At 41.2% G+C, this 207,227-nt stretch carries 161 protein-coding genes, 18 tRNA genes, 2 pseudogenes and 1 riboswitch (1 of these 182 only partly in view); of the genes and pseudogenes, 80 read left to right on the forward strand and 101 right to left on the reverse strand.

Going from position 1 to position 207,227, the window contains the following annotated elements:
- Nucleotides 1-313 carry the start of an acyl-CoA dehydrogenase gene (locus L1068_RS04925; protein ID WP_237129335.1) on the reverse strand. 1,943 nt of this gene lie to the left of the window's left edge, so the window shows 313 of its 2,256 coding nt (coding positions 1-313); its start codon is at nucleotides 311-313; the stop codon falls past the left edge of the window.
- A 143-nt stretch (nucleotides 314-456) separates the two neighbouring features.
- Between L1068_RS04925 and L1068_RS04930 the strand changes: the two genes are divergently transcribed.
- On the forward strand, nucleotides 457-2,289 hold the full coding sequence (locus L1068_RS04930; RefSeq protein WP_237129336.1) for a M2 family metallopeptidase: 1,833 nt from the start codon (nucleotides 457-459) through the stop codon (nucleotides 2,287-2,289).
- A gap of 225 nt (nucleotides 2,290-2,514) precedes the next feature.
- Here the strand turns inward: L1068_RS04930 and L1068_RS04935 are convergent, their stop codons facing one another.
- The 12 genes from L1068_RS04935 to L1068_RS04990 form a co-directional block, all read right to left on the reverse strand.
- Nucleotides 2,515-3,270: a putative porin gene (locus tag L1068_RS04935; protein ID WP_237129337.1), complete on the reverse strand. Its 756-nt coding sequence runs from the start codon at nucleotides 3,268-3,270 to the stop codon at nucleotides 2,515-2,517.
- Between the two features lie 13 nt (nucleotides 3,271-3,283).
- Nucleotides 3,284-3,661: a PH domain-containing protein gene (locus L1068_RS04940; RefSeq protein WP_010559920.1), complete on the reverse strand. Its 378-nt coding sequence runs from the start codon at nucleotides 3,659-3,661 to the stop codon at nucleotides 3,284-3,286.
- Nucleotides 3,662-3,678: 17 nt separating this feature from the next.
- Nucleotides 3,679-4,683, reverse strand: a complete 1,005-nt coding sequence (locus tag L1068_RS04945) for an aminoglycoside phosphotransferase family protein (RefSeq protein WP_237129338.1) — start codon at nucleotides 4,681-4,683, stop codon at nucleotides 3,679-3,681.
- Nucleotides 4,661-5,548, reverse strand: a complete 888-nt coding sequence (locus tag L1068_RS04950) for an ABC transporter ATP-binding protein (RefSeq protein ID WP_237129339.1) — start codon at nucleotides 5,546-5,548, stop codon at nucleotides 4,661-4,663. Before L1068_RS04950 ends, L1068_RS04945 begins: the two co-directional genes overlap by 23 nt.
- A 2-nt stretch (nucleotides 5,549-5,550) precedes the next feature.
- A complete protein-coding gene (locus L1068_RS04955) occupies nucleotides 5,551-6,372 on the reverse strand; it encodes an ABC transporter permease subunit (protein ID WP_237129340.1) in 822 nt (273 codons plus the stop codon).
- 13 nt (nucleotides 6,373-6,385) lie between these two features.
- Entirely contained in the window at nucleotides 6,386-7,561 is a 1,176-nt protein-coding gene (locus tag L1068_RS04960; protein ID WP_237129341.1) for a cystathionine beta-lyase, read from the reverse strand.
- A gap of 71 nt (nucleotides 7,562-7,632) precedes the next feature.
- Nucleotides 7,633-8,553 carry an NAD(+) diphosphatase gene (gene nudC, locus L1068_RS04965; RefSeq protein ID WP_237129342.1) on the reverse strand — a complete coding sequence of 307 codons (921 nt, stop codon included), beginning with the start codon at nucleotides 8,551-8,553 and terminating at the stop codon, nucleotides 7,633-7,635.
- Between the two features lie 90 nt (nucleotides 8,554-8,643).
- On the reverse strand, nucleotides 8,644-9,444 hold the full coding sequence (nagB, locus tag L1068_RS04970) for a glucosamine-6-phosphate deaminase (protein WP_237129343.1): 801 nt from the start codon (nucleotides 9,442-9,444) through the stop codon (nucleotides 8,644-8,646).
- 245 nt (nucleotides 9,445-9,689) lie between these two features.
- On the reverse strand, nucleotides 9,690-10,829 hold the full coding sequence (locus L1068_RS04975; RefSeq protein WP_343221853.1) for a DUF5009 domain-containing protein: 1,140 nt from the start codon (nucleotides 10,827-10,829) through the stop codon (nucleotides 9,690-9,692).
- Between the two features lie 335 nt (nucleotides 10,830-11,164).
- Nucleotides 11,165-12,292, reverse strand: coding sequence for an N-acetylglucosamine-6-phosphate deacetylase (gene nagA, locus L1068_RS04980; protein ID WP_237129344.1), 1,128 nt, complete (start codon nucleotides 12,290-12,292; stop codon nucleotides 11,165-11,167).
- Nucleotides 12,293-12,294: 2 nt separating this feature from the next.
- The gene (locus tag L1068_RS04985; RefSeq protein WP_237129345.1) at nucleotides 12,295-13,188 is read right to left on the reverse strand and encodes a BadF/BadG/BcrA/BcrD ATPase family protein; all 894 of its coding nucleotides are present in this window, start codon (nucleotides 13,186-13,188) and stop codon (nucleotides 12,295-12,297) included.
- A gap of 316 nt (nucleotides 13,189-13,504) precedes the next feature.
- On the reverse strand, nucleotides 13,505-13,708 hold the full coding sequence (locus L1068_RS04990) for a hypothetical protein (RefSeq protein ID WP_237129346.1): 204 nt from the start codon (nucleotides 13,706-13,708) through the stop codon (nucleotides 13,505-13,507).
- 186 nt (nucleotides 13,709-13,894) lie between these two features.
- On the opposite strand from L1068_RS04990, the gene L1068_RS04995 reads away from it, so the two are divergent.
- The gene (locus L1068_RS04995; protein WP_010559910.1) at nucleotides 13,895-14,326 is read left to right on the forward strand and encodes a CBS domain-containing protein; all 432 of its coding nucleotides are present in this window, start codon (nucleotides 13,895-13,897) and stop codon (nucleotides 14,324-14,326) included.
- Nucleotides 14,327-14,490: 164 nt separating this feature from the next.
- Nucleotides 14,491-14,856 (forward strand): response regulator, encoded by a 366-nt coding sequence (locus tag L1068_RS05000; RefSeq protein WP_237129347.1) that lies wholly within the window; start codon nucleotides 14,491-14,493, stop codon nucleotides 14,854-14,856.
- 418 nt (nucleotides 14,857-15,274) lie between these two features.
- On the opposite strand, the gene L1068_RS05005 is transcribed toward L1068_RS05000, so the two are convergent.
- Nucleotides 15,275-16,114: a 2OG-Fe(II) oxygenase family protein gene (locus tag L1068_RS05005; RefSeq protein WP_237129348.1), complete on the reverse strand. Its 840-nt coding sequence runs from the start codon at nucleotides 16,112-16,114 to the stop codon at nucleotides 15,275-15,277.
- 417 nt (nucleotides 16,115-16,531) lie between these two features.
- Between L1068_RS05005 and sbcB the strand changes: the two genes are divergently transcribed.
- Both sbcB and L1068_RS05015 read left to right on the forward strand, forming a co-directional pair.
- Nucleotides 16,532-17,971 (forward strand): exodeoxyribonuclease I, encoded by a 1,440-nt coding sequence (gene sbcB, locus L1068_RS05010; RefSeq protein WP_237129349.1) that lies wholly within the window; start codon nucleotides 16,532-16,534, stop codon nucleotides 17,969-17,971.
- Entirely contained in the window at nucleotides 17,971-18,228 is a 258-nt protein-coding gene (locus L1068_RS05015; RefSeq protein WP_237129350.1) for a Rho-binding antiterminator, read from the forward strand. Before sbcB ends, L1068_RS05015 begins: the two co-directional genes overlap by 1 nt.
- 45 nt (nucleotides 18,229-18,273) lie before the next feature.
- Here the strand turns inward: L1068_RS05015 and L1068_RS05020 are convergent, their stop codons facing one another.
- Nucleotides 18,274-19,155 (reverse strand): NAD(P)-dependent oxidoreductase, encoded by an 882-nt coding sequence (locus L1068_RS05020; protein WP_237129351.1) that lies wholly within the window; start codon nucleotides 19,153-19,155, stop codon nucleotides 18,274-18,276.
- Nucleotides 19,156-19,248: 93 nt separating this feature from the next.
- Between L1068_RS05020 and L1068_RS05025 the strand changes: the two genes are divergently transcribed.
- Complete coding sequence (locus L1068_RS05025; protein WP_237129352.1) at nucleotides 19,249-20,238, forward strand: 2-hydroxyacid dehydrogenase; 990 nt, start codon at nucleotides 19,249-19,251, stop codon at nucleotides 20,236-20,238.
- A gap of 41 nt (nucleotides 20,239-20,279) precedes the next feature.
- Here L1068_RS05025 and L1068_RS05030 read toward each other — a convergent pair whose 3' ends face one another.
- On the reverse strand, nucleotides 20,280-21,602 hold the full coding sequence (locus tag L1068_RS05030) for a sodium-dependent transporter (protein WP_237129353.1): 1,323 nt from the start codon (nucleotides 21,600-21,602) through the stop codon (nucleotides 20,280-20,282).
- A gap of 106 nt (nucleotides 21,603-21,708) precedes the next feature.
- On the opposite strand from L1068_RS05030, the gene L1068_RS05035 reads away from it, so the two are divergent.
- Nucleotides 21,709-22,494, forward strand: coding sequence for a 4'-phosphopantetheinyl transferase superfamily protein (locus L1068_RS05035; RefSeq protein ID WP_237129354.1), 786 nt, complete (start codon nucleotides 21,709-21,711; stop codon nucleotides 22,492-22,494).
- On the opposite strand, the gene lysC is transcribed toward L1068_RS05035, so the two are convergent.
- A complete protein-coding gene (gene lysC / locus L1068_RS05040) occupies nucleotides 22,444-23,793 on the reverse strand; it encodes a lysine-sensitive aspartokinase 3 (RefSeq protein ID WP_343221854.1) in 1,350 nt (449 codons plus the stop codon). The two genes, L1068_RS05035 and lysC, sit on opposite strands and share 51 nt — an antisense overlap.
- Nucleotides 23,794-23,860: 67 nt before the next feature.
- Nucleotides 23,861-24,034: riboswitch (Lysine riboswitch) on the reverse strand.
- Nucleotides 24,035-24,132: 98 nt separating this feature from the next.
- Nucleotides 24,133-25,386 (reverse strand): sodium:proton antiporter NhaD, encoded by a 1,254-nt coding sequence (gene nhaD / locus L1068_RS05045; RefSeq protein ID WP_237129355.1) that lies wholly within the window; start codon nucleotides 25,384-25,386, stop codon nucleotides 24,133-24,135.
- 194 nt (nucleotides 25,387-25,580) lie between these two features.
- On the opposite strand from nhaD, the gene L1068_RS05050 reads away from it, so the two are divergent.
- From L1068_RS05050 to L1068_RS05090, 9 genes and pseudogenes are all read left to right on the forward strand, one after another.
- Complete coding sequence (locus L1068_RS05050) at nucleotides 25,581-26,828, forward strand: hypothetical protein (protein ID WP_237129356.1); 1,248 nt, start codon at nucleotides 25,581-25,583, stop codon at nucleotides 26,826-26,828.
- A gap of 5 nt (nucleotides 26,829-26,833) precedes the next feature.
- Nucleotides 26,834-27,385 carry a hypothetical protein gene (locus L1068_RS05055; protein WP_237129357.1) on the forward strand — a complete coding sequence of 184 codons (552 nt, stop codon included), beginning with the start codon at nucleotides 26,834-26,836 and terminating at the stop codon, nucleotides 27,383-27,385.
- Nucleotides 27,385-30,183, forward strand: a complete 2,799-nt coding sequence (locus L1068_RS05060; RefSeq protein ID WP_237129358.1) for an ATPase — start codon at nucleotides 27,385-27,387, stop codon at nucleotides 30,181-30,183. Before L1068_RS05055 ends, L1068_RS05060 begins: the two co-directional genes overlap by 1 nt.
- Before the next feature lie 123 nt (nucleotides 30,184-30,306).
- Nucleotides 30,307-30,939 carry a lysoplasmalogenase gene (locus L1068_RS05065; RefSeq protein WP_237129359.1) on the forward strand — a complete coding sequence of 211 codons (633 nt, stop codon included), beginning with the start codon at nucleotides 30,307-30,309 and terminating at the stop codon, nucleotides 30,937-30,939.
- A 48-nt stretch (nucleotides 30,940-30,987) separates the two neighbouring features.
- Complete coding sequence (locus tag L1068_RS05070) at nucleotides 30,988-32,019, forward strand: DUF2235 domain-containing protein (protein ID WP_237129360.1); 1,032 nt, start codon at nucleotides 30,988-30,990, stop codon at nucleotides 32,017-32,019.
- A 1,123-nt stretch (nucleotides 32,020-33,142) separates the two neighbouring features.
- Nucleotides 33,143-33,562, forward strand: coding sequence for a hypothetical protein (locus L1068_RS05075; RefSeq protein WP_237129361.1), 420 nt, complete (start codon nucleotides 33,143-33,145; stop codon nucleotides 33,560-33,562).
- A gap of 14 nt (nucleotides 33,563-33,576) precedes the next feature.
- Nucleotides 33,577-35,154: a tyrosinase family protein gene (locus tag L1068_RS05080; RefSeq protein WP_237129362.1), complete on the forward strand. Its 1,578-nt coding sequence runs from the start codon at nucleotides 33,577-33,579 to the stop codon at nucleotides 35,152-35,154.
- A 71-nt stretch (nucleotides 35,155-35,225) separates the two neighbouring features.
- Entirely contained in the window at nucleotides 35,226-36,422 is a 1,197-nt protein-coding gene (locus L1068_RS05085) for a phosphatidylserine decarboxylase (protein ID WP_237129363.1), read from the forward strand.
- Between the two features lie 172 nt (nucleotides 36,423-36,594).
- Nucleotides 36,595-37,982: pseudogene (locus tag L1068_RS05090) on the forward strand (MFS transporter).
- A gap of 69 nt (nucleotides 37,983-38,051) precedes the next feature.
- Here L1068_RS05090 and pyrC read toward each other — a convergent pair.
- On the reverse strand, nucleotides 38,052-39,089 hold the full coding sequence (gene pyrC / locus L1068_RS05095; RefSeq protein ID WP_010559887.1) for a dihydroorotase: 1,038 nt from the start codon (nucleotides 39,087-39,089) through the stop codon (nucleotides 38,052-38,054).
- A 167-nt stretch (nucleotides 39,090-39,256) separates the two neighbouring features.
- Here pyrC and L1068_RS05100 point away from each other — a divergent pair, with 167 nt between their 5' ends.
- Entirely contained in the window at nucleotides 39,257-40,948 is a 1,692-nt protein-coding gene (locus L1068_RS05100; RefSeq protein WP_237129364.1) for a collagenase, read from the forward strand.
- An 87-nt stretch (nucleotides 40,949-41,035) separates the two neighbouring features.
- Nucleotides 41,036-43,408, forward strand: a complete 2,373-nt coding sequence (locus L1068_RS05105; protein ID WP_237129365.1) for a GGDEF domain-containing protein — start codon at nucleotides 41,036-41,038, stop codon at nucleotides 43,406-43,408.
- A gap of 34 nt (nucleotides 43,409-43,442) precedes the next feature.
- Here L1068_RS05105 and metE read toward each other — a convergent pair whose 3' ends face one another.
- On the reverse strand, nucleotides 43,443-45,713 hold the full coding sequence (metE, locus tag L1068_RS05110; RefSeq protein WP_237129366.1) for a 5-methyltetrahydropteroyltriglutamate--homocysteine S-methyltransferase: 2,271 nt from the start codon (nucleotides 45,711-45,713) through the stop codon (nucleotides 43,443-43,445).
- Nucleotides 45,714-46,016: 303 nt separating this feature from the next.
- Between metE and L1068_RS05115 the strand changes: the two genes are divergently transcribed.
- On the forward strand, nucleotides 46,017-46,901 hold the full coding sequence (locus L1068_RS05115) for a LysR family transcriptional regulator (RefSeq protein ID WP_010559883.1): 885 nt from the start codon (nucleotides 46,017-46,019) through the stop codon (nucleotides 46,899-46,901).
- Between the two features lie 34 nt (nucleotides 46,902-46,935).
- Here the strand turns inward: L1068_RS05115 and L1068_RS05120 are convergent, their stop codons facing one another.
- On the reverse strand, nucleotides 46,936-47,985 hold the full coding sequence (locus tag L1068_RS05120) for an AI-2E family transporter (protein WP_237129367.1): 1,050 nt from the start codon (nucleotides 47,983-47,985) through the stop codon (nucleotides 46,936-46,938).
- Nucleotides 47,986-48,074: 89 nt separating this feature from the next.
- Between L1068_RS05120 and L1068_RS05125 the strand changes: the two genes are divergently transcribed.
- Nucleotides 48,075-48,971: a TIGR01777 family oxidoreductase gene (locus L1068_RS05125; protein WP_237129368.1), complete on the forward strand. Its 897-nt coding sequence runs from the start codon at nucleotides 48,075-48,077 to the stop codon at nucleotides 48,969-48,971.
- 11 nt (nucleotides 48,972-48,982) lie between these two features.
- Here the strand turns inward: L1068_RS05125 and L1068_RS05130 are convergent, their stop codons facing one another.
- Nucleotides 48,983-51,478, reverse strand: a complete 2,496-nt coding sequence (locus L1068_RS05130) for an FtsX-like permease family protein (protein WP_237129369.1) — start codon at nucleotides 51,476-51,478, stop codon at nucleotides 48,983-48,985.
- Nucleotides 51,468-52,181 (reverse strand): ABC transporter ATP-binding protein, encoded by a 714-nt coding sequence (locus L1068_RS05135; RefSeq protein WP_237129370.1) that lies wholly within the window; start codon nucleotides 52,179-52,181, stop codon nucleotides 51,468-51,470. Before L1068_RS05135 ends, L1068_RS05130 begins: the two co-directional genes overlap by 11 nt.
- Nucleotides 52,182-52,191: 10 nt before the next feature.
- On the opposite strand from L1068_RS05135, the gene L1068_RS05140 reads away from it, so the two are divergent.
- From L1068_RS05140 to L1068_RS05160, 5 genes are all read left to right on the forward strand, one after another.
- Nucleotides 52,192-52,842: an arylesterase gene (locus L1068_RS05140; RefSeq protein ID WP_237129371.1), complete on the forward strand. Its 651-nt coding sequence runs from the start codon at nucleotides 52,192-52,194 to the stop codon at nucleotides 52,840-52,842.
- Between the two features lie 367 nt (nucleotides 52,843-53,209).
- Nucleotides 53,210-53,286 (forward strand) — tRNA-Pro (locus tag L1068_RS05145).
- Nucleotides 53,287-53,998: 712 nt separating this feature from the next.
- A complete protein-coding gene (locus tag L1068_RS05150) occupies nucleotides 53,999-56,533 on the forward strand; it encodes an Ig-like domain-containing protein (RefSeq protein WP_237129372.1) in 2,535 nt (844 codons plus the stop codon).
- 475 nt (nucleotides 56,534-57,008) lie between these two features.
- Entirely contained in the window at nucleotides 57,009-57,929 is a 921-nt protein-coding gene (locus L1068_RS05155; protein WP_237129373.1) for a zinc dependent phospholipase C family protein, read from the forward strand.
- A gap of 1 nt (nucleotide 57,930) precedes the next feature.
- Entirely contained in the window at nucleotides 57,931-58,329 is a 399-nt protein-coding gene (locus tag L1068_RS05160) for a hypothetical protein (protein ID WP_237129374.1), read from the forward strand.
- A gap of 63 nt (nucleotides 58,330-58,392) precedes the next feature.
- On the opposite strand, the gene topA is transcribed toward L1068_RS05160, so the two are convergent.
- Nucleotides 58,393-61,047: a type I DNA topoisomerase gene (gene topA / locus L1068_RS05165; protein WP_237129375.1), complete on the reverse strand. Its 2,655-nt coding sequence runs from the start codon at nucleotides 61,045-61,047 to the stop codon at nucleotides 58,393-58,395.
- A 407-nt stretch (nucleotides 61,048-61,454) separates the two neighbouring features.
- On the opposite strand from topA, the gene L1068_RS05170 reads away from it, so the two are divergent.
- Nucleotides 61,455-62,774, forward strand: a complete 1,320-nt coding sequence (locus tag L1068_RS05170; RefSeq protein WP_237129465.1) for a cation:dicarboxylase symporter family transporter — start codon at nucleotides 61,455-61,457, stop codon at nucleotides 62,772-62,774.
- A gap of 64 nt (nucleotides 62,775-62,838) precedes the next feature.
- On the opposite strand, the gene sohB is transcribed toward L1068_RS05170, so the two are convergent.
- On the reverse strand, nucleotides 62,839-63,849 hold the full coding sequence (gene sohB, locus L1068_RS05175; RefSeq protein ID WP_237129376.1) for a protease SohB: 1,011 nt from the start codon (nucleotides 63,847-63,849) through the stop codon (nucleotides 62,839-62,841).
- 96 nt (nucleotides 63,850-63,945) lie between these two features.
- Nucleotides 63,946-66,405 carry a VolA/Pla-1 family phospholipase gene (locus L1068_RS05180; RefSeq protein WP_237129377.1) on the reverse strand — a complete coding sequence of 820 codons (2,460 nt, stop codon included), beginning with the start codon at nucleotides 66,403-66,405 and terminating at the stop codon, nucleotides 63,946-63,948.
- Nucleotides 66,406-66,611: 206 nt separating this feature from the next.
- Between L1068_RS05180 and L1068_RS05185 the strand changes: the two genes are divergently transcribed.
- Nucleotides 66,612-67,358: a YciK family oxidoreductase gene (locus tag L1068_RS05185; RefSeq protein ID WP_100913605.1), complete on the forward strand. Its 747-nt coding sequence runs from the start codon at nucleotides 66,612-66,614 to the stop codon at nucleotides 67,356-67,358.
- A 52-nt stretch (nucleotides 67,359-67,410) separates the two neighbouring features.
- Here the strand turns inward: L1068_RS05185 and L1068_RS05190 are convergent, their stop codons facing one another.
- Together L1068_RS05190 and L1068_RS05195 are read right to left on the reverse strand one after the other, a co-directional pair.
- The gene (locus tag L1068_RS05190; protein ID WP_237129378.1) at nucleotides 67,411-68,481 is read right to left on the reverse strand and encodes an AI-2E family transporter; all 1,071 of its coding nucleotides are present in this window, start codon (nucleotides 68,479-68,481) and stop codon (nucleotides 67,411-67,413) included.
- Entirely contained in the window at nucleotides 68,481-68,735 is a 255-nt protein-coding gene (locus L1068_RS05195) for a hypothetical protein (protein WP_237129379.1), read from the reverse strand. The genes L1068_RS05190 and L1068_RS05195 overlap by 1 nt, the downstream gene beginning before the upstream one ends.
- A 129-nt stretch (nucleotides 68,736-68,864) precedes the next feature.
- Here L1068_RS05195 and L1068_RS05200 point away from each other — a divergent pair, with 129 nt between their 5' ends.
- From L1068_RS05200 to L1068_RS05220, 5 genes are read left to right on the forward strand one after another with little or no spacing between them, the layout of a single operon-like run.
- Nucleotides 68,865-69,533, forward strand: coding sequence for a hypothetical protein (locus L1068_RS05200; RefSeq protein WP_237129380.1), 669 nt, complete (start codon nucleotides 68,865-68,867; stop codon nucleotides 69,531-69,533).
- A 1-nt stretch (nucleotide 69,534) separates the two neighbouring features.
- Complete coding sequence (locus L1068_RS05205) at nucleotides 69,535-70,983, forward strand: M48 family metalloprotease (RefSeq protein ID WP_237129381.1); 1,449 nt, start codon at nucleotides 69,535-69,537, stop codon at nucleotides 70,981-70,983.
- Between the two features lie 51 nt (nucleotides 70,984-71,034).
- The gene (gene arsC, locus L1068_RS05210) at nucleotides 71,035-71,382 is read left to right on the forward strand and encodes an arsenate reductase (glutaredoxin) (protein ID WP_010559865.1); all 348 of its coding nucleotides are present in this window, start codon (nucleotides 71,035-71,037) and stop codon (nucleotides 71,380-71,382) included.
- Nucleotides 71,382-71,930: an NAD(P)H-dependent oxidoreductase gene (locus tag L1068_RS05215; protein WP_237129382.1), complete on the forward strand. Its 549-nt coding sequence runs from the start codon at nucleotides 71,382-71,384 to the stop codon at nucleotides 71,928-71,930. Before arsC ends, L1068_RS05215 begins: the two co-directional genes overlap by 1 nt.
- Nucleotides 71,927-72,361 (forward strand): DUF2069 domain-containing protein, encoded by a 435-nt coding sequence (locus tag L1068_RS05220; protein ID WP_105171215.1) that lies wholly within the window; start codon nucleotides 71,927-71,929, stop codon nucleotides 72,359-72,361. Before L1068_RS05215 ends, L1068_RS05220 begins: the two co-directional genes overlap by 4 nt.
- Nucleotides 72,362-72,406: 45 nt before the next feature.
- On the opposite strand, the gene L1068_RS05225 is transcribed toward L1068_RS05220, so the two are convergent.
- The 3 genes from L1068_RS05225 to L1068_RS05235 all read right to left on the reverse strand — a co-directional run bounded on the left by L1068_RS05225 (nucleotide 72,407) and on the right by L1068_RS05235 (nucleotide 74,035).
- Nucleotides 72,407-72,856, reverse strand: coding sequence for a flavodoxin domain-containing protein (locus tag L1068_RS05225; protein ID WP_237129383.1), 450 nt, complete (start codon nucleotides 72,854-72,856; stop codon nucleotides 72,407-72,409).
- A gap of 136 nt (nucleotides 72,857-72,992) precedes the next feature.
- The gene (gene truC, locus L1068_RS05230) at nucleotides 72,993-73,745 is read right to left on the reverse strand and encodes a tRNA pseudouridine(65) synthase TruC (protein WP_237129384.1); all 753 of its coding nucleotides are present in this window, start codon (nucleotides 73,743-73,745) and stop codon (nucleotides 72,993-72,995) included.
- Nucleotides 73,745-74,035, reverse strand: coding sequence for a YqcC family protein (locus tag L1068_RS05235; protein WP_237129385.1), 291 nt, complete (start codon nucleotides 74,033-74,035; stop codon nucleotides 73,745-73,747). The genes truC and L1068_RS05235 overlap by 1 nt, the downstream gene beginning before the upstream one ends.
- 95 nt (nucleotides 74,036-74,130) lie before the next feature.
- Here L1068_RS05235 and L1068_RS05240 point away from each other — a divergent pair, with 95 nt between their 5' ends.
- Together L1068_RS05240 and L1068_RS05245 are read left to right on the forward strand one after the other, a co-directional pair.
- Nucleotides 74,131-75,153: a DUF3549 family protein gene (locus L1068_RS05240; RefSeq protein ID WP_237129386.1), complete on the forward strand. Its 1,023-nt coding sequence runs from the start codon at nucleotides 74,131-74,133 to the stop codon at nucleotides 75,151-75,153.
- Nucleotides 75,154-75,168: 15 nt separating this feature from the next.
- Nucleotides 75,169-75,471 (forward strand): DUF3301 domain-containing protein, encoded by a 303-nt coding sequence (locus L1068_RS05245; RefSeq protein ID WP_100913617.1) that lies wholly within the window; start codon nucleotides 75,169-75,171, stop codon nucleotides 75,469-75,471.
- 607 nt (nucleotides 75,472-76,078) lie between these two features.
- Here L1068_RS05245 and L1068_RS05250 read toward each other — a convergent pair.
- Complete coding sequence (locus tag L1068_RS05250) at nucleotides 76,079-76,732, reverse strand: GNAT family N-acetyltransferase (RefSeq protein ID WP_237129387.1); 654 nt, start codon at nucleotides 76,730-76,732, stop codon at nucleotides 76,079-76,081.
- A gap of 110 nt (nucleotides 76,733-76,842) precedes the next feature.
- Here L1068_RS05250 and L1068_RS05255 point away from each other — a divergent pair, with 110 nt between their 5' ends.
- From L1068_RS05255 to L1068_RS05265, 3 genes are read left to right on the forward strand one after another with little or no spacing between them, the layout of a single operon-like run.
- Nucleotides 76,843-77,070, forward strand: a complete 228-nt coding sequence (locus tag L1068_RS05255) for a DUF2789 domain-containing protein (protein ID WP_105171210.1) — start codon at nucleotides 76,843-76,845, stop codon at nucleotides 77,068-77,070.
- Between the two features lie 41 nt (nucleotides 77,071-77,111).
- Complete coding sequence (locus L1068_RS05260) at nucleotides 77,112-77,384, forward strand: hypothetical protein (protein WP_237129388.1); 273 nt, start codon at nucleotides 77,112-77,114, stop codon at nucleotides 77,382-77,384.
- Between the two features lie 4 nt (nucleotides 77,385-77,388).
- Nucleotides 77,389-78,162 (forward strand): Zn-ribbon-containing protein, encoded by a 774-nt coding sequence (locus tag L1068_RS05265; RefSeq protein ID WP_237129389.1) that lies wholly within the window; start codon nucleotides 77,389-77,391, stop codon nucleotides 78,160-78,162.
- Nucleotides 78,163-78,355: 193 nt separating this feature from the next.
- Here L1068_RS05265 and syd read toward each other — a convergent pair whose 3' ends face one another.
- Entirely contained in the window at nucleotides 78,356-78,904 is a 549-nt protein-coding gene (syd, locus tag L1068_RS05270; RefSeq protein ID WP_237129390.1) for a SecY-interacting protein, read from the reverse strand.
- Nucleotides 78,905-78,965: 61 nt separating this feature from the next.
- Between syd and queF the strand changes: the two genes are divergently transcribed.
- Nucleotides 78,966-79,814, forward strand: a complete 849-nt coding sequence (gene queF, locus L1068_RS05275) for an NADPH-dependent 7-cyano-7-deazaguanine reductase QueF (protein WP_237129391.1) — start codon at nucleotides 78,966-78,968, stop codon at nucleotides 79,812-79,814.
- A 19-nt stretch (nucleotides 79,815-79,833) separates the two neighbouring features.
- Here the strand turns inward: queF and L1068_RS05280 are convergent, their stop codons facing one another.
- Genes L1068_RS05280 through L1068_RS05290 form a run of 3 tightly spaced genes read right to left on the reverse strand, consistent with a single transcriptional unit; the run spans nucleotide 79,834 to nucleotide 86,098 of the window.
- Complete coding sequence (locus L1068_RS05280) at nucleotides 79,834-80,724, reverse strand: peptidylprolyl isomerase (protein WP_237129392.1); 891 nt, start codon at nucleotides 80,722-80,724, stop codon at nucleotides 79,834-79,836.
- Nucleotides 80,725-80,726: 2 nt separating this feature from the next.
- Nucleotides 80,727-84,428, reverse strand: a complete 3,702-nt coding sequence (locus L1068_RS05285; protein ID WP_237129393.1) for a translocation/assembly module TamB domain-containing protein — start codon at nucleotides 84,426-84,428, stop codon at nucleotides 80,727-80,729.
- Nucleotides 84,425-86,098: an autotransporter assembly complex family protein gene (locus tag L1068_RS05290; protein WP_237129394.1), complete on the reverse strand. Its 1,674-nt coding sequence runs from the start codon at nucleotides 86,096-86,098 to the stop codon at nucleotides 84,425-84,427. The genes L1068_RS05285 and L1068_RS05290 overlap by 4 nt, the downstream gene beginning before the upstream one ends.
- Before the next feature lie 316 nt (nucleotides 86,099-86,414).
- Between L1068_RS05290 and L1068_RS05295 the strand changes: the two genes are divergently transcribed.
- Nucleotides 86,415-86,741, forward strand: coding sequence for a ribonuclease E inhibitor RraB (locus L1068_RS05295; RefSeq protein WP_237129395.1), 327 nt, complete (start codon nucleotides 86,415-86,417; stop codon nucleotides 86,739-86,741).
- Nucleotides 86,742-86,795: 54 nt separating this feature from the next.
- On the opposite strand, the gene L1068_RS05300 is transcribed toward L1068_RS05295, so the two are convergent.
- Nucleotides 86,796-87,746: a diguanylate cyclase gene (locus tag L1068_RS05300; RefSeq protein WP_237129396.1), complete on the reverse strand. Its 951-nt coding sequence runs from the start codon at nucleotides 87,744-87,746 to the stop codon at nucleotides 86,796-86,798.
- A 4-nt stretch (nucleotides 87,747-87,750) separates the two neighbouring features.
- Nucleotides 87,751-88,755, reverse strand: coding sequence for a response regulator (locus L1068_RS05305; protein WP_237129397.1), 1,005 nt, complete (start codon nucleotides 88,753-88,755; stop codon nucleotides 87,751-87,753).
- A gap of 262 nt (nucleotides 88,756-89,017) precedes the next feature.
- On the opposite strand from L1068_RS05305, the gene tpx reads away from it, so the two are divergent.
- The gene (gene tpx, locus L1068_RS05310; RefSeq protein WP_237129398.1) at nucleotides 89,018-89,620 is read left to right on the forward strand and encodes a thiol peroxidase; all 603 of its coding nucleotides are present in this window, start codon (nucleotides 89,018-89,020) and stop codon (nucleotides 89,618-89,620) included.
- A gap of 56 nt (nucleotides 89,621-89,676) precedes the next feature.
- On the opposite strand, the gene adk is transcribed toward tpx, so the two are convergent.
- Nucleotides 89,677-90,321 carry an adenylate kinase gene (gene adk / locus L1068_RS05315; protein ID WP_010559844.1) on the reverse strand — a complete coding sequence of 215 codons (645 nt, stop codon included), beginning with the start codon at nucleotides 90,319-90,321 and terminating at the stop codon, nucleotides 89,677-89,679.
- Nucleotides 90,322-90,623: 302 nt separating this feature from the next.
- On the opposite strand from adk, the gene L1068_RS05320 reads away from it, so the two are divergent.
- Nucleotides 90,624-92,312, forward strand: coding sequence for a carbon starvation protein A (locus tag L1068_RS05320; RefSeq protein WP_237129399.1), 1,689 nt, complete (start codon nucleotides 90,624-90,626; stop codon nucleotides 92,310-92,312).
- A 56-nt stretch (nucleotides 92,313-92,368) separates the two neighbouring features.
- Here the strand turns inward: L1068_RS05320 and htpG are convergent, their stop codons facing one another.
- Nucleotides 92,369-94,279 carry a molecular chaperone HtpG gene (htpG, locus tag L1068_RS05325; RefSeq protein WP_237129400.1) on the reverse strand — a complete coding sequence of 637 codons (1,911 nt, stop codon included), beginning with the start codon at nucleotides 94,277-94,279 and terminating at the stop codon, nucleotides 92,369-92,371.
- Between the two features lie 277 nt (nucleotides 94,280-94,556).
- Between htpG and L1068_RS05330 the strand changes: the two genes are divergently transcribed.
- Together L1068_RS05330 and recR are read left to right on the forward strand one after the other, a co-directional pair.
- Nucleotides 94,557-95,678, forward strand: coding sequence for a hypothetical protein (locus tag L1068_RS05330; protein WP_237129401.1), 1,122 nt, complete (start codon nucleotides 94,557-94,559; stop codon nucleotides 95,676-95,678).
- Nucleotides 95,679-95,736: 58 nt separating this feature from the next.
- On the forward strand, nucleotides 95,737-96,339 hold the full coding sequence (gene recR, locus L1068_RS05335; RefSeq protein WP_054980433.1) for a recombination mediator RecR: 603 nt from the start codon (nucleotides 95,737-95,739) through the stop codon (nucleotides 96,337-96,339).
- A 69-nt stretch (nucleotides 96,340-96,408) separates the two neighbouring features.
- On the opposite strand, the gene L1068_RS05340 is transcribed toward recR, so the two are convergent.
- The 3 genes from L1068_RS05340 to L1068_RS05350 all read right to left on the reverse strand — a co-directional run bounded on the left by L1068_RS05340 (nucleotide 96,409) and on the right by L1068_RS05350 (nucleotide 98,202).
- Nucleotides 96,409-97,083, reverse strand: coding sequence for a hypothetical protein (locus L1068_RS05340; protein WP_237129402.1), 675 nt, complete (start codon nucleotides 97,081-97,083; stop codon nucleotides 96,409-96,411).
- Nucleotides 97,076-97,411 carry a helix-turn-helix transcriptional regulator gene (locus L1068_RS05345; protein WP_237129403.1) on the reverse strand — a complete coding sequence of 112 codons (336 nt, stop codon included), beginning with the start codon at nucleotides 97,409-97,411 and terminating at the stop codon, nucleotides 97,076-97,078. The genes L1068_RS05340 and L1068_RS05345 overlap by 8 nt, the downstream gene beginning before the upstream one ends.
- Before the next feature lie 254 nt (nucleotides 97,412-97,665).
- Nucleotides 97,666-98,202 (reverse strand): hypothetical protein, encoded by a 537-nt coding sequence (locus L1068_RS05350; protein ID WP_237129404.1) that lies wholly within the window; start codon nucleotides 98,200-98,202, stop codon nucleotides 97,666-97,668.
- A gap of 347 nt (nucleotides 98,203-98,549) precedes the next feature.
- Between L1068_RS05350 and L1068_RS05355 the strand changes: the two genes are divergently transcribed.
- The 3 genes from L1068_RS05355 (at nucleotide 98,550) to L1068_RS05365 (ending at nucleotide 101,588) form a co-directional block, all read left to right on the forward strand.
- Complete coding sequence (locus L1068_RS05355; RefSeq protein ID WP_237129405.1) at nucleotides 98,550-99,917, forward strand: HAMP domain-containing sensor histidine kinase; 1,368 nt, start codon at nucleotides 98,550-98,552, stop codon at nucleotides 99,915-99,917.
- Nucleotides 99,917-101,266, forward strand: coding sequence for a sigma-54 dependent transcriptional regulator (locus L1068_RS05360; protein WP_237129406.1), 1,350 nt, complete (start codon nucleotides 99,917-99,919; stop codon nucleotides 101,264-101,266). Before L1068_RS05355 ends, L1068_RS05360 begins: the two co-directional genes overlap by 1 nt.
- A 79-nt stretch (nucleotides 101,267-101,345) precedes the next feature.
- Complete coding sequence (locus L1068_RS05365) at nucleotides 101,346-101,588, forward strand: hypothetical protein (protein ID WP_054980438.1); 243 nt, start codon at nucleotides 101,346-101,348, stop codon at nucleotides 101,586-101,588.
- 55 nt (nucleotides 101,589-101,643) lie between these two features.
- Here L1068_RS05365 and L1068_RS05370 read toward each other — a convergent pair whose 3' ends face one another.
- Genes L1068_RS05370 through L1068_RS05380 form a run of 3 tightly spaced genes read right to left on the reverse strand, consistent with a single transcriptional unit; the run spans nucleotide 101,644 to nucleotide 105,966 of the window.
- Nucleotides 101,644-102,567, reverse strand: coding sequence for a class I SAM-dependent methyltransferase (locus tag L1068_RS05370; RefSeq protein WP_237129407.1), 924 nt, complete (start codon nucleotides 102,565-102,567; stop codon nucleotides 101,644-101,646).
- Complete coding sequence (uvrB, locus tag L1068_RS05375; RefSeq protein WP_237129408.1) at nucleotides 102,560-104,575, reverse strand: excinuclease ABC subunit UvrB; 2,016 nt, start codon at nucleotides 104,573-104,575, stop codon at nucleotides 102,560-102,562. Before uvrB ends, L1068_RS05370 begins: the two co-directional genes overlap by 8 nt.
- An 8-nt stretch (nucleotides 104,576-104,583) precedes the next feature.
- Nucleotides 104,584-105,966 (reverse strand): MATE family efflux transporter, encoded by a 1,383-nt coding sequence (locus L1068_RS05380; protein ID WP_237129409.1) that lies wholly within the window; start codon nucleotides 105,964-105,966, stop codon nucleotides 104,584-104,586.
- 1,326 nt (nucleotides 105,967-107,292) lie between these two features.
- On the opposite strand from L1068_RS05380, the gene L1068_RS05385 reads away from it, so the two are divergent.
- The 12 genes from L1068_RS05385 (at nucleotide 107,293) to nth (ending at nucleotide 116,703) form a co-directional block, all read left to right on the forward strand.
- Nucleotides 107,293-107,369 (forward strand) — tRNA-Asn (locus L1068_RS05385).
- A 20-nt stretch (nucleotides 107,370-107,389) separates the two neighbouring features.
- Nucleotides 107,390-107,466: transfer RNA gene (locus L1068_RS05390), tRNA-Asn, on the forward strand.
- Between the two features lie 28 nt (nucleotides 107,467-107,494).
- Nucleotides 107,495-107,571: transfer RNA gene (locus L1068_RS05395), tRNA-Asn, on the forward strand.
- 22 nt (nucleotides 107,572-107,593) lie between these two features.
- Nucleotides 107,594-107,670, forward strand: a tRNA-Asn gene (locus L1068_RS05400).
- A 197-nt stretch (nucleotides 107,671-107,867) separates the two neighbouring features.
- Nucleotides 107,868-109,799 carry a GGDEF domain-containing protein gene (locus tag L1068_RS05405; RefSeq protein ID WP_237129410.1) on the forward strand — a complete coding sequence of 644 codons (1,932 nt, stop codon included), beginning with the start codon at nucleotides 107,868-107,870 and terminating at the stop codon, nucleotides 109,797-109,799.
- A gap of 194 nt (nucleotides 109,800-109,993) precedes the next feature.
- Nucleotides 109,994-110,575, forward strand: a complete 582-nt coding sequence (rsxA, locus tag L1068_RS05410) for an electron transport complex subunit RsxA (protein WP_010559829.1) — start codon at nucleotides 109,994-109,996, stop codon at nucleotides 110,573-110,575.
- Entirely contained in the window at nucleotides 110,576-111,130 is a 555-nt protein-coding gene (rsxB, locus tag L1068_RS05415) for an electron transport complex subunit RsxB (protein WP_054980443.1), read from the forward strand.
- Nucleotides 111,131-111,139: 9 nt separating this feature from the next.
- A complete protein-coding gene (gene rsxC, locus L1068_RS05420; RefSeq protein ID WP_237129411.1) occupies nucleotides 111,140-113,680 on the forward strand; it encodes an electron transport complex subunit RsxC in 2,541 nt (846 codons plus the stop codon).
- A gap of 1 nt (nucleotide 113,681) precedes the next feature.
- Nucleotides 113,682-114,737, forward strand: a complete 1,056-nt coding sequence (gene rsxD, locus L1068_RS05425) for an electron transport complex subunit RsxD (protein ID WP_237129412.1) — start codon at nucleotides 113,682-113,684, stop codon at nucleotides 114,735-114,737.
- Nucleotides 114,737-115,375 carry an electron transport complex subunit RsxG gene (gene rsxG, locus L1068_RS05430; RefSeq protein ID WP_237129413.1) on the forward strand — a complete coding sequence of 213 codons (639 nt, stop codon included), beginning with the start codon at nucleotides 114,737-114,739 and terminating at the stop codon, nucleotides 115,373-115,375. Before rsxD ends, rsxG begins: the two co-directional genes overlap by 1 nt.
- Nucleotides 115,368-116,066 carry an electron transport complex subunit E gene (locus L1068_RS05435; RefSeq protein ID WP_054980447.1) on the forward strand — a complete coding sequence of 233 codons (699 nt, stop codon included), beginning with the start codon at nucleotides 115,368-115,370 and terminating at the stop codon, nucleotides 116,064-116,066. The genes rsxG and L1068_RS05435 overlap by 8 nt, the downstream gene beginning before the upstream one ends.
- Nucleotides 116,067-116,070: 4 nt before the next feature.
- Nucleotides 116,071-116,703, forward strand: a complete 633-nt coding sequence (gene nth, locus L1068_RS05440; RefSeq protein WP_237129414.1) for an endonuclease III — start codon at nucleotides 116,071-116,073, stop codon at nucleotides 116,701-116,703.
- 116 nt (nucleotides 116,704-116,819) lie between these two features.
- On the opposite strand, the gene L1068_RS05445 is transcribed toward nth, so the two are convergent.
- Nucleotides 116,820-117,917: an alpha/beta hydrolase-fold protein gene (locus L1068_RS05445; RefSeq protein WP_237129415.1), complete on the reverse strand. Its 1,098-nt coding sequence runs from the start codon at nucleotides 117,915-117,917 to the stop codon at nucleotides 116,820-116,822.
- Between the two features lie 147 nt (nucleotides 117,918-118,064).
- Here L1068_RS05445 and L1068_RS05450 point away from each other — a divergent pair, with 147 nt between their 5' ends.
- Entirely contained in the window at nucleotides 118,065-120,086 is a 2,022-nt protein-coding gene (locus tag L1068_RS05450; protein ID WP_275419455.1) for a winged helix-turn-helix domain-containing protein, read from the forward strand.
- Between the two features lie 45 nt (nucleotides 120,087-120,131).
- Nucleotides 120,132-120,215, forward strand: a pseudogene (locus L1068_RS05455) (endonuclease III); the annotation flags it as partial.
- Nucleotides 120,216-120,289: 74 nt separating this feature from the next.
- Here L1068_RS05455 and L1068_RS05460 read toward each other — a convergent pair.
- The 3 genes from L1068_RS05460 to L1068_RS05470 all read right to left on the reverse strand — a co-directional run bounded on the left by L1068_RS05460 (nucleotide 120,290) and on the right by L1068_RS05470 (nucleotide 123,790).
- On the reverse strand, nucleotides 120,290-121,183 hold the full coding sequence (locus L1068_RS05460; RefSeq protein WP_237129417.1) for a DUF2306 domain-containing protein: 894 nt from the start codon (nucleotides 121,181-121,183) through the stop codon (nucleotides 120,290-120,292).
- A 93-nt stretch (nucleotides 121,184-121,276) separates the two neighbouring features.
- Nucleotides 121,277-122,425: a helix-turn-helix domain-containing protein gene (locus L1068_RS05465; protein WP_237129418.1), complete on the reverse strand. Its 1,149-nt coding sequence runs from the start codon at nucleotides 122,423-122,425 to the stop codon at nucleotides 121,277-121,279.
- A 165-nt stretch (nucleotides 122,426-122,590) separates the two neighbouring features.
- Nucleotides 122,591-123,790 (reverse strand): type III PLP-dependent enzyme, encoded by a 1,200-nt coding sequence (locus L1068_RS05470; protein ID WP_237129419.1) that lies wholly within the window; start codon nucleotides 123,788-123,790, stop codon nucleotides 122,591-122,593.
- A gap of 574 nt (nucleotides 123,791-124,364) precedes the next feature.
- Here L1068_RS05470 and gloA point away from each other — a divergent pair.
- Entirely contained in the window at nucleotides 124,365-124,754 is a 390-nt protein-coding gene (gene gloA / locus L1068_RS05475) for a lactoylglutathione lyase (protein WP_010559821.1), read from the forward strand.
- Between the two features lie 69 nt (nucleotides 124,755-124,823).
- Here the strand turns inward: gloA and L1068_RS05480 are convergent, their stop codons facing one another.
- The 9 genes from L1068_RS05480 to L1068_RS05520 all read right to left on the reverse strand — a co-directional run bounded on the left by L1068_RS05480 (nucleotide 124,824) and on the right by L1068_RS05520 (nucleotide 129,613).
- Nucleotides 124,824-125,471: a Qnr family pentapeptide repeat protein gene (locus L1068_RS05480; protein ID WP_237129420.1), complete on the reverse strand. Its 648-nt coding sequence runs from the start codon at nucleotides 125,469-125,471 to the stop codon at nucleotides 124,824-124,826.
- A 236-nt stretch (nucleotides 125,472-125,707) separates the two neighbouring features.
- Nucleotides 125,708-126,190 carry a prepilin-type N-terminal cleavage/methylation domain-containing protein gene (locus tag L1068_RS05485; RefSeq protein ID WP_237129421.1) on the reverse strand — a complete coding sequence of 161 codons (483 nt, stop codon included), beginning with the start codon at nucleotides 126,188-126,190 and terminating at the stop codon, nucleotides 125,708-125,710.
- Nucleotides 126,191-126,315: 125 nt separating this feature from the next.
- Nucleotides 126,316-126,391: transfer RNA gene (locus L1068_RS05490), tRNA-Glu, on the reverse strand.
- Between the two features lie 106 nt (nucleotides 126,392-126,497).
- Nucleotides 126,498-126,573, reverse strand: a tRNA-Glu gene (locus L1068_RS05495).
- Nucleotides 126,574-126,668: 95 nt separating this feature from the next.
- Nucleotides 126,669-126,744 (reverse strand) — tRNA-Glu (locus tag L1068_RS05500).
- 95 nt (nucleotides 126,745-126,839) lie between these two features.
- A tRNA-Glu gene (locus L1068_RS05505) sits at nucleotides 126,840-126,915 on the reverse strand.
- A 96-nt stretch (nucleotides 126,916-127,011) separates the two neighbouring features.
- Nucleotides 127,012-127,087: transfer RNA gene (locus L1068_RS05510), tRNA-Glu, on the reverse strand.
- 53 nt (nucleotides 127,088-127,140) lie between these two features.
- Nucleotides 127,141-127,216, reverse strand: a tRNA-Ala gene (locus L1068_RS05515).
- 468 nt (nucleotides 127,217-127,684) lie between these two features.
- Nucleotides 127,685-129,613, reverse strand: a complete 1,929-nt coding sequence (locus L1068_RS05520; protein WP_237129422.1) for a winged helix-turn-helix domain-containing protein — start codon at nucleotides 129,611-129,613, stop codon at nucleotides 127,685-127,687.
- 114 nt (nucleotides 129,614-129,727) lie between these two features.
- Between L1068_RS05520 and L1068_RS05525 the strand changes: the two genes are divergently transcribed.
- The 8 genes from L1068_RS05525 to L1068_RS05560 all read left to right on the forward strand — a co-directional run bounded on the left by L1068_RS05525 (nucleotide 129,728) and on the right by L1068_RS05560 (nucleotide 133,276).
- Nucleotides 129,728-130,735: an alpha/beta hydrolase-fold protein gene (locus L1068_RS05525; protein WP_237129423.1), complete on the forward strand. Its 1,008-nt coding sequence runs from the start codon at nucleotides 129,728-129,730 to the stop codon at nucleotides 130,733-130,735.
- A gap of 242 nt (nucleotides 130,736-130,977) precedes the next feature.
- A tRNA-Val gene (locus tag L1068_RS05530) sits at nucleotides 130,978-131,053 on the forward strand.
- Nucleotides 131,054-131,072: 19 nt separating this feature from the next.
- Nucleotides 131,073-131,148: transfer RNA gene (locus L1068_RS05535), tRNA-Val, on the forward strand.
- 19 nt (nucleotides 131,149-131,167) lie between these two features.
- Nucleotides 131,168-131,243 (forward strand) — tRNA-Val (locus tag L1068_RS05540).
- Between the two features lie 22 nt (nucleotides 131,244-131,265).
- Nucleotides 131,266-131,341: transfer RNA gene (locus L1068_RS05545), tRNA-Val, on the forward strand.
- Nucleotides 131,342-131,360: 19 nt separating this feature from the next.
- Nucleotides 131,361-131,436, forward strand: a tRNA-Val gene (locus tag L1068_RS05550).
- A 17-nt stretch (nucleotides 131,437-131,453) separates the two neighbouring features.
- Nucleotides 131,454-131,529 (forward strand) — tRNA-Val (locus L1068_RS05555).
- Nucleotides 131,530-131,656: 127 nt separating this feature from the next.
- Nucleotides 131,657-133,276 (forward strand): response regulator, encoded by a 1,620-nt coding sequence (locus L1068_RS05560; RefSeq protein ID WP_237129424.1) that lies wholly within the window; start codon nucleotides 131,657-131,659, stop codon nucleotides 133,274-133,276.
- Between the two features lie 4 nt (nucleotides 133,277-133,280).
- Here L1068_RS05560 and L1068_RS05565 read toward each other — a convergent pair whose 3' ends face one another.
- From L1068_RS05565 to L1068_RS05585, 5 genes are all read right to left on the reverse strand, one after another.
- Nucleotides 133,281-133,763, reverse strand: a complete 483-nt coding sequence (locus L1068_RS05565) for a DUF2919 domain-containing protein (protein ID WP_237129425.1) — start codon at nucleotides 133,761-133,763, stop codon at nucleotides 133,281-133,283.
- Nucleotides 133,760-134,104 carry a DUF3392 family protein gene (locus L1068_RS05570; RefSeq protein WP_237129426.1) on the reverse strand — a complete coding sequence of 115 codons (345 nt, stop codon included), beginning with the start codon at nucleotides 134,102-134,104 and terminating at the stop codon, nucleotides 133,760-133,762. The genes L1068_RS05565 and L1068_RS05570 overlap by 4 nt, the downstream gene beginning before the upstream one ends.
- A gap of 3 nt (nucleotides 134,105-134,107) precedes the next feature.
- A complete protein-coding gene (gene ligA, locus L1068_RS05575; protein ID WP_237129427.1) occupies nucleotides 134,108-136,120 on the reverse strand; it encodes an NAD-dependent DNA ligase LigA in 2,013 nt (670 codons plus the stop codon).
- Nucleotides 136,121-136,189: 69 nt separating this feature from the next.
- A complete protein-coding gene (gene zipA, locus L1068_RS05580) occupies nucleotides 136,190-136,915 on the reverse strand; it encodes a cell division protein ZipA (protein WP_237129428.1) in 726 nt (241 codons plus the stop codon).
- A gap of 128 nt (nucleotides 136,916-137,043) precedes the next feature.
- Nucleotides 137,044-140,466, reverse strand: coding sequence for an AAA family ATPase (locus tag L1068_RS05585; RefSeq protein WP_237129429.1), 3,423 nt, complete (start codon nucleotides 140,464-140,466; stop codon nucleotides 137,044-137,046).
- A gap of 166 nt (nucleotides 140,467-140,632) precedes the next feature.
- Between L1068_RS05585 and cysZ the strand changes: the two genes are divergently transcribed.
- The gene (cysZ, locus tag L1068_RS05590; RefSeq protein WP_237129430.1) at nucleotides 140,633-141,361 is read left to right on the forward strand and encodes a sulfate transporter CysZ; all 729 of its coding nucleotides are present in this window, start codon (nucleotides 140,633-140,635) and stop codon (nucleotides 141,359-141,361) included.
- 62 nt (nucleotides 141,362-141,423) lie between these two features.
- On the opposite strand, the gene rlmM is transcribed toward cysZ, so the two are convergent.
- From rlmM to L1068_RS05690, 20 genes are all read right to left on the reverse strand, one after another.
- Nucleotides 141,424-142,509 carry a 23S rRNA (cytidine(2498)-2'-O)-methyltransferase RlmM gene (rlmM, locus tag L1068_RS05595; RefSeq protein ID WP_054980080.1) on the reverse strand — a complete coding sequence of 362 codons (1,086 nt, stop codon included), beginning with the start codon at nucleotides 142,507-142,509 and terminating at the stop codon, nucleotides 141,424-141,426.
- Nucleotides 142,510-142,518: 9 nt separating this feature from the next.
- The gene (locus L1068_RS05600; RefSeq protein ID WP_237129431.1) at nucleotides 142,519-142,899 is read right to left on the reverse strand and encodes a DUF423 domain-containing protein; all 381 of its coding nucleotides are present in this window, start codon (nucleotides 142,897-142,899) and stop codon (nucleotides 142,519-142,521) included.
- Nucleotides 142,896-143,510: an alpha/beta family hydrolase gene (locus tag L1068_RS05605; protein WP_237129432.1), complete on the reverse strand. Its 615-nt coding sequence runs from the start codon at nucleotides 143,508-143,510 to the stop codon at nucleotides 142,896-142,898. The genes L1068_RS05600 and L1068_RS05605 overlap by 4 nt, the downstream gene beginning before the upstream one ends.
- Nucleotides 143,503-144,414: a transcriptional regulator GcvA gene (locus L1068_RS05610; protein WP_010559801.1), complete on the reverse strand. Its 912-nt coding sequence runs from the start codon at nucleotides 144,412-144,414 to the stop codon at nucleotides 143,503-143,505. The genes L1068_RS05605 and L1068_RS05610 overlap by 8 nt, the downstream gene beginning before the upstream one ends.
- A 484-nt stretch (nucleotides 144,415-144,898) precedes the next feature.
- Entirely contained in the window at nucleotides 144,899-145,231 is a 333-nt protein-coding gene (locus L1068_RS05615) for a Na+/H+ antiporter subunit G (RefSeq protein ID WP_040642336.1), read from the reverse strand.
- 2 nt (nucleotides 145,232-145,233) lie between these two features.
- Nucleotides 145,234-145,503: a K+/H+ antiporter subunit F gene (locus tag L1068_RS05620; RefSeq protein WP_010559799.1), complete on the reverse strand. Its 270-nt coding sequence runs from the start codon at nucleotides 145,501-145,503 to the stop codon at nucleotides 145,234-145,236.
- Nucleotides 145,497-146,036, reverse strand: a complete 540-nt coding sequence (locus tag L1068_RS05625) for a Na+/H+ antiporter subunit E (RefSeq protein ID WP_237129433.1) — start codon at nucleotides 146,034-146,036, stop codon at nucleotides 145,497-145,499. The genes L1068_RS05620 and L1068_RS05625 overlap by 7 nt, the downstream gene beginning before the upstream one ends.
- A gap of 1 nt (nucleotide 146,037) precedes the next feature.
- Nucleotides 146,038-147,540 carry a monovalent cation/H+ antiporter subunit D gene (locus tag L1068_RS05630; RefSeq protein WP_343221864.1) on the reverse strand — a complete coding sequence of 501 codons (1,503 nt, stop codon included), beginning with the start codon at nucleotides 147,538-147,540 and terminating at the stop codon, nucleotides 146,038-146,040.
- 5 nt (nucleotides 147,541-147,545) lie between these two features.
- Nucleotides 147,546-147,887 carry a Na+/H+ antiporter subunit C gene (locus L1068_RS05635; protein WP_010559796.1) on the reverse strand — a complete coding sequence of 114 codons (342 nt, stop codon included), beginning with the start codon at nucleotides 147,885-147,887 and terminating at the stop codon, nucleotides 147,546-147,548.
- Entirely contained in the window at nucleotides 147,887-150,679 is a 2,793-nt protein-coding gene (locus L1068_RS05640; protein WP_237129434.1) for a monovalent cation/H+ antiporter subunit A, read from the reverse strand. Before L1068_RS05640 ends, L1068_RS05635 begins: the two co-directional genes overlap by 1 nt.
- A 245-nt stretch (nucleotides 150,680-150,924) precedes the next feature.
- Nucleotides 150,925-152,007, reverse strand: a complete 1,083-nt coding sequence (locus L1068_RS05645; protein ID WP_237129435.1) for a hypothetical protein — start codon at nucleotides 152,005-152,007, stop codon at nucleotides 150,925-150,927.
- Nucleotides 152,004-152,906: a lipoprotein NlpI gene (gene nlpI, locus L1068_RS05650; RefSeq protein ID WP_010559793.1), complete on the reverse strand. Its 903-nt coding sequence runs from the start codon at nucleotides 152,904-152,906 to the stop codon at nucleotides 152,004-152,006. The genes L1068_RS05645 and nlpI overlap by 4 nt, the downstream gene beginning before the upstream one ends.
- 95 nt (nucleotides 152,907-153,001) lie before the next feature.
- Nucleotides 153,002-155,131: a polyribonucleotide nucleotidyltransferase gene (pnp, locus tag L1068_RS05655; protein WP_237129436.1), complete on the reverse strand. Its 2,130-nt coding sequence runs from the start codon at nucleotides 155,129-155,131 to the stop codon at nucleotides 153,002-153,004.
- 325 nt (nucleotides 155,132-155,456) lie between these two features.
- Complete coding sequence (gene rpsO, locus L1068_RS05660) at nucleotides 155,457-155,723, reverse strand: 30S ribosomal protein S15 (protein ID WP_010559791.1); 267 nt, start codon at nucleotides 155,721-155,723, stop codon at nucleotides 155,457-155,459.
- A gap of 129 nt (nucleotides 155,724-155,852) precedes the next feature.
- Nucleotides 155,853-156,791: a tRNA pseudouridine(55) synthase TruB gene (truB, locus tag L1068_RS05665; RefSeq protein ID WP_237129437.1), complete on the reverse strand. Its 939-nt coding sequence runs from the start codon at nucleotides 156,789-156,791 to the stop codon at nucleotides 155,853-155,855.
- The gene (gene rbfA / locus L1068_RS05670; protein ID WP_010559789.1) at nucleotides 156,791-157,189 is read right to left on the reverse strand and encodes a 30S ribosome-binding factor RbfA; all 399 of its coding nucleotides are present in this window, start codon (nucleotides 157,187-157,189) and stop codon (nucleotides 156,791-156,793) included. Before rbfA ends, truB begins: the two co-directional genes overlap by 1 nt.
- Before the next feature lie 93 nt (nucleotides 157,190-157,282).
- A complete protein-coding gene (gene infB / locus L1068_RS05675; protein ID WP_237129438.1) occupies nucleotides 157,283-159,937 on the reverse strand; it encodes a translation initiation factor IF-2 in 2,655 nt (884 codons plus the stop codon).
- A gap of 24 nt (nucleotides 159,938-159,961) precedes the next feature.
- A complete protein-coding gene (gene nusA, locus L1068_RS05680; protein ID WP_054980069.1) occupies nucleotides 159,962-161,461 on the reverse strand; it encodes a transcription termination factor NusA in 1,500 nt (499 codons plus the stop codon).
- A gap of 35 nt (nucleotides 161,462-161,496) precedes the next feature.
- Nucleotides 161,497-161,952, reverse strand: a complete 456-nt coding sequence (rimP, locus tag L1068_RS05685; RefSeq protein ID WP_010559786.1) for a ribosome maturation factor RimP — start codon at nucleotides 161,950-161,952, stop codon at nucleotides 161,497-161,499.
- Nucleotides 161,953-162,173: 221 nt separating this feature from the next.
- Nucleotides 162,174-162,250 (reverse strand) — tRNA-Met (locus L1068_RS05690).
- A 295-nt stretch (nucleotides 162,251-162,545) separates the two neighbouring features.
- Between L1068_RS05690 and L1068_RS05695 the strand changes: the two genes are divergently transcribed.
- From L1068_RS05695 to L1068_RS05705, 3 genes are all read left to right on the forward strand, one after another.
- Entirely contained in the window at nucleotides 162,546-163,319 is a 774-nt protein-coding gene (locus tag L1068_RS05695; protein ID WP_237129439.1) for a delta-class carbonic anhydrase, read from the forward strand.
- Nucleotides 163,320-163,618: 299 nt separating this feature from the next.
- A complete protein-coding gene (locus L1068_RS05700; RefSeq protein ID WP_237129440.1) occupies nucleotides 163,619-164,521 on the forward strand; it encodes a DMT family transporter in 903 nt (300 codons plus the stop codon).
- Nucleotides 164,514-165,236: a Sir2 family NAD-dependent protein deacetylase gene (locus tag L1068_RS05705; protein ID WP_237129441.1), complete on the forward strand. Its 723-nt coding sequence runs from the start codon at nucleotides 164,514-164,516 to the stop codon at nucleotides 165,234-165,236. The genes L1068_RS05700 and L1068_RS05705 overlap by 8 nt, the downstream gene beginning before the upstream one ends.
- Here L1068_RS05705 and L1068_RS05710 read toward each other — a convergent pair.
- The gene (locus L1068_RS05710) at nucleotides 165,233-167,170 is read right to left on the reverse strand and encodes an ATP-dependent DNA helicase RecQ (RefSeq protein WP_237129442.1); all 1,938 of its coding nucleotides are present in this window, start codon (nucleotides 167,168-167,170) and stop codon (nucleotides 165,233-165,235) included. The two genes, L1068_RS05705 and L1068_RS05710, sit on opposite strands and share 4 nt — an antisense overlap.
- A 117-nt stretch (nucleotides 167,171-167,287) precedes the next feature.
- On the opposite strand from L1068_RS05710, the gene L1068_RS05715 reads away from it, so the two are divergent.
- The 6 genes from L1068_RS05715 (at nucleotide 167,288) to L1068_RS05740 (ending at nucleotide 173,767) form a co-directional block, all read left to right on the forward strand.
- On the forward strand, nucleotides 167,288-167,659 hold the full coding sequence (locus L1068_RS05715) for a nuclear transport factor 2 family protein (protein ID WP_237129443.1): 372 nt from the start codon (nucleotides 167,288-167,290) through the stop codon (nucleotides 167,657-167,659).
- A 45-nt stretch (nucleotides 167,660-167,704) separates the two neighbouring features.
- On the forward strand, nucleotides 167,705-168,190 hold the full coding sequence (locus L1068_RS05720; RefSeq protein WP_237129467.1) for a DUF1543 domain-containing protein: 486 nt from the start codon (nucleotides 167,705-167,707) through the stop codon (nucleotides 168,188-168,190).
- Nucleotides 168,191-168,521: 331 nt separating this feature from the next.
- The gene (locus tag L1068_RS05725) at nucleotides 168,522-170,651 is read left to right on the forward strand and encodes a S8 family peptidase (protein WP_237129444.1); all 2,130 of its coding nucleotides are present in this window, start codon (nucleotides 168,522-168,524) and stop codon (nucleotides 170,649-170,651) included.
- A gap of 231 nt (nucleotides 170,652-170,882) precedes the next feature.
- Nucleotides 170,883-171,797 (forward strand): alpha/beta fold hydrolase, encoded by a 915-nt coding sequence (locus L1068_RS05730; protein WP_237129445.1) that lies wholly within the window; start codon nucleotides 170,883-170,885, stop codon nucleotides 171,795-171,797.
- Nucleotides 171,794-172,495 (forward strand): response regulator, encoded by a 702-nt coding sequence (locus L1068_RS05735; protein WP_237129446.1) that lies wholly within the window; start codon nucleotides 171,794-171,796, stop codon nucleotides 172,493-172,495. The genes L1068_RS05730 and L1068_RS05735 overlap by 4 nt, the downstream gene beginning before the upstream one ends.
- A 12-nt stretch (nucleotides 172,496-172,507) precedes the next feature.
- Entirely contained in the window at nucleotides 172,508-173,767 is a 1,260-nt protein-coding gene (locus L1068_RS05740; protein ID WP_237129447.1) for a HAMP domain-containing sensor histidine kinase, read from the forward strand.
- A gap of 81 nt (nucleotides 173,768-173,848) precedes the next feature.
- Here L1068_RS05740 and L1068_RS05745 read toward each other — a convergent pair whose 3' ends face one another.
- The 11 genes from L1068_RS05745 to L1068_RS05795 form a co-directional block, all read right to left on the reverse strand.
- Nucleotides 173,849-177,979, reverse strand: a complete 4,131-nt coding sequence (locus L1068_RS05745; RefSeq protein WP_237129448.1) for a hybrid sensor histidine kinase/response regulator — start codon at nucleotides 177,977-177,979, stop codon at nucleotides 173,849-173,851.
- Nucleotides 177,980-178,213: 234 nt separating this feature from the next.
- On the reverse strand, nucleotides 178,214-180,823 hold the full coding sequence (locus L1068_RS05750) for a glycosyl hydrolase family 18 protein (protein ID WP_237129449.1): 2,610 nt from the start codon (nucleotides 180,821-180,823) through the stop codon (nucleotides 178,214-178,216).
- A 113-nt stretch (nucleotides 180,824-180,936) separates the two neighbouring features.
- The gene (locus L1068_RS05755) at nucleotides 180,937-182,517 is read right to left on the reverse strand and encodes a lytic polysaccharide monooxygenase (RefSeq protein WP_237129450.1); all 1,581 of its coding nucleotides are present in this window, start codon (nucleotides 182,515-182,517) and stop codon (nucleotides 180,937-180,939) included.
- A 44-nt stretch (nucleotides 182,518-182,561) separates the two neighbouring features.
- Complete coding sequence (locus L1068_RS05760; RefSeq protein ID WP_237129451.1) at nucleotides 182,562-185,726, reverse strand: glycosyl hydrolase family 18 protein; 3,165 nt, start codon at nucleotides 185,724-185,726, stop codon at nucleotides 182,562-182,564.
- A gap of 536 nt (nucleotides 185,727-186,262) precedes the next feature.
- Nucleotides 186,263-187,408 carry an NERD domain-containing protein gene (locus L1068_RS05765; RefSeq protein WP_237129452.1) on the reverse strand — a complete coding sequence of 382 codons (1,146 nt, stop codon included), beginning with the start codon at nucleotides 187,406-187,408 and terminating at the stop codon, nucleotides 186,263-186,265.
- A gap of 164 nt (nucleotides 187,409-187,572) precedes the next feature.
- Nucleotides 187,573-190,365, reverse strand: coding sequence for a DEAD/DEAH box helicase family protein (locus L1068_RS05770; protein ID WP_343221867.1), 2,793 nt, complete (start codon nucleotides 190,363-190,365; stop codon nucleotides 187,573-187,575).
- The gene (locus L1068_RS05775) at nucleotides 190,358-190,969 is read right to left on the reverse strand and encodes a methyltransferase domain-containing protein (RefSeq protein ID WP_237129453.1); all 612 of its coding nucleotides are present in this window, start codon (nucleotides 190,967-190,969) and stop codon (nucleotides 190,358-190,360) included. Before L1068_RS05775 ends, L1068_RS05770 begins: the two co-directional genes overlap by 8 nt.
- Nucleotides 190,970-191,302: 333 nt before the next feature.
- The gene (gene galU / locus L1068_RS05780) at nucleotides 191,303-192,208 is read right to left on the reverse strand and encodes a UTP--glucose-1-phosphate uridylyltransferase GalU (RefSeq protein ID WP_237129454.1); all 906 of its coding nucleotides are present in this window, start codon (nucleotides 192,206-192,208) and stop codon (nucleotides 191,303-191,305) included.
- Nucleotide 192,209: 1 nt separating this feature from the next.
- The gene (locus tag L1068_RS05785) at nucleotides 192,210-193,958 is read right to left on the reverse strand and encodes a sugar phosphorylase (protein ID WP_237129455.1); all 1,749 of its coding nucleotides are present in this window, start codon (nucleotides 193,956-193,958) and stop codon (nucleotides 192,210-192,212) included.
- Nucleotides 193,958-195,202, reverse strand: a complete 1,245-nt coding sequence (locus L1068_RS05790; RefSeq protein ID WP_237129456.1) for a glycosyl transferase — start codon at nucleotides 195,200-195,202, stop codon at nucleotides 193,958-193,960. The genes L1068_RS05785 and L1068_RS05790 overlap by 1 nt, the downstream gene beginning before the upstream one ends.
- The gene (locus L1068_RS05795) at nucleotides 195,195-197,003 is read right to left on the reverse strand and encodes an HAD-IIB family hydrolase (protein ID WP_237129457.1); all 1,809 of its coding nucleotides are present in this window, start codon (nucleotides 197,001-197,003) and stop codon (nucleotides 195,195-195,197) included. Before L1068_RS05795 ends, L1068_RS05790 begins: the two co-directional genes overlap by 8 nt.
- Before the next feature lie 262 nt (nucleotides 197,004-197,265).
- On the opposite strand from L1068_RS05795, the gene L1068_RS05800 reads away from it, so the two are divergent.
- A complete protein-coding gene (locus tag L1068_RS05800; RefSeq protein ID WP_237129458.1) occupies nucleotides 197,266-198,435 on the forward strand; it encodes a lipid-transfer protein in 1,170 nt (389 codons plus the stop codon).
- Nucleotides 198,436-198,756: 321 nt separating this feature from the next.
- On the opposite strand, the gene rdrB is transcribed toward L1068_RS05800, so the two are convergent.
- The 5 genes from rdrB to L1068_RS05825 all read right to left on the reverse strand — a co-directional run.
- Nucleotides 198,757-201,318, reverse strand: coding sequence for an antiviral RADAR system adenosine deaminase RdrB (gene rdrB / locus L1068_RS05805; RefSeq protein WP_237129459.1), 2,562 nt, complete (start codon nucleotides 201,316-201,318; stop codon nucleotides 198,757-198,759).
- Nucleotides 201,318-204,032: an antiviral RADAR system adenosine triphosphatase RdrA gene (gene rdrA, locus L1068_RS05810; protein ID WP_237129460.1), complete on the reverse strand. Its 2,715-nt coding sequence runs from the start codon at nucleotides 204,030-204,032 to the stop codon at nucleotides 201,318-201,320. The genes rdrB and rdrA overlap by 1 nt, the downstream gene beginning before the upstream one ends.
- Before the next feature lies 1 nt (nucleotide 204,033).
- Nucleotides 204,034-204,759, reverse strand: a complete 726-nt coding sequence (locus L1068_RS05815) for a hypothetical protein (protein WP_237129461.1) — start codon at nucleotides 204,757-204,759, stop codon at nucleotides 204,034-204,036.
- A 1,261-nt stretch (nucleotides 204,760-206,020) separates the two neighbouring features.
- On the reverse strand, nucleotides 206,021-206,347 hold the full coding sequence (locus tag L1068_RS05820; protein ID WP_054980044.1) for a YbaB/EbfC family nucleoid-associated protein: 327 nt from the start codon (nucleotides 206,345-206,347) through the stop codon (nucleotides 206,021-206,023).
- Between the two features lie 45 nt (nucleotides 206,348-206,392).
- Nucleotides 206,393-207,227, reverse strand: an 835-nt coding sequence (locus L1068_RS05825; protein WP_275419456.1) for a DNA polymerase III subunit gamma/tau C-terminal domain-containing protein, incomplete at its 5' end; no start/stop codon positions are given.

Consider the following 207,227-nt stretch of genomic DNA (forward strand, 5'->3'; position numbering starts at 1 on the left):
GTTCGGTCACAATTTGGTGATCGTCCAACATATCCAATAATGTGGATACTTGATTATCGATAAAACTCTGCTCTTCTGCGCTCAGTTTTGGATTGGGGTACTCGCGAAATGTTTGCCAATTTGGTCTACCAGAAAACAGTTCGCCATCCCACCAAATATCCCCCGCTTCCATTGCTTGGCGCTCTGTATCTGACAGCGGCGGCAAAGCCTTTTTGAAATAGTTAAAAACAGGTTTTGTTACAAATCTTAGGCGATTGGCACGAATGCCAAAAATCGCGGCAATAACAAAAACAATTATTATAAAAATCAACATTGTAAAAACTATCCCTTGAATTTATTTAACGCTTACCCAAGTATGACTTAATCCCTGAAAAAGTCTAACTGGCATTTACCCAAAAACCACGACTTGCTAATATGCATTGTTGGCTTTAGGCCATTACTTTAAGGGAAACAATAATGACATCATTTAAACTCTCACTACCCGCATTACTCGTCGCATCAGCGGTCGCGATTACTGGCTGTAATGCAACTAGCAAACAACAAGAAACACAATCAGCACAACAAGTAACTGTAAAAGACGCTAAAGCGTTTTTAGCAAATACTGAAACAGAATTAATGGCGCTTTATAACGAAGTTAGCCGTGCTGAGTGGATTTACGCAAACTTTATTACGCACGATACATCTGGCCTATCTGCTGCTGCAAACGAAAAGATGACCGCTGCCGTAGTTCGTTTAGCAAATGAAGCGTCTAAATTTGATAAATTAGACCTAGACGAAGACAGTCGTCGTAAACTAGATAAACTGAAGCTTGCACTCACCCTGCCTGCACCACAAGATCCAGCTAAAACAGCTGAGCTTTCAAAAATCGTTGCTGAACTTGGCGGCCTTTACGGTAAAGGTAAATACTGTCAAGAAGACGGTAAGTGCTTAAGCCTTGGCGATATGACTGCAACCATGGCAACAAGCCGTGATTACGACGAACTACTTGATATTTGGACTGGCTGGCGCGAAGTTGCTAAACCAATGCGTCCTCTTTACGAGCAACAGGTTGAGTTAACAAACCAAGGCGCAAACGAGCTTGGCTACGCAGATACTGGCGCTATGTGGCGCAGTAAATACGATATGCCTGCCGATGATTTTGCCAAAGAGCTAGACCGTATTTGGGGTCAGGTTAAGCCACTATATAATTCACTACACTGTCACGTTCGCTCAAAACTAGGCGAAAAGTACGGTGAAGACAAAGTACCACAAGACAAGCCAATTCCAGCACACTTACTTGGTAACATGTGGGCACAAACGTGGGGTAATATCTACGATGTGGTTGCCCCTGCGAACGCCGATCCGGGTTATGATGTAACTGAATTGCTTGCTAAGCACAATTATGACGAACTAAAAATGGTGCGCGGTGCTGAGAAATTCTTTACGTCAATGGGCTTTGCACCATTACCTGAGACATTCTACGAGCGTTCACTGTTTACCAAACCACAAGATCGCGACGTGCAATGTCACGCTTCAGCTTGGAACTTAGATAGCAAAGACGACTTACGTATTAAGATGTGTATCCAACGTACTGGTGAAGAATTCTCAGTAATTCACCACGAACTGGGTCATAACTTCTACCAGCGCGCATACAACACGCAACCAATTTACTATCAAGAAAGTGCTAACGATGGCTTCCACGAAGCAATTGGTGACACTATCGCCCTTTCTGTAACACCTGGTTACTTAAAAGAAATCGGTTTACTTGATGAAGTACCGGATGAATCAAAAGATATCGGTCTTCTAATGAAAATGGCAATGGATAAAATTGCATTTATCCCATTTGGCCTACTTGTTGACCAATGGCGCTGGAAAGTATTCTCAGGTGAAGTAACGCCAGAGAACTACAACCAAGCATGGTGGGAACTGCGTGAAAAGTATCAAGGTGTTGCAGCTCCTGTAACACGAACTGAAGAACACTTTGATCCCGGCGCGAAATACCACGTACCAGGTAACACACCTTATACACGTTATTTCTTAGCGCATATTCTACAATTTGAATTCCACCGCGCATTGTGTGAAATCGCTGGCAGCAAAGAGTCTATTCACCGTTGTAGCGTTTATAACTCAAAAGAAGCAGGCGAACGTTTAGATGCGATGCTGAAAATGGGTTCTAGCCGTCCATGGCAAGAAGCGCTTGCAAGCGTAACAGGTAAACCAGAAATGGATGCGACAGCAATTCTTGATTACTTTGCACCATTACAAAAATACCTAGACGAGCAAAACAAAGGCCGCCAGTGCGGTTGGTAATCTAATACCAATTCTGTTAAGTATGTGATCAGGGATAGCGCTGGATAAATGAAATGGTAACAAGGCGGAATTTTTCTTATGTACTTGTTCTACATTGATAAATTTTAACGCAGTTAGCATGATATTTAGCCCGCTAGGATGATCTGCTATTTAAGTGAATTGGTATAACTTAGCTTAAACAAAAAAACCGCTGAATTTCAGCGGTTTTTTATTGTTTAAATACGTTTAAAACTGGCCGTACACTCCAAAAACAAGTGCTTCATCAATATCTTGATAGCCAATTGAAAAGGCAAAATTAGCATCGGTATAATATTTCGCTTTTACTTCAAACTTGCCGTCATTTACACCAAGGCCTGCAGAGATTGCTTGGTTTAAATAATAAGTACCAAATACACGGGTAACTATATCATTCCCGGTTTCAGTCACGGATGCATCAACGGCTAAATGCTGCGCACTGTTTAGTGCCATAAAATAGCGAGACGCCAATTCCCAGCTATCGAGGTCTACCTCAGTATCAAAACTAAACGCAAGATAATCAATACGGTTGATTTGATGATTGTATTCAGCGCGCGCAAATACTTCGCCGTCTTGACCATCGGCATCGCTATAGCGTGCACTGACTTTAAAATCATCGTTAATCAGATAGCCGGCGCCAGCACTAAAAGCATCATAATCACCTTGTTTGGCAACGCCTGCGGTGATAAAGACATTATTCGGTAAAAAATACTCGCCGCCAATATTGTAAGCATTATCGTCATAAAAATTATGAATTGAACCGTACAGGTTAGTATCGGTATTTAGATAGCCAAACTCATCTAACACACCAATCATTGCTTGCGGTTTAAAAAAGTAATGGCTGCTCAATGCAAAACCATCGTAGTTATCGGCATTAACATAATTAAATTCGTTAAACGACTGATAACTCGCGGCATTTACACCAGTCGCCGCCATTAATAAACCTGATAAAAGAAATTTCTTCATATAAAACTTGCCACTATCCTAATGTGTATTGACTTAAAATTTTGTAAACCTGATCGATATCGTCTCCCGCCTTAAACTCTTTTGTTAGCGGATTTGGCTCAGAGCCTAACCAGATTTTTAATTCAGCATCGAGGTCAAATGTACCTGCTGACTCTTTGCTAAATTTAGTTATTTTGCTGTAAGGAATTGAAAGTACTTCGGCTTTATTACCGCGTACACCTTGGCGATCAACCAAAATTAGGCGTTTATTGGTAAACACTAAAACGTCGCGAATAACCTTATACGCCTTTTCAACTTGCTCACCGTCAATTAGCGCTGAATCAATAAAACGCTCAACTTCCTCGCTGTCTACTTCACTTGCATTACCCAATAAGCCTGATAAAAGTCCCATTGTTGTCTCCTTAGCTGTTATATCGGAAAAAGATACTGTTCAGCATCTTGCCAATTTTTGCATTGTTTTACACCGGGTACATATTCAATTAAATAATTTAAGTTACCTGTGTGGCGTAACAATGTCAGTGTCATTAAACTGTTTAGTAAAGTTCGTTTATCGTCAACTTGATAAAGGTAGCTTTCTAAAAACTGCTGGAAAACCTTTGTATTACCTTTTGCTACAAGTAAGCCTACTGTCGTGACTTCAAAAAGTGGCTCGTTGCACACTAACGCATCACCAAAGTCAATTACACCACAAAGTGAAATGCCGTCATCACCGCGTTTGACTAATAAATTACCTGGGTGCAAATCACTGTGTACTAAATACAGATTAGTGGTGTCTGGTGCGGTATAAGGCGTATGCGCAATATAGGGAATAAAATCCGCTAAAAAATCTGCACGCAAGCCTTGGCGTTTTCTTCTGGCGTAGCTATTGTGGTATTGCTCATCAATAAATTCTTGCCAATCTTTGTACAGTACGCTTGTTTTTTGCATGGGAATACTGTGCATTTGTAGGCAAAAACGTCCTAATTGCGCGGCTATCGATTGTTGTTCATCATCTGTTAGTTCATTGTAAATATCTGACAGAAGTTGCCCTTCAAGCCCTTTTGTAATTAAGTAACCCCAGTTATTGAGCTCACCGTGCGCAATCAATTTAGGTGTCGCAATAGGTAGAGTTGCCCCGTCGCATAAAGTGAGCGCTTCTTTTTCATGGTGATACTGAAACAGCCAATTTGGCGCAATAAATTTGATGTAAAAAGCTTGATTGCTGGCACTGTGCAATAAAAATGTGGGATTTTCGCCTGAGCTAACGCGCTCTACTACACTAAGCGCTAAATCATTATTTTCACATATTTGCTCAATCAGCGGCTGCCAATGTGTTTCATTGGTAAAATCGCAAATAGCGCAAGCATATTCATAGCTTGGCACTTGAGGCAGCGCCATGGCATCAAAATCTTTAATCAAATAACTGGTTTTCAAGCGTTTTTCCGTTGTAAATTTGTTGGTATGCAATCTGCTTTTGATGTAAGTGTTGCAGCAATTGAATATCAAAGTCAGTTACACTGGCCTCATATTCAATTAAGTACTCGCGTGATTGCGTTGTTTTTATTTGTGTTAGCCCATTTAGCCCTGAAATGGTTTTAGCAAAATCATCACTATGCTGTTTTAATCGCAAGGTCAAATAAGCATGGTTTTGCGTATCGATATCACCTGAATATTGTTTCAAACTACCGGCTTCAAACACAAATACGCGCTGGCACAAGCGCTCAAGCTCTGCCAAATCGTGTGAGCTCAAAATAAACGTAATCTCAGAGCTCAAACTGGCAATTAGTTCCCTTATCTCTTTCGCATGAATTGGGTCAAGCCCTGCTGTGGCTTCATCGAGTAATACAAATGAGGGATTCCCTATCAGCGCTTGGGCAATACAGGCGCGCTTTCGCATACCGTGTGATAATTCTTGTGGCTTTTTTGTTTTGTGTTCAATTAACCCTACTTGCGATAACACACGTGTCACCTCAACAAGCGCAGGCGCTTTTGCATAACCTTGTAATTTGGCAAAAAAAGCAAGTTGTTTTTCAATACTAAAGCGCGGATCAAGCTGTGCATCTTGTGGTAATACCGCCAATTTACCAAATTGCGCTGCATGAGGAATTGTGTCGCCATCAAACAGTACTTCACCACTACTTGGTGAAATAAAACCCGAGATTAAACTAAATAGCGTGGTTTTACCCGCACCATTAGGGCCAATAATCGCAACCGGCTCACCACTTTCAATGGTCATTGAAACGTTCGTTAATACCTGATTGCTAGCAAAGTGTTTGCTTACATTTTTAAGTTCAATCATGGTTACACCCCTTGCTTCTTAAATAATGTAAACGTAAGCGCACCGTAGATAAGCGTTTGTGCAAGTGGCAGCAAATATTGTTCAGACACACTGGCGCTTAACGCTAAGGTGTCAAACAAGCTTGCGTTAGGCAGTAAGTAACCTAAAAATGAAAAGCCCTGCCAAATATACTCTGCCAATAAGCCAATAATAATGCTGCCTAATGTAAGCAACAGTAAACAATGAACAATGGCTTGTTTAGATGATGTTGAATAAACATTTAACAGCAGCATAAAGGCAATCATCGGTAATACAACAAACATTAAATCAACCAATATTCGGCTGCTTAAATGCAGTGACCCTGAAAGTTGACCGACATCATTCCAAACAATCAACATAATGCTTGCCAATAAGGCAATACCTATAAACGCAGCAACTACCAATACTTGACCAAGAAAGCGGCCAAGCAATAAATCTTCACGTTTTGCGCGCAACAGTAAAAATCGAATCGTGCCACGCGCTTTATCACTGCATAACTGATCGGCTGCGGAAAACATGGCAAAAAATGGAAAGGTCAGCACTGCGACTAACCAAAATACGATTAATTCAGGAACCGCCCACGTAGATAAGTTTTCAAGCCCTACTTCGCCAAGTAATTGCGCCATAAAGCGTTCAAACTGGGGATCTTTAAAAAACGCAGCGCCTTTCGCTACCACGTTGGTCAAAATAAGTGACCAAATCGCAAGGTAGCTAATAATGGCAACTAGCCCTCTTTTTGAAAATAGAAACCGTGAAAATTCAAATTGCGCAAATGCAATTACACGATGAAAGCTAGTTGAACCCATACAAATCCTTTATTTATTTTAATTGTGCTTGAAAACGTTCAAGTCCTTCGGCAAGGTCCAGTTTAAGATCATCTACGTCTTCAAGTCCAACATGAATGCGCACCAAAGGCCCTGAAAAATCGTAGTTTGTTACCGTACGAATGCGATTAAAACTGGTTGTTACGGTAATTAAGCTTTCAAAACCACCCCACGAATAACCCATTTTAAAATGTTGCATACCATCTAAAAGTGCAGTAATCGCAGCTTGATTACCCTCTTTTAATACAAAACTAAAAAGGCCTGTACTACCGCTAAAATCACGTTTAAACACTTCTGAGCCTGGGCATGTGTCGAGCATTGGGTGACGTACGTGATCCACGAGTGGGTGGTCTTTTAACCAATTGGCAATTTCTAATGCTGCTTGTTCGTGTTGCTTTAGGCGTACCGGCAATGTACGTAAACCTCGCATGGCAAGGTAAGCATCATCAGCTGATGTGCATTGCCCCATTAAGTAGGCATTTTCACGTAACTGCTCCCAACATGCCTCGTTTGCAATTGCTACGCCCATCATCACATCTGAGTGACCAACAATGTATTTAGTCGCTGCTTGAATTGACACATCAACACCATGGGTTAGTGGCTTAAAGAAATAGCCATTACCGTAGGTATTATCAATAAATACCAGCAAATCATGTTGTTTCGCAATTTTAGTCAGTAAAGGTACGTCTTGTACTTCCATGGTAATCGAACCCGGCGCTTCTAAAAAAAGCAATACCGTGTTGTCTTGAATCAAGTCAGCAATGCCTTCACCAATAAGTGGGTCATAATAAGTGGTGCTCACACCCATATTTGCGAGAATTTTTTCGCAAAAGTCACGTGTCGGTTCATACGCGGTATCGACCATCAAAATATGATCGCCCGTTTTTACAAACGACAAAATAGCGTTGCTAACCGCTGCCGCACCACTTGGAAACAAGGCACAGCCTGCACCTTGCTCAAGTTCAGTAATTGCGTCTTGTAAAGCAAAGTGGGTATGCGTACCACGGCGACCATAAAACAGTGCTTGCTCACCACGCTTGGCGGTGTTTTCTTTCATCTGCGCTACTGAGTCAAAAACAATGGTAGATGCGCGTTGTACAACCGGATTAACCACCCCTTGGGTGTATTTTGACTTGCGACCTGCGTGAATAATTTGGGTATTTGCTTTCATAAATCGATTCTACTCTTGGTTCTGTTACAAACATTAAATAGACTTTTAGACGTCTAATCAAATCTAATTTGTTATGAGTTAATCCAATGCTCTAACAGGAAGCGACTAATCGAGCTATAACGCGGCTTTTTAAAGCTTGATGAATCATCGCCCCACTCACCAAATTGCGCTAATTCGTCTCGGCTAAACCACTTCGCGTCTTCCAGTTCATCTTCACCAATATCAATTGTTGTGCTGCTTGCCGTAGCAATAAAACCAATCATCACTGAACTTGGGAACGGCCAAGGCTGCGATGCGATGTATTCGACCTCAGACACATCAATGCCCGACTCTTCTTTTACTTCACGAATGACCGCTTCTTCGAGCGTTTCACCCGCGTCCACAAATCCGGCAAGTGCTGAATAATTTCCCGCAGGCCACGATGCTTGGCGTCCAAGCAAGCAGCGCTCAACACCATCATCAAATACTTTACGAACAATCATAATAACCGCGGGATCATGACGAGGAAACGTAATGTGACCACACTTTTTATTATCACAGCGACGGGAGTATCCCCCTTCATACGAGGTATTTTGGCTGCCACAGCGCCCACAAAATACGTGTGTTTTGTGCCAATGTAATAAGGTTTTTGCATAGCCTGCGATCGCTACACTGGCAGCAGGGAAACTGGCGAGTTGGCTGCGAAATGGCAGTGTTTGATAACAACTTAATTCATCAAGCGCTAATTCTTGCTGGGTTATTTCGATAGCAAAGTATGGGGTATTATTCTCAAGCCCTAAAAAGAGGTGCGGCGCACGCCCTAAAATTGTTGTCACTTGCTTTACACTTAACCACAATAAATCATCAAGGTGGCTAGTCGATAACATCATATCTTGATAGAAAAGCAGTACTTTGGCGTTGTCGCTATTAAGTTGTTGCGTGATAAATTCAGGTTTACTGCGTTCGCGCGAGCAACGCGCCAGTGGCATTTGACTAAAAGGCAGATTTTGCATAGCTAATTTATTGAATTTAATATGCTTACATTTAAACATAAAAAAAGCGCCAATGGCGCTTTTTAAAACAAAAATGATGTTACAAAATGATCAGTGCTTTAGCTCAGCTAAATATTGTTGTAACTTTTGATTTTCGCCTTCAATGTGCTTGTATAGTTCAGCGTTTACAAGTTTACTCGCCGCTGCTTCGTCAATAACAATCACTGCATCTTGATGGAATTGTAGCGCAGACGCTGGGCATACTGCAGAAACCGCACCTTCGCACATATCACGCACTGCATCAGCTTTATTTTCGCCAGTTGCAAGCAATACCACTTTTTTCGCTTCTAAAATCGTACCAATACCCATGGTAATTGATAAGTGTGGCTGGAATTCACCTTGTGCAAAAAAACGGGCGTTATCTTCTACCGTTTCTTTGGTAAGCGTTTTTACACGCGTTCGCGATGCAAGGCTCGATGATGGCTCGTTGAAACCGATATGACCGTTACGACCAATACCTAATAATTGAACATCTACACCGCCGCTTTGTGAGATCTTGTTCTCGTACATTTTACACGCAGTGATCGGGTTTTGTGCATCGCCCGGCGGTACAAACGTGTTACTTTTGTCGATATCAACGTGATTAAATAACTGCTCGTTCATAAAATAACGATAGCTTTGTGGGTGGTCGCCGTCTAAACCTAAGTATTCGTCTAAGTTAAAGCTTGTTACTTGCTTAAAGCTTACTTTATTTGCTTGATTCGCTTTGATCAGTTCTTGGTAAAGCGCTACAGGTGTCGAACCCGTTGCTAATCCTAATACAGAATCTTGTTTTCTATTAATTTGATCGATAAAAATCTGAGCACCGTATTCGGCCACTGCAGCTGCATCTTTTAAAATAACTATTTGCATAGGAAAGGCTCTAGTAAGGGGTTAAATAAAAATGGGATCTATGGATATCTGTCCGTGCAAGTATAGATAATCCATAGATCACAAAACCTAATCGGGATACAACGATATTAGGCTTCACCATTATGACAACGCTGTCATTATTGCGTCTATTTACATATTTGTAAAGTAAAAGTGAATAAAAAAGCGTTATAAAATATAAAGAAAATAAAAAAGCAGGCACCGCCTGCTTTTTAAAATAGTAAGCGTTAAACGCTGATTAGAATCTTGCGTTTATATAGCCAATGCAGTACTAACAATTGCACACCAAGTAAGGCAAATACGCCTATTAATGGCTGCCAAGGTGCCGGTACCGCAGCAATAAACCCACCAAACACACTGCGTGAAATGTATTCCCAGTTTACTAGGCTTGATGCGAGGTAAATCACAATTGAGTTAGCGCCAATAATTACGAATAGATATGCAGCACGTTGTTGATTAAGTAAATCAACAACAGCATAAAACACCGCCAGTAAAATAAAGCTCCAACCTACCGTTACCATCACAAATGACGACGTCCATAAGTCTTTATTAACTGGAAATATCATATTCCACAGCCAACCAACAGCAAGTGCAACTAAACCTGCAGCAAATAAAATACCTGCAGTTTTCCATTCGCCACGCTCTTGTGCTTGTTTAATATAACGGCCCGCAATAACACCAAATAACGCGTTAGCAATAGCAGGAATGCTCGACAAAATACCCTCTGGATCCATTGGCTTATTTTGATAAGTAATGCCTGGTAGCAAGTTTGTGTCGAACCATGCGTTCCAAGAACCCGCACCGCCCACAGATAAATCACCCGCAACACCACCTGGAACAGGTATGAAACAAAGCCAAACCCAATAACCAATCAAGATCCCTGCAAGGGTAAACATTTGTGTTCTAAAGCTGGTATGCCATACCAACATCGCCGCGACAAACCACGCGACTGCAATACGCCCAAGTACACTTGCGTAACGGACTTCTTCTGGGTTAAGTGGTACCCCAGTGCCCCAGCCATGGTTGTAAAGTACACCAAAAAAGCACAGCAATAATAAACGCTTAAACGCTTTTATATAAATAGGTTTACGGTCAACAAAAGGTAAATGGTCGATACGTTTAGGTGACAAACCCATCGCAACGCCAGATAAAAAGATAAATAAAGGGAAAATCAAATCGTAAAAGGTAAAACCGTGCCACTGACTATGTAATGTTTGCGACTCTGCAACTTTCCATCCAGCCCAGCCAGTTAAAACAAACAAGGCGGCAAACACTTTCTCACCGCCTAAAATCCAAAACATGTCAAAGCCACGCAGTGCATCAAGTGATGCTAATCGTTTCTTCGTTTTCTTATTTGTATCGCTCACGACAACCTCGTTTTTATACTTGTAATACCAATGCTGTTACGTGTGCTCTCAGCTCTAGCGCTTAAAAATAATATGCCAAGTAAGCGGAATTTTTCTTATGTAGACATGTTACATAAATAAATTCGAACGCAATAAGCAATAAATTTAGCTCGCTAAAGTGATTAACGCGTTAAGCGAATTGGCATAATAATACCGAGTGAAACAATCCGTTGGTATCACTTAAGTCTAATTACGTGTGTACTTCCCCTAAAAATACACGCTGTTTTTTTACTTTCTTTTAGATAAAAAAAAGCCCTGCTTGTTACTTCAAAGCAGGGTTTTTGCCCAGGAATCAATTATCGCTTTGCACCAGCAACATAGGTTTCTCGTGCATAAAATTCATTGTCCATCACCACAAAGTCAGCATCTGCGCCAACCACTAATCGCCCTTTTCGATTACCTAAACCTAAGTACTGTGCTGGGTAAAGTGATGCCATTCTCAGTGCTTCAGCATAACTAACATCAAGAGTGTTAATGGTATTACGTACCGCACCTGCCATGTCTAACACGCTGCCTGCTAATTCACCTGTGGTTGAATTTAATCTATCGCCAGTGCGGATCACTTTACGACCATCAAAGAAGTCAAACTCCATATCGTCAGTACCCACAGGTGGCATCGCATCTGTTACTAGCATAATTTTGCCACGGGTTTTGCTATCGATAGCAAATTTTGCAGATACTGGGTGAACATGATGACCGTCAACAATTAAGCCGCACCATGCGTTGGTGTCAGTTAATGCTGCCCCAACTACACCAGGTTCGCGTGAAGTGAACGCACTCATCGCGTTATATAAATGGGTAAAACCGTCAGCACCGGCTTCAAGTGCAGCTAATACCGTTGGATAATCAGCATTAGTGTGACCAATAGATACTTTCACACCCGCTGCAACAAGACGTTTAATGTCGCTGGCAGATACGTTTTCTGGCGCTAAGGTAACTACCTTGATGCCTAAATCTTGGCGCTCAAATACTGCAAATTCCGCTTCAGTAATTGAGCGAATAAACTTTTCGCTATGTGTGCCCTTTTTCGGCATTGATAAATGTGGGCCTTCAAAATGTACGCCTACAATACCCGGCACTTGATCTTTAATTGCCTGAGCTGTGGCGTCAGCAGCGCGTTCCATTACTTCAACGCTGTCTGTAATAAGTGTTGGTAATAATGCAGTTGTACCAAATTGGCCATGCGCTTTTGCAATCGCATCAACGCAATTTACACTTTGATCGGCGTTAAAAAATGCACCACCACCGCCATTGACTTGTACATCGATAAAGCCCGGAACAACGGTGCCTTCAAGTACAATCGCATTTTCACTTTGACCATACTCAAACGCTGTGATCACGCCGTCTTCAACACTAAACGTCACATTTTGAACAAACTGTTCACCGCTAAATAAGCGTGTCGCAAAATACTTCGTAGCTGACATAATTACCCTTTAATTGAGTTTTGCGCAAAATAAACGGCGCCCATTTCTGGCGGCTGCATTGCAGGTTTAACATTTGCCACCACGTCTTTATCTAACCATTCTTGTAATGGCTCGGCTAATCCGCCAATCATCGATAAACGCGGTGGGTTATTTTGTAATAGCTTATTGGCTAAATCGCTGATGTAACGTGCACCATCTTTTACGATTGCAAGTGCAACCTCATCGCCTTTCTTTGCTTCTTCAAGTACTGGACGCGCCAACTGCGCATAACTGCTTGATGGTTTGCCCGCCATTGCTTCGGCGATGCCCATTGCATCTGTTACTTTAAAATGCGCTAACAGTATATCGGCAAGTGATGTTTTTGGTCCAAGACCATCTAAGCTTAATAATGCTGATTTTACCGCTTCTAAGCCAAGCCATGCACCGCTACCTTTGTCGCCTTGTGCAAAGCCATGTCCGCCTAATATCGTGCTCTGACCATTCACAAATGAAAAACCACACGAACCAGTTCCGGTAATAATCACAGCCCCATCCTGCCCTTCATGCGCACCAATACATGCAGTGTGAAGATCTGTTGTCAGAAACATCTTTTTAAATGGATGGTGCCAATCTTGAATTTGTTGATATAAACCAGGCAGATTGACGCCAGCAAGACCAAGACCTGCAACCACATCGTTTACTCTATCGAGGTTTAAGCCTGCGTCTTGAATTGCTAACTGAGTTGAAACCATAATGGATTCAAGCGTGCGGTCTAGGCCATGTAACGGGTTAGCAGGACCGCCCAAGCCCGTGCCTAATACCCCATTTTGGCTCGAAAATACGGTTGCACGACACTTTGTACCGCCACCGTCTATTCCAATAAAGATTTGCTCTTTATTTGCACTACTTGCAACCATTAAACAACCTCAATTCTTATAATTTTTCCGTAAAAGCACTGAACACATCTGTTTGTTAATTGTGTTTACTATCCACTTTTACGCATTTCCTCAACCCAAGTGTTGATTTAATGTTACACAAATAATGACAGCGTTGTCATTAAATTTTTATAGTTTTTGCTTATCATTAATTAATATCAGCATAACCATATGTTTTATTTAATATTTAATTTAGGCTTATACGACTAATAGCGAACCGAGTTCACACTTAACAACGACCAAATGTTTACTTTTAGTCGTCTAAATCGTATTCAACAAAAACGCCTATCGTATACTTTTAATTACAATCGTTATCTTGGCAAACTAGAGCGTGTTGACCTTTCCTGTCTATTTCTGCAGCAGTTTGTTTGGCATTTAGACAAGGCAGAGCGATTGTGGTGTAGTACTCTAAATAAATAAACGATAAAGCAGTATAAACGCCAAACAAGCGCTGCCTAATGAGTTCAAGCCAATGGCAGATACCAACAACTCTTATAGCCATACCTGACGCAGCCATTTCAGATTCGCGCTTTGTGCCTAATATGTCAAATTAATAAGCCAAAAATCACAATTTACGGCGCGTAAAAATCAATTGTCATATTTTAGTCTTACAGAGCGCTTTTCTCTTTGGCAAATCACAAAGTTACAAACTAAGCTTAGGATAAACAAAGCCAAAAGAGACCGTGCCATGAATTCAATTAAAGTAAAAGATTACATGACGCATCGCGCCGTGTCCTTTTCTGTTCATATGACTGTTAGCGAAGCGTCTGAGCGACTGTTAATCTCACATCAAACTGGCGGACCAGTGCTTGATGAACACAAACATGTAGTTGGTTTTTTATCTGAGCAAGATTGCCTTGAGCGTATGCTCGAAGACACCTATCAAAATGAAAGCCATTATAAAGTGGTTGATATTATGCGTACTGATGTACTGGCGATAGATGAAGAACACTCAGTGCTGGATTTAGCGCAGACCATGTTAACAAATAAACCCAAAATCTATCCCGTGGTAGATAGCAGCAAACGCTTGGTTGGGGTGATCACTCGCAGCGATGTGCTTCGCGCAATCGATCAGCACCATCATGCAATTTATGAACAAGGCCACAGACGTTTTGTCTAAAAGCGCTGTCAAAATTTTCAGCAAAACAAATTATCGCGCAGTCATTAAAAATGTATTGCGCTTTACAATTAATAGATAATCGCTAAACAATACAAAAATAACGGAAGAATACATCCAATTTACTAAGGTTTTTTAATACGAAATAAGAGTACAAGGAGAAACTCATGGCGCATATATTAGCAGTGGATGACCAGCAAACTATTCGCTCAATGATCCAAGCAATACTAACCGGTGCTGGTTATGATGTAGTAACTGCGGTTGATGGTGTTGATGCAATGGACAAACTGCGCTCACAACAGTTTGATATGGTGATCACTGATATTAATATGCCCAATATGACAGGTTTGAGCTTAATCCCAAAAATCAGGCGACTACCTGGACATCAATATGTGCCAATTCTTATGCTGACCACAGAATCGAGCGGTTATAAAAAAGAAAAAGCCAAAAACAGCGGTGCCAGTGGCTGGCTTACAAAACCGTTTGACCCCACGCGTTTACTTACCGCAGTAGAAAAACTGCTTAAAAAGTGAACTTTCTCAATTCATAGTGTATACAAAATACAAATTTCCTGTTACAACTACACTAACTTGGTTAAACGCAGCAACTTAGGCAGGTACAACCAGTTTAAGATAAATACAATTACAATTTGCTGTTGTTAAATTACTGAGTGTAAATTTTCGGTCACTTTTTATAAGTTTTGTATAACTTGACGTGACGCTAACGCAATCACCAATGACAACAGGAATGCAAAATATGGGAAACTCAACAGGCAGCTTATGCCCGCCCACTAACCGACAACAACCGGTTAATAACAAACATGCTAGTAAGCCGTTTCAACCGACTCAAGATGAAAAATGTTTTGAACGCGGTTATAACTAACTAAAAAAGCCCGCGGTTGCGGGCTTTTTTATGTTTATTCAACACAATATGCTTTTGTGTTCGCTCAGGTTATTTTACACCCAATTCTCTTAAACGTTCGTTTAAGTACTCATCAGCTGTGTAACGCTCTGAAAGCACTACATCTGGACGAGGGTGTAAGAAAAGCGGCAATGAAATACGTGATTTATCTGACGCTTTACCTGTTGGGTTGATTACACGGTGAATTGTTGATGGGAAATAACCACCCGACGCTTCTTGCAACATGTCACCAATATTAATGATTAAGTTACCAAAGTCGCACGGCACGTCTAACCAACCGCCCTCTTTGTCTTGTACTTGCAAACCTGGCTCATTTGCAGCCGGTAACACAGTTAGCAAGTTAATATCACCGTGTGCCGCAGCACGAATAGCACCTGGCTCTTCATCACCTGTCATCGGCGGGTAATGTAACACACGTAATAATGTTTGCTCTGAATTTGAAATCATGTCTTTCAAATCGATTGAGAATTTCGCTTTCACATCTGCTGGTGCGTATTCTTGCACCCAACTAAGTAATGTCGATGCAAACTCGTTTGCTAAACGATAGTACTCACGGATCTCAGCTTCTAGCTGCGCAGGTACTCGTCCTTTTGGATAAACGTGATAATATTCCTTGATATCTTTTTTAGTGAAGCCTTTCGCTACCTCAGACACCTCTGGCGGAAAATAACCATCTTGCGTTTCTTTACTAAATAAAAAATCGTGTTTTTCATTCGAAAAAAAGAATGCCTGCCAATTTTTATAAATAGATTCGACTAATTCTTGCGAAATTGGGTGGTTTTTTAATACACCGAAGCCAGTATTTCTTAACGACTCAACAAACTGTTCAGCCGCGTTTTCAGCGGTATAATCAACCGTAGGTAATTGCATAAGTTTCACCAAAATAAAAAAGTGAAGAGCCTTTATGGCTCATACACTTATCAAATAATTTCAAGGGATGTGTTTTGCACGCATCATTCTCACTAATGTGATTATAGATTATAAGGACGAATGTCCGCACTGTGTAACTGCAAAACCCTCTTTTGATTTAAATCAAAATACGTTGTTCCCAAAATCAAGTTGTTACACGCATTAAACGCTACTTTACCAAGATGACTCGCCTCGAATTACACCAAACATTAACGCGCTGCATTTCCTGTTAATAAATACCAAAACCAACCCAATACGTTAATCTTAGTGGAGTAAGACAAAAATACAGTTAAATGATATGCTAGCGCACAATAATACACAGATGGCTAAGAGTTACTCGCTCAAACACCACGCACATTAAGAATGAACTAAGTATTTATGCAGAACCAAGACCAACCCACAATATACTGGCACGATTATGAAACTTGGGGGGCAACCCCACAAAAAGATAGACCAAGCCAATTTGCGGGTATCCGAACCGATTTTGATCTTAATATTATTGGTGAACCACTGGTCATTTACTGTAAACCACAGGCCGACTATCTGCCTCACCCTATGGCAGCGCTAGTGACGGGTATTACACCACAGCACGCAATGAAACACGGCCTATGTGAAGCAGAATTTATTAGCAAGATTCATTTGGAATTTGCCAAAGAGCAAACCTGTGTTGCAGGTTACAACAGCATTCGTTTTGATGATGAGATATCGCGTTATACTTTTTATCGCAATTTTTACGACCCATACGCAAGAGAATGGCAAAACGGAAATAGCCGCTGGGACATTATTGACTTAGTGCGAGCAACCTATGCACTAAGACCTGAAGGCATTAACTGGCCCGAAAAAGAAGATGGTACGCCAAGCTTTAAACTCGAAGATTTAACAGCAGCAAACGGTATTGACCACGGCAACGCCCACGATGCATTAAGCGATGTAACGGCAACCATCGCATTGGCAAAACTCATCAAAGACAAACAGCCAAAAATGTACCACTACTATTTTAATTTGCGCTTTAAAAAAGCTGCGCAAGATTTAGTAGATGTATTCAATATGACGCCACTGGTACATGTCTCTTCAAAAATACCAGCAAGCCAAGGATGCACAACCTGGATTGCACCAATGGCGTTTCATCACCAAAATAAAAATGCGGTTATCTGTTTTAATTTAGCACTTGATCCAACGCCTTTGATTGAATTAAGTGTTGAAGAAATTCGAGAGCGTCTTTATACAAAACGTGAAAACCTCACAGATGAGCAACTTCCTATTGGCTTAAAGCAAGTCCATGTTAATAAATGCCCATTTATCGCACCGGCAAAAACCCTGTTACCAGAAAACGCAGAGCGATTAGGCATAGATAGAGAAGCGTGTTTAGCAAACCTTAAGTTGCTGCGCGCCCACCCAGAATTACGTGAAAAAGTAGTTGAAGTATTTAACGACGACAGTCACTTAACCCCTATTAAAAATCCGGACTACGCACTTTACCAGGGTTTTGCATCAAGTGGTGATAAATCGAAATTTGATATTATCCGCACCACAGAGCCAAGCCAACTCGCCGGTTTGCAACTAGAATTTGACGATGCAAAATACAGCGAATTGCTGTTTCGCTATCGCGCTCGCAACTGGCCAGAAAGCTTAAGTCACCAAGAGCTCGAAAAATGGCGAAAATACTGCCAAAGCAAACTCATGCATGGCGAAGATAATCCTTCAATTGACGCCAATGAATTTATGCTGACACTCGAAAATTTAGCCCATGAACATGAAAGTGATGAAAAGAAAATGGCGATACTAAAATCACTTTATCATTACGCACAGAGCTTATAATGACAAAACGAATTAGCTGCGATTTACATGATTATTTTGAAATTGTCTGTATGCGCCAAAGTAATATTCGCACCACAGTTAAAGGCAATGTGACCTATCAAGGTAAAGCTGTGGATTTAAAGACATATCAAGGAGTTGAATGGCTGGAAGTTCAGCTAACTGATGGCGAAATGAAGCGCATCAATATCGCTGAGGTTATTTCCTTGTCTGCGTGTGGCAATATCCCTGCTAGTCATAATTTCGATATTAAATTGTAAACACTAACAGCCCACTTTATCTTGGGCTGTTAATTCTCATATTGATTATTTTTGTTTAAAAGACTGCAAACGCGCTAATAAACTCGAGGTATCATAGCGGCCACCGCCTAAGTTTTGTACTTCACTGTAAAACTGGTCAACAATTGCTGTTACTGGCAGCTGTGAACCATTTTTACGTGCTTCATCTAGCGCAATTCCTAAATCTTTACGCATCCAATCAACGGCAAAACCAAACTCATATTCGCCCTTAAGCATGGTTTTATGACGATTTTCCATTTGCCATGAACCCGCAGCGCCTTTGGCAATGGTCTCAACCACTTTTTCGCCATCAAGCCCTGCATTCATCGCAAAGTGCATGCCTTCAGCAAGTCCTTGTACTAACCCCGCTATACAAATCTGATTTACCATTTTGCAAAGTTGGCCTGAACCAACCGGCCCCAGTAATTGGCTAAACTGAGAAAATGCCGCCATAACCGGCTGCGCTTTTGCAAACATCGCGTCATCACCGCCACACATTACGGTTAATACACCATTTTCTGCGCCAGCTTGCCCGCCAGAAACAGGTGCATCAATAAAGTCATTGCCCTGTGCTTTTGCAAGCAGCGCCAATTCTTTTGCAACTTCAGCCGAGGTTGTAGTGTGATCCACAATAACAGCGCCCGGTTTTAATCCAGCAAGTATGCCATCTTCGCCTTTTACCACTTGACGTAAGTCATCGTCGTTGCCAACGCAAACAAACACAAAGTCTGCGTTTTCAGACGCTGCTTTTGGCGTTTCGGCAAAGCTACCCAAATATTCATTGGCCCATTTTTGCGCTTTTGTAGTGGTGCGGTTATAAACACATGTTTCATAGCCTGCATTTTTAAGATGACCCGCCATTGGGTAACCCATTACACCTAGGCCAATAAACGCAACTTTTAACGACATAACTTACTCACTTTTAATCTTTACAAAACTGCGATTGAGTATAATCATTTAACACATTGAATTATAGGCCTACATTTTGCCAAGGATCTCTATATGACTACAGCACCATTTCGCATCGCGTTTTTTAGCGCGCAAAAGTACGATATCAGCGCATTTGACAGCCAATTGCCAAACGATATAACAGCTGAATATTTTACGCAGCCACTTAACGGAATCTCTGTAAAACTTGCCGAGGGGTTTGATGCGGTATGTTGCTTTGTTAATGATACGCTCAATGAAACAGTGATTAACGCCCTAAACGAAATTGGCATAAAACTCATTGCACTTCGTTGTGCAGGTTTTAATAACGTGGATATCTCAGCCGCAAATCAGTGCCAAATGGTCGTAGTACGGGTGCCTGCGTACAGCCCTGAGGCGGTTGCCGAGCATTGTTTAGCACTAATTTTAACGCTCTCGCGTAAAACCCATAAAGCGTACAACCGCGTTAAAGAAAACAACTTTGATTTAAATGGACTGCTTGGCTTTAATCTACATAATAAAACCGTTGGCGTAATTGGCCTTGGCAAAATAGGTAGCGCATTTGTTCGAATTTTAAATGGCTTTGGCGCTAATGTTATTTACTTTGATCCCTTTGCTGAAAGCAATATCGCGACCCCCGTTAGCCTAGAGGTCCTCTACCAGCAATCCGATATTATTGCCCTGCACTGCCCACTTACCAACGACACTTTGCACATCATCAATGAACAGGCACTTGAGCAAATGAAACCGGGCGTAATGCTTGTAAACACAAGTCGCGGCGCGTTAATTGATACTGCTGCATGTATTCGCGCACTTAAATCGCGCAAGTTAGGTTATTTAGCGCTTGATGTATATGAACAAGAATCAGAGCTATTTTTTAAAGATATGAGCTGTGAGATTATCGATGACGATGTATTTCAGCGTCTACTCACCTTTCCCAATGTGCTGATCACTGGCCACCAAGGCTTTTTCACACAAGAAGCAATGAGCGAAATTGTGGCAACCACACTTCACAATGTGAATGAATTTATTGCCAATTTACCATTAACTAATGAAGTTAAATAAAAAAGCGCGTTTAAAACGCGCTTTTTTGTACCAATAACCTATTACTTAAATGCCACGTTAGCAAACACCGCTAACATCAAGATTGGGCAAATAAAGCGAATATAATTTGCGAGCACTTTATAACCAAGTTTGTTTGATTCGTGCAGTTTGTTACCGCGCTTCCAAAGCCACCCCACAACCACAAAGTAAAATAGCCCCATTAATGGTAATTGATATTGGGTAAATACGGTGATCACTAAGCCAAACAACCATTCAAAGTTAACGATAATCACACTTGAACAAATACCCACAACAACCGTTACTAGCCAAGTTGCAGGTTTTCTATCAAAACCATGGTTTTCTACTAAAAACGATACTGGAATTTCTGTCGATGAAATTGTTGACGTTAGCGATGCAATCGACATTAATACAAAAAAGACAAACGCTACCACTAAACCAAAGGCACCTAAGGTAGCAAACAGCTGAGGTAACACAGCGAAAATTAACTGCCCTTCACCAATCAACTTGCCACCTTGCATAATCTCAACACCCTGCGCTTGTGCCACATAAAGTGCCGGAATAATCAGCAAGCCCGCTAAAAACGCAACGCTGGTATCAAGCATGGCAACCGAAATCGACATTTTTGCTACGTTAGCATCTCGTTTTAGATACGAGCCATAAATCATCATGCAGCCAACACCCAGCGATAACGAGAAAAACGCTTGCCCCATTGCTGCAATAATTAAATCTGGATCAGTGACTTTACTAAAATCAGGCACTAAATAAGCATTAAACCCTTCGCTTGCGCCATCTAACGTCGCAATATAGGCAATTAACGTAAGCAGTAATACCAATAAAACCGGCATTAATCGGCGCGACCACACCTCAATCCCCGACTTAACCCCTTTTAAAATAATACTCGCGGTTAATATCAGCATCAGCGGCGTAAAAATAAAGTTGCGCAATATTGAATCTGATTTTAAGAAATTTGCAATGTCAGTAAAGCCAAAGAATGTAGCGATTGGTTCAAGTGCAAACGCCAGCATCCAGCCAGCAACGATGCTGTAAAAGCTGAGCATCACAATGGCGCCGCCAAGGCCAATATAACCTGCTGCCGCGCCCATTTTCTTGCTGGTAGATTGGCACGCTTCAGCCAACGCCTTTACGGGGTTCGCTTGTGCACTGTGACCAATATAGAGTTCAGTAAAAAGCGCAGGTAACGCCAGTAAAAAAATTACAATAAAGTAAACCAACAAAAATGCACCACCACCGTGGTTTGCCGCTTGTGTTGGGAAGCCCCAAATATTACCTAAGCCAACCGCGGCGCCTGCCGCAGCTAATACAAAACCTAAGCGACTTTGAAAGCCATCTCTAATTTGTGCCATATTGAACTCTTATTTTTATTATCTACACCACGACTTACGTAACCAAGCAAGATATACTGTAGCAAATTGTAATACTGCGCTTGGCTAAAAGACTAATCTATCGGGTATGGAAACGATTAACAACAAAAAACCACCAATCACAGGCATCTCGCCTGAGCGCGCGCATTTTAGCGTGCTAAGCCCTAACTCACCAATTAATTTAGTTATAGCCAATAGCCAAGCCCTTAATTTCGACCAAATAAACATCACCAGTTTATTATCCGCGCATGAAATTAGCATTTTAGAAAGGCGCAAGTTAGAAAGCGCTAAACGCGAATACTTAGCCTCGCGTTATTTAATTAAGCAATTAGCGCAACAGTTTTTTGCGTATGAAGCCGCTGAACTCACCACCTTTTTTGATGAACACACTGCACGTTTGGTGATTAAATATCAAAACAACACCCTGCCACTTTCACTGGTGATAAGTCACTCCAAAGGCTGGGTTGCGGTATATTTAGCACGTGAGCCAGAGCGTATGGGCATCGACCTTGAATTTATGTCGCAAAAGCGCCCTTTTTTAAAACTAGCCAAGCACTTTTATCATATTGATGAAATTAATGAAATTGAGAGAGCAAGCCCTATGTCCGATACTTTTTTTCGTATTTGGACATTAAAAGAGGCTCTTGCCAAAGCTGTTGCCATGCCTATCGCCCAGCTGCTTGCGCCTAATGTATATCATGGATATGCAAAACATAATTTAGCAGCCTATAGCTGCCAAATTAATGGGTTTGATTTTAGTTTGGCAACGCCAATGACTGTTAAACAGCCACCAGCGCTTATTGAAGTTTCTCTTACACCCGACTTAACAGGCTTCGAGCAAACGACTGTGAATCGCTTGCACCACGTTATCTGATTCAGTTTGCTCAACTAAGAAACATAAGTTGTGCTTACTTGCGCCATGGCAAATTAAACGAATATTAAAATCACTGAGTACACCCATTAAATTAATTTCGCCGTGACGTAATTGAATTTCAGAGCCGATTAATGCCACCAGTGTTAAATTATTCTCAACCGTTACATGACAAAACTCGCTTAACTCATCAAGACAAGCTTGTTCAAGCTCCGGGCGTGATGCATTCGGCGCGTTATCTAACGTTAACGCAACACTGATTTCAGATGTAGTCACTAAATCGACCGAAATATTGTACTTCGCTAAAATGGTAAACACGCGTGCTAAAAAGCCGCTTGCAAGCAGCATTTCAGGGCTTTTAACCGTTAATAGTATTTGATTTTTACGCTGTGTGACCGCGCGAATGCCCGCTTGTTCTGATTTTTCTTTTTCAATCCAAGTACCACCTTGCTCTGGCGCTTTGCTCGAACCAACAAACACACTAATGCCACTGCGACTTGCTGGTAAAATAGTGGCTGGATGTAATACTTTCGCGCCAAAGGTTGCCATTTCTGCCGCTTCATCAAAGCTCAGTTTGGCAATCGGCGCCGCTTTAACACATAAACGGGGATCTGTACTAAAAATACCCACTACATCTGTCCAAATGTAAACAGCTTTTGCATCAACCGCTTCAGCCAATAATGCTGCACTGTAATCAGAACCACCACGGCCAAGCGTGGTTGTGTCACCTTGGCTATTTGCACCAATAAAACCTTGGGTAACAACAATACTTTCGCTTAATAACGGCAATAAGTTTGATTGTGCTAATTCACGAGTGCGTTCAACATTAGGTTCTGCTTTACCAAAATGTGAATTTGTCGCGAGCACTTCGCGTGCATCAAAGCGCAGCGATTGTGCACCTAAGCTGCGTAAAACTTGGGTAAATAAATACGATGATAAACGCTCACCAAAACTTAATAGTTCATCGCTCGCTTTGTCATCAAATTCGTTTTGTAATGCAAAGGTTTTAAACGCTTCAAGTGTTGCTAAAAAACCTTCGGTAATGTCGTCATCTAATGTGAGTTTTTCAGTAATTTTGTGCTGAATGGCTACCACTGCGTCAATATGCTCTTGGCGTGCAGCGTCCGTCAAATCGTCATTTGCAAGGCTTACTAAATGATTTGTAACACCAGAGCTTGCACTTACGGCAACTAAACAGGTGTTTGGGTTTGATATAACAATTTCGGCGCAGCGCACCATAGCGTCATAGTCTGCGACACTGGTACCACCAAATTTTGCTACATTAATACTCGAATTAGACACGGTCTCTCCTTTAAATCTTAATAAGGAGAACTTGGCAAGGAACGTGATTGATTACATCAGGATAGTCTCTGCCAGAAGCTCTCCACCTGTTACAGGTGACAGTCCCGAAGATTCAACTTCTAGAACCGAAGCGAGCTGGCCACAAATCCAGATCACTCCTCGGCATTTAACCCCCTGATAGACCGTCGTCGGGAATGCGCCCTCGAATCTACTACCTGGTTAATGCACCTCTTCTGTTGTTTGCATGCAACAATAATGTTTATCGCATTACAGCAAACAAAAAGCCTTCTAAAAAGAAGGCTTTTGAAATTTACCGTTTAGCCGTCTAGCTGTCAATCACTAATTAATAAATAAACAACCAACTAAATACGATGATGAATAACCAATGGTATAGGCAATCATCAAATACATAAACATGCGTAGGTAACTTACAAAGGTAAGTTCCTTAATTTTGCTCATTGCAATAATACCCGCAGCTGAACCGATAATTAGCATTGAGCCGCCTACACCGGTTGCATAGGTAAAGGTTAACCACTGACGTGTATCCATTACGATATCTGCTTTTAAAAGTGCTGCGGTAAGCGGTACGTTATCAACGGCCGCTGACAAAATACCCATAAAGTAGTTTGCATATTCAGGTGCAAGTACTTCATAAAGGTGGGTAAATTGATTCAACACTCCAATTTCTTTCATCGCACCTACAAGTAATAACACACCCACAAAGAATAATAAGGTGTCATACTCAATTTCACGCACGTAATCGATAATCTTTTTATTCACATCTTTTTTGCGCATTAAGAATTGCGCTACTAAGAACATTAGCGATAAACCAAATAAAAAGGTTAATAATGGCGGAATGTGATACCACACACTAAACATTAGCGTGGCTACGATGGTCGAAACAAAAATACAGGCAATAGTGATATCAGTTTTTTCAATACGGCGCAGTTCGACTTTTTCAAAGGTAATGGTGCCTTTCATGCCCATACTCAGCATGGCCGCTAAAATAAATACCGATAACGCTGCAGGAGCGACAAGCAACAATAAGTTAGCAATGGTGACTTTATCTGCAAGGAAAATCATTAAGGTCGTTACATCACCGGTGATAAGCGATACCCCACCTGAGTTCACTGCAAATACAATAAGCGTGGCATACTTAATGAGTTTTTTGGCATCAAGCTTTAACGACATCACAACCGCCAGTGATATCAGCGTTGCGGTGATGTTGTCAGAAATCGACGAGAAGAAAAATGCAAACGCACCGATTAAATACATTAAATTGCGCTCGCTCATTTCATTAGGCAATACCCTATGCACCAAGCTTTGAATAAACCCTTTGGAGTTTAAATAAGCAACAAAGGTCATCGCTGCCATCAAAAACAACCACAAGGTCGCAATTTCTAAAATATTATGATCGAGTTCTTTTTGAACAGATTCTGGGCTTTGCCCATGTAAAGGGGAAATAAAGAGAATAATCCAGCACAAAGTTCCAAAAAATAGCGTTGTTTTGGCTTTGTTTACATGGATAATATCCTCTATAACAATCAGCACGAATGCGATTATTATCAGCGCGAGAATAACACCTGACACCATCTTGTTATTTTAACCTGTAGAGTTGAGTTAAAAATTTGAACGAACACCCAACCTGCGGTCGATAATAAGCCTGTTGAGCGGCGCGAAGTGTAGCACTGAAGATTACCTAAAACCACTACGGTTTTAGCCTAATTACACATTTTTTTTATAAAAAATTTACTTTTTGGATAGATATCAAGTTAACGTGGATAAATATGATCCCACCTAAAAGAATTCTAGCAACCTTGGTAGACAATTGGTCACTGATTGAAGCCTTAATTAAACGCTTTGATTTTGGCGATTTTAGCTTCCAAGATGCCCAAAGCTTGTTAAAAAAATTAGAACCAAAACTCTCTTCCGAGGCGGTATTTAAGCAAATTAACAAGTTGATCCAGTTAGAGATCATCATACCTCTAGCTAAATCGTCACAGCTCGAAATTAACCGTGCTATTGCCGATTTTTCGCAGTTTTTATTGCAAGAAGAAAGCCTTGGCCTCGTTGGCGAGATTCACGTACTCGTTGACGATTTAGCACGCTTAAACCAACGCTTATCTAACGCGGGCTTTAACGACGATGAAATGGAAATTAAACGAAATGCCCGCATTATGGATGAGCGCGTGCGTAAAATTGTTAAATTATTCCAACATAATCAAAACGCTATTTTTAACCTTGTTGAACAAGCTAAATCTAACGACTCTAATTTAACGCTGGCAAAACGCTATAAAGCGGTCATTGAAGCATTTGATGAATACATCGAGCCAATGCTAAATATGGTGGATATTGGCGGCGAGTTTAAATTGTGTTTTGAGCAAATTGAAGCCTCACTAAGTGATTTGATTTTGCACTTCACCACCCTTGGCAAATTTAAACACGAGAAACGCCAGCTAGAGCAACTACGCAGCCGTATTTTAGATATGTACCTTATTGGTCAGCAGTCTCTTACCAAAAGTGCCGATGTATTATTGCCACTGCGTGAAGAATTGCGCCGCAATACCCAGCTAACCAAGCAAACCTCAGAGGTACTTGCGCTTATTCGTAAACAAGGGGTGGATAAAATCCTGGGGAAATTTATGCCGTACTTTAGCTCAGAAGCCCAGCGATTATCGCTTGGTTCTAACAACCAAATCACTGCGTATATGGCTGAGCTGGCAGAATTTGAGCACGACGAATACGAATTACCGGATATGAGTGCGGTAAATCAATACATTGCACCTAACATTCCTGATTACAACCAAGTAAAACAACGCTTTACCCAAGCTAAACGCAGCAAAAAAGCGTCTATTATGGATTTCTTAACGACCACCTATGATGAACTAGAAACTGACGAGTTGTTATACCTTTACCAAAAGCTAGCAAGCGATAACATGCTCGCTATTTCACACGGCGAGCAAGTGACCATTCAAAGTGGCAATAAACAACTTACGCTCAAGCCGTATCTCGCACGTTCAGTTTCATCGGATTAATTTTTATGTCTCAAATCGATTTATCATTGCTTTCAGAACTTAAAGCAATCAATAAAAAACTGGTGTCTGGCTACCATATTTGCGAGCAAGACAGCCAACTCTTTCAACAACTTGACCAAGAGTTTGATGCGTATGAAGCACTTTTTGCGGCACTTGGCCAAACCCTTGTTCACGACGCTCGCGGGTTTTATTACCTGCAAGTGGATGAGGGCACCCCAAATATGGGTAAAATCTCACGCTCATTCGCCCTTAGCATTTATGTACTGATTGAGCACTACGCCAACCTAGGTAAAGATCCGCTGGTTGCCCTTTTCGATACCGATATCGACCTTGAACTGATGATGACCTTAGTGCAAAACAACAAGCATTTATTTGATCAGCTAGAGATCTTTTCAGGTAGCGATATGCGCCGTGATGTGTTTTTACGTATGGTAAGGCTTGGTGTTGCCCGCGAAACTGAACTGGGTTTTCGTATTCTTGCCTCTGCGCACCGCTATTTAGATGCCCTAAACGATATTAGCAATTTTCAAAGTCACATGGACGAGGAGCAAGTGTAATGACTGAATTATATGGATTAAACAAACTTGCCCTATTAAATACTGCAGGTTACGCAAAATGCGTGATCCCGCTCAACAAAAGTAGCTCTATTTGTGCGCCTAATAACACAGGTAAAAGCTCGGTTATCAACGCATTGCAGTTTCCGCTAATTAACGATTTACGTTTAACCGAATGGGACGGACACGACCTTGACGAAACCCGTAAATTCTATTTCGCGTCTGATCAATCGTATATTCTACTTGAAGCAGAGCTCCCCCATGGCTCAGTAGTCATTGGTGTGGCAGGCCTTGGTAAAGTAGCAGGTTATGGCTACCAGTATTTTTGCTACCACGGTAAGTTAGATTTAGCCGACTACACACAAAACAAACGTATTTTAAAATACACTCAGCTATTTAAAGAGTTAGGTGAAAAAGGTTACGCTCCGTATGAACTTAAAGCACAAGAGCTAAACGCCCTACTGACTGGCGGCGCAACCCCGTTTGATAGCGTGCTTAATCTTAAAATGATCCCGCTCAATCATGCCCATGATGCACCGATTTATAAAGAGATTTTCCGCCGAATTCTTAACTTACATAAACTTGGCGCACAAGATGTAAAACGCTTTATGTTAAAAGTGTTTGAGCGTCATATGTCAAATGCCAAGGTCGACTTTTACGATGTGTGGCAACGCGCCTTTGAAAAAGTAAATCGTGCCAAAATAGAATTAAAAGCGCTTGAGCAAAACGGCGAAGCAATCACCGCGCTTGAAAGTATGTTAGAGCACCAAAGCGCACTAAAAGGCAAACTTGCTGCTTTTACGCCAAAAATTGATAAGGCCTTAATTGATTACAGCGATTTTAACGACAACAAACTGATTGAAATCACCGAGCAGCTTGAAGGCATTGAAAGCGAAAAAATCGAGTTTGAACAGCGCCAAAGCCTGTATTTAGGCCAACTACGTGAGATTGAGCGTAAACGCACCCAACTCGATGCCTGGTTTAGTGAATTTTCAACGCTTAAAAATGAGTTTGAGCTGGTTAACGAAGCGCAGTTAAAAGCCGAGCTTTCGCAAGTTAAAAAAGAATACGATGCGCTCTCGCATACCCTTGCAAGTGCCGAGGGGCAATCACTTGTTACTTTAGATTTCCGCATTAAAGATGCCACCAAGCAAATTAAAAGCTTAAAACAGCAGCTTAAAAACCTTGAGTACAACTTATTTACTCGCATGCGTGAAGATTTATCACTGAAAGAAGTAGAAGATATTTCGTGCCTGCTTAATCACGACATTATGACCATGGCAACGTCAGGTAAAAGTGATATTGCCATTCATGATGAAACGGCATTTAGTGAACTGCTTGATTTAATTTCCCGTTCAATTGAAGGCAATGTAGCCAAATTGCCAGGCATTGATATTCCGTTAAAGGGCTTAAACGCACTTAAAATGCAATCAGGCGATGATAAAGAAACCATTAAGGCGCAAATTAATGCGTTTGAAACATCGCTCAAAGAACTACTAGCACAAAAAGAAGTTGCCGTTGATTTAGAAGGCAAAAAGCAGGAAAAAGAAACCCTGTACCAAACGGTAATGGCGCACGAAGCCGCACTGAGTCAATTTACTAAATACACCACTATGCTTGCCTCAATCGAGGCGCAAGAGTTATTACTCTCACAGCTTGAAAGCGAGCAAGATGAAGTAGAAGGGTTACTCAGCGAAGTGCAAAACGCCGTTGCTACCATTGCTGATAGACGCTCAATTATTAAAGCTAACCGCGATATGCTGGCGCGCCAAAGTGCCCGTTTAGCACAAGTAAAGTCAGAGCGTATTGACCATACCCTTGATTTTTACACAGGTAAATCAACGCCCTACCCAATTGATATCGCCATTGATTTTGATAACTTAGCCGATTTAATTCATGGCTTTAACAAAGACTGCCATGAGCTTAGAAACTTTGCGGTTAACGTATCAAACACCTACCTGCATATTTACAACGCAGGTCTTACCAAATTTGATGGCGAAACGGACGAATACGTAAAGTATCAAAAAGTGATTAATGCGTATCATAACCTTGATAACGAGCAACAAGCGGTTGAGCGCCAAGCGCGTGTGGCATTGACCGAAGTAGCCGCCACCATTAAAGGGCTGCGCGAAGATTTAGATCGCCTGCGCCGTGAAATGAACAGCTTTAATAGCGGCATTAGCCAGCACCGTATTTCAAACTTACAGAGCTTTAAAATTGAAGTATTGCCACGCAAACAGCTTATTGAAAGTATTGATACCATTATCTCTACGTCAAATAAGCTTGATAACGGCGATACCCTCGATTTACTAAGCCAACAAGTGTTTGATGAAAAAGAGATTAATCGTGCAAAAGATCACTTAATTGAGCTTGCCACGGGTAATGGCGGATTAACCTTAAGTGATTTATTTGATATTCGCTTTGTAGTGGTTAACCGCGCAGGCGAGCAAGATACTTTTGATAAAATCGATTCTGCTGGTTCAAACGGTACCCGTATTACCATTAAGCTACTGTGCGGCATGTTATTTATTCGCTACTTATTGGCAGATAAAGAACAAAGCAAATACCGTATTCCTATCTACATTGATGAAGCGGCAGATATCGACCCGCAAAACCAACAAGCGATTATTGAAACCGCTTACAGTTTTGGTTTCGTGCCGCTATTTGCCTCGGTTAAACCACAGGTAAGCTGCGAATACATCGTGCCAATTCGCACAGTAAGCGATGGTAAACAAAACTGGGTGGATGAAAACGACTGGATTGAAGTTAGCGACACTGAAAGTAATTTCACTGCAAGCTAATTTAACCACAGCGCAAATTAATTAAAAGCGGCACAAAATAAGTGCCGCTTTTTGTTATAAACTGTTGAGTTCTTCGCAGTTCTTGCGTATTTTGGACACAATTTTGTTGTAAAACCGTTAATTATGTTTAATACACTTCTGCCTTTTATTTTTATTTCGGCATACAGTCACATTTACTTTGATAGCTTAAAAAAAGACGCACTCTGTTATATTTTTAAGCCGTTAACCACCATTTTGATAATTTGCCTTGCGTATTTGCAAACCACTACCTTCACACCGGTACACTACTGGGTATTTGGCGGGTTAGTCTTCTCATTACTTGGCGACATATTCTTAATGCTGAAAAAAGATTATTTTCTGCAAGGACTCATCGCATTTTTTATCGCCCATGTAGCCTATGTGATTGCCTTTACCGACACCACAGGCTTTGAGTTTAATAGTTGGTTGCTGCTCTTTTTATTAGCCTATGCAGGCATACTTATCGCCGTTTTAAATAAACATTTGGGTAAGTTGCGTATTCCGGTTTATGCCTATGCAACGGCACTGACTTTAATGGTGCTTACAAGCTACAACTTCTTCCAGCTATCGTGGCACTACATGAGCCTTTACGCCTTTGTTGGTGCGCTGTTTTTTATGGTGTCAGACTCTATTTTGGCGTATCGCCGTTTTGTTAAAGAATATGCGTGGAGCCAACCTGCTATTTTAGCAACTTACTACATCGCACAAAGTATGATTGCGCTTAGCTTAACCAATTAGCCTTGAATGGGTTTTTAGAATAACGAGTATTAACAAGGACTGTTTTAAATGAATGCCGTATTTTGCTTCGATGGCACCTGCAACGAACCCAGTGATGTGGATGATGTATTTTACAACAGCAGCATCAGCAATATTTTAAAAACCCATATTTTTTGCGGTGGTGATTTAGTAAATACAAGCCACGCCTTTGAGCAGCAAAAAAGTTTTTATTACGCAGGCATTGGCACCTACGGTAATTGGTTAAGCCAAGTGTTAAATACCATGTTTGCACCTGAATACGCTGATTTAGAAAGCATTTACAAGCAAGCATACAATGACTACCTCACCCTTAGAGGTGATGACCACATTTTTATTTTTGGTTTTAGCCGCGGCGCCGCAATTGCAAGACGCTTTGCCAGCAAACTCACTGAGCAAGGTCGAAAAATCACTTTTTTAGGTGCATACGACACTGTTGCGTCTATCGGCATGCCTGATTTAAGCGCACACACTCAGCCTGCAAGCGATGTGGTTTTTGAAAACAACAGTGTAAGCCCGCTAATTCAACAGGCAGTGCATTTAGTTGCTATGGATGAACGCCGTATTGCTTTTCAACCCCTGTTGATGGCACCGGGTGCTAATGTAAAAGAAGTGTGGTTTGCTGGTGTGCATGCAGATATTGGCGGCGGCTTTTGGCACGATGGTCTTGCCGACATTTGCCTAAGCTATATGCTTGAAGAGGCAAAACACTTTGGTTTACAAGTGCTTGAACTTCATCAAGTCGATTACTCAAAACTTAGTGAGAATGAGGTCTCTATCGGCTCTGACGATATCGCTATTTTCCCGCAAATTGATGGCCCACTGCACCAAAAAGCCCGCACTGGTTTTATGTCATCAAAAACATTAAACCCAAGGCAAGTGCGCGTTGATTGCTTGGAAGACTGTATGCCGCTGGTACATTACAGCGTAGTTGAACGTTTTCAAGCTATCGCCGATTACCGCCCAATCGCCCTTCGCAATAAGGCATTTCAGTTGTTATTACCTAATGGTGAACGCAGTGGAATGATTTTTGGTATAGAGGGAATGAGGGAGTATTCGGTGTAGTGATGTATTTGGTTTGAGTGTAATCCTTCACACTTTCGCTTCAATCTAGCATTTGTCGCGCTGGCGACGACAGCCAAAGGACGGCTTGCGCCGGCCTCCCTTTGGAATCCCTCGGCGCCCCAAAAATCAAACTAATTCTTCAAACACATTTTAAATGTGAACATAAACGCCATGAATCGGCGCGCTAAACGTCCCTGCAAGCTTTCCAGCTAGAAGTCCTTTTCTCGCGTTCATAGCTAGCCGAACTTCGTTCGTCTCTAGACGCTACTCACCCATGCCTCAGCATGGCTCGACCGCTTCGCGCCTTGCCTCGCATTATTCATTTAAATTGTATTTTCAGGGGTGATGGAGCGAATCTTGAAAGCTGTATTTCAAGTTTTAGTTGTAACGTGCACGAAGCAAGACCTGAAATTTTTCTGATACTAAAGACTCTTTTTCTATCCGTTCTAAGTCTGCCGTTGAATACAGTAATTCTTCAGGCAACTCTGCATTACAAAACTCGGAATGAGATAGCCTTCGATTAAATATCGTTTTGTCACACTCTGGACAAATATATTTCATTAACTAAATCTTCCTTAAAAATATTTCTTTTTCAATATATATACTTAGCTGCTACTTCAATATAACCGAAGTAATTTAAAAATTTCAATTAATCAAAAGTTAACTGCTGTATAGAAGACCCATTGCCAAGAAGCAATCAGTATAAATAAACAAAGGAAATAAGTCGGCGCCAAGTAACAAAACTTATGGTTATCCAGCAAAAATCTATCTGTAATACCTCGTAATAAAACTATTCCAACTCCTCTGCTAGTGTTTATTAATTGCACAATTCAATTTGACTGAGCCAGCATCAAGCAAAACTCGCAAAACAAAAATATGCAAAAGGAGATAGGCTATGTACCCACATTTACTGATAAAAGGAAAGATCAACACTCTATACAGTTGTATTGCTCTGTATTTAGTAGGAGCTGCGCATATTTTATTGATCGCCGGTATTGTTCAGTGCCTTTTTTACAGCATACTTTTCCTATTAAGTTATTCCGTCTTACGCGAACATATTTTTTACCAGTCTCTTTTCAAACATTTTTGGTCAGTGTTTAGCTTTGGCGGTATCGGAATGTTTTTGGGGCATTGGATAGACTCTGGTACCTCCGCGCAAGCCCATTCTCACCATCACCATATGCATCACCATACCAATGTACCTCAACTAGTCGAGCTCATAGCGAGCGCTACCTGGAGTAATATGATGCTGTTTATGATTCTATTTTGTCTGCCTTCGTGTTACTTCTTCTGTAACCAATACATCAACCAAGCCGACTCGCGCTCTAAGTTTTCCATCTATGGCATAACTACCTTTGCAATGATCACCGGTATGTTACTCGCTGTCATTTTAGAGCAATCGGTATCTGCTCATTTAACGTTAACCCCTATGGCAAGTCATCTCAACATGGTGTTTTTTATGGCTCTTTTTAGTACCGGTAGCTTCAGTATTTGCAAAATCTACTTTTGCTGCCACCCACAAATAGCAACAACATCGAAATAGAAAAAGGAACAACTATGACTACGCTACGAGTTCGTCATTCTGTGCGTGAACTACAGAATATGTATGACCAGGGAAATACAAAACCATTGGATGACCTTATCCGAGCTTGGATAGGGATCAAGTCTCTGCCAGTAGATGACCTAAATTCATTTTTTATCATTGGCGGCTACCACGGTGAACCATTTGAAGGGCAAGGTGCAACCTTGAAGCAATATTGGGGTGGATACTGCAATCATGGTAATGTGCTCTTTCCGACTTGGCATCGAGTATATGTTTTACGAATTGAAGAGGCTCTGCAAAGCTTCGAGCCTGATGTCATGATGCCTTATTGGGATGAAACCAGTGAAGAAACACTTAGGCTGGGTATTCCCAAAGTACTGACCGAAGAAAAGTATGAGCTTGATGGTGTCCTAGTCGATAACCCGTTGCAATCATATATATTTCAAAAAGACGTGATGGATGTTAAAGGCGAGTCGCTTTATTCAAAGCCAGAAGGGTACAAAACCGTTCGTTACCCGCTATCAGGATTAGTTGGAACCCAAGCGGCGCAAGAAAAAACTGAAATTCATAACAATAAGTTTCCGAATCATACTGAAAATACCGCTTTACTCAATGAAAATGTGCGTGCTTGGCTCATTTCAGGTAGCACCTCAGATAAAAGCCCTAAGCCCAAAACAACTGGTACAGCATACAAGTATTTTCGTTGTTTAGATGCACCAAATTACACGGCTTTTTCAAATGTCGTCTCTGCTAGTGAGTGGACTCAAAACAACTCTGGGCACACGATAGTTGCGTTAGAAGATCCACACAATGATGTGCACTTGGCAGTTGGCGGGTTTGATGTGCCAGAGCAAGGAGAGTTTGGGCTCATAGCAGGAGCAAATGGCGATATGGGTGAGAACAACACAGCTGGCCTAGACCCTATTTTCTTCTTCCATCATTGCAATGTTGATCGCATGTTTTGGCTGTGGCAAGTACGAAATGGTCACACCGATAATTTTGAAATCATTGCGAACTACCCAGGTACTAACGCGAGTGGTGACATAGCAAAGGGTGGCCAAGGTCCCGCAGTAGGACAACAAGATGATGAACAGCTCACTATGGAAACAAACCTCTATCCCTTTTTAAAAGGCGACGCTCCTGATGAGATTTATTACACCTCAAATGATTGCATCAATATCGAAACCCAGCTGGGTTTTACATACAGTGATGGTTCTCTAAGCACCATAGTCGATAGAGAAAAAAATGAAGAACTCAGTATTTTTGAGGACATCACTATAAAAAGCACCAAAAAGCTCGAAGTGAGTAATATTAACAGAGCAAACTTCAAAGGTTCATTTGTGATACGGGCCTATGCACAAGTTGGCGAGAAAACGTTCTTTTTAGGCCATAGAAGTATACTCAGCCGTGGAGATGTCAGTAATTGTGCAAATTGCCAAACTCATTTAGGCGTTGTTGTTCACTTTGATTTATTTGATTTAACCCAAGAGGAAATCGAGAAGGCCTCTTTCTCTGTCGAAATACAACATAGGGAGCATGCCAATAACGACAAATCTAAGCTGCAAATATTTGATACAAGAGTGATCGACTAATCAAAAAGCTCTGTGGGTTTTAACCTTTAAACTCACAGAACTGTTCACGTATAAACAACAAGGAAAGCAACATGAGTATACCTAAACAACCTGAGTTGACCGAAGCGATGGAAGTACTGTTGGCTGAACTCAATGAAATTTTATCCAACCCAGTTGTTGAGGCAGCTTACAACGAAGCAGTCTCAAATGTGCAAAAAGATATTTTTGATTTAGAAACACAAAGCACGATACCTAATCCGTGGGCAGGCACTACTGTAGAGTATTTCATAAATTACTTTAAAGACTGGTTTACATTTTTACCCTCACCAACCAGTGGTCTTGGAAAGATAGTCCCATTCACATGGTTTTACATCAACAATCAATCTGCATTCTTTTTTCTCAATACCTTCGAGAGTAAAAGCGTGTGCGCAACCAAATACAGCAAAGAAATATTCAACTGGACGGTGAAGTTCATTAAAGCTCGGGGGGAGTTTATGGACTCTCATGCATCTGCTCCTAGTTACTTAATTAAAGAGTGGGAAACATTTCTTGGCTCGCAAATGCAAGATTATGTTGTCCCCGAAGGCGGATACCGTACCTTTAATGAATTCTTTACTAGAAAGTTGAAAGATCAGTCAAAATCTCGACCAATTATTGATGACTCTCCTGCCGTGGTAGTTGCCTCTGGCGATACCGAAATTAACTTTATCGAGTCAAATTTAGCCCTTGAGACAGACTTAAAAGTTAAAACCAGACAAATCAATGTCGCTCAGTTATTAGGAAATTCAGACTTAGCGCATTACTTTGAAAATGGTACCGCACTTTCTTGTGTGTTAATGCCTAATAACTATCATCATTATCATAGTCCTGTAGATGGCGAAATTGTTGAGTCCAAAGATATACCGGGCATATACAATGGTATTGTTGATGGCGAAGATTGGTTTAATAAAGGCAACATTGGCGAAAGTACTACCGACTTTAGTATCTTTGAAGACTTCCATCGCGCCTACTACATTGTCGACACAAAACAATATGGTTACGTAGCCATTGTCCCCGTTGGATTAAATACGATTAGCAAAATAAGGTCTCTGATACCCTATACAGACAAACTCGTTGAAAAAGGAGAAACTCCTGTACGCATTAAAAAAGGCGACGAGCTAGGGCATTTCGCCTATGGTGGTTCGCTAAACATCATATTATTTGAGCCTGGTGTGTTTAGCTCTTTGTCAGTTCTTATGGGGCAAAGATTGGGAGAAATGTCCGCTCCAAGCAGACTAAAATCAAATTAATAAAAATTCCAATTAAACAGCCTCAAAAGTGTGACTTGTGTCACACTTCTCCATATTAGTTTGTGATATATGTCACACTAAAAGTGGGTTTTGCACGGTGGTAAAAGTTTTATCACCGTGCACTGTTCGGTCATTACCGTCAAACTGCCTAACCGTGCAAAAAAGTATTTCAATGAAATCATTCCCTTCGCTTTATTTCACAAACTTATTTTTGATTGGTGGAACGGGGTTACTCACTACCTACCTAGCCCTTTATTTAGGCCAACATAATGTCTCCACCTTTTGCATTGGTTTACTTACTTCGTTTTATTATTTAGGTTTGTTACTTGGTTCTAAATTGGGTTACCACTTAATCAAATCGGTTGGACATATTCGTACCTTTGTGGCAAGCACGGCGGCAGTAACTACTTGTGTTGCAGCGCATGCGCTAAGTGACAATATTTACCTCTGGTTGGTGCTGAGATTAATTGTTGGCCTGAGCATGATGTGTAACTACATGGTGTTAGAGAGTTGGCTAAACGAACAAACTGCATCTGAGTCGCGCGGACGGGTATTTTCTATTTATATGATCATGTCTTCATTGGGCATGGTATTAGGCCAATTAGCGTTATCACAATTTTCAGAGCTTGGGTATGAGCCATTATTTTTGGTGTGCATGGACTGTCGCTGGGGATTATTCCTATTTCACTCACCCGAAGAATTCACCCTAAACCGCTCAAACCGATTCAAGTGAGTCTATTTGACTACTTTAAGAAAGTGCCTCAGTCACTTACCGCGGTGCATTTTGCCGGCATTATTAATGTTAGTTTTTATGGTTTAGCACCTACGTTTGCTAGCCTTTCCGGCTTTAGTGCTCAAGAAATTGCACTGTTTATGTCAATCACCATTTTTGCAGGTTTACTGGCGCAATGGCCAATGGGTGTTATCTCCGACAAAATTCGCCGCAGTATTTTAATTCGCAGTAACGCGGTTGTCATTGGTGTAGTGAGTTTAGCCTTGTTTTTATTACCGCTTACTCAGTATGTAGCCTATGCCCTTACGTTCGCCTTTGGCTTATTTGCATTTACGCTCTACCCGCTTTCATCTGCACTGGCAAACTCGCGTGTTGAAGATGAAGACCGTGTAGGTGTATCGTCTGCCTTATTGATTATGTTTGGCGCTGGCGCTGCGATTGGTTCGGCCGTGAACGCGCAAATTATGGCGTTTTTTGGTCACCAAGCATTGTACGGTTCAACTGCGGTGCTCACTGTCGTGATGTTTGCGCTGCTAAGCTTTATTAACTCTAAACAAAAAGCAGAACAACCCGAACCAAGCGATTATGTGGTGGGTACATCCGATGTAACCGCATCACCACTGGCTGCAACTATGGATCCACGTATTGAAGAAACCACTGCGCACGAGCAATTGCTGGTAGTGGATGAAGAAAACACTCACTCTCAAGAAGGTTTAGACGATGAAGAATTTGATGACCAAGAGTTTACTAAGCAGCCACACCCAGATTTAGATGCAAGTTCACAGCAAACGCTAAAAACGAATGAAGATAATAAAACTCAAGCTTAAAGCTAACTTATTTAAATAACAAAAAAGCCCGCATGAAGCGGGCTTTTTTTACATTTAGAAAAGTGTTTGTTATTTCACTTTCCACGTAATTTCATCGCCTGCGCGAATTGGTACAACTACGTCATCACCTAGTGGGTATGACTCTGGTACTTGCCACGTGTCTTTTTCAAGTGTCACTGTGTCAGTATTACGTGGTAAACCATAGAAATCTGGGCCATTAAAGCTAGCGAACGCTTCTAACTTATCAAGTGCACCAGCTTCTTCAAATGCTTCTGCATATAGCTCAAGTGCTGCGTGCGCAGTGTAAGAACCAGCACAACCACATGACGCTTCTTTTTTATCTTTAAGGTGTGGCGCTGAATCCGTACCTAAGAAGAACTTTTTGCTGCCGCTTGTTGCCGCTTTAATTAACGCTTCTTGGTGAATATTGCGCTTTAAAATTGGTAAACAGTAGTAATGTGGGCGAATGCCACCTGCTAGCATGTGGTTACGGTTATACAGTAAGTGGTGCGCCGTAATGGTTGCTGCAACATTGTCGCCTGCTGCCGCTACAAACTCTGCTGCATCTTTCGTGGTAATGTGCTCAAGTACAATTTTCAGATTTGGGAAATCATCGACAATTTTGCACAGAATGTTTTCAATAAATACTTTTTCGCGGTCAAAAATATCAATGCTTGAATCAGTTACTTCACCGTGAATAAGTAACAACATACCCACTTCAGCCATCGCTTCAAATACTGGGTACATGCCTTCAATTGAAGTTACGCCTGAATCTGAGTTAGTCGTTGCGCCTGCTGGGTATAATTTAGCAGCAACAATTTTACCACTCGCTTTCGCTTTTTTAATTTCTTCTGGCGTTGTTTTATCGGTTAGATATAACACCATTAGCGGTTCAAAGTTACTATTATTGTGCGCTTGAATTCGCTCGTAGTAGCTAAGGGCAGAATCAGTACAAGTTGCTGGTGGTACAAGGTTAGGCATAATAATCGCGCGACCCATGTAACGGCTTACGTCACGTACGGTGTCTTTTAACTGGTCGCCATCACGTAAGTGAATGTGCCAATCGTCTGGGCGAGTAATGGTTAATTTAGCAGTTGTGTCTGTCATGATCCTACCTTTTATTGACGGTGAGCGGACGAACGTCCGATTGTGGTGATCTTATTGACTTGTGATGCCGCTGTAAAGCGCTAGCATGGAGGTTTATCGATAATAATTGTATACAATATCCCTTTTTGATAAGTTAACTTACACATTAACAAAAATAGAGACCAAAAATGAAACTCACACGCGCTACTTCTCTGTTGTTAACAGGGTTACTTGCATCGGGTTGTGCATCAACAACCAGCGAACCAACAAACACGCTTTTACAAAACCCTATTTCTATAAACGCCCAAGCCTATTGGCAATTAGGTTTAACCAATACTGACTTTGATGCCCTCGTAACCAACTTAAATGCTGGCGCCGATATTAATGAAACCCTTTATGCCCTGCGCGGCTTTAGCTATTTTGGCAATACTAAAAATTTAACCGCTGAGCAATTAAATGAGCTAGATGCTGCACTCTTTGCTCGCATGCAAAGTATTGCTAAAGACGACTATCGCACTATCGAAAACTACGCGGTTACACTTTACCGCTATTACTACTTTGATGACTTAAAAGATAAATTAGCTAAACATTTACCTTTATTACCTAATGTAACACTTAGCGATTCAAGCCCCCTTGCAGCGCAATATGCTAAGTGGGAACAACTGCGCGCTATCGGTTTTTTAGCATTTGAAGCACGCGGTGAAGACGAAATAAAACAAGCTGTACTTTCACAAACTGACTGGCAGCAAGAGTTACTCGATTTACTAAAAAACGATAACAGCTGGCAGCAAGCGCACGCCGCTTGGGCGCTTGGTTACATTCATTATATTTTAGATGACGAAGCAGCTGAAAAAGCACTTGATGAAAAAGTGTTGGCAGCACTTGAGCAAAACCCAAAAACAAATAAAGAGTTTATCTTTTCACAGCGTTATTTAGTGAATAGCTTCCGTGGTAAGTCAGCCTGTGAAGAGGAGTTTAAAGGCCGCTGCAGCGAAATAACACTTGATGACGCTCTACCAATTAACCATAAATGTTCAGATTCGCTGTTTATTCGCACACAAACTTTAACTACCGAGCAGCTTAATATCAGTTGTGAGCGTTTAATTTCGCAAGAATCACATTTCCATAAGGTTTACGATACTGACCGCCAGCCAGTGCCTAACGATTTTAATGAAGCGCTGCGTGTTGTTATTTTTGATAACTACACAGGCTACAACCAACACGGCCAAATGATTTTTGATATCAGCACCGATAATGGCGGTATGTACATTGAAGGTAAGCCAAGCAAACCAGGTAACCAAGCTACTTTTTATTCATTTAAAGCATTTTGGAAAGAAGATTTTTCGGTTTGGAACCTAAACCACGAATACGTGCACTACTTAGATGGCCGTTTTAATAAATACGATGGTTTTGGCCACTTTCCAAGCCACTTAGTATGGTGGAGCGAAGGGGGTGCTGAATTAATTGCACAGGGTAAAAGCAATGACCGCGTAAATAAATTACTACATGAAACAGAGCAAGCAAAATGGCCTACTTTGCGTGAAGTCTTTGATACTACCTACCAAGATGGTTCAAAACGTGTTTACCAGTGGTCGTATTTAGCGCACCGTTATTTATCAGAGAATGCCATAGATGATTATCGTCAGTTAGCGCACTTTTTACGTACTGACTACTTTGATGGCTACAGTGAACTACTCGATAGATTAGTGGCTAAACACAGCGATAAGTTTGAACACTATTTAGCTAGCTATAAGCAAACTAATCCACATCAAGAAGCGGCGCAAAAAGAAAAGCCAAATAGACTATATCGTTATTTATATCGCGATTATTTAATGCCTAAAACGCTTAAAATTAACGCCGAACATAATCATATTTTATAAAGGCAAAACAAACTTTTATTGAGCAAAAGTGCTTGCTGAGTTACATTTGTGTTAACTTCTAATAACACACGGCTAGCAAGCGCTTTTATGCAGTATTCATCGGGCGACAATGTAGACGCAATTACCACCAGAGCTAATCAGTTAAGTATTATTAACGAGTTTGCCTCGTCGCTCATTCGTATTGTTGATCTCGACGAGCTCTACGACTACGTGACGCATCAAGTAGTTAAACGCCTCGGTTTTGATGAATGCTCTATTTTTATCGCCGATTTAGAAAAGCAAATACTCAACCAAGTTTCGTCCATTCATAAACACAATGATATTGAAAACGATCAGCTCGCGATTTCGATTTCAGAAGGTATTTGCGGCCATGTGTTTGAAACCGGCTGCGCCGAAATTATTAGCGACGTATCACAAGACAAGCGTTACTTAGATATTAGCGGCAACGTGCTTTCAGAAATATGTGTACCATTAGTTTACGACGGCCAAGTGCTTGGCGTAATCGATTGCGAACACCCTGAGAAAGACTACTACACAGCCGATCACCTAAGTATTTTAACAACTGTTGCGTCCATGCTTAGCGCTAAAATTGACCAGTGCAAAACGGTTGCCAATCTTACCGATACTATTAATCAACTTAACTACGCACAGCTGCTTGAAAAAGGCATGTTGCAAATTGCTAACTTAAGTTCAGATTCGCAGACCATGGACAGTTTTTATACTGGCCTGCACGACATTGTTAAAACCTTACTACCTGCCGAAAATTTGTTTATTGGCTATTACAATAAACAAACCCGTGGCTTAGAAATTCCGTACATTATTGAGCACGGCGTAGAACGTATTACGTTAAAACGCTTTAGCAATGCACAAATACAAAAAACCGCATCGGTTTATGCCATCAATAAGCAACAAGCCGTGCTGATCAATGGCGATGAATACCAACGTCATATTGATAACGGTGACTTTGATTTAATTGGTGCACAACCTAATTCTTGGCTTGGTGTACCGTTTGAATTAAACGACGAGCTATCGGGCATTATTGTGGTGCAAAGTTACAACCACAGCGTTAGCTACACCGAACACGATAAAGACTTATTAACTTATATTAGCCAACAAATTCGCCTTGTAATTAATCGCGTTTTTGCCGAGCAAGCATTGCAACACAAAGTAATGCACGACGAACTCACAGGCATTGCCAACCGCGCATTGTTAATTGACCATTTAACCCTTGCTATTAACGCACTTGGCCGCAGTAATAACCCTAAAATTCATGCCCTGCTCTATTTAGACTTTGATCGTTTTAAAATGATTAACGATACCTTAGGCCATCAAGTCGGGGATAAGTTTTTAGTTAAGATCTGCAACATTATTGGTCAATGTATTCGCGAAACCGATACCTTTGCACGCTTAGGTGGCGACGAGTTTGCTATTTTACTGTGTGATATTTTTGGCGCTGAAGACGTTACACCTGTAATTGAGCGCATAAAACTAGCGCTGAAAGATCCTATTTTAATTGATGACCATTTACTGCAAGCATCAACCAGCATTGGTGTTGCCTTTACCAACAAAGACACCGACGAAGCCTATAAAATTTTACAGCGCGCCGATGCCGCAATGTATCAAGCTAAATCACTTGGCCGTGGCAAAGTACAGTTTTTTAACGACACCATGCGACAAAAACTGAAAGGCGCAGCACTGTTAGAAAGCGATATTCAAAGTGGTATGAACAAACACGAGTTTGCGCTTTTCTATCAGCCTATTTTTACCATTCAAACGGGCGAAATCATTGGTTTTGAAGCCTTAGTGCGTTGGCATCACCCTGAGCGCGGGTTTATTTCACCTGCTGATTTTATTCCACTAGCGGAAGAAACCGGACAAATCCTCGCCCTTGATTTACATATTTTAGAACTTGCGGCAAAACAATTACGCCTTTGGCACGGCACATTACCTGAAGACTTTAAAGTGACCGTAAATGTGTCGTCTAAGCACTTCTCAACGTTAGAGTTTGCTGATTTTATTCAGCGCCTTTATTTTGAATACAAATTGCCTTTAGGCAGTTTATGCATTGAAATTACTGAATCGGGGCTAATTGAAAACCTTTCCCTTGCGACAGAAATAATTGAAAAGCTGAAAACCTGCGGCGTAAAACTGTGTTTAGATGACTTTGGTACGGGTTATTCGGCACTTGGCTATTTGCATCAATTACCTATACATATTTTAAAAATTGATAAAAGCTTTATTGATAACCTTAACTGCGGCGAAAACCACCCATTGGTTGATGCTATTTTAACCCTTGCCAGCGCCCTTGAATTTGACGTGGTAGCTGAAGGAATTGAAACACAAACTCAGCTCGATGTACTGAAACAAACTAAATGCCAATATGGCCAAGGCTTTTTGGTAGCAAAACCTATGCCTGCAAAACAAGCTTTTACCTTTTTAACCACAGGAAAACTGAGTTAATCCAAACTCAGTTTCCCCGCATATCACACGTAACTTAAGCGAGTTCTTGTCTGAGCTCTTTTGCTGCGGTTACCATGTTTTTAAGTGCTGCTTGGGTTTCTTGCCAGCCACGGGTTTTTAAACCGCAATCTGGATTTATCCAAAGACGTTCCACCGGTACTTTTTTCGCGGCCTCTTTCATCAACTGTTTAATCCACGTTACCTCTGGAATATTCGGGCTGTGAATATCGTAAACGCCAGGGCCAATTTCGTTGGGATAATCAAAATCTTCAAATGCGTTAAGCAATTCCATATTTGAACGCGACGTTTCAATCGTAATTACGTCTGCATCCATATCGGCAATCGCCGCGATAATATCGTTAAATTCGGCATAACACATATGGGTGTGAATTTGCGTGCTGTCGCTTACGCCAGATGCCGATACACGAAACGTATACGCCGCCCAATTTAAATAGTTTTGCCACTTCGATGCTTTTAACGGCAACCCTTCACGAAATGCAGGTTCATCAATTTGAATAATGTTTATGCCCGCTTTTTCTAAATCAACCACTTCGTCGCGCAGCGCCAGCGCTATTTGATTGGCAATGATTGGCTTTGCGAGATCATCGCGAACAAACGACCAAAACAAAATCGTCACAGGGCCTGTTAACATGCCTTTCATCTGTTTATTAGTGAGTGATTGTGCATATTCGGTCCAGTTAACCGTCATTGGGTGTTTACGGCTTATATCGCCCCAAATAATTGGTGGTTTAACACAGCGCGAGCCATACGATTGCACCCAGCCAAATTGGGTAAAGGCAAAGCCTTCGAGCAGTTCGCCAAAATACTCCACCATATCATTACGCTCTGCTTCGCCGTGAACTAACACATCGAGCTCCACAGCTTCTTGCTGTGCAACAGCATAGGAAATTTCATTTTGCATTTGAGCCGTGTAATCGGCTTCGCTAATATTACCGGCTTTAAAATCGCGACGCGCCTTACGGATAGCCTTTGTTTGCGGGAAAGAGCCAATAGTAGTCGTTGGTAAAATAGGTAAACCAAGCCCTTGCTTTTGAACCAACTGACGTTTAGCAAAAGGGCTAGTACGCTCACCATCTTGCTTGGTTAGGCTATCAAGGCGTAACTTCACTGCAGCATCGTTTACACGAAGCGATTTCGCACGCGCTTTCACTGGCGCTGAATAGTCAATAAGTGAAGTTACATCCCCCGACAGCAAGGCCTGTTTCAATAACGATAATTCGTGCCCTTTTTGTTTTGCAAATGCCAGCCAGGATTTAATTTCACTATCAAGCGTTGATTCTAAGGCTAAATCAACAGGCGTATGCAACAACGAACACGAAGGCGCTAACCAAACATGCTCACGTGATGAAACCACCGATTGTATTTGGTTGTAAACCGCCTCGAGATCCGTTTTCCAAATATTACGGCCGTTGATAACACCTAAAGACAATACTTTATCTTTAGCTATGCGCTCGTTAATCTTCTCTATATCTTGCGCTTCGGCAACCAAATCAAAATGTACGCCGTCTACTGGGTATGTTGCAATATCATCTAGGTAGTTTTCAACTAAACCAAAATACGTTGCCAGCAGTAGCTTTACACCTGGTCCTTGCAGTTTATTAAAACTGGCGGTAAGCGCATATAGGTATTCTGGCGTTAGTTCTAACGCTAAAATGGGTTCATCTATTTGCACCCATTCAACGTCTAAATCTGCTAATTTACTCAATACATGTTGATACGCTGTCAGTAGACGTGGCAGCAGGGCTAACTTATCAAATTCGCCGACAGTTTTTGCCAAATGCAAATAAGTAACCGGACCAACCAATACAGGTTTCACCTGATGACCGAGCGCTTGCGCTTCTTTTACCTGGTCAAATAGCTCTGTAAAGCTAATTTCAAATGTTTGATTTTCAATCAGTTCAGGTACGATGTAGTGATAGTTGGTATTAAACCACTTGGTCATTTCACTTGCCGCGCATGCACAACCAGACGGTGCTCTGCCGCGCCCAATGCGAAATAAGGTGTCTAAATCTACCGTTTGTGTTTCATTTTGGTGACGCCTTGGTACCACGCCGAACAACAAAGAGGTATTAAGTACATGGTCGTACCATGCAAAATCCCCTACTGGCAACAACTCAACACCTTGGCTTTGCTGTAATTGCCAATTGTCTTTGCGAATTGTCTGTCCTTGCGTTTGCAATTCTGTGAGTGAACTCTCATTTCGCCAATAGGCCTCAACCGCCTTTTTAAGTTCGCGCTTTTTCCCGATACGTGGAAAACCTAAGTTGTGAATTGTAATTGCCATCTAGATATCCTTTTATTTAAGACGTTTAAACGGCTAAACATTAGTGATAAATTTAATTCAACAAAATCGCAAGTTTTTCCAATTTAACTTGAAATAAATTAATACAGAATAGAAAAGCAAAGTTTCACATATAATCCAAACACCAATTGACAGCGCTATCATAACCTATACATATATATAAAATAGAAATTTATTATTAAAATGACGACGATATGTACAAATCAACATTGAAACATGAAAAATAAACAGCTAGTATCAAATCTCTCTCACGGTCGTTCAAGTTTAATATGAGTATTCCTAAAGATGATTGATGTAAAACACCTTAAAACCATCGCAACCCTTAAAGAGACAGGGTCTTTGGTTAATACCGCGCGAGAGCTTTTTCTAACCCAATCTGCTTTATCTCACCAAATCAAAGATTTAGAAAACAAACTCGATTGTCAGTTGTTTGAGCGTAAAACACACCCCGTACGTTTTACCCCACAAGGTATGTTGTTGTTAGAACTTGCTAACGATGTACTGCCAAAAGTGGAAGCAACCAAATGCAGATTAAAAGAAAGCTTAAACCAACCTATCTCGCAATTGCGTTTAAGCGTTGAATGCCATGCGTGTTTTCATTGGTTATTGCCAACAATTAAAGAATTTAACAACTTTTGGCCGGATATTAAGGTAGATTACGAGCGAGGTTTTAGCTACGACGCCATTCCGGAGCTGTTAAACGATGAGTTGGATTTAGTTTTAACATCGGATATTCGTGAAACAGAGCGCCTTGAGTTCGCACATTTATTTGATTTTAAGTTAAAGCTAATTGTCAGCCCAGACCATCCGCTAGCTAAAAAAGCGTATGTAACCGCGCTTGATTTAAAAGACGAAACGATTATTTCGTATCCGATCCCACGCGAAAGACAAGATATTTTTAAGCACTTTATTCAAAATGCGCGTTTCGATGGCACCTTAAAAACTGTCGATCAAGGCTTGCTTATTTTTCAGCTTGTAAGCGCCGGTATGGGTGTGGCTGCTTTACCAGATTGGCTAGTAACCCCTTATGAAAGCCAAGGATTAATTAAGTCAATTCCATTAGGTGCGCTTGGTTTATCGCGCCCTATGTATTTAGCGATGAAAAAAACCATGAGCGACAACCCGGTTTATCGCCACTTTTTAAATACCTGCAAACAAAAAAAGGGCTAGCACGTGCTAACCCTTTTATCTATTTAACTACAAATTAGCTTTCTAGTTCTTCATTAATTTGCTCTTCGCCACTTAATAACATTGCAAGCCAACGCCCTTCTTCACTGTTTTCAAGGGCAATTTTCACAACCATGGTAAGCGGTACGGAAAGTAACATGCCTACAGTGCCAAGTAACCAGCCCCAAAACAATAATGATAAAAACACGACAAGTGGTGATAAACCTAAGCCTTTACCCATAAAGCGTGGCTCAATCATATTGCCCATTACGGTGTTAATTGCCATGTAACCAATGCCAATTAAACCTGCAACGCCAGGTCCTTGCAGTACAACAGCCAGTAATACCGCCGGAATTGCCGCAATGATAGAACCGATATTAGGAATATAATTTAAGAAAAACGCCAGCACGCCCCACAAAATAAAGTAGTCGATGCCAAATGCCCAAAGCATTACCGTAACCAAAACACCGGTCGCTAAACTAACCAGTGTTTTGATAGCGAGATACGAATTAACCGAGTCTAAAAATAGGTCGATTTGTTTTTGCTTCATATCGGGATCATCAAGGGCTAAATGCACTTTTTTACCGATATAAGGCGCTTCAACTAGCATAAATACAACGGTTAGAATAATTAAAAACAAGTCAGCCATTACGCCACCAACGCCGGCGAGCGTATTCGCAGCTAGGTCGATAAGTTTACCGGGATCTAAAAACGACATAATGCGATCTTTATCGATCAAAATATTATACTCAGCCAACATGGTTAATAGGCCTGAGAACTCGGTTTGTAATTGCTCTTTATACACGGGAACGTTTTGTGAAAAGCCATTAACCGATTGACCAACAAGCCCTGCCAGACTGACCACAATTAACATTATCAGTAAAATAACCAGTGTAATTGCTGCGCCTTTTGGTACGCGATAACGTCCCATAAAATTAATCAACGGACTACAAATAATGGCAATAAATACGGAGAGTAAAAACGGAACGACAATTGCGCTTGCTAATTTCAAGCCGGCTAAAACAACGATTAAGGCCGCAAAAATCAATAAACTTTTACTGGCGCCAGTAAAATTGGGCTGAACCATAGCTATCCTTAGTTCGTATTATCACTTTGTTCTAATTAGCGCTATGCTACATTATAAGCGTGGCAAATAGGAAGCTATTTGATTTATCTATGAATATTTTAATCACTGGGGCCACAGGCCTAATTGGCTCACACTTGTGTAAGCACTTAGCAAACCATCATAAGTTAATGGTGCTAACCCGCAAAAAAGAAAAAGCGTTTACCATTTTGGGACACCATGTAAATGCGTTTGAAACCCTTGAAGATATTGACTTTAACCAGCTTGATATTGTGATTAACCTTGCCGGCGAACCAATAGCTGATAAGCGTTGGAGCAAAGCGCAAAAACAAAAAATTGAATCTAGTCGCTGGCACATTACCGAGCAAATCACCGACAAAATTAACGCAGCAGATAACCCACCACATACGTTTATATCGGGCAGTGCCATAGGCTATTATGGCAGACAAACTGACCCGGTTGATGAACAGCATAACCAACCTTTTGATGAATATAGTCATTACCTTTGCAAACAATGGGAAACGCTTGCCAAAAAAGCACAATCGGATAAAACCCGCGTGTGTATTTTGCGCACCGGTGTGGTGCTTGCAAAACACGGTGGCGCATTGAAAAAAATGGTACCGCCATTTCAGTTTTGCCTAGGCGGCCCTATTGCAGATGGTAAACAGCAAATGTCGTGGATCCACATTAACGACATGGTAAACATTATTCTGTTTTTAATCGAAAACGAATCGCTAAGCGGTGTGTTTAACGCAACGGCACCTAATCCGGTTTCGAATAATCAATTCTCCGAAAGCCTGAGTGAAACGTTAGAAAAACCTAACTTTTTTAGAATGCCTGAATTTGTATTGCGATTAATGTTTGGTGAGATGGCTGATTTACTAGTATTTGGTCAAGCAGTTAAACCAAAAGCGCTGCAAGACGCAGATTTTAAATTTCATTTTCCACATTTAAAACCTGCGCTTGAAAATATACTAAGTGGGCGATAACGCCCACTTTTTTACAGCGCCCTTACAAGCCCTTGGGTGTTTTTTCGCAGCGTTTTTGCCACTAAACTATAACCAAGCACTGCTACGAATAAGGCACCAACTACAGGCCCGTAAAGCCACATTGTTGGATGCAAATTACCAATTTGCTCAAACATACGGTACTGCACAACGAGTAATGCAATATCGCTAAACAGTGCTGCAGCAATGCCGGCAAATAAACCAAGCAATACAAATTCGTAAAGCACCGCGTTTTTAATGAGCTTGGCTTTAGCACCAAGAGTTCGCAATATCACCACTTCTTGCATGCGATCATGCAAACTTGCCTGCACTTGCGACACCAATACTAACGCACCGCAAATCACCACAATTATCAGTACAAAACTAATGGCCGTTGCCACTTGGTCGATAGTTGAGCGCACCTGCTTTATCATTGAATCTACATCAATAATACTCACGCTAGGGTGATTGCGCACGAGTTGCTGTAAGGCACGTTTTGACTCTTGTGGTGTGCTAATGGCAGAAATATACGTTGCCGGAAATTGTGACAGCACGTTAGGACTTAAAATAATAAAGAAGTTGGGCTGCATGGTAGACCAGTTCACCTCGCGCAAGCTGGTAATTTTGGCACTAAAACGCTGCGAACCGATTAAGAACTCCAGTTCATCGCCAATTTTAACCCCTAAACGTGCTGCCATAGATTGTTCCATGGAAAGCTCGTTGGCATCTGGGTTTAACCACTCACCTTCAACAATTTCATTGTGTTTCGGCAAGGTATCACGCCATGTTAAGTTGAGCTCGCGACCTACACCCGAGCGCGCTTCTTCATCGCGTTTTTCGTTTTCTTGCGCCGATACTGAACGCGCTACTTGCTCACCGTTAATGCTATTTACGCGACCACGTACCACAGAATAAAAATCGGTTTGCTGAATATTGTTTTCGGCTAAGAAATCGGCGATATCACTGCGTTCATATTCGCTAATATTTACCAAAAAGCCATTCGGCGCATTTTCAGGTAATTGCGATTGCCAATCGGCAATTAAGTCGTTTTTCATGACCACTAAAAATAAAATGAGCTTGATTGCAAGTGCAAAGCTAATTACTTGCACCGCATTGGCGTTAGCGCGTTTTTGTAGCGACGCAATTGCCAAAGACCAGCTATTACTTGGCTTTAATCCCAGTTTACGTGACGAGGTAAACAGTAATCGGCTTAAACCAAATAACATGCCCGCTAAAAGCGCACATGACACAAACATAATGCCCGCAATCACGACACTGCGACTAAATAAACACATCAAGCCAAACACGGTAAGTGTTGCAAGTAACACGTGCAGTTTTGATACTTTAAGGGAATCCCCTAGATTACGGCGCAGCACGCGCATTGGTGGAATATCAAATAAGTCCATTAACGGTTTTAGCGAGAACATAACGGCGCAAATCAAACCGGTAAAGGTGGCGAGTCCAAGCGGCCAAATTGATGCTGGCGGCAGGGCTTTACCCATTTTTTCACTCAGCACATCGATTGCGATAACTTGTAAAATAAAACCAAGCAACAAACCAATAATGACCGAAAAAACAGTCACTAACAGTAAATGTACAATGTAGATATTACGAATAGTCGTGCGCGAACCTCCGAGTGTTTTCATCATTGCAACGGGGTCGTACTGACGCTCACAGTAGCGCCTCGCAGACACGGCAATTGCTACCGCCGCAAGCATAATGCCGAGCAAGCCTGCCAGTAATAAAAAGCGCTCAGCGCGGTTTACAGAATCAGACACCGGACCTTGACGGTCTTTTACACCGTACCAACGTTGGTTTTCAAGCAATTGCGGTTTGAGCCAAGCGTAATAATCATTAAGTTGCTGCTCGGTGCCGGCATATAAATAACGATAAGAAACACGGCTACCCGGTTGGATCACTTGTGTTTTTTCAACATCGGCGATATTCATTAACACTCGACGCGAACTTGAAAAAATCGCAAATGGTGCATCAGGCTCTTCAGCGAGGATTTTTTCTGCAATGAAATTGGCTTCACCAATTTCAACCACATCCCCTACTTCAATATTTAAGCTGTAAAAAACCGTATCGGACAACCATATATTGCCAGGCGCTGGGTGCGCATCGGTAACATACTCAGGCCCTTCAAAGCTGTCTTTAAGTTTTAATTGGCCTTTTAGTGGATAGCCTTCGTCGGTTGCCTTAATGTACGCAATTTGCATTTCATCGTTGGCAAACAGCATGCTATCAAAACCATACCAAGTGGCCGTTTGCAGGCCGTCATCAATCGCTTTTGTGAGGAATTCTTGTGGCAGCTTGTGGTTACTTTGCAAACCACGGTCAGCGGCAATAAATTCGCTGCTTTTTTGATTGATAGAAAGACCGATGCGATCGGTAATTGATGACAATGTCATTACCGTCATCACAGCGAGCGCAATCGCCAATAAAATAATATTGAGTTCGCCTCGTTTTAATTCTTGGCGAAATAATCTAAACGCTAATTTAGCCCACATCAGCCTGTACTCCGATACGGTCATCGATTAATTGGCCTGCGTCTATATGAAGTGTGCGTTGGCACTTTTCAGCAAGGTGTTCATCGTGCGTAACCAACACTAAGGTTGTGCCGGCGACTTTATTTAAGTCAAATAAAAGTTCTTCAATGATGCGGCCATTTTTACTATCTAGGTTAGCCGATGGTTCATCTGCGAACAGCACTTTCGGTTCACCAATATAGGCGCGCGCAATCGCAACGCGTTGCTGCTCTCCACCCGATAATTGCGATGGAAAATGATGTAAACGGTGTGAAAGCCCTACTTTTTCAAGCAGTTCTTTGGCCTTTTCTTCAGCGTTTGTTTCACCTGCGAGCTCCGCCGGTAGCATTACGTTTTCAAGCGCCGTAAGACTTTGTACCAACATAAACGATTGGAAAATAAAACCGACGCTCTTAGCACGTACCGCTGCACGCTGCTCTTCATCTAAACTATGTAATGGCTCGCCATCTAAAAATATTTCTCCTTGGGTGACGCTATCAAGGCCCGCAAGTAGCGCAAGCATGGTAGATTTACCTGAGCCCGATGCTCCGACAATCGCAATTGACTCGCCTGGCTTGACATTAAAACTGATGCCAGAGAGGATAGTTAGGTCGCCATCAAGTGTTGCGACAGTTTTTTCAAGGTCTTTGACCTGAATCACATTCATTTGCGAAAGCTTATTCATAGGACTCTCAATGTTGTTACGTAGTTTATTCGGTATCTTACTTGTTATTAGTTACACGGCAATCGCCAACACCGATCACACTGATGGTAAAAGCGACAAAAATCAAGTAACTAAATTACTTATCTTAGGTGACAGCTTAAGCGCAGGCTATGGTTTAAAACAAGAACAAGCGTGGCCTCAGTTGTTACAAAATGCGTACAACCAAGAAAAATCCCCTATCACATTGATAAATGCAAGTATTAGCGGTGAAACCAGTGGTGGTGTATTGCAACGTCTTCCCGCTTTATTAGATGAACATTCGCCAAACTGGATATTAGTAGAAATAGGCGGTAACGACGGTTTACGCGGCTATCCGGTGAAATTACTCAAGAATAACTTACGCCAAATTATCGACAAAAGCTTAGCTGCGAACGCAAACGTCATTTTAATGGAAGTAGCTATTACTCCTAATCTCGGTAAGCGTTACGCAACACTGTTTCAAAACGCCTATAAGCAAGTCGCAAGTGAAAAATCTGTACCAACCATTCCGTTTTTTATTGAATCGGTGGTGACCAAGCCTGAGCTTATGCTACCCGATGGTATTCACCCTAACGCAAAAGCACAACCTTTATTAGTCGAGATAATGAAGCAACATTTTGCAGATATAATTTTAAATAATTAATGATTAGTATGAATTGGCTTATATTTACAATAACGTTAACTGACAAAATACAGCTACCGAATTTAACTAAGCTGTTGAGTAAAGGAATATTGATTTAGATGAGTTAGCTGATTCGCATTTAAATACTTTTATTTTTTGGGTTGTCACATTAATGAGTCTTAATTTTAAGCTCAGAGAAAAAAACCGCTCGTTATTTAAAAGAAAGCACAACTATATTCGAGGTATTAGGTAAAAAAGTAACAATCTTAAGTGACCAGTTATTTCGAAATAAAACAGCTAGCACTTTTATTAAATCGTATATTTATCACGCAGTTAAACTTAGACTAGTTGCTTTTACACAAATCCGAGAATACACTAGCAACAATGTCGGCATATAGCGCAGCTTGGTAGCGCACTGTCATGGGGTGTCAGGGGTCGCAGGTTCAAATCCTGCTATGCCGACCATTCTTCTACACTCTATTCAATAAATTATAAGTACTTATAAATAAAGCGCCTCTAAAGCCTCCCATTAATGTACCAGCAACGAACCATTATAAAGTAGTTTACAATTACTTTATGCACCTCTGATTTGCTCCACTATCGGCCCTAGCTTACCTTCCAAATTTTTAGAATCAGAAACAAAACCATTAAACTTGGTATTTATTGACGGTTGCGGGGGTCCACTGCCACTACTATTTTGAATATGGTACTAACAATTAATGCTCAAAGTGCTCGATATTTATGCTTCGAAACTAAGGTGCTGAACTTTAAGCGTTCTTACCGGATAACCTTCTGTCCCCCCAAAAACTTTATAGTTTAAATTAGTTGACCGGCGGTGTAGGTAAATGACTTTTTTGCTTTATATTTTTCCGTTCATTTGGTTAAACCATTTGCTGTCAATATTGATTTACCTAATTCGAATCAAATACAGGTCAGAGCGAAACCCTCCCTTGAACGATTATTGTGTTTTTCGCTAATAGTAAGCTAATCTAAAAACAAGACTAAACAGCGATACTTTCTTTTGGCTCGCTTCAATATACTCATTTACTGAAATACGTTGAAATTGTATGTACTTTACTAAGTTTTAAAGTTAAATTAATACATTAACAATAAATTAGTGACGCATTTACTTTTTTTCGGTTAAGATAAAAAGAAAATATTCAGGGAGATGCTTTATATGGCGCAACTCATTCGCTTCAGTTTTATTATGTTTTTCATATCCTTATATGGATGTGGTGGGGGCGGAAGCCTTGAGGGGAACAATCCAGATCCCGTCGACCCTATTACTCTTGAAGCTGTAATTTCAAACCAAACTGTTAATGCAGTTGATGGCGCAACAGTAACAGTTACTGTGATGCAAAATGGTAAAGGTGTCGCAAATACACTTGTTACTTTTGCAATAGACAATAATGGGCAAGATGGCTCATTAGTCGAATTTAAAAGTGACAATCCTGAGGCTACTACCGATTCTAATGGCGTTGCCACAATTAGAATTAAAGCTGGTAATGTTGCTGGTAGTGGCCAAATCAAGGCCAGCATCGAGTCTGGTCAATCCAGCTCTGTAAACTTTACTAGCACTGGTGAAGGTGGTGTAACACTTAGTCTATCATTAACTAACAGCACAATTGATGCAACCGACGGCGCTGAATTAACCGTTACAGTCAAAGAAGATGGTTTACCTGCGGGCAATAAATTAGTTTCATTTGCAATAGATGATAACGACTTGGAAGGTGATTTAGTACGTTTTACCAACGATAGCGCTACTGCAAGCACAAACGCAGAAGGCATAGCAACAATTGGGGTGATTGCGGCTGAGCTATCAGGCGATGGACAAATAATCGCAACCGTTGCATCAGGCGAATCAAACTCTATCGTTTTCAGCAGTACTGGCGGTGGGGGTGAAACTGACGGACCAAGCGTTGCGACCATCGGACTGTTTACTACAACTCAACAATTATCTTCGAGTGGTATACAAGGTATTACGCTAACCGCCTTAGTTAAAGATGCTAACAACAACCTCGTTAATGGCGCTGACGTTTTATTCTCATCAGATTCGGGAGAATTGCGCGTTACGAAAAGTACCACAGGTGAGGATGGTAAAGCGACTGCTATTTTGAATACAGAAACGGATCCAAGTAACCGTACAATTTCTGTGACGGCAAGTAGTAGCAAAATTAATGATGTTCTAGATATTAACGTTGTTGGTACTAACATCAACATTTCAGGTACATCTTCACTTGCTCTTAACGATCAAAGTGACTTCATCATTAAGCTTGCCAACTCTGATGGTGGTGTAATTGCAAATCAAATCATCAACTTAGAAGTTAAAGATGCTTCAAAAAATAACATATCAATCCCTGAAAGTGTGCAGACGGATGCGTCTGGACAAGCTTTTGTTCCAGTCACAGGTCTTGCAGGTGGTGAGAATGCATTTATCGCGTCAGCATTGGGAGCGACAAGTGAAAAAGCAGTTATTGTTCAAGCAGATTCATTTTTGTATACTGCATTCAACAATGGTAATGGGACTATTGTAAACCCAGCAACTAACCCTATTCCTGACGTTTTGTTATCTGACGTTGCAGAAATCACTCTTACGTGGTTGCGCTCTGGTCAGCCCGTAAAAGATGGTACTGTTGTCAATTTTACTACTACACGTGGAACATTCGTAAATGCTAATGGAGAGCCAGTAGAACCGGTAGGCGAAACTGAAAACGGTGTTGTAAAAGCTAGGTTGAAGTCTGATTTCGCTGGCAAATCTTTAGTTAGATTTAACGGTGTCGACGGAGACATAACGCTCGATAATCAAATTGAATTTGAATTCGTTGCAGAAACTGCTTCTCGTATAGTTGCGCAAGCTTCTCCTGCTTCAATTGGTCCAAATGGAGAGACTTCAATTATCTCAGTTGTTGTGAAAGATCCAAACGGCAATTTAGTGAAGAATAAAGATGTTAACTTTGAACTAACCAACGACAACACAAGCGGCGTTTTATCACCAGCTAAAGTAACCACTGATAGTAACGGTAGTGCAACTTCAACTTACACTTCAAATGCTGTATCAGCTATTGATGGTGTTGAAATTACCACATCTATTAATGAAGGTAGCTCTATAGTTGATGATACCGTTTATTTAACAGTTGCGGACCGCGAATTGTTCATCTCACTTGGTACAGGTAACGATGTATTAGAAAATGACGTTACCAGTTACAACAAGCAATACACAGTATTTGTTGTTGATGCCGATTCAACGCCCCGACCAAATGTTACCTTGACGTTATCTGCTGTTCCGAGCGCATTTAGTAAGGGCTACTATGAAAGATACTATGAGGAAGGCTCTTTCAAACGTTGGGTTCCTGTGTATGTTCAATCTGGTTGCCCTAACGAAGATCTAAACCGCGATGGCATTAACGATCCTGGCGAAGACTTAAATAACAATGGTTCACTTACTCCTGGTAATGTTGTAAATCTTATCGATGGAAATGTAACTACGGATGAGAATGGCCAAGCAATTATCAATATTTTATACCCTAAAGATCATGCAAACTGGGTTGATATTGACCTTATAGCTAAAGCCAAAGTTAATGGTACTGAAAGTGTAAAACATGTGAAGTTTGCACTTCCTGTGTCTGCAGAGGATGTAGTTGATGAAGAGGTAGCGCCTCCAGGTTCTAATAGCCCATTTGGTGTTGCATCTGGGTGTGATAACATCAATTAGAGTATTGTGAAAACATATAATTGAACGAAAAGCCAATGCATCTGCATTGGCTTTTTTATAAATCAATTATACTACTTCTATTAGATAAGAAGTAATTGAAAGGACTAGTTTTATCTGAGCTACCCCACCTCAGGAGTAGTCAATGGCGAAAACTTAAATACGCTATGAGCAAAATGACTCTTATTACGCTACCTATTAAGCATATTTAATTTAGTTAAAAACAAGGTTTCTTATTTAATCGCTATTGAGTACATAAGTTTAATAATCACAGCAAGTTTTATACTTAATTAGAATGACAAAGCACGAAGTTCATTATTAAACATAAGTAACTATATTTAATACTTGCCAAATAGTTCTTCCCAAACCATTACAAAGCTTTATAAATTGCTTGTTTTAAATCAACAACCCTTGACTATTTAGCCCACTACTTTAAGTTATTTATACTATCGGGGTTGATTATTTAAAGGACTAAACCATGCCGGGTGCATTTGCACACATTACCGCGGTTAATTTCGCTACCGAAAATAAATCGCTAAACCAATTAGCCATACCAAAAAAAGCCATGTTTATTTTGAGTCAAAACCAAAAGTATTTGGAATTAGGCTGTGTTTCACCAGACTACCCTTATTTAGTGGTTGAGAGAGATAAAAAGCTACAAAATAAATGGGCTGATCTTATGCATTACGAGCGCACAGGAGACATCATTAAAGCCGCTATTGCCTATTGCAAAACTTTGGAAGGAAGCGCGCAAGAAAAGTCATTTGCTTGGCTGTGTGGCTATATGGCTCACGTTGCCGCAGACATTACTATTCACCCTGTCGTTGAATTAAAGGTGGGGCCTTACGAGCAAAACCAAAAAGCACATAGAGTATGTGAAATGAACCAAGATGCCTTTATTTGGCAACGGCTTAACCTTGGCGAAATTGGCTATGCTGATCGGGTCGAGCTTAATATTGGCTCGTGCACTAATGCAGATAACGAATTGGATGACGATATAAAGCAAATTTGGCGTTTTTGTTTAGAGCAAACTCACCCTGAATATACAAAAAATGTAGCACCTGATTTTGATGCGTGGCATTCAGGGTTTCAGTTCGTAGTTAATAATGCTGAGGAGAGCCACCGGCTTTTTCCTTGGGCACGACACGTGGGTGTAGACCATGGTCTAACCTATCCAATGTTTGAAGAAGTCGATTTAGATTTCATTACTCAACTTGAAACACCTCAGGGCAAAATGCATTACAATGATGTGTTTGATTTAGCGATTGAAAATATCAAACACTATATTAGTGTTGTCGCCAACAGTGTGTTTGAAGATATGCCTTACGACGCTATTTGTAATTGGAATTTAGATACTGGGAAAGACGAAACGAATAAGTTTACTGCATGGGAGCACTAAGATGAAACACCTTATTGTAATTATGGGTATACTCTTTTGCATAGCCTGTGCCAACAAACCAAATGAGTATGAGGCTGAAAGAATGGCGGACCTAGCGTCACAATTAAAAGATATTGCAGCAGCACTAGACGGCACATTGAAGTTTAGCGAAACACATTACACTGAAGGACAGCTGTTGCTCCAAGATGCAATTAATAATGATGCCAATCGGTTAGCACCGTTTAACCAATACCAGCTTCACGTTATTATTGACAAAAACAACGCAGCCTTACTGCTTTGTGATAACAATACCTTACTAATTGAAGATGCCGGCTGTACGGCGCAATCGGATGTGCAACACTGGCGTCAGCCTAACAATGAGTGCAAAGCAACTTTAGCGTTAAGCCAAATATGTAACTAAAAACCCTAAAGATACTAGATATAAAAAACGCAGCCTATTGGCTGCGTTTTTTTAATTTACGAGTTAGTTTTTGGCTTTCGCTTTAGATTTTGGTTTTGCTTTCGCCTTTGATTCTTCTACCCACTTGCCATCAACGAATTGTGCTGTCCAACCTGTTGCTTTACCCTCAACTTCAGACATTACATATTGTGATTTAGCTTTGCGGCTATAGCGGATAATCGCGTCATTACCATCTGGATCTTTCTCTGGCGCGTCTGCTAAGTAATAAAACTTAGGTGAAATACGATCGCGAAAACGTTTTAACTCAGACACTTTAGGCGCTCGTGTTTCACGTGATTTCGGGAACGTTGACGCAGCCATAAAGATACCTGATGCGCCGTCACGTAGCACAAAGTATGCTTCCGACTTTTCACACGGTAACTCAGGTAAGTGAACCGGATCTTCTTTCGGAGGCGCTGCTTCACCATTTTTAAGCAGTTTACGGGTATTTTTACATTCTTCGTTAGTACAACCAAAGTATTTGCCAAAACGACCCGACTTTAATTGCATTTCAGACTGACACTTGTCGCATTCGATAACAGGGCCGTCGTACCCTTTAATTTTAAAGCTACCGCTTTCAATTAAATAGCCATCACAGTCTGGGTTATTACCACACACATGCAATTTTCGCGTCTCGTCAATGAGGTAAGAATCCATTGCCGTTTCGCATTTAGGGCAGCGTTTCATCTGACGAAGCACTTCTGTTTCTTCGTCTTCCACATCTGCGGCTACCGCTTCTTCACCTGGTACCAAATTCATCGTTTGCGTACAACGTTCTTTAGGTGGTAATGCGTAACCAGTACACCCTAAGAAAACACCTGTTGAGGCGGTGCGAATGCCCATATTGCGACTACACGTAGGACACGACAAATCGATTTCAACCACTTGGTTGGTGCGCATGCCGCCGTCATTTTCATCGGAACTGGCTTTATCTAAGTTTGCTGAGAACTCTTGGTAGAACTTATCAAGAACGTGAGTCCACTCACGCTCGCCTTCAGCGATATCATCTAAACGCTCTTCCATTTTCGCAGTGAAGTCGAAATTCATTAAATCGCTAAAGCTTTCAACTAAGCGTTCATTAACAATTTCACCCATTTTTTCAGCAAAGAAGCGGCGATTCTCTACACGCACGTAACCACGATCTTGAATCGTAGAGATGATTGATGCATACGTAGATGGACGACCAATACCACGTTTTTCAAGCTCACGTACCAAGCTCGCTTCACTAAAACGTGCAGGAGGCTTGGTAAAGTGTTGTTTAGGATCGAGTTCAACAAGTTTTAATACATCACCCGTTTTAACCTCAGGCAATGCTTGTTCTTCTTGGTTTTTCTTTTTAACTGACGGCTGAACACGTGTCCAACCATCAAACTTAAGTACTCGACCCTTAGCTTTTAATTCATAGTCATTAGCCGCAAGGGTAATTGTTGTTAAGTCATACTCTGCTGGTGTCATTTGGCATGCCACAAACTGACGCCAAATCAGCTCGTACAGTTTTTTCGCGTCAGCCTCTACACCGTCTAAATGGCCCGACAAAATAGCAACATTAGATGGACGAATTGCTTCGTGCGCCTCTTGCGCACCATCTTTTGACGAATAACGAATTGGCGATGCAGGTAAATATTTATCACCAAACTCATTTTCGATATAGCCTCTACAAGCCTCTACAGCGTCATTTGACAAATTTGTAGAGTCAGTACGCATATACGTAATAAAACCAGCCTCATAGAGCCTCTGAGCGAGCATCATGGTCTTTTTAACGCCGTAGCCTAAGCGCGTACTCGCTGCCTGCTGCATTGTTGAGGTAATAAATGGCGCTGATGGTTTGCTCTTGCTTGGTTTTTGTTCGGTTGCTGCAACCTTGTATTCTGCTGCTTTTAATTTGGCAACGGCTTCGTCTGCATCTGATTTATTCTTTGGTTCAAACGCCTTGCCTAAATATTTTGCTACCGCAAAACGAATTTGATCTTCATGAGATTTCAGCTCTGCGTGAATATCCCAAAATTCTTCCGGAATGAACGCTTTAATTTCACGTTCACGTTCAACTAATAAACGTACTGCTACCGATTGCACTCGACCTGCTGACAAACCGCGTGCTACTTTCGCCCAAAGTAACGGGGACACCATAAAGCCAACAACACGATCGAGAAAACGACGCGCTTGCTGCGCGTTAACCATGTCGGTATTTAATTGACCTGGTTCAGCAAAGGCATTCTGAATCGCGTTTTTAGTGATTTCATTAAATACAACGCGTTTATACTTTGACTCATCGCCACCAATGACCTGCTCAAGGTGCCATGCAATTGCTTCCCCTTCTCTATCCAAATCGGTTGCTAGATAAACGTAGTCAGCGTCTTTTGCGAGTTTTTGTAATTCAGCAACAACCTTTTCTTTACCAGGAAGCACTTCATAATGTGGTTGCCAGCCTTTATTAGGGTCAATACCCATACGCGCAACTAAATTCGCATAATCTTTTTCTTTACGATACTTAGCCTTTTCTTCTGGTGACATTTTGCGTACTTCAGCTGGCGATTTAGTAGCGGCTTTGTTCGCTTTACCAGATGTTGGCAGATCACGAATGTGGCCAACACTGGATTTTACGACGAAATCCTTGCCCAAATATTTATTGATTGTTTTCGCCTTGGCTGGTGACTCAACAATAACTAACGACTTACCCATATTTGCCTATTTTTACTTACGCAGTGCGATTTAATTTGTTAACCCATTTAGGGCGCTATTATTAAAGGTATATCGACAAAGTGCCAGCCTGACAAGCATATTTTTTAAAATACATAATAATTTGATTAACTTCGCACTAAAAACCACCATTTTGATTAAATATTATCTACTAAACATTGAATCATCTTATTATTGAACATCCGCAGGTTGAAGATAATAAGAAAATCCAGACTTTTTCCTCTCGTTACAAATAAAATACCCACAAAAAGCTCGAACTTATTTCGTTGTTCTTAAAAAAACACCGCGCTTTTAAAAAAACTTACCGTATTTCCTTTAAATTTTTATGTTCACTGGTAGGCTATGCAGAAAATCACAATAAATATACATACTAAATTATGACATCCACTATTTCACAACCTAAAGGTTTGGGGTTAACAGGCAAGATCCTCATCGGTATGGTTTTAGGTATTATCAGCGGCTTTTTGTTCAAAGCGCTAATGGGCGAATCAGGTGATTTCACTCTAACTGCGGGTGAGTTTACGTTTTCGTTTAAAGGCTTTTTTGTTGACGGTATTTTCCATATTGGCGGTCAAATATTTGTTAATAGTTTAAAGATGCTAGTCGTACCTTTAGTATTTATCTCGCTTGTGTGTGGTACGTGTAGCTTAAGCGATCCTAAAAAATTAGGTCGTTTAGGTGGCAAGTCAATTGGTTTGTACCTTCTTACGACTGCCATTGCGATAACTATTGCAATGACGCTAGCGCTTGTAATCAATCCCGGTGAAGGCATTAATATGCCAAGTTCATCTACGTTTGATGCGAAGCAAGCCCCGACTCTTGTTGATGTTATTATTAACATGTTCCCAACCAACCCAATTAACGCAATGTCTAGCGGAAATATGCTACAAGTAATTGTGTTTGCACTATTATTTGGTATTGCAATGGCACTTAGCGGTGACGCGGGAAAACGCTTAACGGCAGTGTTTGAAGATCTAAATACAATTATTTTAAAGCTAGTAACTATTTTAATGAATATTGCACCATACGGTGTGTTCTTTTTAATGGCGAAGCTATTTAGCTATATAGAGGGCGACTTAATCGTTAAGCTTATTTTTTACTTCGGCACTGTTTTACTTACGCTATTTATTCATGCATTAATTGTATACCCAGTACTACTTAAAACATTTACAGGGTTAAACCCACAAACATTCCTAAATAAAGTAAAAGAGTTATCTATTTTTGCGTTTAGTACTTCAAGCTCTAGCGCAACCATGCCAGTGACGCTAGAAACAGCCACTAAAAAGCTAGGTGCCGATAACAAAGTTGCTTCTTTCACTGTACCCTTAGGTGCAACCATTAACATGGACGGCACCGCAATTATGCAAGGTGTTGCCACTGTATTTATCGCACAGGTATTTACTGTTGATTTAAGCTTTACCGATTACTTAATGGTTATCTTAACTGCAACACTTGCCTCTGTTGGCACTGCGGGCGTACCAGGTGTTGGATTGATTATGCTAGCAATGGTTCTTAACCAAGTAGGCTTACCCGTTGAAGGTATCGCCATTATTATCGGTGTAGATCGCCTGTTAGATATGACTCGCACCGCTGTTAACGTAACAGGAGATTGTATGGTTACGTGTATCGTTGCTAAGTCTGAAGGCGAATTTGATGATGCGGTATTTAACGATAGTGATGCCGGTAAAGAGTTTGAAAATATACGCTAACACTTAGCGTTTATTAAAAAGCCGCTAAAAAAATCGCGGCTTTTTTGTTGCAAGAGCTTAATTATTAATGATAAAGCTCTTTGCTTTTTGATAATAATTTGGCGATTACGTTATCGATAACTCCTGTCACGCCTAACCCGAGTTTATCTGATAAGCCTTTTTTGGTTTTATAGGTTATCTCAAGCAACTCGAATTGCTCATTTAACGCTAGTAATAAATCGTCACTTGTCTGGATCTCATCAACTAATCCTAATTTGTGTGCATCGGTACCAAACCAAGTTTCACCAGTCGCAACTTTTTCTACATTTAGGTTTGGCCTAGCTGATTGAACATGTTCGCGAAACAATACGTGAATTTGCTCTAGTTCTTGCTTAAATTTTTCACGGCCAATGTCATTATTTTCACCGAACATTGTTAACGTGCGTTTAAACTCACCGGCAGTGATTTGCTCGAACTCTACGTGATTTTTCTTTAGTAATTTATTGAAATTTGGTAGCTGCGCAATAACACCTATACTGCCAACCATAGCAAACGGCGCACATACAAATTTATCTGATACGCAGGCCATCATATAACCGCCACTTGCTGCAATTTTGTCTACACTCACAATAAGTTCAAGTTTTGCCTGTTTAAGGCGTGCTAATTGCGATGCTGCCAGCCCATAACCATGCACTACGCCACCACCGCTTTCAAGCTTAAGGACGACCTTATCGCTTGGCTTTGCTACCTGAATAATCGCCGTCACTTCATTGCGTAATGATTCGACTTCCTTCGCATCAACGCCCCCCTTAAAAGACAATACAAACACTTTGTTTACGCTTTCGTTAGCAGTCTCTTTAGATGCTTTTTTTTCGCTTTTCTCAAAATCTTTAAAAGCATTTTTATCTAGCGTTACGCTTAATAGCGCTTTCTTTTGTTGATCTAACTTTTCGCTTAAGCTTTCGATCGCTAATTCACCTTTACTTGCTTTAGGTTTACTTGAAGCTCCCACAATCAATACAACAATAATGGCAAACGCTATTACAAATGTGACTGTTTTTGCGAGAAATAATCCGTATTCGTATAAAAATTCCAAACTTCAACTCCGTAATTAATATTTTGCGTACTCTAAATAAAATCGAGGCAAAAAAAAAGCCGCACTAACGAGTGCGGCTTAATATTGTGTTTAATATTATTCAGTTACAACAGTGGTATTTGTAACTTGTAGCATTAAGCCTCTGCTCGCTAAGAACGACGCAATCTGGCTTTGCATTTCAGTATTGGCAGCTGCAGCATCCGCTGCCGTAACACCATACGCAGGCGCAGGCGTTAGTACTGAGCCATGGTGACCTTTGGTAAACTTAACTAGGTAACTATTGGGCGTTTCAGTCATTTGTGACGTCGCTACCGGCGTAAGGCCCATTAGCATGCCTGATGGCACAGTGCCCGATACCGGGTTAATTGTTGAATATGGTGGAATAACCGTGTCTGCTGGGTTACCCGCACCGTCACCAATTACTACGTTCTGATAGATAGCTGTGCCCTGTGAAGCAACTTTACTTGCTAAAGAATTAGAGTCAGCTGCATCAACTGCGGTTTGAATAGCAAAAGCAAATTGACTAATCGTACCTGAGATATTCGCTAATTTTGCTGTTTCTTCAGCCTGTGCAAGCATAGTTGTATAAGCAACAAACGCACAACCAGTAAGTTCACTGTCTGAGCTCTCATAGGCGGCACATGCAGCCTTCCCCTCATCTGATTCCTTAAATGCAATAAATTCAGCTGATTCAGCTGTACCCGCTTCCGCTAATACTGAACCTTTAATTACATTACCAAACGCGTTTGATTCAAGTAAAAAGCCAGCTAAACCACCGCTACCACTTGCAAGTGCTGCTGTGTTTACCTTGAATAGCGGGTCGATAAGAGCCGCATCTTCTGGGCCGACTAGAGGTGCAACTGACTCATTTGCAGCAGCTAAGAAACCTGGCGCAACCACAGCACCAAGAGAGTGACCAACAAAGCTTACGTCTGTCGGATTGATTCCTTGTAGGTTTGTCGCCGCTAGTGATAAGCGTAAGCCAAGTAAATCAGCCATTGATTGACGTAAATTATCACGCGCCACTAAGCTTGACGACAAATTCATGTAATGAAGCACATTACCGTCATCACCCGAAGCAAGAAAATCAACTGTGCCGTCATCATTAGCGTCGATACCACGCTCACCGTGTAATGGGTGGTCAATTGCTACCGTTACAAAACCTTGTAATGTAAGCGCAGCCGTAATAGCTAGCATACTTTCTTTTGTACTAGTAATACCGTGTTGTAACATAACAACCGGCCAACCTGTTGCTGGTTTTTCTAGCTCTCCGTATTCATTCATGCCAAGCTGATTTCTCACAGCATTAATCACCGTTAAGTCATCTGCTGGCGTTGTAACTTGAACTGGAACATTTGCCGGTGTTTGAGGATACGGAAGTGGATTATATTTAGTTAAGTGGCGCTGCTCATCTATACCTCGGTCACGCAGTTTTCCGTTCGATGCGTTAAAGCAAATTGTGTCTTTACCTTCTGCAGGTTGTTCCGGAATATAGCCGCCATTTGCTACGAAACCAGCAAGCGTTGCCGCGCCATCACATAACGCTTTCCAGTATGTGTCGTTTAACGCAGAATCATCTGTGCCCTGCGGTTTTCTTAAGTAGTGTGGTAATACAACCGAACCACGCTCATACTTGATTTGATCAAAAACTGGCGAAGGCGGCTGCGCGCCTTGAGAGCGGAACAATACGTCACCTACAGTCATACCAGTAGATGGCCCCATCATAAGTTGTGGCATGTTTTGTTTTGTAGCGGCACTCATTGCATACATATTTTTAACCATACTCATTACCGAACCAGCTGATTGAATGCTCATTGCGCCAGTATAGATAATATCGTCTTTGGTCAAAGAACCTGATTGAGTAACGATATTTTCATAGCTATTAATTACGCCTTGTAGCGCTTTTTGTTCATCAGTTACCAGTGGTAATGATTCAATGTCGAGTTTAACTAAACCGTAAGTTTCTGAAGGTTCAAATGACTCACCGCTCGTATCACGTAGTGCTTTTGTCACAACGTTAATATATGCAGAGCCTTGATTAAATGGTTTAAGCGGAACAATCGCGATATTGTTGCCGCTAGCTTGTGCAACAAAATCAACACCAAATGTTAGCTCTTTAACGTACTTACATGCTAAACCCGCTTGTACTTGCGCACATTCTGTGTCAGTAATGCTTGCGCCCATTACAACTTCAAACAAACGCACTGAATCACCATTAACAGTGCTAGTATCCAGTACTAAACCTGCAGGTACATCTAATGCAATTTGATAAGGTGATTGCGTTGACCAACCATCAAGGGCGCCTAAAGCCGTTTGTGGGTCAGCATAATTAATTTCTTCGGCGGCTTCGCCTGGCATATTTAGTGTGCCATCAGTTGTTCCTAAAAACAGTAAATCATTTGGCACTGACACGACGCCGTTTGACGGATCAAATGCGACAGTAGCTGCAGTCCTTGCAGGCGCGATTACTTCTGACTCATTTTTAACATCTTCTAAGCTCTCACCACAGCCGTATAACGCTGTAGCAATCGCCATTGTGAGTAGCACTTTTTTCATTTTATTGCTCCAAACCCGATCTTTTTTATTGTGTGTATTTGATATTAAACATCAAAAATTAATTTGTCGGTGGTTATTATTAAGACATTAGACCAGTTAAAGTTAACTTAAACAAAGCAATTTCTCCACCTAAATTTAAATAAATCACAAAACTATTTTACTTGACTATGGTATGATGTCGAAAAATTTTGAACACCTAAACTAATATGCATGATTATCAAGCAAGTAATGACGCGCTTAACAACAAAGTCATTCTCGTAACGGGTGCCGGTGATGGCATCGGTAAAGTTGCCGCAATTGAATTTGCAAAACACGGCGCAACGGTAATTTTATTAGGTAAAACAGTTGCAAAACTTGAAGCCGTATACGATGAAATTATCGCATTAGGCGCGCCCCAACCTGCAATTGTACCGCTCGATATGAAAGGCGCAACAAAACAACACTATCGTGATTTAGCAGCCACAATTGAAAATGAATTTGGTCGCCTTGACGGTTTATTAAATAACGCATCTATCATTGGTTCATTAGGCCCACTGGAGCATTTCTGCGTATCAACATTTGAAAATATTATGAAAGTGAACGTTACCGCACAAGCTGTGTTAACTAAGTCGCTATTCCCACTGTTAAGAAAATCCGATAACGCATCAATAATATTTACATCAAGTGGTGTTGGCCGCGAAGGTCGAGAATTCTGGGGTGCTTACGCAATTTCGAAGTTTGCCACAGAAGGCATGATGCAAACTTGGTCTAAGGAAGTTGGCAAAACGAATATTCGTATCAACTGCATCAACCCAGGTGCAACACGCACAGCAATGCGTGCCATTGCGTTCCCTGGTGAAGATAAAGACAAGTTAAAAACACCAGCCGATTTAATGCCAACATACCTGTACTTAATGTCGGATGATTCAATTGGTGTAAATGGCCAATCGATTGACGCACAGCCTAAAGTATAAATTGCAAAACACATAAAAAAATAGCGCAGTAATCTGCGCTATTTTTTTGCCTTTAAGCTTTTGTTGTCTCGTGTTGGTTCGACATTGACCACGCATTTAGTAAGGCTCTCACGAGCGACGCTAACGGAATTGCAAAGAAAACGCCCCAAAAACCCCACAAACCACCAAAAAACAATACCGCAACAATGATGTAAACCGGGTGTAAGTCTACCGCCTCTGAAAACAGCAATGGCACCAATAAATTTCCATCTAACGCCTGAATAACACCATAAGCAATGATCACATACCAAAACTCACTGCCCACACCAAATTGAAATAACGCCACGAGTGCTACGGGGATTGTTACCAACGCCGCACCTACAAACGGAATAAGCACCGAGAAACCAACTAACGTGCCAAGTAACGCGGCATAGCGTAAGTCTAATATTGTAAAAGTAATAAACGTGGTTGAACCAACAATTAAAATTTCAAAAATTTTGCCGCGTATATAATTCATAATTTGCTGGTTCATTTCCTGCCAAACCTGACTTATTAACTTTCTCTCTTTTGGAATAAACTTTTCAAAGCCCGCAAGTAGCAAATGTTTATCTTTCAGCATAAAAAACACTAAGAGAGGCACAAGAATCAAATAAACTAACCAAGCAACCACATCTTTCAATGAATTAAGGGATGTAGATAGCACCGTTTGACCAACCGTCACCGCGTGCCCTTCCACAGACGATAATATTGATTTAACTTGCTCAGGGTTAACCAATTCAGGATAACTACTCGGAAGCGTCATTAAGTAGCCTTTCCCCTGCTCTAACATGGAAGGTAAATCTTGCACAAAATTTGATAATTGGTGCCATAGCACTGGTATAATACCAACCACAATAGATACAACTACACCACTGAATATCAACATCACCAAAGTGCTAGAAATAACGCGAGACACGCCCGTATGCATTAGTTTTTGTACCGGCCAATCCAATAGATACGCAATAACTAATGCCACCATGACCGGAATAATATACGTACCAAAAAAATAAAATGCTGCAGCTAAACCCACCGTCAGCATTAATAATGTAATTGAATTTGGATCTGAAAACTTACGCGAGTACCACTGTTTAAAAATATGTAACACTAATTCGCTTCCTCAATGGGGTTAGTTACAGTTAATACATTAGATTGCCATGTATAGGCTCGCTGTTGGTTGTCAAGATAGCGAAATACATCGTTGAGCTGTGCATCTTGAGCAAACTTAAACGCCACATAATTGGCCGTATTGTTTTGTTTTAATAGATATTTAAATTGAACAAATAATTGAGGACATTTAAGCCCTGTTAAATCTTTCATACAGAATAAAAAACATGTCTCTTTCGCAATAAACGTTACCACAAAACGCACCGTGAAACAGCTTGATAAAGCAGTTACCACTCAGTAATTTACAAAGCGCAAGCATGTTTTTGATGATTATGCTAAATTCACAGTATACAAGCCGAATTTGATCATATTAGCTTTCTGTTTATGACAAAACAAAATAAAAAAAGCGAACTACCGAAAAACCCCACGTTAAAAGACATTAACTGGTTTAAAAAACAGTTAAATTGGGGTGAACTCCCACCTTTTTATCATTTGGTGGCGGCTTCTGTTGGTGAAGCTGAAGGTGTATTCAGTCATGGCTTTGATAACGCGATTAAACGTATTACCGACAAACGCAACTGGAACTTAGCACTCCTTGGTGGCGAAGAACTCGAAAATGGTGAAATTCAATGCGATAACCCACCAAGACTTGCCCTCTACCAAGTATTCACTGAACGTGGCTTTGAACTTTTTGCCTTTCCTTATGCCAAAGACAAAGAAATCGACCAGTACGTAAAAGAAAATAAATTGATGGAATTTAAAGTATGGGATCCCCATGCAATGCGCAATGTGCTGCGAATTAATCAGCTCCATAAGTACATCCAGTTTTATTTTCAGCGTGGTGATGAAGCAGACAAAGCGTTAATTCTGCATTCACATAAAATAGTGCATAAAACCATTGAATTTTTAAAGAGCGAGCTAAACATTACAAAAGTCTCGGGAGTGTCAATTAAAGAATACTACCAAAAAGCAGAACGCTCAGCCGACGCTTGTCAGGACGAACTTGCTCTCGCTCATTTAATGGCAAATGAAATGCTACAAAAAAAGGAATAACATGCCAAAACCCAGCCTTTTAAAAAAGCTAACGTGCTTTTGTTTCGCACTTTCGCTTCCTGTTGTGGCACAAAGCAATTTTAAGTTACCCGACCTCGGCACCTCAGCAGTACAAGTATTATCAATCGAAAAAGAACGCGCTATCGGCGATGTTATGATGATGCAAGTGCGTGGCACCTCGCGTGTAATGCAAGACCCTGCACTAGATGAATACCTGACCAATATTGGTAATCGTCTTGTTGCCCATGCTGATGACATTCGCTTCCCGTTTGAGTTTTTCTGGATTAATAGCAAAGATATAAATGCGTTCGCCTTCTACGGCGGTCATGTTGGCGTGCACACGGGCCTAATTATGAACGCCGATAACGAAAGCCAACTGGCGTCAGTACTTGGACACGAAATCGCTCACGTAACACAACGTCACTTAGCACGACGTTTACAACAAGCAAAAGACAATCAAGGACTCACCATTGCAGGGATGATAGCCGGCATTTTAACAACCATGATTGCCCCCGACGCAGGTATGGCTATTTTGGCTGCAAGCCAAACACAAGCGCAACTAAGTCAGTTAACACACAGCCGAGGCGCAGAGCAAGAAGCAGACCGCGTTGGCATGCAAACACTAAATAGCGCCGGATTTGATCCGAGAGAATCAAGCGAATTTTTAGCAAAACTTGCCGATCAAATGCGTCATATGCCAAAACCACCGGCATTTTTACTGACTCACCCATTACCCGATTCTCGTGTTTCAGATGTGCGTATGCGCGCACTGCAATACCCTGAACGCTTTATCGATTCGTCGTTAGATTTCTCGTTAGCAAAAGCACGCGTAATTGCACGCTACGGGCAAGAAAGCGCGAAAGCAGAACAAGAATTTCGTAAACATTTGCGCATTAATCGTTTTGCACTTACCACAGCAGCAGAGTACGGCCTTGCCTTAACACTGATAGACCAAGAAAAATATGATGAAGCAAACGACCTTCTCACTAATTTAGAGAAAAAAGTACCGGGCAGCTTATTTATTCTTGATTCAAAAACCGATTTATTGCTCGGTCAGAAAAAATACGACGAAGCACTCACCATGCTAAAAAAAGAGTACCAACGCCAACCTAATAATCAGGTGGTCACGCTCAATTATGCCAATGCGGCTATCACAGCAGGCAAACTCGATTTGGCACACCAATTACTTAAGTACTTTTTACTCGAAAAGCCAGAACATGTATTAGGTAAAGAACTGCTAGCGCAAACTTACAAAGAGCAAGATGATAAAGCGTCTTACCATGAACTAAAAGCCAGTATTTACACTGATTACGGCGCCTATGCACAAGCTTCTAACGAGGTACAAAAAGCATTAAATCATGTGGATACGGAAGATGAAATTAAGCAGCAACGCTTAAAAGCGCGATTAAAAGAATATCGTCTGATGCAAAAAGAGCTCGCGAAACTTTAATTTCATCTGTAAGCACATTACAATCACGCAAAAAATAGATTTGAGAATCCTATGACTGTTAAAATTTTTCACAATCCACGCTGTTCAAAGTCGCGTGAAACTCTTGCATTACTTGAAGAAAATGCTGTTTCTCCTGAGATTGTTGAATATTTAAAAGACGTACCAAGCGCGCAAGATATTAAACAACTTTTATCCCTATTGAACTTTGACTCTGCGCGTCAATTAATGCGCACTAAAGAAACAATCTACAAAGAGCTTAATCTAAAAGATGAAACAAGCGAAGACGCGTTAATTGATGCAATGGTTGCGAACCCTAAATTAATTGAGCGCCCAATCGTTATCAATAATGGTAAAGCAGCAATTGGCCGTCCACCTGAAAGCGTGCTTGCAATTATCTAATGTCTTATTTATTAGTGCTGTATCACTCTCGTACCGATTCAGTAAAAAATATGGCGTACGAGATAAGCGATGCAGCACAACACTCTTGCATCGACGTAAAAATTCGCTGTTTCAGTGATGATTCTGACGACCTAGTTGTGACCATTGACGATTTAAAAAATTGCGCGGGCCTCGCCTTTGGTAGTCCAACACGGTTTGGCATGATGGCCTCACCAGCTAAACAGTTTTGGGAAACCACCAGTGATTTATGGCTAGCCGGTCAACTGATTGATAAGCCCGCTGCTGTATTTACGTCATCAAGCAGTCAACATGGCGGTAATGAATCAACATTACTGTCAATGGCATTGCCTCTATTGCATCACGGTATGCTGTTATGCGGCGTACCCTACGATGTACCAGCGTTGTCTGCTACACAAACTGGCGGTACTCCGTACGGTGCAAGCCATGTATCTGGGCTTACAAATTCAAGTAATTTAAGTCAGGACGAAATCGCCATTTGCCAAAGTGTCGGCAATCGACTCGCTAAACTAATTAAGCAATTACAATGAGTAAAATAGAGAAACAAGCAATTACAAAGCGCTACCAAAAAATTGCCCTATTCGGTTACATTGGGTTATTAATTTTAATGCCAACATGGTTACTCGGGTTATCACCACGTGAAGGTTACAGCACAGGTTTCGTTATTGGCCTTTACATTGTGCCTTTATTACTACCGCTCAAAGGCATTATTCAAGATAAACCTTACACTTACGCTTGGGCTAACTTTATTGTCATTATCTACTTTTTGCATGGTTTTACGTCCTTGTGGGTAGCACAAAATGAAATGATTTTTGTTTTGCTTGAACTGCTTTTTGCCAGTTGTATGTTTATTGGTTGTACATACTATGCTCGCTATCGTGGTCAAGAGTTAGGGCTTAAAATTAGAAAGCTAAAAGAAGAGCTTGCTGAAGAAAAAGCAGCCTTTGAAGATAAAGAATAAAAAAAGCGGCAAATATGCCGCTTTTTTTAAATCTTTCACTAACAATTACTTATCTAATGTCTCAAGCAATGAGTTAAACCAAGGCGCCGCCACAGGCAAAGGATCAAAGTGTTCGCTCGCATCGACCTTTAACAGATCTATCACTTCATTTCCTTGCAACTCAATGAGTAACTCTCTAAATTTTCTACCAGCGCCACAGTAAGTTTGCCCATAACTACTGTCTCCCATTGCAATCACAGCAAATGGCTTATTAGAAATTAGCGGAAACTCTGACTTAAGGGCCAAATACAAAGATTCAAGTTCAAAAGGAATATCCCCCTGCCCGGTTGTTGAAGTAACTACCAAAATCACATCACTTGAAACGAAGTCAGTGATACTGCCTGGGTTATAGAGTTCAAATCCATGACCTTTTGACTGTGCAATTGACTCTAGTTGTTCGGCAAGGGCTTCTGCCCCCCCGTATACGGTACCAATGAAACACTTAATATTTGCCATTTTCTCTCCTAGCGTTAGTTCCCTAAACCAACTTCATTAATGTGTAACACCTCACATCTTTAGCCTTGCAAATAAGGTCGTTAACTTAATCTCAAATTAATAAAGCTGGCACTAAAACAGTTTAGGCAAACAGATGTTATTTTAGCAACCGATAATCTTGTTCTTTATCTGGCCAGCCTAAACGCTTAAATAATTCAAGTTCCGGCTCGCCTATCGAGGCCTCAATATGAATAGTCTGCTTACTAAATGGATGCTCAAAAGTGAGTTCTTTAGCAAATAACATCAAGCGATTTAAGCCAAATTCTTGCTGGAAAAAATGATTCTGCTTGTTATCACCGTAATTTGCATCATTCAAAATGGGGTGATTAATATGGTTTAAATGGCGTCTAATTTGGTGCTTACGGCCGGTTTTTGGTAAACACTCTACCAGCGAATAACGCACCGTTGGAAACTTACCAAGTGGCTTGTTGATCACAGTTTGGTGCAAACACTTAAAGTCGGTTTGTGCTTTTTGCGCTGGTTTTTCTTTATCGGCAAATTTATCGGCAATCTTGTCGTGTTTATATTTGAGTGCATGATCCACATGCAATGATTCTGGCGCAAACCCGCGTGTTAACGCTAAGTAACGCTTACTGATCTTATGCTCTGAAAAGAGTGAACTTGCAGTACGTGCAACATCACTACTTAAACCAAATAACAACACGCCAGATGTAGGCCTGTCTAACCTATGAAGCGGAAACACATGTTGATCAATTTGGTCGCGTAACATCTGCATCGCAAAATGAGTTTCGCGTTTATCTAAAAAAGAGCGATGCACCAATAAACCAGACGGTTTATCAATCGCAATGAAGTGTTCGTCACGATATAAAATCGGTAATTCACCAAACATTAATTAAGCGCCTTATCTATTTTTTTAATCACATCAATCACTTTTGGATAATCGCCTAACATTTGCTCTGCCATCGGCGTGATATTAGCACCTTTTGGCAGCGGTTGATTTGCGGCAACGAGTTGCTTCATTTTGATAATAAATACAAATTGTAACCATTGTTCAAAGCGCATTGTGTCATAACAAAATGGCGCAGTAGATGCGAATGCTGCAGTATTTGGTGGTGTGTTTGACCACAGCTGATGTACTTTTAACGTGTCACTTAATTCGTCGAGCAGTTGAATGATCATATCGGTTTTATATTACTTAGCTATTCACGTATTTTATCAAAACTTCGCTGCTTTTCATTGTATAATGAGCAAAATGCTCGAATGGATAATTATTAATGCAACACACTATCTCAAGCCTTGGCGAACTTCTTGATAATGCAGGCACCACATGGCGCGTTTTTGACATGGGTCGCCGCATTCAAAAAATTGATAAGCAAACATTTTCGCAAATAGAAAATAATCACATCCCCTATCCATTTCCATTGCAACAACATGCGTTTTTAGCGATTCAATTTTGGAATAGCCACGAGACAGAAACGCCCTACATTTGGTTTTTGAAAATGCCGCTCGACGAACAAAGTAAACTGGTTCAAGCAAGCCGCAATCATTTTGCATCAATGGTACTCGAGGCACTTGGAAATCAACTTACGGGTAATGATGAAGCGCAAAGCCAGCTCGATAATAACCCGTATGTGTTTACACCAAACGCAAATAAACTTGCGGCGTTTAATGCCATAATTAAAAAAGAACTAAAACAAAGCGCATCAGCCTACTATGAACATGTAGAACTTTATTTTAGCGGTAAGCTTGGTTTTAATGAATGGCAGCAACTTGGCTTGCAAGGCATAGCTGATTTTGCAATGCGCTTAACGGATACCAATCAAGACAACTTAATAAAAGCATTAGATCAGTTACCACAGCCCGTTGTTAATTCATTGGCTTCAACCCTTGAACACAGTGCAATTTCGGTTGCTTTAACTGAAGCGTTGTACGTTCAGTTTGAAAACGCTGTTAAACAACAAAACAGTGAAAATATCATTAACTACTTACGCATGATGTCTAATACTTCTGCCACGGGTATTTTAGAACGTGCTGTCGCAATATTAGTAACGACACCAACCTTGCTTAACCTTGATATCGTGTTAACGCTCACAGGGCGCTGCTGGCATGTGCTCGAAGATCATGTTGTCGCTCTTATGGATTACCTCGCATCAGAGCACGACCAAGATGTTTTTGCTGGCATATTTGCTGATCTTGTTGCAATTCCAAGTTTGCGCCCTCATATGTTAGCAATGATCCGAATGCAAAATAGAAGCGAAGCCCTTTCGCGTGCAATTGGAAAACTATTTCAACAATAATTATAAGGTAATGATATGGCGTCAATTTGGCTTATTCTGGCTGTTGCTACAGTGATCTACTTATTTTGGCTTGACCGACAAGCTGCTGAAAGTGCAAGAGAATATGCCAATCGCCATAGCGAAAAACTGAATGTACAGTTTCTTAGCATTGCGTGTACCAAAAAACGTATTGGTATCTTAAAAAATGGAAAACCAGGGCTTAAATCAACTTTTGTTTGGGAGTTTTCGAGTAATGGCGAGGACAGTTATAATGGTGTCGTTAATTTAGAAAATGACAAAGTAATTAGTGTTGATGTGCCGCCACATAAAATAAACTAATTTTTTAGTACGTCAGAAAAAGCTAAGGCGCAACATAATGCCGCGCCTCAAATTCGAAAAAACATCCATTTTTCTTTGGTTATCCATCACCATTTATGCTTTCGCACATCCATTTCTCATCCATTGAAGGAAACCAATCCATGCTTCCCTAGCTATCCTTGTCCCAATTCCTACCCTCATCCTGAGGTGTCCTCTTTGCTCCTAGCCTTTCCCTGTATTTTGGTTTTTCCTAAACCATCCTTTAAACGCTCCTGCGTTTATCCCTTTTGCATCTTTGCAAAACACTAACTCATTTAGTGCACCGCCATCCCTGCATCCTTGTCCTTTGTTCCCTTGATACGCCCTGTATCTATGCCTAAATTCCATTCCTTGGCATAAAACATACTTCCTGTATGTTTGCTTCCTTGTTGATATTAATAATAGTGAGAATTTGTGACTAATGTAATGAGGTAAATTGATTCTAAATTTATTAATCTTTTATACATATTATAATTTTTCTTGTATTACATAGAGTTAAATGAAAATAAGTGCTATTTACAGCACTTAAAGCATCACAAACTCACATCATTGTGAGATATTTCCTACACACTATTTGTCAGAAAGCGACCTAGCCCTTTTGCTTAACAAACAGTTTTCCTGACACTTTAGTAAATGTAAGGTCTGTTTCACCTTGGTATCCTTCACTTATAAATAAATCGTGAAAACGTTCCCGTGTAATAAACGCCGCACTTGCGTGCACCCCATCAGATTTAACAACATCATCAATTGCCCTTAATAAATAGCGGCCAATACCTTGGTGTTGCACATGAGGATCGACTGCAAATAAGCTAATAAAGCAGCAGTTAGAGAAGCTTGCGACGGCTTGGTGGATTGCTTTTTCTTTTTCGATAAGCTGATTGGTAGATAATACCCCGGTGTTGAGCATTAATTTTAAGCGCCAGTGCCATACTCTGTCCGCAGCTAAAGCATCATTGGCTTTTTGCACACAGCTAACTGCGAGCAAATTGTCACCTGCAAATACGCCGATAATGTGCTGATGGCTTTGCCAAAAGCTGGCTAGCTCTTCACGTATTAATAAGCGGAGTTTTTTTTCGTATGCACCTTTATTTGCTTTATCGTATCCCAAGATTTGCTGAAATAACTCATCATCGTGATACGCTTGATACAATACACTTGCTGCGATTTTGCAGTCTTCTGCGGTTAAATAGCTTGCTTTTAATTCTGTGTCTAACGTTGGAGTTGCTAATGTTTCATCGGCCATAATATCTTCCTTTATTATTATTGTTCACACTTCAAGTTAGCACATTATTTGAGCTATTCTATAGTTATAGCGTTAAAACAACCTTCTTTAGCAAACATAGGAGCAATATTATGGAATCAGGTTCACATGCAATGAATGATCTGTTTTCACAACTTGGGCTCGATTCAACAGATGAAGCGATTGAACAATTTATCGCTACCCATAAAATTTCACCAAGCCTAATACTTGCCGATGCGCCATTTTGGAGCCAAAGCCAAGCGAGCTTTATTAAAGAATCAATCGAGCAAGATGCTGATTGGTGTGAAATTATCGATCAACTCGATAGCCTGCTCCGTTAGATTACAGTAAAATTGCCCAATGGTTTTAAAAGGGCAAATTTATGCAAGATATCGTCATCGCAACTATCAGTAAGCTGTTAGCTGCCAACAAGCAACCCAATGTTGCACTCGTAAAAGCTAATTTACCTCAACCGGTGCCAATGCCTATCATTATTGATGTGCTTGCTCGTTATAAACAAAACCCAAGTGATTTTGAACGTCAAACACAACAACAAGTGAAGCAACCAGAACAAATCTCAGGTGCGTCGCAAACGCAACTCGATCGTATCGAAGCTAAGCTCGATAAATTATTATCCATGCTAGAAAATAAATAATCCTATGTACATTGTCGACCTTACCTTTGATTGCTATCAAGACACCACTCTCGATGCTGCTGAAAAAGCCATAGTGCGTTTAGTTAATGCACTGCGCTTTAATGGCCAAATTATCGGGGAAGAATTTCCAACAACACTAAAAGATGGCTTTTTTATTACCCGTGTTATGTGCCCAGAAGAAGACGCACTGCATCCATTAAATCACAGTCCATTTGTAAAATTTAGCTTAGAGAAACTCAATGAGGCAGGCCTATTACAGCCGAAAGTAAAAGTAATTGGGCAAGATATTCATTCTAATGGGTCTGACGCTTGTTCATCGCCATCAAGCTATATTTTATATACTACCTATTTGCATACCTGTAGCCCGCTTTACTGCGGTGACGACTTTATGCCTGTACCACTCTATAAAGTGCCTGCTGTTGCCAATGGTGACTTTAAAGCTCTATTAAAGTGGCAAGAAGATTGGCAAGCTTGCGACCAAATTCAAATCAATGGTGCAACACGCTGCGAATTTGCAGCAATTAAAGAACTAGCCGATATTGATAGTGACCTTTTTAGACGCGGTATGGATTTATCAAAGCGCATTCGCTTCCTTACGAAAAAGCCTGTGTATTACTATTTATACCGAGTGGGCGGGTTATCAAAAGAACAAGAGTTGTCGCGTAAATGCCCAAAATGTAACGGTGATTGGCGCTTAGAAGAACCATGGTTTGGCTTGTTCGATTTTCGCTGTGATACCTGTGAGCTGGTATCCAATATTTCATGGGACTTTCAGTAATTTCAATACAGCAATAAGGCGCAAAGCGCGCCTTATTGCAATTACATTAATTATCGCTTTTTTTCTTCGACAAAAACGATGCTGCAACAGAACGAGAAGTTTGACTGTTGCTACTACTTCAATTTTTCAACGTACGTGATGGTGCTTTGGCTCGCAAGCACGACCACACAAATAATCACCTGGATATTACACGTTATTGCGTGTAGTAGAGACCCTTGCAGTCAGCCAAAAATGCTTCCATGGAGTCTGCTAATTTATGATGTGGTTCTTTGCCTAGGTATTCAAGCCAGATACTTGCATCCTCTAATTTCATTACAAGTAACAAATCATCTTCTTCACAAGTTGCAAAAAACACCGTATCAGCCTGTTTTAACCGACGCTTCATCAGCACATGGCCGGTTATATTTTGCTGTAAGCGATCAAAGTCTTGTTCGCTCCAAGCTTGCAACAAACAAAGATTATGCTCTTGATAGCTGGTAAATAAATTATCGCTGTAAAAGCTGCCAAAATAGGCCTGAAGTGCTGCTGGAAATTGTGTTTCAAGGGCTTTTTCTAACGCCTGCATATTACCGTTTTGCGCCACTTGCTGCCAAGCAACCGAATCATTTTCGACACTATTTGGTATTTCACATGGACTTGGCCAATCGCTATCGTGAAACACGCGCGGTGCCTGCCCTGTTTTTTGCTGTGCTAATTGCGTAATTTCCGTGTACACGCGTTGTAAGTTTTCGCTAATTGACATACTGCCTTTGCCCAATTTATTCGTTACAATAGTTAATTATTTTACCGATTCTAATCTGATTATGTCACATTACCAAGACGCGCCTGAATTAAAAGGTGCATTACTCGGACAACAAACCGAATATAAAGACAGTTACGATGCATCGTTACTGTTTCCCATTGCACGAAAACTTAATCGCGACGATTTAAATATCGATGAAAGTGCATTGCCATTTAAAGGCGAAGATACATGGACAGGCTATGAGCTTTCTTGGTTAAATCAAAAAGGTAAGCCTGTCGTTGCTGTTGCTGAGTTTATTTTCCCAGTCACCAGCAGCCATATTATTGAATCAAAATCATTTAAATTGTATTTAAATAGCTTTAACCAAACTAAGTTTGATTCTATGACACAGGTTCAGCAAATTCTAACAAGCGATTTATCTAAAGCAGCAAATTGCGATGTGGTTGTAAAACTTTTCAATGCCGACGATTTCGATTGCTTAATGCCAACCCCGTTTACTGGCACGTACTTAGATGATTTAGATATTGAAGTAAGTGAATACGATCTCAATACCGAGCTACTAAAAGCCGATGCGAGCAATGAGATTGTGACTGAGACACTGTATAGCCATTTATTAAAATCTAACTGCTTGATCACATCACAGCCAGATTGGGCATCAGTGGTGATCCGCTATACAGGCAAAAAAATATGCCATGAGAGTTTACTCAAGTACCTTATTTCATTTAGAAATCATAACGAATTTCACGAACAATGTGTCGAGCGCTTGTTTTGCGATATTCAGAATAAGTTTTCGATGACGCAGCTTGAAGTATTTGCACGCTATACGCGTCGTGGTGGTTTAGATATTAACCCATATCGCTCTACCGATTTTGCGACAACGCAATTTAAGTTAAAAAGTAACCGCCAATAAGCGGTTACTTAAACTATCGTTATTTTTCTGTGGTTTTTGCGCGCTTAGGCACATTTAAGCCACAGACATCGATGTAATTAGCTCGGTGGTGAAACCAAGGTTCCGGGCGATTGCGTCGTGATTCAATATACAGCTTAAAACTATCACTGTTGGTTTTCATCACTTCAATATTATGTGCTGGCGAATCGCTTAAATCTGCTGCCACAACAAAATTGCGAATTGGATTAAAGCTGACATCTTCAATCGTTGTTTTTGGTTTTCTATCTAGTCGTTGAATATGCTCAATACCCGTTACAACGCGTCCAAACGATGTGATATTTAAATCTAAATAACGGTGATTGCCCAAAATCACGTAAAACTCTGTACCACCACTATCAAGCTCGTTGCCTCTTGCCATTGCAAAATTGCCAATACAGTGGGTTTGCCATGTTTGGGTGCTCGCCGCATTTTGCGCCACAGCAAAACCATTTAAAAAGCCGGTTTTATCAGCATAACCATCTTGTGTATCCACTAGCTGAATCGCGATTGGTTTTTGTGTTGTTTTTATAAATTCCGCGGCGATGGATTTGCTCGCTGTTTTCGGCTGTTTCTTTTCTGAAATATCACCACCTTGCGCAACAAAGCTCTCGACAAAACGATAAATATTTAAGTCTTTATAAAACCCTTCTCGTACTAACTTTTTAAAGTTAGCAACGTGATTAGGGGCTAGCAACGGGTTGAGCTCAATTACGACATCGCCAGTGTTGAGCGATAGTATTAACGTGTTTTCTAAATCGAGCGCACGCCATTCATTTTGGCTTGATTGTGCTATCACTTTGGCAGGTGATAATGGCTTATCATTGCTTTGGCTTGCTGTGCTGGTAACAGCCAACGCGCCTACAACCAGCGATATAAGGGTTTTTCTTATCATTATTAGTCCCAATCAAATTTATATAAAATATCGAGCGAATCATTTAGGCCACTAATCGCTTCAATATACAATTTTGGTAGTAATTGATAACGTACTGCAACTTCGCTCATCGAATCAAATATGCCAATACTGTATCGCACTTGAATGTCAGGCGCGACATAACCTGAAATCTCTACTTTAGTTTCTTCACCACTGCCGCGAGATGATAACGACACATCTTCAATACCGATTGCTTCACCGATTTTTGTAATACTGCCCTCACCACGCGCAAGACCTCGTGATAATAAAAGCTGGGTTAACATGCCATCACTCGATGAATTAGAATCGCTGAGCGGACGCCCTGACAATAAATAAGACAGTGCCATGGCTTGGTCCATCTTGGGATCTGAAAATACTTCAAGGCGCGGCTGTTCAACACCACCTGTGAGTTTTATGCCGGCAATAACACCGTCTTCAGTAAGGTCGGGGTTACGAATTGCTCTCACATTTAGTAGTGGTTTATCAACCGCACCATTAAAGGCGATTTGCCCTTTTTCGATTTGTAGCTCCTGCCCTAACCCGCGATAATAACCTTCTAATAATGCCACCTCACCCGTTGCAATCAGAGGCGTATCGCCTACTTGTTTAAACAGCACATCGCCCTTTAACTTTGAACGTAAACCAAATGAATCAATACGCACATTGTCATCAATGACAACTGAAAGGTCGATGCCGTAGCGAATTGGTAACGGTTTCTTTGTTTGTTTAGCAGTATCAACAATAACTTCATCATCGGAAACGCTTACAGCACCTTCAGGTAATTCTTTTACTTTAATGCGGCCATCAACAACACGCACTTGCCCTGAGATATTGGCGAACTGTTGTTCATAGGTCATATTAATATTTGGCGATATTGCAAACCACAAATTAGGCTCAAGGGCGATTTTAAAACCATTGCCTTTAATATTAGCGCTCGCACTCAGTTCGCCTTGCCAATTTGCTTGGCCATCAAGCGCTAAACTGCCTTTATTGCTATCAAATAATTCGCCGTTGAGATTAGCACTGTGATCATTAAAGTTTATAGCCATATTGCCTTGTTCAATGCTCAATGGTGTCCATGGCGCGAGAAACGCGAGCCCTTGCAGAGCGAGTTTTCCGTTTACTTGTGGTGAAAACGCGCTGCCTGATAACGTAACATCGGCATTAAGTTCACCATCGAACTTATCAATTTGCTGGCTAAAGCCGGTTAAATTACTAAAGTCGAGCGCTTGTAATTGTATTTTGCCTGTTAACGTACGTTTTCCGGTCACATCTGTAATATCGATATCACTAATAATGTTGCCGAGCACGGACGATGCTAAGTTTGCGTCTAGCGTTACATTTTTTTGATCTGCCTTAGCGTTCAAATAAAACTGTTCGATTGGCACTTGCGTTTTAATAAAGCTTTCGTTGATTGCAAAATTAACATCGCTGGATTTGAGCTCACTATTTAAACTCAATAATTTGCCATTTTGCCAGCGTGCATCTAAATGGCCGACTAATTGGCCTGTAGGCGTTATGGTTTTAGGAAGCGCTAACGTTAATACAGAAAGATCAAAGTGCGTTAATGCTAACGATAATTCACCTTGCTCGGCCGATGCCGTTAATGGTTTTAAACAAAACGCTGTATTGGTACCTTGCCAGCAATGTTCGCTAACATTAACTTGGCCAGAGTTTAAGTGATAACTGAAATCTATCGCTTGCTGATTGGTTAAATTAATTTTTTGATTTTTAAGCGACAGCTTATTTAAGCTACCAGCATATTGGTTGTTGATTAAACCACCATTAATTTGTGATTTTGCATTTACTGTTTCAGATTCTAACGATAGCTTAGCCAAATGTTTCTTTAAATCGCCTTCTATCGAAACGGAAACCGCATGAATTGGCTGATCATCAAGTGAGATCCCTTTGGCATCAAATGCAATCTTACTTAAATAATTTTTTGCAACATCAACATGGCCTTCACTACTTAGCGCATCAATTCGGTACTCTTCAAATGCCAACTGTTTTAAGTTTGCTTGCCAGCGCGCTTTTGGTTTTTCAAGTTCGCCGCTAATTTTAAACTCAGCGTTTCCGTGTCCTGACAACCTTGGGTCAAGCGTATCGGGGTTTACTAAATTCAGGTTACCTGAAATATCCCACTCTTTTGTTATTTCGCCATGTAACGTTAATTGATTTTTGTCACTGGTAATCTGTAACTGAGATATTGACGCTTTTAGGTTATCATCAACGTTCATCGCAACAATCGCATCGATAGGCGCATTGTTAATTTGACCAGCAACGGCAAATTCCGGAATATCGAGTTGCCACTCGTTGCCACTTGCGCGCACCGCCAAATCACCTTTTAGCGCTAAATTAGAAGCAACCGAAGGCAAAAATTCCTCAGTACTAATATTCTCAGATAATACTGAGATAGAGGCATCAACGCCTTGCTGCCAATTTACTTTGCCTGCGAGTGTTAATGTGCTTTTTTCACTTTCGATGTCCAAGCGTTCAATATTGAGTTCGGAGAAATTACCTTTGCCCTGACCATCAATCGCAAGCTTTGGCATATCTGTAACACTTAGCTTTGTGTTCAAACTATAATCAAAAGCGGTTAAATCGCCTTTTGCACTAACGCTTGTATCATCCACGGCGATTGTTTTATCGTCTTGTACTAGCTCTAAATGCTTTGATAATACACTCATTTCAAACGGTAATTGCTCACTCATCAACGATGCGCTGCCATTAAGTGATGCACTGTATAAACCCGTTAATTCACTGCTTATTGTTAATGCACTTAAATCACCTTCAAGATTCGCCTCTAGTGCGTGCTTTGGATGTTTAACGGTTGCGTTTAAGCTTATTGGGTTATGGTTTGCTAGTGATAACGCGCCTTTCAGTGCCGCACTGATGTCCTGATAATAAAGGCTTAAGTGAATAACATTTAAATCACTTGCTTGCTGCTTTGCCTGCAACGATAAATTGCGGATCACTTGCGACACGTCTGCTTGTACTAGCTCAAATTGCGATACACGTAGCGCGTTTATTTGCCAATCAAGTGGGGTGTCAAAATGCAGTGGCGATATTTTTGGCATCGTTATTGGCGATGTTGATTTTGTAGCACTGGTTTCTTTATTTTGTGCAGGCAACGCTAACTTAATCTTATTTACTGCTAAGCGCTCAACGGTCAGCTCACTCTTTTGCGCATTTAGTTGGGTAAAAAACTCTGTGACATCAAGCGCCAACTCGCCTTGGGTAAAACGAAATGATTTTATTGAAAATGTTTTTATCGCTAACGACACTGGCAACTCTATTTTGCCAAGTGGCGATTGCGTATCAGGCTCTTGGGTATTTTTATTTGCTGCTAACTCAACCGCAACAGATTGCGCATTAAACTGCTTTACACATATCGCTGCACAACTATAAAAACGCACATCAAGCTGCGCATTAACTAACGTAAGCGCTAACTGCTCATTTTTATAATTAACGTTAAACTGACCGCCACGTAACAAAGGATCGTCTTTCATGGAAATAGAAAGATTAGGTACTAGTTTGTTTGCACCATAAACTATCAGTTGATTACCAACACCACTGAATACCAGCGCGACTAAGCCAATAAGCAGTACTAACAAAGACCAAAATAGATTACGAAACACCCGTAAAACCGTTTTCGTTAGTGTGATTTTAGTTACCGTTTCACTCATATTTCTGGCCCTATGGTAATACTAAAGCGACCTGTACGCGTGTCATCAGTAACAGCAAAGGCATAATCAATTCTTACCGGGCCAATTGGCGTTAACCATCGCAAACCAAGGCCTGTACCTACCTGAATTTTATCTTCGAAATCGTTGGTTGCAGTACCGGCGTCAATAAATAACGCGGCCCGCCAATTCGGTAAAAAGCGATAGTTATATTCGGCACTGGTAGTCGCTAAGTACTGCCCTCCAACAACTTGGTCATTAATTTTTGGTGCCACCGACTCATAACGATAACCGCGAATACTTTTATCACCACCAGCAAAAAAGCGCATCGAAATTGGCACATCATTAATATCGTCAGTGATTATGGCGCCTATATTAATGCGGCCAAATAGCATATGACGCTCAGCAAAGGTGGTAAGGCGTTGACCTAATAGCTGCACTTTTACTAAGTCTGTATCGGATGCGAGGCTTTCACTGGCAAATTCGGTAGAAATTAACAACTGCTCACCCCAATATGGTGTAGTTCCACCTAAAGTACGTTTTCTTGCGTAACTAATGCCCGGTAGTACCATATTGCTGTGATAATGGGTGCCGGCTATTTCGTAATTTTCGATTTCATACTTTAAAAACGCGGTACGGATCCAATTACTCTCTGTAAGCCATTGTCGTTGTGCTTGCACCGTTGCTTTTCGGGATAGTTTATTATCGTCATAAATATAACCCGCGCCAAAACGCCAAACATCATTATTCGGATCGTTCACCGGAATGGTATAGCTAATACGTGCTTGTGGGTCTACTTGACTGGCTTCAATGTTGGTTTCAAGGTAATGGCCATTTTCGCTGATCCATGGTTTAGTCCATTTAAACCGTAACTTTAAACCGTTATCGTCAGTGCTTACACCACCACCGACCTCGAAACTGTTCTCAGGTTTATGCAGCAGTTGTACGATAACCGAGATCTCACCATTTTCACGATTAATAATATCGGGATAAACACGCACACTTTTAAAGTAAGGCATATTTGACAGTTGAATATTAAAATCAGTTACCGTGTTGTTATCATATGGATTGCCAACAACCATTGGATTTAAACGGTGCACCAACTCGTACGCTTTTATTTCTTTGTCTAGCACAACAGGGCCAAATTTATAGCGAATTCCCGAATCCACATGTAAACGAATAACCGCGCTGTAAGTACCACGGCGTACTTCAATGGTGTGCTTTAACCACTTTGTGTCAAAATAACCATATTCGAAAAGCACTGAGCTGATCTGGCTTTTTGCTTTTTCATACGCGCTATGATTTAGCGCCTGACCAACCGCCAAGTTAAGTTTTGCAATCTGTTCGTTAATTTCTTTTTGCTTTGCAGCGTCACCGAAAATCTGAATATCGAGCTGGCTAATTTGTGTCACCGTTTTTGCATCGACATTAACAACGAGGCGTACTTGCCCGCCGTCATCTTCCGCTTTAACGTCAATGGTTGGTAAGTAAAAACCAAACGGTTTTAACGCATTTTGCGTAAGCGTTTTAGCTTTTTTAATGATGCTTGGAGAAAATGACTGTTGTTTGAGTTCATTTAAATATAACTCGACGTTGCGTTTTAGCCCGTCGTTGTCTGTTTTTACAGTAATGCTCGAAACAATTGGCGATGCCAATACTGAGCAAGAGAACAAACATAACACTGTAAAAATAATAATGCTGCGGAACAATTTATACTCAATTAATTTTAATCATGAATTCGGAGGCGATTGATTCTTTAAACGCGTATCAGCCTTTAGTTATTGAAGCTCACGTAAATTACAAGGCGAAACATCAAACTTCCCGATAGAAACACGCTCAACGAGCACAAAAATAGAACGTCAAAAATCAACCGTACCTATTCTAACCTGCCAAAATGTGCGAATAAACAAAAACATTCACGATTACATATTTACCCCGTTTCACGCACGCAGTAAACTTAGCGCTATAAATTATTACGTGAGTACCTTGATGGATTTTCCAACAGACGACAATGGGCAAATTTTGGCCGAGATGCACCAAGAAGGTGTCGATTTAACCAAAACACATACACTCGACTTCTTTATTCTTTTTGAAAAAGTCAGTGATGCAGATAAGTTTGCCAAAGTTATTAGCGAGGACGATCTTGCACCTATTACCAAGCAACAAAAGTGCCCTGATACAGGGGTATTTGAAGTGTTAGTGAGTGTTGAAATGGTACCGGACCATCAGCTTATTACAGATTTAGAGAACTACCTAGAATCAGTTGCTAATCCACTTAATGGCTACGGCGACGGTTGGGGTATTTTAGCTGAGTAAGTAAGCTAATAGCGTTAGTAAGTATGTTAACTTGCTAACGCTAAGCCAGGAGAATTACGCCACATTAATGGTGTTTCGCCCTGCTTCTTTTGAACGATATAGTGCTTTATCGGCGTCTTCAATCCACTGTTCGTATTTTGTATATTTACCATCAAACTGCGCAATACCTATACTTATAGTAAGCGTAATTTCCGACTCTTCGTAATGGATCACCGCATCTTCTATGGTTTTACGCAAGCGTTCAGCAAATACTTTAGCGCCACCTAAGTCGGTGTCAACTAACGTTACAGCAAATTCTTCACCGCCATAACGCCCTGCTACATCCGATTCGCGCAGTACTTTTTTCAACGTTTGTGACACAAAACACAGCGCCGCATCGCCACCTTGGTGACCAAATAAATCATTAATCTTTTTAAAGTGATCGATATCGAACATTAACAAGCAGCTTTTTGCCTGACTGCGTTGCTGACGCTTAAATTCTTTTGAAAAGCTTTCTTCCCAAAATCCACGGTTATAAAGGTTTGTTAACCTATCAACTCGGCTTAATTCTTCTAGTTTTGCGTTCGCTTGTTCAAGCTCAAGTTTATTAACCGCCTCATCAGTCACATCGTAAATAATCACGCACAAGTGAGAGACTTCGCCTGTGGTGTTCGTCAGCGGAATAAGAGTGCCATTTTGGTACATGTAGTCCGCTTTACCAGTGATTGGTCGGTAATTTTTAAACTTAAAAATATACGGATGCTGTTCCCAAATGGTGAAAGAACGGGTTTTTAACACAAATACCGATTCGGCTTTTGAACGAAACCATGTTTCATCGATGCCTGGGAAAGCATCAAATACGTCTTTACCTTTCACTGCACTGGGTAACAAACCAGAATGAGCTTCCATAAAGCCATTCCAAACACAAATATTGTATTTTCTGTCTAACACCACCAAACCGACGTCTATGGTGTTAAACATATCCATCATCCAGTGAATTTCATTGAGTTCAAAGTCTACGCTCATAGTGTTAGTCTTCTAATAAGTATTGTGTTTTAAACTTGAGTGTTTTTAATGAGTCTTCAGTAAATAACAGCATTAGATCACAGTTTACGTTGTGATTTTCAATGCTGTAACTGATCTCAATTGCTAACGTACGCTGCCAACGTTCTTGGTTAGTACTGACTAAATCGGCTACGTTACAATGCTGCCCCATTACCACAGGGTGCCCTTGTGAAAAGTGCATATCAAGCTGCTTAGCAAGTCCCGTTAATACTGCGCCAATGAGAATATTCCCCACATCCATTAACAGCTCTAGTTCCACTTTTTGATTCAATTCACCTTCGTAATTCATTAAAGATGCGATTTCAACAAAACTTGAATCATTGAGTAGCAATAATGCTTCACCCGATACGCCACCGCCTATAAAGCCCTGACATACTCCAGATGTGGATGCATTGGTATCAATTGATTGCAGCGCCATTGAAAGCTCATTGACTTCCAATACGTTAACGTTGGGAATAGGTAGTTCAACAAAGACATTAAGCAAACGTGCTAATAAGTTACCCGCTTGCCCCATCGCTACGTTAGTGATCTCTTGATAAATATCTCGAAGTTCAGGATCGAGTTGCTCGCCAAGAGAGTGCTGTAATCGTTCGCGCATGGCTTTATCTTTAATGCCATGCTTTTCAATAATCTCTTCTAGCTTAGCGCCATCACACGGCTTCGTTATAAAATCAATTGCCCCCAGTGCCATCACTCGTTCATGGGCTGTTGGCTGAATATCACCAGACACCACCACCACCAGCACATGCAAATTCTCTGCTTTAATTGCTTGCAGCACTTCGTAGCCGTCCATTTGTGGCATATTAAGATCGAGGAACAGAATTTCAGGTTGAATCGCTTTTATTTGCTCTAAACAATGAAGACCATTTTCAGCGTATTCAATTTGTATGTCCCAATCATCTGGTAGCGAACGAGCGAGCTGTCGCCGCGCCAAACGAGAGTCATCACATATTAAAACTGGGGTTGCCATACTATCACTCTTATTTTTTGTCTTTATAAGTTTAGAGCAGGAAGTAGGTTTTAACTAGCACTGCATGAAATCTACGACTATTGTGCTAAAAATTGTAACAAATTACAAAAGTTTCGTTCACAAAGTTACCAATTTAATCAAATTGTAACGCGTTGAACTGATCGCTTAAAGCCGCTAACAGATAAGTCTTATTATCACTTTATCAGTGTCTTACACGTGTGCTAAATTAGCAATTACTTATAGCAGAAACTGTGTTTTTATTATGTTAAAAAATTTAATGACGTTAACGAGTTTAATTAGTGCATCTCTTTTGTCTTTAAACCTAGCGGCAGCGCAATATCAATTACCTCTAAATCAAACTGATTCTGGTAAAATTTCAGCCAACAGTAAAATGCTTACATTGCGTGGTAATGCGGTTGAGCTAGGACAACAAGCGCCTGATTTCAAAGCTGCAAACAATAAATTTGCACCAGTTTCTTTAAGCGACTTTGAAGGAAAGGCAGTACTTATTAGCACAGTGCCAAGCCTAGACACTGGCGTGTGTAGCTTACAAACAAAACACTTCAATGATAAGTTTGCAGCGAGTTACAGTGACGTGGTGATGCTTACTATCAGTATGGATTTACCATTTGCACAAAGCCGCTTTTGTAAGGCCGAAAACATTACCCAAATGCATACTTTATCAGATGCGGTATGGCGTGAGTTTGCCCAAAACTATGGCTTGCTAATCCAAGATATGGGGTTATTAGCGCGCAGCGTAATCATCTTAGATAAAGACCACAAGATTGTTTACAAGCAGTTAGTGACTAATTTAGCGAAAGAACCTGATTATGTCTCAGTAGAGTCAGCTCTTAAGAAGTTATAATTAACGTTCAGATATAAAAAAACCGCCGAGATGGCGGTTTTTTTATTTATTGGGTATTAGCCCAGTAAATCTGCAAGTTGTGCACTTACTGCTTCAACTGCTTGTGTACCATCTAATTTGTGGTACTGCGTGTTACCTGCGTCTGCTTCAGCACGGTAGTAATCTACTAACGGCTTAGTTTGTTCGTGGTAAATTGCTAAACGCTTACGTACTGTTTCTTCTACGTCGTCATCACGAATAATTAAGTCTTCGCCTGTTACGTCGTCTTTACCTTCTGTTTTCGGTGGGTTGTAAACAACGTGATAAACACGACCAGAACCTGGGTGCACACGACGGCCGCCCATACGTTCAACAATGATTTCATCTGCAACGTCAAACTCAATACAGTGATCAACTGTAATGCCGTTTTCTTTCATTGCATCTGCTTGAGGAATTGTGCGTGGGAAACCATCTAATAGGAAACCGTTTTCACAGTCAGCTTTAGCAACACGCTCTTTTACTAGGCCAATAATAATTTCGTCAGAAACAAGCTGGCCTGCGTCCATTACTTTTTTAGCTTCAAGACCAAGTGGCGTGCCCTCTTTAATCGCAGCGCGTAACATATCGCCTGTCGAAATTTGTGGGATACCGTACTTATCCATTAAAAATTGTGCTTGCGTACCTTTACCTGCACCTGGCGCTCCTAAAAGAATAATGCGCATGACTTTTCCTCAAGATGTTTTTTAATTGGGGGAATTCTTTCACAGTGGCAGTTGATTCTCAATAGTGATTAGCCAAAAGTTTAACCTTTGTTTAACCAACTAACTGCAAAGCTATTATTTCGTGTATTTTTGCTAAGAGGCTGGCGAGCTTTGTTCAACAATTAAGCTAAAGATATAAAAGGAGCTTAACTCAAAGCGAAATAAATAGCGCCGTGTTATGCCAAAGTCTCAAGCCAAACACTTGCTTTTACAATATGCTGCTTTAAGCTGGTTTAAATAATAATCAATTATAAGGAACACCTATGCAATCTGTCGTAATTGTATTGCTAGGCATTATCGGCATGCTGTTTGGCTGGTTTGTCTATTCTAAGTTTATTGCATGTCGCATTTTCCAAATGGATGACAAGTACATTACCCCTGCTCATCAAATTAATGACGGCGTTGATTTTGTACCGACCAAAAAAGTGGTTCTATGGGGTCACCACTTTACCTCTGTTGCTGGTGCTGCACCGATTGTTGGCCCTGCAATTGCAGTTTATTGGGGCTGGGTACCCGCTGTTATTTGGGTAGTACTCGGGACTATTTTCTTTGCTGGTGTTCACGATATGGGCGCACTTTGGGCGAGTAGTCGCCACAAAGGTAAATCAATTGGTGCATTATCAGAAGAAGTTATCGGTAGACGCACCCGTGCTTTATTTATGATAGTGGTATTTTTAGTGCTGTTAATGGTTAATGCGGTATTTGGCGTGGTAATTGCCAATTCATTTGTTAGCCAACCAACAGCAGTATTACCAGCGTGGGCTGCGATTGTGTTTGCCTTAATTATTGGTCAGTTAATTCGCCACAACTTTAACTTAGTGTTTTTGTGTTTGTTGGGAGTAGTCGCGCTTTACTTAACCGTGTATGCAGGTAGCGAAATGCCACTGGCCTTACCAAAAGAAATGTTTGGTTTAAGTGATAAAGCGAACTGGATAATCATTCTATTTATATATGCCGCTGTCGCGTCATTATTACCTGTGTGGGTGCTACTACAACCCCGTGACTTTATTAATGGTGTTCAGCTATTGGTGGGGTTAGTGTTACTTTACGGCGCCGTATTTATGTTTATGCCTGACATTACCGCACCCGCCTTTAATAGCGAAGTTGCAGAGTCTACACCCAGTATTATCCCACTATTATTCGTTACGATTGCCTGTGGTGCGGTATCTGGTTTCCACGGTATTGTGTCAAGCGGCACCAGCTCTAAACAATTAGATAAAGATACCGATGCACGATTCGTTGGTTATTTAGGTGCGGTTGGTGAAGGCTCGCTTGCCCTTATTACCATTGTTGCTGTCAGTGGTGTAACTCTCGCAATGAGCCCTCAGGAGTGGCACGAAGTATATAGTCATCTCGGTGCTGGCAGTGTTGGCGCATTTATTCAAGGTGGCTCAAACCTAATCTTCCAAGGCTGGGGCATTCCATCTGAACTTGCGTCTACCTTACTTGCTGTAATGGTTGTATTGTTTGCTGGAACAACAATGGACTCAGGTGTTCGCTTACAGCGCTATATTATTCAAGAATGGGGCGAGATATATCAGATCAGCGCATTTAGAAATGGCATCATCGCTACACTTATTGCTGTTGCGTGTTGTTTATTATTAGCGTTTGGTGCAGGCGGTTCGTCTGGTTCGGGCGGCATGATCATTTGGCCATTGTTCGGCTCAACTAACCAAATCCTTGCCAGTTTAACACTGTTAGTGATTTCTGTGATGTTAATAAAGATGGGGCGACCTGCACGTTACACATTAGTGCCCATGCTCTTTGTTCTAGTGATGGCATTTTTCGCCGGTATACTTAAACTGCAAGAATACTACAGTGCGGGTAATTGGTTATTAGTTACCTTAGATATTATTGTGTTAGTCGTGTGTGTTTTAGTAATGCTCGAAGCGTGGACAGTAATCAAAGCGCAAAAGCGGCAGCTAGCGCCAACGACCGAAGAAAATGGCTAGTTAACCACTAACAACAAAAAAGGGCGCTAAGCGCCCTTTTCTTTTAACCAGATTGGTTACTTGCTTAAATCTAACATTAATTTGTTTAAGCGAGATACAAAGCCTGCTGGGTCTTTCAAGCTGCCGCGCTCTGCAAGTAATGCTTGGTCAAGCAGTACATCAGCCCATTGCGCAAAGTTGCCTTCATCTTGCACATCATTTAAGTGCTTAACAAGTTGATGCTCTGGGTTTAACTCAAACACTGGCTTAGTTTCAGGTGCTTGTTGGCCAATTTGCTCCATTAGCTTTTGCATCTGCGAGCTCATGTCGTGTTCATCGGCAACAACACAAGCTGGCGAATCAGTTAAGCGGTGAGTAAAGCGTACTTCTTTCACTTTATCACCCAGCGCTGTTTTAACTCGCTCAATTAAGCCTTCTACTTCTTTTTCAGACGCTTCTTGCTCTTTCTTGCTCTCTTCATCATCAAGATCACCAAGGTCTAAATCACCACGGGTGATTGATGTTAGCTGTTTACCATCAAATTCCGTCAGGTGACTCATCATCCATTCATCAACACGGTCTGAAAGCAGTAACACTTCAATACCTTTCTTACGGAAGATCTCAAGGTGTGGCGAACTTTTCGCTGCTTGGAAGCTATCAGCCACAACATAATAAATCTTATCTTGGCCTTCTTTCATGCGCGCAATGTATTGTTCAAGCGATACATTTTGTGTCTCAAGATCTGAGTCAGTCGACGCAAAGCGAAGTAGCTTAGCAATGGCTTCTTTGTTTGCCATATCTTCAGCTGGACCTTCTTTAATCACTTGGCCAAACTCATTCCAGAATGTTTGGTATTCTTCTGGTTTGTTTTTACCCATACGATCAAGCATTTTAAGCACACGTGAAGTACAGCCTTTACGAATTGCTTGTGTCACTTTGTTGTCTTGTAAAATTTCACGCGACACATTAAGTGGAAGGTCGTTTGAGTCTAATAAGCCTTTAACAAAACGTAAGTAGTTAGGCATAAACTGTTCAGCATCATCCATAATGAATACGCGTTGCACATACAGTTTTAAACCGTGTTGACGGTCGCGATTCCACATATCAAACGGCGCTTTTTTAGGAATATAAAGTAGGCTTGTGTACTCTGTTTTACCTTCAACTTTATTGTGAGCCCATGTTAGTGGCTCTTCCCAATCGTGACCAACGTGCTTGTAGAATTCTTTGTATTCTTCATCAGAAATTTCTGATTTATCACGTGTCCAAAGTGCTGTTGCTTTGTTAATTGCTTGCCACTCACCTGGCGTTGCTGGAATTTTCTCGCCATCAGGACCTTCTGACTCTTCCGTTGGCGCTTGATACATTTCCACTGGAATTGATACGTGATCTGAGTATTTAGTTACGATTGAACGTAAACGGAACTCCTCTAAAAATTCTTTTTCATCGTCACGTAAATGCAGAATAATTTCGGTACCGCGCTCGGCTTTTTCGATATCCGCTAGCGTATATTCGCCTTCACCTTGTGAATGCCATTCAGTTGCCTGCGCTTCACCCGCTTTACGAGTACGTACCGTCACACTATCAGCAACGATAAACGCTGAATAAAAACCCACACCAAATTGACCAATTAGTTGTGAATCACGTGCTTGATCGCCCGTTAAGTTTTGGAAAAATTCAGCCGTGCCTGATTTTGCGATAGTACCAAGTGAACTAATCACTTCTTCGCGACTCATACCAATACCGTTATCTGAGATAGTTACGGTGTTTGCATCTTTGTCAGCGCTAATACGAACGCGTAACTCGCCATTACCTTCGTAAAGGTCGTTATTCTCTAGTGCGAGAAAGCGCAGTTTATCTGCTGCGTCGGATGCGTTTGAAACAAGTTCACGTAGAAAAATCTCTTTATTTGAATAAAGAGAGTGGATCATAAGCTGTAAAAGTTGCTTTACTTCGGTTTGAAAACCAAATGTTTCTTTTTGGGCAGACATTGAAAACTCCGTCAAAATCTTAGGTTTTTGCTATATTGCCATTTGATATAGGGTTGAGTTTCTAGATTTCAAGAGCAAACGTTCAAATCCGAAATAGTTGCCGAAATTAAGCGCAATTAGATTTACACTTGTTTTAAATATTCCCCGTAAACGATACAATCACCAACTACGCTGTATTGAGTTAATTACAACAATGACAATCGCAATTCGTACTCTGATTTTTATACTAATAATTTGTTGCACAGCATTCGTTTATTCAGCGATCCATAATCGCAATGTGCAATTAAATCATTTTGATTTTCTCTCAAGTCATCAAATTTTATCGCTGGAAAAAAAGCCAGCGCTCAACGATTGGTATTTTTTTGCTTATCCATTTAACAATTACCGCTATGGGCTATCAAACAAGGAAAAAGTTGATGGTAAATCGAGCGTATTTCTAATTAACAAATTGCCTAGTAAAGAGGGTATTGCAACCATTAAACAAATTATTGATGCTACGCCATTTGAAAATAAAAAAATTGAGATATCTGGCTACGTGAAAGCCAGCAATTTAGACGGTGAGGCCTTATTGAGACTTTATTTAATGGATAAAGAAGACAGCATTACTCGTCGCGCTGAAGCTAAGTTTATTGGCACTAAAAGCGACCTTGAGTGGCAGCGTTTTTCAGTAGTTGCGGATATTACGTCCGACATATCGGCATTGTCATACTCAGGTGTACTCCAAGGCTCAGGGCAAGTGTGGTTCGATAAATTTGAAATTAACGAGGCACCACATGATGCAAAAGACATAAGCACCCCTTTCGGTTATGTTAGGCCAAAAGACGATGCCCCAAGCAAAGAACGCACAAAATATTTAAATATAGTTGGTTATAACACAACGCCATTTGGTAAATTTACCCTAGGGCCTCAGTCTATTGATCTATCAACTTGGAAAATCAGTGACGAACTTGATGGTGAATACCAAGCGCGAAATGATCGCGACACCCTATTGCTCGAAAGTGTAATTGATACCCCTGACTTCGGTGTGCTGCTAAAACGATTTAACTTCGATGCAACCCGTGCCAAACAAGAAAACGTCACCGGCATCACCTTTCGCGCACAAATTAAACACCAATTTGTAAAGTCAATGGCAAGTATTTGGATGCGCATCGAAGACAAAGACAATAATTCCTTAGCATTTGATAACTTACGTTATACAAGTAGTGGTGGAACAAGAGACTGGCGCGACATTGAGGTAACACTTCCCATTACAGATGAAGCCACCATAGTGTCGTTTGGAGCCTTACTTATTAGTAAAGGTAAGCTTTGGCTACGTAATCCACACATTGAATATACCTACGAGCCTATCGCACGCAATACACAGTTATTAGCAAAGCCAAGTAATCTCAGCTTTGAATAATTGGCTCATTTAGTAACTTAGTGTATGTTATAGCAAAATTGGAAAACTCAAACTCCTTATGAAATTAACATCAGGCGTAAGCCAACTTGTTGAAGCCTTGCGCTGCTTGCCTGGCATCGGCCCAAAATCAGCGCAACGTATTGCATTTCACCTGTTAGAGCATGATCGCGATGGCGGTCGTCAATTAGGTCAAAGTTTAACGTTTGCAATGGAAAACGTCGGCCACTGTAAAACTTGCCGAACTTTTTGCGAAACCGACCAATGTGATATTTGCTTAAGCACAAAACGCCAAGATTCAGGTCTGCTATGTGTCGTTGAGTCACCAACGGATATTCTAGCGATTGAACAAACGGGGCAATTTCAAGGCCGCTATTTTGTTTTAATGGGTCACTTATCGCCACTTGACGGTATCGGACCAATGGAACTTGGTCTGGATGTGTTTGAACAACAATTAAAGTCGGGCACCATTGAAGAAGTTATCTTAGCGACAAATCCAACGGTAGAAGGTGAAACAACGGCGCATTATATTGCTGATATGTGTGCTAAAAATAGCATTAGTGCATCACGTATTGCCCATGGCGTGCCAGTTGGTGGTGAACTTGATTTAGTAGACGGTATGACACTCTCTCATGCGTTTTCAGGCAGAAAGAAAGTCAATTAGCCTGAACAAAGTTAAAACAAAAAAGCCCGCAATGCGGGCTTTTTTTGTATCAACGCTAGCGTAAATTTTTTAGTCTAGTAACTTAGATTCAATTCGTTGCGCTGCAACATAACAAATCAGTTTAACAATAGCGCCGTAGTAAAACGTCAAAATTGATACCGCAAACGCGGGCCCGACCACACTGCTAAACTCTTGTGCACTAATATTTGATGCCATTGCTACCCAACCAATCAAAGTCGTAATGCCGCCACACCACAAAGCAGAATTTCCCAGTACCGAAAAAACACGCTTTGATTGCACGAGTTCTCGCTCACTAAAGCTTCGTTCATCACTGACCACGCAACCAAATGCAAAGGTAAACTCTTGCCAAGACGTAGCAGCGATAGCAAAAAAGATAGCTGGAGGAAATACCAACATTGCTGATGGTACATCAATAAACGCGGTTACATCCGCACCCATAACCATGCCAAATACCATCATCGACATAAACACAATTAGACTTAAAATAAACATGATTAACCCTCTTTGAGTTGTTGGCATAAAACGGTAGGCTAGATTAAACGTCTGCTGCCAATACCAATATTGAATTGCAATCGGCGCAAGGCCTTGTTGCTGTTTAAAATAATACGTTTCTTCTAAATCGCCAATTACCGCTTCACGTATTGACGCAGGTAAGCACCAGCTCAATAGTTTATTTGCCAGCACCATTTCGTGTTTGTTTTTAAGCGGAGATGAACTATGCATAACGTGCCAACTTACTTAACTGCACACCTTGCCATAAGGTTTCGAGTGCATTTTTAGCACGATTAAGTGCCTGCTTTCCTTGACCGGTTACGGCATAAAACTTCTTTGCTCTACCACCTCGTTCAGCAATCGCTTCCCCTTGCGAACTTGTTAACAAACCTTTTTTTTCAAGGCGTTCCAAAGTGGTATACAAGGCCCCTACACTCACATCGCGATCAATTGCTTCAATTAGCATGTCGCGAATAGACACCCCATATGCATTGTCATTGAGTTTTAAAATGGCAAGCATCACCATTTGTTCAAACTCACCTAGAAATTTCTCTTTCATTGGCATTTAGATAGAATATTTTTATCACAATGTAGAATAAATAATTTACCCCGTCCAATTAATTCTACAATGTAGTATTAATATACGAAAAAAGCGTGAGATGAGTTGACCCGCATTAAACGTAGTGGACGCACTAAACAACCCGAGTTTAGGTTAAATAAAACAAAAATATTCAATAACTTATAGAAAAGTGGACGCAAGTAATAAAGCCAAGCATGGTTTTAACCGCTTGGCTTCGCTTGATGTATATTTTGTTATTTTTGACTTAGTATATTTTGCAACTCAACAATTTGCGTCGGCGTTAAATCGGCCGTGTTCAAAAGGTGTTTTAACGCATGAAAAGGCCCATCCGATTCATCGCCTTCAAATTTGAACTTAAATACTTGAGCCTGTTTTTCACCGTCACTCAAAACAAATACATTGCTACCGCTTTGTGACGACCAAGCTTCGTCGGTGTGTATTTCGATATGCTTTTCAATATCGCCCTCGCCACTTTTAAATGCAAACACCTTCAATCCTTCATCATTTTCAACCTCAAGGTTACTTAGTAACTCACGCACCTTTTCTTGCTTTTCAGGTGGTAAACCCGCAACTGCATCTTCAATTTGCTGCTCACTCGGCTTGCCATCGAACTGTATCTTAATAGGCGTTGTTGCCCCATCACTTATCAGTTCAATATCAGTTTTGTATTCAATAACGTTTACTTTTTTCTCTGTATCACCCGCCATCGCTGTAGTACATGCAAGTGCTAATGCCGCTAATGGTAAAAAACGTGTTTTTTTAAGTAACATAATAAATTCCTTATTTAATTGGTTTTGTTGTTAACTCTGTTTGTTTCTAAGGAATTTTCATGCCAAAAGCATAATTACCTGATTTAAAATAATTTTTGCTATTTTTTGAACATTTTAAGGAAATTGATTTTACCTATATGCGGGTCGCATATCCTGATATCAGGAATTACAGTACAAAAACAGTGAACTCTTTTTTAAATGCTTAATTACATTTGAGTAGTAACTATATAACTTTCAATGTGTTGTATAGTTATTCTTAATTTAGGCATTAGCTGATAATCTGGTACAAAGTTTGAATTAAGATGTGACCACGTGTTATTTACATTCGATAAAAAAGGAAGCCGTCTTTGAGTATTAGAAAACTGTTAATTATCACTTTAATTGTGTTGTTTGCCAGCGTCGCATTAATTCAAACGGCACTGACTATGTATTTTAAGCAGCAAATCGAAAGTGAAATCTTAAGTAAAAGTGAAGTATTAACAGAAAAAATATTGGCCTCGACCAAAGATAAGGTTCGTAAAAAGCTAATTGAAATTGCCCCAAAAAGTGGGGATAACAGTGATATGAAATTTGAATTTCATATCACTGCAGAATCCGATAGCGATGCTGATGCAACCTCAAACGCGCACGAAAACAGTACCACGCTTGTAAAACGCCATGTGGTAATTGATAAAGATAACGAACGCAGTATTGAAATTATTAGTCAAAATGCTGAGCAGATTGAAGCGGTGTTTATGGCGGTAGACGACTTAGACAATATGCAAGTACATCGTCAAATTAGTACCGAGTACCTTACCGACAGTGCGAGTTTTGAACGCTTTACGCAGTCAATTCTTTGGAGTATTGCTATTTCCTCTGCCCTTGCATTGCTACTGGCGCTTTGGCTTACCAACAAAATCACGCGACCAATTAATCAGCTAGTGCAAGCGATGGATGAGTTAGATAACGATAAACTCGGTATTCAAATTCCTACAAAAGGGGTAACCGAGCTTAAGCGTTGTGCACAACAGTTTAATTCAATGAGCAGCAAACTGGCCGAATTCGCTAAAGTACAGCACCAAATAGAACAGAAAAAACACTTAGCGCAGCTTGGTGAATTAAGTCGCGGTATTGCCCATGCACTTCGTAATCCCGTTCACACCCTAAACTTAACCATAGACCAATATTTTAAAGCACCCGAAACAGAGCGCACTAAGCTAGAACAAATTGCGCATACTAAAATCGAGCATATTGATAAAAATATTAATGCACTTTTAACCCTGTCCAAAGATAAAGTCGACAGAAGCACTGAGGTACCGCTTGCTGCCGTACTAACGGATATAAAGCTCGAACTATTATCAGAAAATATACCCATTAACATCAATTGCGATAACAGTATTAAACTCGTTGGTCTCGAAACCGAAGTGCGCAGTATTTTACATACACTTATCGTCAACGGTATTGAATCAGGCGGCGAAAACAACGCTATTGATATTGATGTGAATACACATGAAAACACGGTACACGTTGATATTAATGATAAAGGTAAAGGTGTAAATTCAGCGATTCAAGCGCAATTATTCCAACCGCATGTAAGCGACAAGCCAGATGGTGCCGGCATCGGCCTTTACCTCGCTAAACAGATTATCAATTTGTATTACACGGGCGATATTCAACTTGTTAACACCAGTCAAAATGGTAGTCACTTTCGCGCAATGTTTAAAAGAGAAGTTTAATGGATAACGTACATATTCTATTGGTTGAGGACGATGCTACTCAAAATGAGTTAATCGCTGCAATGCTAAGTGCTGAGGGGTTTACCGTCACAGCGACATTTAGCGTGGAAGAAGCGATTGTGGCGCTTAAAGCAGATAATCGCATTAGCTTAATTTTTAGTGATTGGAAACTGGGCCAGTTAAGCGGGCTTGAGTTGTTAGAATTTACGCGAAAAAACAACTTTCCCGTGGGTATTGTCATTGCCACAGCCTATGGCTCAATTGATCATGCAGCTCTTGCCATAGAAAAAGGCGCGGATGACTATTTAGCAAAGCCATTTCAGCGCCAAGAGCTATTACTTGCACTCGCCAAAGCAAATAAAGCAAATCAGTTACGTTTAACCAACCAAACGCTTAATAATCAACTGAGCCAACAAGACAGCATGGTCGATTTGATTGGCAGTGCTCCCTGTATGCAAAAGGTATTTCAACGCATAGAAAAAGTGGCTTCCACTAACGCAACTGTTTTAATTAGTGGTGAAAGCGGCACCGGAAAAGAGCTTGCTGCGCGTGCGCTTCATAAAATTTCACCGCGCAAAAATAGCCCCTTTATTGCCATTAACTGTGGCGCAATTCCTGAATCCATTGCCGAAGCTGAATTATTTGGCGCCAAAAAAGGGGCTTTTACTGGTGCTAATCAAGACAAGCTCGGTAAATTTGCCGCGGCCGACGGCGGTACGTTATTTTTAGATGAAGTGGCGGAGCTTAGCCCGCAATTACAAACTAAACTGCTGCGCTTTTTACAAGAAGGGGTGATCACCCCGTTAGGCTGTCACCAAGAAGTAGCACTTGATGTGCGTGTGATTGCCGCAAGCCATAAACAATTATTAGCACAAGTTGAAGAAGGCCTGTTTCGTGAAGATTTGTATTATCGTTTAAACGTTGTGCCTATTCATATGCCTGCGCTGCGTGAGCGAAGTGAAGACATCGGCAAGCTTATTCATTACTTTAAAGACAAATTTAGCCAGCAATATGGTGGGGTTATCGAATCATTAAGTGCACACACGTTAAAACAGTTATTAAACTACCCGTGGCCTGGTAATGTTAGACAGCTATCAAATTGCATTGAGCGTTACGCCCTACTTGGCGATGAAGACGAACTATTAGAGAGCCTTACACACGAAAACGGGCAACTCCAGCAAGGCGATAAATATACCCTGCCAAATGAAGGAATAGATTGGCATCAGTTTGAACGCGATATTTTATTGCAGTCGCTTAAACGCTGTGAAAATAATAAAACTGCCGCCGCAAAACTATTAGGGCTAAGTTACAAAGCCTTTTTATATCGACTCGAAAAACACCAAATTTGACCGTTTAACATTAAATTTCACATTGTGTATGTTTTTGCATTAAGCTAAAGCCACATTTACTCGAAGGTTAGGAGCGACAATGAGTGGCACAACGATGATTGTAATGATCGTATTTGTCTCAGTAGGTTTTGGCGTATTGGCAGATATGTACAACAAGCACATTAAATTTAAAGAGAAGACGTTAAAACACAATCAAGCAAGTGATGCACAAACAGAAGATTTAAAACAACAAATCACCAAGCTAACTGAACGTGTTCAAGTACTCGAAAAAATTGTAACGGACGATGGCTACCAAGTAGCGAAAGAAATCAATAAGTTATAAAAAAGCGCTAAGTATTTTACTTAGCGCTTTTTTTGTTTTGCATCGGCTACTTATTTTACGCTAGACGATAAACCAGCGCTTTTAAATTGGCGCCATCTGGCTCTTCAAAACGTGGAGCCGCTGGCAGCCGTTCAACAAAGCTCAGTCGCCCTTCGGTAGCGTCACTTATCATCTCAATAAACAGTTTTTCTGATACATCAGGGCTATTAGCACATAACAATAGCTGCGTATTGCTGTGACATAAATCCGGTAAACGGCGTAAGATTTTTTGATAATCTTTGGTTAATACGAAACTGCCTTTTTGAAAACTCGGCGGATCAACTACAATTAAATCAAACGGTGCGGCCTTTTTTAATTTACCAAATGACTTCAAAATATCGTGAGGTAAATAACTAATATTTTCTGCCACGTTATTTAGTCGATGATTATCAGCCCCCGTACGCAACACTGATTTATTCATATCCATATTAATAACTTGTTGAGCGCCACCTAATTTAGCGACAACCGAAAACGCACAGGTATATGAAAATAAGTTAAGTACTTTTGCATCGTGACTATTATTTTTAACAAACGCCCTGCCCTCACGCATATCAGGAAAAATACCCGTATTTTGCGTTTTGGTTAGTTGTACCCAATATTTGGCGCCAAGCTCTGCAACTTCGAATCGGTCTTGCACCTCACCAAACGGTACAGACACTTGCGTATCACGTCCGGCACGATACTGAAACACAAGCCCTTTTGCGTTAAATCCGGCAGTTTGCTGCGCTTGCCAAACGGCTTCAGTTAGTACGTTTTGCGTTGTTTCATTAATTGGGTTGTAGCACGCAAGAAATAAATACGGTGGGTACCAATCTAAATTGATGAAATTAGTTTCACCTTGGCTATCACCACGGCCATGATAAACACGGCACACTTCGTCATTAAACGGTGCGCCTTTGGCAATAGCGCTTAGTAAATTGGTTAAATCGATATTAGGCATTTATTAATTCTTGATGTAATTGTTGAATTTGGTCTCGTACGCTTGCTGCCTTTTCAAATTCAAGGTCACGAGCAAACGCCAACATTTCAGATTCAAGTTGTTTGATTTTCTTGTTAATTTCATCGGCTGATAAAATTTCAACAGTCGCTTTACTAACCGTTCTCTTACTTGCTTTGGGCGTATCATCAACTTGCTCACCCACATCCATAATGTCGGTGATTTTCTTATTCAAGGCTTGTGGTGTAATGCCGTTGTCTACGTTGTATTGGTGCTGAATACTGCGCCTACGTTCTGTTTCGTCAATTGCGCGCTTCATTGAATCGGTTATGCGATCCGCATATAAAATTGCGCGGCCGTTAATGTGACGCGCAGCACGACCTATGGTCTGAATAAGCGAGCGGGTTGAACGCAAGAAGCCTTCCTTGTCAGCATCTAAAATCGCCACCAAAGACACTTCAGGCATATCTAACCCTTCACGAAGCAAGTTAATTCCGACCAGTACATCAAATACGCCAGCACGTAAATCACGAATAATTTCAACGCGTTCAACGGTATCGATATCAGAGTGAAGGTAACGCACTTTTACATCGTGATCATTTAAATAATCAGACAAATCCTCAGCCATGCGCTTGGTCAGTGTGGTAACTAATACACGCTCGTTTAGCTCAACACGCTTATAAATTTCAGACAATAAATCATCAACTTGCGTTCCGACTGGACGAATTTCAAGTTCGGGATCTAATAAGCCGGTTGGACGAATAACCTGCTCGGCTACTTCGTTATTAGAGCGTTCTAATTCATAATCCCCAGGCGTTGCCGACACATAAATCGTTTGTGGCGAAATCGCTTCGAATTCTTCAAACTTTAACGGACGATTATCAAGTGCCGATGATAAACGAAAGCCATACTCCACAAGGTTTTCTTTACGACTGCGATCACCACGATACATTGCACCTACTTGCGACACAGTTACGTGTGATTCATCAATGATCATTAACGCTTCATCTGGCAAGTAATCAAGCAATGTAGGTGGCGGCTCGCCAGGTGCTCGACCCGATAAATAACGCGAGTAGTTTTCAATGCCCGAGCAATATCCCAGCTCGCTCATCATTTCAATATCGTATTGGGTGCGCTGTGCAACGCGTTGCTCTTCGACTAAACGGTTATTATCAAGTAACTGTTTACGATGAAGTTTAAGTTCTTCTTTAATGTTATCAATGGCAGCAAGAATTTTCTCACGCGGCGTCACATAGTGGGTTTTCGGGTAAATTGTGGCGCGAATAATATGCCTTTCCACCGCGCCAGTAAGTGGATCAAAAATACTTAAGCGATCCACTTCGTCGTCAAACATTTCAACGCGAATAGCCATGGTTTCAGATTCAGCAGGGAAAATATCAATTACTTCACCGCGCACACGATAGGTACCACGTTGAAAATCAATGTCATTGCGGGTGTACTGCAGTTCAGCAAGTCGACGTAGTAAGTCGCGCTGATCTATGGTGTCACCTTGTTTTATCAGTAACATCATTTTTAAATAAGAGTCGGGGTCACCCAAACCGTAAATAGCAGAAACTGACGCAACAATAATAACGTCTTGTCGCTCAAGTAAGGCTTTGGTTGCAGATAAACGCATTTGTTCGATGTGGTCATTTATTGAAGCGTCTTTCTCAATAAAGGTATCGCTCGCAACTACGTATGCTTCTGGCTGGTAATAGTCATAGTAAGAAACAAAGTATTCCACCGCATTTTCAGGAAAGAACTCTTTCATCTCACCGTATAGCTGAGCTGCTAGGGTTTTGTTATGAGCCAAAATAATGGTCGGGCGATTTAGCTCTGCAATAACATTCGCCATGGTAAAAGTTTTACCTGTACCTGTAGCACCCAGTAAGGTTTGGTGGGCCAACCCTGCTTCGAGTCCATCAACTAGTTGCGTGATGGCCGTTGGTTGGTCGCCATTGGGTTTAAAGGGCGATACCAATTTGAAATCTGAAACGTTTTCTTTACTCATATTTCCCTCTACACAGTGTGTGGCACAATACTATTATGGCATTTGGTTAACTGCTTTTTAAACCATGAGTATGAAACACATGCTGTGAATAAGTTACCCACTAACGCACCAATAAATAGCCCTTGTAAGTCGCCGATTAAGCTACCGACATAGGCGAATGGCAAATAAAACACAAATAAGCGTACAATACTAAGCACCAGCGCGTGCATTGGCTTGTGCAATGCATTTAATGATGAATTAGTTAAAATAATAATACCCTGCAAGCCGTAGCCTAACGGTAAAATGTAGATAAACAGTTTTATCACATCAATAACACTTTGCTCTTCGGCAAATATATGGCTTATCACACCACTTAAAGCGATAAGCACCAGGTAAATAATGAACTGCCATATAAGTACAAACTTCAGGCTCGCCATGTAAGCGGCCTCAACACGATCATAACGATTTGCACCGAAATTTTGGCTAATAAAAGGTGGTAAAGTCATAGAAAGTGCTAACACCACAATACTGGCGATTGATTCGATACGACTTCCCACACCAAACGCCGCCACCGCATGTGCGCCATAGCTTGCGACAATCGCGGTCATAATCGCCATTGCTATCGGCGTTAGCATATTTGCACTGGCTGCTGGTACGCCAATTTTTAGCATTTTTACCGTTGCAGTCATAAAGCTTTGCTGACACTTTTCCCAAGCAACAAGTTTGCGTTTAATAATCAGTAGATAAAGAATAAAGGCAACACCAAATGACCACGCAATCACACTCGCAATCGCAGCACCTTTAATGCCCATGGCTGGTACTGGTCCAAAGCCAAAAATTAAGATAGGGTCCAAGATTGCATTTATCACCCCCGCCCCGCCCATAATAATGCTGGGTGTTTTAGTATCGCCACTGGCTCGCAAAACGGCGTTACCAATCATTGGGGTAATTAGTAACGCGCTGCCAATAAACCATACCGCCATATAATCACGAATATACACCAGCAGCTCTGGTGTCGCGCCAAGTAATGTAAAAATCGGGGTAATCAGTAAATAGCCAATAAAAGACGTCACCACAACCAACAATGCCGATACGATTAATGCAACTGCACCATCAAAACGCGCTTCAGCGTGATTATTTGCACCAAGTGCTTTAGCAATTATTGCCGATGTGGCGATGCTGAGGCCTATTGCAAGACTGATAACCGTAAATGTAACCGGAAAGGTAAAACTAATTGCAGCAAGTTGTTCTGTGCCCAACATACTGACAAAAAAAGTATCGACAATATTAAATAACATTAAGGTGATCATGCCGAAAATCATTGGCACGGTCATTTTAACAAGTGTTTTTTCAATCGGCGCTTCGAGAAGCGATGCGGCGCTATTTGCTGATTGCGATTTAGACTGTTGCATGAGGACCCTTATATAAGCACGGCAACATTCTAATGAAATGAGCGCGTTGATACCATCGCAAATTAATTTTTTACAAACCCGCCGAGCGAATGTAAACAAAAAGTAAACCGAAAGAATTTTGTATTTACATTTGATTTATATAAATACACTGATATTCCGATAGATACTCAGTTAGTAACAGCTAACAACCACTGCTCCGACTAGTTTTTACACAACAACTTGCGCAATAAACATACCGAGATTACATTTCGAACAATTTTCAACCAAAAACAACCAAACAAATTAAAGCATTGAATTTATTGATAAATATTTTTTATTTGAAAACTATTGCATTTCTCTTACAACCGATAAATAAAGGGCTTGGTTATGTTCTCAAAGATTCATAAACAGAGTTATCCACAGATTTAGTGGATAACTAAATGTAGCCCTTTATTAATCAGCGATTACAAAAATAAATATGTCATAGAGTGCGCTAATATCAGTATCAAAAAAATTACCAAGAAAAATATTGATACTTTTTCACTAGTGATTAATTCATTAATCGTTAGGTTAATTAAGATACTTATTATTAGAACCAATTGCGCGTTTTATTCGCTTTTGTATAAGGCGATTTATAATCGAGCATGTCTTTTTATTAGTGTCAGATAATCGAGAAACATACTTTTTAAGTTCCCAATCACACTTATAGTCAAACTAGGCATAGCGTATTGTTTTTTAGCATTACACGTTTTCACTAGTTTAATTGTTCTGCGCTTAATCCTAAGTGTGGTGAGTATAAGTACCTCTTTATAAGTGCCTCTTTGCTTCTTTATACACTCGAGTTGGAGATGTATCGCCACAGCTTTGCATTAACCTACCAATTCAGTGAAGAAAATAAGTCACATGCTCGCTTTAGCATTTATATCTAAAAGCACAGTTAGAAGTGTGTTAACTTAAGTCTGCGTTCTATTTCGAATTTAACATTATGAATTTGGCTCAGTAATAAATAGCTTTTAGGTATTTACCGATAAACACTGATTTCTTAAAACTGTTAGAAGTAAAAACCAAGTTCAGTGTTTATATCATCCGTAAGCACACTTTTAAGGGAATAAAATGAATAGCAAGGTAACGAGTGTCTAATTTTTAACTTTAGAGACTTCATTTTAATATGTAATTTCCATCATTTTTAAAACGCTAATGAACAAATAACACACGAAAGCAGTTAAAAAACTAGCAAGTTGCACAACAAATATGCATTCAAACCACTTTTTTAACTTTCTTAATTAATAGTTGTTGACACTTCCCCATGCTGTCATTAATATTTCGCCCCGTTGAGAACAACGCCATTCCCCCTTAGCTCAGTTGGTTAGAGCGACGGACTGTTAATCCGCAGGTCCCCCGTTCGAGTCGGGGAGGGGGAGCCAAGTTCTTAGCATTTAACGATTCCCCCTTAGCTCAGTTGGTTAGAGCGACGGACTGTTAATCCGCAGGTCCCCCGTTCGAGTCGGGGAGGGGGAGCCAATCGTTAATCCATTTTAAGTATGCTTGTTCCCCCTTAGCTCAGTTGGTTAGAGCGACGGACTGTTAATCCGCAGGTCCCCCGTTCGAGTCGGGGAGGGGGAGCCAAAGCACACTACCCTATTGTTGTTCCCCCTTAGCTCAGTTGGTTAGAGCGACGGACTGTTAATCCGCAGGTCCCCCGTTCGAGTCGGGGAGGGGGAGCCAACTCTTACCTTTCTATATTACATTTTATTACCTTTATTAGACTTTTCTTAGAATATAACTTACCATTTCATAAGTGATTTTTTGTATTAGTGACAGAGTTTTGGTCTTGCATAGCTGACAAGTATCCCGACCTATCGTTGTCCCCTATTTCATTTAATATAATCTACCAATTAATACAGCGTGAGATAAGAAAAACCATGGCAGGATTAACTCGCTTTATTACAATCCAAGTATTTTTTTGCTTGCTTGCAACAGCACTTACTGGATATATGCTTAATTCAGCGTTGCATCAATATGCAAACTCGCAACAGTTAAAAGTGCAAAGAGCAATCGACCTTGAACTCTCTCAAGTAACGACAAATCAAGATATCGAAGCATTCGCAAAAAGTATAAAATTGCAGTACAACCTTGATAAATTAGTTATTAAAGACAAAGAAAATGAAACTATTTTCAGTAATCAAGGAAACTTAAGCTACCTGCCCTTTTTGGTAAAACACCTACAAGATTACAAACCGTTTATCCGTTCTCAACATGGTGCGGGAAGCGATTTAGGCCTAAAAATAGAATTTACATTACGCCTAAAGCAAACAGCTGAGATCGTACAAAACGCTTTTTTGATTTTATTCCTGATCATTTTAGTACTCACCCTTGTGCCTTTTATCACGTTAAAGCTAACGTTAATGCAAGCGTCAAATCGTATGGGCGACGCTATTTCAAATATGGTCGATAAGTACATTGAAAATGACAGTAAAGATGGCAAACTCGATTCATCGCTTGCTGATAACGCTGTAAGTAATATTTTTCCGAGCATTGTTCGTTTAAATGGCTTTTTAAAGCGCAAGCAAAAAGACATTGAATCCTCTGCCCTTGATATTAAACGCGAAGCCTACAAAGACACTGTAACAGGACTAGGTAACCGTAATTTATTTATTGAGCACTACGAACACCAAATTGAAAACGCCGACAAACCATGTTTCGGTACCCTTGCCGTTATTCGCTGTACTGAATTGAACTTAATAAACCAAACGCGCGGTTATCAGCAAGGCGATGAATACATTAAAGATGTGTCAGATCTCATCACCCAAGCTATTGGCACTTACTCTGGCAGCACCTGTTATCGCTTAAATAGCTCAGACTTTGCAGTACTGTTAATCAACGTACCAATTAAAGAAGCAGAAAAACTTGGCGAAGTACTGCAAAGTAAATTCACTGAATTTCAACAACATGTTGAACTTACCAGTGTCGCAAATACCGGTATTGTGTCTTTTGAAACAGGCAAGCCACTTAGCCCACTATTGGCGCAAGTAGACACTGCTCTTAGCCTTGCACAAAGTAAAACAACAAATGGCTACCATATTCAAAAAGAAAGCGACATTATTGATAATGTTTCAGCAAGTTTTGGTAATCAAAATTGGCGTCAAGTGATTGATGATGTATTAAACAACAATCGCATTCAGCTAATGATCCAAACTATTATGCCAACGAGTCGTAGTGCCAAGGCCTACTCTGAGATATTCGCGCGTTTTAAAACCTCTGACGAACACATTTTGCCAACCTCTTCGTTCTTAGCAATGAGTGAAAAGCTCAATCAACACGCACATGTGGATCGCCTTGTTATCGAAGAAGCAATTAATGCAATTAAAACGCGTAACCTGAACGACCAGTTTTTCGGTGTAAACGTATCGGCTAAAAGCGCTCACGACGAGCAGTTTTCGATTTGGCTTGAACGTCGCTTACTAAAAGATAATGCCATTGCTGCTAAATTAATTTTTGAAGTGAGTGAATTCGGTTTACAGCAAAACGTAAAAGCATCAAAACGCTTTATTGATATGATCCACCGTGTAGGTGCACGTATTACCGTTGAACGTTTTGGTGTTGGCTTAACCTCATTTAAGTTTTTCCGCGATTTAAAACCTGATTTTATTAAAATGGATGCAACCTACACGCGCGGCTTAGAAGAAGATAAAAACAACCAGTACTTTATGCGTTTAATGGTTGATTTGGCTCACCGCATTGGCGTTACTGTACTTGCCGAAGGAGTCGAAAGCCAAGAAGAAAAACACATTATTGAACAACTGTGTTTAGATGGTGCACAAGGCTATTACATCGAAAAGCCCAAAGAGATTTAATTTACACCATTTAAAAAAAGGGGCTTTATCGCCCCTTTTTAACGTCATAATTACCTTTTGTTTAAATTTCACACTAAACTCCCCCACACTACTTTAACAATTGAAACTGAATGAGATTTGTTTAGCGGAATAAGTTGAGCTTTAATCCGAAAATTTGGATAATAAGCGTCAAATGTAGCGCATATAAGATTTCAATGACCGAATACCTACTGTTACTCATTGCCACAGTATTAGTAAACAACTTTGTTTTGGTACAATTTTTAGGCCTGTGCCCGTTTATGGGTGTGTCTGGCAAGCTGGATACCGCAATTGGTATGTCTCTAGCAACCACTTTTGTACTCACGTTGGCATCAGTCACCAGTTACCTTGTAAATCAATATATTCTTATACCGCTCGAGCTCACTTTTCTGCGCACTATGAGCTTTATTTTAGTGATCGCAGTTGTTGTGCAATTTACCGAAATGGTGGTACGTAAAACCAGCCCGACATTGTATCGCTTACTGGGTATATTCTTACCGTTAATCACCACCAACTGTGCAGTACTTGGCGTAGCATTATTAAACACCCGTGAGCAACACTCATTTTTACAATCGGCAATTTACGGCTTTGGCGCCGCAGTCGGTTTTTCATTGGTACTTGTTTTATTTGCCGCAATGCGTGAGCGTTTAGCGGCAGCAGACGTACCAGCCCCATTTAAAGGCGCGTCTATCGCCATGATCACAGCCGGTTTAATGTCGCTGGCATTTCTTGGCTTCACCGGATTGGTAAAACTGTAAATGACTTTATTCTACGCCCTACTCGCCTTAGGCGGTTTAGCGCTGTTATTTGGCGCAATTCTTGGCTTTGCAGCAATTCGCTATAAAATTGAAGGCAACCCTATCGTCGAACAAATCGATGAAATACTACCGCAAACGCAATGCGGCCAGTGTGGCTACCCTGGCTGTCGTCCTTATGCAGAAGCCATTGCTAACGGTGATGACGTTAACAAGTGCCCACCGGGAGGCGAAGCAACGGTACAAAAGCTCGCGGATTTAATGGGGGTTGAAGCCAAACCGCTTGCTGGCGGCGAAGAAAAAGAACCGATTAAAACGGTTGCCTACATTCGAGAAGATGAATGTATTGGCTGTACTAAATGCATTCAAGCATGTCCTGTTGATGCCATTGTCGGCGCAACACGCCAAATGCACACAGTATTAATTGACGAATGTACAGGGTGCGACCTGTGCGTTGAACCTTGTCCGGTAGACTGCATCGACATGGTGCCCGTTAAAACCACAAGTAAAAACTGGAAATGGGACTTACAAGCCATTCCAGTAACAAATATCGATTAGAGGTTGTTGGTGGAATCTATTTTAGAACAAATTGAACGTGGTAAGCTTTGGTCGATTCCGGGCGGTGTACACCCTGCCCCGAATAAAGCGAGTTCAACACAACAACCAATTAAGCGCTTACCGTTACCTGAAAGTTTAACTATTCCGCTTAAGCAGCACATTGGCGATAACGGGCGTTTGCTCGTTAAAACGGGTGATCGTGTATTAAAAGGTCAAGCCTTAACCGAACCCGCGGGCCACTGGAGCGTACCTGTGCACGCACCAACCTCTGGTACTATCAGCGAAATCGCGATGAAGCCAACCACACACCCAAGTGCATTGCCTGAGCCGAGTGTCGTATTACTGCCAGATGGTCAAGACACATGGTGTGAACTATCTCCATGGCCTGACTTTTATGCCAAATCTGACCAAGAGATTGTAACGCGTATTCACAATGCTGGTATCAGTGGTATGGGCGGTGCGGGCTTTCCTGCGTATGTAAAAGCCCAGCCTAAAAATGCAATTGAATTTCTAATCATTAACGGTGTTGAATGCGAGCCATATATCAGCGCCGATGATATGTTAATGCGTGAGCATGCTAGCGAATTAATTAAAGGCATTGAGGTACTGCGCAAGCTTTATCAGCCAACCAAGATTTTAATTGGTATTGAAGACGATAAGCCCGAAGCGATCGCTGCACTGAAAAAAGCCTGCGAAAATGACCACTATACACAAGTATGTCCGGTTCCAACTAAATACCCATCGGGCGGTGAAAAGCAACTTATTCAACTGTTAACGTCAAAACACGTACCACAAGGTGGGATCCCATCTGATATTGGCATGGTGGTACATAATGTCGGTACGATTTTCGCTATTTATCAGGCCATATATGAAGGCAAGCCGCTTATTGAGCGTGTTGTAACAGTAACGGGTGAAACAATTTCAACACCGGGTAATGTCTGGAGCCTGCTCGGTACACCAATCAAGTTCTTGCTCGAACAAAGCGGTTTTCAGCCACAGCAGTGGCAACGTGTGATTATGGGCGGTCCGATGATGGGCTTTACTTTACCGAGCGTACGCCTTCCAATCATAAAAACCAGTAACTGCGTGCTCGCGCCGAGCGAACGTGAAATGCCGATGCCCGGTGAAGAAAAAGCCTGTATTCGCTGCAGTGCGTGCGCCGACGCCTGCCCTGCTACGCTACTGCCACAGCAGCTACAATGGTTTGCCAAAAGTAAAGAATACGATAAGTTAGAAGAGCATAACTTATTTGACTGTATTGAATGTGGTGCATGTGCCTATGTGTGTCCAAGTGAAATTCCACTGGTGCAATATTACCGTGTTGCCAAGGCAGAAATTCGCCAAGAGCGCGAAGATAAGATTAAAGCAGAGCGTGCAAAAGAGCGTTTTGAAGCGCGTAATGAGCGTTTGAAGCGCGAACAAGAAGAGCGCCAAAACCGACATCAACGCGCGGCAAAGCAAACAAACAATGAAGCTAAGTCGAAAGTTGAAGAAGCCTCGAAACGAGTTTCGTCAAATGATAAAAGTGCAGCCGTTCAAGCAGCTTTAGCGCGTGCTAAAGCAAAACGTTCAGAAAATGGTGAGCCAGATAATTCTGAAATGGCAAAGCTGCGTGAAGAGCGAAAAGCACAAGCTCGCGCATATAAAGAAGAAAAACCAGCAGCGACAAGTAATGACAGTAAAAAAGACGCCGTTGCAGCTGCAATAGCGCGTGCAAAAGCTAAAAAAGCTGAGCAAACAAACGAACAAGACGTAAAAGATACGACGAGTGACCCGCGTAAAGCTGCAGTCGCCGCTGCAATAGCTCGCGCCAAAGCTAAAAAAGAAGCGATAGGTTCCGATGACGTTGCCAATAATAGCGCTACTAGTGAAACGGACACATCAAACGATAAAGATCCGCGTAAAGCAGCTGTTGCCGCTGCTATCGCTCGTGCCAAAGCTAAAAAGGCTGCACAGCAAGCTGAAGAACCATCAACTGAAGCGTTAGATGAAACGGAAACTCAAGACGCAGACGAAAGCACCAGTGATGATCCGCGTAAAGCCGCTGTCGCCGCGGCTATCGCTCGTGCAAAAGCCAAAAAAGCGGCAAAGCAAGCTGAAGAATCATCAACTGAAACGCCAAATGAAACCAAGGCTCAAGACGCAAACGAGAGCACCAGTGATGATCCGCGTAAAGCAGCTGTCGCCGCAGCGATTGCTCGTGCAAAAGCCAAAAAAGCGGCAAAGCAGGCTGAACAATCAACAACTGAAACGCTTGACGAAACCAAAGCACAAGACGCAGACAAAAGCACCAGTGATGACCCGCGTAAAGCAGCAGTCGCCGCTGCTATTGCTCGTGCTAAAGCTAAAAAAGCAGCCAAGCAAGCGGCTGAGCAAAACGACTTGCCACAGTCGAACGATAACGATGTTGAGCAACAAGATAATCTAGCTGCAGTTGATACAACTGAGAAACCAAAACTCGATGCTGAAGCGAAGAAAAAGGCAGCGATTGCCGCTGCAATCGCAAAGGCTAAAGCCAAAAAGGCGCAACAAGATAAAGGATCGGAATAACGTGCAATTATCCTTAAGCAGCTCGCCACACAAACACAGTCATAAGTCGCTCAGTGAGCTTATGCTCAAAGTTGCCTTTGCAGCAAGCCTAGGCGTTGCCTGTCAGGCTTACTTTTTTGGCTTTGGTGTAATTATTCAATTATTGCTAGCAATTATCACGGCAATTGCCGCCGAAGCTTTTGTGCTAAAACTGCGTAAGCGTAATATAAAATCCGCGTTAAGCGATTATAGCGCTGTGCTTACTGCCGTGTTACTTGCTATCAGTATACCGCCGCTTGCGCCTTGGTGGGTGATTGTTATTGGTACCGCATTTGCCATTATTTTCGTTAAACAACTGTATGGTGGCCTTGGTTTTAATTTATTTAACCCAGCGATGGCAGGCTACGTGCTGTTGTTAATTTCATTTCCGGTGCAAATGACAACATGGTCACCTCCCATTGAACTTGCATTCAATCAACATACTTTGTTAGATGAGATTAGCGTGATCTTTACCGGCATAACCCAAAGCGGCCTAACAACCGAGCAATTAAGACTCGGCGTGGATGGCGTGTCTATGGCAACCCCACTCGATACACTAAAAACGAGTCTTAGTAAAGGACTCACTACTTCAGAAAGTTTACAAAACCCAATATTTGGCGAACTTGCTGGTATTGGTTGGCAATGGGTTAATCTAGGATACCTAATAGGCGGCGTTTATTTACTAAAAGCGCGCGTTATTAACTGGCATATTCCAGTAAGCTTTTTAGCTAGCCTTGCAATTTGTGCCAGCATTGGTGTGATGTTTCACCCAGGTGTTAGTACCGGTCCCATGCTTCACTTGTTTAGTGGCGCAACTATGTTAGCCGCATTTTTTATTGCCACCGACCCGGTGTCTGCATCAACAACAAACAAAGGCCGTTTAATTTATGGTGCGTTAATTGGTCTACTGGTGTACCTGATTCGCACTTATGGCGGATACCCTGATGCTGTTGCGTTCTCAGTATTGTTACTCAATATGGCGGTGCCCTTAATTGACTTCTACACGCAGCCAAAAGTGTATGGCGCTAAGGAGCAGTAATGTTATCTAAATCAATTTCTAAAAACGCTCTGATTTTAGGAGCGTTTGCAATTGCCAGTACTGCGGTTGTAACCCTAACTTATATCGCAACTAAGCCTGCGATTGAACACAATAAACAGCAAAAGCTAATGGACACATTAGGCCAAGTTATCAGTGAAAATGACTACGACAACACACTTTATTTAGACTGTGCACAGATTAAAGAAGATTATTTAAATCACGCGAGTGATACCAAAGTGTACCGCGCTAAAAGTGGTGATAAGCCAGTTGCGGTGGTCCTGCAATCAACTGCACCAGATGGTTACAGCGGTAATATTGAAATTCTTTCTGCCATTTATATCGATGGCACAATAGCTGGTGTACGCGTTATTGAACACAAGGAAACGCCAGGGCTTGGTGATAAGGTAGAAATTCGTCGCTCAGATTGGATAACCAGTTTTGATGGCAAGCGCCCTACTTCAATTAAGGATACATCATGGGCAGTAAAAAAGGATGGTGGTCAATTTGATGCATTTACAGGTGCAACAATAACGCCTCGCGCGGTGATTAATGCCGTTAAACGCGCAAGTCTTTATACCCAAAATCAGCATCAAGCACTGTTTAATCAAGATAATTTATGCGGAGTAAATAATGACTGAACAACTGCGCGATATAATTAACCAAGGACTATGGAAAAATAACCCAGCATTGGTACAACTGCTTGGTTTATGCCCATTACTGGCAGTATCGGCGACCGTAACCAATGCGCTTGGTTTAGGATTAGCCACCTTGTTTGTATTGTTAGGGTCAAACGTCACCGTAGCAATAGTACGTGAATGGGTACCGAAAGAAATCCGTATTCCGGTATTTGTGATGATCATCGCAGCCTTTGTAACCATGATTGAACTTTTAATGAATGCCTTTAGTCACGAGCTTTACTTATCACTCGGTATTTTTATCCCATTAATCGTTACCAACTGCGCGATAATTGGCCGCGCCGAGGCATTTGCCTCTAAAAATTCTGTACCACTAGCCGCATTTGATGGTTTGATGATGGGACTCGGTTTTCTTGCTGTGTTAGTGCTATTGGGCGCTATGCGTGAATTATTAGGACAAGGTACTTTGTTTGATGGTGCACATTTACTGCTGGGTGATTGGGCAAAAGTGTTACGCATTGAAATAATGCAAACCGAAACAAAGTTTTTACTTGCGATTCTCTCGCCAGGTGCTTTCTTAGGCATGGGCTTGCTTATTGCGTTAAAAAATTACATTGACGCCAAACAGCAATCACAACAAGACGAACCAATTACTGAAAAAGCGCCACGCGCACGTGTCACAAGCCTGGACTAAGTAAATGAATAAAACAAAACGCCGCGAAATATTAGAGCGTTTACGCGCCGATAACCCAGAGCCTAAATCAGAATTAGAATATTCAAATCCGTTTGAATTATTGGTTGCTGTTACCTTATCGGCACAAGCAACCGATGTTGGCGTAAACAAAGCTACACGTAAACTATTTCCAGTAGCAAACACTCCAGAAGCCATAGTGGAATTGGGTATGGAGGGTTTAAAGGAATACATAAAGACCATAGGCCTTTATAACTCAAAAGCTAACAATGTTTATAAGTTAAGCCAAATCTTAATTGAAAAACACAATAGCCAGGTACCTGAAAGCTTAGAAGCCCTCGTTGCCCTGCCCGGTGTTGGTCGTAAAACGGCTAATGTTGTCTTAAATTGCGCTTTTGGCTGGCCAACAATCGCAGTCGATACGCATATATTCCGTGTATCAAATCGTACTAAATTCGCCATGGGCAAGGACGTCGATAAAGTTGAAGCGAAACTTGAAAAAGTAGTGCCCGCCGAATTTAAAGTTGATGTTCACCACTGGCTTATTTTACACGGCCGTTATGTGTGTGTTGCCCGCAAACCTAAGTGTGGCAGCTGTATTATTGAAGATTTATGTGAGTTTAAAGAAAAAACCGAGTAACTTTCTTGCACATGATTCTCAGTGTCACTGTTTTGTCTATATTGCGTAAATATTTATCAATACAAAAAAAGTAAGAGCAAGCCAACTTGCTCTTACTATCAGGCTTTTAACACTCGTTATAAACTCGCCAACCTTTTTTGATATTCACCTTGTCGTGCAGTATCGTGAGCAGATAACGCTATCGCTTTTTTAAGCCACTTAGCCTCTTTTATTGCATCACTTTTTGCGTGTGCCACATCCGCCAACAACACATAGCTAAAATGTGATTTAGGGTATGTTTCTCTCGCCATTTCTGCCGCATATGCTGCGGTATCAATATAATCCATGCTAATCATTGCACCTATTAAATCTCTAAAATAAAACTCGGTCGGATTAACCTGATATCCGATGCGTTTTGATAATCCCTCAAAGTGAGTTTTAAGAACACTTTTATTTTCCATGATTGACGGAATGTATAAAAACCAGTCTTTATAAATTTCGGTTAACCCTTTGTATAAGCCGATGTGAGGTATTGTCATGTGATCTTCATCTTCAAACAGCTGTACCTGATGAGTCGCGTTTAAATGAGGATATTTAAGTAACATAGTATTCAAACGGGCAAAACTATTTATCGGTGTTGTAAACGGTGTAATCCCTTCAAATTGAAAATAAACCTTAGGTTGTTTTTTTTGGAGAAATGCATCAGGCAATCGTTCGAACATCACTTCATTGCCCATGGCAAAATTAGGGGCCAAAGCAAAAAACACATCAAAGTCTTTTGCATTTTTAATATAAGCGTTAACCGCAAATGAGCCGCCTAACGAATGCCCTGCAAAAATCGAATAATCAAGCGTACGGTAATTTTTGTTGATGAAGCCTTTTACTTCTTCCACAATAAACTTTCTTAAATTTTCAGCTTTTAGGTTTGGCTGCTTTTCTTGCGTATAAGGCTTTAGTTCATTCCAGCGATCAGGTGTGAAAATACCTACAACAATCATTGGGCTGATACCATCAGACAAATAGTGAATCATGCTAGCAGTATGATCGAGTTGGCTACTTGCGTCGGTTAAATACAAAACAGGAAAGTTGTAAAACGGTTCATCCTCATAATTGGATGGGAGTGATACCACAATCTTCCTTTCTTCATTTAAGTATTTGGAGTTAATTGTAAACGTCGTTCCCAATTGGTTTGCATTTACCCAACCTAGCGGCAGCATAGCGAGTAAAATAATCATTAAAAAAGTCTTCAATTTTTTATTTCCTTTTGTTTTACTAATTGCTATTCAAGATTGCCAACGCATCACATAAACATTCAATTTAGAAAGTCCTATTTTTCTCTTAGGAAAGTCTTAGGCCTTAAAAATTAAGGGATTAACAGCAGTATGCACGCTTTTCAACTTGGCCGATTTTATGTCGAACCTGCAAAAGGAAGTATTTCTGACGGCGAAAAATCAGTCACCATTGAGCCTAAAGCAATGGCAGTATTGTGTGAACTAAAATCCAATCAAGGTAAAGTCATGAGTCAACAAACTTTATTTACTCTTGTTTGGCCAGATAGAATTTTCTCGCCCAGTTCTTTACAACGTGTTATCGCAATTATTCGTAAGGCTTTAAATGAAACCAGCCAAAATCCGACTTTTCTATTTACCCACCCCAAGTTGGGCTATCGCTTAGAGGTGCCAAGATCACCTCAAATAAATCACACGTCTAATATTGAAACCAAGACTCCTAAAATTACCTCTAATATCATGACGATCACTGCAGCAATTTTGATAGCAGTGTTAATAATATTGCTGTTTGGTCGCAACTTAATTACTGGAAACACGCCTTCCGTTAGTCTCACACCCATCACTTTTGGGCAACAAGCAGAATTTAATTCGAAACTTTCAAACGGTGGCAAGTATGTGAGCTATCAAAGTAAGTCAGCTCCAAACGCCTTATTTCTTAGTAACCTAACTAACCTATCGAATGTTAGACAATATGATTTTAAACACCCTGTGGTGGATTACATCTGGCGAAATCAATCTTTACTAGTACTAATACAAAACGCTCAAAGCTTGTTTTCGTTATTTCAACTACAAGTAGATAAACAACCGTCTCAAAAACTAATTGTTGAATTGAGTCAGTGGAATAAGATTAGCGAACTCGCAATGGGAGACAGTGGTTATGTTTGGTTTATTGGCCAATATAAAAATAAGCAAGAGTACGTTTTAGTGCGACAAGACTTAGTCTCTAACAGTGATAAAAAACTCCTTGAACTTGGCAGCTCAGTAATTAGCAGCTCACTTAGTGCTTCACCACAAGGGCTCTACTTTCATTATTTTAATGGAACAGAAAATAAATTTGGCCTCATCAATCGTGAAGGTCAAAGCGAGTATATTGACGTTAATACGCCAGATATTGTCGATTTACATTGGCACCAGCAATCAACATCCTTGTTGATCAGTAATCAACTAACAAGTGAACTGTACGCAATGCAAGATAACGAATTAAAGCCTATACGTTTGCCGACAAATGAGGTTTTAACTGATATTTCAAGCTCTCAAAATACACTTGTTGCGACATTAGTAAGACAAGATATGGATATTGTTCGTTGGCAAAACACTAATAAAGCGAACTCAACTTTCAAGCAGCAAATTACAAAGCGACCAGTTGAAAGCAAGCCAATGTATAAAAAAACAATCGATACGAAATTTGCCGATTACCAAGCTAGCTTTAATAACAAACGAGATATCGCTTTCTTATCAACTAGAAATGGAAAGCCACAAGTATTTATTCGAAATAATAACCAAACATACCTTGCTTTCGAAAATCACCAAAATATTGCTTTTATACCTCCTTTGGTATGGTCTCCACTTGGTAAGCAGTTAGCCTTCGTCGTTCAACACAAAATTTATGTTCATAATACCCAAACGGAACAAACTAATGCGCTCGATATCAAAGAAGAAATAGCAACTGTCATGAGTTGGTCATTAACTAATAGCTTAATACTAAAGTTAACCAACAACGAGTTCATTGAATATAATTTCACCACTCAGCAAACAAAGCTCTTAGGGTTTAGCGGTTTAGATTTCCTCGCCAAAGACGCTGACGGGAATTTTTTAGGAGTTGGCGCTGGAGGTTTATTCTGGGCAGACCGACAAATATCATTTGATCAGGAATTAAAGTTTGCCTTTTATCACGACCAGCACTTGATAATTCATGTGAAAAGCGAATCTGAAAATAAGCTTGATGTTTATAACAACCAACTAGAGTCTGTATTTTCATCAAATTTAGATGCGACGTGTCATCACCTTACAGGTATCGATTTGAGCGATGTAAAAAATATTTCTTGGCTATGTACCCAGTTAGAAGCAAACGACAGCGAAGTAGTCTTAGTTGAAAACCTTAATTTTCAACTTTAATAATAGGCTTTTTTCAGTACTTTTTGCCAGGGCAACTATCGCACTCGATACGTATGTGTAGTGCGAAAACCAAAATGCGGCAGCTGTATAATTGAAGACTTATGCGAGTTTAAAGAGAAAATCAACTAAGCCAATTTAACTTCATAGAAATTGTTAATATCAAAAAGCCATGAAGATAACTTCATGGCTTTGTTTATAAGTCATCAGAGCGAAATCGGTCCACCACTTAACACTTGTAACAAAAACGGGGTTAACCCTACTACACCGACTAACATCAAGACTGTAAGCAAGACCAAAATAGCAGTTGCCAAAAGTTTTAATTTAAGCCCCTTCTTTTTATCTGCAATAAAATAAAGTTCAGCCATGCCTAATGGTAGTAAAAAGCATGCAAATGTCCAAATAGTGAAAAAGATATCACCAAAGGCAGGGTTACCACCCAGCATGGTACCCGTAATCAAGTAACTAAAAACACCAACACGCAAAAACCACTGTGCATTTGATACTAAGAATAGTCTTACTGCCCATTTTCGATGATTATTAAACTGCTTAGCTCGCGCAGTTTTTACCGTTAGGTAAGCAAAGCCCAAAATGAGAAACCCATTTACGGATGTTCCTATTGCTGCCAGCAGATCAGGGCTCGCACCACGTACCCAAGTTAAATAAAAACCCGATAATGCAAGGCCAAAAACTGTGACTAAATAGATATAACCATTTATTTTATGAAGCTTAGGTGCCAAAGCTCTTAATTTCGGCAAAAGCTGTAATGCACCACCAAAGGCGACAATACCCGCACCAATCGCATGCACAGCAAACACCGTATTGCCCATGGTATCACCTACTTTAAAAGGTGTGCTTCCAAAAGCTTCCCATCGGTTCCAAATTTCAATATTGTCGTTTATGACAGAAAACCCATAAAACGCCATAATGTAATAAAAGAAAAACCACTGCCCCAACAAGATCGCAATAAACCAAAATATCGCTGAATATTTAAATAGCAAATTAATCATTTTGCGCTGTGTTGCTTTAACAATGTTAGATTTCTGCTGTGCACTTACCTCGTTTGTAAGTACCGATAAATCATCTGTTGACGAAGTCATATCCTATCCCTCTATTCGAAATTATTTGAACAAGATTGTGCTAAGACAGGGTTTGTTTGTCGTCCGAATGGGCATATTCGGACGAATTCGCCATTAATTTGTTTGGTTTTTAGTCATGTTCGCTTTTTTATAAGCTGTCGGTGTGGTCCCCGTCATTGTTTTAAATGCCGAGTTAAATGTCGATTTTGATTTAAATCCCACATCATAGGCTATGGTTGAAACTAACTTGTCACTATTGGTTAGCAATTCCTTGGCTTCTTCGACACGGTAATGATTAACAAACTTGAAAAAATTAGTTTTCAAATATTGTGAGAGGGTTTCTGATATATAGTTTTCGCTTACTGAGATTGATTTCGACAAGCGATTTAACGACAAGTCTTCATCTTTGTAGAGTGTTTTTTCGGTCATTGCCAAAATGAGTTTTTCTGATATTTCCTCCATTTTATCATGTGAAATGACCGTCTCTCGAGGTTTATCTTCGAGCTCTGAGTCCTCTTCATTTTCAAAAAACTCTATCTGCTTAAGGGCAAAATGTGTAAACGTTATCAGAACAACTAGTTCAATAAAGGGAAATATAGCGCCCATAATGTGCCACTTAAACCCAAGTAATCCAGCAACATAATTAATGGCGTAGACAAGCCAAATAAAGCCCCACAATACCAACAATACTTTTAACCAATCCATAGCCCGCTGTTCAATAGCAGAATACTTTTCCATTAATTTAGCGGTATGTTTTGCATGTAAGCGAAAAGCGGCAAATAAATAAACAAAGGTAAATACAAGAAAGACAATCGCGGTAACAACACAGGTAGTGACTGCTAAGCGCCATAAATTGGGATCTCGAATTAAAGGATCAGCTAATGCTAACTTTTGCTCTGGGCTAATAAAAAATAAAAATGGCACCATCAGCACTAAAATTGCAATAGGCCCTGAAAGCGCAAAGAAACGCTGCTTGGTTGTAACCTTAAACTTTGCAAACATTGCTGTTGCAGCATAAAAATAAAATGCAGGTCCCACTAACATTCGAATTGGTAGCTGAAAACCTGCTATTGCAGGGGCATATTGATACAGACCTGTAAAAATATAAAGCTCACCTAGAATATGGATTAACAGTAATACAAGTAAAGCAAAAAGATAAACACCTTGATTAGAGTTATATGACTTGGCACCACGAACAATCGAAGATACAACGACTCCCATCATACTCGAATAAACAACTGTTGGAATCAGATCTACCGCCATACACTTCACTAATAATTAAAAAGAATTAGAAAAAGGATACACCAAGATCAATAACGTTAACATGCTCTGTACGTTAGACTCTGTTTATAGGCAGTATTTTAAACCCTTCGCTTTAAGGTGATTAAAAAGAAAGGCAGTATTCTGCCTTGCTTTATTATCTGAACTTTATGCACTTACAACTAGGTTGGTGTTCTCAACTTCATTTAATACCACTGTAGCGGCGCGCTTAAAGAAGTTAAAATCTGTTGCCGTACATGAAGTATACGCGCCCATCATGGTTGAGATAATAAGGTCGCCATTTTCCAGTTTAGGTAACATAATTTCTTCGCGGATCACATCAATGCTGTCGCATGTTGGGCCTGCAAGTACCGACATAAAACGCTCACCAGTTGTTTGCGCTGAATCAATTTGATACTTAGCTTCATCAAACATTAAGCCGCTAAACGAGCCGTATAAGCCGTCATCCAAGTAATACCACGTTTTACCGCCGCGCACCGCTTGCCCCATTACCGAAGCAATATTAGTTACCGCTGTTGCCACAATAAAACGCCCAGGCTCAGCAATTACGCGCACTGTTTCTGGTAATTTTGCTAATGCATCACGAATAGGTGCACAAAAGTCAGCAATATTTGGCACTTCTGGTGTGTATTTCACAGGGAAACCACCACCAATATCAAGTGTACTCAGTGCAGGTAAACCCGCATCAATTACCGCCAACATAATGTGATGGCATTTGGTAATCGCATCTGCGTATTTCACACCACTTTTGGTTTGTGAGCCAACATGGAACGATAGCCCTTTAATACGAATACCTAAATCAAATGCATGTTGAATTAGTGTTATAGCATCTTCAGGTAAGCAACCGAATTTTTTCGATAAGTCAGCTAATACCTCAGGGTTTGGAAAGCTAACGCGTACCAATAACTCAACCTGATCTTTGTATTTTTCAAACTTATCAATTTCGTTGATGTTATCAACCACAAACACATTGCAGCCATACGCAAGTGCATGTGAAATATCAATATCACGCTTAATTGGGTGCGTTTGAATTGTGCGCTCGCTCGGTACACCTACTGATTGAACGAGGTCGACTTCACCGTTTGTTGCTAAATCAAAATACGCGCCTTCAGCAAGTAATGTCGTTACTACCGCAGGGTGTGGTAATGGCTTAAGTGCATAGTGTAAATCAACATTGGGTAATGCAGACTGTAACGCGCGATATTGTGTTCTGATCAGATCACAATCAAGCACCATAAGTGGGGAACCAAATTGAGCAACTAATTGTTCAGCTTGTGGTTTTTCAATTACTAAACCGTGACAAGCATCAACATTGGTAATAGGGGCCATTACAGGTGTTAAAGACATAGCGATTCTCCGAGCAGTGTCAATAAAACTAAACTAATCAAATAAACTCATTATGAGTTCGAGCGAGTTAAACATACTTAAACATTCAAGTTCACTCTTGGATAGTTGCTCTATCGCCTTGCTGCAATAAATTGCAATGTACTCGGATTGGCTATCAACAAGAAGCGTGCGAATAATAAATCAGATTTTTTTAGATGCTATCTTTTTTATTAAAATTTAATAGAAATAGTTAAAACGAAATTAAAGCTATAAATATCAATTAATTAAAAACATTTAAAAAAGTGACTATTCAGACACAACCGTAATGCTTCGCGTGTAGTTTGAGCGAGCAAGAAAATGCAGAAAACAACAAAATAAAAGCGTTGCGCGATTTTATTGTGAATAATTCAAAAGCAGCCAAATAAACTAGCCTTTCTCAGGCGCTAGCAATTTATTTAAAGGCTTTGTCCGCAAAGCCTTTAAAAATAATGTACTGGGCCCAATAATCTATAACAGTAAATTACTGTTTTACGCTTAGCGATAAGCAACAATTTTGTTAAGCGTAAAAATATAAAACCTGTTTATAGGGGCACATATGCGTTTGTTACACACCATGATCCGTGTTGCGGATTTAGATAAGTCTGTTGAGTTTTATACCAAAGTACTCGGTATGAAAGAGCTGCGACGGTCTGAAAATACTGAGTACCGTTATACGTTGGCATTTGTTGGTTATGGCGACGAAAAAGACAATGCGGTTATTGAGTTAACCTACAACTGGGATACCGATAGCTATGATCATGGCAATGCATTTGGTCATTTAGCCATTGAATATGATGACATTTACGCTGCGTGCGAAGAGATCAAAGCGCTAGGTGGTGTTGTATCGCGCGAACCAGGCCCAGTAAAGGGCGGCACAACCGAAATTGCGTTTGTCAAAGACCCTGATGGTTACTCTATTGAGCTAATACAAAATAAATTTAAGTAGTAGCCAATTGGCTATCGGTTAGCTCATGATAATCACTGAGCTAACCAAACCAACAGATATAGTCTTTTATTACACCACAACTACGCCTAAGTAATTTAGCAATGACGCTTGCTGCCATGGGTTAATTTTAACACCCGTCAAATCCACTCGACGGGGATCTAATCCGTCTAGATCGATATCGGTCAGATCGCAGCCAGTTAACTTAAATTGTCGCCAACTTTCCGGTGAAAATTCACCGCCACTTAAATCCGAGCCAGACAAAGACGCATCTTGTAAATTAGCGCCAATCCAGCGGTTATTATTGAGCTTACATTTTTCAATGCATTGATTATCGAAATTCGCATACGATAAATTGCAGTTAGTCATTTCAACACTGCAAAAATAGTTTCGGTATGAGATTTGATTTGCAAAACTCGTTCTGAAAAAGTCCGCGCCTTTGAGGTCACACTGATTAAACTTAGCACCAAAACAATTTGCACCAATAAATGCGCAAAGAGACAACTGACAACTAATAAACTGAACATCTTGCAATTTGGCATATGAAAAATCACACCCTATTTCATCGCCTTTCTCTATAAATACACACTCAATAAATTGCGTATCTTGCAGTTGTGTTCGTGAAAAGTTGCAGCGCAAAAAATGACATTGATTAAACACACTATGAGTTAAATCTTGTTGAGAGAAATCTTTTTCAATATAAGTCTGCTGTTCAAACATGCCGTTACCCGTTAATTTAGTTAGCGGCAGATTAACATTAGAGAAAGATTATTCAATAAAAATAACTCTTTAAAATACAATAATTTAAAACCGCTCAAATCTGGGTTTTAAGACATCTAATTAACAACTGGAAGCGATAAAATAATTCAAGCCAAGAAACCGAGCTGAAAAATAATTTATGCGCTTAAACACGGTTCTAGCGTTGATTTAAAAAATTAATTAACGCTTGGCTTTATTTAACAACCAGTAAGTACTTGTTGATACACAGGTGGCGTGCTGGCTGATGCGGCTTGGGTATAACGAAAATAGCAATTATCATCGCTTATTTGCGTATCCCCATCAAAATCCCAACCAATATAAGTGAATCTAATACCTTGATATTGGATCTGCAGATCGTCGGATAAGCTAATGCGCTTCTCAATATCTGTATTATCCAAGTAGCCCCACATAAGTCGCGTCTCAAATGAACCATTATTATCAAGGTCAACATCAAAGAGATCAGGTCGCCCAGGAACGGCTTGTGTTGAGTAGCTTTTCATTAGAGATTTGTAGTGAACAAGATCATTAGCTTGTTCAACGCTTACTTGGATTTGATTGATCACTTCAGTGCGCGCATCGCTCGATAGCCCCATAAACCTTGGTATAGCAGTAACAGCTAATACACCGAGTATTACAATGACAATAATCAATTCTATAAGCGTAAATCCACGTGATTTCATAACAGCGTTAAATCAATAAGAACTTGGACGTTTATAATATAGCAATTATCTAATAATTCGAAATTAAATGAGCTGGTTACTTGATTTAGACACAGAGATATTTAGAAGAGTATATTAAGAATAAGTGGCGTCCCCTAGGGGATTCGAACCCCTGTTACCGCCGTGAAAGGGCGGTGTCCTAGGCCTCTAGACGAAGGGGACGCAGTATCTTTAAGATAATGTGTCACTAGGACTGGTTATTTTTACTCTTACCATACGAGCTTTTAATGACTCACCCCACTTTTTTAAAACTAAGCTTAAAAGTAAGTGGCGTCCCCTAGGGGATTCGAACCCCTGTTACCGCCGTGAAAGGGCGGTGTCCTAGGCCTCTAGACGAAGGGGACAACATGGTGCTGTCACTAGGACTGGTTATTTTCACTCTTACCATACGAGTTTTAATGACTCACCCCACTCTTTTAAAACTAAGCTTAAAAGTAAGTGGCGTCCCCTAGGGGATTCGAACCCCTGTTACCGCCGTGAAAGGGCGGTGTCCTAGGCCTCTAGACGAAGGGGACAACATGGTGTTGTCACTAGGACTGGTTATTTTCACTCTTACCATACGAGTTTTAATGACTCACATCACTCTTTTAAAACTAAGCTTAAAAGTAAGTGGCGTCCCCTAGGGGATTCGAACCCCTGTTACCGCCGTGAAAGGGCGGTGTCCTAGGCCTCTAGACGAAGGGGACAACATGGAGTTGTCACTAGGACCGGTTATTTTCACTCTTACCATACGAGCTTTTAATGACTCACCCCACTCTTTTAAACTTAACCTTAAAAGTAAGTGGCGTCCCCTAGGGGATTCGAACCCCTGTTACCGCCGTGAAAGGGCGGTGTCCTAGGCCTCTAGACGAAGGGGACAACATGGTGTTGTCACTAGGACTGATTATTTATACTCAAACCATAAGAGTTATTGGTGGAGCTATGCGGGATCGAACCGCAGACCTCCTCGCTGCCAGCGAGGCGCTCTCCCAGCTGAGCTATAGCCCCAAACTGCACCTTCAAGAGATAACTCGTGTATCGCTGAAGACGGGGCGCATTTTATGGAGCTAGCAAAACAAAGTCAACATTTTTTTAAGCATAGTGCATTGTTCGCACCATTTTTAATCAAGATGAACACTTGTTCACCAAGATTGTGATTTTTCGACCTGTTTCAACAGCCTAGCTATCAATATTTATACATATAATTGAAGCTAGAGCGTGTTGACCTTTGCTGTCTATTTCTGCAGCAGCTTGTTTGGAATTTAGACGAGGCAGAGCGATTGTCGTGTAGTTAATTTACATAAATGAGCGATAACACGGTATAAATGCCAAACAAGCGCTGCCTAACAGGTTCAACCCAAAGCGTTTTGTTCTTTGTTGTTGCTTCTTGACTTAGCCCGCTAGGCCTACAAAGCAACGTCGCGATCAAAAAGCTTTGGATTTGAACAGAATTTAGACCACAAAGATCAACACGCTCTAGTATAGCCGCATCAAAGTCGATTTAACGGCGATATCCTGATAAAACCAAAATTTCCCTTGTTTTTCTACACCTGCCAATATCGCATTTTCATCTACCAATATTGTTTCAAATTCTGCTGTGCGTGGGTTTATACGAATTACCATGTAGCCTTCTGTCTTTTTAATACTGGCAAACAAATCTTCACCATCACTAAAAAGATCATCCACCCTATTATCAGAAATCGTTAACAGTGTATTGACTTGCCCTGCTTTATTTCGTTGCTTAATGGTGTTGTTATTTTCAACAAAGTAAATATTGCCATTATTATCACCTGTTACACAACTCGCTTGCTCATTACCTAGCTGAGTAACTTCAAACGAATCTAATGACAGTGTACTTGGGTACGTTTTGCCATTAATCAACTGGTGAACCAATAGTGTATTTTGTTGCGGTAAAAATTGCCTAATAAACACTGAATGTGAAAGCGAGTGTATTTGTTTTACCGAGTTACCGTCATTAATAACTAACTGCTTGCCTAACGAGTAGATAAATGTGTTTTCAGACAACCAGGTAAAACCGTTTAAATGCTGCCCTTTATTCAGCTCGGCTAGAACCGTCAATTCATTATTGTGAGATCGATACAGCGCCTGCTCACCAGAGAAGTCTGATGAAAAAAGTATATCCCCACTGCTATTTGATATTGGCATTAAATTCGCACCAGCCAAATCAATTTTTTTAAACGTAGTAGGGTTTTCGTTAACTGATTTAAGCGTAAGTACTACATTTAAATGTGTGTGTTCAATTAAGATTGCGTCACCGTGTTTATCAAACTGCGCTTGGGTAATCGTTTTGTTCGTTGCATATGGCAATACTTCAGTTTTGCCACGTTCAACATCCAAAAGTATAAGTTGGGTATTCTTAGCCAGTAATAGTTGTAAGCCGCTTGCATGCCAATCAAGTGATGTGTAATTACCAACACCTTGAAAAATACGCTCTTTGGTATTCGTTTTAACATTGATAATTGAAACCGCTTTGCGCATTTGCCCTTCATCGGTCAATACCGCAACCTTTTCTAGATCTTGCGAGACTGAAAAACTAATCACACCTTTCGCATTTTCAAATACCGAAAACACTTGCGACTTAGCAGCTTTATCATCAAATACGGTTATTTGATTCAAATGAGCAATATAAATGCGTTGCCCAACACTTTTAGGCGCTACATTCATTAAATGCTCAACACTAAATAACTGGTTTGCTTGTCCCAAATGATTTAACACTAAGACATCAGTACCTTGATGATTGTTGCGCGCTGTAAATGCAGGTTGACCTTTAAACCAAAATGTATGAGTTATTTTTTGCGGCGTATTAAAAATTTCACTTTCATTCACGCCACTTTTTAACCATAACGCTGATCCTAAGTCGCCCTCTTTAACAAATAGCATTTCATTGGTATTTCTATTTTGTGAAAACGCAAACACATTCTGTTGTTTGTGTGTCAGTGGTGATAATGATGTGAAGTGCATAGGTGCTAAATGTTGCTTTTTATATACATGAGCGACAACCCCCACAACAAAAAACACTAAAACACTTATCGCCAAAAGAAATAGTTTTATCCGATTCCCACTAAATTTTGCGGCCTCTTCTTTTAAGCAATAGCCTTTTTTAGGATATGTAATTAAATAGTTCGCAGTTGCCGCTTGTTCATTAAGGGCTTTGCGAATAAGTGCAATCGCTCTTTGTATCAAGCTAGCGTTAAAAACTCGCCCCGGCCACACCTGGTTAAAAATATCCTCGCTGCTTATTACTTTACCTTGGTTATGATAAAGCAACTCAAGCACCGCCATTACTTTAGGTTCGAGTTCACTTATTCCACTTGTTGTAACAACCTCACAGCGAGAAAAATCAAACTGAAAGGTATGGTAACTATACTGCTGAGAATCGTGCATAATACGGTGCTGCCCTGCCCTAAGTAAAACTTAAGCTATTCTAAAGGCCTGAATCCTTGTGTTTTTTTGTTCAACTGACAAAGTTGTTCGACTTTAACACACAAGGACAATCCAATGAAAACTGCGCTTTATTGTTTCCTATTGCTTTTAAGCATAAGCACTTTTGCAGAAGTGAATAATGAATCTCTCACCTCAAAGTGCCTAAATGCACAGGTTACTTTTAAGGTAAGTGTTCCCACATCATATGGTACACGCTTGAACCAGTCCTACCCTGTAATTTACGTATTGCATGGGCAGTGGGATTTTACGCTTGTTCAATCCATCAGCGATACATTAAAAAATGAAATACCCGAGTTTATAATTGTGCAAGTCATTGGCAAAGGTGCGCAATTGCAACCTAATGACGCTAACATAACTGAAAATGCACGCTTATTTAGGCAACACTTCACGTCTGAGCTGATCCCGTATATAAAGAACAATTACCGCACCGCGAATTATTCAATATTAATTGGTCATTCAAATGCGGGGCGCTTTGCGATGGAACAGTTTTTAACAAAAAGCCCATTATTTAACGATTATTTTATCTTTAGCCCTTCACTTGACGATGGTTATATTGTTTCACTTGCTCAATCGGTAACAGCGTTAAAAGCGCACCTGTTTTTGAGCATTGCAAATGAAGGTGAACATATGCAACAACCATTTAATTCGTTGGTTACTATGTTAGAAAAACATCCATCTTTGTCGCTCACAAACGAAAAGTATGCTCAATATAGTCACCAATCAAGTAAAGTAATCGCTTTAGTAAACGCATTTCAAACACGCTTTTCACACTGGCAAGCCAATTATGAAACAAAAATTGCTGGATTAGGGCCGTTACTCGTACACTATAGTGCGCTACAAAAGGAGTTCGGCTTTCAAGTAATACCCAGCAAAGATGACCTTATTCGCTTGCTCGCCTATTTCGCAATAAATAATAATGGCCAAGAAGTCACCAAAATCTATGATTACTTAATTGCCCATTACTCAACTGCTGCAGAATCAATAACAGAAATCGAGCAATATCTTGAAAAAGAAGGCTACCAAAGCGCTGCTAAACTAATAAATTCATCGCGATTGCAATAAAAACTCACTTTTTTGTCGAGTGCCAATAGAATTTCAAGTGTTAGGCGTACAAAAAACAGCCCAAAAACGTAACTTAAGCGCTAACACTTGCTCTAAAAGCACTCAAGGCGTTTGACATTTATCCAAGTTGTTCATTTTAAGGCCACTTAACACATTTTTGTGAAAACAAGTATTGACTATAGTTGAACTAAATCTATAATAGCGCCCCACAACAACGCAGCAATGTGTTGTTATTCTAAAGCGGGTCGTTAGCTCAGTTGGGAGAGCATCGCCCTTACAAGGCGAGGGTCACTGGTTCAAGTCCAGTACGACCCACCACTTTAGAAATGACTATTTGGGGTCGTTAGCTCAGTTGGGAGAGCATCGCCCTTACAAGGCGAGGGTCACTGGTTCAAGTCCAGTACGACCCACCATTTAGTCACAGTTTTGCATGGGTCGTTAGCTCAGTTGGGAGAGCATCGCCCTTACAAGGCGAGGGTCACTGGTTCAAGTCCAGTACGACCCACCATTGCAAAACACTTTAATTTAGCGGGTCGTTAGCTCAGTTGGGAGAGCATCGCCCTTACAAGGCGAGGGTCACTGGTTCAAGTCCAGTACGACCCACCACTAAATTAAAATCTATAATGGGTCGTTAGCTCAGTTGGGAGAGCATCGCCCTTACAAGGCGAGGGTCACTGGTTCAAGTCCAGTACGACCCACCATTATAGAATATCAATATGGGTCGTTAGCTCAGTTGGGAGAGCATCGCCCTTACAAGGCGAGGGTCACTGGTTCAAGTCCAGTACGACCCACCATATTGAACCTACCTCTTATTAAAAATTCCTTTAAAATCAAAACTAATTCACTATTTCAACGTTAATTTATTGCTACTATTGCCACTGTTTTATATAGTTTAACTATGACCGCGCAGATAGAAATGCGATGAAAAATAAACGCTTATACGAATCCAGTATCTTACTTATAGACGATCAACCATTGGCATTAAGCTATATGAAACAATCGCTTGAAAGCTTAGGCTTTAGTGATATTTCAATCGCTGAAAATGCAAAAATGGCGTTGGGTCTTTGCCAAGAGCATACCTTTAATTTGGTTTTATGCTCATTTAACCTTGGTAAACTCAAAGACGGCTACCAACTATACGAAGAACTAAAAACCAAGCGTTTAATTAAAAACATTTGTGGCTTTATTTTTATTAGTGCAGAAACCGACACTAGCCTAGTACACAGTGTGATTGAACTTCAACCAGATGACTTTATAGCAAAACCTTTTTCATTGAAAGTATTTGGTGAACGCATTATTAAGCTATTAAAGCGCAAACAAGCACTGGCGCAAATTTACGATTTTATTGATGTTGGCAATGACTCAAAAGCACTACGCTACGTTAATGAAATGCTGGCAGACAGCAGTAAAAATCACCTATCCCCTATTCTTTTAAAGTTGCGTGGTGAACTATTACTGCGTTTAAAACGCACCGCAGAAGCCATCGACTTCTTTAAATCTGTGCTGAATATTCAAAAATTTACGTGGGCACGTGTTGGTTTAGTTGAAGCCTACATTCAAAACAGTGAATTTACCCAAGCTAAAAATATATTAGAGGTTATGCTAACCAAACCTGAAACCCGCTTAGTGGGGTATCATTTACTGGGTAAGTTAGAACTGTTTTTAGAAAACTATCAACAGGCACAACATTATTTGTCGCTGGCCTCTAAGCTAGCGCCGCGCAATATTGAACGCCAAGAAGATCTGATTATTCTAAGCAAATACAATCACGATCATGAAAAGCATTTCCGCGTTAATAAAGAGCTTGTGAAATACGCTAAGCACTCAATGCACGATAAGCCGGACATATACCTAAATTTGGCCCGCGCAGGTATTGATTATGCCCTCACGCTCGACCAAGCCGATATCGTAAATCGCCTCACCCGACAAAGTAACGAGTGTTTATCTGAATTACGCAAACAGTTCCCAGACAGCAAAGCACAAGAACAAATTGATGTGATCAATGCGCGTATTCACTATTTAAAAGATGAACGCTCAAAAGCCATTGCGCTCGTTGAACAACTAGAAGACCAGCCTATCATCCGCTCAGTAGATGATACTCTCGATAAAGCCAAAGCGTTTCATGAGTTAGGCATGCACCACAAAGCAAATCAATTGTTTGCCAAGTTAACCGAGCATTGTGGCAAATACCAAAGCGATAACGCAGCTCTGAACGCCTATCTTAAGCAAGAGCAACAAGAACGTGATGAAATTCGCCATTCACCAAAAGAATTAAACAATAATGCGGTGCATAGCTACGAAAAAGGCAAATACGAAGAAGCGCTTAATTACTTTACTCAAGCGTTTCGCATTATGCCAAAAAACGCCAACATCGCATTAAACTTGTTACAGGTGATGTTAGATACGAAACACCCTGGCAGCCAAAGTCTTAATAAAGCTATGATTTCTCGCTGTATGGACACCATAAATAACGCCAAACTCGACGCAGAGCAACAGGCTAGGCTCGATAAATTAAAACCGATGATTCAATCGGTTTTATAACTTGCTAATCTTTCTCTTTTGTTTCCGGCTCGGGCCACTCGTTAAAATAAACGCTTAAATAACGACTTTTAAGTAAATAAAGCCCTGCCCAACTGAGTAACACCAGTTGCACGGCTAAACCTATTGAGAAGCTGTAATATTGGCTTTTTGCTTGTAATAGTGACCAAGTTAAATCCATCACCACATTGCCAAGCAACAGCCAGCGCGCGTAGCGCCAAATATGTTTAGGCCACTGCATGGCATTCGGGCGCCTAAATAAATAGCAAAAAGTGACGATGATGCTAAGCCCAGCGATAGCAAGTGCAACAAAAAACTGTTGTTTTTGCGGGTAGAAGATCGCCATTAGGTTTAAATCTTCTCGCCGTGATGCAGCTGCAAAGAGCCATAAAATATAAGGCCTTAAAAGGAGCACTAACACTAGCACAAAGCCGATTGGTGCTCTAAAGTAACCGTTTTTGTCCCAATACTCTGGGCCAAAGCGTGTCATACTTGATTTTTCCTATCAGCTAACACGCCTAGTACCACAAACAACAGCAATACGGTTAACGGTAAATAACTGCGATCAATTTGTTTAATCATGGTTACCAAATAAGGGCTAACAAATACAATTAAACTACCGATCCCAACACCCGTTACTAAAATAAATACAAACGTACGTGCAACAAAGTTTTGCTGACCGATTAATCTCTTTACCGCTTTATTTAGACTCGCGCCATACACCGACGTTAAACAAATAAGCGCTATCAATACTATTTGACTCAAATACGGTGCAAGCCAAGTCGCAACTTGGCTATTGAATGAACTGAGCATATTCACGAATTCAGACATGGATTACTCGTACTTTGCAAATAACGCTAACATATCGTCTTCAGTTAAGACCTCAATGCCTAAATCTTGTGCTTTAGTGAGCTTAGAACCTGCTTTTTCACCAGCGACTAACGCGTGTGTTTTAGCGGAAACGCTGCCCGACACTTTTGCACCGAGTGCTTGAAGTTTAGCTTTTGCTTCGCTGCGCCCCATTTGATTAAGTGTACCTGTTAACACATAAGTTAAACCATCCAACGGCATTTCATCTTGTGACTTTTCAGCGATATCTGGCCAGTGCAAGCCAGCAGCGATTAATGCATCAATCACCTCTTGATTATGTTCTTCTTTAAAGAAGTAATAAACGTGCTTAGCAACAATCTCACCTACGTCTGAAACGTCTTGTAAGCCCTCTATTGAGGCGTTTTGTAATGCATCAAGGGTTTTGTAATGATTCGCTAAGTTTTGCGCTGTCGCCTCACCTACTTCACGAATACCAAGGGAATATAAAAACTTAGCAAGTGTGGTGTGCTTGGCTTTTTCAAGTGCTGCAACCAAATTTTCGGCCGACTTTGGCCCCATACGCTCAAGCGACTCAATATGGCCTTGGCTTAAACTAAATAGGTCAGCTGGTGTTTGGATCAGCTTGCGATCAACTAACTGCTCAACCACTTTATCGCCTAAACCATCAACGTCGAGCGCTTTACGTGAAGCAAAGTGCTTAATCGCTTCTTTGCGCTGCGCTTCACACACCAAGCCACCACTACAACGCGCAACAGCTTCACCATCAATACGTTCAACGTGCGATTCACACACAGGGCACGCTATCGGAAATACAATTTCTTTACTATTTTCTGGGCGACGATCGAGCACGACACTTGCGACTTGCGGGATCACATCTCCTGCGCGGCGAATAATCACAGTATCACCAATGTGTACGCCCAGGCGTTCAATTTCATCGGCATTATGTAAAGTGGCGTTAGATACGGTTACGCCGCCAACATAGACAGGCTCTAAACGGGCAACCGGCGTAATTGCGCCGGTGCGGCCAACCTGAAATTCAACATCTAATAAAGTGGTTAATTCTTCTTGTGCTGGAAACTTACAAGCTATTGCCCAACGCGGCGCACGGGCTACAAAGCCTAAAGTTTGCTGAATCGCTTTATCGTTAACCTTGATTACTACGCCGTCAATTTCATAGCCTAGCGCGGCACGACGAGCAAGAATATCTGAATAATAGGCAAAGGCGTCTTTGGCGTTGTCTGCAGTACGAATCTCAGGGCATACTGGCAAGCCCCACTCTTTTAGCTGCATTAATTGCTCATAATGGGTTGCTACCAGCTCAAATCCTTCAACCACGCCTGTGCTGTAGGCATAAAGCATCAACGGGCGAGAGGCGGTAATTTTAGGGTCTAATTGACGTAAACTACCTGCAGCCGCATTACGCGGGTTAGCAAAGGTTTTATCCCCTTTTTGTTGTTGCGTTTGGTTAAGTTTGGCAAACCCTTTATCGTCAATAAACACTTCTCCGCGTACTTCTAAACGCGCTGGAATTGACTCACCACGCAAACGTAGCGGCACGTTGCGAATAGTTTTTACATTCTCAGTAATGTTCTCGCCAACTTGACCATCACCACGTGTTGCAGCACGCACTAATACACCGTTTTCATACAAGATAGACACGGCTAAACCGTCGAGCTTTGGCTCACAGCAAAACGCTAAATCACTGGCATCTTTAAGTCTGTCTTTCATACGTTTATCAAATGCGTAAAACTCACTTTCATCAAACGCATTATCAAGCGACAACATCGGTACTTCGTGGTTTACTTTTTCAAATGCAGCAAGCGCCATACCGCCGACTTTCTGACTTGGCGAATCTGCTGATTTAAGCGCTGGATTTGCCTCTTCTAATGCAATCAGCTCACGCATTAAACGGTCATACTCAGCGTCCGGTACCGTCGGATTATCTAGCACATAGTATTGATAATTGTAATTTTCAATTTGTGCTTTAAGTTGGTTTATTTGTTCAGCCGCGCTCACGGAGACTTCCTCTATATTCGTTAAAAAAGCCACCGCAAGGGTGGCTTTTGTTAAAATCTGGTGGTGACGTTATAGTTCGTCAAATTCTCTGATTTTTTCGACATATTGCCTAACAGTGGCAACATCCAGCTCTTCGCGGTTATGGTCGAGAATTGTCGCGCTAAACTCATCGGCAATTTTCTTAGCCGCACTGTGAAGCATATTAAACGACGGTAAACTGTCACCTGCACAAGGCAGTGTCATAAATAAGCTTACGCCTTCCGTTTGAAGCTGTTCCATATTATCAATATCGAACGTGCCTGGATTAAACATATTTGCTAAACGAAATAGCACTGGGCCCTGGCCTGATGCATCTTCATGACGATTAAAGAAGCCGTCCTCTGAATACTTAAAACCTAATGTAAGTAATAACGGCAGTAGCGAAGAGCCTTGCATCGGCAAGCCTTCTTCGGTTTGAATATGAATGATGATGTAGTCTTGAACTGCTGTTTTGCCTTCAGGCGGCTGTTCTGGCTCGTCACTGACTTGTGTGCTTGGCTCATCGTCATCAATGCTAATCGATAAATCACCTAGTTCTGGTTCATCGTTCACATTTAATTTTGCGCTCATTTGTGGTTCAACCACAGATGCTTTTTCGCTTTCGGGGGCCGCTTCTTTTTTGTCTGGAGCGGCACTTGGTTCTTGAACAAGTGTGCGGCTGTCATTTTTACGGATTGACCAAAGGCCATGAAGCAGTACGCCGCCAATTACTAACGCACCACCAATAATTAACACCCACCTTAGTTCGTCACTCATTCAAGTACCCTTAAATTTATATTTTTTTCCGATTTACAAAATTATTAAGCAAGCGGCACTTAATTTCAACCGCTTATCTTGTGCAAAGTGCACAGATAAGACTAGTTGCTGATAATTTATACCAAAAGCTAAGCTGATTCTGACATTTCTAACGCTTTTTCAATATCCACCGCAACCACACGTGAAACACCCGGCTCAGCCATGGTGACACCGGTCAAGCGCGCGGCCATTTCCATGGCGATTTTATTGTGACTAATATACACAAATTGCACGTCTTGTGACATTTCTTCCACTAAACGACAAAAACGCCCAACGTTGGCATCATCGAGCGGCGCATCCACCTCATCTAACATACAAAATGGTGCGGGGTTTAGTTGGAAAATTGAAAAAACTAGGGATAACGCCGTCAGTGCTTTTTCACCACCACTGAGTAAATGAATCGTCGCATTTTTCTTACCCGGAGGACGTGCCATAATTGCCACCCCCGTTTCAAGTAAATCGTCTGATGTCAGCTCTAAATACGCTGAACCACCGCCAAATACTTTTGGAAATAAGTTCTGCAAGCCATTGTTCACTTGATCAAATGTCGCTTTAAAGCGCTGTTTGGTTTCTCGGTCTATTTTAACGATTGCCGTTTCTAGAGTATCAAGCGCGCTGATTAGATCATCGTATTGTTGGTCCAGGTAATTTTTACGCTCAAATGCTTTATCAAACTCTTCTATCGCCGCTAGGTTAATTGCACCTAATCCAGCAATATCGCTCGAGACTTTGCTCAATTGGCTTTGTAAACTATTAAGTTTGGCATCTTCAGGAAGCGCTGCAATCACGTCTTTTAACTGTGTGTTTAATTCTGCAAGTGGTGACAGTGCCGCTTCCGATTTCAACTGAAAACCTTGTTGTTCAAGTATAATATTTTGTCTTTGTTGTTTCAGGTTATCGAGCTTTTTCTGCTCAGTACCTATGCCCGACTCGGCTTGCTTTAATTTCTCTTTCGCATCATCTAGATTGTGCTGCTTTTGCGATTTTTGCTCGATAAGCGTCTCAAGTATAAGGTGCTGTTCTGCAATCGCCTCGTCAAGTTCAACCAGCGGCAGTTGAATATCTTCAAGTGTAAACTTTGCTTCTTCGAGTTGCTCATTAAGCTCACTAAAGCGTGACGAAAACTGGCCTAATTTTGATTCACATAAGGCTGCTTGGTTTTTTACACTCTCTAAATGTAATTGTTGCTTATGGTGCTGATTTTTCTCATTTTCATAGGCATTTTGAAGCTGCCTAGTAACCAGTTTGGCATTATGATAATCCGCTTCTAGGGATTCTTGTCGCTGTTTTAAATCACTTAGACGTGTTTCAACTTCAGTTAATTGCAGCGTTAGCGGCGCTTGTTCGTTACGTACAGCGTCAAGTTGAGCAGCCAGTGCCGCTAGCTCATTTTGTGTTTCATCACATTGCAACGCAATAGCGGCTAAACGTTCGCTAGCAAAATTATGTTCTGCTTGTTTTTGTGTGAGCGATTGCATCAATGATGAAAACGCGTGTTGCTTTTGTGTTGCAACAACACGCAACTCATCAAGCTTTTTTTGCTCTGCAGTAAGCGCTTTTTGCGCACTTTCGAGTTCACTTTGTGCAGCGGGTATCGCTTTTTCTATGTCTTTTAATAACTGGTGTTTTACGATGTGTGAACTTTCACTATCAAACTTACAGGGAATACACCAGTTAGCGCCGCGTAAATCGCCGCGCTGATCCACTGCAAATAAAAATGGCCCTGACCAAAAATCATCTTCTAACGTATCGATATTTTCAACAGCAGCAATCGCATTAAAGTATTGTGGGATAGGCCCGTTGGTGATTTTCTCAGCCAGTGCTCCATTTGCGCAATGGCTTGTTTGCGGCCAAATACTGGGTGTTTTGCATTCGTTATCGAACTGCAAGCTAACATGCGCATGGCTTAAACTAAACAAACTTGCTTCAACTGCCACTTGCCAAGATTTATCGACACTAAGCTTAGAGACAAGCGTCGGCAAGCCTGACTGGCTCTGTGTGTTTTCGCCTACAACCGTTAAAAGCGCGGCTTGTTTTGCCGCTAAATCATTACAGGTTTGCTCGCTTTGTCTCGCTGCAGTATGTTTTTGAGCAAGCACATCTTGCGCTTGTTGTAACTGAGCATTTACGCTTTCACATTCAGCTTCGGCTTGCTGTACGAGGGTTTTTGCTTGTGTTAAATCAATGAGTTCCAGTTGCTGATCAAGTTTTTCACGCTCTGATCTCAGTTGGCTTTGGCGCTGTTGGCAAGCGCTTTGTTGCTCTGACAGTTGCGCGTATTTAACATTTAATGCCGACAGTGTTTTTTGCTGCTCAGTTTGCGCTTTAATAATCGTTTGGTTTTCCAATAAAGATGCTTGATAAGCGCTATAACTGGTTTCTTGCTGTACTTTTTGTTCTTCGTATTTGTGTAAGCTGATTTCTAACTGTTCTGCGGTACTTTCAAGTGCTTCGTTTGAAAGCGCAACTTGTTCGCTAATGTCATCAAACTGTTGCTTTGTTTGCTGCTGCTCTTGCTGGATTTGCTGATACTGTGTTTGTAACTGCGCGATGCGTTGGCTTAGCTGAGTTTTTTGGCTTTGCTTATGCACTTTGTCTTGTTCGTCACGTGCCAACTTATTGCGCAGCTGATATTCTTGATGCTGCGCATCATTAACCATGTCGTTTGCTTGTTCGATTGCTAATTTTAATGCCGAGATAACATCATCATGACCGCTGTGCGCTTCGCTAAGAAATGCAATTTGCTCATTAATTTGCGCCAGCTTGTCTTCTCTTTCGAGTAGTTTTTGTTGCAATGCTTGCCATTTAAGCACGCATATCTGCGCTTTTAAGGTACGCTCTTTGGCTTTAGTCGTGGTGTAAGTGCGCGCTTTTTCCGCTTGTTCTGTTAGCACATTGAGTTGATTTTCGAGTTCGGTGCGTAAATCAAGCAAACGCTCTAGGTTATCACGCGTACTGTTTAAGCGCGTTTGTGTTTCTCGTCGTCTTTCTTTGTATTTTGAAACGCCAGCCGCTTCCTCTAAAAAGATGCGTAGATCCTGTGGTTTACTTTCAATTAAACGCGAGATCATGCCCTGCTCGATAATCGCATAGCTGCGCGGACCAAGTCCGGTACCCAAGAAAATATCCGTGATATCGCGTTTACGGCATTTTTCACCATTTAAATAGTATTGTGATACGCCTTCACGGGTAACTAAACGTTTAATGGCTATTTGGTTACGTGATGCAAGCGTACCCGGTATGCGTCCTTCAGTATTATCAAATAATAATTCAACAGACGCTTGTGAAACTGGTTTGCGCTCTGTTGAGCCATTAAAAATGACGTCTGTCATGGCATCACCGCGCAGGTTTTTAGCCGAGCTTTCGCCTAATACCCATCGCACAGCATCGATGACGTTTGATTTGCCACAACCATTTGGACCAACAACACAGGTCATTTGATCGGGAAATGGAATTTTACTTGGCTCTACAAACGATTTGAAACCCGCGAGCTTAATTGAGGCTAGACGCATTTTATTCTTATTTGATTGTCTAAATAGTAAGAAAATTAATGGCCAACTTTATCAGATTTACCCTAATTGAAACAACTTGTAACGCTTAACAACAAAATCTGGTTTAAAGGGAATCTACGGCTTATTATAATCGCTAAGGTGAGTTGTTGTTTTATTGGAGTTTTCCATGCAATTAGGAAAAGGGTTCGAATACTTTTTATCGGGCTTTAGTTTAATCAGCCAAAAAGGGTTAAAACGCTTTGTGCTGATCCCATTACTAATTAACTTGGTGCTATTTGGTAGCTCGTTGTTTTTTATTATTGGTTGGATTGAACAAGGCGTTAACTACGTCAATGGCTACCTGCCTGACTTTCTATCTTGGTTAGAATTTATAATATGGCCTATTGCACTGTTGCTGGTGTTGTTTATCTATTCTATGGTGTTTACGGTTATCACTAACTTTATCGCCGCACCATTTAACGGCTTATTAAGTGAAAAGGTCGAGCTGTATTTGACAGGGCAACGCGTTAACGACGATGGGTTAGCTGATTTGCTTAAAGACGTGCCACGTATGCTTGGCCGTGAATTGGCAAAACTGATGTACTACTTACCAAAAGCTTTGTTGTTTTTAATTTTACTGTTGTTTATTCCGGTGTTTGGTCAAGTGATGTGGTTTTTGTTTAGCGCCTGGATGTTTGCCGTGCAATACATTGATTACCCGTTTGATAATCACAAGATCCCGTTTGCTGATGCGCGCCAGCACCTAAAGCAAAAACAGGGCTTAAGTTACGGTTTTGGCAGTGCTGTATTAATTTTTAGTATGGTGCCAATCGTTAACTTAATTGTAATGCCTGTAGCGGTATGTGGTGCAACGCGTTTATTTGTTGAAAACTATCGCATCAATTACCGCGCGTAGCATATAGCGCTCACTAAAAAGGCTGCAATTGCAGCCTTTTTTGATTTAAGTACCCGTAGCCATTAACTATAAACGTTTTGCGGTACTTTTAAGATTTGAATATGTACTGTGATTTCTTCACGGTCATGGTAGAGCTGCTTTGCTTGCAGTTCATACTTGATGTTGTACTTAGTCAGCTCTTCATGAATTAAGTTTAAACACTGATAAACCGCGTCAAAACGTTTTTTCATCGGCAGTTTTAAGTTGAAGATTTGCTCTTTTACAAAGCCGTTTACCGCCCAATCAATCATTAAATTAGCGACCTTAATTGGTTTTTCAACCATATCGCATACTAACCAATCAATATTGCGCTTATCCGGACGGAATTTAAAGCCATCTTCACGCTTATGTTTAACTTGGCCTGTTTCCATTAATGACTCAGCCATAGGGCCGTTATCAATTGCTTGTACCATCATGCCACGGCGCACTAACTGATACGTCCAGCCACCTGGGCACGCACCTAAATCAACACCACGCATACCCGGTTGCAAACGTGACTCGTGCTCGTCTTTTGGTACGAAAACATGAAACGCTTCATCAAGTTTCAGCGTTGAGCGGCTTGGCGCATCTTTTGGCATACGCAGACGCGGAATACCCATATAAAATGGTGAATTGTTATAGCTGTAAGAAAAACCAACGTATGCAGCGCTATTTGATAAAAACATTACGTGTAAAACAGGACGGTTTTTCACTTCATTAGCAAGTAAGGTTTCTTGCGCCACTAACGATTTACGTAGTGGAACGGATAGCTTTTTACAAAACTTTTGCAGCTCTTTTCCGTCATTGGTGTCTGGTGTTTCTACCCGTAGCTCACCACACAATGGAAACTCGCTAACCGCCTCGCTGATAGCTGAAACGCGGTCTTCAATCGGCATTTTATCAACCAGCTGACCAACAAACCATTGACGTGCAAAAACCATTTCTTTAAATGGCAACTTACGCACAACGACTTCGGCTTCTAACGGGTCATAGCAGTTAAAGGTGATGTAACCGCTGTTATCTTTTGCTTTTACAAATCCACCAATTTCACGCAGTGCAGCATGGTGGCTTATTTCGGCGGCACAATCGTTTTCAAAACCCGGACGACAATAAATTACAATCGCAGACATTTTTCTCACTTACTTAACTTGAGCTGGTTTATGTTTAATAACCGAAACGGTAAACAGTAACCAACTCACAATAAAACACACGCCACCAAGTGGCGTTATTGGGCCAAAAATCTTTATACCCGTTGTTGCCAACAAGTATAGACTGCCACTAAAAAACACAATGCCTACAATGGCAAAAATACTGGCCCACTTTAATTTGTACCCGCTGTTTCCCAGTAATCCAAACAAAATTAATGCTAAAGCGTGAATAAACTGATAATCAACACCGGTTTGAAACACCGCTATCATTGCTGGGCTGATCATTGATTTTAATCCATGTGCTGCAAACGCACCTAACATCACGGCGAGGGCACAAAAAATGCCACCTGCTGCTAAGCTAAACCTGTTCATAGTTGTTTTGCGATAAACTGAGATGCAATTTCGGCTGCTGTTTGCCAATTTTGCAGTTGGGTTAAACCACTCGCTTTTCGTGGTACTAATGAATGATCCCCATCAGGGATCCAAAAAGTGTGCACATTATCGCATACTGGATAACTTTCTACCTCATATTTTTTACCAAAGGTATCACGCTCACCTTGAATTATTGCAAGTGGCGCTTTGAGATCAGGAAAATGTTCGATTCGAAGCTTTTCTGGCTTGCCCGGTGGATGAAATGGGTAACCAAAAGCAACAACGCCCTTGACGCTTTGTTCACACGCCAACATTGATGCCATTCGTCCGCCCATTGACTTACCGCCGATAAATAAAGGTAAGTTAGCATCAACCTCTGCAAGTATGCTTTCAAAATAGGCTAATAGTTTTGGTGCACGCTGCGGCGGGCGTTTTTTGCCCTCTAATTTGGCTTGCTGCATATACTCAAAATCAAATAAGCCAACAGTGACGCCTAATTTCGCTAAATTGTTGGCCATGGTGACCATAAACTCTGAATCCATGCCTGCACCAGCACCGTGCGCCAAAATCAATTGCGCAATGGGTTTATCTGCATTTACCCAATTAATCATTAAAACCTGCCTCAATCTGTTCTTTTTCTACCATGCTGAGCATCCACTCTTTAAATGCCACGATTTTACCTAATTCAGACTGCGATTCTCTCAGCACTAAATAAAAGGCATTTTTACTTTCTAAGTGATGGCTAAATGGCACTATTAATCGCCCAGAATCGATTTCTGGCTTGGCTAAAACACTGTTTACCAGTGCTATACCTTGCCCGTGTACCGCGGCTTGCAATACCATTGAAGAGTGACTAAAAATAGGCCCCTGATTTACCCGCGAATTAGCAACGCCCAACGTTTTGAACCAACTTTTCCAAGGTTTACGTGTCATATCATGCAGCAATGTATGGTGTTGTAAGTCGTTTGGCTCTGCCAGCGGCTTGGGCCCGTTTAACAATAACGGGCTGCATAATGGCACTAAGTATTCAGTATGAAGTTTGTGACTTTGTACGCCACTCCAATGACCGCGACCATAATAAATCGCCACATCAACATCATCAGTTAACGAGTTTTCGTCTAAATCTTGCGCTTTAATACGAATATCAATCTCCGGATGCAACTCATTAAACGCTTGCAACCGTGGTACCAACCATTGAATCGCAAAACTCGGGGTTAAGCTTACTGCTACCGAACCTTTTGCGCCACGCGCTAATAACTTTTCTGTTGCATCAACCAGTTGGGTGAATATTTCTTTAATATCGAGAAAATACGCCTGCCCTTCTTCTGTTAGTAACAGTGAACGATTTCGCCTTAAAAATAATTTTAAGCCTAAGTGTTCTTCTAAGGTTTTAATTTGATGACTAACAGCGGCTTGTGTAACAAACAGCTCGTCTGCTGCTTTGGTAAAGCTTAAATTACGGGCGGCTGCTTCAAACGCTTTGAGTGAGTTTAGCGGGGGCAATCTTCTCGACATGACAACCTGATGACGTATTCATTAGTTTTTTTTATCTGAAAGCATTATAAATCATCGTTTTTAAAAGGCAAACAACTTGGTTATTATTTAATCCGAGAGGAAAAACTGCCAACCAAATTATAGTTTTTCCCCTTAATCATTTAAGTAGCATTTTAGAACTTAGATATTTATGCAACCCAGATGCATAAATTGAGTTTGTTTAATTTAGGCAAACTTAGTGATTTTTAGCAGCATAAAATAAGCGTTACACTGCGAATAACCTGCTGCTGAAACTCAAACAATTAAAACGTGGGTTATTCACGTTTAATCTGCCCAATAAAAAAGACGCATATTGCGTCTTTTTTAATGCCTTTTATGCAAAGGTATTAGAGCGTGTTGACCTTTATGGTTTAAATTCTGTTCATATCCAAACCGTTTTGACCACTGCGTCGCTTTGTAGGCCTAGTTGGCTAAACCAAAAAGTGGCAACAAAGAGCATAACCCGCTAATCTTCTTCGATGTTTTCTACACCTTTAGTGCCTTTGTGAGCTTTTAATTTGTGATGAATTGCCGTTTTAATTAGCATATAGCCACTGATTGGTGCCGTGATCAGTAAAAAGATCGATATCAAAATTTCTTTCGCGCTTGGCTCATTAACGATTGCACTAAAATAAACAATAGAAGCAATCAGCACACCCGCCATGCCTAACGTAGTTGCCTTAGTTGGACCATGTAAACGCATAAAGAAGTCCGGCATCCGGTTCATACCAATTGAACCAATTAGAATAAACACGCCGCCTAACAACAACAGTAGTGAAACAATAATCTCTGCCATAATAATTACTCTATAATATCGCCGCGTAAAAGAAACTTACAAATTGCCACCGTACTGACAAACCCGAGCATGGCAATCAACAATGCTGCTTCAAAATAAAGCTCTGACGCCACTTTAATGCCGTACAATACAATAAGCGCAATACTGTTTATATACATGGTATCAAGCGCTAAGATGCGATCTGGCACAGATGGCCCAAGAATTAGGCGCCATAAATTAAGTAACAGTGACACGCCAATCATTGCCGATACAATTAATATAACGGTGCTTAACATTGAAAAATCTCCTTAAGCGGTGCTTCGTAACGGCTTTTAATCGTCGCAATTAGTTCTGCTTCGTCATCTAAGTCAAGAACATGAATAAGCAAATAACGCTGCGTCACTTCTTCTTCGCCCTCGTCTAACGACTCAGGAAACGGATACACCTCAGCGCTCACAGTACCCGGTGTTAAGGAAACTGTGCTCGCTAGTATGGTGATTGGCATTTCATGAGTTAAATCAAGCGGTACTTTTACAAACGCCGGACGCAATTTTTTAATTGGCCCTAAAATCAGAAACGCTACTTGCACATTGGCGGTAACAATATCGTATAACACCAATAAAAAGTGCTTAAACGCAAGCCACTTACGCATAATCAGCGGCTGAGGCTCACGAAAGCGTAGCGTTGCAAGTGGGATCACCGTAGCTAGAATGGCTCCTAACACGATATGCCCGAGCGAATAGCTGTTATTTAGCAGTAACCAGACGAAAAACAATAAAATGCTTCGAAATGGTGTTGGAAAAAGACTAAAACGAGCTTCAAAACGCATCTTACTTGCCTCCTAATACAGCTTGTTGCAAGCCAAGGGTATCGAATACTTGTGTTGCGGCAAGCGTGGTAATTTCGCTGATCGGTCCTGCGACAATACTTAATAGTGGCGAACAAAGCAGCAAGCTGATTACGCCCACTAACTGACAACTCGTTGCCTTTGTCTCTGAAGGCTCTTGCCCGTTATGACGCCAAAACAGCTGCGAACCTGCGCGTGTAAGCGTTACTAATACGAGTAAAGACACAACCAAATAAACTGCCCAGAACCAAGCTGCTTTATCAACGTTGAGGGCTTCTTGTAATAGCCAAACTTTGCCAATAAATCCTGAGAACGGAGGCATACCAACCACAGCAAGCACAAACACAATAAAGCTGGTACCCAATAAAATAGGTTGCCCAATTGGTTTGGCTGGTACAAGACGTACACCTACTTTGCCACGCTGTTTACCAATCACATCAGCTAGTAAAAATAAGCCCGCTGTCACCAATGTTGAATGCACTAAATAATACAGTGCTGCCGCAATGGCGCCTGGCGTATTAAATGCCACAGCAGCAATTAACGTCCCTATCGATACAATAACAAGATTTGCCACAATCATACGAAGATCTTTACTGGCAAGTACGCCCAAAATACCAATAACTAATGTGATAATTGCCGCAGGCCATAACCACACTTGTGCGATATGGGTGCTTGTATCATTTGGGTCAACAAAAATTGTTGGGTAAACACGAATAATCGCGTAAATACCAACTTTGGTCATAATCGCAAATAACGCGGCAACCACTGGCAGTGCCGATGCATAAGTTGCCGGCAGCCAAAATTGCAATGGGATCACTGCTGCTTTAAGTGCAAACACGATAAGTAACAGCATGCCACCGATATTTAATAGTGCTCGGTCATCGCCCGATAACTGCGCCGCTTTTGCCGCCATATCTGCAATATTCAAGGTACCTAACACGCCGTATAAAATACCGAGTGCAACCAAGAACACACTTGAGCCTACCAAGTTTAAAACCACGTAATGCAACGCAGATTGCGTTTTGTGTTTATCAGAGCTGTGCATCAATAATGCATACGATGAAATCAGTAAGACTTCAAAGAATACGAAGAGGTTAAATAAGTCGCCCGTTAAAAATGCACCGTTCACACCTAACAATAAGAAATGTAATAGTGGGTGGAAGAAGCTACCGGCTTCATCATCACCACACAGTGAATAAAGTACACAAATCAGTGCAAGAAACGATGTCAGTGTTACTAATAGTGATGACATTACATCGGCAACTAATACAATGCCAAAAGGCGCTTGCCAGTTACCGATAGCATAAACAAATATTTCACCAGACAGCGCATTGTTTAGCATATAGCCGCTTACTACAAGAGTAAGCAATGCCATGATGCTTGAAACAATGCGTCGCGCTTGTAAGTTTTTCCCCGATGGTGGTAGTAATAATAAAATACCAGCCAGCATCGGCACTAAAACGGGCAAAGATACAAAATGTGGCACGTATACTACTCCTTGCCTTTAATCTTCGGGAAACGCGCATGTACATGGTCATGCCCTAAATCTGCGCGTGCACGTATGGCAAGAATCACCACAAATGCCGTCATCGCAAAGCCGATTACAATGGCCGTTAGTACTAGCGCTTGTGGCAGTGGATCAGCATATTGCGCTGATTCACCTAATACCGCAGCCTTGTTACTGTGAATTCGACCTGATGCAAAAAGAAACAGGTTAACTCCGTACGACATCATAGTAAGTCCTAACACCACTGGAAAGGTTCTGCCACGTAAAATTAAAAATACACCGCAGGCAAATAACACCCCAACGCATGTTGCATAGAGTACTTCCATTATTTTGCCTCCTTCGGTTGGCTAGCTAATGTGAGTTTACCTAGGCTTGCTAGAATCATTAAGGTTGCACCTACTACCGTTAAATAAACACCTAAATCAAATGCAATCGCACTTGCTAGTTCAATTTTGCCGATAAACGGAATATCAAAGTAATCGAACCAAGACGTCAGGAATGGTCTGTCGAAGAACCAGCTACCAATACCCGTTACAAAAGCAATCGCAATACCGAATGCAATAATCTTACGGTAATTAATATCCAGTCGCTCATAGATCCAATCAGAACCACGTGCAATGTATTGTAAAATCATGGCTATCGCGGTAATCAAGCCGGCGATAAAACCGCCACCTGGTAAGTTATGACCGCGTAAGAAGATATACACACTTACCATAAGTGCTAATGGCAATAATGCTTGAGAAATGCTGGCAAGTAGCATTGGGTAACGCTCAATTGCCCACGGACGCCCTTCGCCATCACTCGCTGGCATAAAGAGTGGTAAGTTAAGTAACAATTTGTAGATACCCAACGCCGCAATACCTAATACGGTAATTTCGCCTAAGGTATCAAAACCACGGAAATCAACCAGAATCACGTTTACAACGTTAGTACCACCGCCACCGGTTTTCGCGTTTTCAACGAAGAACTGTGAAATTGAATTAAGCGGACGGGTCATAATTGCATAACAGATAGAACCAATGATCACACCTACCGCCGATGCGATACCCACATCACGAACAAGACGCAGCGATGTTGACTCTTTTGGTGTGCGATGTGGCAAGAAAAACAGTGCCAACATCAGCAACACAATTGTCACTACTTCTACTGTTAACTGCGTCAGTGCTAAATCAGGCGCTGAAAAACGTGTAAACGCTACCGATACCATTAAACCTACAATCGAAATCATTAATAACGATGTCATACGTGAACGGTGGCAAATTACAGTGGCAACTGCACCAACAATAAGTAGGCCGGCGCCAATCACATTATGCGGATCGATTGGTTGCGGCGTTTGGTCACCTGCCAGTTCCAACATATCAAACAGCGGAATACCTGCAAATACCAGAACGGTCACCAACAACCAAGCAATGTAACGCTGTAGTGAACCCGTTTCCATGCGGTACATTATTTTTTCAGACACTGTCGCAATGCTATCTAGCGCATTTAAAAATGCCGATTTAGGGTCCACATCGGGTAACGACGCGTTAAATTGAAATAAATACTTGCGCTGCCAGTAAATTAATAAACCAATGGTTACAGCGAGGAAACTCATAAGCAGTGGTAAATTCAAACCATGCCAAATTGCTAAGCTGTATTGTGGCAAGCTACCATCGCCAATCACTGCTAGCGATGCACTCGCCAGAAGCGAATCAACAACAAAGTTCGGGAACATACCAACGATAATACACAGTGCCACAAGCACTTCTACCGGCACGCGCATATAGCGTGGCGGCTCATGAATTTCTTTGCTAATACCAACCGGCTCACCGTTAAAGAATACATCGTGAATAAAGCGCATTGAATACGCCACCGAAAACGCACCTGCTAAGGTTGCAAGTACCGGAATAAGCCAAGACATTGAGCCAAGCACGTGTTGATGCAGTGTTTCAGCAAAGAACATCTCTTTTGATAAGAAACCATTTAGCAGCGGCACCCCCGCCATTGACGCGGCGGCAACCATGGCGAGCGTTGCAGTATACGGTAAATATTTCCATAAGCCATTAAGCTTACGCATATCGCGAGAGCCGGTTTCATGGTCGATAATACCGGTTGCCATAAACAATGACGCTTTAAAAGTTGCATGGTTGATAATATGGAAAATCGCAGCAACTGCTGCCATTTCAGTATCTAAACCGAGTAATAATGTAATTAAACCTAAGTGCGAAATCGTTGAATACGCCAATAAACCTTTTAAGTCATGTTTAAATAACGCAACGTAAGCACCGACAATTAAGGTCGCCAAACCGGTCAAAGTGACAATAGCAAACCACAGTTCAGTACCTGATAGCGCTGGATAAAAACGCGCAAGTAAAAAGATACCTGCTTTTACCATAGTCGCCGAGTGTAAATACGCACTTACCGGAGTCGGTGCGGCCATCGCATGTGGCAACCAAAAGTGGAATGGGAACTGAGCAGACTTGGTAAAGGCGCCCAGAAGAATCAAGATTAATGTAACAGGATAAAGCGCGTGTTCTTTAATTATGTGGCCGTTATTTAAAATATCATCAAGATTGTAACTGCCAACAATATTACCGACTAAGATCAGACCTGCAAGCAAGGCTAAACCACCGCCACCAGTAATGGTAAGTGCCATGCGCGCGCCTTGACGCGCTTCGGATGTATGCCACCAATAGCTGATTAATAAAAATGAGCTAATACTGGTAAGCTCCCAGAACACCCACATTTGAATGACGTTGTTGGACAACACAATGCCAAGCATTGCCGTCATAAACAGCATTAGAAAAGTATAGAAACGCGCCATATTGTCTTTACTACTGAGGTAGTAACGCGCATACAAAATAATTAGCAAACCAATGCCTAAAATCATTAGGCAGAAAAGAAGCGCTAATCCATCAAGTCGGAAACTGAGATTAATTCCAAGCAGCGGGATCCATTGCACACTTTCTCTTAGCACATTGCCATCAAGCACTGCTGATGTGTGATAAAGAACAATGGCAAGCGCTACAACCGGAAATATTGCAATTGATAATGCAGCGTAGGTACGCGAAAGTTTATTCGTCGTCGCTGCAAATAAGCTGCCTAATAGGGATAACACAGGTATCCACATTAATGACATAGTTTTATCCTTTGGCTTTTCCCTATTTTTACAACAAGGTTAAAGCGTGAGTTATGCTAGCAAGTAAGTTGCGTAGCCGCGCGTGATTGCGCTATGCATACATTTTTATATTTATACGTTAAAAACGCCTGTCGTGTCTAGATTAAGCGTATGTAATTGAACACAAAACAAGCCATTTCGCAATTTTAATAAATATAGTGTAAATACTAAATAAAGACTATTGAAAAAGGATGTAAATCTTTTAACTACAAGCTGTTAAATTGGCTCATAGCCTGTTTTAGCCAAGTTTCGTATAAATTTGGTAGTGGCAGGTCAAGCAGCTCTAAGTTTGAGGTTGATTTAACCGGCTTGTACGCCTGCCCCTCTGCCTGATTACAGGTGTTGGTTAAATACCAAGTGTGCCCTTCAACTTTTAGCGTGCTGGCAATTTCTTTTTTCTTTGGCACCACAATTAAGTTTTTAGCAATGCGAGTTGGTTTCGTCACATTGCACAGTCGCTTTGCCAATTGCTTTTTAAGTGGATACTCGTCAATAAAACCATACAAGTGCATTAATTCATGCAGTAACACGCGCTCTGATTGTTGAGAACGCATAAAAACAAAATTACCCGATGCGTTAGCAATACCCAGTTCGCTAAAAAACGCAATTTTATCGTACGAAAGCTGTGAAAACGCTTTTTTATCACGTATTTCGCAACGTATGCGTGTACCGGCTGCCCCATCACATTGCAATTTAGAACGATCAAAATAAACAGGCTGACTTAAACACACGGGCAACGAAAACGCTTTTTCAAAACGCTGCTTTAGCTGAGTGACCTGGTTGTAAGCCTTAAAATCAGTTACCGCTAGCATTATCTTTTGCGTGCATTGCTCGTTTTTATAAATCGGCACTAATTGATGCGCTGTTGCCGCAAGCGGTAAACCAAGTGCCATTGCAACGCGAGTCTGTTGCTTGTGTGTTAGCGGCCAAGGAAAATCATGCAGCGCTTGCCATTGCTCGGCTTCTTCATAATGGGCAGCTAACTGTTCTCTTGCAATCAGTGAGCCCTGCTTTGCCGCATTAATTAAAGTCGACTGGTACAAATGTTGGTTATTTGAAAACTCATTGGCAAGCAGCGCCATCGCATCGGCATTTTGATTATTGGCATAAACGCGTAAATGAGCGATTGAATGGTGATAAGTTTGCACATTTGGCAATATTGCGCGCTCTGCCAAGGTTGCATAATGCGGGTTAGGAAAAGCAGAAAACGCCTGTAGCAGGCGTTTTTCGTTATAACAGTAACTTGAAGTAAGAAAGCTACTTAAAAAGAGGACCGTTAACCACTTCACTGTATTTCGTCAGGTGTTTGCTCGTCACTGTATAGTAAACGTAGCTCTAAGCGAGCATATTTATATTCAACAAATTCATACACGTTAGTTGCCATTGCCAAATTAAAATAATCTTCCGCTTTAAGCGGCTTATTATCGGCTACGGCATCTTTTGCCAGGTAGAAATACGCTTCACATAAACGCTCTAAGTACTCACGGTGGCTGGTTAAGTCTTTTTGCACATTAAGTAATAAATCGCGCTCGCTTAGCTCACCTAAAAAGTATTGTACAAGCTGATACGACCAACGTGATTTATCGAGTTTTTCAGCATGTTGCTGTAACTCGGTTAGCGCGCGCGTTGCATCAACTTCTCGCGTTGCTAAGTAAACCCATACAGCACGATATGAATCGCTATCGTCAGCATTTAAGAATTTTTTTAAGTCGCGCTCTGCTAAATCGGGGCGCGAACCGTAGTAAAGTGCAATACCTCGGTTTAAATAAGCATACTGATGTTCTGGTAATAGCTCTATTACTGCATCAAAGCTTTCATAGGCTTGTTCATACTGCATCGCTAAGGTGTAGTAAATTCCAGTAAAATTATACACTTCAGCAAAATCAGGCTTTAGCTTTAACGCATAGTTAAAATCAAGACGAGCGAGTGTTGATAAACCAACGCTATCGTATAGTGCACCGCGTTTATGATGCAGTGCAGCACGTTGCTCGGTGGTAATTTCAGGGCTATTTAGCGCTTGATTAATACGTGCAATTTCCAACTCTTTACGGAAGTCGTGTTGTAATGGACCCGCAAAAGGCACATTAACAACCGGGTGGTCGCCCTGTTCAACATCATTTGTCGCCTGACAGCCGACTAGGCTCGCGCCTATCGCTAAAGTTGCAAGAAGCCGTTTCAATTTATTCACTAAAATCTATCCTTAAAATTAACTACTCTGCTATTAGAGCATAAAAAAAGGGGCTATTCAGCCCCTTTTTTATCGCTAAGTCTTATTTAATCGACTTATTCTTCTGATGCTTTTTCTTCAGCTGGTGCATCGTCTTTTTTAAGCGCTTCTTTAATGCTTAGACGTACACGGCCTTGGCGGTCAACTTCAAGTACTTTAACTTGTACTTCGTCGCCTACTTTTAGGTGATCTGCTACGTTGTTTACACGCTCTTCACTGATTTGTGAAATGTGAACTAAGCCATCTTTACCTGGTAGTACGTTAACAAATGCACCGAAGTCTACGATACGAACAACTTTACCAGAGTAGATAGTACCTACTTCTAGTTCTGCTGTTAATTGCTCAACACGTGCGATTGCAGCGCGTGCGCTTTCGCCGTTCGTTGCAGCAATTTTAACTGTACCGTCATCTTCGATTTCGATTGTTGTGCCCGTTTCTTCAGTAAGTGCACGGATTGTTGCGCCACCTTTACCGATAACATCAGCAATTTTCTTAGGCGGAATGTTAACAACGTAGATACGCGGTGCAAACTCAGAAAGCTCTTCGCTTGGCTTATCGATTGCTTGGTCCATTACTGAAAGAATGTGCATACGAGCCGCTTTTGCTTGGTTAAGCGCGATTTGCATGATTTCTTTGTTGATACCTTCAATCTTGATATCCATTTGTAGTGCAGTTACACCTTCTGATGAACCCGCTACTTTAAAGTCCATATCACCTAAGTGATCTTCATCACCTAAGATGTCAGAAAGAACAACAAAGTCGTCGCCTTCTTTCACTAGACCCATTGCGATACCAGCAACAGATGCTTTAGTTGGTACACCTGCGTTCATAAGAGCCAGTGAAGTACCACATACTGATGCCATTGAAGAAGAACCGTTTGATTCAGTGATTTCAGAAACCACACGAATTGAGTATGGGAATTCTTCAAGGCTTGGCATTACTGCAGCAATACCACGCTTCGCTAGGTTACCGTGACCGATTTCACGACGCTTAGGTGAACCTACAAAACCAGTTTCACCAACACAGTATGGAGGGAAGTTATAGTGAAGCATGAAACGATCAGTCTTAGTACCTGTTAGGTCGTCGATCATTTGTGCGTCACGTTCTGTACCAAGTGTTGCTGTTACAAGTGCTTGCGTTTCACCACGAGTGAAGATAGCTGAACCGTGAGTACGTGGAAGTACACCCGTCATTACGTCTAGTGCACGAACCATGTCTGGTTCACGACCGTCGATACGCTTTTCGCCAGCAATGATGCGGCCACGTACGGTTTTCTTCTCTAGAGAACCGAATAGTTTGCCTACTTCTTGCTCGTCTAGTGATTCGTCTTCTGATAGTTCTGCAGTTAGTTTTTCAACAACTTCAGCTTTTGCAGCAGAAATTGCTTCTTTACGTGCTACTTTGTCAGTGATTAAGTAAGCTGCGCCTACTTTCTCTTCTGCAATCGCTGCAATCTTGTCAGCAAGTGTTACGTTCTTTTCTGGTGCAGTCCAATCCCATGCTGGCTTACCCGCTTCAGCTTGGAATTCATTGATTGCTTTAATCGCTGCTTGTGATTGCTCGTGGCCGTATACAACCGCACCAAGCATCACGTCTTCAGAAAGCACTTCCGCTTCTGATTCAACCATAAGTACTGCGTTTTCAGTACCTGCAACAACTAGGTCTAGTTTACTTTCAACTAACTCTGTTGCTGATGGGTTAAGTACGTATTGGTCATTGATATAACCAACGCGCGCTGCACCAAGTGGACCATTGAATGGAATACCTGAAATAGCTAGCGCTGCAGAAGTACCGATTAACGTTACGATGTCAGGCTTGATTTCTGGGTCAATTGAAACAACTGTAGCAATTACTTGTACTTCGTTTACGAAACCATCTGGGAAAAGTGGACGGATTGGACGGTCAATTAGACGTGCTGTAAGTGTTTCGCCATCGCTTGGACGACCTTCACGCTTAAGGAAACCACCTGGAATACGACCAGCAGCGTACATACGCTCTTGGTAGTTAACTGTTAGTGGGAAGAAATCTTGACCAGGTGCCGCTTCGCGCTTACCTACTACTGATACAAGTACTGCTGTATCACCGATGCTCGCGATAACTGCTGCATCTGCTTGACGAGCAACTGCGCCCGTCTCTAAGGTCACTTCATGTTGACCAAACTGAAATTTTTTAATAATTGGTTGCATTAAAAAATCCTTTATTTTGTATAGCTATTTGAATAACACCAATTACAGTAGTTAATCGTATTTGGCGATAAATCAAGCGCGCAAAATCGATTAACTACTACAATTGGCATCAGTTTATTAAGTGAATGATTTAGCGTTGTTTAGCACCAAGCATTTCACTTGTGCGCTAGTATACTGCATAGCGCGAAAGATGGTAGTGTCACGGCATAAAAAAGCAGCCTATGTCATGCTTTTTTATGCCAAATGGCAAGGCATTAATCTTATATATTGTTAAATTTCAGGCACAAAAAAAGCAGCCGAAGCTGCTTTTTTGGCATCAAAGTGATTAGCGACGTAGGCCAAGCTCTTTGATTAGCGCTGAATAACGCTCAACGTCTTTACGCTTTAGGTAGTCAAGAAGGTTACGACGTTGACTTACTTTGCGAAGAAGACCACGACGTGAGTGGAAATCATGCTTGTGATCAGCGAAGTGACCTTGAAGCTTGTTGATATCGAAAGTTAAAAGTGCAACTTGTACTTCTGGTGAACCAGTATCGCCTTCAGCGCGTGCAAATTTAGCAACGATTTCAGCTTTTTCTTGAATGCTTAGCATTGTTAGACTCCAAAATTTAGTGAGTTAATTGAATTGACTTTAGCCGATCACTAATTCAGCCAAAGCGTTTAAGCTGGCGTATTCTACCAGCATTTAAAATTACTACAAGTAGCAGTAAATACTTTATTACTAAGCGTTAGATAATCCACGCTTAGATTTAAGTTGGCCGTCACTATTGCGCTCACCAATGCCCATAAAGCGGTTGTCGCTTTGACGGATGACTTTAAACTCACCGTCGGGTAGGTTTGGCATCGTTGCCGCCTGACCATGACTAAATGCTTTCGCCTGCCCATCGGTTACCATCACTTCTGTCATACCATGTAATGCGCTATCCATTGGCAATAATAATGGATCAAGCTTTTCACTTGGTGTGATGTCATTTGCTTTTGCGTCATCAAGAATCGCTTGTAATTCATCAAGCGTCATCATTTGTTCAGCCGGATAATGACCCACGGCACTGCGATGCAGCATAATAACGTGTGCGCCACAGCCTAGCTTTTCACCTAAATCGTCAACAATAGTGCGAATGTAAGTACCTTTACTCACATGCGCGGTCATTTGAATTTCGTTATTGTCAAAATCAACTTCGTCTAGGATTAAACTAAACACATTGATTTTACGGCATTTACGTGGCACTTCGATGCCTTGTCTTGCGTAGTAATATAAAGGTTTGCCTTCATATTTCAGCGCCGAGTACATCGATGGGTATTGGTCTGATTCGCCTTCAAATGATTTCACCGCATCAACTAACTGCTGCTTAGTGATATTAACTGGCTTAGTTTCAACAATTTCGCCATCTGAGTCTGAGGTGTCAGTACGTTCGCCCAACTTAGCACGCACTACATAGGTTTTATCAGTGTCTAACAAAAACTGTGAAAACTTGGTCGCTTCACCAAAACAAATTGGCAACATGCCTGTTGCCAATGGATCAAGTGCACCGGTATGCCCTGCTTTTTGCGCAAAGTAAATGCCTTTGGCAATTTGCAATGCTTTACTTGATGAAATACCGGTTGGTTTGTTTAACAGTAAAATGCCGTCAATTGCACGACCTTTTTGCCTACGTCCCATTAGTCTTCTTGACCTTCTTGCGGTTCATCGCCACGCTTTTCGTTGTCGTCGCGAATTACTTGGTCAACTAAATTCGAAATGCGCATACCTTCTAATAATGAAGTATCCATTACGAACTTAATTTCAGGCACGATACGTGCGCGAATGCGTTTACCAAGTAATGAACGTACAAAGCCCTGTGCTTCGCCTAAAATTTTCATGATCAGCTTTGACTTTTCTTCGTCGTGATCATTAAGCGTTGTAACAAACACTTTGGCGTACGATAAATCACGTGATACTTCTACTGCGCTCACAGTGATCATACCAAGACGTGGATCTTTAATTTCACGTTGTAAAATAAGTGCCACTTCTTTTTGGATCTGTTGACCCACTCTATCTGTACGAGAAAATTCTCTCATAAACTTTTCTTATTCCTCTTAAATACTATTTGAGAAAATAGCATAAAGGGGGCATAAAGCCCCCAAAGAATTATCTAATTATTGAAGTGAAAGTTACAGGCTACGCTGAACTTCAACAACTTCAAATACTTCGATTTGGTCACCAACTTTAACGTCGTTGTAGTTCTTAACACCGATACCACATTCCATACCGTTACGAACGTCAGCAACGTCATCTTTAAAGCGGCGTAGTGATTCAAGTTCACCTTCGTAGATAACAACGTTATCACGTAGAACACGAATTGGGTTATTGCGCTTAACAATACCTTCAGTAACCATACAACCAGCGATTGCACCAATTTTCGGTGACTTAAACACGTCACGTACTTCAGCAAGACCAATGATCTCTTGCTTGAATTCTGGTGCAAGCATACCTGACATTGCTTGCTTAACTTCATCGATAAGGTCGTAGATTACGCTGTAGTAACGTAAGTCTAGGTTTTCGCTATCGATTACTTTACGTGCTGAAACGTCGGCACGTACGTTAAAGCCAACAACGATTGCGTTTGACGCTGCTGCAAGTGTTGCATCAGTTTCAGTGATACCACCAACACCAGTACCAACAATCTTAACTTTAACTTCATCTGTAGAAAGCTTAACAAGTGCATCAGAGATTGCTTCTACTGAACCTTGTACGTCTGCTTTAAGTACTACGTTCACTTCAGACACATCACCTTCGGTCATGTTAGAGAACATGTTTTCAAGCTTGGCTTTCTGCTGACGTGCAAGTTTCACATCACGGAATTTACCTTGACGGTAAAGTGCAACTTCACGTGCTTTACGCTCGTCTTTAACAACTGTTGCTTCATCACCAGCCGCAGGCACACCTGAAAGACCTAGAATCTCAACAGGGATTGACGGACCCGCTTCTTTAATTTCTTTACCATCTTCGTCGCGCATTGCACGAACACGGCCGTACTCTAAACCACACAGTACGATATCGCCTTGCTTAAGCGTACCCGCTTGAACAAGTACAGAAGCAACAGGACCACGACCTTTATCTAGACGTGATTCAATCACCACACCCGATGCCATGCCTTCATGAACAGCTGTTAGCTCAAGTAGCTCTGATTGCATTAGAATTGCTTCTAATAAATCATCAACACCAGTACCTACTTTCGCTGAGATATGAACAAACTGTACATCACCACCCCAGTCTTCAGGGATTACATCGTGCTGTGAAAGCTCATTCTTAACGCGATCTGGATCTGCGCCTTCTTTATCGATTTTGTTCACTGCAACAATCAGTGGTACTTCAGCTGCTTTCGCGTGCTGTACCGCTTCGATTGTTTGTGGCATTACGCCATCGTCTGCTGCAACTACAAGTACTACGATATCCGTTGCTTTCGCACCACGAGCACGCATTGAAGTAAACGCTGCGTGACCCGGAGTATCTAGGAAAGTGATCATGCCGTTGTCTGTTTCAACGTGGTATGCACCAATGTGCTGTGTAATACCACCGGCTTCACCATCTACTACGTTCTTAGAACGGATGTAATCAAGTGTTGATGTTTTACCATGGTCAACGTGACCCATAACTGTAACAACTGGGGCACGTGGCGCTTGCTCGCCATCTGCACCACGATCTGAAAGTACTTTCTCTTCCAGCTCGTTTTCTTTAACCAATACAACTTTGTGACCCATTTCTTCAGCAACAAGTGATGCTGTTTCTTGGTCTAGTACTTGGTTAATTGTTACCATTTCGCCCATTTTCATCATGGTCTTGATAACTTCAGTGCCTTTAACCGCCATACGAGAAGCAAGTTCTGCTACTGTGATTGTTTCGCTGATGCGAACGTCTCGCGTTACTTCTTGCGTTGGCTTTTGGAAACCGTGCTGCAGTGACTGAGGCGCTTTAAGCTTGCCTTTTTTACCTGCTTTACCTTTACCACGTGGTGCAGGTGCATCTTCTTTTTTCTTTTTCTTTTTGCCTGAACGACGTGCAGTTTGCTCTTCTTTCATGTCAGACTCGTCTTCAGCAAGACGCGCTGCTTCAGATGAAGTGCTGTGGTAATCAGCCGTTTCTTCACGACGTTTACGCTCTTCTTCTTCCGCTTTCCAGCGCGCTTCGTTTTCTTCTGCTAAACGCTTTGCCTCTTCTTCAGCACGCTTTGCTTCTTCTTCAACTTTACGCTTCGCCGCTTCTTCAGCTTCGCGTTGAAGACGCTCTTCTTCCGCTTTTTCTTCAGCGGTCAGCTTAGGTGCTTCAGGTGCTTTTGCTTTTGGCTCAGCATTCGCTTCTGCTTTTGCTTTACGCTCAGCTTCTTCTTTTGCTTTGCGTTCTGCTTCTTGCTTCGCTTTCAATTCAGCCTCTTGCTTTGCTTTTAACTCTGCTTCTTGCTGTGCTTGTTGCTCAGCTTCGATACGTGCCTGCTCTGCTGCTTGCTCAGCTGCCTGCTCTTCTAGTGCACTTTTCTTAACATAAGTGCGCTTTTTACGTACTTCTACTTGCACTGACTTAGCTTTGCCTGAGCCACTTGGCACACTTAATGTACTTTTGCTCTTACGCTGTAATGTCATACGCGTTGGTGCACTTGTACCTTCACCACCATGTGCGCGGCTTAAATGATCTAGTAACTGATTCTTTTCATCTTCAGTAACTTGATCTGACGGAGATTTCTCAATTCCAGCGTCTTTAAACTGTTGCACTAGTTTATCAACAGTTGTACCTATGTCGCTGGCGAGTTTATCAATACTTACTTCTGCCATTATTTACTTTACCTCCGTCAATAATTATTCGTCGCCAAACCAGCAAATATTACGTGCAGCCATGATTAGCTCACCCGCTTGTTCTTCGCTTAGTTCAGTAATGTCTACAAGTTCGTCCACACCTTGCTCTGCAAGATCTTCAAGGGTAACTACACCTTTGCTCGCCATTACGAATGCGAGGTGACGATCTAGGCCTTCTAAGCCCAATAAGTCTTCTGCCGGCTCTGAACCTTCTAGAGACTCTTCTGTTTTAAGTGCTTGCGTAGTTAACGCAGCCTTTGCGCGCTCGCGAAGTTCTTCAACCGTTGCTTCATCTAAACCTTGGATTTCAAGGAATTCAGCTACAGGTACATACGCTACTTCTTCAAGTGAAGAGAAGCCTTCTTGAATTAAGAACTGTGCGAAATCGTCGTCGATATCCAGACCTTCAGTGAATAATGAGATCAGCTTGTCTGACTCTTCTTCATTTTTCTTCTGCATATCTTCAACTGTCATTACGTTTAGTTCCCAGCCAGTTAATTGGCTTGCTAAACGTACGTTTTGACCATTACGGCCAATCGCTTGCGCTAGATTATCGGCTTCTACTGCGATATCCATTGAACGCGAATCTTCATCAACAACAATTGACGCTACCTCTGCAGGTGCCATTGCGTTAATTACATATTGCGCTGGGTTATCATCATAAAGCACGATATCAATTCGTTCGTTTGATAGCTCAGTTGATACGGCTTGTACACGTGCACCACGCATACCCACACACGCACCTACTGGATCAATACGCTTGTCGTTTGACTTAACCGCAATCTTGGCACGTGAACCTGGATCGCGCGCTGCAGATTTAATTTCAATCATCTCTTCGCCAATTTCTGGCACTTCGATGCGGAAAAGTTCAATAAGCATGTCAGGCTTAGAACGCGTTACAAATAATTGTGCGCCGCGTGCTTCTGGCTTAACTGCATAAAGTAAACCACGTACACGGTCGCCCGGACGATGGTTTTCACGTGGTAACATGTCATCACGGTAAATAACCGCTTCAGCGTTATTACCTAAATCAAGTACGATTGCATCACGCGTTGCTTTTTTAACAACACCGGTGATCATCTCACCTTCTTGATCTTTGTATGCTTCAACAACTAATGCGCGCTCAGCTTCACGTACTTTCTGTACGATTACTTGCTTCGCTGTTTGTGTTGTAATACGGTCAAACTTAACTGATTCAATTTGTTCTTCGACAAAATCGCCAAGCTGGATTTCAGGTTCATCAACCTGCGCAGCTTCAAACGTAATCTCGCGGAAAGGATGCTCTAAACTGCCGTCTTCTTGTGGCTCTACCACCATCCAACGACGGAACGTATCGTATTCACCTGTTTTTTGGTCGATACTTACACGTACGTCAATATCACCTTCGTGCTTTTTCTTTGTCGCTGTCGCTAGTGCGAACTCTAGTGCTTCAAAAATTTTATCTCGTGGTACTGCTTTTTCATTCGAAACAGCTTCTGCCACCAAAAGTATTTCTTTTGCCATCTTCTTGCCTCGCTTGCCCTATTCCTTTCGCACGATTAAAACTTAGCGATGATGTTCGCTTTTTCAACATTCGATAACATGATCATACAATCCGTACCGTCGATGTTAAGCGTAATCATATCGCCATTAACCTGGGTTAAGTCGCCTTTAAAATTGCGGCGACCGTCTTGTGGAAGCTTAGTGCGTAAACGCACTTCTTCACCTGTGGCTTTAACAAAGTGTTCTGGTTTAAATAATGGTCTGTCAATGCCTGGCGAAGATACTTCCAAGTTAAATTCATTCGTTATCGGATCTTCAACGTCTAAGATAGCGCTAATTTGTCTGCTGACATCGGCACAGTTATCTACATTTACGCCGTTTTCATGATCGATATACACGCGCAGCGTCGAATTGCGGCCCGCTTGCGCCAACTCTAAGCCCAATAATTCAAAGCCCATATCTTCAATGGTAGGCTCAAACATCGCTATTAAATCTTGTTCGAGTTTAGTCACAACATCTCTCCGTACAAACAAAAAAAGGGCATATGCCCCAACTTCTAGCGTTTCAGATACAACAACGCCCCGAACCAAGCGGGGCGTCACATCAAAAACTAATCTGTGTGGCCGTTGGCCAAGCTTGGTGCGGGTCGAAAACCAAATTAGGCAAATACTCTTTGCCTAAACGCAAAACGCGCATTAAGTAATGCGCGTAAGTTACAAAAGTAACAGGTAGTTGGTTGCGGGAGCCGGATTTGAACCGACGACCTTCGGGTTATGAGCCCGACGAGCTACCAGGCTGCTCCATCCCGCGCCAATGACTACTTAATTAGTCACGCTGTGCACGACTAAAAATATGGTGAGGATTATAAGCTTCCATAAGTCAATAAGCAACCTCTTATCAAGCTTTTATTGTTGCGATAATGTTAAATAAAAAACAATTAAAAAAATCATTAAATTCACAAAAAGCCATAAACGCCGTGCTACACTCGCGCTCCCCTGAAAAATAACCATACGTTGTCACCACCGCCTATTTGCCAAAAGCCAATGCTTTTGCAGCGGTATAAGTGCGTTGCGTATGCCAACACAACTTTTTAAGGGAAACCATAATGATAAAAAAAGCACTTTTTTCAGCCATCGCATTGAGCTTTGCCACGACAACACTTGCCGATACCTGTGAGGGCTTTGGTCCGCAAACACCACGCGATATTGATAACCTAGTTGGCGAAAATAAAGTGATTTTCAGCAAAGCACCAGCTAAAGAACAGCTTAACTTATGTAATATCCACTTCCATAAAAATGCCGAACACAAAGCAAAGGACTTTTCTTTATTTGCAGGTGACGGTAAATATGGTGGTTACCAATGTAATGTATCAAAATCACTTAGTGCCGCTGAATTAAAAGCGCCAAAAGGTAAAATTTGTAAAGGCTTAAAACCGGGTGACACCATTGAAGTGCACTGGGTACACACCTCATGCGATGTTAAACCGGGTAAAGGTTTAGGTTCATGTTTAAGTGAAAAATGTGCAAATCCAGACTTACGCGTAGAAACTCAAGTATTTACCTTAGTAAATGATGACGATGCACTGGATTTTAACGACTTAAGCTACGACGGCAATGTCGTAAACGGTTATCACCAAGCTAAACACATTCCAAATAACACAGGTGCGCCAGTTGAGTTTTTAGGTTCAACTACAGGCCCAAGCTTTAGCGAAAAATCATGTTCACCACTTCAAGTTACATGGAATGTGCGTCCACAATGTGCAAAGCTGAACATCAACACTATAGGTAAATGGTGTGAAGCGAATGTATTTGAAGAAGATCACGCGCATGGCGTGCGTCAGTTAGTAACCAATCCAACGTTATTAGCGCCAATTAACTAAGTTTTCGTTAAACGCGTACATAGCTTGTTACATTTGTTTTATAAAGGGTAATTTAATTACCCTTTATTCTGCTTGACTTCATACCCATTCCAAACGACTCTATAACTTCTTAAACGAATACTTACATTGAAAACAAATGACACTCTTTAACTCGCATCTAGTATGGAATACATGGCAGGCCAACACGGTCAATGCCCTGCTACGTCGTACTTAACGCGGTTAAATGATTTAACCGCAGGTAAAAGCGGTTAGTCACTCCCCCCTCACTTCTTTTATCTGCCAAATTTAGGAACGCTATTATGCCTGTTAAGGTATCGTATTTTTTTGTCGTGCTAATTTGGTCAACCACACCGCTTGGCATTGTATGGAGCAGTGATTCTATTCCACCCACCATGGCGGTATTTTTGCGCATGTTAATCGCCCTAGTACTCGGTGCATTTGTTATGGCGATTGCGAATATTCGCTTACCCTGGCATGGCAGAGCGATAAAGTTATACGCCTATTCAGCACTTGGCATTTATGGCGGCATGATGCTCAGTTACTTTGCAGCGCAGTCAGTGCCTTCTGGTGTTATCTCACTGGTGTTTGGCCTTGCTCCGATTTTATCGGGCTTGCTGGCGCAGCGTATTTTAAATGAAGCCAAGTTTAGCAAAGTAAAAGTGATTGCCTTAATGCTGTCAGTGTGTGGTTTAGCCTTAGTGTGTAAAGATCAACTCGCTGACGGTTCGGTATTTAATGTGGGTCTTTTGTGCGTGCTCGCTGCGGTGTGTTTCTTTAGTTTAAGCGGTGTGATGGTAAAAACCGTAAAACTGGCTATTCATCCAATGGCAACCACCTTTGGCGCACTCATTATTGCAACACCTTTATTTTTTATCACTTGGTTACTGGTGGATGGTACCTTTGCGCCAAGCAGTTGGAGTCATCGTGCCATCGCCTCAATTTTATATTTAGGTGTCTTTGGCTCACTACTTGGCTTTTTGGCGTATTTTCATGTGTTACAAAAGTTAGAAGCCAGCACGGTAGCCTTGATCACACTTATTACACCGGGATTTGCCATTGCACTGGGTACACTGTTAAACAATGAACCTCTGTCACTCTCATTAATTATTGGCGCGGTGATTATTGTCACTGGTCTTGGTTTATTTCAATTTGGCGATAAACTACTTAAAAGCAAAAAAAGAAGTGCATTGCGATATGACTAATACTTTATATATCACAGGAGCAGGCGTAAGTAGTGCCAGTGGTATACCAACCTTTCGCGGCGAAGATGGTTTTTGGACCATTGGCAGCAATAATTACACGCCACAAGAGATGGCAACCCGTGCCATGTATCAACATAATCCGGCGGAATTTTTGGCTTGGTATTACACGCGTTTTGTAACTTACCGCAACCACGGCCCTAACCAGGCACACTATTGGCTAGCCGACAAAAACCTAATCACGCAAAATATTGACGGCCTTGATGGCAAAGCGGGCAATCAAAATTACATTTCAATTCATGGACGCATTGATCACGTTACGCGCTATCATGAACAAGGGCCTGTTGTTGAACGTTTTAACGCGCCATGGCATGAAGTAGACGAACAAAATCTTAAAGCGTCTTTACTCGATATTTTTAAGATTTCAAAACACGGGCCAGAGCTCAATGTGTCACTAAAACCTTATGTTTTACTGTTTGATGAGTTTTATACCGATTTATACCAAATCACCGAGGCGCAAAACCGCATGTATAACGCCGATAAAATGGTATTTATCGGCACCTCGTTTAGTGTCAACATTACACAAATGGCGCTCGAAATGGCACGTCAAAATGCTATTCCAATTGAGATAGTTGACCCAAATCCCGCTCATGTATTACACAGCGATGTCACATATCACCAAATGACGGCGCTAGAATACATTGAAAAAGTAGGCTAGCGGTTTCGCGCTACTGCGCTTTTCACCAATTCAAATGGCACGGTATCGTATACCGCATACCCTGCCATTTTTGACGCTTTAACTTTAGTGAACACAGGTTGTGTTAAGCCTGTTAAAAATCGCGCTGCTAACGTATCGCTTAATTCAAACCCTTGCCCATTTAAGGCAATATCTAACGGTGCTAGATAATCGTTAATTTGATTTTCTACGAGCTGCTTTTGCGTATCGATGTAATTCAATTTAGCTGTCTGCCCACGGCACACACTGCAATGGCCGCAGGTGTTTGGTGCACCTTGGTCATCAAAATAGCGCGCCAAATTGTAACTTAAACACGTGTCTAGCTGAAAATAGCGCAACATGGTGTTGATACGCGCCACTTCGCTTTTTTCATTGCTCGCAAAATAATCTGTTAACTGACTAAGCAACTCATTGTTAGCTAATAAACTAGAATTAACCGCATAAACATCAACAAGCTGTTTGCTTTCAAGCTCAATATCGCTCTGCTCGTGTAAATACTCAAGTGCCGACAATATCCGCGAGCGGTCAAGCCCTGATTGCATGGCAAACTCGCTAACATCTATGCTGCCCCACTTTTTCTTAAAGTCAGTTGCATCAAATAACTGGTTTAAAAATGCTTGTCGCTCTCGGTTAAATTTGGCTAATACGCTTGCTTTATCCGATTTGAAAAAATAGCGGTACTCAGCAAAATAACTGTACTTGGCGGTTAGTAACCCTAACAACTCACATTGCACCAGCACCGTTTTTAACGTTAACTGGCGAATATTGGTTGTCTGTGACAGTGAATAAATTTGGCACTGCCATAAATTATCTTGGCTTTGCTCGCGAATGTCGTCAAAAAATCGCTGCAAACTTGTGGCTTCAGGCGTATCGCCGTAGACAAAGTTTTCAAGCGTAGTTACATCATCTAGATTACCCAATACGAAGCAATTAGATGGCTTACCGTCACGCCCCGCGCGACCAATTTCTTGCGAATAGTTTTCGATTGATTTCGGTAAATCATAATGCACCACAAAGCGAATATCGCTTTTATCAATACCCATACCAAAGGCAATGGTTGCAACAACCACTTGATTGTTGCTTTGCATAAACTGGTTTTGAATCATTTGACGTTGCTCAGCACCAAGGCCAGCATGATACGCAACCGCATTAATCCCCTGATTAGCAAGCATAGTTGCCACAGACTCTGCGGTTTGCTGCAACGTCACATACACAATGCCACAACCCTGTTGTGACTTTACAACATCCAATAGTTGCTGTGCTTTTTGCTCAGCAACTGCTGGGATCACTGATAAATCGAGATTATGACGATAAAAACCCGTTTGCACTATATGCTGTTGCTGGATTTGAAATTTAGCCGCCATATCCTGTTTTACTTTCTTTGTTGCGGTTGCCGTTAACAGTAATACCAGTGGAATATTCAGCTCTTCACGATACTGCGGCAGCTTCAGGTAATCAGGTCTAAAGTTATGGCCCCATTCCGAAATACAATGGGCTTCATCGACCACCAGCATAGAAATCGAAACCGAGTTAATAAACTGCCTAAACCGTTCATTTTTAAAGCGCTCTACCGACACCATAAGAATTTTAATTTCGCCCTGCCTTACGCGATTAACAACATCAAAGTAACTATCTTTATCAAGGCTCGAATCTAAACTTGCGGCTGCAATGCCTTTGCTATTGAGAAAGTCCACCTGATCTTTCATCAGTGCGAGCAAGGGCGATACCACTAAGGTTAAATGCGGTAACAAAAGCGCGGTAAGTTGGTAACACAAAGACTTACCTGAGCCGGTTGGAAATACAGCAAGGCTTGAATGGCCTGCTAAAAGCTGCGAAATGGTTTGTCCTTGTCCTTCGCGAAAAACATCAAAGTTAAAATGGTGTTTTAGCGCTTGCTGTAACTGTGTTTGATTCATTTGGGCTCACTGCAAAATAATAATGGGCTGGCAAGTACAAGTTTATCGCAAAATCATGTTGCGAAAGGTAAAACTTTACTACAATCGCGCTCTTTGAGCTAATGCAATCAATTTACAATGACTTATTCAGAGATAGAACAACAAACCATTGCCATCGTTGATAAGCAACTTGATGCCTACAATAACCGTGATATTGATGCGTTTGCCGCGACCTACCACGATGACGTAGAAATTCATGCATTTCCTGGCGGATTGCAGTACCAGGGCAAAGACGAATTAATTAAACGTTATGGTGCTAAGTTTGCCTCGCTAGTGTATTTAAATGCCACGTCGTTAAATCGTATTGTGAATGGTAGTTTTTTGGTCGATAAAGAGCGAGCCTGCAGCGCATCACACGACCCAAATATTATTGATACCGATGTAGTGGTGATTGCAAGCTACCAAATTGAAAACGGTTTAATTAAACGCGTATCGTTTATGCGTGACTAAAGCCTTCAAAAACTAACAAAAGGGTTAACTGTGAAACGACTATTTATGGTGTGCTTAGGCGGTAAAGTAAGCGGCTGCAATATCGAAATGCATGATATTCGATTTGTCGTAGGCGAAACCATAGAACAAACGTTTAACGTACTGAAGCAACAATGGTGTGGTGATAAAGCTAAGGTGCATATGGACAGCTACTGTGAAATAAAACACATCGACGGCTTTGAAATTTCGCTATCAGAGCACCCAGAGCCAAATCAACACACTCTGTTTTTTGTCAACTTAGGTGCGTATTACCCGGATCACATCATGGAGCAACACAGTTTTGAATTAATCGTGGCACAATCGCCCGAACACGCAAAACAAATCGCGCTTTCGCGTGTGCCGAACAATTTATCTAAACCACATAAAGACCGTTTAATGGCGGTGGATGATTTATTATCTGTCGACTTAATTGATGGATTTTATATCAAGTTAAACTACTCGGGTAAGCGCCAAACAATCAAACCAAATTGGTTTGGTTATCACCCACTATAACTACGACTATTTTCGTAAAAACTACCTGCTATTGCATTTCGAGCAAAAATTAACAAATCTAAATCACACTTTTGATCTCATGGTTTTGTATTAATTTCATAAAAACCAGACAAATGTCCTGTCATGAAAATTGTAAGCTATTGAAATATAGCTATTAACATCCATTTACATAGCTAACCTAGGTGGCAGACGAGCAATCTCCTTGCTTATAACCATTTACTATTAACTTATAGCTTTTTAGTAATTTATTAGTTTTTGTTTCACATTAAATTAACAATAGATCCTCATTTGGGTCCAAAATGGCAACATCACAATAATTCTAGGGAATACTATGAATAATAATAAATTATTAAAAAAGAGCTTATTAGCCACGCTAGTACCGCTCGCAATCAACGCTAACGCAAATACATTAAGCGAACCTTCACAACTTGCTGAAGTACAAGCTAAATTAGTGGGTCAAGCTCAGCTTTCGACACAATTCATTATTAAATACAAAACGCAAACCGCTGCAGAATTTGCACATACTGCAGATACGCAATCTTTTGCACCGCGCGCTTCAGCACAATCGTTTGTATCAAACTTCAAATCGAAGCTTAAAAAGCAATCTCGCTACGTGCGCCCTATGGCTATGCAAGGCCTTCACGTAGTAAAAGTAGACGGCAAGCTATCTGCACAAGAAACACAGCAATATATGCAAGACATGATTGCATCTGGTGATATTGAATACATTGAAATCGACCAAATGTTACAACCATTTGCTACGCCTAATGATCCGCAATACTCAGATCAGTGGCACTACTATGAAGCAAACGGTGGTCTTAACTTACCGAGCGCATGGGATAAAGCAACAGGTGCTGGTGTAACTGTTGCGGTACTTGATACAGGTTACCGTCCACACGCAGATCTAAATGCAAACCTATTACCTGGTTACGATATGATTTCAAACACTTTCGTAGCAAACGATGGCGGTGGTCGTGATAACGATGCACGCGATCCTGGTGATGCAACTACAACGGGTGAATGTGGTACAGATAGCTCAGGTCAACCAGTACCACGCTCAGATCAAAGCTCAAGCTGGCACGGTACTCACGTAGCAGGTACGGTTGCAGCAGTAGCGAATAACGGCGAAGGTATTGCAGGTGTAGCATACGACGCGAAAGTTGTGCCAGTACGTGTACTGGGTAAATGTGGTGGTTTAACGTCAGATATCGCTGACGGTATTATTTGGGCATCTGGTGGCTCAGTTTCTGGCACCACAGCGAATGCTAACCCTGCATCTGTTATTAATATGAGCTTAGGTGGTTCAGGTGCGTGTAGCGCGACTACACAAGCGGCAATTAACACTGCCCGTGCAAATGGCGCAGTAGTTGTTATTGCAGCTGGTAACGATAACGATAACTCTGCAAACTACAACCCAGGTAACTGTTCAGGCGTTGTAAACGTAGCTTCAGTTGGCCGTAATGGTGGCCGTGCATACTATTCAAACTATGGTGCAAATATTGATGTTGCAGCACCAGGTGGCGCGCAGAGCTTTGCAAACGATCCTGAAGGTGTTCTTTCAACTTACAACTCAGGTGCAACTGGCCCAGGTAGCGACAGCTATGCATACTCGCAAGGTACATCAATGGCAGCGCCACATGTTGCCGGTGTTGCTGCGTTAATCAAACAAGCAAAACCGTCTGCTACACCTGATGAAATTGAACAGATCCTAAAATCAACAACGCGTTCATTCCCTGCTACATGTAACAACTGTGGTACCGGTATTGTTGATGCACTTGCTGCTGTAAATGCGGCATCTGGCGACACTACTACACCGCCAACAGGCGATAACGTGTTAGAAGATAAGGTTGCTAAAACTGGTCTTTCTGGCGCTAAAAACGCACAGTCGTTCTTCACAATGGAAGTACCATCTGGCGCAACTAACGTAACTTTCACATTAGCAGGTGGCTCGGGGGATGCAGACCTTTACGTGCGTGCTGGCAGCAAGCCAACTACCTCAAGCTATGAGTGCCGTTCTTGGAACTCAGGTAACGGTGAAACCTGTTCTATTGATAATCCAACAGCAGGTACTTATCACGTAATGCTAAATGCATACACGGCTTTCTCTGGTGCGTCACTAACAGGTGATATCACATCTTCAACAACAGGTGGCACTAATGGTGGCGGCGGTTCAGTTGATAACGTATCAGCAAGTCGCGGCGCTTGGAGCCGTTACACAATTGACGTACCAGCAGGTATGTCAACGTTCACTGTAACGCTTTCAGGTGGCACAGGTGATGCGGATCTTTATATTCGCAACGGCAGCCAACCAAGCACGTCATCATATGACTGTCGTTCATGGAACGATGGCAACACAGAAACCTGTACTATTAACAACCCAGGTGCAGGTACATGGCACATTGGCGCATATGGTTACAGAGCATACTCTGGCGTAACCGTAGACGCACAATACAGACCTTAGAAAACTCTCTGAAGACAACAAAAGGCCGCACATGCGGCCTTTTTTATATTTCAAAACCTTCAAGCGCTTCGGCTTGAAGCAGCCATATTTTTTACAACACACGTATCACTTTAACATCGCTGTCTTTCACATCCATTTCACATCTACTGATTTAAAGTGCCTGTCATAAACCGCTCAGTCATAACGATGGCCTAGCGAATAGCATTAATAATCGCACCCAAGGAAAAAACAATGATTAAGAAAAATTGGATGAAAATTACCCTTACAACAATCACCGTTCTCACATTGCTGGCAATTTTTTGGTATACCAAGTTTGCCTTAAAACCCTATCAGATAACGCCAAATCAGCTAGCAGAAACCTACAGTTATCAAGTGGAAAACGCCAACGTTACATTAACACAGCTTGAAAACGGTCATTACGCTATTAATTACCAAAGCTTTGATGGAGAAAATGTAAACGGCCAGTTGGTGTACCCTGAAAACTATGATGGCAGCAAACCTGTGCCCTTGTTGATAGGTGTTCACGCAATGGGACGAAGCTACATTCGTTGGTTACAAGATTCATTTAAAAATACCGATACCATTGAACAAACCGATGAACTAGCCAATATGGCGCTTGCCAAAGGGTATGCGGTGTTAGTTATTGATGCACGCAATCATGGCAAACGTAAGAACTTGGATTACAACATAAAAAAGGTAATGTATGATTTATGGTTTTGGGGCAAGCGCGAACCATACGAAACCATGATAATTGATACGGTTAAAGATCACCGTGTACTTTTAGATTGGGTCGCAACACAGCCACAATTCGACCAAAACGAAATTAGCGTGGCCGGTTACAGCATGGGTGGTCAAATTAGCTTAATTTTGGCGTCACTTGATACCCGTATCAATAAGGTGTTATCAATTGTGCCACCAGCTTCGAGTGATAATGTTGCGCGTGTGTCGCCACTCAATTTCGTTAAACAGTTGAATGCAGAAAAAACCTGGTTAGTTACCGCAGATAACGACCAATATGCCAATAAACAAGAAAACATTGCGCTATTTAACGCAATTGCAAATACGCAAAAACACCATATTGTTATTCAGGGTGAGCATGAGCTTCCTGAAGGCTACTACACACAATTAGAAGGTTGGTACGAGTGACAAAAACCTCACCACTACGCATTTTAGTGATTGAAGATAATGCAGCAATTGCCGAGAACATTGCTGATTTCTTCGCACTAAAAGGCGATATACTGGATTTTGCATACGCTGGTGAACAGGGCGTCGAATTAGCCCTGACAGCGTATTTTGACTGCATTATTTTAGACATTATGCTGCCCGATATTGAAGGCCTTGAAGTCTGTAAACGTATAAGAGAAAAAGCTGACCGCCATATTCCCATTATAATGCTAACTGCCAGAGATACATTAGATGACAAACTGGCGGGCTTTCAGCATGGTGCTGATGATTACCTCACCAAGCCATTTGCACTGGACGAGTTATATATGCGCTGCAGTGCGTTAACTCTTCGCCATACTAACCAAAAAAGCGAGCGAACGCTAAGTATTGGCGATGCAAATAAACAGCTTGTGCTTAATTACCAGCGTCAACAAGTTACGCGCGCTGGCACACCGCTGCAACTCTCTCCTATACTTTTTGGTATTTTAAAAATTCTGATGGAAAGTTACCCACGTGCGGTATCTAAAAGTGAGCTTTGCGAACGTATTTGGGGTGAAGACGGCACTGATTCAGACTCTTTACGCTCACACATTTATCAGCTGCGAAAAGCGGTTGATAAACCGTTTGCCACACCACTTATTAAAACCATACACAGTGTTGGTTTAGCACTCGATATTTAAACGAGCCCAGTTATGACAGCAAAGCAACTTAGAAACAAAATCGTTACTTACTTTGTTTCAATCGTAGTACTTCTAAGCATTTTATTTTCACTTGTGACCTTAATGTTTAGTTTTGTGGTTGAAGACACTTTCTTCTATCAAATTCTAAACAGTGAAAAGCAACAAGTACTCAGCCAAATTAAAAATGGGCAAACACCTAAGCCCCATTTTGATTTTATTACTTACCATAAAGACCAAAGTACTTTGCCAAACCTTGTGCAACAAGCGCTAAGCAACACATCTAAGCGAAGAGAATTTAGCGGCGATAAGAACGAGCATTATCACATCGCCTATCTCGATGATAATCAGCGTCAGCAACATATTTTACTGGCCGAGGTAAGTCAACAATTAGTGGTAAACCGCCTAACTAACAAGTTGTTCTATTTCTCATTCGGCTTACTGTGCTTAGGTATTTTACTGGCGTTAGTGCTTGCGTTTGGCACAGTTAAGTTAAGTAAAACCTTACTCAATCCACTCGATGATCTAATGAATATCGTCGACAATAGCCCGGTTGAAAAGTTACCGACAAAATTCGCCGCACAATTTAAACAAAACGAGATTGGCCGATTTGCGCAAACATTAGAGGCAGCGCTTGCTCGCGTAAGTGCATTTATAACACGAGAACAACAATTTACTCGCGATGTATCCCACGAATTGCGCACCCCGCTCACGGTAAGCCAAGGCGCTGTAACATTATTAACCCATACCGAGCTAAGCCAAGCACAGCAAAAATTTGTTACGCGCATTAGTGATGCCAATCAGCAAATGCACGAGACTATTGAAACGTTACTCGCCCTTGCCCGTGAAAAGCAGCGCGATACCGAGCACACCAACTTAAAATCGGTTATTGAAAACTGCATCATTAAAAATCAGGCGCTATTAAAAGACGTAACAGTAGACATTAACTTGGCCGATAACGCCAATGTGGCAATGGGGGCATTAGAGCTTTCACTCGTCGTCCAAAATTTACTGCAAAATGCCATTTACCATGGCCAAGGTTCGCATATAAAAATTGAGTTTCAAAACAATGTGCTCACCATCGCAGACAACGGTAAAGGCTTAACAGATACACTCTCATCGCAAAGCGTATTTGAAGCAGGAAAACGTGGGCCAAATAGCCATGGCAGTGGCATTGGCCTATCGCTGGTAAAAAGATTATGTGAAAAATACGGTGTTAACGTCTCACTTAGCAGTGACAATGGAGGCGTAACGATTAGTTTAACCTTTGCCTAAACCCATTTACTCCTTTGCCTAAGCCCATTTACTTAAGTGCGACAATTTAAATAGCAATCAACAATTGGCACTTAAGCAAGCTTATTCACTAATCCACTTTTTCAATTTGGCTATCACCGTTTGTTGCGATATGGGTTTGGTCATATAATCGTCCATTCCCGCATCAAGGCAGCGCTGTTTATCGCCCTGCATGGCATTGGCGGTCATTGCAATTATCGGAATATTTATTGCGCTATGTCCTGCCTCGCCCGATTTAATTTTAGATGCGGTTTCATAACCGTCCATTTCCGGCATTTGGCAGTCCATAATAATTGCTGAATATTGGCTTGGTTTGTCCATGGCTTTAAGAGCTGCTAACGCATCGTAGCCGTTTGAGGCAACGTCTGCAGTTACCCCTAAGTTTTTCAAAACACTCAACGCGACAATTTGATTTACTGGATTATCTTCAACTAACAATACGTGTACACCATTAAACGTAGTGGTGTCTGTATCATTTAAATTGGTCGGCTGCTCGCTTACATCACTGGTATGCTCAGATGAGTTTTGCAGCGTACTGTTAAGTACTTTAATCAGGCCTTTTGGCGTAACGGGCTTTGCCAAAATCGCGCTAATATTACCCGCTTTACACGCATCACTATCGAATTGTTTATTAATTGGCGCCATCATAACTAGCTGTGTTTTATTCGTTTTCGTGAGGTGCGTTAATTGCTGTTTTAATAGGCCATTTTCATACAACTTAGTATCCATTAAAATCAAGTCGATAGTTGCTAAATCACTACTTAAATGTGCCGTTACCTGCTCAGCTGAATTGGCAACGATTGTGTTTGCTGACTCGCTCTCTAAAACCTGTTTTACCACTTGGCAATTAATTTCATTTTCGTCAGCAATCAACACCGTTAACAACTCAAATAGTGGGCCTTCATTTACCTTGTTTGGCTGCGCGATGTTTTTCACTAAACACGTTACGTTAAAACAGCTGCCCTCGCCTAATTTACTTGTAACCGTTACATCGCCGTGCAGCAGATTGCAGAGTTTTCGTGTAATGCTGAGGCCAAGCCCAGTGCCACCGTATTTTCGTGTGGTCGATGCATCTCCTTGACTAAATGCGTCAAATAGCGAGGTTACTTTATCTTTGGCAATGCCGATGCCGGTATCTTGAATTTCGCAGTTTAGCTGACTGAATCCTATTTTTTCGGAGTCACAAAGCTCTGCACGGATCACTATTTGACCAGACTCAGTAAACTTAACGGCATTACTTAAAATATTGGTGAGTATTTGGCGAATTCGCCCAGGATCGGAATTTACATGACTGACCGACATGGCGTTGATATCTAAAATAACCTCAACATCTTTTAACTGTGCATCAAGGGCCACAGATTCTGCGAGTTTTTCAAGTAAGTTACGCAGATCAAAATCAATGTATTCAAGTTCAATGCGATCTGCTTCTATTTTTGAAAAATCCAGAATATCGTTAATCAGCGTCAGTAACGACTTTGCACTTGAACTGGCAATGCTCACGCGGTGTGCTTGTTCGTCGGAAAGCCTGCTGTCTTTTAACAGTTGCAGCATACCAATTACGCCATTCATTGGTGTGCGGATCTCATGACTCATATTGGCTAAAAATTCAGATTTTAACTTCGTTGCGGTTTCTGCTTTTTGTAAGGCAAGTTTGAGTTCTTTGGCGTGTTGCTCAAGCGACGCCGTTTTTTCAGCAACTTGCTCTTCTAACGCCATTACAAATTGCTTTTGCCGAGTGATCTCACTTTGTTGTAAACGAGTGCGCAGATATATCATTAAAAAAACCAATGCACCGGCAAATAACGTGTAAAGCGTATAAGCCCACCAGCTTTTAAAAGGCGAAGGCGCCACATTTAAGTCGATTGAAAGTAACTCGTTACTCCATTTACCTGCGCTGTTAGTTGCTTTAACTTGCAAGGTGTATCTGCCGCCATCCAAATTAGTAAATGACGCAATATTATTGTTACCTAATTCTATCCAGTTGTTATCGTACCCCTCAAGGCGATAGGCATACTGATTTTTGCTGGGTGCTGCAAAATCTAACACCGAAAACTCAAATGAAATAAAGTAATCTTGATACGATAAGTCAATTTCTTTGACATAAGAATACGGTTTTTCGAGCTTTTTCTGCTCGCCCATTTTGCTAAACCCAGTCAGTACCACGTTAGGTGATTTAACTTCGTTTTCTTCAACATCAGTATTAAAGTATTCAACCCCACGTTGGCTACTAGTGAATAAAGTATTGTTGGCACCCACAACCAAGCTGTTTGCGTAATAATTTGCCCCTAAAATCCCTTCACTGCCATCATAGTTAACGACTTCATCAGTACTTGGGTTTAAAGTAGAGATACCCTTATTAGTGGTGAGCCATAAGTTGCCGTTTTGATCATCTACCACAGCACGAATTAACGATGTAGCAAGGCCATTTAAGACGCTGTAATGCTTAAAGGTTTGGCTGCTGGGTTGATATAAATTGAGGCCTTTTTGCGTTGCTATCCAAATCGCGCCATTTTTAGCTTGGTAAATATCTTGTACGATACTACCCAATAAAGTTTGCTCGTCGGCTTCATCCATTTTATAAACCCGAAAACGCTGTTTATCGGGTAACCACAGGTTTACGCCATTGCCGGTGCCAACCCACATGTTGTTGTCGTTATCGCGCATTATTTTAAGCACTTCAGGATGCGATAAGCCGTTGTTTTCGTCTAAATGTGTAAAGGTTTTATGGGTTGTGTTGTATACGTACACACCATTTTTGTAGGTGCCAATCCATAAGTTACCGTGTTCATCGAGCGCTAACGCCCGTAACTCTCTAAATTCTTGGTAATTTTCAGCGGTTTTAGGGTAGCGGATTATGTCAATTTTCCCAGTTGCTAAGTTGTATTTGGCAAGCCCTTGGTCTTGTGCAATCCAAAGTAAATTGGTGCCTTGTTTTAATACAATGGGTTTTTCCACAGCCCCACTATTCGCCAAACCGTTTTCTTTAGTGAAAAGCGGGCCCGAAATAGGTTCTAAGCTTTTCGCCCGTACTTGCCATTTAAACAAGGCGGAAGAGGAAGCAGCAATAACTACATCGCCATTTTCGTCAACTGTTATGCCATTTGGCGCACTTAGTTGCGAGCTATTAATCGATTTAAATTTACGCTGTGGTGTCAGTTTAAAAATGCCGTGCACTTCATTTGTGATCCAAATAACACCAAAAGAATCCTCAAAAATAATGCGAAAGCCATTGTTGTAACCTAAATCTAGCCGCTCAATTTCCTCTATATCATTGGCATAGCGATAAATACCTGTTGCTGTAACAAACCAAACAAATCCGTCTTGGTCTTCAATCATCGAATTTACTTGGCCAAGTGCTTGCTGATCTACATTTAAAATAGCGGTGAAACTGCCGCTATTTGGCTCAAACAAAAACGGACCTTGTTGCGTGGCGACATAAAATGTTCCGCTTTTGGTTATTAGCATGCTTCTAATTTCGTTGGCCCCAGTTGGGGTTTTATTATTTGGGTTTGGAAAGAAGTGCTTAAACTGCTGAGTGTTTTTGTTAAATAGATTTACGCCATAGCTGGTCGCTACCCACAGAAAATTGTCGTCTTTGTCTGCGATATCCCAAATACGGTTATGAGATAAACTCGGCTCCGAGTCACCGGTTTTTGTAATGTGCTCAAATTGACCATTGCCCAGATATTTATTAAGCCCACCATCGTAGCTGCCAAGCCAAATAATGCCTGTTTGGTCGTGCAATAATGATTGAATGCGATTAGAAGATACCGAGTTTGCTCGCGATGCACTGTGTAGAAAGTTTTCAAATCGCCCAATTTTAGGGTCGTAAAGATTAGCGCCGCCGCCCCACGTGCCAATCCAAATTCTGCCGTCGTTATCGAGCATTAAATTACCCGCATCATTATGTGATAAGCCGTTTTCGTTCATTTTATTAAACTCAAACAACACAACCTTGCGACCATCAAATCGCATCACCCCATTTTCAGCGGTACCAAACCATAAAAATCCTTGATTATCTTGAATAATTGAATAAATTTCTGAAGACACAAAACCATCTTCAGTGCCCAGCTTTTTAATCGCATACTCGTTGATCAGCGACGACGATTGCCCATTAGCCAACGCATTACTCGCAGTAAATGCAAATAATGTCATTGCAAGCCAGATTATAAGTAACGGTATTCTTGGGTTCATGTCACTTTCAAAGACTTTTAGTTATTAACACAATAATAGACGTTAAATATTAAGACCTGTTGATTTTTGACGAGATTTTCATGAACACTTAACTTTTATTTAGAAAAGGTAACCCCTGATCTTTTATATTGATTGGGCTTTGGGGTTACACGAAGAGCTGCACTATTACCAAAACAGAAAAGTACAAATACAAAAAAAGGCAGCGGTAGCTGCCTTTTGAACTAGAATGAAAACTTATTTCGCCCACACATCGGCAACGCCAGGCTCTTCGCCTTTAGTCCACCATTTTGCTGTATAAGTGTCATTGTTGTGAGTCACCTTGTCACCTGTGTTGTAAACAAGGTCAGCACGCCATGCGCGAACTTGACCGTCGTTTGGAATAACTTCTTCCCACGGGCCGCCAAGATCTGGACGGTCGCCTTGTGTCCACCACTTCGCTTTGTACTCAACACCGTTGTAAAGCACCGTATCGCCACCGGTGTAAATTGCATCGGCATTCCACGTTGTGCTGCCACCGCCATCTACATTAGTTACTGTTACTGTGAAGCTTTCTGTTACAGCATCAGTACCGTCTGATACCGTTACTGATACGCTCAAGTTTGTATCTGCTGCAACTTCGCCTGCTGTAAGCGTCACACTTGCGCCGCTGCCAGAAAGTGTTAAGCCCGCAGGTACATTCCAGCTATAGCTTAAAGTATCGCCATCAGCATCTGATGCAGTTACGCTTACAGAAGTTGATTTACCTTCTTCCACGCTAACATTAGCAATTGGTGATACTACTGGCGGTTCGTTAATCACTACCGTATCTGATACCACGCGAATAATCGCCGATTTAGTTACAGTGTCTGTGCCGTCTGATACAGCTACGGTTACTGTGTAATCAGTATCTTGCGTTACCGTTGGCGCAGTAATTGATACCGTATCTGTGGTTACACCTGAAAGCGTTAATGCAACATCGCCTGTCCAGCTGTATGTTAGTGGGTCGTTATCACGATCACTGGCAGTTGCGAAAAGTGAAGTACTTTCACCTGATTTAACCGTTGTAACGCTTGGTACAGAAACCACAGGTTTAGTATTGCCACCCACAACACCTAGGCCTTCGTGCATTGCATTTAAAATATCGCCGTTGTCTGCATCAATTTCCCATGCAAATAAACCGGCAAGGCCTAAGTTGCGAACATACTGACCTTTCGCTTTTACTGAGCGTGGGCTATCGTATGTGATTAATTTACCGTTTGATTTATTCCAAACATAGGCACCTTCAGCCACGTCATCATAGCCAACCTCAAAACCGTTAATGCCGGTTTCTGCCGCGCCAATCATATGGGCTTTAATGCCTTTGTAATCAATTACACCTGCTTCCCACACACCTTGCGCAGTAGTGCCGGTAAGTTTACCGTTACCTGGTGCTGTCATTGGATTTGCGCCGTCTGTTGTATTTGCAGGGGTTACACCTTCCCAGCCACGACCATACATTGCCGTACCTAATACAATTTTCGCCGGATCTAAACCTTGTTGTAGCAACAATTGAATACCGTTATCTGTGGTATACGCAGGGCCTTTACGCGGCTCGCCTTTATCATCAAGACCTGTACCATTACACTCATCTGTACTCATATGACTACCACAGTAAAGCGCTGTTTGGTGACCGGTCACATTGTTCCAACCACCGTAGAAGTCATACGTCATGGCGAAGATGTAATCCATATATTGCGCTGCTTGCGGATAGTTTACGTCTTCAATTTTGTCATAACCCATACCAATAGCAGAGGTAAGTTGGTACGGTTTACCAATTTCCGCTTCTAATTCATCTAACATAGCGCGTAGTTCACGCATTAGATCAATATAAGCTTGACCGTCTTTTGCTGGATCGCCAAGATTTGGATTTGGACCGCCGCCACCTGGGAATTCCCAGTCAATATCGACACCATCGTAGAATTTCCAAGTTTTTAAGAAGTCTTTCATTGATGCTACGAATACATCGCGATTCGCTTTTTCAGTAAAGCCATGAAATGGGTCTGACAGTGTCCAACCACCTACCGATGGTAAGATTTTTAAATCAGGGTAACGCTGCTTAAGCGCCATTAATTGCGAGTAAGTACCACGAATTGGGTCTTTTGCATCTACGCCCGGCAGTGACTTTTGAATAGCTGCCCACGGGTCGTGAATCACTACTTCATAATCTTGTGAGTCGCCACACGCTTTTTGTAATGCGCGCCAGCTGTTACCGTTTTCAATTTCTTTCAATGACTCGTTCGCACCACAAATTGGAATAAAACCGTACAAGATATGCGTTAGGTTTTGGCCCGGCACTTTTGTTACATCAAAGTCGCGGCCATAAATGCCCCACTCAACAAAATACGCCCCTACAACGGTGTCTGGTGAGGTGCCATAGTTACCGTTATTTGGATCAACATTCATTGGTAACGGATCTAGGTGACCACCGTCTGTATCAGCGATTACAATTGGTTTTGGCGCGCTTGCCGCACACACTGTGCCTTGGCACAGTTCAACCGTTAACTGATGACGGCCCGATTGCGTGTATGGAAAGGTAATTGTGCCCGACTTAGTGCCAGCAGCAAGCGTACCTTCGTTTACTACTACACCGTCAAATTTTACTTTGTAGCTATCGCCGCCTTCACCGCTCCACGCATTCCATTTGATAGCAATATCAACCACATCTTTGCGTGTAACTAATGACTTATACGAACCTTGACCGTCAATATTTACATCAACAAATGAATATTTTTGGTCTTCCCAACTTAAACTAGGTGCAGAAGGCGCTGCAATTACATGCCCAGAACAAAGTGCAACTGCCACTGCTAGAGATAATTTTTTAATCATAATGTTTCTCTTTAAATTTTAAAAACCCGCAACGTCGCAAACCAAGCCGCCGTTGCGGCAAGGGGTAACTAAAGTAGCTAAAGCAAGCTTATGGCTCACTTTAGCCGATTAAATTAAAGGGTTTGCCACACTGAGGCGGTACCTGGCTCATCGCCTTTGGTCCACCAGCGTGCTTGGTATTTTTGCGAGTTATGGCTCACAACATCACCCGCCGAATACGCTTTGGTGCTTAACCACGCATCGTCAGTTGACTGTGAAAGCAATTGCCACGCATCGCTGCTATTGGGTTTTTCGCCTTGCACCCACCATTTGGCTTTATAAACCTTACCTAGATAGGTAACTTTATCGCCAGCGTTGTATGCTTTGGCGGCATCCCACTCTGGCGGGAGTTCGGGGTTTATAGTAGTGTCATTTACCGTTACCGAAAAACTTGCTGGCGTGCTTAACTTGCCGTCAGATACTGACACCTGAATCGCAAAGTTGGCGTTCGCTGAAACCTCAGGCGCATTAAGGGTGAGGTTTGGTCCGTCTACACTGTAGGTGAACTCATTAGGCACAGTGAATTGATAGCTAAGTGGGTCGTTTTCATCATCGAACGCATGTACGTGCACCAAAGTTTGTGAGCCTTCGTCCATTACCACGTCTGCTACAGGGTTAACATTCGGTGCGGTATTTTCTGATGCAGCAATAACCGACAGCGCAAAACTGTAGTCACTGGATGTTGCATATACCTGATTTGACGCCAAATTAGCCTCGTCAAACACAATATCGCCACTGGCGTTTTTAACACCAATTTGCAATTCAGATGCGTAATCTAAATTAAGCTTAGCTGCCAGCTCACTTTGCCAAGTTGCTTGATTACTAGCGTTAACCGCAAATAGCTGATTTACTACCTCAAGGCCACTTGCATCGAACAAACGCACTTGAACTGTGTCGCCAACATTGGCATTTTGACCTTGGCGAACAAAATAACCTAGCGGGAACCAGTCAACCGGTGTAACAGTGTCGCGCTCGATAATAATATCGCTACAGTTATAAAAACCTTCACCCACCACATCAACACGCTGCCAACGGCTATAAAGCACCGCTTCACCGACGCGCTCAGCAGGAATAGCGACGCTCATTTCATAATAACGCTTACCGTCAGGGTCTTTTACAAACTCAATATTGTCGTGGCTTTGAATAAGCTCAATATTTTGCCAAGTCAGTGTATCGGTTGCAGGGTTAAAACCCGGCTTGGTTAAATAAAACTGCCAAAAGCTTGGGTTGTGCGGTGTGGTTGCACGATAACGCACTTGAATTTCACCATTAGCGTTTGGCGTAACCACGGTTTTTTGCCAATGTGCTGACGGTAAATTCATACCGCGCTTTTCGTGACTACCCGCAGCACACAAAGTACCGTCGGGCACATTTGCTTCAACCGCTGCTTGATTTAAGTAATCGGGCGTATTAACTGCAAACTCATGTTCTTGAATAAACTGCACATGGCCCGATTCTAAAAATGCAGCGCGACATGCCAAATTTGGAATATTGCTGCCGTCTTCTGGCCACCAATACCCGCCTTGCGCTTGGCAAAATGCTTGTCGTGCCTTTGGGCTATCCATATAGCCGTGTGCGCTGGCATTAAACGGCGCTGCAATACATGCTAGTAGCACTGAACCAGAGAGCACACTGATGTTAAATTTGGTATTCATAATTTTCTCCAAACTGTGAGGCACACGGCCTCACCTAGGTTGCGTTATAAAGTACACACACTATCCCAATCGGCAGAGGTGCCAGGCTCGGTTGAGGTCCACCACTTGGCTTTGTAAACCGCCGTAGATGCGCCATCAATCATTAAGTCACCGCCTGCCGCGTGTGACGGGTTGCCCGCCCAATCTGTTTGTGGGAAGTTTGGATAAACTGGAATATCAGCTACTGCAACACCTTCACATGTGTCGGTGTTACCGCCGCCATCATTGCCACCACCGTTACCGGCGGTTGCATCTGGTAGATGTGGGTATTCAAATTTAGCGGCGTATTGCTTACCGTCTTTTTCAAATACAAGGTTCACTGGGCCAGTAATTGGCATGTAGTACATTACTTGTGCATTAATGGTTTCGCCCGGTGCAAACGACTTAGCAGCGCCGCCCCACTCATTGACAAAGGTAATTGAGAAACGGTGGAACTCGTTCTCAAATCCGCCAATGTTGTTGCCAGCTGCGTTTGAACGATTTACCTCAACGGCCATGCCGAGTTTTTCTTGCGCATTCCAGTTTGATTTGAAAATAGCCGACGTAGCCACGGGTACATCAAACGATACTTTTGCACCGCTCAAATCAATGTTTGAGTTATTGGTAAAGCTAAAGGTTGGCGCAATTGGGTAGTTGTCGTCACCAATTGGGAAGTCTTTCACTTCAAAGCTTACGTCAACTGCCTCTGCTGGTACTTGGTGAGTTTTTTCACCTTTGTTGATGTCGTACTTAGAACCTGCTTGTGCAAACTTGTTGTAAGCAAGCGAGGTCATAGTAGAACCCATAAAGTACTCTTTCTTCGCACTGTCGTAATCAAAGTCGCCAGCGAGTTCCCAGAACATAATACCGCCAAGGCCTTTGTTGATTACATAATCAAGCTTAGTGCCCATTGACTCTTCATCTTCAATCGACAAGAACACCTTTTTATCGGCATTCCAAAGCCAAGGTGCTACTGCCACTGAATCGTAATGACGAGTGTAAGTGCCGGTAAGTTGATCGGTTGGGTCATTCGCCGGATCTAGGCCGTAATCTGCAAGGTAACTTGGCAAAATGCCGTTTTGTAGGTTTTTAACATGCCATAATGGGTTACTACCTGCTGGCATTTCGTTACCGTTTTCGTCAAGGTCATGCCACATGTTGTCGATACCAACTGCGCCGTTACCACATTTGTTTTTCTCACCTACACCAGTACCTTTGGCACAATCAGCTTGGTTAGGTAGCGCCGCACGCCCCCACAAACCGTTTTCGCCACCCGATACATCTTTAAAGCCACGAGTATAGTAAGGCACACCAATGTTAATGCGGCCTGCACTTAAACCACCACGGAAGTAAGTAACTGCCCAGTCGGTATTTAAGTAACCAATGCCTTCAAACTCTTTTGTGCCATACACATTCCACTGCGCAAGCTCAGAGTCTAGCCCTGTATCGTAAAGCGCTGCGTTATGACCAACGTGGTCGTTCCAAGCACCGTGCAAGTCGTAAGACATGATGTTTAGGTAATCGAGGTACTTCGTTGTTTGGAAGGTTTCCATACCACGCAGTAAATAACCTGATGACGGTGATGCGATGGTAAGCATGTAGTGTTTACCCGCTAATTCACCTGCTTTATCAAGCTCTTCACGCAGGGTTTTCATTAACACTTGGTAAGAGGCATTTAGCCCTGCTCGACGTGCATTGGAAATTGGGAAATCATCAGGGTGACCCGAGTCATTCATTGATGATGGGTATTCATAATCAATATCAACACCATCGAAACCGTACGTTTCAATAAACTCAACCGCGCTTTTTGCAAATGCATTAATGCCCGCAGTGTTTACTGAGCCGTCTGCATTGGTTGTCATAGTGTAGAAACCACCGCTAGCAACACGGTTGCCGTTTGCGTCAAAGTAACCGCCCGTTTCTGCCCAACCACCAACAGAAATAAGTGTTTTAACGTCTGGATGTAGTTTTTTATATTTATTCAGTAAGTTGAAGTGACCTGTGTACGGCAGTGTTGGGTCCATTTCAGCACCTGCAACACCTGGCCATTCCATGTTGGTTGCAGGATTACCCGCCGCACTTGGATCGCCAATTGAAACCTTGTTATTAGCATCAACATGAGCAAATGCGTAGTTAATATGGGTGATTTTATCCCATGGAATATCATCAACGAGGTAAGATGGCTGGCCATTTGCGCCATTACGCCAACTAGTGAAATAACCAATTACACGACGTGGGTGATCGGCACCCATATCTTCACGGCCATCAGCATCGTAAATGCTACAGTAAGGCGTATTTACACCCGGAGTTTGGTAAAGCCCTTCTGGTTTACAGGCATCACGATCGTCTGGGCCTGTGGTGTTATCAACAACACGTAAGCTCAATACTGCAGCTTGTGATACAGCATTTTTATCATCCGTTGCCACAAGGCTAAATTGCGTATTGCCTAACGTGGTTGCATTGAACGTATAACTGCCACTTGCGCCAGCAACTTGCAAAACCGAAACACCGTCTTGGAATAGCTCTAGGCTAACAACAGTGCCGTCTTGATCGCTACCGGTTAAATTTAAGACAACGTTGTCATTCAAATTAACTGAATTCGAACTTGCGTTACTTGTAAGCGTTGCTGTTGGCGCATAGTTATCTGGCACTACTTCAGCCACTGTCACGCTGTTTGCAACTGAGATGGTTTCACCGCCTTTATCATCGGTTGCACGCACAGAAATTTGATGCTGCCCTTTCACTGCCAGCCAAGTTGCTGAATATGGTGCAGAACTCAGCGTTGCAATTGCAACACCATCAACAAGTACTTCCACTTTTACGACAGAACCGTCATTGTCAGATGCTTGCGCCTCAATGACAACGCTGTCACCTTCAGTAAAAGAACTACCGCTCATAGGTGATAAAACTTCGGCTAAAGGTAATTCGTTTACTTGGCCGTTACCGCACTCGCCTAAACTCTTCCATTCTTGGTATTGACCTGAATGGGTTACCGGATCGGCTTGTGTCCACCACTTCGCCTCATAAGCAATATTGGCTTTTTGCACTTGCTGCCCGCCAGTGTAAGCCACGCCTGATTGCCATTCGGCAATATTTGTACAGTCCACTGCTGCATGGGCTGCCCACCCTGATACAGCTAACGACAACACACTCATTTTGAATAAGCGCTTGCCCATTAATTTGTTACTCATACTTCCCCCTAATGGAATTTAGCTAACGTCTTTCGACCATTTAGAGATAACACATGATTAACAATTAGTGAAATTAGAGCAACAACACTAGAAAACAATACCAAGAAGAAAATTAAACCAATATTTACAATGATTTAAATAAAAACAAACACCTTATTACTAGGAAAAACAAACTAGGAAACAATCATTAGGAACCCCTATTGGGTACATTTGTAAAATATAAGTAAATTTAAGTTATCCCCCCTCAAGAGCCGAAATTACTTGCTTATAACCAAACCAATTCAAGATATGCCTTTATGTTCTAGCGCATTTACGAATTTTCACAATTAAGTAAACGTTTTGACTAATACCTGTAATAAAAGTAAGGACAATACGCGCAAAAACAACCCAAAATCCGCAAAGTAACGATTCAAAAAAGCGAGATATTCATCATTCCTGAAAGAAAGGACTAGAATTTTCAAAGGAAAAAAGTGAAATAGTTACTCGAGATATTGGTTAGGTAAAAATATTTGACTAAGATGTAGCAGTGCAAATCTCTAAATATCGTATTGCCTCGCCTTTACTTCGTGAATATGCTGCTTAAAATCTTCACGTGTCGTAACCGAAATCACTTTAGTGAGTCGTGTGTTAAATTCTTCAAGCTGGCTATCGGTAAATTTAACGTGGGTAAAGCCAGATAAAAATGCTTCCATCTCACTAACATAACGTACATTCGGCGGAAGCTTTGTTTTAAAACTCGCTTTATCATGAAACAGCACTAAGGATTCAACACCATCAACAACGCCAAGTAATCGGCTGACTGCTAAGCAATGTTTATAGTTTTGCCTAAGCGGGTTCATAAATTGGGTTTTACGCCCTGTTAAAGTCTGCGTCCATTTCGCTTGGTGCTGGCTACCGAATATATAACCACTGTAATTTTTGCTCTCAATTACAAATACGCCAACTGGTGAAACAATTAAATGATCAATTTCAGTAAGCTCATCATTATCGTTCGTTAGCAGCACACTCGTATAATGACTCACATTACTCATCGCCGATAACACTTTGTTGTTAATAATCTTTTCAATTAGATTATTAACAACAGCCTCCCCTTGAAGGCCACTTGAGCTGCTTACATCATTAGCAACAATTTCGGCTATGGTATCTTTTAGTACAGAGCAAGATTTATCTGAAACGTTTGCAGCAGTTTTAGGGTTAATGTCTTCATTTTTTCTTACAGGCAGGTTACTTACAACGGGTTCAATACGACCTGTTACTTTTTTAAGTAGTGATTTAGCAGCACGTTTGGCAAACAGTACAGTGATTGCTTTGAGAAAAGCTAAAACAAACATAATGACTAACACCAAAGCACCTATTTTGAGCACTAAGCTAAGCATATTGTTGACTGGAACTGATGTTTTGGCTTGATGTGGTGTCGTTACAACGGCTTGATTTGATGGCTCCGTAAGGTTTTGTGAGTGTAACTTTTTAGTTGTATAAATTGGGGTCAGTTTATCAGTGTTTGTTGCTGTAGTATTTGTTTGATTAGCCTTAGGTAACGTAAAGGGGTTAACACAGTGCGTGTCAACAGAGCGCTTGGCAGTTTTGTATTGATTAGATTGCGGATATGCACTGTACTCTTTCACTTGGTTTTTCAATAAAATGCAGGTGCCTTCACTGTATTGCTCACTAGCGAAACTCACAAAAACCACAAAATATAAAACAAACGTTAAAATCCCTTTATTCACGTTTTACTTACTCCACAATTCCTTTTAGCTTTGCAAAAGAGCGCATGTATTCATTTGCAACCATTGGTTCATATTCTGGGTTTTTAGCCATGAGTACATATTGCGCGTCGCCATACTCATTAGTCTGTTTTTTTTACGTCTCGAAGTAAATATTGACTATCTCCGGCACCATCTTGACGTTCTATCGCAACAGTTGCATGTTGCAGTGAGCCAGCACTTGTCGGAGTGACCCACTCAAGTAATAATAACTGTTCATCCATTATCGGAGACTTACCGCCATTCATCGAGTTACCACTTGCACGTGCTAGAAAATATCTTTCAGGATCTAACCTGCCAAACCCCATTGGTATTTCCATATACTCCATATCACTTTCATCACCATTTTTGAAATGACCACATGCAATCTTTAAATTTGGAAAATATGGCAACACTGCTACTTTTTCAGAACTGTCACAGCTTGATACGGGTAGCTTATTTTGCTCACTTATGGTCAATTCATCTACTTTCGATTGTCTAATGCGTTTTGTATATTGCGCAAGCAAATAATCCGTAAGATCTAAAACCGCTGTATTTAAATTATCTACAATTTCGGAAGGTACATCGAAATCTGCAACAAACTTTTCGTTTTCAAGTTTGAACCATACATCACCACGCTTATTTGGCGTTGTAAACGCTCTAATCGGATTTTTACTCCAGTATTTAAACCAAGCCTCAGAGTCACTACTCTGATTTCTATCTGAATCACTTAAATCATAGGCTCTTAAGTTAGGGTAACGCTTTAATATTTCGCCACTTCTAATCGATAATTGCTTTATGCTAGGTGGGTTAACAAATCCATTTAAAGCGACAAATGCTTGCAATAAAATTGCTTTGAAGCTTTTAGTCATACTGGTTGTTTGAATGCCAACTTTCAAAAATTCAAAGTAAGATTTAAGCGTAAGCGCTTTAGCACTTGCCTCTTCATCAAAGTCTGATGTACTTGCAATTAATTCAAACCAACCTGTATGTTGTTTGTTAACCTTTTTTAAGTCGCCATAGTGATAATAAAATTCAGTGACTGTCGGCAAGTGCCCTAATTGCTCAGCTAAGCAAACTAGATCTTCGCTCGCTGTTGTACGCTGCATCCTAGCCAACTTATACCAAAAATCGCTTACTTCAAGGTCGATATTAATAAAACAACCTTCAGGTAAGTTTGGATCACCTAACTGATTTACAACACCTTTAGCTGTACTCTCATGAAATAGGGCAAAAGGTTTATTTAAAAAGCTATGGTGGTTGCCAATAAAATCAAGCACAACTAAATGAGTTTTACCTTCATTTAATCTAAGGCCTCGACCTAACTGTTGGAGAAATAATATTTTCGATTCACTAGGGCGTAAAAATAAAATAGTATCGATACAGGGTAAGTCCGTGCCTTCGTTAAACAAATCTACAGAGAATAAAACGTCTACTTGACCATTTTCTAGCATAGTAAGCGCTTCATTACGGCGCACAGATGATTCGCTATGTACTGATAACGCATTTATACCGTTTATGTTAAACGTATAAGCCATAAAGTCTGCGTGTTTTTTGGAAATACAAAATGCGAGCGTTTTTGACTGCTTATATTTTTGCCAATGCTCAATTGCATGCTTGGCTCGTTTTTCAGTAGCAAATTTATTTTCTAATGATGCGGGGTCAAACCGTCCATTACGCCAAGGGATTGCTTGATAGTTAACATTACTATCCCAAATTCCGTAGTAGTGAAAAGGCACTAGAGTTTCCTGATCGATCCCTTGCACTAAATTTCTTTCAAAAACTAAATTATTATCGCATAAGCTTAAAATATCAGCTTGGTCTGTTCTTTCAGGGGTTGCAGTAAGACCCAATAAAAACTGGGGCTCAAAGTGCGATAATAAATTACGATACACAGGTGAACTGGCATGATGAAACTCATCAATCACAATATAATCGAAGTGTCTTTTACTAAATTTAGCTAAGTGTTCAGGGCGCCCTAATGTCTGCACAGAGGCAAATATACAATCTGCCTCGTAATTTTTTATTTTGCCCGAGTAAAAACCTGTTTCAAGTGGTAAAAGTTGTGAGTAGGTGGACTGTGCTTGTATTAAAATCTCCTCTCTGTGTGCAACAAACAATACGCGCTTCGCTCCTATTTGTTTCACATCAAACGCACTGAGCCACGTTTTACCCATGCCAGTTGCAAGCACAACCAAGCCCCTTTCGAACCCTCTTTTTCTGGTTTCATTTAACGCTTCGAGTGCTTCGATTTGCTCTTTACGAGGGGCAATTTCAGCGTCTTCAGCAGTTGTTTCTCCATTTACACCAACTACGGTTTGTGGCTTTCTTCGTTTTATGTATTCGTCGATCCAATTATGTGTTAAAGGTTGAACCAAACAATGATTTATAATTTTTTCAAATGCTTCCCGAATAGCCCCAAATTCATTTACCGACGCTTCACTATAATCAACTCTGACATTCCATTCGTGACCATTTGTTAACGCACTCCTGCTTATATTGCTTGAACCAATAAATGCACAACCAGACTGAACTTGGCTTTGATTATTTGTTTTTACAAAGATATATGACTTTAAATGAAAACTTTGCTGAGACTCAGAGCAATAAATAAGAATTTTTGCTCCTTGCTCTGCAAGTATCATTAAATGTCTCAGTGCGATTGGGTGCGTTATGTCTAAATAGTCTGACGTTAATATAGTAACTGACGCACCACTTGCTAAGGCTTCCAGTAATGGATTAAAAAGCAAATTTATACCGCTAGGTTGGATAAATGATACGGCTATTTCAATTTCACTCGCATGATTTATAGCATAAACTAGCTGAGGTAATAACGGATTATCATCACCAACAAACAATTTTTGTGCTGATAATTGAACTCCACCATACACCTTACTCATTTAAATCTACTCTAGTAAGAATGGCATTAAACCACTGCTCGTTTTCGCGCCCTGCTCGTCTATCACCAGTTATCCATGTGTTTGTAATTTTGAGCTGTGTGTTGTCAGCTAGCAGAGTTTCTAGTGCTTGTTCATTGAAGTCGGTGAATGCTCGGCCGTTGTGCTCTCTTGGGGCTAAATTTGGTTCACCATATTTGAATGATACATACATTACGCCGCCTGATTTTAACGCGGTAGTTAAACGGGAAAATACATCACTCAGCTCAACAAAGGGGACGTGTAATAAGCTTGCGCAACACCAAATTGCATCGTAGCAGTTTTGTTCATTAATTTGTTGGAAGGTTTTATGTTCTACAGCAAACCCTAAAAATTTGCTGGCTTGTTTAACGAGTTCTTCGCTAGCATCGATTGCGCTTACAGTAAAACCTTGTGCGGCAAATGCTTTGCTATCTCTGCCACTGCCACAACCTGCATCCAATATGTGGCCACCTACTTTCACATGAGGTAAAAATATTTGATATAAAGGCTGCATATCAACATTAATCGTTGAATCAAAGAACGCTTTTGCGTGCGCATTATAGTATTGGATATTTTGGTGACTCACAGACGTTACTTCCTTAATTGCCTGGCGCAAGTTATAACGAAATTTAACAGAGTTTATTCATAAATAACAGATGATTACCTAAATTAGATAGCCACTCACCAAACTGTTTTTGCTTTACGGTGACATTCAGTGTGACAATAAACACAACTTTGAGATTAGGGTTTTTACAAAGCTAAAAGTGCCAGCGCCCAGCTTGCGTTACGCATAGTGTGTAAGTAACGCTTTTTGCAAGAGGTTAAACAAACCTTGTGATGTATAGAAGCACTCGACAAATACTAAAGTCTTGACTGCCAAAGTGCGTCATTTAATTTTTAAAATAAGCTGAATTTAATTTCAATAACGGTTTTCAGCGAGTACTTCGTCAATATATTGAGTGAGTTCGCCTTTAAACTCTGCTCGTTGAATGGCGTATTCAATATTGGCCTTTATAAAGCCCAGTTTGTTACCGCAATCGTGGGTTTTGCCCACCAGCTGGTAAGCTTCCAGCCCTTGTTGGTCTAATAACGTATAAAGCGCATCGGTTAGCTGAATTTCGTCCCCTGCGCCAGGTGGCGTTTTGGCTAAAATTGGCCAAATACTTTCTGAGAGCACATAGCGTCCGGTAATAGCAAGGTTTGAAGGGGCTTCTTCGCGTGGCGGTTTTTCTACCATGCCGATGATTTTAGCGGTTTCGCCTGCACACAGGATTTGGTTGTCTAAATCAACCACGCCATAGCTTTTTACTTGCGCCATCTCTACCGGGTTTACCATTATTTGGTTTATACCGTGTTGGTTATAGTTGTTAACCATTTGCGCGAGGTTTTCTACGCCTAAATCTGAGTGGTATTTATCAATAATTACATCGGGCAATATTACTGCAAATGGTTCGTCGCCAATCACTGAGCGTGCACATAAAATGGCGTGCCCTAGCCCTTTTGCCTCAGCTTGGCGCACTGAGATCATGGTTATGCCTTTGGGGTTTATGCTTTTAACCTCTTGCAACAGCGAGCGCTTAACCCGTGATTCTAGCTGGGCTTCTAGTTCAAAACTGGTGTCAAAATGGTTTTCGATGGAGTTTTTACTGGCATGAGTTACAAGTACAATTTCTTTAATACCCGCCGCTGCGGCTTCTTCTACCACGTATTGAATTAGCGGCTTGTCTACTAAGGTAAGCATTTCTTTGGGAATGGCTTTGGTTGCCGGCAACATGCGGGTTCCTAACCCTGCAACAGGGATCACTGCTTTGGTTACTTTTTTCATTTTATATTCCCTTGTTTTTATTGGTAAGCCAAATAGTTTGATACGGCAGCAACGCAAGTTCGCTATTTATATCGGTTATGTGCTGGCCTGTAAGTAAGTCATACCAATTTTCTGTTTCAATTAAATTAAGTTCATTAAGTCTAAGTGACGTTGGCGTATTGGTAATATTAGCAACACTAAAAATACTTTGACTGCGATTAATGCATTGTCGCCAAACGCCAAATAACTCGGGGCCAAGTTGCAATACAAATTGGGTGGCATTTGGGTGAAAAGCGGGCTGTGCTTTTCTAATTTGAAGTAAGCGTTTAAGTGCACCTAATACTTTACTGTGATGACTGTAAATATTATTTAATTGCACTGTTAGTAACTCGCTTTGCCAACGGTGGCGGTTAATTGCCCGGTTATGGTGGGTGTTGTCGTATTTTTCATAGTCATTCTCGGTGGCCAATAAACTGTGAATATAAATTCCGGGTATGCCTTCTAGGCTCATCATAATGCTATGAGCACATAGAAATCGCTGAAACTGATATTTATCGGGCCCATTAACCGTGCCTTTTAGCGCGTCAAACAGGGCAATGTTCATCTCGTATGGTTTTTGGCTGCCACCTTCACTGGTGCGCCACGAAATAAGGCCACCAAACTGTTGCATTGTTTTTACCATTTTCGCAATGTTTTCATCACTTAATAGCCCTTCTGCCGGGCGCAGCCCTATGCCATCGTGCGATGCAATAAAGTTAAAATAGCATGTGCCATTTTGCGCTGGCGGCATACGCATTAACCAGTTTTTTAACGCCTGACAATCGCCCGAAATTAAGCTGTAAATTAGTAAAGGCGGTAATGAAAAGTTATAAATTGCATGCGCTTCGTTAGCATTGCCAAAGTAGGCCAGATTTTGCGTATTGGGTATGTTGGTTTCAGTAATAATAATGGCGTTTTCGTTTGCGCATTCAATTAATGTGCGTAGCAACCTAACCACTTCATGGGTTTGCGGTAAGTTAATGCAACTAGTGCCAATTTCTTTCCACAAAAATGCAATGGCATCTAAGCGAAAAATACGCACGCCCGCATCAAGGTATTGCTTAATAATGCCCACAAACGTAATCAGCACCTCTGGATTTGAAAAGTCTAAATCAACCTGATCGTGGCTAAAGGTACACCATACAAATTGCTCGCCATTTTGGCTTGTTACTGGCTTTAATAACGGCGAAGTGCGTGGCCTTACAACTTTATCAAGTGGATCGTTTGGCAAAGCGGTATAAAAATAATCATGGCCTGTGCCCTCGCCTTTAATAAAGTTTTCAAACCAAATAGAGCGTGCCGAGCAATGATTGATCACTAAATCAGCCATTAATTTATACTCTTTGCTGATTGCGCTAATGTCGCACCAATCGCCTAATGATTCGTTAACGCTAGAATAATCAAGCACTGAAAAGCCATCGTCTGAGCTGTACGGAAAAAACGGTAAAATATGCACCGCGCTTAGTTCGTCGCTTAAATGCGTATCAATAAAGTGTTTTAAGGTTACAAGTGGCTTTTCACCGTCTTTTACTATGCTATCGCCATAGGTGATCATCACAATGTCAGATTCGTTCCAACGATTTTGAAACGGCTTGGGGCCGTGTGCATTTTCAGCTAATTCCATTTTTGCTATTAGCCTGCTGGCAATTTGCTCTAACGGCGTTTTTAAGGTTATGCCTTGGTAAATCACTTGCAGTTGCATAACCAGTTTATCTGTTAGTGGGTATGTCATTAGCTTACCTTTTTACGCAACTTTTCAGAGTATTCTAAAAAGTCTTCTTCTACCGCTTGCTCTAAGCGCGTTAATACATCTGGCATGGCGCTAATAACGCGGTTCCAAGACGGAATAAACGGTGTTTCCATAGGCTTTTCTAAAAACGATTGTCCAGCTGCCATAATGTTTTTAGCGAACATTTCTACTGACTTCTCTTCAGTGTGAATATCCACTTGTAAGCCGTTAATAATGGCATCATTTTTATAGGTTTCGATATAATCGAGCGCGATACGAAAATACGTGGCTTTAATGGTGCGCATGGTTTCGGTGTTTAGGGTGTAGCCTTGGGTGGCGAGTTTTCTAAAAAATGCTTTGGTAATGTCTATCGACATTTTCGACAAGCCGCCCTCGCTATTATGTAGCGATAAGTCTTGGTGTTTATGGTCGTACACGTTGGCAATGTCTACTTGGCATAAGCGATTAGCGGCATAGTTGCGCTGCATTTCAGACAGCACACCAATCTCTAACCCCCAGTCGCTAGGAATACGAATATCATTTAGCACATCTTGCCTAAACGAAAACTCGCCCGAGAGTGAATAACGGTAGCTATCCATATAATCTAGGTAGTCGTTATGGCCCATCACACGTTTTAACGCCTTAAGAAGCGGCGTAACCAGTAAGCGTGCCACTCGGCCATTGAGTTTGCCATCGGAATAGCGAGCGTAATAGCCTTTACAAAACTCATAGTTAAATTGCGGATGTGCTACTGGGTAAATTAAGCGCGCCAGTAAACTGCGGTCGTAAGTTAAAATATCGCAATCATGCAATGCGATAGATTCGGCCTCTTTAGTGGCAAGTGCATACCCCATGCAGTACCACACATTGCGCCCTTTACCCATTTCGGTTGGCGCAACACCAAGCGCTTGTAATTCGGCATCTAATTTTTTTAAACGCGGGCCGTCGTGCCACATAATTTGATGAGGTTGGCCGAGGTATTTAAAAAACTCAATGGCTTTACAAAATTCGGCTTCATTAGCTCTATCTAGGCCAATAATTATTTGCGATAGGTATGGCACCTCACTTAAATGCTCAACAATTTTAGGCAATGCTTGGCCTTCTAACTCGCTATAAAGTGACGGTAAAATTAAACCCATTGGCCGCGTTTTAGAAAACTCAATAAGTTCGCTTTCTAACTCATCCACTCCTCGGTTCGTTAGGTTATGTAAGGTTGTTACAATGCCATTTTGGTAAAAATCAGCCATAGTGTTTCTCCTTTAGAGCAGTATTGCGAATGGATTTAATACGTTCTATGTGGTGGTTATCTAGTTCGCTTATTAGCTGCATCATTACTTCGTGCCAGCCAGTGGGTCCTGGCATAGATGAGCGCATCACCCCTTTTTCACGCTGTAGCTGAATAAATGGGTGTGTCATTGATTTTATTTGCACAGCAATATCGGCCGCTTCTAACATGGCGCTGTCGTTTTCGCTGTCGCCAAGCGCCACACTGAGCCAGCCTCCGGGCAGTTCGTGCTTTATTTGGTTAAACAACCATTCAAGCGCAACGCCTTTGCTTTCGTCGCCACACACATGCAAAAATCGCCCGCCTTCAATAATGGTTGTGCCGTTTTCGCGCATGCGTTTTATAAATGCCTTTTTTTGACAGGCATCACCAAGCCAATGAAGTGGCTCTGAGTAGTGGCGTAGTTTGGCTTTTTCAGCGTCTTTTTCGCTTAGGCCTGTAAGCTCGGCTAATTGGCTATTGCTCATTTGCGAAAAACCTTTGTAAAGGTGTGCTAAGTCGCTGGCATGCTGTTTAAGTTGGCTTAACCAAAAGCTGCGTGGTTGGCCAAACTCTTTTATGTAAAATTCACCAAACTCAACCAAGTTCGTTGGTGTGATCATATTCTCTTTTAACCATTTTTTTGGCAAAAATATCGCTGCGCCATTTTCTACTACAAAGGGTGTGGCCAGCCCCAATTGACCACGAATGGCCACTGTTTCTTTATAGGTTTTACTGGTGCAGGGAATAATTGGAAAATCGAGCTCATGGCACAAAAACACACTGACTTTTGCAGGTTGAAATTCATAGCTGTAATGGTCGAGCAAGGTACCATCAAGATCGGTAAATATTGCGAGCTTTTCAGGAAAGCATAACTGTTTAAAACGCCCGGTTACGTCAACAATTTTGCGCACTTCATTTAGGTGCAGGGTAATATCTGTATTTTCACTAAACTCTGCTAAACCAATGCGTGTAAGCCTTTCAAAAAACAGTACGAAGCGATCAATTTCTTGTTCGCTCATTATTTTGTTGTTTGCGAGTACGGTTTGGGATTGGCGTAGTTTGGTTTCTTGCTCTTTACGCCATTTGGCCACCACATCAAAACTGGGAGCTTTTAGCATAATCCAGCGGTCTATTCGCTGAAATACTTTTTGATACGGGCCACTTAGTTGATTATTAACGTAATTTCGCCATGTGCCATTTTGGTCTTCAGTATGTTCAAGCTGATTTATGGGTGTTAAAAGCGCGCTTTGTGGCTCTGCGTTAAGCCCTACGCACCACCCTTCTAAAATAATCACATCTGGAGGCGATGAAATTTTTGTCCATTTGTCGGCTGGAAATGGGTTATCTGTGGCTTTATTAAATCGGCGAATAAATAATGGGCGTTTAAGCGTTTTGCGCGTAAGCGCTGCTAAGTCATGATCTAGCTGTTCTATTTTGTGGGTACCGGGAACACCACGTGTACCAAGTAATGGATGAATGTTTGTTGCCAGTTCTTCGCGTTCAGATGCTGATAAGTAATAATCATCGAGCGAAATCGACACTACATTTAAGCCAAAATACATGCGTAAATATTGATTCAAAAAATCCGTTAGCGTGCTTTTTCCCGATCCCTGACACCCGTTAATACCAATTACCAATGTTTGCTTTGTTCTATTTTGGTGCAGTGCAATTTGCTCAGCGATTGGTGCATACCAAGTTTTAATGGTTTTTTTAACTTCCTGAGAAAGCGAGTGTTTTTCTATAAATTTAGTCAGAAACTTGGCTGAGAGTGCTTGCACCATATTAATGCATCCTTTGAACGTTTTAATAAGCTATTTATTAATGAGTCAAGGAATGTGCCAACGCAGACTAGCACTTTTGGGTTTTGCTATGTAACTCAACAAAGGACGAGAACATGGTTTTATATTCCTTCAAGTGCGTTATTTTTACCGTTTATGTGTTCTATTACACAAACAAAGTGTTAAAAGTTGGGCTTTCGCGTTAAGGTTTAAATCACCTCTCAACTGGTATTAAATTTCAGAAAATAAAAACAATAGGCTGAAAATGAAAAATGTAATCATTGCTGGCGTTGGTATGACACAGTTTTGTAAACCGGGCCAACAAGAGCCGTACCGTGTAATGGCTGCAAACGCTATTCGACTGGCGCTCACAGACGCTGGAATTAACGTAAGCCAAATAGAACAAGGATATGCCGCTTATATTTACGGCGATAGCACCTGTGGGCAACATGCATTTTATGATGTTGCTCAAACCGGTATTCCTATCATTAATGTTAATAATAATTGCTCAAGTGGGTCTACGGCGCTTTATGCTGCGAGGCAAGCAATTTTATCTGGCGAGGTTGAATGTGTTGTTGCGTTTGGCTTTGAGGAAATGCAACCCGGTGCGTTAGGGTCACATTGGTCTGACAGAGAAAACCCATTTGATAGAGCTAACGCGGTATATGATAAATTTGGTATTGCAAAAGCGCCTATTGCTCTTCGCGCATTTGGTGCAGCCGGTAAACATTACATGGAAAAATATAATGTAAGCAGCGAGCTTTATGCAAAAGTCGCCGTAAAATCACGAAGCCACGCCATACATAACCCTTATTCATTATTTTCTACGCCACTCACCGTAGAAAGTGTGCTTAATGACAGAATAATTTTTGATGATTATATGACGCGCACTATGGCATGCCCGCCTACCTGTGGCGCTGCCGCCGCAATTCTGTGTAGCGACGCTTTTGCTAAAAAACACAATATTACACAGGGGGTGAAAATTATTGGCCAAGCAATGGCAACCGACACTGAAGAGTCATGGCACGACCCTATTCTTTCGGTGGGTGCCGGTATGACCAAACGCGCTGCCTATAAAGCCTTTAACCTAGCGGGTGTTTCACCTAAAGATGTTGACGTAGTGGAATTACATGACTGCTTTACCACCAATGAAGTAATTAATTATGAAGCGCTAGGATTATGTGAAGAAGGCGAAGCAATTAAGCTGATTTCAGACGGTGATAATACTTACGGCGGTAAGTTTGTGATTGGACCATCCGGTGGTTTGATGTCAAAAGGTCATCCCATTGGTGCAACAGGCATAGCGCAATGTGTTGAATTAAGCTGGCATTTACGCGGCCAAGCAGGCCAAAGGCAGGTTGAGGGCGCAAGGCTTGCGTTGCAGCATAATGTTGGCTTAGGTGGCGCTGTGGTAGTTACCCTATATCAAAAGTAGTTTTGAATTCTGATACATATAAAAATATCGCCAAAAGGCGCTATTTTTCAAAACATAAAATGCTTTCTAAATTAGAACGGCATTTTGAAGCCTAATGATCATAGGCTGCTTATAAGTGCTGATGTGTTATGAAAGCCGCATTCTTTCGTCTATTTTGTAACTTTCATAACTGTTTAGCACACGTTATTTCTAATTTTTTGGTATCTATTTGGTATCCGCGATTTTAGATAAATAATGCCATTTATCCTAAATAACCTTTCATATAAAAAGAAAGCACACAACAAATTAATTATCTGAGCCAACGCCAAACTTAAAGAAGATTTAATTGTTTAACCATGAAAGGTGGTTCCTTTTAAAAGTATCAACACCTCTTTGCCTCACTTTGTCTATCCAGTTCTGAGCTATATTCGCTCCCACTTCATAGTGGTGTATTGCCATATTTTTTAAAACTCTGTGTTCATTTTGAATGGTCGTAGGCATGAGTGCGGCATCATCTGTATTAACACAAACAGCAACTGAGCCTCTTCGTAGACCATATTTATTGTACTTTTCACCCTTTTCTAACCAGCTTTGTTCTGGTGGGTCCCACCTAAAGATAGGGTGTTCATAGTAATGCTCAAATCGACCAATATAGATATTTGATGTTGGACAAGCTTCTATGATGATCTCTTGTGCTGCATACTTTTCCATTTGTAAGTCTTGAATTGCTTCGAAAAGCTTCAATTCGGCAGCTGATACAGAGTCGTAATAACGTCCATCTTCAATACCAAATGGCACTTCGCTATATTGTGGCTGGCAATTAACAATCACAGGGATCTTTCTTCGTTCAAAATGTGCGTTTTCAAGTGTGCCTGCTAAAATATATTCACGCCAAAGTTCAAATATATCACTAGTCAAATGTGCTCCATTTACTTCAGTAAAATCCACAATCCACTCTTGATGACCACTTTCAAATGAATGAATCGAGGGGAACCCTGTATCGTTAGTATTTAAGTTAAGCGTTTCAGGGCAATTTCTTCTTAGCTTCCAAGCTTCACATAACGCTCTCGGATTGAGCTTGTTTTTTCTATTCGCATAAAGCTTAAGCGACCAGAAATCTATTTTTTCCTGAAGTAAATGCAAAACACCTGTGAATTCTGGCGCTTTTTGAATCACTTCTAGCGACTTTTGGTAGCACCAAACTAAGTTGTCTAAGTGATCACCCAGTGTGACATAAGCTGTCCCTTGCCTTTGCGCCCATATCTCAGGCATAACCCCCAATGCAAGCGCATGCCCTAGCCTATCACCACTTTTAAAATCACAAAACAGCACAGCTTCGTCAATGGCCCTTAGTCCGGAGAGTAAATGGCTGTAATCTTCACCTGAATGAATCGTTAAAAATGGTCTTTGATGGCGTTGAGTAAAATGATTAGAAGGATGCTTAGCTGCTCTCAAAGCTCTAAGAGCTGGCGCAAATACTTCTATGGGCAACTCATTTTCATTGCCAGCCACATCATACCCTCTAATTGCTTTACGCAAGTCTATGGTTTGCGACTCAGTGAAGTGGTTGCTTAGCTTAAAATAACTAAGTTCTTGCTGTGAAAATGACACGGAGCCGTGGAACGCCTGTAAAGCTCTAACTTGCTTTTTTAAATTAGCCCTTAGAGTTTTTTGATACTTATCTTCTCTTTTTGCTAAATCACCTTTTAAGCTTCGAGAAAAATGCAAAACAAAATGAATGTTTTCAGTCAGTGATTGTTTAAATGCCGACTCAAGTGCTTTTTGTAACTTAGTAGGTTTTGCATAACCTTTATCATTCACGATTACGCTAGGTGCAATGCGAAACTCTCGATATATTCTGCTATCAATATCGGTGACTAAGCCGTCTTCCATGGGGCTATCTTGCTTATTTAAATCTCGCTTTTTTCTAGCACTAAAACTAAACGACTCTACAAATTGGCCTAAACCTGCACCCCAAACAATCATATAATTACGTAAAATATTACTGGCTCTTACAAATTGAGAAGCCATGTTCGATGTATTTTTAAAATTTGCTAATACACCCAAGCAAAATAATACCCACCGAATGTCTGAGCGCACAGGCTTAAAATGAGAGGCTAGGTACGCTTTTTGCGATAAGCTACTCGCACAATTTGTTGTTAAGTAAAAAAGTGCTTGGCACTCTTTTGTTGTAAGGTTGATATTTGCAAAGCTTAAAGGGTTATCGCAAGGCTTTGAAAAAGCAGATTCCACCAGTCTATTTGCAAGTAGATTTACCGACGGAGGCAAGTTTTGTTTTTTATACACACCACTTTCGAACAGTGTATTTTCAGCACGATTTGGCCAACCATGCTCAGATAAGCTTTCACCAAATAGAGCAAAACTTAACAGAGACGGGCCTGTATGACCGTGACCACCAAGGTGCACATGGTTATCAGCAAAGGGTTTTGCTAATTTACTATTAGTCAGTGCATGGGGGCATTGGTTATTTACAATACAGTCAATCATTTCGTTACTCGAGAAATCATGACTATTTGCTAAGTCGCAATAAGCTTGAGCAATTATCCAACTGCCATCAACTAGGCTCAATAACTGTAACCATTGCTCTAACTTATTTGGCTTTACTTCAAAATGACAGCCCTGCCACTCTAAAAAGGTAATTGCCAAACGAGATAAAACATCTTGAACAGTAGGCTTTTTATCATAACCAAATGCGAGCAACTGATTAACGACATCTTCATTTCGGAGTTTTCGATTACAAAACACTTCATAGTCAAAGGGGTAAGTTTGAAAGCGTTTAAAAAATGCTTTGCCAAGTACATCCTCTTTCGCGAGTTGCTCAAGTGCTTTATCTGAGGTTAAAAATGCGATGTCACTAATGTGGCTGTCGCTGACTAGAAACATTAATCAGTATATCCCGCTTGATAGAGTGCAATTAAGAAATTTAAAGCTTTATCGCCTCGTTTTTCTTTACGTTCATTAAGTAAGTGCATGCTTCCTTTTAAATGCTCATTATAAAATCCGTCTATTTTATTTTTAATAGATTCATCGGCATTGTTAATATTCTCAATAAACTTAGCAGTTGTTGATACCCCATAAGCTCCCAAGTTTGTCTCTGTCAAAAAATTAAGAACATCATCTTCACGCAAATTTAGCGTCTCAGTTTTTTTTGATGCTACATTTTTACCCAAAATAATAAATGCCTCATGTTCACTTTGCCGTAAATGTTCATTTATTAAAGCGAATAAAGGGTGGCTTTCCAATGCATTAATAAAAAGCATCTGAAGTGCATTAGTGTCAGAGACTTCGCCTTCTAAAATAGCTCTATTTGCATTTAAAGTTCTGTCATACTTTTTAAACTCGATTGAGTTTCTTATTGTTTCCTGGTTCGGTGTAATAGCAACATTTGCAGTAACAGCTGTACCTTCAATCATAGCGGTACAAGCAGAATTGACCAAAATATACTCAAAGCGCTTGATATGATCTGTCAAATATTCATCTGTAAAGCCTGGGTTGAAGAAATTATTGACTCTAAAAGAGTTAAACGCTGTAAAGGTTTTGTTAAACATATAAGCAAAAATTGGAATAAGGTTTTCACTTGCGACTTGTTCGAACAACTTGGCATTTTCATTTCGCCACTGGGTGATTTTGGCTGAGAGAACCTCTGAAACCCTCTTTCTTCGGTTTAACTCTTCAAAGTCTTCTTCATCTGTTTTCGCTTCATCTGAATCAGTAAGTGTGTCGTCTTCAATTGCTTTTGTCGGCGACATATTAAAAATACAATAGAACGGTCGCCTGCCTAGTATATTATTTATACTGTTAATTTCTCTTTTTTCTTGTTGGGCAGTTAAGAAAGAATAAACGATGATTTCGAAAGCTCGGCTCATAAACACGAATTGATAGTCGTTTTTGAGCTTTGAATAAGCGTGAGTCTGTACAAAAGCACTAATAAGTAGCTCATCTAAGCTACAATAGATATCACTTTCAACGGTTTGATCTATATTGCCTTCATTGTCAACTGCAGTAAATATCTCAAAGTCTTTCTCTTTTGAAATCTTCACCTTTTTAGTTACAGTGCTTTTTTCATGATAAAACTCAATAGGAGGCAAGCTACTCAATGACCGATCATCGAATCTAAACGCTTCATTAAGTAGAGCTGAATTTTCTATCTCCCATTTATCTTTCTTATTATCTTTTTTCAGCTCAGAATAAGTCGCATTACCTGGTAATCCAAGAGACCTAAGTTGTGAACTTAGAAGCTCTTTACTAGCCCAATTTGTGTAATCTTTTGCCATTTGCGCTTGTTTTAAAGGATTAAAACAAGGTAAATCTAAAATATTAAACGGTTCTTCTTTATCACGATTTTTTAACGTCAGGTATGAATCAGTATTACAATATGCCATTCCCTCCTGCTTTAGATCTGCCCAGTTTAAATAGCCTTTCCATAATGCATTGCTCAAGCCTAGATCTTGCTTGGCTTTAATTAGTTCATCAGGATGAATAGTGCGAGCCAACAGCGTAAATTCTCGCGCACTTTTAGGTACTGGCCAGCCTTTTAACACTTCTTCATTTTTACAGAGTGGGTAAAAATGCTCTAACAGGTTATTTTCGTAATAACTATATTTAACCCATGACTTTTCATCTTTTTTGTCATCCGTTTTAAATCTAAGCGTTGGGTAAATATAATGAACAGGTAAAATCGTTATGCGCATATAGTTAGGGAATACTTTGGTTAAATACGCATTTGTCAGGTTTTTAGATATTTCGATCCCTTTTTCTAAAAGTTCATGATCTCTTGTTTTATCTCTATACGCTTTTTCTTCAAAGTGAACGTTGACCATTTGTTCATACAAGTTGTAGTCACCACTCACGATAGGAATAATGTAAGGGCAACCTAATAGACGGCGCACTTCGTCCACTACTTCATATGCGCGATCTAATGCCATATCAACATCATCAATGGGTAAAGCTATTGCGCTACTTCCTAACAAGTTTAGTGCAGCCTCAACATAGTCATGAAAACGACTCTCGATGTTGATACCCGATTTATATTGCAATATTTTATCTATGCCATTGCAGCCTTCAAACTCTTCTTTTTTTCCTAAAGAGTCAGCGAGCTTTTGCAGTTTTTTATAAAACCTTTGCTTACTCTCTTCATCTGTTCGGTCACCCGATGCACAACAATCCTTATTATTTAATACTTTTTCTACCTCGGTATAAACCTGTGCAACAATAACATTCGCAAAGTTATCATGGTCAACAAGCATTGTTGGATCAATAGCTGGCAAAAAGTGAATACTACCCGAAACATCATCACTATTTTTACAATGTACTTGCCACATGGCTTCACAATTGCGTAAAAATACGGTTTTACCTGTACCTCTTGCACCATTTATTAAAATTGAGTTATGAGACAGCCATGTTTTATGCTTATTATTTTTGCGCTCTGCCTTATAAGCAATTGCATCATTGACGAATGACTTGAGTTTATCAACTAGCTTATCTCTCGCTTCGTATTGCCAGAATTCTTTGTGATTTTGATCTTTTGATTCGTTCAACGATACAAAATCGTCACGATATTCTTCTTTTGTTAAATCTAATAAATATGATGTTGCCATTTTATTTTCTTAATCCTTTAATCCAGCCAAATGCTGCACTGCCGTAATTTTCATAATCTTTAACAATATCTATGTGCGCTTGTTCTTTTGATTTTTCAAACACTTGGAAAAGTTGCTCAACTGCAATTTCTTCATGCATATAGCCTCCAATATACTGGCCATAGATAACTTGTACTTTTTGCCTAGCCAGCCTATTTCTTGACCACGCTTTGGTATAACCAAGCTTACTATTTATGGCATAACTGAACACCAAGCCAACAATACCTAAAACAAAAAAGATAGGTAGCACTTCTTCCCATTCAAAAACAGTTAACGAGGACATTGATAGACCTATTAACAAATAAAATAAATTACTCAGTAGCATCAACCCCTTACTTTTAGTTTGACTACCTTTAGGGGCAATTAAATGAACTACTAAAAAGAAAAAAAAGCTAAAAAATAAAAATGCGGCAATAACACTGGGATAATAGCTTTCATCTAATATTAGAATCTCCCCAACATCACTCATCCTTGTGGCACTTAAACTTTCTATACTTGATAGTACAAAAATAAAACCAAATGTTGCCAATACACTAAACAATATATTAAAGCGTCGAGTAAATTTATGTTTGAACTCAAAGTCCCCTATTTTAGTTTCAAAGTGTTCACACATGTATTTTGCTAATTCACCCACATAATCAAGTTCTGATTCACTACCGATGAAATTAAATCTATTAAAGCCACTCACAATATACCTAACCTTATTAATTCTTTTACATTTGAGATGTGGAACACTAAGTTACAACCCTCTGTTTTTATTTGTTCTCTAACTCCAATTAGTTTTACCAAGCAAAGCTGGGGGGAACTTAGCGGTATCGTTAATTTGTGATGGACTAGAGATAATTTACATTGCAATTAAACAATTTGTTTACATCGAACATATAGCCTTATTTATTTTGTATGACTCGTCGAAGAGCTCTGATATATAGCATTCACTTTCTTAGAATACCTTGAAAAATATAACATTTTCACTCTTGACTGTCAGTATTTAAAACTGGCTTACTGAAGGTATAGTGGTCAGACTCTCAGGTGTATATAGCAGAAATCTCTTCATCAAAAGCAGGGTTACTTATAGGCCTTACACTATGAGCAACATCTATATCAGTCACAATTGAGTTTTTAGAACGCCAATCACTTAATCCTTTGGCAGATGTTTCAAGCGTGATTATTTTCAATCTGAAACTAAGCAAGGTACTTAGTTACACCTTTCAAATAAATGGTATACCAGAATTTCTATTCATAATAACTTTGCAAGTTAAAATGCCAAAACCTCTGTAAAAGTATTATATAGAAAGCACTGACATCGATATTGTATTGCATTTATTTTGTGATTAAATTGCAGGATGTTGCAATGGGCATGTATCAACAGAAGATTTCAAGTTTATTTTTTGGTTACGCAATCAAGTTTTTAACCAGAAACTGAGAGATATAATATTCTGACTTCCGAATACATACTCATAAAAGTAAGTTTAAAAATTGATGAGCATTTTTGTTGTATAAGTATATCTATTTAAATCCAGAAATATGTAATTTGATTTCACTAATAATATCTTTTTTGGAAATATCAATAATATCTTGAAGAGTTGTTTGAGCAGTGAAGACCCTAACAAGCAAGACAGAACCGTTCTCCGTATCAACTACGACATACTTACGCAAGTCGTAAGCTTAAAGCTGAGGCTAACCACGTATGGCTTGCCAAACAAATGGGACATGCTGATTCCGCATCATCTATGGAAAATGGATTAATGAAGGCCATGATGAGATAAATAAAGTTGCCGCCAATTTAGCATTGCTCTAATAATAAATATTGAGTAAAGACACAAAGCCCAAATAAAATAATTTGGACTTTTTTATTACTAGCGTTTGGTATCTATTTGGTATCCTTAAGTTTCAGACATAAAAATAGCGCCAAAAGGCGCTATTTTTCAAAACATAAAATGCTTTCTAAATTAGAACGGCATTTTGAAGCCAGGAGGCATTTGCATACCGCCAGTAACAGAAGCCATTTTTTCAGCTGAGCCTTCTTCAACGCGGCGAACTGCATCGTTGATTGCAGCTGCAACTAGATCTTCGATCATTTCTTTGTCGTCTTCCATTAATGACTCATCAATGTCGATGCGACGAACATTGTGGCTACCTAGCATAGTTACTTTCACAAGGCCTGCGCCTGCTTCGCCAACTACTTCCATATTTTTAATTTCTTCTTGGGCTTTTTGCATGCGCTCTTGCATTTGCTGCGCTTGCTTCATCATGTTACCCATTCCGCCTTTAAACATAATTTTTCTCTCTTTTAATGCATGGCAGCTAGGCTACCAACAGAATTATAATGCCTTTATTGTACCTTCATCTAGCTCTGCGTCAAAGTGTGTCATGAGCTGAGTGATAATTGGGTCGTTTTTAATGGTGTGCACCGCTTGTTGATGACGAAATGCATCAATCTTTTGCTGAATTTTAAACGGTGTTTGTTCTACCACATCGTTAAAATTAATAATTAATTCAACGTGCGTATTTAGTAAATTTGACAGCGCTTGTTGCAACTGTTCACGCAACATAGGTGAGTCGAGGTGTCGCTGTTCACTGTCAACCAGTAAGCTCACTTCTGCCCCATTTTGCTGATAAATACTGTGCAGAGCAAATTGACGCACGCGACCACCCAGGCCCATTGTTTCAATTTTATTTGCCCAATCATCTTGCTGATGAGCAAAACGCTCTTGTGAAATTGGGCTTTCAAAGCCTTCAATAACTTGCGGCTCAAGAGCAGGAGCTTCCTCTTGCTTTGGCTCTGGCGTTAATTGTTCAATTAACTCAGGTGCCACATGCTGAGTTTCTCCGCGGTATTTTTCAAGTGGGCTTTGCTTTGGTTTTGCAAAGTTTTCGCCCCTTTGCTGGGGCTCAGTCTTTTTTATTGACGTTTCGCTACCGTCCGGTTGAATAAGTGAACCCGAGCCCGACACATTGCGGCGCGCTAAAATTTTCGCGATTGCTTCGGCTTCGTTATTAAAATTTTGCTCAAAACTTGGCTGAGGCGACTCTTCTACTGGTGGCTGTTCATTTACCACCTGCTCAGGCATTTGCTGTGGCTCTGGTGCACTATCGAACTGTTGCTGTTGCTGTTGCTGTTGCTGTTGCTGTTGCTGTTGCTGTTGCTGTTGCTGT

The organism is Pseudoalteromonas sp. MMG024 (assembly GCF_021654175.1).
In the GTDB taxonomy this organism is placed as follows: domain Bacteria; phylum Pseudomonadota; class Gammaproteobacteria; order Enterobacterales; family Alteromonadaceae; genus Pseudoalteromonas.

Coding starts and splice junctions, on each gene's coding strand:
- L1068_RS05700 (WP_237129440.1), top strand. CDS start 163,619: ATGCCTGTTAAGGTATCGTATTTTTTTGTCGTGCTAATTTGGTCAACC.
- L1068_RS05445 (WP_237129415.1), bottom strand. CDS start 117,917: ATGATTATTTTACTCGCTATGCTGCCGCTAGGTTGGGTAAATGCAAAC.
- L1068_RS05760 (WP_237129451.1), bottom strand. CDS start 185,726: ATGAGTAACAAATTAATGGGCAAGCGCTTATTCAAAATGAGTGTGTTG.
- L1068_RS05060 (WP_237129358.1), top strand. CDS start 27,385: ATGACTGAATTATATGGATTAAACAAACTTGCCCTATTAAATACTGCA.
- L1068_RS05065 (WP_237129359.1), top strand. CDS start 30,307: ATGTTTAATACACTTCTGCCTTTTATTTTTATTTCGGCATACAGTCAC.
- L1068_RS05180 (WP_237129377.1), bottom strand. CDS start 66,405: ATGAAAAAAGTGCTACTCACAATGGCGATTGCTACAGCGTTATACGGC.
- L1068_RS05285 (WP_237129393.1), bottom strand. CDS start 84,428: ATGAGTGAAACGGTAACTAAAATCACACTAACGAAAACGGTTTTACGG.
- L1068_RS04990 (WP_237129346.1), bottom strand. CDS start 13,708: ATGGCTATAAGAGTTGTTGGTATCTGCCATTGGCTTGAACTCATTAGG.
- arsC (WP_010559865.1), top strand. CDS start 71,035: ATGACTGTTAAAATTTTTCACAATCCACGCTGTTCAAAGTCGCGTGAA.
- metE (WP_237129366.1), bottom strand. CDS start 45,713: ATGGCAATTACAATTCACAACTTAGGTTTTCCACGTATCGGGAAAAAG.
- L1068_RS05600 (WP_237129431.1), bottom strand. CDS start 142,899: ATGAACAGGTTTAGCTTAGCAGCAGGTGGCATTTTTTGTGCCCTCGCC.
- L1068_RS05345 (WP_237129403.1), bottom strand. CDS start 97,411: ATGAAAGAGAAATTTCTAGGTGAGTTTGAACAAATGGTGATGCTTGCC.
- L1068_RS05155 (WP_237129373.1), top strand. CDS start 57,009: ATGCCGGGTGCATTTGCACACATTACCGCGGTTAATTTCGCTACCGAA.
- uvrB (WP_237129408.1), bottom strand. CDS start 104,575: ATGAGTAAAGAAAACGTTTCAGATTTCAAATTGGTATCGCCCTTTAAA.
- nudC (WP_237129342.1), bottom strand. CDS start 8,553: ATGCAAAATCTGCCTTTTAGTCAAATGCCACTGGCGCGTTGCTCGCGC.
- L1068_RS05485 (WP_237129421.1), bottom strand. CDS start 126,190: ATGAAATCACGTGGATTTACGCTTATAGAATTGATTATTGTCATTGTA.
- rsxA (WP_010559829.1), top strand. CDS start 109,994: ATGACCGAATACCTACTGTTACTCATTGCCACAGTATTAGTAAACAAC.
- L1068_RS05225 (WP_237129383.1), bottom strand. CDS start 72,856: ATGGCAAATATTAAGTGTTTCATTGGTACCGTATACGGGGGGGCAGAA.
- rbfA (WP_010559789.1), bottom strand. CDS start 157,189: ATGAGAGAATTTTCTCGTACAGATAGAGTGGGTCAACAGATCCAAAAA.
- L1068_RS05750 (WP_237129449.1), bottom strand. CDS start 180,823: ATGATTAAAAAATTATCTCTAGCAGTGGCAGTTGCACTTTGTTCTGGG.
- L1068_RS05755 (WP_237129450.1), bottom strand. CDS start 182,517: ATGAATACCAAATTTAACATCAGTGTGCTCTCTGGTTCAGTGCTACTA.
- L1068_RS05350 (WP_237129404.1), bottom strand. CDS start 98,202: ATGTTACTTAAAAAAACACGTTTTTTACCATTAGCGGCATTAGCACTT.
- L1068_RS05465 (WP_237129418.1), bottom strand. CDS start 122,425: ATGGCGGTAGATCTGATTCCAACAGTTGTTTATTCGAGTATGATGGGA.
- L1068_RS05790 (WP_237129456.1), bottom strand. CDS start 195,202: ATGGCTGATTTTTACCAAAATGGCATTGTAACAACCTTACATAACCTA.
- L1068_RS05435 (WP_054980447.1), top strand. CDS start 115,368: ATGACTGAACAACTGCGCGATATAATTAACCAAGGACTATGGAAAAAT.
- pnp (WP_237129436.1), bottom strand. CDS start 155,131: ATGCAACCAATTATTAAAAAATTTCAGTTTGGTCAACATGAAGTGACC.
- L1068_RS05105 (WP_237129365.1), top strand. CDS start 41,036: ATGCAGTATTCATCGGGCGACAATGTAGACGCAATTACCACCAGAGCT.
- L1068_RS05000 (WP_237129347.1), top strand. CDS start 14,491: ATGGCGCATATATTAGCAGTGGATGACCAGCAAACTATTCGCTCAATG.
- L1068_RS05520 (WP_237129422.1), bottom strand. CDS start 129,613: ATGCACGATTCTCAGCAGTATAGTTACCATACCTTTCAGTTTGATTTT.
- L1068_RS05235 (WP_237129385.1), bottom strand. CDS start 74,035: ATGATCATTCAACTGCTCGACGAATTAAGTGACACGTTAAAAGTACAT.
- L1068_RS05720 (WP_237129467.1), top strand. CDS start 167,705: ATGGTGTGCTTAGGCGGTAAAGTAAGCGGCTGCAATATCGAAATGCAT.
- rpsO (WP_010559791.1), bottom strand. CDS start 155,723: ATGCTAAGCATTCAAGAAAAAGCTGAAATCGTTGCTAAATTTGCACGC.
- L1068_RS05320 (WP_237129399.1), top strand. CDS start 90,624: ATGCAATCTGTCGTAATTGTATTGCTAGGCATTATCGGCATGCTGTTT.
- truB (WP_237129437.1), bottom strand. CDS start 156,791: ATGGGACGTAGGCAAAAAGGTCGTGCAATTGACGGCATTTTACTGTTA.
- L1068_RS05035 (WP_237129354.1), top strand. CDS start 21,709: ATGGAAACGATTAACAACAAAAAACCACCAATCACAGGCATCTCGCCT.
- nhaD (WP_237129355.1), bottom strand. CDS start 25,386: ATGGTGTCAGGTGTTATTCTCGCGCTGATAATAATCGCATTCGTGCTG.
- L1068_RS05085 (WP_237129363.1), top strand. CDS start 35,226: ATGAGTATACCTAAACAACCTGAGTTGACCGAAGCGATGGAAGTACTG.
- L1068_RS05610 (WP_010559801.1), bottom strand. CDS start 144,414: ATGTCGAGAAGATTGCCCCCGCTAAACTCACTCAAAGCGTTTGAAGCA.
- L1068_RS05080 (WP_237129362.1), top strand. CDS start 33,577: ATGACTACGCTACGAGTTCGTCATTCTGTGCGTGAACTACAGAATATG.
- nagA (WP_237129344.1), bottom strand. CDS start 12,292: ATGTCAGCTACGAAGTATTTTGCGACACGCTTATTTAGCGGTGAACAG.
- L1068_RS05340 (WP_237129402.1), bottom strand. CDS start 97,083: ATGCATAGTTCATCTCCGCTTAAAAACAAACACGAAATGGTGCTGGCA.
- nagB (WP_237129343.1), bottom strand. CDS start 9,444: ATGCAAATAGTTATTTTAAAAGATGCAGCTGCAGTGGCCGAATACGGT.
- L1068_RS05240 (WP_237129386.1), top strand. CDS start 74,131: ATGCAACACACTATCTCAAGCCTTGGCGAACTTCTTGATAATGCAGGC.
- L1068_RS05365 (WP_054980438.1), top strand. CDS start 101,346: ATGAGTGGCACAACGATGATTGTAATGATCGTATTTGTCTCAGTAGGT.
- cysZ (WP_237129430.1), top strand. CDS start 140,633: ATGCAATTAGGAAAAGGGTTCGAATACTTTTTATCGGGCTTTAGTTTA.
- L1068_RS05220 (WP_105171215.1), top strand. CDS start 71,927: ATGAGTAAAATAGAGAAACAAGCAATTACAAAGCGCTACCAAAAAATT.
- rlmM (WP_054980080.1), bottom strand. CDS start 142,509: ATGTCTGCGATTGTAATTTATTGTCGTCCGGGTTTTGAAAACGATTGT.
- L1068_RS04985 (WP_237129345.1), bottom strand. CDS start 13,188: ATGGTTGCAAGTAGTGCAAATAAAGAGCAAATCTTTATTGGAATAGAC.
- L1068_RS04955 (WP_237129340.1), bottom strand. CDS start 6,372: ATGGGTTCAACTAGCTTTCATCGTGTAATTGCATTTGCGCAATTTGAA.
- queF (WP_237129391.1), top strand. CDS start 78,966: ATGTCACATTACCAAGACGCGCCTGAATTAAAAGGTGCATTACTCGGA.
- L1068_RS04940 (WP_010559920.1), bottom strand. CDS start 3,661: ATGGGACTTTTATCAGGCTTATTGGGTAATGCAAGTGAAGTAGACAGC.
- topA (WP_237129375.1), bottom strand. CDS start 61,047: ATGGGTAAGTCGTTAGTTATTGTTGAGTCACCAGCCAAGGCGAAAACA.
- L1068_RS05015 (WP_237129350.1), top strand. CDS start 17,971: ATGACAAAACGAATTAGCTGCGATTTACATGATTATTTTGAAATTGTC.
- L1068_RS05255 (WP_105171210.1), top strand. CDS start 76,843: ATGGAATCAGGTTCACATGCAATGAATGATCTGTTTTCACAACTTGGG.
- L1068_RS05305 (WP_237129397.1), bottom strand. CDS start 88,755: ATGGCAACCCCAGTTTTAATATGTGATGACTCTCGTTTGGCGCGGCGA.
- syd (WP_237129390.1), bottom strand. CDS start 78,904: ATGTCAATTAGCGAAAACTTACAACGCGTGTACACGGAAATTACGCAA.
- L1068_RS05695 (WP_237129439.1), top strand. CDS start 162,546: ATGATAAAAAAAGCACTTTTTTCAGCCATCGCATTGAGCTTTGCCACG.
- L1068_RS05200 (WP_237129380.1), top strand. CDS start 68,865: ATGACAAAACAAAATAAAAAAAGCGAACTACCGAAAAACCCCACGTTA.
- L1068_RS05300 (WP_237129396.1), bottom strand. CDS start 87,746: ATGAGCGTAGACTTTGAACTCAATGAAATTCACTGGATGATGGATATG.
- rdrB (WP_237129459.1), bottom strand. CDS start 201,318: ATGTTTCTAGTCAGCGACAGCCACATTAGTGACATCGCATTTTTAACC.
- adk (WP_010559844.1), bottom strand. CDS start 90,321: ATGCGCATTATTCTTTTAGGAGCGCCAGGTGCAGGTAAAGGTACGCAA.
- L1068_RS05205 (WP_237129381.1), top strand. CDS start 69,535: ATGCCAAAACCCAGCCTTTTAAAAAAGCTAACGTGCTTTTGTTTCGCA.
- L1068_RS05625 (WP_237129433.1), bottom strand. CDS start 146,036: ATGCGTTTTGAAGCTCGTTTTAGTCTTTTTCCAACACCATTTCGAAGC.
- L1068_RS05470 (WP_237129419.1), bottom strand. CDS start 123,790: ATGTCTTTAACACCTGTAATGGCCCCTATTACCAATGTTGATGCTTGT.
- L1068_RS05800 (WP_237129458.1), top strand. CDS start 197,266: ATGAAAAATGTAATCATTGCTGGCGTTGGTATGACACAGTTTTGTAAA.
- L1068_RS05020 (WP_237129351.1), bottom strand. CDS start 19,155: ATGTCGTTAAAAGTTGCGTTTATTGGCCTAGGTGTAATGGGTTACCCA.
- L1068_RS05120 (WP_237129367.1), bottom strand. CDS start 47,985: ATGGTTCAGCCCAATTTTACTGGCGCCAGTAAAAGTTTATTGATTTTT.
- L1068_RS05360 (WP_237129406.1), top strand. CDS start 99,917: ATGGATAACGTACATATTCTATTGGTTGAGGACGATGCTACTCAAAAT.
- L1068_RS05745 (WP_237129448.1), bottom strand. CDS start 177,979: ATGAACCCAAGAATACCGTTACTTATAATCTGGCTTGCAATGACATTA.
- htpG (WP_237129400.1), bottom strand. CDS start 94,279: ATGTCTGCCCAAAAAGAAACATTTGGTTTTCAAACCGAAGTAAAGCAA.
- L1068_RS05480 (WP_237129420.1), bottom strand. CDS start 125,471: ATGTTTGAACAGCAGACTTATATTGAAAAAGATTTCTCTCAACAAGAT.
- infB (WP_237129438.1), bottom strand. CDS start 159,937: ATGGCAGAAGTAAGTATTGATAAACTCGCCAGCGACATAGGTACAACT.
- L1068_RS05715 (WP_237129443.1), top strand. CDS start 167,288: ATGACTTATTCAGAGATAGAACAACAAACCATTGCCATCGTTGATAAG.
- L1068_RS05640 (WP_237129434.1), bottom strand. CDS start 150,679: ATGTCATTAATGTGGATACCTGTGTTATCCCTATTAGGCAGCTTATTT.
- L1068_RS04930 (WP_237129336.1), top strand. CDS start 457: ATGACATCATTTAAACTCTCACTACCCGCATTACTCGTCGCATCAGCG.
- L1068_RS05115 (WP_010559883.1), top strand. CDS start 46,017: ATGATTGATGTAAAACACCTTAAAACCATCGCAACCCTTAAAGAGACA.
- galU (WP_237129454.1), bottom strand. CDS start 192,208: ATGAAAAAAGTAACCAAAGCAGTGATCCCTGTTGCAGGGTTAGGAACC.
- L1068_RS05740 (WP_237129447.1), top strand. CDS start 172,508: ATGACAGCAAAGCAACTTAGAAACAAAATCGTTACTTACTTTGTTTCA.
- L1068_RS05160 (WP_237129374.1), top strand. CDS start 57,931: ATGAAACACCTTATTGTAATTATGGGTATACTCTTTTGCATAGCCTGT.
- L1068_RS05280 (WP_237129392.1), bottom strand. CDS start 80,724: ATGATAAGAAAAACCCTTATATCGCTGGTTGTAGGCGCGTTGGCTGTT.
- L1068_RS05795 (WP_237129457.1), bottom strand. CDS start 197,003: ATGGTGCAAGCACTCTCAGCCAAGTTTCTGACTAAATTTATAGAAAAA.
- L1068_RS05070 (WP_237129360.1), top strand. CDS start 30,988: ATGAATGCCGTATTTTGCTTCGATGGCACCTGCAACGAACCCAGTGAT.
- L1068_RS05215 (WP_237129382.1), top strand. CDS start 71,382: ATGTCTTATTTATTAGTGCTGTATCACTCTCGTACCGATTCAGTAAAA.
- L1068_RS05565 (WP_237129425.1), bottom strand. CDS start 133,763: ATGACACGCTTTGGCCCAGAGTATTGGGACAAAAACGGTTACTTTAGA.
- L1068_RS05025 (WP_237129352.1), top strand. CDS start 19,249: ATGACTACAGCACCATTTCGCATCGCGTTTTTTAGCGCGCAAAAGTAC.
- L1068_RS05055 (WP_237129357.1), top strand. CDS start 26,834: ATGTCTCAAATCGATTTATCATTGCTTTCAGAACTTAAAGCAATCAAT.
- L1068_RS05150 (WP_237129372.1), top strand. CDS start 53,999: ATGGCGCAACTCATTCGCTTCAGTTTTATTATGTTTTTCATATCCTTA.
- L1068_RS05635 (WP_010559796.1), bottom strand. CDS start 147,887: ATGGAAGTACTCTATGCAACATGCGTTGGGGTGTTATTTGCCTGCGGT.
- L1068_RS05725 (WP_237129444.1), top strand. CDS start 168,522: ATGAATAATAATAAATTATTAAAAAAGAGCTTATTAGCCACGCTAGTA.
- gloA (WP_010559821.1), top strand. CDS start 124,365: ATGCGTTTGTTACACACCATGATCCGTGTTGCGGATTTAGATAAGTCT.
- L1068_RS05570 (WP_237129426.1), bottom strand. CDS start 134,104: ATGTCTGAATTCGTGAATATGCTCAGTTCATTCAATAGCCAAGTTGCG.
- L1068_RS05405 (WP_237129410.1), top strand. CDS start 107,868: ATGGCAGGATTAACTCGCTTTATTACAATCCAAGTATTTTTTTGCTTG.
- L1068_RS05295 (WP_237129395.1), top strand. CDS start 86,415: ATGGATTTTCCAACAGACGACAATGGGCAAATTTTGGCCGAGATGCAC.
- L1068_RS04995 (WP_010559910.1), top strand. CDS start 13,895: ATGAATTCAATTAAAGTAAAAGATTACATGACGCATCGCGCCGTGTCC.
- rsxB (WP_054980443.1), top strand. CDS start 110,576: ATGACTTTATTCTACGCCCTACTCGCCTTAGGCGGTTTAGCGCTGTTA.
- L1068_RS05135 (WP_237129370.1), bottom strand. CDS start 52,181: ATGAATAAGCTTTCGCAAATGAATGTGATTCAGGTCAAAGACCTTGAA.
- nth (WP_237129414.1), top strand. CDS start 116,071: ATGAATAAAACAAAACGCCGCGAAATATTAGAGCGTTTACGCGCCGAT.
- L1068_RS05380 (WP_237129409.1), bottom strand. CDS start 105,966: ATGCAACAGTCTAAATCGCAATCAGCAAATAGCGCCGCATCGCTTCTC.
- L1068_RS05705 (WP_237129441.1), top strand. CDS start 164,514: ATGACTAATACTTTATATATCACAGGAGCAGGCGTAAGTAGTGCCAGT.
- pyrC (WP_010559887.1), bottom strand. CDS start 39,089: ATGACAGACACAACTGCTAAATTAACCATTACTCGCCCAGACGATTGG.
- L1068_RS05130 (WP_237129369.1), bottom strand. CDS start 51,478: ATGTGGGCTAAATTAGCGTTTAGATTATTTCGCCAAGAATTAAAACGA.
- L1068_RS05730 (WP_237129445.1), top strand. CDS start 170,883: ATGATTAAGAAAAATTGGATGAAAATTACCCTTACAACAATCACCGTT.
- L1068_RS05820 (WP_054980044.1), bottom strand. CDS start 206,347: ATGTTTAAAGGCGGAATGGGTAACATGATGAAGCAAGCGCAGCAAATG.
- L1068_RS05100 (WP_237129364.1), top strand. CDS start 39,257: ATGAAACTCACACGCGCTACTTCTCTGTTGTTAACAGGGTTACTTGCA.
- rsxG (WP_237129413.1), top strand. CDS start 114,737: ATGTTATCTAAATCAATTTCTAAAAACGCTCTGATTTTAGGAGCGTTT.
- L1068_RS05605 (WP_237129432.1), bottom strand. CDS start 143,510: ATGATTAATTGGGTAAATGCAGATAAACCCATTGCGCAATTGATTTTG.
- L1068_RS05185 (WP_100913605.1), top strand. CDS start 66,612: ATGCATGATTATCAAGCAAGTAATGACGCGCTTAACAACAAAGTCATT.
- sbcB (WP_237129349.1), top strand. CDS start 16,532: ATGCAGAACCAAGACCAACCCACAATATACTGGCACGATTATGAAACT.
- L1068_RS05370 (WP_237129407.1), bottom strand. CDS start 102,567: ATGCCTAATATCGATTTAACCAATTTACTAAGCGCTATTGCCAAAGGC.
- L1068_RS05560 (WP_237129424.1), top strand. CDS start 131,657: ATGAAAAATAAACGCTTATACGAATCCAGTATCTTACTTATAGACGAT.
- L1068_RS05620 (WP_010559799.1), bottom strand. CDS start 145,503: ATGTTAAGCACCGTTATATTAATTGTATCGGCAATGATTGGCGTGTCA.
- L1068_RS05785 (WP_237129455.1), bottom strand. CDS start 193,958: ATGACATACCCACTAACAGATAAACTGGTTATGCAACTGCAAGTGATT.
- L1068_RS05770 (WP_343221867.1), bottom strand. CDS start 190,365: ATGAGTAAGGTGTATGGTGGAGTTCAATTATCAGCACAAAAATTGTTT.
- L1068_RS05460 (WP_237129417.1), bottom strand. CDS start 121,183: ATGACTTCGTCAACAGATGATTTATCGGTACTTACAAACGAGGTAAGT.
- L1068_RS04935 (WP_237129337.1), bottom strand. CDS start 3,270: ATGAAGAAATTTCTTTTATCAGGTTTATTAATGGCGGCGACTGGTGTA.
- L1068_RS05710 (WP_237129442.1), bottom strand. CDS start 167,170: ATGAATCAAACACAGTTACAGCAAGCGCTAAAACACCATTTTAACTTT.
- L1068_RS05585 (WP_237129429.1), bottom strand. CDS start 140,466: ATGCGTCTAGCCTCAATTAAGCTCGCGGGTTTCAAATCGTTTGTAGAG.
- L1068_RS04960 (WP_237129341.1), bottom strand. CDS start 7,561: ATGAAAGCAAATACCCAAATTATTCACGCAGGTCGCAAGTCAAAATAC.
- L1068_RS05250 (WP_237129387.1), bottom strand. CDS start 76,732: ATGGCCGATGAAACATTAGCAACTCCAACGTTAGACACAGAATTAAAA.
- L1068_RS05030 (WP_237129353.1), bottom strand. CDS start 21,602: ATGGCACAAATTAGAGATGGCTTTCAAAGTCGCTTAGGTTTTGTATTA.
- recR (WP_054980433.1), top strand. CDS start 95,737: ATGAAATTAACATCAGGCGTAAGCCAACTTGTTGAAGCCTTGCGCTGC.
- L1068_RS05260 (WP_237129388.1), top strand. CDS start 77,112: ATGCAAGATATCGTCATCGCAACTATCAGTAAGCTGTTAGCTGCCAAC.
- rdrA (WP_237129460.1), bottom strand. CDS start 204,032: ATGGCAACATCATATTTATTAGATTTAACAAAAGAAGAATATCGTGAC.
- nusA (WP_054980069.1), bottom strand. CDS start 161,461: ATGGCAAAAGAAATACTTTTGGTGGCAGAAGCTGTTTCGAATGAAAAA.
- L1068_RS05140 (WP_237129371.1), top strand. CDS start 52,192: ATGTTGTTACGTAGTTTATTCGGTATCTTACTTGTTATTAGTTACACG.
- L1068_RS05005 (WP_237129348.1), bottom strand. CDS start 16,114: ATGCAATTACCTACGGTTGATTATACCGCTGAAAACGCGGCTGAACAG.
- tpx (WP_237129398.1), top strand. CDS start 89,018: ATGTTAAAAAATTTAATGACGTTAACGAGTTTAATTAGTGCATCTCTT.
- L1068_RS04950 (WP_237129339.1), bottom strand. CDS start 5,548: ATGATTGAACTTAAAAATGTAAGCAAACACTTTGCTAGCAATCAGGTA.
- L1068_RS05265 (WP_237129389.1), top strand. CDS start 77,389: ATGTACATTGTCGACCTTACCTTTGATTGCTATCAAGACACCACTCTC.
- L1068_RS05450 (WP_275419455.1), top strand. CDS start 118,065: ATGCACGCTTTTCAACTTGGCCGATTTTATGTCGAACCTGCAAAAGGA.
- L1068_RS05245 (WP_100913617.1), top strand. CDS start 75,169: ATGGCGTCAATTTGGCTTATTCTGGCTGTTGCTACAGTGATCTACTTA.
- L1068_RS05125 (WP_237129368.1), top strand. CDS start 48,075: ATGAATATTTTAATCACTGGGGCCACAGGCCTAATTGGCTCACACTTG.
- zipA (WP_237129428.1), bottom strand. CDS start 136,915: ATGAGTGACGAACTAAGGTGGGTGTTAATTATTGGTGGTGCGTTAGTA.
- L1068_RS05525 (WP_237129423.1), top strand. CDS start 129,728: ATGAAAACTGCGCTTTATTGTTTCCTATTGCTTTTAAGCATAAGCACT.
- truC (WP_237129384.1), bottom strand. CDS start 73,745: ATGTTTGGTGAATTACCGATTTTATATCGTGACGAACACTTCATTGCG.
- L1068_RS05050 (WP_237129356.1), top strand. CDS start 25,581: ATGATCCCACCTAAAAGAATTCTAGCAACCTTGGTAGACAATTGGTCA.